This window comes from Streptomyces qinglanensis (assembly GCF_900111245.1).
GTDB classification, from domain to species: domain Bacteria; phylum Actinomycetota; class Actinomycetes; order Streptomycetales; family Streptomycetaceae; genus Streptomyces; species Streptomyces qinglanensis.
Map to the genome: position 1 here is coordinate 1 of NZ_FOGO01000007.1, position 228,616 is coordinate 228,616.

197 protein-coding genes, 1 tRNA gene and 1 pseudogene (1 of these 199 cut by a window edge) are annotated in these 228,616 nt (G+C 73.4%); 95 read left to right on the forward strand and 104 right to left on the reverse strand.

The window, feature by feature from the left end:
• Positions 1-70: pseudogene (locus BMX65_RS34300) on the forward strand (transglycosylase SLT domain-containing protein); the annotation flags it as partial.
• A gap of 148 nt (positions 71-218) precedes the next feature.
• Here BMX65_RS34300 and BMX65_RS15895 read toward each other — a convergent pair.
• Positions 219-1,118 carry an FAD-dependent oxidoreductase gene (locus BMX65_RS15895; protein WP_075000960.1) on the reverse strand — a complete coding sequence of 300 codons (900 nt, stop codon included), beginning with the start codon at positions 1,116-1,118 and terminating at the stop codon, positions 219-221.
• Between the two features lie 134 nt (positions 1,119-1,252).
• On the opposite strand from BMX65_RS15895, the gene BMX65_RS15900 reads away from it, so the two are divergent.
• A complete protein-coding gene (locus BMX65_RS15900; protein WP_177214281.1) occupies positions 1,253-3,301 on the forward strand; it encodes a prolyl oligopeptidase family serine peptidase in 2,049 nt (682 codons plus the stop codon).
• A gap of 16 nt (positions 3,302-3,317) precedes the next feature.
• On the opposite strand, the gene BMX65_RS15905 is transcribed toward BMX65_RS15900, so the two are convergent.
• Entirely contained in the window at positions 3,318-4,787 is a 1,470-nt protein-coding gene (locus BMX65_RS15905; protein ID WP_075000962.1) for an FAD-dependent monooxygenase, read from the reverse strand.
• Between the two features lie 126 nt (positions 4,788-4,913).
• Between BMX65_RS15905 and BMX65_RS15910 the strand changes: the two genes are divergently transcribed.
• The gene (locus tag BMX65_RS15910) at positions 4,914-5,498 is read left to right on the forward strand and encodes a TetR/AcrR family transcriptional regulator (RefSeq protein WP_075000963.1); all 585 of its coding nucleotides are present in this window, start codon (positions 4,914-4,916) and stop codon (positions 5,496-5,498) included.
• A 102-nt stretch (positions 5,499-5,600) separates the two neighbouring features.
• Here BMX65_RS15910 and BMX65_RS15915 read toward each other — a convergent pair whose 3' ends face one another.
• Entirely contained in the window at positions 5,601-7,184 is a 1,584-nt protein-coding gene (locus BMX65_RS15915; RefSeq protein ID WP_075000964.1) for a glycoside hydrolase family 3 protein, read from the reverse strand.
• Between the two features lie 561 nt (positions 7,185-7,745).
• On the opposite strand from BMX65_RS15915, the gene BMX65_RS15920 reads away from it, so the two are divergent.
• From BMX65_RS15920 to BMX65_RS15940, 5 genes are read left to right on the forward strand one after another with little or no spacing between them, the layout of a single operon-like run.
• Positions 7,746-8,870 carry a phytanoyl-CoA dioxygenase family protein gene (locus BMX65_RS15920; RefSeq protein WP_075000965.1) on the forward strand — a complete coding sequence of 375 codons (1,125 nt, stop codon included), beginning with the start codon at positions 7,746-7,748 and terminating at the stop codon, positions 8,868-8,870.
• Positions 8,852-10,174 carry a DUF6271 family protein gene (locus BMX65_RS15925; RefSeq protein ID WP_075000966.1) on the forward strand — a complete coding sequence of 441 codons (1,323 nt, stop codon included), beginning with the start codon at positions 8,852-8,854 and terminating at the stop codon, positions 10,172-10,174. Before BMX65_RS15920 ends, BMX65_RS15925 begins: the two co-directional genes overlap by 19 nt.
• Positions 10,171-11,478, forward strand: coding sequence for a type III PLP-dependent enzyme (locus BMX65_RS15930; protein WP_075000967.1), 1,308 nt, complete (start codon positions 10,171-10,173; stop codon positions 11,476-11,478). The genes BMX65_RS15925 and BMX65_RS15930 overlap by 4 nt, the downstream gene beginning before the upstream one ends.
• Positions 11,471-12,070: a GNAT family N-acetyltransferase gene (locus BMX65_RS15935; protein WP_075000968.1), complete on the forward strand. Its 600-nt coding sequence runs from the start codon at positions 11,471-11,473 to the stop codon at positions 12,068-12,070. Before BMX65_RS15930 ends, BMX65_RS15935 begins: the two co-directional genes overlap by 8 nt.
• On the forward strand, positions 12,070-13,245 hold the full coding sequence (locus tag BMX65_RS15940; RefSeq protein ID WP_075000969.1) for an MFS transporter: 1,176 nt from the start codon (positions 12,070-12,072) through the stop codon (positions 13,243-13,245). The genes BMX65_RS15935 and BMX65_RS15940 overlap by 1 nt, the downstream gene beginning before the upstream one ends.
• Positions 13,246-13,315: 70 nt before the next feature.
• Here the strand turns inward: BMX65_RS15940 and BMX65_RS15945 are convergent, their stop codons facing one another.
• Positions 13,316-15,385, reverse strand: coding sequence for a SpoIIE family protein phosphatase (locus BMX65_RS15945; RefSeq protein WP_107437509.1), 2,070 nt, complete (start codon positions 15,383-15,385; stop codon positions 13,316-13,318).
• 728 nt (positions 15,386-16,113) lie between these two features.
• Here BMX65_RS15945 and BMX65_RS15950 point away from each other — a divergent pair.
• Together BMX65_RS15950 and BMX65_RS15955 are read left to right on the forward strand one after the other, a co-directional pair.
• Positions 16,114-16,707 (forward strand): hypothetical protein, encoded by a 594-nt coding sequence (locus BMX65_RS15950; protein ID WP_075000971.1) that lies wholly within the window; start codon positions 16,114-16,116, stop codon positions 16,705-16,707.
• 98 nt (positions 16,708-16,805) lie between these two features.
• Positions 16,806-17,423, forward strand: coding sequence for a hypothetical protein (locus BMX65_RS15955; protein WP_075000972.1), 618 nt, complete (start codon positions 16,806-16,808; stop codon positions 17,421-17,423).
• A 333-nt stretch (positions 17,424-17,756) separates the two neighbouring features.
• On the opposite strand, the gene BMX65_RS15960 is transcribed toward BMX65_RS15955, so the two are convergent.
• From BMX65_RS15960 to BMX65_RS15990, 7 genes are read right to left on the reverse strand one after another with little or no spacing between them, the layout of a single operon-like run.
• Positions 17,757-19,010: a beta-ketoacyl-[acyl-carrier-protein] synthase family protein gene (locus BMX65_RS15960; RefSeq protein ID WP_075000973.1), complete on the reverse strand. Its 1,254-nt coding sequence runs from the start codon at positions 19,008-19,010 to the stop codon at positions 17,757-17,759.
• Complete coding sequence (locus BMX65_RS15965; RefSeq protein WP_075000974.1) at positions 19,007-19,276, reverse strand: acyl carrier protein; 270 nt, start codon at positions 19,274-19,276, stop codon at positions 19,007-19,009. The genes BMX65_RS15960 and BMX65_RS15965 overlap by 4 nt, the downstream gene beginning before the upstream one ends.
• Entirely contained in the window at positions 19,252-20,397 is a 1,146-nt protein-coding gene (locus tag BMX65_RS15970) for a beta-ketoacyl-ACP synthase 3 (protein WP_244905670.1), read from the reverse strand. The genes BMX65_RS15965 and BMX65_RS15970 overlap by 25 nt, the downstream gene beginning before the upstream one ends.
• Positions 20,398-20,401: 4 nt before the next feature.
• Positions 20,402-21,265 (reverse strand): SDR family NAD(P)-dependent oxidoreductase, encoded by an 864-nt coding sequence (locus BMX65_RS15975; protein WP_075000975.1) that lies wholly within the window; start codon positions 21,263-21,265, stop codon positions 20,402-20,404.
• A complete protein-coding gene (locus BMX65_RS15980; protein WP_079171917.1) occupies positions 21,262-22,356 on the reverse strand; it encodes a 3-oxoacyl-ACP synthase III family protein in 1,095 nt (364 codons plus the stop codon). The genes BMX65_RS15975 and BMX65_RS15980 overlap by 4 nt, the downstream gene beginning before the upstream one ends.
• The gene (locus BMX65_RS15985; RefSeq protein WP_075000976.1) at positions 22,353-24,230 is read right to left on the reverse strand and encodes an acyl-CoA dehydrogenase family protein; all 1,878 of its coding nucleotides are present in this window, start codon (positions 24,228-24,230) and stop codon (positions 22,353-22,355) included. The genes BMX65_RS15980 and BMX65_RS15985 overlap by 4 nt, the downstream gene beginning before the upstream one ends.
• Positions 24,227-25,309: an ACP S-malonyltransferase gene (locus tag BMX65_RS15990; protein WP_075000977.1), complete on the reverse strand. Its 1,083-nt coding sequence runs from the start codon at positions 25,307-25,309 to the stop codon at positions 24,227-24,229. The genes BMX65_RS15985 and BMX65_RS15990 overlap by 4 nt, the downstream gene beginning before the upstream one ends.
• A gap of 552 nt (positions 25,310-25,861) precedes the next feature.
• Between BMX65_RS15990 and BMX65_RS15995 the strand changes: the two genes are divergently transcribed.
• From BMX65_RS15995 to BMX65_RS16025, 7 genes are all read left to right on the forward strand, one after another.
• Positions 25,862-27,241, forward strand: coding sequence for a tetratricopeptide repeat protein (locus tag BMX65_RS15995; protein WP_075000978.1), 1,380 nt, complete (start codon positions 25,862-25,864; stop codon positions 27,239-27,241).
• An 88-nt stretch (positions 27,242-27,329) separates the two neighbouring features.
• Positions 27,330-27,875, forward strand: a complete 546-nt coding sequence (locus tag BMX65_RS16000; protein ID WP_075000979.1) for a hydrogenase maturation protease — start codon at positions 27,330-27,332, stop codon at positions 27,873-27,875.
• Positions 27,876-28,072: 197 nt separating this feature from the next.
• Positions 28,073-29,251: a 4Fe-4S dicluster domain-containing protein gene (locus BMX65_RS16005; RefSeq protein WP_075000980.1), complete on the forward strand. Its 1,179-nt coding sequence runs from the start codon at positions 28,073-28,075 to the stop codon at positions 29,249-29,251.
• The gene (locus BMX65_RS16010; RefSeq protein ID WP_075000981.1) at positions 29,248-29,703 is read left to right on the forward strand and encodes a cyclic nucleotide-binding domain-containing protein; all 456 of its coding nucleotides are present in this window, start codon (positions 29,248-29,250) and stop codon (positions 29,701-29,703) included. The genes BMX65_RS16005 and BMX65_RS16010 overlap by 4 nt, the downstream gene beginning before the upstream one ends.
• Complete coding sequence (locus BMX65_RS16015; protein ID WP_075000982.1) at positions 29,700-30,500, forward strand: FAD/NAD(P)-binding protein; 801 nt, start codon at positions 29,700-29,702, stop codon at positions 30,498-30,500. The genes BMX65_RS16010 and BMX65_RS16015 overlap by 4 nt, the downstream gene beginning before the upstream one ends.
• Position 30,501: 1 nt before the next feature.
• Positions 30,502-31,284, forward strand: coding sequence for an NADH-quinone oxidoreductase subunit B family protein (locus BMX65_RS16020; RefSeq protein ID WP_075000983.1), 783 nt, complete (start codon positions 30,502-30,504; stop codon positions 31,282-31,284).
• Positions 31,285-31,365: 81 nt separating this feature from the next.
• Positions 31,366-32,808, forward strand: a complete 1,443-nt coding sequence (locus tag BMX65_RS16025; RefSeq protein WP_239502284.1) for a Ni/Fe hydrogenase subunit alpha — start codon at positions 31,366-31,368, stop codon at positions 32,806-32,808.
• On the opposite strand, the gene BMX65_RS16030 is transcribed toward BMX65_RS16025, so the two are convergent.
• Both BMX65_RS16030 and BMX65_RS16035 read right to left on the reverse strand, forming a co-directional pair.
• A complete protein-coding gene (locus BMX65_RS16030; RefSeq protein ID WP_075000984.1) occupies positions 32,728-33,147 on the reverse strand; it encodes a DUF7144 family membrane protein in 420 nt (139 codons plus the stop codon). The two genes, BMX65_RS16025 and BMX65_RS16030, sit on opposite strands and share 81 nt — an antisense overlap.
• 42 nt (positions 33,148-33,189) lie before the next feature.
• On the reverse strand, positions 33,190-33,822 hold the full coding sequence (locus tag BMX65_RS16035) for a GAP family protein (protein ID WP_075000985.1): 633 nt from the start codon (positions 33,820-33,822) through the stop codon (positions 33,190-33,192).
• Between the two features lie 309 nt (positions 33,823-34,131).
• Between BMX65_RS16035 and BMX65_RS16040 the strand changes: the two genes are divergently transcribed.
• Both BMX65_RS16040 and BMX65_RS16045 read left to right on the forward strand, forming a co-directional pair.
• Positions 34,132-34,413, forward strand: coding sequence for a metal-sensitive transcriptional regulator (locus tag BMX65_RS16040; protein ID WP_075000986.1), 282 nt, complete (start codon positions 34,132-34,134; stop codon positions 34,411-34,413).
• A gap of 148 nt (positions 34,414-34,561) precedes the next feature.
• Positions 34,562-34,957: a DUF302 domain-containing protein gene (locus BMX65_RS16045; RefSeq protein ID WP_075000987.1), complete on the forward strand. Its 396-nt coding sequence runs from the start codon at positions 34,562-34,564 to the stop codon at positions 34,955-34,957.
• A 154-nt stretch (positions 34,958-35,111) separates the two neighbouring features.
• On the opposite strand, the gene BMX65_RS16050 is transcribed toward BMX65_RS16045, so the two are convergent.
• Together BMX65_RS16050 and BMX65_RS16055 are read right to left on the reverse strand one after the other, a co-directional pair.
• Complete coding sequence (locus BMX65_RS16050; protein WP_075000988.1) at positions 35,112-35,774, reverse strand: fasciclin domain-containing protein; 663 nt, start codon at positions 35,772-35,774, stop codon at positions 35,112-35,114.
• A 106-nt stretch (positions 35,775-35,880) separates the two neighbouring features.
• Positions 35,881-37,518: a molybdopterin-dependent oxidoreductase gene (locus tag BMX65_RS16055; RefSeq protein ID WP_420856846.1), complete on the reverse strand. Its 1,638-nt coding sequence runs from the start codon at positions 37,516-37,518 to the stop codon at positions 35,881-35,883.
• Between the two features lie 198 nt (positions 37,519-37,716).
• Between BMX65_RS16055 and BMX65_RS16060 the strand changes: the two genes are divergently transcribed.
• The 5 genes from BMX65_RS16060 (at position 37,717) to BMX65_RS16080 (ending at position 43,195) form a co-directional block, all read left to right on the forward strand.
• On the forward strand, positions 37,717-39,015 hold the full coding sequence (locus tag BMX65_RS16060; RefSeq protein WP_075000989.1) for an NAD(P)/FAD-dependent oxidoreductase: 1,299 nt from the start codon (positions 37,717-37,719) through the stop codon (positions 39,013-39,015).
• An 80-nt stretch (positions 39,016-39,095) separates the two neighbouring features.
• Positions 39,096-39,797: a DUF1365 domain-containing protein gene (locus BMX65_RS16065; protein WP_075001301.1), complete on the forward strand. Its 702-nt coding sequence runs from the start codon at positions 39,096-39,098 to the stop codon at positions 39,795-39,797.
• A 2-nt stretch (positions 39,798-39,799) separates the two neighbouring features.
• Positions 39,800-41,062, forward strand: coding sequence for an SAM-dependent methyltransferase (locus tag BMX65_RS16070; RefSeq protein WP_075001300.1), 1,263 nt, complete (start codon positions 39,800-39,802; stop codon positions 41,060-41,062).
• Positions 41,062-42,366 carry a class I SAM-dependent methyltransferase gene (locus tag BMX65_RS16075; protein ID WP_420856847.1) on the forward strand — a complete coding sequence of 435 codons (1,305 nt, stop codon included), beginning with the start codon at positions 41,062-41,064 and terminating at the stop codon, positions 42,364-42,366. Before BMX65_RS16070 ends, BMX65_RS16075 begins: the two co-directional genes overlap by 1 nt.
• A 7-nt stretch (positions 42,367-42,373) precedes the next feature.
• Positions 42,374-43,195, forward strand: coding sequence for a DUF1295 domain-containing protein (locus BMX65_RS16080; protein WP_079171944.1), 822 nt, complete (start codon positions 42,374-42,376; stop codon positions 43,193-43,195).
• Between the two features lie 186 nt (positions 43,196-43,381).
• Here the strand turns inward: BMX65_RS16080 and BMX65_RS16085 are convergent, their stop codons facing one another.
• Both BMX65_RS16085 and BMX65_RS16090 read right to left on the reverse strand, forming a co-directional pair.
• Complete coding sequence (locus tag BMX65_RS16085; protein WP_075000991.1) at positions 43,382-44,146, reverse strand: anti-sigma factor; 765 nt, start codon at positions 44,144-44,146, stop codon at positions 43,382-43,384.
• A complete protein-coding gene (locus BMX65_RS16090) occupies positions 44,143-44,727 on the reverse strand; it encodes a sigma-70 family RNA polymerase sigma factor (RefSeq protein ID WP_019358982.1) in 585 nt (194 codons plus the stop codon). The genes BMX65_RS16085 and BMX65_RS16090 overlap by 4 nt, the downstream gene beginning before the upstream one ends.
• Positions 44,728-45,014: 287 nt before the next feature.
• Between BMX65_RS16090 and BMX65_RS16095 the strand changes: the two genes are divergently transcribed.
• Together BMX65_RS16095 and BMX65_RS16100 are read left to right on the forward strand one after the other, a co-directional pair.
• Positions 45,015-46,574 (forward strand): SDR family oxidoreductase, encoded by a 1,560-nt coding sequence (locus BMX65_RS16095; RefSeq protein WP_075000992.1) that lies wholly within the window; start codon positions 45,015-45,017, stop codon positions 46,572-46,574.
• A 190-nt stretch (positions 46,575-46,764) separates the two neighbouring features.
• The gene (locus BMX65_RS16100) at positions 46,765-47,454 is read left to right on the forward strand and encodes a pyridoxamine 5'-phosphate oxidase family protein (protein ID WP_075000993.1); all 690 of its coding nucleotides are present in this window, start codon (positions 46,765-46,767) and stop codon (positions 47,452-47,454) included.
• Between the two features lie 201 nt (positions 47,455-47,655).
• Here the strand turns inward: BMX65_RS16100 and BMX65_RS16105 are convergent, their stop codons facing one another.
• Positions 47,656-48,558: a universal stress protein gene (locus tag BMX65_RS16105; RefSeq protein WP_075000994.1), complete on the reverse strand. Its 903-nt coding sequence runs from the start codon at positions 48,556-48,558 to the stop codon at positions 47,656-47,658.
• Between the two features lie 307 nt (positions 48,559-48,865).
• On the opposite strand from BMX65_RS16105, the gene BMX65_RS16110 reads away from it, so the two are divergent.
• Entirely contained in the window at positions 48,866-49,753 is an 888-nt protein-coding gene (locus BMX65_RS16110; protein ID WP_075000995.1) for a universal stress protein, read from the forward strand.
• A 129-nt stretch (positions 49,754-49,882) separates the two neighbouring features.
• On the opposite strand, the gene BMX65_RS16115 is transcribed toward BMX65_RS16110, so the two are convergent.
• Together BMX65_RS16115 and BMX65_RS16120 are read right to left on the reverse strand one after the other, a co-directional pair.
• Positions 49,883-51,088 carry a low temperature requirement protein A gene (locus tag BMX65_RS16115; RefSeq protein ID WP_075000996.1) on the reverse strand — a complete coding sequence of 402 codons (1,206 nt, stop codon included), beginning with the start codon at positions 51,086-51,088 and terminating at the stop codon, positions 49,883-49,885.
• A 152-nt stretch (positions 51,089-51,240) separates the two neighbouring features.
• Positions 51,241-52,149, reverse strand: coding sequence for a universal stress protein (locus BMX65_RS16120; protein ID WP_075000997.1), 909 nt, complete (start codon positions 52,147-52,149; stop codon positions 51,241-51,243).
• Between the two features lie 512 nt (positions 52,150-52,661).
• Between BMX65_RS16120 and BMX65_RS16125 the strand changes: the two genes are divergently transcribed.
• Complete coding sequence (locus BMX65_RS16125; protein ID WP_075000998.1) at positions 52,662-54,206, forward strand: alanine/glycine:cation symporter family protein; 1,545 nt, start codon at positions 52,662-52,664, stop codon at positions 54,204-54,206.
• Positions 54,207-54,396: 190 nt separating this feature from the next.
• Here BMX65_RS16125 and BMX65_RS16130 read toward each other — a convergent pair whose 3' ends face one another.
• From BMX65_RS16130 to BMX65_RS16140, 3 genes are all read right to left on the reverse strand, one after another.
• Entirely contained in the window at positions 54,397-56,169 is a 1,773-nt protein-coding gene (locus BMX65_RS16130) for a sensor histidine kinase (RefSeq protein WP_075000999.1), read from the reverse strand.
• A gap of 193 nt (positions 56,170-56,362) precedes the next feature.
• Complete coding sequence (locus BMX65_RS16135; RefSeq protein ID WP_177214282.1) at positions 56,363-57,055, reverse strand: universal stress protein; 693 nt, start codon at positions 57,053-57,055, stop codon at positions 56,363-56,365.
• 208 nt (positions 57,056-57,263) lie between these two features.
• Entirely contained in the window at positions 57,264-57,719 is a 456-nt protein-coding gene (locus BMX65_RS16140) for a pyridoxamine 5'-phosphate oxidase family protein (RefSeq protein ID WP_075001000.1), read from the reverse strand.
• Between the two features lie 218 nt (positions 57,720-57,937).
• On the opposite strand from BMX65_RS16140, the gene BMX65_RS16145 reads away from it, so the two are divergent.
• Entirely contained in the window at positions 57,938-58,330 is a 393-nt protein-coding gene (locus tag BMX65_RS16145; protein ID WP_075001001.1) for an STAS domain-containing protein, read from the forward strand.
• A gap of 77 nt (positions 58,331-58,407) precedes the next feature.
• On the opposite strand, the gene BMX65_RS16150 is transcribed toward BMX65_RS16145, so the two are convergent.
• The 3 genes from BMX65_RS16150 to BMX65_RS16160 are packed head-to-tail and all read right to left on the reverse strand — an operon-like array spanning position 58,408 to position 61,440.
• Positions 58,408-59,232, reverse strand: a complete 825-nt coding sequence (locus BMX65_RS16150) for an ABC transporter ATP-binding protein (protein WP_075001002.1) — start codon at positions 59,230-59,232, stop codon at positions 58,408-58,410.
• A gap of 7 nt (positions 59,233-59,239) precedes the next feature.
• A complete protein-coding gene (locus BMX65_RS16155) occupies positions 59,240-60,358 on the reverse strand; it encodes a FecCD family ABC transporter permease (RefSeq protein WP_075001003.1) in 1,119 nt (372 codons plus the stop codon).
• Entirely contained in the window at positions 60,355-61,440 is a 1,086-nt protein-coding gene (locus BMX65_RS16160; protein WP_079171919.1) for a FecCD family ABC transporter permease, read from the reverse strand. Before BMX65_RS16160 ends, BMX65_RS16155 begins: the two co-directional genes overlap by 4 nt.
• Before the next feature lie 81 nt (positions 61,441-61,521).
• Between BMX65_RS16160 and BMX65_RS16165 the strand changes: the two genes are divergently transcribed.
• From BMX65_RS16165 to BMX65_RS16195, 7 genes are all read left to right on the forward strand, one after another.
• Positions 61,522-62,550, forward strand: coding sequence for an ABC transporter substrate-binding protein (locus tag BMX65_RS16165; RefSeq protein WP_075001004.1), 1,029 nt, complete (start codon positions 61,522-61,524; stop codon positions 62,548-62,550).
• Positions 62,547-63,371 (forward strand): 2,3-dihydro-2,3-dihydroxybenzoate dehydrogenase, encoded by an 825-nt coding sequence (locus BMX65_RS16170; protein WP_075001005.1) that lies wholly within the window; start codon positions 62,547-62,549, stop codon positions 63,369-63,371. Before BMX65_RS16165 ends, BMX65_RS16170 begins: the two co-directional genes overlap by 4 nt.
• 42 nt (positions 63,372-63,413) lie before the next feature.
• The gene (locus BMX65_RS16175; protein WP_075001006.1) at positions 63,414-64,643 is read left to right on the forward strand and encodes an isochorismate synthase; all 1,230 of its coding nucleotides are present in this window, start codon (positions 63,414-63,416) and stop codon (positions 64,641-64,643) included.
• A gap of 86 nt (positions 64,644-64,729) precedes the next feature.
• Positions 64,730-66,367, forward strand: coding sequence for a (2,3-dihydroxybenzoyl)adenylate synthase (locus tag BMX65_RS16180; RefSeq protein WP_075001305.1), 1,638 nt, complete (start codon positions 64,730-64,732; stop codon positions 66,365-66,367).
• 13 nt (positions 66,368-66,380) lie between these two features.
• On the forward strand, positions 66,381-67,058 hold the full coding sequence (locus tag BMX65_RS16185) for an isochorismatase family protein (RefSeq protein ID WP_075001007.1): 678 nt from the start codon (positions 66,381-66,383) through the stop codon (positions 67,056-67,058).
• Between the two features lie 4 nt (positions 67,059-67,062).
• Positions 67,063-67,290 carry a phosphopantetheine-binding protein gene (locus BMX65_RS16190; RefSeq protein ID WP_075001008.1) on the forward strand — a complete coding sequence of 76 codons (228 nt, stop codon included), beginning with the start codon at positions 67,063-67,065 and terminating at the stop codon, positions 67,288-67,290.
• A complete protein-coding gene (locus tag BMX65_RS16195) occupies positions 67,287-71,270 on the forward strand; it encodes a non-ribosomal peptide synthetase (RefSeq protein WP_075001009.1) in 3,984 nt (1,327 codons plus the stop codon). Before BMX65_RS16190 ends, BMX65_RS16195 begins: the two co-directional genes overlap by 4 nt.
• Before the next feature lie 58 nt (positions 71,271-71,328).
• On the opposite strand, the gene fes is transcribed toward BMX65_RS16195, so the two are convergent.
• Positions 71,329-72,627, reverse strand: a complete 1,299-nt coding sequence (fes, locus tag BMX65_RS16200; protein WP_075001010.1) for an enterochelin esterase — start codon at positions 72,625-72,627, stop codon at positions 71,329-71,331.
• A gap of 136 nt (positions 72,628-72,763) precedes the next feature.
• Here fes and BMX65_RS16205 point away from each other — a divergent pair, with 136 nt between their 5' ends.
• Positions 72,764-73,816, forward strand: coding sequence for a YncE family protein (locus BMX65_RS16205; protein WP_075001011.1), 1,053 nt, complete (start codon positions 72,764-72,766; stop codon positions 73,814-73,816).
• A 105-nt stretch (positions 73,817-73,921) separates the two neighbouring features.
• Here BMX65_RS16205 and BMX65_RS16210 read toward each other — a convergent pair whose 3' ends face one another.
• Complete coding sequence (locus BMX65_RS16210; protein WP_075001012.1) at positions 73,922-74,407, reverse strand: phosphatase domain-containing protein; 486 nt, start codon at positions 74,405-74,407, stop codon at positions 73,922-73,924.
• 435 nt (positions 74,408-74,842) lie between these two features.
• Between BMX65_RS16210 and BMX65_RS16215 the strand changes: the two genes are divergently transcribed.
• Positions 74,843-75,757 carry a phosphatase PAP2 family protein gene (locus tag BMX65_RS16215; RefSeq protein ID WP_275435250.1) on the forward strand — a complete coding sequence of 305 codons (915 nt, stop codon included), beginning with the start codon at positions 74,843-74,845 and terminating at the stop codon, positions 75,755-75,757.
• Positions 75,758-75,901: 144 nt separating this feature from the next.
• On the opposite strand, the gene BMX65_RS16220 is transcribed toward BMX65_RS16215, so the two are convergent.
• The 3 genes from BMX65_RS16220 to BMX65_RS16230 form a co-directional block, all read right to left on the reverse strand.
• Positions 75,902-76,591 (reverse strand): potassium channel family protein, encoded by a 690-nt coding sequence (locus tag BMX65_RS16220; RefSeq protein ID WP_079171920.1) that lies wholly within the window; start codon positions 76,589-76,591, stop codon positions 75,902-75,904.
• Positions 76,584-77,927 carry a TrkH family potassium uptake protein gene (locus BMX65_RS16225; protein ID WP_280528994.1) on the reverse strand — a complete coding sequence of 448 codons (1,344 nt, stop codon included), beginning with the start codon at positions 77,925-77,927 and terminating at the stop codon, positions 76,584-76,586. The genes BMX65_RS16220 and BMX65_RS16225 overlap by 8 nt, the downstream gene beginning before the upstream one ends.
• A gap of 235 nt (positions 77,928-78,162) precedes the next feature.
• A complete protein-coding gene (locus tag BMX65_RS16230; protein WP_239502285.1) occupies positions 78,163-79,893 on the reverse strand; it encodes a BCCT family transporter in 1,731 nt (576 codons plus the stop codon).
• 516 nt (positions 79,894-80,409) lie between these two features.
• Here BMX65_RS16230 and BMX65_RS16235 point away from each other — a divergent pair.
• Positions 80,410-82,992 (forward strand): ATP-dependent Clp protease ATP-binding subunit, encoded by a 2,583-nt coding sequence (locus tag BMX65_RS16235; RefSeq protein ID WP_075001016.1) that lies wholly within the window; start codon positions 80,410-80,412, stop codon positions 82,990-82,992.
• Between the two features lie 255 nt (positions 82,993-83,247).
• A complete protein-coding gene (locus BMX65_RS34150) occupies positions 83,248-83,778 on the forward strand; it encodes a hypothetical protein (protein ID WP_338068967.1) in 531 nt (176 codons plus the stop codon).
• 75 nt (positions 83,779-83,853) lie between these two features.
• On the opposite strand, the gene BMX65_RS16245 is transcribed toward BMX65_RS34150, so the two are convergent.
• Positions 83,854-85,002: a PP2C family protein-serine/threonine phosphatase gene (locus BMX65_RS16245; protein WP_239502286.1), complete on the reverse strand. Its 1,149-nt coding sequence runs from the start codon at positions 85,000-85,002 to the stop codon at positions 83,854-83,856.
• Positions 85,003-85,339: 337 nt separating this feature from the next.
• Positions 85,340-85,825, reverse strand: a complete 486-nt coding sequence (locus BMX65_RS16250; protein WP_107437502.1) for a MarR family winged helix-turn-helix transcriptional regulator — start codon at positions 85,823-85,825, stop codon at positions 85,340-85,342.
• A gap of 89 nt (positions 85,826-85,914) precedes the next feature.
• Here BMX65_RS16250 and BMX65_RS16255 point away from each other — a divergent pair, with 89 nt between their 5' ends.
• Positions 85,915-86,364, forward strand: a complete 450-nt coding sequence (locus BMX65_RS16255; protein WP_075001018.1) for a MarR family winged helix-turn-helix transcriptional regulator — start codon at positions 85,915-85,917, stop codon at positions 86,362-86,364.
• 81 nt (positions 86,365-86,445) lie between these two features.
• Here the strand turns inward: BMX65_RS16255 and BMX65_RS16260 are convergent, their stop codons facing one another.
• The 3 genes from BMX65_RS16260 to BMX65_RS16270 form a co-directional block, all read right to left on the reverse strand.
• Positions 86,446-87,465: an alpha/beta fold hydrolase gene (locus tag BMX65_RS16260; RefSeq protein WP_075001019.1), complete on the reverse strand. Its 1,020-nt coding sequence runs from the start codon at positions 87,463-87,465 to the stop codon at positions 86,446-86,448.
• 157 nt (positions 87,466-87,622) lie between these two features.
• Positions 87,623-88,465 carry a helix-turn-helix transcriptional regulator gene (locus BMX65_RS16265; RefSeq protein WP_075001020.1) on the reverse strand — a complete coding sequence of 281 codons (843 nt, stop codon included), beginning with the start codon at positions 88,463-88,465 and terminating at the stop codon, positions 87,623-87,625.
• A 103-nt stretch (positions 88,466-88,568) separates the two neighbouring features.
• A complete protein-coding gene (locus tag BMX65_RS16270; RefSeq protein WP_075001309.1) occupies positions 88,569-89,324 on the reverse strand; it encodes an SDR family NAD(P)-dependent oxidoreductase in 756 nt (251 codons plus the stop codon).
• Positions 89,325-89,565: 241 nt separating this feature from the next.
• Here BMX65_RS16270 and BMX65_RS16275 point away from each other — a divergent pair, with 241 nt between their 5' ends.
• Both BMX65_RS16275 and BMX65_RS16280 read left to right on the forward strand, forming a co-directional pair.
• Positions 89,566-90,411, forward strand: a complete 846-nt coding sequence (locus tag BMX65_RS16275) for a DUF4232 domain-containing protein (RefSeq protein WP_079171922.1) — start codon at positions 89,566-89,568, stop codon at positions 90,409-90,411.
• 44 nt (positions 90,412-90,455) lie between these two features.
• The gene (locus BMX65_RS16280; protein ID WP_075001021.1) at positions 90,456-90,740 is read left to right on the forward strand and encodes a hypothetical protein; all 285 of its coding nucleotides are present in this window, start codon (positions 90,456-90,458) and stop codon (positions 90,738-90,740) included.
• A 27-nt stretch (positions 90,741-90,767) separates the two neighbouring features.
• Here the strand turns inward: BMX65_RS16280 and BMX65_RS16285 are convergent, their stop codons facing one another.
• The 3 genes from BMX65_RS16285 to BMX65_RS16295 form a co-directional block, all read right to left on the reverse strand.
• Positions 90,768-92,012 (reverse strand): cytochrome P450 family protein, encoded by a 1,245-nt coding sequence (locus tag BMX65_RS16285; protein WP_075001022.1) that lies wholly within the window; start codon positions 92,010-92,012, stop codon positions 90,768-90,770.
• A 503-nt stretch (positions 92,013-92,515) separates the two neighbouring features.
• Positions 92,516-92,713, reverse strand: a complete 198-nt coding sequence (locus BMX65_RS16290) for a hypothetical protein (protein ID WP_075001023.1) — start codon at positions 92,711-92,713, stop codon at positions 92,516-92,518.
• A 134-nt stretch (positions 92,714-92,847) separates the two neighbouring features.
• Positions 92,848-94,248, reverse strand: coding sequence for a hypothetical protein (locus tag BMX65_RS16295; protein WP_244905671.1), 1,401 nt, complete (start codon positions 94,246-94,248; stop codon positions 92,848-92,850).
• A gap of 717 nt (positions 94,249-94,965) precedes the next feature.
• Between BMX65_RS16295 and BMX65_RS16300 the strand changes: the two genes are divergently transcribed.
• From BMX65_RS16300 to BMX65_RS16315, 4 genes are all read left to right on the forward strand, one after another.
• Positions 94,966-95,346 (forward strand): hypothetical protein, encoded by a 381-nt coding sequence (locus BMX65_RS16300; protein ID WP_075001025.1) that lies wholly within the window; start codon positions 94,966-94,968, stop codon positions 95,344-95,346.
• Between the two features lie 88 nt (positions 95,347-95,434).
• Positions 95,435-96,040, forward strand: coding sequence for a DUF5134 domain-containing protein (locus BMX65_RS16305; protein WP_075001026.1), 606 nt, complete (start codon positions 95,435-95,437; stop codon positions 96,038-96,040).
• Between the two features lie 133 nt (positions 96,041-96,173).
• Entirely contained in the window at positions 96,174-97,115 is a 942-nt protein-coding gene (locus tag BMX65_RS16310; RefSeq protein ID WP_075001027.1) for a M56 family metallopeptidase, read from the forward strand.
• Between the two features lie 103 nt (positions 97,116-97,218).
• Positions 97,219-97,911, forward strand: coding sequence for a phosphatase PAP2 family protein (locus BMX65_RS16315; protein WP_075001028.1), 693 nt, complete (start codon positions 97,219-97,221; stop codon positions 97,909-97,911).
• A gap of 91 nt (positions 97,912-98,002) precedes the next feature.
• On the opposite strand, the gene BMX65_RS16320 is transcribed toward BMX65_RS16315, so the two are convergent.
• On the reverse strand, positions 98,003-98,803 hold the full coding sequence (locus BMX65_RS16320) for an SAM-dependent methyltransferase (protein WP_075001029.1): 801 nt from the start codon (positions 98,801-98,803) through the stop codon (positions 98,003-98,005).
• Positions 98,804-99,158: 355 nt separating this feature from the next.
• On the opposite strand from BMX65_RS16320, the gene BMX65_RS16325 reads away from it, so the two are divergent.
• Positions 99,159-99,863 (forward strand): TetR/AcrR family transcriptional regulator, encoded by a 705-nt coding sequence (locus BMX65_RS16325; protein WP_075001030.1) that lies wholly within the window; start codon positions 99,159-99,161, stop codon positions 99,861-99,863.
• A 179-nt stretch (positions 99,864-100,042) separates the two neighbouring features.
• Here BMX65_RS16325 and BMX65_RS32895 read toward each other — a convergent pair whose 3' ends face one another.
• Complete coding sequence (locus BMX65_RS32895; RefSeq protein ID WP_079171923.1) at positions 100,043-100,801, reverse strand: DUF6214 family protein; 759 nt, start codon at positions 100,799-100,801, stop codon at positions 100,043-100,045.
• 292 nt (positions 100,802-101,093) lie between these two features.
• Between BMX65_RS32895 and BMX65_RS16335 the strand changes: the two genes are divergently transcribed.
• The 4 genes from BMX65_RS16335 to BMX65_RS16350 all read left to right on the forward strand — a co-directional run bounded on the left by BMX65_RS16335 (position 101,094) and on the right by BMX65_RS16350 (position 105,258).
• Positions 101,094-102,200, forward strand: a complete 1,107-nt coding sequence (locus BMX65_RS16335) for a WD40/YVTN/BNR-like repeat-containing protein (protein ID WP_075001031.1) — start codon at positions 101,094-101,096, stop codon at positions 102,198-102,200.
• 54 nt (positions 102,201-102,254) lie between these two features.
• Positions 102,255-102,932: a uracil-DNA glycosylase gene (locus BMX65_RS16340; RefSeq protein WP_075001032.1), complete on the forward strand. Its 678-nt coding sequence runs from the start codon at positions 102,255-102,257 to the stop codon at positions 102,930-102,932.
• A complete protein-coding gene (locus tag BMX65_RS16345; protein ID WP_075001033.1) occupies positions 102,929-104,080 on the forward strand; it encodes an N-acetylglucosamine kinase in 1,152 nt (383 codons plus the stop codon). The genes BMX65_RS16340 and BMX65_RS16345 overlap by 4 nt, the downstream gene beginning before the upstream one ends.
• A 206-nt stretch (positions 104,081-104,286) precedes the next feature.
• The gene (locus BMX65_RS16350; RefSeq protein ID WP_107437503.1) at positions 104,287-105,258 is read left to right on the forward strand and encodes a sirohydrochlorin chelatase family protein; all 972 of its coding nucleotides are present in this window, start codon (positions 104,287-104,289) and stop codon (positions 105,256-105,258) included.
• Positions 105,259-105,373: 115 nt separating this feature from the next.
• Here the strand turns inward: BMX65_RS16350 and BMX65_RS16355 are convergent, their stop codons facing one another.
• Positions 105,374-106,516, reverse strand: coding sequence for a lactonase family protein (locus tag BMX65_RS16355; protein ID WP_075001035.1), 1,143 nt, complete (start codon positions 106,514-106,516; stop codon positions 105,374-105,376).
• 235 nt (positions 106,517-106,751) lie between these two features.
• A complete protein-coding gene (locus BMX65_RS16360) occupies positions 106,752-108,320 on the reverse strand; it encodes an FUSC family protein (protein ID WP_075001036.1) in 1,569 nt (522 codons plus the stop codon).
• A 116-nt stretch (positions 108,321-108,436) separates the two neighbouring features.
• Between BMX65_RS16360 and BMX65_RS16365 the strand changes: the two genes are divergently transcribed.
• The gene (locus BMX65_RS16365; RefSeq protein WP_075001312.1) at positions 108,437-109,162 is read left to right on the forward strand and encodes an HAD family hydrolase; all 726 of its coding nucleotides are present in this window, start codon (positions 108,437-108,439) and stop codon (positions 109,160-109,162) included.
• 301 nt (positions 109,163-109,463) lie between these two features.
• Here BMX65_RS16365 and BMX65_RS16370 read toward each other — a convergent pair whose 3' ends face one another.
• Positions 109,464-110,300: a DUF8017 domain-containing protein gene (locus BMX65_RS16370; RefSeq protein WP_239502287.1), complete on the reverse strand. Its 837-nt coding sequence runs from the start codon at positions 110,298-110,300 to the stop codon at positions 109,464-109,466.
• 293 nt (positions 110,301-110,593) lie between these two features.
• On the opposite strand from BMX65_RS16370, the gene BMX65_RS16375 reads away from it, so the two are divergent.
• The 3 genes from BMX65_RS16375 (at position 110,594) to BMX65_RS16385 (ending at position 114,023) form a co-directional block, all read left to right on the forward strand.
• Entirely contained in the window at positions 110,594-111,859 is a 1,266-nt protein-coding gene (locus BMX65_RS16375; RefSeq protein WP_075001037.1) for a VWA domain-containing protein, read from the forward strand.
• Positions 111,859-112,713 (forward strand): hypothetical protein, encoded by an 855-nt coding sequence (locus tag BMX65_RS16380; protein WP_075001038.1) that lies wholly within the window; start codon positions 111,859-111,861, stop codon positions 112,711-112,713. The genes BMX65_RS16375 and BMX65_RS16380 overlap by 1 nt, the downstream gene beginning before the upstream one ends.
• A 629-nt stretch (positions 112,714-113,342) precedes the next feature.
• Complete coding sequence (locus tag BMX65_RS16385) at positions 113,343-114,023, forward strand: phosphatase PAP2 family protein (protein ID WP_075001039.1); 681 nt, start codon at positions 113,343-113,345, stop codon at positions 114,021-114,023.
• A gap of 7 nt (positions 114,024-114,030) precedes the next feature.
• Here the strand turns inward: BMX65_RS16385 and BMX65_RS16390 are convergent, their stop codons facing one another.
• The 21 genes from BMX65_RS16390 to BMX65_RS16490 all read right to left on the reverse strand — a co-directional run bounded on the left by BMX65_RS16390 (position 114,031) and on the right by BMX65_RS16490 (position 141,632).
• Positions 114,031-115,419: a glutamate-1-semialdehyde 2,1-aminomutase gene (locus BMX65_RS16390; protein WP_075001040.1), complete on the reverse strand. Its 1,389-nt coding sequence runs from the start codon at positions 115,417-115,419 to the stop codon at positions 114,031-114,033.
• A 7-nt stretch (positions 115,420-115,426) separates the two neighbouring features.
• Entirely contained in the window at positions 115,427-115,978 is a 552-nt protein-coding gene (gene rfbC, locus BMX65_RS16395; RefSeq protein ID WP_075001041.1) for a dTDP-4-dehydrorhamnose 3,5-epimerase, read from the reverse strand.
• On the reverse strand, positions 115,975-117,201 hold the full coding sequence (locus BMX65_RS16400; RefSeq protein WP_075001042.1) for a polysaccharide pyruvyl transferase family protein: 1,227 nt from the start codon (positions 117,199-117,201) through the stop codon (positions 115,975-115,977). Before BMX65_RS16400 ends, rfbC begins: the two co-directional genes overlap by 4 nt.
• Entirely contained in the window at positions 117,198-118,145 is a 948-nt protein-coding gene (locus BMX65_RS16405) for a glycosyltransferase family 2 protein (protein ID WP_075001043.1), read from the reverse strand. The genes BMX65_RS16400 and BMX65_RS16405 overlap by 4 nt, the downstream gene beginning before the upstream one ends.
• Positions 118,142-119,458: an MATE family efflux transporter gene (locus BMX65_RS16410; protein ID WP_075001044.1), complete on the reverse strand. Its 1,317-nt coding sequence runs from the start codon at positions 119,456-119,458 to the stop codon at positions 118,142-118,144. Before BMX65_RS16410 ends, BMX65_RS16405 begins: the two co-directional genes overlap by 4 nt.
• The gene (locus BMX65_RS16415; protein ID WP_075001314.1) at positions 119,455-120,747 is read right to left on the reverse strand and encodes a DUF4910 domain-containing protein; all 1,293 of its coding nucleotides are present in this window, start codon (positions 120,745-120,747) and stop codon (positions 119,455-119,457) included. The genes BMX65_RS16410 and BMX65_RS16415 overlap by 4 nt, the downstream gene beginning before the upstream one ends.
• A 17-nt stretch (positions 120,748-120,764) precedes the next feature.
• On the reverse strand, positions 120,765-121,796 hold the full coding sequence (locus BMX65_RS16420; RefSeq protein WP_075001045.1) for an NAD-dependent epimerase/dehydratase family protein: 1,032 nt from the start codon (positions 121,794-121,796) through the stop codon (positions 120,765-120,767).
• Between the two features lie 3 nt (positions 121,797-121,799).
• Complete coding sequence (locus BMX65_RS16425; RefSeq protein WP_075001046.1) at positions 121,800-122,447, reverse strand: PIG-L deacetylase family protein; 648 nt, start codon at positions 122,445-122,447, stop codon at positions 121,800-121,802.
• Positions 122,444-123,277 carry a glycosyltransferase family protein gene (locus BMX65_RS16430; protein ID WP_075001047.1) on the reverse strand — a complete coding sequence of 278 codons (834 nt, stop codon included), beginning with the start codon at positions 123,275-123,277 and terminating at the stop codon, positions 122,444-122,446. Before BMX65_RS16430 ends, BMX65_RS16425 begins: the two co-directional genes overlap by 4 nt.
• Positions 123,274-124,518, reverse strand: coding sequence for a class I SAM-dependent methyltransferase (locus BMX65_RS16435; RefSeq protein ID WP_075001315.1), 1,245 nt, complete (start codon positions 124,516-124,518; stop codon positions 123,274-123,276). The genes BMX65_RS16430 and BMX65_RS16435 overlap by 4 nt, the downstream gene beginning before the upstream one ends.
• On the reverse strand, positions 124,515-125,762 hold the full coding sequence (locus tag BMX65_RS16440) for a glycosyltransferase (RefSeq protein ID WP_075001048.1): 1,248 nt from the start codon (positions 125,760-125,762) through the stop codon (positions 124,515-124,517). Before BMX65_RS16440 ends, BMX65_RS16435 begins: the two co-directional genes overlap by 4 nt.
• Before the next feature lie 2 nt (positions 125,763-125,764).
• Positions 125,765-127,000: a hypothetical protein gene (locus tag BMX65_RS16445; protein ID WP_075001049.1), complete on the reverse strand. Its 1,236-nt coding sequence runs from the start codon at positions 126,998-127,000 to the stop codon at positions 125,765-125,767.
• A gap of 1 nt (position 127,001) precedes the next feature.
• Positions 127,002-128,522: a right-handed parallel beta-helix repeat-containing protein gene (locus BMX65_RS16450; RefSeq protein WP_075001050.1), complete on the reverse strand. Its 1,521-nt coding sequence runs from the start codon at positions 128,520-128,522 to the stop codon at positions 127,002-127,004.
• An 8-nt stretch (positions 128,523-128,530) separates the two neighbouring features.
• Positions 128,531-130,474, reverse strand: coding sequence for an alginate lyase family protein (locus BMX65_RS16455; RefSeq protein WP_075001051.1), 1,944 nt, complete (start codon positions 130,472-130,474; stop codon positions 128,531-128,533).
• Positions 130,471-132,672, reverse strand: a complete 2,202-nt coding sequence (locus BMX65_RS16460) for a bi-domain-containing oxidoreductase (protein ID WP_075001052.1) — start codon at positions 132,670-132,672, stop codon at positions 130,471-130,473. Before BMX65_RS16460 ends, BMX65_RS16455 begins: the two co-directional genes overlap by 4 nt.
• 17 nt (positions 132,673-132,689) lie before the next feature.
• Positions 132,690-134,624, reverse strand: a complete 1,935-nt coding sequence (gene asnB, locus BMX65_RS16465; RefSeq protein WP_075001053.1) for an asparagine synthase (glutamine-hydrolyzing) — start codon at positions 134,622-134,624, stop codon at positions 132,690-132,692.
• Between the two features lie 3 nt (positions 134,625-134,627).
• Positions 134,628-136,151: a Wzz/FepE/Etk N-terminal domain-containing protein gene (locus tag BMX65_RS16470; RefSeq protein ID WP_075001054.1), complete on the reverse strand. Its 1,524-nt coding sequence runs from the start codon at positions 136,149-136,151 to the stop codon at positions 134,628-134,630.
• Complete coding sequence (locus tag BMX65_RS16475) at positions 136,148-137,512, reverse strand: Wzz/FepE/Etk N-terminal domain-containing protein (RefSeq protein WP_075001055.1); 1,365 nt, start codon at positions 137,510-137,512, stop codon at positions 136,148-136,150. Before BMX65_RS16475 ends, BMX65_RS16470 begins: the two co-directional genes overlap by 4 nt.
• Complete coding sequence (locus tag BMX65_RS16480) at positions 137,509-138,774, reverse strand: glycosyltransferase family 4 protein (protein WP_075001056.1); 1,266 nt, start codon at positions 138,772-138,774, stop codon at positions 137,509-137,511. Before BMX65_RS16480 ends, BMX65_RS16475 begins: the two co-directional genes overlap by 4 nt.
• Positions 138,764-140,080 carry a nucleotide sugar dehydrogenase gene (locus BMX65_RS16485; RefSeq protein WP_075001057.1) on the reverse strand — a complete coding sequence of 439 codons (1,317 nt, stop codon included), beginning with the start codon at positions 140,078-140,080 and terminating at the stop codon, positions 138,764-138,766. Before BMX65_RS16485 ends, BMX65_RS16480 begins: the two co-directional genes overlap by 11 nt.
• A 73-nt stretch (positions 140,081-140,153) precedes the next feature.
• The gene (locus BMX65_RS16490; protein ID WP_075001058.1) at positions 140,154-141,632 is read right to left on the reverse strand and encodes a sugar transferase; all 1,479 of its coding nucleotides are present in this window, start codon (positions 141,630-141,632) and stop codon (positions 140,154-140,156) included.
• Between the two features lie 954 nt (positions 141,633-142,586).
• Here BMX65_RS16490 and BMX65_RS16495 point away from each other — a divergent pair.
• Positions 142,587-143,288, forward strand: a complete 702-nt coding sequence (locus BMX65_RS16495; protein WP_143081852.1) for a DUF4232 domain-containing protein — start codon at positions 142,587-142,589, stop codon at positions 143,286-143,288.
• A 349-nt stretch (positions 143,289-143,637) separates the two neighbouring features.
• On the opposite strand, the gene BMX65_RS16500 is transcribed toward BMX65_RS16495, so the two are convergent.
• Together BMX65_RS16500 and BMX65_RS16505 are read right to left on the reverse strand one after the other, a co-directional pair.
• Positions 143,638-144,285 carry a response regulator gene (locus tag BMX65_RS16500; protein ID WP_239502290.1) on the reverse strand — a complete coding sequence of 216 codons (648 nt, stop codon included), beginning with the start codon at positions 144,283-144,285 and terminating at the stop codon, positions 143,638-143,640.
• 44 nt (positions 144,286-144,329) lie between these two features.
• Entirely contained in the window at positions 144,330-145,571 is a 1,242-nt protein-coding gene (locus BMX65_RS16505) for a sensor histidine kinase (protein ID WP_075001061.1), read from the reverse strand.
• 163 nt (positions 145,572-145,734) lie between these two features.
• On the opposite strand from BMX65_RS16505, the gene BMX65_RS16510 reads away from it, so the two are divergent.
• A complete protein-coding gene (locus tag BMX65_RS16510) occupies positions 145,735-148,233 on the forward strand; it encodes an FtsX-like permease family protein (RefSeq protein ID WP_075001062.1) in 2,499 nt (832 codons plus the stop codon).
• A 53-nt stretch (positions 148,234-148,286) separates the two neighbouring features.
• On the opposite strand, the gene BMX65_RS16515 is transcribed toward BMX65_RS16510, so the two are convergent.
• The 7 genes from BMX65_RS16515 to BMX65_RS16545 form a co-directional block, all read right to left on the reverse strand.
• Complete coding sequence (locus BMX65_RS16515) at positions 148,287-148,688, reverse strand: PGPGW domain-containing protein (protein ID WP_075001316.1); 402 nt, start codon at positions 148,686-148,688, stop codon at positions 148,287-148,289.
• Between the two features lie 350 nt (positions 148,689-149,038).
• Positions 149,039-149,581, reverse strand: coding sequence for a class I SAM-dependent DNA methyltransferase (locus BMX65_RS16520; RefSeq protein WP_075001317.1), 543 nt, complete (start codon positions 149,579-149,581; stop codon positions 149,039-149,041).
• Positions 149,582-149,907: 326 nt separating this feature from the next.
• A complete protein-coding gene (locus tag BMX65_RS16525; protein ID WP_075001063.1) occupies positions 149,908-150,315 on the reverse strand; it encodes a hypothetical protein in 408 nt (135 codons plus the stop codon).
• Between the two features lie 27 nt (positions 150,316-150,342).
• Positions 150,343-150,828: a protease inhibitor I42 family protein gene (locus tag BMX65_RS16530; RefSeq protein WP_079171925.1), complete on the reverse strand. Its 486-nt coding sequence runs from the start codon at positions 150,826-150,828 to the stop codon at positions 150,343-150,345.
• On the reverse strand, positions 150,800-152,374 hold the full coding sequence (locus BMX65_RS16535) for a cysteine peptidase family C39 domain-containing protein (protein ID WP_075001064.1): 1,575 nt from the start codon (positions 152,372-152,374) through the stop codon (positions 150,800-150,802). The genes BMX65_RS16530 and BMX65_RS16535 overlap by 29 nt, the downstream gene beginning before the upstream one ends.
• A 16-nt stretch (positions 152,375-152,390) precedes the next feature.
• Positions 152,391-152,843 carry a hypothetical protein gene (locus BMX65_RS16540; RefSeq protein WP_075001065.1) on the reverse strand — a complete coding sequence of 151 codons (453 nt, stop codon included), beginning with the start codon at positions 152,841-152,843 and terminating at the stop codon, positions 152,391-152,393.
• 376 nt (positions 152,844-153,219) lie between these two features.
• On the reverse strand, positions 153,220-153,642 hold the full coding sequence (locus BMX65_RS16545) for a YjbQ family protein (protein WP_075001066.1): 423 nt from the start codon (positions 153,640-153,642) through the stop codon (positions 153,220-153,222).
• A 219-nt stretch (positions 153,643-153,861) separates the two neighbouring features.
• Between BMX65_RS16545 and BMX65_RS16550 the strand changes: the two genes are divergently transcribed.
• A complete protein-coding gene (locus tag BMX65_RS16550) occupies positions 153,862-154,962 on the forward strand; it encodes an NAD(P)-binding domain-containing protein (RefSeq protein WP_075001319.1) in 1,101 nt (366 codons plus the stop codon).
• A gap of 380 nt (positions 154,963-155,342) precedes the next feature.
• Here the strand turns inward: BMX65_RS16550 and rhaS are convergent, their stop codons facing one another.
• Entirely contained in the window at positions 155,343-156,422 is a 1,080-nt protein-coding gene (gene rhaS, locus BMX65_RS16555; protein WP_075001067.1) for a rhamnose ABC transporter substrate-binding protein, read from the reverse strand.
• A gap of 704 nt (positions 156,423-157,126) precedes the next feature.
• Between rhaS and BMX65_RS16565 the strand changes: the two genes are divergently transcribed.
• The 6 genes from BMX65_RS16565 (at position 157,127) to BMX65_RS16590 (ending at position 163,300) form a co-directional block, all read left to right on the forward strand.
• Positions 157,127-157,879, forward strand: coding sequence for a (Fe-S)-binding protein (locus BMX65_RS16565; protein WP_075001069.1), 753 nt, complete (start codon positions 157,127-157,129; stop codon positions 157,877-157,879).
• Between the two features lie 79 nt (positions 157,880-157,958).
• The gene (locus BMX65_RS16570; protein ID WP_075001070.1) at positions 157,959-159,521 is read left to right on the forward strand and encodes a lactate utilization protein B; all 1,563 of its coding nucleotides are present in this window, start codon (positions 157,959-157,961) and stop codon (positions 159,519-159,521) included.
• The gene (locus BMX65_RS16575) at positions 159,518-160,198 is read left to right on the forward strand and encodes a LutC/YkgG family protein (protein ID WP_075001071.1); all 681 of its coding nucleotides are present in this window, start codon (positions 159,518-159,520) and stop codon (positions 160,196-160,198) included. Before BMX65_RS16570 ends, BMX65_RS16575 begins: the two co-directional genes overlap by 4 nt.
• Positions 160,199-160,375: 177 nt before the next feature.
• A complete protein-coding gene (locus tag BMX65_RS16580) occupies positions 160,376-160,969 on the forward strand; it encodes a hypothetical protein (protein ID WP_075001072.1) in 594 nt (197 codons plus the stop codon).
• A gap of 120 nt (positions 160,970-161,089) precedes the next feature.
• Complete coding sequence (locus BMX65_RS16585; RefSeq protein WP_075001073.1) at positions 161,090-161,833, forward strand: MBL fold metallo-hydrolase; 744 nt, start codon at positions 161,090-161,092, stop codon at positions 161,831-161,833.
• A gap of 369 nt (positions 161,834-162,202) precedes the next feature.
• Entirely contained in the window at positions 162,203-163,300 is a 1,098-nt protein-coding gene (locus BMX65_RS16590) for a questin oxidase family protein (RefSeq protein WP_075001074.1), read from the forward strand.
• 52 nt (positions 163,301-163,352) lie between these two features.
• Here BMX65_RS16590 and BMX65_RS16595 read toward each other — a convergent pair whose 3' ends face one another.
• On the reverse strand, positions 163,353-163,862 hold the full coding sequence (locus BMX65_RS16595; RefSeq protein WP_075001075.1) for an O-acetyl-ADP-ribose deacetylase: 510 nt from the start codon (positions 163,860-163,862) through the stop codon (positions 163,353-163,355).
• A gap of 221 nt (positions 163,863-164,083) precedes the next feature.
• Here BMX65_RS16595 and BMX65_RS16600 point away from each other — a divergent pair, with 221 nt between their 5' ends.
• The gene (locus BMX65_RS16600) at positions 164,084-165,382 is read left to right on the forward strand and encodes an exo-beta-N-acetylmuramidase NamZ family protein (RefSeq protein ID WP_075001076.1); all 1,299 of its coding nucleotides are present in this window, start codon (positions 164,084-164,086) and stop codon (positions 165,380-165,382) included.
• A 106-nt stretch (positions 165,383-165,488) separates the two neighbouring features.
• On the opposite strand, the gene BMX65_RS16605 is transcribed toward BMX65_RS16600, so the two are convergent.
• Entirely contained in the window at positions 165,489-167,333 is a 1,845-nt protein-coding gene (locus tag BMX65_RS16605) for an ABC transporter ATP-binding protein (RefSeq protein WP_075001077.1), read from the reverse strand.
• Between the two features lie 146 nt (positions 167,334-167,479).
• Between BMX65_RS16605 and BMX65_RS16610 the strand changes: the two genes are divergently transcribed.
• Positions 167,480-167,926 carry a MarR family winged helix-turn-helix transcriptional regulator gene (locus BMX65_RS16610; RefSeq protein WP_075001078.1) on the forward strand — a complete coding sequence of 149 codons (447 nt, stop codon included), beginning with the start codon at positions 167,480-167,482 and terminating at the stop codon, positions 167,924-167,926.
• A gap of 202 nt (positions 167,927-168,128) precedes the next feature.
• A complete protein-coding gene (locus BMX65_RS16615) occupies positions 168,129-171,098 on the forward strand; it encodes an FAD-binding and (Fe-S)-binding domain-containing protein (RefSeq protein WP_075001079.1) in 2,970 nt (989 codons plus the stop codon).
• A gap of 51 nt (positions 171,099-171,149) precedes the next feature.
• On the opposite strand, the gene BMX65_RS16620 is transcribed toward BMX65_RS16615, so the two are convergent.
• Complete coding sequence (locus BMX65_RS16620) at positions 171,150-172,568, reverse strand: alpha-amylase (RefSeq protein WP_075001080.1); 1,419 nt, start codon at positions 172,566-172,568, stop codon at positions 171,150-171,152.
• Between the two features lie 323 nt (positions 172,569-172,891).
• Between BMX65_RS16620 and BMX65_RS16625 the strand changes: the two genes are divergently transcribed.
• On the forward strand, positions 172,892-174,298 hold the full coding sequence (locus BMX65_RS16625; protein WP_075001081.1) for a Gfo/Idh/MocA family protein: 1,407 nt from the start codon (positions 172,892-172,894) through the stop codon (positions 174,296-174,298).
• 85 nt (positions 174,299-174,383) lie between these two features.
• On the opposite strand, the gene BMX65_RS16630 is transcribed toward BMX65_RS16625, so the two are convergent.
• Positions 174,384-175,235 (reverse strand): L,D-transpeptidase family protein, encoded by an 852-nt coding sequence (locus tag BMX65_RS16630; protein WP_177214283.1) that lies wholly within the window; start codon positions 175,233-175,235, stop codon positions 174,384-174,386.
• A 181-nt stretch (positions 175,236-175,416) separates the two neighbouring features.
• Here BMX65_RS16630 and BMX65_RS16635 point away from each other — a divergent pair, with 181 nt between their 5' ends.
• Together BMX65_RS16635 and BMX65_RS16640 are read left to right on the forward strand one after the other, a co-directional pair.
• Positions 175,417-177,357 (forward strand): ABC transporter transmembrane domain-containing protein, encoded by a 1,941-nt coding sequence (locus BMX65_RS16635; RefSeq protein ID WP_075001083.1) that lies wholly within the window; start codon positions 175,417-175,419, stop codon positions 177,355-177,357.
• A 68-nt stretch (positions 177,358-177,425) separates the two neighbouring features.
• Positions 177,426-179,195: an ABC transporter ATP-binding protein gene (locus BMX65_RS16640; protein WP_075001320.1), complete on the forward strand. Its 1,770-nt coding sequence runs from the start codon at positions 177,426-177,428 to the stop codon at positions 179,193-179,195.
• A gap of 41 nt (positions 179,196-179,236) precedes the next feature.
• Here the strand turns inward: BMX65_RS16640 and BMX65_RS16645 are convergent, their stop codons facing one another.
• Positions 179,237-180,031 (reverse strand): metal-dependent hydrolase, encoded by a 795-nt coding sequence (locus tag BMX65_RS16645; protein ID WP_075001084.1) that lies wholly within the window; start codon positions 180,029-180,031, stop codon positions 179,237-179,239.
• Positions 180,032-180,203: 172 nt separating this feature from the next.
• On the opposite strand from BMX65_RS16645, the gene BMX65_RS16650 reads away from it, so the two are divergent.
• Positions 180,204-182,732 (forward strand): DEAD/DEAH box helicase, encoded by a 2,529-nt coding sequence (locus BMX65_RS16650; RefSeq protein ID WP_075001085.1) that lies wholly within the window; start codon positions 180,204-180,206, stop codon positions 182,730-182,732.
• Positions 182,733-182,784: 52 nt separating this feature from the next.
• On the forward strand, positions 182,785-183,708 hold the full coding sequence (gene tesB, locus BMX65_RS16655) for an acyl-CoA thioesterase II (protein WP_075001086.1): 924 nt from the start codon (positions 182,785-182,787) through the stop codon (positions 183,706-183,708).
• Positions 183,709-183,718: 10 nt separating this feature from the next.
• On the opposite strand, the gene BMX65_RS16660 is transcribed toward tesB, so the two are convergent.
• Positions 183,719-184,723 (reverse strand): DUF6397 family protein, encoded by a 1,005-nt coding sequence (locus BMX65_RS16660; RefSeq protein ID WP_239502181.1) that lies wholly within the window; start codon positions 184,721-184,723, stop codon positions 183,719-183,721.
• A gap of 114 nt (positions 184,724-184,837) precedes the next feature.
• Complete coding sequence (locus tag BMX65_RS16665) at positions 184,838-185,245, reverse strand: roadblock/LC7 domain-containing protein (protein ID WP_019359103.1); 408 nt, start codon at positions 185,243-185,245, stop codon at positions 184,838-184,840.
• Between the two features lie 183 nt (positions 185,246-185,428).
• Here BMX65_RS16665 and BMX65_RS16670 point away from each other — a divergent pair, with 183 nt between their 5' ends.
• Positions 185,429-186,043 carry a class I SAM-dependent methyltransferase gene (locus tag BMX65_RS16670; protein WP_075001088.1) on the forward strand — a complete coding sequence of 205 codons (615 nt, stop codon included), beginning with the start codon at positions 185,429-185,431 and terminating at the stop codon, positions 186,041-186,043.
• A gap of 78 nt (positions 186,044-186,121) precedes the next feature.
• On the opposite strand, the gene BMX65_RS16675 is transcribed toward BMX65_RS16670, so the two are convergent.
• Positions 186,122-187,045 carry an oxygenase MpaB family protein gene (locus BMX65_RS16675; protein WP_075001089.1) on the reverse strand — a complete coding sequence of 308 codons (924 nt, stop codon included), beginning with the start codon at positions 187,043-187,045 and terminating at the stop codon, positions 186,122-186,124.
• Between the two features lie 138 nt (positions 187,046-187,183).
• On the opposite strand from BMX65_RS16675, the gene BMX65_RS16680 reads away from it, so the two are divergent.
• Entirely contained in the window at positions 187,184-187,969 is a 786-nt protein-coding gene (locus BMX65_RS16680; protein WP_075001090.1) for a hypothetical protein, read from the forward strand.
• 129 nt (positions 187,970-188,098) lie between these two features.
• Here BMX65_RS16680 and BMX65_RS16685 read toward each other — a convergent pair whose 3' ends face one another.
• Entirely contained in the window at positions 188,099-188,281 is a 183-nt protein-coding gene (locus tag BMX65_RS16685) for a hypothetical protein (protein WP_075001091.1), read from the reverse strand.
• 250 nt (positions 188,282-188,531) lie between these two features.
• Here BMX65_RS16685 and BMX65_RS16690 point away from each other — a divergent pair, with 250 nt between their 5' ends.
• Together BMX65_RS16690 and BMX65_RS16695 are read left to right on the forward strand one after the other, a co-directional pair.
• Positions 188,532-191,495 carry a DEAD/DEAH box helicase gene (locus BMX65_RS16690; RefSeq protein ID WP_075001321.1) on the forward strand — a complete coding sequence of 988 codons (2,964 nt, stop codon included), beginning with the start codon at positions 188,532-188,534 and terminating at the stop codon, positions 191,493-191,495.
• A 53-nt stretch (positions 191,496-191,548) separates the two neighbouring features.
• Positions 191,549-192,871: an SWIM zinc finger family protein gene (locus BMX65_RS16695; RefSeq protein WP_075001092.1), complete on the forward strand. Its 1,323-nt coding sequence runs from the start codon at positions 191,549-191,551 to the stop codon at positions 192,869-192,871.
• Between the two features lie 57 nt (positions 192,872-192,928).
• Here BMX65_RS16695 and BMX65_RS16700 read toward each other — a convergent pair whose 3' ends face one another.
• The 5 genes from BMX65_RS16700 to BMX65_RS16720 all read right to left on the reverse strand — a co-directional run bounded on the left by BMX65_RS16700 (position 192,929) and on the right by BMX65_RS16720 (position 196,818).
• Positions 192,929-193,729, reverse strand: a complete 801-nt coding sequence (locus BMX65_RS16700; RefSeq protein WP_075001093.1) for an SGNH/GDSL hydrolase family protein — start codon at positions 193,727-193,729, stop codon at positions 192,929-192,931.
• A gap of 184 nt (positions 193,730-193,913) precedes the next feature.
• Positions 193,914-194,501 carry a hypothetical protein gene (locus BMX65_RS16705; protein WP_075001094.1) on the reverse strand — a complete coding sequence of 196 codons (588 nt, stop codon included), beginning with the start codon at positions 194,499-194,501 and terminating at the stop codon, positions 193,914-193,916.
• 337 nt (positions 194,502-194,838) lie between these two features.
• Positions 194,839-195,648: an SAM-dependent methyltransferase gene (locus BMX65_RS16710; protein WP_075001095.1), complete on the reverse strand. Its 810-nt coding sequence runs from the start codon at positions 195,646-195,648 to the stop codon at positions 194,839-194,841.
• Between the two features lie 57 nt (positions 195,649-195,705).
• Positions 195,706-195,942, reverse strand: a complete 237-nt coding sequence (locus BMX65_RS16715) for a DUF397 domain-containing protein (RefSeq protein ID WP_026005066.1) — start codon at positions 195,940-195,942, stop codon at positions 195,706-195,708.
• A gap of 3 nt (positions 195,943-195,945) precedes the next feature.
• Entirely contained in the window at positions 195,946-196,818 is an 873-nt protein-coding gene (locus BMX65_RS16720) for a helix-turn-helix domain-containing protein (protein ID WP_075001096.1), read from the reverse strand.
• 137 nt (positions 196,819-196,955) lie between these two features.
• On the opposite strand from BMX65_RS16720, the gene BMX65_RS16725 reads away from it, so the two are divergent.
• From BMX65_RS16725 to BMX65_RS16745, 5 genes are all read left to right on the forward strand, one after another.
• Complete coding sequence (locus BMX65_RS16725) at positions 196,956-197,453, forward strand: ATP-binding protein (protein WP_075001097.1); 498 nt, start codon at positions 196,956-196,958, stop codon at positions 197,451-197,453.
• 124 nt (positions 197,454-197,577) lie between these two features.
• Positions 197,578-198,405, forward strand: coding sequence for a basic amino acid ABC transporter substrate-binding protein (locus BMX65_RS16730; protein ID WP_420856833.1), 828 nt, complete (start codon positions 197,578-197,580; stop codon positions 198,403-198,405).
• A 44-nt stretch (positions 198,406-198,449) separates the two neighbouring features.
• Entirely contained in the window at positions 198,450-199,181 is a 732-nt protein-coding gene (locus tag BMX65_RS16735; protein ID WP_075001322.1) for an amino acid ABC transporter permease, read from the forward strand.
• A 5-nt stretch (positions 199,182-199,186) separates the two neighbouring features.
• Positions 199,187-200,059, forward strand: coding sequence for an amino acid ABC transporter ATP-binding protein (locus BMX65_RS16740; protein ID WP_275435223.1), 873 nt, complete (start codon positions 199,187-199,189; stop codon positions 200,057-200,059).
• 141 nt (positions 200,060-200,200) lie between these two features.
• Positions 200,201-201,244 (forward strand): sigma-70 family RNA polymerase sigma factor, encoded by a 1,044-nt coding sequence (locus tag BMX65_RS16745; RefSeq protein WP_075001098.1) that lies wholly within the window; start codon positions 200,201-200,203, stop codon positions 201,242-201,244.
• Positions 201,245-201,414: 170 nt separating this feature from the next.
• Here BMX65_RS16745 and xylA read toward each other — a convergent pair whose 3' ends face one another.
• A complete protein-coding gene (gene xylA, locus BMX65_RS16750) occupies positions 201,415-202,581 on the reverse strand; it encodes a xylose isomerase (RefSeq protein WP_075001099.1) in 1,167 nt (388 codons plus the stop codon).
• A gap of 134 nt (positions 202,582-202,715) precedes the next feature.
• Between xylA and xylB the strand changes: the two genes are divergently transcribed.
• From xylB to BMX65_RS16775, 5 genes are all read left to right on the forward strand, one after another.
• Positions 202,716-204,170, forward strand: coding sequence for a xylulokinase (gene xylB, locus BMX65_RS16755; RefSeq protein WP_075001100.1), 1,455 nt, complete (start codon positions 202,716-202,718; stop codon positions 204,168-204,170).
• A 169-nt stretch (positions 204,171-204,339) separates the two neighbouring features.
• Entirely contained in the window at positions 204,340-205,557 is a 1,218-nt protein-coding gene (locus tag BMX65_RS16760) for an ROK family transcriptional regulator (RefSeq protein ID WP_075001101.1), read from the forward strand.
• A gap of 230 nt (positions 205,558-205,787) precedes the next feature.
• Complete coding sequence (locus BMX65_RS16765) at positions 205,788-206,438, forward strand: N-acetylmuramoyl-L-alanine amidase (protein WP_075001102.1); 651 nt, start codon at positions 205,788-205,790, stop codon at positions 206,436-206,438.
• A gap of 1,385 nt (positions 206,439-207,823) precedes the next feature.
• Positions 207,824-208,594, forward strand: coding sequence for a bestrophin-like domain (locus BMX65_RS16770; RefSeq protein WP_075001103.1), 771 nt, complete (start codon positions 207,824-207,826; stop codon positions 208,592-208,594).
• Between the two features lie 133 nt (positions 208,595-208,727).
• Positions 208,728-210,185: an acyl-CoA synthetase gene (locus BMX65_RS16775; protein WP_075001104.1), complete on the forward strand. Its 1,458-nt coding sequence runs from the start codon at positions 208,728-208,730 to the stop codon at positions 210,183-210,185.
• Between the two features lie 102 nt (positions 210,186-210,287).
• Here the strand turns inward: BMX65_RS16775 and BMX65_RS16780 are convergent, their stop codons facing one another.
• The 4 genes from BMX65_RS16780 to BMX65_RS16795 form a co-directional block, all read right to left on the reverse strand.
• A complete protein-coding gene (locus BMX65_RS16780) occupies positions 210,288-211,358 on the reverse strand; it encodes an MsnO8 family LLM class oxidoreductase (RefSeq protein ID WP_075001105.1) in 1,071 nt (356 codons plus the stop codon).
• A gap of 55 nt (positions 211,359-211,413) precedes the next feature.
• The gene (locus tag BMX65_RS16785; protein WP_075001106.1) at positions 211,414-212,088 is read right to left on the reverse strand and encodes a response regulator transcription factor; all 675 of its coding nucleotides are present in this window, start codon (positions 212,086-212,088) and stop codon (positions 211,414-211,416) included.
• A gap of 81 nt (positions 212,089-212,169) precedes the next feature.
• On the reverse strand, positions 212,170-213,384 hold the full coding sequence (locus BMX65_RS16790; protein WP_075001107.1) for an FAD-dependent monooxygenase: 1,215 nt from the start codon (positions 213,382-213,384) through the stop codon (positions 212,170-212,172).
• A gap of 221 nt (positions 213,385-213,605) precedes the next feature.
• Positions 213,606-216,254, reverse strand: coding sequence for an excinuclease ABC subunit UvrA (locus tag BMX65_RS16795; protein WP_079171929.1), 2,649 nt, complete (start codon positions 216,252-216,254; stop codon positions 213,606-213,608).
• Between the two features lie 94 nt (positions 216,255-216,348).
• Here BMX65_RS16795 and BMX65_RS16800 point away from each other — a divergent pair, with 94 nt between their 5' ends.
• The gene (locus BMX65_RS16800; protein WP_075001108.1) at positions 216,349-217,803 is read left to right on the forward strand and encodes a lipase maturation factor family protein; all 1,455 of its coding nucleotides are present in this window, start codon (positions 216,349-216,351) and stop codon (positions 217,801-217,803) included.
• 303 nt (positions 217,804-218,106) lie between these two features.
• Here the strand turns inward: BMX65_RS16800 and BMX65_RS16805 are convergent, their stop codons facing one another.
• Positions 218,107-219,453, reverse strand: coding sequence for an NAD(P)/FAD-dependent oxidoreductase (locus tag BMX65_RS16805; protein WP_075001109.1), 1,347 nt, complete (start codon positions 219,451-219,453; stop codon positions 218,107-218,109).
• Between the two features lie 301 nt (positions 219,454-219,754).
• Here BMX65_RS16805 and BMX65_RS16810 point away from each other — a divergent pair.
• Positions 219,755-219,828 (forward strand) — tRNA-Pro (locus BMX65_RS16810).
• Positions 219,829-219,940: 112 nt separating this feature from the next.
• Here the strand turns inward: BMX65_RS16810 and BMX65_RS16815 are convergent.
• Entirely contained in the window at positions 219,941-221,338 is a 1,398-nt protein-coding gene (locus BMX65_RS16815; RefSeq protein WP_075001110.1) for a tyrosine-type recombinase/integrase, read from the reverse strand.
• A 246-nt stretch (positions 221,339-221,584) separates the two neighbouring features.
• Between BMX65_RS16815 and BMX65_RS16820 the strand changes: the two genes are divergently transcribed.
• From BMX65_RS16820 to BMX65_RS16830, 3 genes are all read left to right on the forward strand, one after another.
• Positions 221,585-221,824, forward strand: coding sequence for a helix-turn-helix transcriptional regulator (locus tag BMX65_RS16820; RefSeq protein ID WP_075001111.1), 240 nt, complete (start codon positions 221,585-221,587; stop codon positions 221,822-221,824).
• Positions 221,809-222,033: a hypothetical protein gene (locus tag BMX65_RS16825; protein ID WP_075001112.1), complete on the forward strand. Its 225-nt coding sequence runs from the start codon at positions 221,809-221,811 to the stop codon at positions 222,031-222,033. The genes BMX65_RS16820 and BMX65_RS16825 overlap by 16 nt, the downstream gene beginning before the upstream one ends.
• A gap of 257 nt (positions 222,034-222,290) precedes the next feature.
• Complete coding sequence (locus tag BMX65_RS16830; RefSeq protein WP_075001113.1) at positions 222,291-222,524, forward strand: helix-turn-helix domain-containing protein; 234 nt, start codon at positions 222,291-222,293, stop codon at positions 222,522-222,524.
• Positions 222,525-222,568: 44 nt separating this feature from the next.
• Here the strand turns inward: BMX65_RS16830 and BMX65_RS16835 are convergent, their stop codons facing one another.
• The 5 genes from BMX65_RS16835 to BMX65_RS16855 all read right to left on the reverse strand — a co-directional run bounded on the left by BMX65_RS16835 (position 222,569) and on the right by BMX65_RS16855 (position 224,475).
• On the reverse strand, positions 222,569-222,916 hold the full coding sequence (locus BMX65_RS16835) for a hypothetical protein (RefSeq protein ID WP_075001114.1): 348 nt from the start codon (positions 222,914-222,916) through the stop codon (positions 222,569-222,571).
• 218 nt (positions 222,917-223,134) lie between these two features.
• Entirely contained in the window at positions 223,135-223,467 is a 333-nt protein-coding gene (locus BMX65_RS16840) for a hypothetical protein (RefSeq protein ID WP_075001115.1), read from the reverse strand.
• Positions 223,464-223,859 carry a hypothetical protein gene (locus BMX65_RS16845; RefSeq protein ID WP_075001116.1) on the reverse strand — a complete coding sequence of 132 codons (396 nt, stop codon included), beginning with the start codon at positions 223,857-223,859 and terminating at the stop codon, positions 223,464-223,466. The genes BMX65_RS16840 and BMX65_RS16845 overlap by 4 nt, the downstream gene beginning before the upstream one ends.
• Positions 223,852-224,019 carry a hypothetical protein gene (locus tag BMX65_RS32900; RefSeq protein ID WP_162637687.1) on the reverse strand — a complete coding sequence of 56 codons (168 nt, stop codon included), beginning with the start codon at positions 224,017-224,019 and terminating at the stop codon, positions 223,852-223,854. Before BMX65_RS32900 ends, BMX65_RS16845 begins: the two co-directional genes overlap by 8 nt.
• Before the next feature lie 141 nt (positions 224,020-224,160).
• A complete protein-coding gene (locus BMX65_RS16855) occupies positions 224,161-224,475 on the reverse strand; it encodes a hypothetical protein (protein ID WP_075001117.1) in 315 nt (104 codons plus the stop codon).
• A 134-nt stretch (positions 224,476-224,609) separates the two neighbouring features.
• Between BMX65_RS16855 and BMX65_RS16860 the strand changes: the two genes are divergently transcribed.
• Positions 224,610-225,884 carry an NsdA family TPR-like regulatory protein gene (locus tag BMX65_RS16860; protein ID WP_143081853.1) on the forward strand — a complete coding sequence of 425 codons (1,275 nt, stop codon included), beginning with the start codon at positions 224,610-224,612 and terminating at the stop codon, positions 225,882-225,884.
• Positions 225,884-226,420 carry a GNAT family N-acetyltransferase gene (locus BMX65_RS16865; RefSeq protein ID WP_075001119.1) on the forward strand — a complete coding sequence of 179 codons (537 nt, stop codon included), beginning with the start codon at positions 225,884-225,886 and terminating at the stop codon, positions 226,418-226,420. Before BMX65_RS16860 ends, BMX65_RS16865 begins: the two co-directional genes overlap by 1 nt.
• Before the next feature lie 241 nt (positions 226,421-226,661).
• Here BMX65_RS16865 and BMX65_RS16870 read toward each other — a convergent pair whose 3' ends face one another.
• The 3 genes from BMX65_RS16870 to BMX65_RS32905 form a co-directional block, all read right to left on the reverse strand.
• On the reverse strand, positions 226,662-227,108 hold the full coding sequence (locus BMX65_RS16870) for a GIY-YIG nuclease family protein (RefSeq protein ID WP_162637686.1): 447 nt from the start codon (positions 227,106-227,108) through the stop codon (positions 226,662-226,664).
• 306 nt (positions 227,109-227,414) lie between these two features.
• Positions 227,415-227,882, reverse strand: a complete 468-nt coding sequence (locus BMX65_RS16880; RefSeq protein ID WP_075001122.1) for a DUF6221 family protein — start codon at positions 227,880-227,882, stop codon at positions 227,415-227,417.
• Positions 227,879-228,037 (reverse strand): hypothetical protein, encoded by a 159-nt coding sequence (locus BMX65_RS32905; protein WP_162637685.1) that lies wholly within the window; start codon positions 228,035-228,037, stop codon positions 227,879-227,881. Before BMX65_RS32905 ends, BMX65_RS16880 begins: the two co-directional genes overlap by 4 nt.
• Before the next feature lie 550 nt (positions 228,038-228,587).
• On the opposite strand from BMX65_RS32905, the gene BMX65_RS32910 reads away from it, so the two are divergent.
• Positions 228,588-228,616 carry the 5' end (the start) of a hypothetical protein gene (locus BMX65_RS32910; RefSeq protein ID WP_075001123.1) on the forward strand. Its footprint extends 478 nt past the window's final position, so 29 of the gene's 507 nt are visible here — the first part of the coding sequence; its start codon is at positions 228,588-228,590; its stop codon lies off the right edge, out of view.

Genomic DNA, 228,616 nt, shown 5'->3' on the forward strand with positions numbered 1-228,616 from the left:
CATCGTCGCCGCCTGCAACTACGCCGCCGACCGCTACGGCAGCATGGACAACGTCGACTCCGCCTACTGACAACACCCCCCCACACACGCCCACACGCCCACACGCCCACCGGCACCACACCAGCACCACCGCCACACCCCCCCCAGGGAGCGGGCGGGAGGAACACCCCTCCCACCCGCTCCCTCGTGCGTCCGGGGCGGGCGGTGAGCGAGCCGCCTCAACCGGCGCTGCCCCGCTCCGCGTAGTAGTGGGTGAGCACCGCCTCGGCTCCGGAGCCCTGGGCGGTGACGATGCGTTGGTGGCGGGCCGCTCGAAGGTCACCCGCGACCAGGAGGCGGGGGTGTTGGGCCGCGGGCGGGCAGTAGCCGTCGGGGCCGGGCGCGAGGTCGCCGTCGAGTGGCGCGGCGCGGGAGCCGAGGTTGCCGAACAACGCCCGGGTCCGGACCTCGTGCACCCGGCCGTCGGTGCACCGCGCCGCGATCCGGTAGCCGCTGTCCAGGGACACCACGGTGGCGTGCTCGACCTCGTACAGCCGTACCCGGGCGTCGTCGGCGACCTCCGTCGTCTTGTACGCGTCTCCCGCCGGGTGCAGTACCTCCAGCCGCGCAGCGGCCTCGGGGCGGGTCCGCAGCCAGGTACCGAGCGGACGGTCGGCACCGAGCACCACGGCCGGATCCCCCGCCCCGACGTCCGCGGCTCGTGCCCTCCACAGCGGCGGCGGCCGCAGCCCCTCCGGGGCCTCGATCCACGCCGCGTGCCCGGGGGTCAGCGCGGTGGCCCCGGTGGCCACCAGCACGGCGCCCGCGGTGAGCGTGCGGCCGTCCGCGAGGACGGTCTCGGCCCGGTCCCGGTGGGCTCGCACCCGGAGGGCGCGCGCCTGCAGGAGGGTGCACCGGCCGGTCTCCCGCGCCCGTTCGACGTCCGCGGCGAGCGCCCGGGCGAGGGCGGTGCCGTCGCTCCAGCCTCCGGGGACGTTCTCCAGCGCGCCGATGTCCCACGCCTTGCCACCCACCCGGTCGGCCTCGACGAGGACCGAGCGCAGACCCAGCCCGGCCGCCATGAGCACCGCCGCGACCCCCGCCGGTCCGGCGCCGACGACCACCAGTTCCGGGTCCACGCACACTCCTTCGTCCGCGCTCCGCCCGCCGGGCCGCTCCCGGCGTGCCGTGCCCCCACACGGTCCCATCCCCGACGCGGGCGGCCCGGTCCCCGGTCCGGCCGGTACCCGCTGCAAGGGACAATCGTGCGGTGATGGACGACGACCCGTATCTGTGGCTGGAAGAGATCGAGGGCGACGCCGCGCTCGACTGGGTGCACGCGCGCAACGCGGAGACCGTGGCGGAACTGACCGCCGATCCCGGGTTCGAGACGCTGCGCGGTGAGGTGCGGGAGGTCCTGAGCGATCCCGCGCGGATTCCGTACGTCAGGCGCCGGGGGCCGCATCTGTACAACTTCTGGCGCGACGCCGGCCACCTCAGAGGAGTGTGGCGGCGCACCACCCTGGAGGAGTACCGGCTGCCGGAACCGCGCTGGGAGACCCTGCTGGATCTGGACGCGCTGGCCGCGGCCGAGGACGTGCCCTGGGTGTGGGCGGGCGCCTCGGTGCGGCGGCCGGATCTGGGGCGGGCGCTGGTGGAGCTGTCCCGGGACGGGGCGGACGCCACGGTCGTACGGGAGTACGACCTGGAGGCCCGTGCGTTCGTGGGGGACGGGGAACACGGCTTCGTACTGCCGGAAGCCAAGAGCTCCGTCGGCTGGATCGACGAGGACCACCTCTTCGTCGGCACCGACACCGGCCCGGGTTCGCTGACCGCGTCCGGCTATCCGCGCACCGTGCGGCGGTGGCGGCGCGGCACCCCGCTCGCCGAGGCCCCGGTCGTCTTCGAGGGGCGGGAGGAGGACGTGTCGGTCGCCGCCTGGCACGACCCCACGCCGGGGTTCGAGCGGAGCCTGGCCGCCCGGAACCGGGACTTCTGGCACCGCGAACTCTTCCTGCTGGGGCCGGACGACACTCCGGTGCGGATCGAGGTGCCGGACGACTCCCTGGCCCGGGTGCACCGCCAGTGGCTGCTGGTGCGGCTGCGCTCGCCCTGGCTGGACCGGCCCGCCGGAGCGCTGCTGGCCTTCGGCTTCGACGCGTTCCTGAGCGGCGAGCGGTCGCACGAGGTGCTGTTCACGCCCGACGAGCGCACCGTCCTGGACGGCTACGCCGCCACCAGGCGCCATGTCGTCCTGGAGACCCTCACCGATGCTTCCTCCAGGCTGCACCTGCTCTCCCCGGACGCGGGCGGCGGCTGGTCGCGCAGTCCGCTCGGTGAGGTGCCGCCGCTGTCGACGGCCACTGTGACCGCGACCGCTCCGGACGAGGAGGACGAGAACGCGGAAGAGGTCCTCTTCGACGTCGACGGGTACCTGCAGCCCTCAGCGCTGTGCCGGGTGGCGGCCGACGCGCCGCAGCCGGAGACGCTGAAGCGGGCACCGGCCCGCTTCTCCGCCGAGGGGCTGTGCGTACGGCAGCACTTCGCCGTCTCGGCGGACGGGACGCGGGTCCCCTACTTCGTCGTCGGGCCGGAGCACCCGGAGGGGCCGGCCCCGGCGCTGCTGTACGGCTACGGCGGGTTCGAGGTGTCCCTCACCCCGTCCTACTCCGCGGTGACGGGCCGGACGTGGCTGGAGCGCGGCGGCACCTACGTGGTGGCGAACATCCGCGGCGGAGGCGAGTACGGTCCCGCGTGGCACCGCGCCGCGCTCGGTGCCGACCGGGACCGGGCCTTCGAGGACTTCGCCGCTGTCGCCCGGGACCTGACGGCCCGGGGCATCACCGTTCCCGAGCGGCTCGGTGTCGCCGGCGGCAGCAACGGGGGTCTGCTGACGGGCGTCATGCTCACCCGCTGCCCCGAGCTCTTCGGCGCGGTGGTCGCCGAGGTGCCGCTGCTGGACATGCTGCGCTTCCACAAGCTTCTCGCGGGCAACTCCTGGGTCGCCGAGTACGGGGACCCCGACGACCCCCGCGAGCGGGCGCATCTGCGGCGCTGGTCGCCGTACCACAATCTGGCCGCCGACCGGCCGTACCCGCCGCTGCTGCTGACGACCTCGACCCGCGACGACCGGGTGCACCCGGGCCACGCGCGGAAGATGGCCGCCCGAATGCGTGACCTGGGGCTGCCGGTCCGGTATTACGAGAACACCGGGGGCGGGCACGCGGGTGCCGCCGACCACGAACAGGCCGCCTTCGTCGAGGCGCTGGTCCACACCTTCCTCTGGACCACCCTGGGCGGCCAGGGCCGGGTGCCGGACTGAGCCGGGGCCCGGCGCCTCAGCCCAGATGCGCCTGGAGCGCCTCGCGGACGGCGTCCGGGCCGGGCGCCTCGGCGGCCCAGGCCGCGTACCCGTCGGGGCGGACCAGGAGGGCGGTGCGGCGGTCGCCCGCCCAGTGCCGTACGGCCAGCGGGCCTGTTTCCCCGGCGGCGGGGGGCGTTGCCGCCTTCGGGGCGATCAGGACGAACCGGCCGCCGCGGAGGGCCTCGTGGAGTCGGCTGCCGTCCGCGAGGCGCACATCGGGGACGCGGCGGCCGGTGAGCCGGTGGGAGCCGCGCGGGGCCGGGTAGCGGTAGCCGATGCCGGTGATCCGTCCGGTGACCGCGCGGCGGGCCGGGCCGACGGTGTCGAGGACGGTGGTCAGCACCCCGCGCGCGGCCCGCGCCCAGGGGGTCTTCGCCATGGCGAGCCGGACGATTCCGCCGCTGCTGCGCAGCACGGAGGCACCGACGGGGTGCCGTTCGGAGTGGTACGTGTCGAGCAGTGCGTCGGCGGCGTGCCCGGCCGCGACCCGGGCGAGCTTCCAGCCGAGGTTCGCTGCGTCCTGCAGCCCGGTGTTCATCCCCTGGCCGCCGGCGGGGGTGTGGACGTGGGCGGCGTCGCCCGCCAGGAAGACCCGGCCGACACGGTAGGCGGGTGCCTGGCGCTCGTCGCTGTGGAAGCGGGACATCCAGCGCGCGTCGTACATCCCGAAGTCCCGCCCGAGTGCACGGCGGGTGATCTCCTTGACCTCGTCGAGTGCGACTTCCTCGTGATCGGGGACGGCCCGGCCGCGGTGCCACCCGATGACCCGGTGGTAGCCGTCGCCGAACGGCGCGATGAAGGCGAAGGCGTCGCCGACGGCGTCGACGGTGAGGAGCGACTCGGGCTGCTCGGCCAGTCGCACGTCGGCCAGCACGACGGACTTGATGACGGAGCGGCCGGGGAAGGGCAGTCCGACCGCCTCGCGTACGGCGCTGCGCATCCCGTCGGTGCCGACCACGTAGGAAGCCCGGAGGGTCCCGGGGTCCGCGGCCGGTCCGCGTACGTGGACCGACACACCGTCCGCGTCCTGGGTCAGCCCGGTCAGTTCGGTCTCGTACCGGAAGTCGGCACCGGCGTCGACGGCGCGCCGGTGCAGGACCTTCTCGACCTCGTACTGCGGGAGGACCAGGAGGTGGTTGAAGCGGCTGGGAAGGGTGTCCAGGCCGATGGACAGCTTCCCGAAGAGGCGCAGCCGCTCCAGAGGCCGGCCGACGGCCTCCAGGTCGTCGGCGAGTGCCCGCGCGTCGAGGAGTTCGAGGGTGCGGGCGTGCAGGACGAAGGCGCGGGAGAGATTGCTGATCCCCTCGCCGCGCTTCTCCAGGACGGTCACCGGGATGCCCGCCGCGGCCAGATCGCCGGCGAGGAGGAGACCGGTGGGGCCGGCGCCGACAACGATCACGGTGCGGGTGCCGCGGGTGGTGCCGGATTCAGCCGTGCTGCTCATCAGGACCTCCTGGACTGCCAACGACTGTTGGCCAACGCTCGTTGACCTCGTGGCGGCAACACTAGGACCCGCGGCGAAAGACGTCAACGCTTGTTGGCCAACGATTGTTGGCATACGCTCGCAGACGTGACCCGAAGCAAGCCCCCCGCCCCCGCCGCCTCTCGGCGCTCCGCCACGACCCGGACCGCCATCCTCGACGCCGCCCGCGAACGCTTCGCCGCCGACGGCTACGAGCGGGCGACGATCCGCGCCATCGCCAGGGACGCCGGTATCGATCCGTCCATGGTGATGCGCTACTACGGCAACAAGGAGGGGCTGTTCGCCGCCGCCGTCGCCGTGGACCTCGAACTGCCGGCTCCGGGTGCCCTGCCGCGCGAACGCATCGGTCACGCCCTGGTGGCGCACTTCCTCCGGATGTGGGAAGACGACGGAGAACTCACGGCGCTGCTCCGGGTCGGCGCGACCAACGAGGCCGGAGCAGCGCGCATGCAGCACATCTTCCAGGAGCAGCTCCTCCCCGTCGTACGGGAGATGCACCCCGACCCGGAGCAGGCCGCGGTACGGGCCGCGCTGGCCGCATCCCAACTGCTGGGCCTCGGACTGACCCGCTACGTGCTGCGGCTGCCGCCGGCCGTGGCGCTGGACCGCGAGGAGATCGTGGCGTGGCTGGGGCCCACGCTGCAGCGCTATCTGACCGCGGCCCACCCGTAGGCGGCGGGCGGGCCCCGTCCGCCGATCCGTCGGCCCGGCCCGCCCGCGCGGGAGCGGACGGACTCCGGTGTGCGCCTCAAGGACGCCGGGAGGCGCCGCCCTTCAGGCCGCCCCGGGCACACTCCCGGAGACAGCGGCCCGAGGGGCCGCCCCGGCTGTCGGTGCGGCCACCGGTTCCCGGTCGCCTGCCAGCACCTCGGCCGCGGCCACCCCGGAGGCGGCACTGGCGCCGTGGGTGTAGATCTGCGCGGCGCCCTCGGCGGTGGCTCCGGGCAGCCCCATCTCCACCACGATCGCGTCCGGCCGCGCGGCGGTGAGGGCGGCGGCCGCCCGGCTCATCCACGCGTGCCGCGACGCGTCCCGGACCACCACGACCAGTGGTCGCCCCGCGGCGGGCGCCAGTGCGCAGCCCTCCAGCGTGACGGTGCGCTCCTGCAGTTCGTCGCCGCGCACCCGCACGGAGGTGGTACCCGGAAGCCGCTCCTGCAACGGAGCCGCGACACCCCACGGGGTCTGGTCGCCGATGGCCATGTTGGTGACCGGTGCCAGCTCCACCACGTGCGGCGCGGCGCGCAGCGGCAGGCGCTCCCCGGCCGCCCCGCCGAGCCGGACGGCACGGCGGGCGGCGACACGGCCGATGTCCTCACCCGTCTCCCCGGCGCTCCGGTCGGCCCGCAGCCGTGCCGACCACTCGGCGAACTCCGCGACCCGGCCCGCTGCTTCGGCCAGCCGCTCCTCGGACAGGCCACCGTCGGCGACGGCACCGGCCAGGGCCTCGACCAGTTGCCCGGCAGTGGCCTCCTCGGCGCTCTCCCCGCCGACGCAGATGGCGTCCACCCCGGCCGCGACGGCCCGCACTGCCGCCCCCTCGATCCCGTAGCGCCGGGTGACGGCACCCATTTCGATGGCGTCGCTGACGATCAGGCCGTCGAAGCCCAGCTCCCGCCGCAGGAGCCCTTCGAGGACGGGCCGGCTGAGGGTGGCCGGGAGCTCGGAGTCGTAGGCGGGGACCAGCAGATGACCGCTCATGACCGCGCGGACACCGGCCTGGAGCGCGGCCCGGAACGGGGGCAGCGCCTGCGCGGCGATCTCGGCGGCGTCGGCACCGTAGGTGGGCAGTTCGTGGTGCGAGTCGGCGGCGACGTCACCGTGCCCGGGGAAGTGCTTGACGCAGGCGGCCACGCCCGACGACTGGAGTCCGCGGATCCACCCGGCGGTGTGGCGGGAGACCAGCTCGGGGACCGCACCGAAGGAGCGGACCCCGATGACAGGGTTGTCGGGGTTGGAGTTGACGTCCGCACTGGGCGCGTAGTCCAGGCTCACTCCCGCGGAGCGCAGTTGGCGGCCCAGGTCGGCGGCGACGGCCTCGGTCAGCTCCGGGTCGTCGACGGTGCCGAGGGCGAAGTTGCCCGGCCTCGTGGAGCCGGTGGCCCACTCCATCCTGGTGACGTCGCCCGCCTCCTCGTCGACGGCGACGACGAGCTCGGGGTTCTCCGCGCGGAGCCGGGCCGTCAGCCGGGCGACCTGGTCGGGGGAGGCGATGTTGCGGGAGAAGAGCACGACGGAGGCCAGGCCGTCGCCGATCTCGCGCAGGATCCAGTCGGGCGCCTCGGTGCCGACGAATCCCGGCTGCAGGACGGAGAGCGCGAGTCGGCGCAACTCGCTGCTGTGCTTCTTGGCGGACATCGACCGCGCCTTTCGGTGGGACCGGTACGTCGGCGACGGCAGGAAGCGGTTCCGCGCCGTCGATCATCTTGGTATAGACCAACGCTGTACGCCCCAGATTAACCACACGCGTCAAGGGTGGTTCCGCACCGTCGAGAGCCGGGCACCGGCGCCGCACATCGCCGCACCGGCCATCGGGCCCCGGGTCGGCGGGAGTTGACATTCGATTTGGTCTAGTCCAACTTTGGTGGGGCGCGAGCCAAAGGAGAGACACATGTGGCACGCGTTCCGCTTCGCGGCGGAGCGCCCCGCATCGCTGCGCCTCCGGACCGTCGCAACGTGACCCGCCCGTGGACCGGGGGACGGTCGCGGGCGCCCGCCGTCCGCAACCGGCGACCGCCGCCGAGCGCCCCGCCGGGCCCCTGCCCTCCGCGCCGCAACCCGGCCGCGAACCGCACACCTGCCACCCGGCCGGTCACACGCCACCGCACACCCACCCGGACGTACGACTACCGCACACCCACCGGACGTACGACTGCCGCTCGCCCTCCCGGGGACGGCAGTGAGCACCTGGAGCACCGCATGGCGACGTCTGACCCCTACCTTTATCGAGCCGCATCGAACATCCCCTACTTCAGCGCGGACGGCGACACCTACCTGGCGCGGACGCCGCTGCGCGAACTCCGCAAGACCCGCCCCCTCCGGGTGCTGTCCGAGGAGGACTTCACCTTCTGGCAGACCTACGGCTACATCGTGGTGAAGGAGGCGATCCCCGCCCCGGCCGCCCGGCGGCTGCTGGACTTCGCCTGGGACTTCCAAGGACTCGACCCCGACCGTCCGGAGACCTGGTACCAGGAGCGCGCGTTCCGTTCCGACCTGGAACGGGAGCTGCACATCTACGGATTCGTCGAGGCGTACCACCACCAGCTCATCTGGGACAGCCGCCAGACCCAGCGGGTGTACGACGCCTTCGTCGACGTGTGGGACTGCGAGGAGCTGTGGGTCACCCTGGACCGGCTCAACCTCAATCCGCCCAACGTCCGCAACCGCGACCGGGCCCTGATCGAGCGCCGGGAGCGGGGCTTCGACATCGAGCTCCACTGGGACATCGACACCTCGCTCGGCGTACCGCCGCAGCGGGTGCAGGGCGTCATCGCGCTCAACGACACCGAACCGGCGCTGGGCGGCTTCCAGTGCTGCCCCGAACTCTTCCGGCGGTTCGACCGCTGGAAAGCTTTGCAGCCGGAGGACCGCGACCCGATCCGGCCCGCGGTCGACCGGCGGGAGATGCCCGTGGTGCGGCCCGAACTGGCGGCCGGGGACCTGCTCATCTGGAACGGGCTGCTCGCGCACGGAGTCGCGCCCAACACCTCAGAGCAGGGAGTGCGCTCGGTCCAGTACCTGTCGATGATGCCCGCGCTGGAGAGCCACCGCAGCCTGCGGCAGTCGCGGACCGGCTCCTGGCGCCACCTCAGCACTCCGGACTGGAACCCGACCCTGGTCGGTGACCCGGACCGGCACGAGTCCCAGCGGTACGGACCGGCCGAACTCACCGGACTGGGCGCCAGGCTGCTGGGGCTGGAGTCCTGGCACGGCCCGGACGGCGGCACCGGCACCGGCACCGGCACTCGCGAAGGCACCGGCGAGAGCGAAGGCACCGAGACCACCGCGGCCACCGGGGAAGAGACATGCGCCGTATCTGTCTGACCCTGCCCACCAACAGGCCCTGCGCCGCCACGATCGCAGCCGTCGGCGCGGAGGCCGGCTACGCCGCCGCGCACTTCGGCGCCGAGGTCCGTCTGCTGATCCTCGACTCCTGCTCCCCGGCCGCGTACGCCGAACACGGCGCAGCCGTGCGGAGCCTGCCGCCCTCCCCCGGGGTCACCGTCCACCACCTGGACGAGGCCCGGCAGGCCGACTTCCTCCGGCGGGTGACCGAGCGCACCGGGTACGCCGAACCCGCGCTGCTGCGCGAACTGCTGCTCCCCGAGGCGCTCTCCTACGGCGCCTGCACCGACCGCGCCTTCCTGCTCGCCGCCGCGCTCGGCTGCGACTCGGTGCACCGCAGGGACTCCGACAGCCGGTACCAGACCGTGCACGGCTCCCCCGTCTTCCCCGTCCACCAGGAACTGTTGTCACTGGGCGAGCGCGCCGGTGACGCTGCGGCACACGTGGCGGAGACCGCGCTGGCCGCAGAGCACACCGGCAGGCGAGTCGCGCTGGTGGGCAGTTCGTTCATCGGGGCACCGTCGGTGGACCTCGGGGACATGCCGAGCACCGACCCGGACATCCACCACGAGGTCGTCAGCCTGTGGGCACCCGCGCACTGGTCCGCTCGGCAGAAGCGGGAGCTGGTGCGGGAGTCGTTCCTGGGCGCCGGCACCCGGCCCTTCGAGCGGGACCACTCGCTGCTGACGCTGGTGGACCCGATGCGGGTGGACATGTGCAACGTCAGCTTCCACGGCGTGCACGAGAGGGTGCCGCTGCCGCCGGCGCGGGACACCATCGGCAGCGACTACTTCCTGCTCCATCTCGTCCGCCACGCCGGGCTGCCCGGTGTGCTGCACAACCGGAACATCGTCAACTACCACACCACCGAGCGGCGCACCGACCAGGGATTTCTGGCCTACCAGCGGCGCTTCGCCAAGTTCCTGCTCTCGATGCTCTACTTCCACTCCCTCTACGAGGCGATGGCCCGCGCGGGCGACGCGCTGCTCGACAGCGACGGGCAGGTGCGCGGATCCGCGGTCGCCGAACTCGCCGGCCGGAGCACCGCGCTGGACCGCGGCGAGAACGTCCAGCGGCTCGACGCACTCGACTCCGCCTACCGCAGGCTGGGCGGCCGCTACGCGACCGTCGCCGACCGGCTGAGCGCCGACCGGGAGCAACTGCTGGACGAGGCGCGCAGCGACATCGCGGACTTCGCGCTGCTGACCGAGGCGTGGGAGGAACTGGTGGCCGCCGCCCGGCACACACCGGTGACGGCCGAGCCGGAGGTGAGCCGCCGATGAGCACGGACACCCGGGTGCGGCGGCCCGGTCCTGACCTCCCGGGCGCCGCCGCTCCCGGCGCTGCGCCCCCGTCCGCGGCGCTCACCGCGGCCCTCGCCGCTGCGGACACCGACCGGATCGTCTTCGATCTGACGGGCATCGAACGCAGCTACGACGCCCTGTGCCGGGAACTGCCCGGCGTCCGGGTCCGGTTCGCGATGAAGGCGTGCCCGGTGGACGAGGTGCTGGCCGTACTGGCGCGCCGGGGCGCGGGCATCGACGCCGCGGGACCGAACGAGGTGCGTCAGGCGCTGCGGGCGGGGGTACCGGTCGGACGGATGCACTACGGGAACACCGTCAAGTCGGACGCGGACATCGCCGCCGCGTACCGGCTCGGTGTCCGGCAGTTCGCCACCGACAGCCTGGAGGACGTGGCCGCCGTCGCCGCCCATGCCCCCGGATCGCGCGTCTTCTGCAGGGTGCTGACCAGTGGTGAGGGCGCCGTGTGGGGGTTCGGCACCAAGTTCGGGTGCCCACCGGGCGAGGCGGCGGCGGTGCTGGAGGCCGCCGGTGCCGCGGGGCTGGTGCCCTCGGGCGTTTCGGTGCACGTCGGATCCCAGCAGATGACGGCGGAGGCGTGGCGCGGCGCCCTGGAGGAACTGGGCGGTGTGCTGCGCACCCTGGTCGGGCGGGGCATCAGGCCGGAACTGGTCAACCTCGGCGGCGGGCTGCCCGCGCTCGGATATCTCGACCGGCGCGGCCGGCCCCTCGAACCGCCCCTGGACAAGATCTTCGCGGTGCTGCGGGAGGGCATGACCGAGCTGCGGCGCACCGCGGGCGTCCCCCTGGAGTTCGTGGTGGAGCCGGGGCGCCACCTCGTCGCCGACCACGGGGCGATCCGCGCCCGCGTCAGCCGGCTCGCCAGGCGCCGCAAGCCGGACGGCGAGGAGCAGTACTGGCTGTACCTGAGCTGCGGGAAGTTCAACGGCCTCTACGAGATGGACGCCGTGCAGTACCGGCTGGTGTTCCCGGGGCACCGCGGAACCTCCGGCCCGCACGTGCCCGCAGTGGTCGCGGGCCCCACCTGCGACAGCGACGACGCCTACTCCGCCGAGCACGGACTGGTCCCGGTACCGAGAGCGCTGGCGTCGGGCGAACCGGTCTGGGTGCTGTCCTGCGGCGCGTATGCGACCAGCTACACCACCCGCGGCTTCAACGGGATCGCCCCGCTCCCCCACCACTGCACGTCCTCGTCCGTCCGGCCGGCCGGTCAGCGGCCGGATCCCGCGAGCATCCCCGTCGCGGAGGAGGGGAGCGATGGCTGAGCCGGTGCGCCGCGAGGCCGCCGTCATCCGCCCCATCGTGGACGGCGACTGGGACGCCATCGCGGAACTGGAACGGGACGCCTACGGCAGCATCGGCCTCTCCGAGGGGCGGGCCGCGCTGCAGGCACGGGCGAACGCCTCACCGGCCACCTGCTTCACGCTGGATCTCGGCCTGCGGACCGTCGGCTACGTACTGGCCCTGCCCTACCCCGCCTTCCGCTATCCCGGCCTGGAGCGGGCGGAGGAGGCTTCGCGCACCGTCCCGTCGGCACCGGAGGGCAACCTCCATCTGCACGACATCGTCGTCGCCGGGCCGCTGCGCCGCAGGGGCCTGGCGCAACACCTCCTGCACCATCTGGGCCGGATCGCCCGGGCGCGCGGGGACGCACGGATCTCGCTGGTCTCCGTCGGCGGCAGCGAAGGGTTCTGGGCGGCACGGGGGTTCGTGCCGCATCCGCGCATCGTCTCCGCCGGGAGCGGATACGGCGCGGGCGCGGTGTACATGTCCAAGCCGGTCCGCGCTCCCGGCGCCGCTTCCGCTCCGGCGGGCGCACCGCGGCGCGGTCCGGCGATGCACCACGAGGTGAGTTGATGCAGGTGTCCTCCGCAGGCGGTTCGTTCCTCCGGGCCCAGACCGCGATCGCCGCGCTGTTCTGCTCCCTGGGATTCCAGTACGCCACCTGGGCCTCGCGGATCCCCGCCATCAAGAGCGATCTCGGCCTGGGCGCCGCCCAGGTCGGCATGCTGCTGATGGCCGCCGGGGTCGGTGCCGCGGTGTCCTTCCCGCTGGTGGCCGTGCTGATGAGGCGGCTGGGCTCGCTGCGGCTCGCGCTGCTCTCCCACCTGTGCCTGACGCTGCTGCTGCCGGCGCTGGCGGCGGCGCCCGGCTACCCGGTCGCGCTGCTGGTGCTGGGCGTCGACGGGGTCTTCGTCGGGTGTCTGAACGTCGCGATGAACGCTCAGGGAGCGGCGCTGGAGGAGCGGTTCGCGCGCCACGCCATGGCGCGGCTGCACGCGGTCTTCAGCGGCGGGTCGCTGCTCGCGGCCCTGCTGGCCTCGGCCATGAACGCGCTGACCCCGTCGGTGGGGACGCACTTCGGTGCCGCGGCGGCCGTCCTGCTGCTGCTGGGCGGATACGCGCGGACCGGGTTGCTGGCGGACGGCGGCGCCACCGCTGAGGCGGAGAAGCCCGGCCGCGGCCGGTGGGCGCTGCCGTCCCGGGTCACGCTGTGGATGTGCTGCGCCATGGTGTTCGGGACGGTCGCCGAAGGGGCCATGAACGACTGGTCCACGCTCTACATGCGGGACGTCGCGGAGGCGTCGGCGGAGATCGCACCGCTGGGGATCGCCGTGGTCTCGGGGATGATGGTCCTGGCGCGGCTGTTCGCCGACGGCTGGCGCGATCGCTGGGGTGACGGACGGGTCGTGCTGCTGGGCGGCGCTCTGGCGGGTGCCGGGCTCGCCTGCGCCTTGGCGGCCGGCGGCGTGGTACCGGCCCTGGCGGGCTTCGCGTGCGTGGGTCTGGGCATCGCCGCGGTCACCCCCTGCGTGTACGCGGCGGCGGCCAGGGAGAGCTCGGACGCGCTGACGCTCGTCGCCGCCATGGGGACGACCGGGCTGCTGGCCGGGCCGCCCCTCATCGGCTTCATCGCGAGCGCGAGCAACCTGGCCTGGGGCATGGCGACGGTCGCCGCCTCCGCGCTGGTGGTGTCGCTGTGCAGCACCCGGATCCGGTGGACTGCGCAGGTGACCGCCACGTCCGGCTGAGCCCTGCCGCACCGGGCGCCCCGGCCCCGGGCGCGCGGCCGGGGGCGTCCGGGGCCGGGGCCCGTACGGGCTAGGTGCCCGTGGGGCGCAGCAGGAGCAGCGCGATGTCGTCGGTGACCGGTACCTGCCGCGCGGAGGGGTCGGCGAGGGTGTCGGCGAGGGCGTCGAGGTCGGACTCGGTGGCCTCGGCGAGTCGACGGGCCAGTGCGGCGGTGCACGCTCCGATGTCCGCCCCCGGGATCTCGACGAGCCCGTCGGTGTAGAGGGCCAGGACGGAGCCCGGTGCGAGCGGGACGCGGGTCGTGGGGTAGGCGCTGTCCGGCTCGATGCCGAGCAGCAGCCCGGGTGGCAGGTCGAGGATCTCGGTACGGCCGTCCGGGTGGCGCAGCAGGGGCGGGGGATGTCCCGCCGTGGCGAGGCTGACCTCGTTCCGTGTCAGGTCGAGGTGGGCGTACAGGCAACTGGTGAACAGGCCGGTGTCCAGGTCGATGAGCAGCCGGTTGGTGCGGGCGAGGATCTCGCCGGGTGGCACACCGGCGGTCGCGTGCGTGTGGACGGCGGTGCGCACCTGCCCCATCAGCGCTGCTGCCGTGGTGTTGTGCCCTTGGACGTCGCCGATGGCGGCGGCGGCGCTGCCCGGGTCGCTGCGGACGAGGTCGTAGAAGTCGCCCCCGATGTCCATCCCGCGCCCGGCGGGCAGATAGCGGGCGGCGACCTCCAGCGACGGGATGCGGGCCAGGCTGTGCGGCAGCAGCCCGGTCTGCAGGCTGTGGGCCAGGCGCCGCTGGGTGTCGTAGAGCCGGGCACGGTCGAGCGCCTGTGCGATCAGTCCGGCCAGGGAGGTGAAGAGGGCACGCTCCGGAGAGGTGAAGGGGTGGGGCTGGTCGTAGGCGAGCACGAGGGTGCCGATGGGGCTGCCGGACGCGGTCAGCGGCAGGAACGCCCAGGCGGCCATCCCGTCCTGCTGGGCTTGGTGCGCGTGGGCCCGTTCGAGGTCGGCGGCGCTCGCGAAGAAGGCCGGGACGCCGGATGCCAGGACGCGTGCCGCGGGCGTTCCGGAGGAGAGCGGCACCGCGTCCGAACGCTCCATCGCCTCGGCCGGGAAGCCGCGGTGTCCGACGATGTGCAGGCGCCCCTCCTCGGCCGTCATCAGGGCCATGGCGCCCGGTCCGAAGGCGGGCACGAGCTGGTCGGCGACGAGTTCCACGACGTCGGCGACGCCGACCGCCTCGCTGAGCACGGCCGCCAGATGGGTGAGGTGGTAGAGGGCGGTGGCGCCGCCCGGCGGACCCGGCTCGGCCGGTGGATGGTCCGGGGGCTGGAGGGCCTGCTCGGTGGCGGCGGGTGTGATGTGCACGCTCACCCCGCCCTCGCCGGGGAACAGCCGGAAGGAGAGCCAGGTGTCGGGGGGACGCCGCGCGGTGAAGGTGGTGGGCTGCCGGGCGATCACCGCGGCCCGGTACCGGTCCTCGAACACCGGGTCGTGCAGCCAGGGCAGCGACTCCCAGGGCCGCGTGCCCAGCAGCGACTCCGCATCGGCGCCCACCAGCGCGGCGGCACCCGGGTTGAGGAAGACGATCCGGCCCTCGACGTTCAAGGAGCAGCAGCCGTCCGGGAGGCGTTCGAGGAACGCGACGGCGGCCGCCGCCTCGGCGGGTTCGGGTTCGCGCGGCGGCCCCGGCTCCAGCAGCCGGGGTTCGTCCTGCGGCAGCAGCGGACGGCCGCTGTCGGCGGCCTGCCGCAGAACGCGGCTCGCGCTGCGGCAGCTCGCACCCACGACGTGGCGTTCGTGGGTGCTCAGCTTCGTCGGGTGGGCGGACGGCCACAGCAGCACGATGCCGCCGCGGGCCGCTCCGGAGGTGAGGATCGGCGCGGCGGCCAGCCGGAAGTCGTAGGGCAGCACCAGGCCGACTCGCGGGTAGCGGCGGGCCATCTCCTCCTGGCTGGCCAGCCACACGATCCGCCGCTGGCGCATCGCGACCGCCACCGGGATCGGTGCCTCCAGCGGCACCCGGGCCCACGGCGCGGCGATCCGCCGGGAGACCCCGACCACCACGGCGAGGCGGAGCACCCGCTCGCCGGGCGGCAGCAGGTACAGCAGCCCCATCGAGGCGCCGGTGGCAGCCATCGCCTCGGACATCACCGCGTCCAGCCGCCCCCAGTCGGGTTCGTCGGATTCAGCGGACCGCACCGTATCGCTCACACCGCTCCCGGAACTGGACGCAGGTAGCCAGGGGCAGCCGGTGCGGCACGCTGTCCGCACCGAGGCCGCCGTCCGACATTGTTCCGGTAGCGGTCCGCGCTCCGGTGGCGGCGCACCGACGGGCGGCCAGGTGGCCCCGCATCCGGGGCCGGTGACAGGGCCGACACGCGGTGCCGCGGGGCTTGACACAGGGCCGGACCGGGCGAACGGGTTCAGGAGGCGGTACCCGGCCCGGCATCCGCGGTGCCGCAGGGCCTCCTCTCCCCCTGTCGGACACGGGTTCGACACGCCGGGCCGGAGCAGCCGAGCGGGGTGCGGCACGGGCCCCGGGATCCCGGGCAGCCGTGCGACGGCCCCGCAGGCACCCCTCTCCGCCCGCACGGCCGGCCTGCACGACCCGCCCGCACGCCTCGCTCGGACGACCCGCCCGCACGCCCCGCGCGGACGGCCCGCCCGCACGCCCCGCGCGGACGGCCCGCCCGCACGGCCCGCTCGGACGCCCGGCACGGGGGCCCACAATTCCGGGCACCTTCCGGGAATCCTGCCTGTTACGGCCGGTAACTTCCGGGCAATACCGGGCCTGCTGTTTCAGCCGGGGACCAACGAGCACGCGTACTGCTGTTCCACGCCAACGCGGCGTGCCCCACGAACAGTTGGAGGATCACATGCACTCCCGGCCGAGACACCGCACTCGACGTACGGTCACCCTGGCCGCCTCCGTCCTGCTGGCCGGAGCCGCGACCGCACCGGCCGCACAGGCCGACCCGCCCAGCGGCGGGGACGGGCCACAGCACTGCACCCTCGATCTGGACACCGGCGCCGAACGCTGCTTCGCCGACTTCACCGCGGCCGTCGAGCACGCGAGCGGCGGACGCATCGACGACGCTCCCGCCTCCGCCCGTACGGCGGCCCACGACAGCGGGTTCCGCGCCCGGACCCGGTCGCTGGCGGCGGACAGCGACCGGCAGGCCGACGGCGTCATCCAGGGCACCTTCTTCGACGACGTCGACTTCGGCGGCGACTCGCTGACCATCACCGGCGCGGGGCTGTGCGAGAAGGACGGCTGGGTCGACTACCAGTACGACCTGCAGGACGCCTGGAAGAACCGCATCTCCTCGGTGCAGCCCTGGGGCAACTGCTGGCTCTGGCTCTACCCGGAGCCCGGCCTCGGCGGCGACCGGGACGGACCGTTCAAGGAGAACACCGCGGACATCGGCTCGTTCATGAACGACCGCACACAGTCCATCGGCTTCAGCTGACGCCGAGGGGACAGCCGGCGCCCAGGGCGCCTCGCCCGTCCCCGCCCTCGCGTCAGCACTCTTCCGCCGTCCCCCACCTTCCGTGAGGAGAAGCCCCCATGAACCAGCGCGTCAAGTGGTCCGTCCTGCTCGCAGCCCTGGCGACCGCGGGCAGCGCCGCGCTCGCCCCCGGCGTGGCGCAGGCCGACGACAATCCGCCGACCATCCGCGAACTGCTCGACAAATGCGACAACGGCACCGACGTCTGCGTCTTCCACCCGGACGGGCCGCCCCGCGACTCGACGGGCGAGTCGCACCAGGTCGGCGACAGCGCCTTCAACTGCACCCAGGACCTGCAGCGCTCGACCGTCGGCTGGTCCGACACCACCGGCGAGAGCAACAGCGTGGGCGTGTCGCTGAGCGCGGAGTACGGCTTCGCGGAAGTGTTCAAGGTCAGTATCGAGACGAACTACCAGCACACGTGGGAGAGTTCGCACACCGAGACGGACCAGACGAACATCGACGTCCGGCCGGGTGAGGTCGGCTGGGTCACCCGCGAGGCACAACTGCAGACCGTCAGCGGGCAGTACGAGATGCACTTCCCCGACCGGTTCCACGGCCACTACATCTGGTACGTCCCCTTCGAGGCCACCGGCCCGAAACCGGACGCGCCCAGCACCAAGACCCAGCACACCCGCCAGATGACCGACGACGAGCGGTCCCAGCACTGCGGCTGACGCCGCGACCGCGGGCGCACGCCCCGGCCGGTCCCCCCGGTACGCCGGACAGGGGGACCGGCCGGGGCCACTCGAGCGGTCCCCGGCAGGGCGCCGTACCACAGCACGGGTGACACCCGGCGGGGCTCTCCGGTACCGGATGCCCGGTGGGGTATCCCTGTGGCATGACCGATCCGGAGCACTATGCGCTGGCCATGGCAGACCGACCCGCACCGCCCGGCGACCCGGCGTCCGCCTCGGAGCAGCACCCGGCGGCGGCCCGCACCGCTACCGAGCCGGGCGGGACGGCACCCGCACGGCAGCGGACACCGTCCCCGAACGGAGGCGGCCCCCTCAACCCACCGGCGTAGCCGCGGAGACGAACGCCAGCACCACGTTGTGCCCGCCGAAGCCACAGGAGTTGCTGAGGGCCAGGCCCACGGGCCGCGAACGCGCGGTGCCGTGCACGAGGTCGAGTCCCCGGGCCCCGGGGTCGGCGCCGCGGAGGTTGGCGGTCGGCGGTACCGTCCCGCGCTGCACGGCCAGCACGGTCAGCGCCGCTTCCACGGCACCGGCCGCGCCCATCATGTGCCCGGTCACCCCCTTGGTGGAGGTGACCGCGGGACCCCCGCCGAAGAGGGCGTGCAACACGGCCCCCTCGGTCCGGTCGTTGAGCGGGGTTCCGGTGCCGTGGGCGTTGACGTGGTCCACGTCCGTGCGGGCGGCACCGGCCCGGTCCAGCGCCTGCTCCGCCGCTCTGCGCAGGTGGCGGCCCTCCGGCTCCGGCGCCACGGTGTGGTGCGCGTCGGCCGACGAGCCGTGCCCGGCGAGCAGGGCGCGGACGGGGGCACCCCGCGCCGCCGCGTCCGGCGCGCGCTCCAGCACCAGCACTCCGGCGCCCTCCGCCAGGACGAAGCCGTCCCGCTCGGTGTCGAACGGGCGCGAGGCGCCCGCAGGATCGCCGACCCGGCGGGAGAGGGCACCCGCCCGGGCGAAGGCCGTCGCACACAGCGGGGTCACCATGGCGTCGCTGCCGCCGGCGACGGCGATGTCGCAGGCGCCGGCATCCAGCAGCATGGCCGCGACGGCCACCGCGGTCGCACCCGAGGCGCAGGCGGTCGCGGTGTGCAGTGCCGGTCCGTGCGCTCCCAGGTCGATGGCGAGCCGGCCGGCGGCCATGTTCGGCAGAAAGGCGGGCAGGGTGAGCGGGGAGACCGCGCGGTGCCCGGTGGTGAGGAACCTGTGGTGCTGCTCCTCGTAGGTGGCCACGCCGCCGGCCGCCGAGCCCAGGACGACCGCGACCCGCGCGCCGTCCCAGGAGCGTGGCTCCAAGGCGGCGTCCCGCACCGCCTCCCGGGCCGCCACCAGGGCGAACTGGGTAAACCTGTCGTCCCGCCAGGGCTGGGCGCCGCCCACGTGCCGGCGGGGCTCGAACCCCTCGACCCGGCACGAGAGCGGGACCGGCGCCCCGGCGAGTGCGGGATCCTCCGCCGCGGTGGAACGGCCCGAGCACACCCGCCGCCAGGTCTGCTCGGTGCCCAGACCCGCCGGAGTCACCAGGCCCAGACCGGTCACCGCCGCGGCACGGCCACTCCCACCGCCGCTCACTCCTGCGTCCCCTGCCCGGCGGGCCGCTGCTCCTCGCTCTGCAGCTTCCGCACCAGTGCCGCGACGTCCTCGGGGGTGGCCTCGCCGGTGACCGCGTCGTCGGGCGGGCCGACGGCGTACTGCTCCTGGAGCGTGACCAGGAGCTCGGTGACGGCGAGGGAGTCCAGGCCGAGTTCGGTCAGGGTGGTGCCGGGCGCGATTCCCTCGGCGGGGATGTCGAACTTCTCGGTGAGCACAGTGATCACATGGTCGTGGACGGAGTCCATGGCTCTTCCTCCCGCTGCTGTCGGTCCTGTGGCGGATACGTGTCGTGTGCCGGCCGGTCGGCCGCTGCGGCCGGTCCGGCGGGGGTGTCGGCGCAGGCCCGGGCCGTGGGCCAGGTCAGGGCGAGGGAACCCCAGGTGAGCCCGCCTCCGAAGGCGGTCAGCAGGGTGGGGGCGCCCGGCCGCACCACGCCGCGGGCCGCGGTGTCGGCCAGCGCCAGCGGAACGGAGGCGGCCGCGGTGTTGCCGACGTCGCGGATGTTGCCGAAGCGGCACTCGGCCGCGACGCCGAGCCGGTCGCCGACCGTGTCCAGAATCCGCTGGTTGGCCTGGTGTCCGATGAACGCGCCGAGTGCCGGGGCCCGCCAGTCCGCCCGCCGCAGGACGGTACGGGAGGACTCCGTCATCCGGCGCACCGCGTGCGCGTAGACCTCCCGGCCCCGCATCCGCAGGTACCGGTGGTCCCGCGGTGGCCGGTGAGAGGTGGCGGGCGCCGCGGAGCCGCCCGCGGCGATGGCGATCAGATCGCTCCCCGCACCGTCCGCCCCCAGGTCCCAGGCGAGCACCTCGCCCGGTTCCCCGGGGTCTCCGGCACGCAGCAGCACCGCGCCCGCGCCGTCGCCGAAGACGACGGCGGTGTCCCGGTCCCGGGGGTCGACGATGGTGGAGTACGTCTCCGCGCCGATGACCAGGGGCCGTTCGCAGACCCCGGACCGGACCAGCCCGGTGGCCACGGTCAGCGCGTAGACGAACCCGGAGCAGACCGCTGCCAGATCGAAGGCGGGGACGGTTCCCAGGCCGAGCCGGTGTGCCACCTGCGGAGCCGTCGCCGGGCAGCGCCGGTCCGGTGTCGTCGTGGCCAGGAGCACCATGTCGGGCGCGGCGCCGCCCGCCGACTCGAGCGCGGCTCCTCCGGCGGCCGCCGCCAGGTCCCCGGTGGCGATGCCGGGGCCCGCGCGGCGGCGACGCGCGATGCCGGTGCGCGAGCGGATCCACTCGTCGCTGGTGGCGAGGTCCCCGTCGTGCGCCACGTCGGCGTTGCTCCGCTCCGCGGGGGGCAGTGCGGCGCCGATGCCGCACACCACACCGGCCCGCCCGTCGTGCTGGGGTGTCCGGGGCGGCACCGGCTCACACCTCCGCGAAGGGGGAGGCGGGCTTGGGGATGCCGGCGAGACCGCCGTCCGGTACCGACAGTCCGCCGTCCAGCAGCAGCGCCTGCCCGGTCAGATAGCCGGCCGCGGGCGAGGCCAGGTACAGCGCGGCCCAGGCGGCCTCCTCGGGTTCGGCCCAGCGGCCCATCGGCACGTGCGCCATCAGCCAGTCGGAGACCGGGGCGGTGCCGGAGGCGAACGAGGTCATGTCGGTGCGGGCCCACCCGGGGCACAGCGCGTTCACCCGGATGCCCTCCCGCGCCCACCCGACGGCCAGGCTGCGGGCCAGGGAGACCTGTCCGGCCTTGGTCGCCGCGTACGCCTCCATCATCGGAGTGCCCACGGCCCCGGCCACCGAGGACATCAGCACCAGGGAGGCCCGCCGGGACGCTTTGAGGTGCGGATGGGCGTGCCGGCACAGCGCGGCGGAGGCGTTGAGGTTGACGGTCACCACCGCGTCCCAGTCCTCCTGCCGCGTGTGCTGCAGGGGGGCGACGTTCGGAGTGCCGTCGGGGCCGGTGGGCAGGATGCCGGCGTTGTGGACGACGGCATCGAGCCCGCCCAGCGCGTCGGCCGCCCGGTCGACCACGGCCCCGGCGGCGGACGGCTCCGAGAAGTCGGCGGGTGCCAGGGCGGCGGTCCGCCCCCGGCGCGCGACCTCGGCTGCGGTGTCCTCCAGCGCGGCCGAGGTACGCGCCGACAGCACCAGGTCGGCGCCCGCGTCGGCGAAGGCGAGCGCGACGGCCCGGCCGATTCCGCGCGACGCGCCCGTCACCAGGGCACGGATGCCGTCGAGCCGGAACGCCTCGGCGGTGGTGGGGGTGGTGTTCATGGTGTTCATCGCGGGCTCCGTTCCGTGGATTCCGGGGCGGGGGCGGTGCGGATGACGGGGGCGCCGCTCCAGGTGAGCAGCGCGCTGCCCCAAGTCATCCCGGCGCCGAAGGTGGTGAGCAGGACGCGGCTGCCGCGCGGCAGAGCACCGTCGGCGGCCGTGGCGGCCAGCGCGTAGGGCGTCGAGGCGGCGCCGATGTTGCCGACCTCGTCCGCGACGATCGGGAGCCTGCCCGGCGGAATGCCCAGCGACGTGCCGACCGAACGCAGCAGCCTGGGGTTGGGCTGGTGGGCGACGAAGGCGTCGATGTCCTCCATGCGCAGCCGGTTGCGGGCCAGGCCGTCGGCGACGACGGCGGGGAACATCTCGGCGATGAAGTCCCGTACGGCGCGGCCGTCCATCCGGATGGTGTGCCGGCCCGCGGCGACCGTGCCGGAGCTGGCCGGTGCCCGGCTCCCCCCTGCGGGGATCAGCACATGGTCGGCGAGGGCGCCGTCGGAGCCGAGGTGGAAGTCGGTGAACCCCTCCCCCGCGGGGACCGGACCCAGCACCGAGGCGGCGGCCCCGTCGGCGAACAGCACGGCGGTTGCCCGGTCGGCGGGGTCGAGGAACTTCGAGTACGCCTCGACGCCCACCACCGCCGCGTGCCGGGCACAGGCGTCGGAGCGCAGGTAGTCGTGCGCGACGCGGACCGCGAACAGCCAGCCCGAGCAGGCCGCGCTGACATCGAGGGCGACCGCGTTGCGGGCCTTGGTGAGGGCCTGGACACGGCAGGCGGTGGCCGGTCCCAGCTCGTCGGGGGTCGAGGTGGCCAGGATCAGGAGGTCGAGCTGCTCGCTGTCGAGTCCGGCGGCTGCCACGGCGGACCGTACCGCGGCCGCCGCCAGGTCCGAGGCGGCCTCGTCCGGTGCCGCGGCGTGCCGGTTGCGCACGCCGGTCCGTTCGGTGATCCATCCGGGGCTGACGCCGGCGGAGCGTGCGACCTCGTCGTTGGAGCGCCGCCCGGCGGGCAGATGGGTGCCCATGCCGAGCACGCCGATCGCGGGCGGCCGCGCGGCGGGCGCCGCAGCGGCGCCGGGGGTGGGCAGGGTCGTGGTCACGGGTGTCCTCCGTCGGGGCGGTCGAGGGTGGCGTGGAGCGCGGTGGCGTAGTCGGGATCGGTCAGCGGGGTGGGGGCGAGCGACTCGGGCGGGGCGAGAGCGGCCGCCAGTTCCTCGATGTGCGGGACGAGTCGCGCGCACTGGCGGTCCGCGGCCGCGTCCAGGGAAGCGGCCGTGCGGGCGGAGACGACGCCGGTCCACTGCAGCGGTCCGGCCAGCCGCAGCGCCTGCGTGGTGCCGTAGAGGGCGGTCAGTCCGCCCCGGGCCGGGTCGGAGCCGCCGGTGGTCGCGGAGGCGGCCACGGACTGCGCGGCGAGCCGGAGGGTGTGGACCTCGCCGAGCTGCCGGGCGCGCTCCAGCAGCGGGTTCCACAGGTCCATTCCCCCCAGTCCGCGGCGGCGGCCGTCCTCCAGCGCTGCCCGCAGTCCGGCCGCCAGGCGCTGCTCCAGGGCGGTGACGATCCGGCACCACCAGGTGGGGTCGTCGGGGTCGGGCGGCGGGCGGGTGTCGGCCGGCGGTCCGTCGGCGGGGCGCTCCTCGGCCAGGGCGCAGCCGACGTCGAGCAGTACGAGCCGGTTGTCGCCACCCGCCGCACCGAAGGAGTCCGCGAAGCCGCTGTAGCCGCTGAGCCGGTTGGCGGCGAGGTAGCCCGCGACACCGCAGCGGCGGCGGCACTCCGCTGTGACGCGCGCCGCGCCGTCCACGGCGGACGCCTTCAGCGCGGACAGCCTGCGGTCGACAGCGGCCCAGGGGGTGAACGCCGCCTCCCCCGCCCCGCCGGCCGCGGCGGGGCGTTCGCCGGACCGCTGCGTCTGTGCCTCCTCGGCCTGCTGCCAGAGGTCCAGCGCGGTGCTCGCCACCCGGTCGAGGGCGAACGCCTCAGCCAGCGCACCCAGCACCGCGCGCTGCTGGGTGCGGTAGGCCAGCACGGGTGCGCCGGGGGCGATCCTGCCGTGCGAGCGCCGGTGCTGGGAGTGGCGCAGCGCGGCCACGGCGGACGCGCGCGCCGTGGCGGCGGCCGCGGTGGGCACCGTCGCCCACAGGCGGCGTCCGACGTCCAGGGTGCGCTGCAGCGCCCGGTCGGGGCCGCCGCCCGGGTCGTGCAGGACGCCGTCGTCGTCGATCGAGGCAGCGCCGCGCAGCCAGCGGTCGTAGGGCAGCCGTGCTCCCTCGAACCGCACCAGCGCGTACTCCAGGGGCAGGGCCTCCACACCGAGCGGTCCGCTGACCGCGACCCCGGGAGCGGTGCTCCGCTCGTCGCACAGGTCGGCGAGGAAGGGATGGACTCCGTGGCAGGTGCCGTCCACCACCAGGCGGGCGCACACCACGGCCGACTGCGGCCGGCCCGGGACACCGACGCCGGAGAACTTGGCGGCCCCGGCGTCGGGCGTGCGCAGGACGAACTCGCGGCGCTCCGGGTCGAACTCGGCGGTGGTGCGGAGCGCGAGGTGGCTGTTGGCGTCGCCGATCTCGGTGACCAGGAAGACCCCCTTGCGGTGGCCGCTCTCCAGGGCTTCCACCGCCTGCGCGAGGTCTCCCGCGCCGAGTTGCTCCGCGTCCGCAGCGCCGGCGACGGAGCCCAGGCAGAGAATGTGGTGGTTGACGACGGTCATGTACAGCGCCGGGTCGACCAGGGCGGTGCAGGCGCTCAGCGCGGCCAGCCACTCCCGGTCCCGCAGCAGTTCGCGGGCGGGCGGCAGCACCGCCGCCAGCCGCGTCAGCGCATGGTGTGTCCGGTGGTTGCGGCTGGGCCCCTCGCCCGGTGCGGGAGGGCGCTGGGCTCCGAGCACGTCCGCGATGTGCCGGGCCTGCCGGGTCCGCAGGGGGTCGCCGTCGCAGCGGTGCGGGGGCGGCGCGGCGTCCGGCGGTGTCACGCGATCACCCCGTGCTGCTCGCGGCGGTCGGCGCCGGGCCCCGCGCTCCCCGGCCGCCCTGGGCCGGGGTACCGGAGCCGGTGCGGCCGCTCCCAGGGGAAGTCCGGTTCGGTGAGCGGACTGCGCGCCGCGACCGAGTCGTACCGCGCCAGGACCCGACGGGCGTTGCGGGTGAGCGCCTGACCGGTACCGGCCTCCAGCAGCAGGGCGGGGCCGGGGCTCGCGGCCCGCTCCAGCACCGGGGGCAGCAGCACCGGGCGGGTCAGGCAGGCGGCGAGCCCCTGGTACGGGTCGTCCCCCCTGCTGTAGGGGCCGCCGTGGACGGCCGAGTGCACGGGCGTGTGGGCCGGCCGGGACGGCAGGGTGCGGATCGCGGCCGCGAATCCTTCCGCGTACGAGCTCAGCGAGGGGTGGTGGGAGGCGAAGGGCAGCCGGAGCCGGACCGCTGCCACCCCGTGCCGCTCGGCGCACGTCTCGGCCTGCGAGAGTTCATGTGTCGGGCCGCTGAGGACCGTCTCCTCCGGGTCGTTGACACAGGCCACGGACACCCGACGGGCCCCCGCCGCGTCCAGCAGCTCCTGCGCCCGGTCCTCGCCTGCCGCGAGCAGGGTCATGCCGCCGCGGCAGCGGCTCAGGTAGCGCGAGAGCCTGCAGGCGACACGGGTTCCGTCGGCCACGTCGAAGACCCCCGCGGCGGTGAGCGCGGCGATCTCCCCGAAGCTCACGGCGACGATCCGCCGGGGTGCCGCGCCGATGGCGCACAGCGCCCGGTGGACCGCCAAGGACGCGCCGAACAGCGCCACTTGCGGGGTGCCCACCGGACCGGCCGCCAGGGTCCGGCCGCTGGGCGGCGTGCTGCCGAGCAGCGCGGGCCCCAGCGCGGGTACTCCGTAGCTGCCGCTGACCGCGTCGACCCGGGCGAACACTTCCTCGGCCGCGGCGCGGACCACGGGGTGGGCGCGGGCGGCCGCCACCAGCGGCGAGACGGCGAAATCCCCCTGGCCCGGGAAGAGATGAACGATGTCGGGAGCGGCCGCACCCCGGGCGGACAGCTCGGACCGGTCGGGTACTGAGGACATGGTGCTCTCTCTCTTTGCGCAGGGGGCTCTGTCCGCACGGCGGGCAGGGACAGCCGGGTACGGTGGGCAGGTGGCGACTCCGGGCGCCGGATGAGGGCTTTCGCTCGGTGGGATGCGCGACGGGCGGTCACCGGGGTGGCGCGCGCGGCCGGGAGAGATCCGGAGCGTGCCGGGCGGTGCCGGTTTCTGGACTTTTCCTCGCGGACCCGGGGCGGCCGCACCCCGGGCAGGGCCGTTCCGTGAGAACCCCTCGTGACGTGCAGCGTTGCGGCGCGCCTCGACGGCGTGTGACGACTGGTGTCAGGGGAACGGCAACAACTGACACACGGAAACCGCCGGGCCAGTGGCGCCCCGTGCGTGCAGTCCGAAAACATTCCCGGTTCGTGCGGAGAGGTCTCCGCTCCGGGTATGTCTCCACCGAAGCACAAGGACGGGCGCGGTGATAATCAGATCCGGTCCTCGGGACGTGAACGCGTTGAAAGCCCCCGGCCCGCGTGACCGGGCGACCCCGCGGAGCGGCGCGGCCGGGCAGAAGCAAGCCAGGAGACGCCCATGGGCCGGTACCGGCCGAACCGCCACCTCGCCGCGCTGCTCGCCGAGTCCGGGTGGAGTGCGGGAGAACTCGCCCGGGCGGTGAACGCTCTGGGGACCAAACACGGGCTGCGGCTGCGCTACGACCGGACCGCGGTGGCCCACTGGCTGGACGGGTCCAGGCCGCGCGCACCGGTTCCCGGCCTGGTGGCGCAGGTGTTCGGCAAGCGTCTCGGCCGCGCCGTACACATCGGTGAGACAGGGCTGGGCACGACGGCAGCAGCGGCCGCACCCGGCACGGCGCTGCAGGCGGACGACCCGGTGGAGCGCTTGACGGCACTGTGCGAGGTGGACGCCGATCCGGCCCGCAGGCTCGCGCTCAACCGGGAACTGTTCACCGCCGCCGACGTCCGGCTGCCCGCCTGGCCCCCGCCGCCGAGCCGCACCCGCACCGGCTCGTCCGTCGCGCGCGACCGCGCACTGCGCCCGGACGCGCGCCTGGCCGACCTGGTCGCGGTCTTCGCCGAGCTGACGGAGAAGTACGGCGGCGCGCACGCGCGTTCCGCACTGGGCGCCTACATCGCCAACGAGGTCGCGCCCCGCCTGGTGACCACGCCCGGGGGCGGCGCGGCCGCTCCGGCAGTGCTGACCGGCAGCGCGTGCCTGATGCACCTGCTGGGCACGATGGCCGCCGACGCGGGGCTGCCCAACCTCGGACACCACTGCTACCTCGCCGCCCTCGACCTCGCCCACCGGGCGGGCAACCGGAACGTCTACGCCATCACCCTGCGCACCATGGCGGTGCTGGCCCTGCGGCTGGACGACATGGCGCACGCACACCAGTGGTCGCGGATCGCCCTGGAGGTGGCGTCCTTCGCCGCCACCTCCCATGTACGGACCTATCTGTACGCCGGGCGCGCGGGGGTGCGGGCCGCCCACGGCGAGCGGGAGGAGGCGCTGGCCGACCTGCTGGCCGCCGAGCGCTCCTACGCCGCCGAGCCGGGCACCGGCGACGACGCACCGGGCCCCTACACCCGGTACGCGCCGGAAGCCTTCCACTACCAGCGGGGCGAGGTGCTGCTGTCGTTGGGCGACCGCGCGGCGGCCGTCCGGGCGTTCGAGGAATCCCTGGCCGCGCGCCCGGCGACCCACCACATCGCGCACGTCCTCACCCACGTCCAGTTGGCCGAGACCCTGCTGTCGCTGGGCGAACTGGAGAGGGCGCTGGCCCAGTGCCGGGAGCTCTTCGCGCACTACCCGTACACCTCCTCGGGGCGCACCACCGCCTCCCTGACCTCGCTGCACCGGTCGCTGGCCCCCTACCGGCGGCACCCGCAGGTCCGCGACGTCCGCGACCGCATCTCGCGGCTGACCCGGCCGACCGCGGAGGGCGCCGGGTGAGGTCCGCGCCGCGCGGTGGGCGACGCCGAAGTGCGGGGCCCGGCCCGGTCACGGGACTCCGCCGGCCGCCCGCGCGAGGATGGCGGCCATGGACAGCGGCGGCCCGGAGGGCGGGCAGCAGACGACGGCGGACGCGGCGCGCATCACCGTCATCGGGGTCGGCAACACCTTCCGCGGGGACGACGGCACCGGGCCCGCGGCCGTCGCCCGGCTGCGGGCCCGGATGCCGCCCGGCGGGACACCGGGAGGCGTGCGCACGGTGTGCTGCGACGGCGATCCGGCGCGCCTCATCGACCTGTGGACGGATGCCGCACTGGCGGTCGTGGTGGATGCCGCACGCGCCGTACCGGCGTGTCCGGGACGCGTCCACCGGCTGGAGCCGGGCGCGGGCGCGACGTGGCCGGTGCGCACCACCAGCAGTCACGGGCTCGGTCTGGGGTACGCGGTGGCGCTGGCCCAGGCGCTCGGCAGGCTGCCAGACCGGCTGGTGGTCTACGCGGTCGAAGGTGCGGACGGCTCCCTGGGCGAGGGCCTGACACCGGCGGTCGCCGCGGCCCTCGAACCGCTCGTGGAGCGGATCCGCGCGGAGATCGCCCGCGCGGCCGAGGCCCCGCCGGACGAGCGGCGCAACTGAACCCGGGTCCCGCGGGAGGCGGCGGGGGCCGCCGAGCGCGCCCGAGGGGCACCGACCGCGGCGGAAGCGGCACGCGGGCACGCAGGCACGCAGGCACGCGGGCGCACCCTCCGCCGCGCGCGGCGCGTCCGCGTGCGGCGGAGGGGGAGCCGTGGTCAGGCTGGGGGCAGCACATCCACCGAACGGCAGGAGCAGCCATGGCCGCCGCGACGGCACCCCCGGACACCGAGGAATCGCGCTGCGTGCTGGACCGCGAGGGCATCGATGCCCTGGTGCGGGAGCTGCGGGCCGACGGGCACACCGTGGTCGGCCCCACCGTGCGGGACAGCGCCGTCGTCCTGGACGAACTCGCCGGCGCCGAGGAGTTGCCCTGGGGATGGGGGGTGGAGCTGGAGGCGGGCCACTACCGGATCGTGCGGCGGACCGACGGCGCGGGCTTCGCCCACAGCGCGGGTCCGCAGTCCTGGAAGAACTTCCTCCACCCCGAGCGGGTGCGGCAGTGGACGGCCGACCGGGCGCCGGACGGCACGATGACGGTCCGGAAGGAACCTCCCTCGCCCGTCTCCTTCGCGTTCCTGGGGGTACGCCCCTGCGATCTGAGCGCCGTGCGGATCCAGGACCGGGTGATGACCGGCGGCCGGCACCGGGACGACGCCTACCGGGAGCGCCGTACGGGCGCGTTCCTGATCGTCGTGGAGTGCACCGAACCGGGCGCCACCTGCTTCTGCGTCTCCATGGACACCGGCCCCGCCGCCCACCCCGGCTACGATCTGGCGCTGACCGAGGTGGTGGACGAGGCGGGCCACCGCTTTCTGGCCCGTGCCGGGACGCCGGAGGGCGCGGAGCTGCTGCGGAGGCTGCCGCACCGTCCGGCCGACGAGGCGACGAGCGGTGCGGCGCGCCGGAGCGTGGAGGACGCCGCGGGACGGATGGGCCGCACGATGCCTCCCGCGAGCCTGCGGGAGCTGATGGCGGGCAGCCTGGACGCCGCACGCTGGGACGACGTCGCGGCGCGTTGCCTCACCTGCGGCAACTGCACGATGGCCTGCCCCACCTGCTTCTGCACCACCACCGAGGACGTCACCGACCTGACGGGAGATCACGCCGAGCGCTGGCGGCGCTGGGAGTCCTGCTACGACCTGGACTTCTCCCATCTGCCGGGCGGCTCGGTCCGCGCCTCGCCGCGCAGCCGCTACCGGCAGTGGCTCACGCACAAGCTCGGGACGTGGTGGGACCAGTTCGGCAGCTCCGGGTGCGTGGGGTGCGGCCGCTGCATCGTCTGGTGCCCGGTCGGCATCGACATCACCGAGGAGGCGCACGCCCTGCACCAGGAAGGGCTCCGACGGCAGGACGGGCGAGAGGACGGAGCGCGGTGAGACACGCCGGGGTACTGGCCGCGCTGCGCGAGGGCCCCCGCGCGCGCCTGCTGGCGCTGGGCCGCGAGGTGTCCTTCGCCGCCGGGACGCGGATCTTCGAGGAGGGCGAGCGGGCCGACCGGTTCTGGATCATCCGCAACGGGACCGTGAACCTCGACATCCACGTCCCCGGCCGCCCGGCGGCAGTGGTCGACACGCTGGGCCCCGAGCGGCTGCTGGGCTGGTCGTGGCTGTGTCCGCCGCACCAGTGGCACCTGGGCGCCGAGGCCGTGGGGCAGGTGCGCGCCTGGGAGTTCGACGCGGCGGAGGTGCTCTCGCTGTGCAAGGACGACCACGAACTCGACCACGAACTGCTCAGCTACGTCGTGGAGGTGATCGGCCGGCGGCTGCGCGCCGCACGCACCCGGCTGCTCGACCTCTACGGCCCCTACGGAAGCGGACCGCAGCCGTGACCGCGGCTCCCCTCCCCTACCGCGTGGTGGGCAACCGGGCCGAGAGCACCGATACCCGCACCCTGGAGCTGGAACCGGCCGGAGAAGCGCTGACGGGCTTCCGGCCCGGCCGGTTCGCCATGCTCTACGCCTTCGGGGTGGGCGAGATCCCGGTGTCGGTCGCGGGGCTGCGGCACGGAGTGCTCAGCCACACCGTCCGGGGCGTGGGCGCGGTCTCCCGGGCGCTGTGCGCGATGCGGCCCGGTGCGCAGGTGGGCGTGCGCGGGCCGTTCGGTACGGAGTGGGACCTGGCGTCGGCGGACGGGGACCTGCTGGTGGTGGCGGGCGGCATCGGTCTGGCACCGCTGCGGCCGCTGGTGCGGGCCGCGCTGTCGGAGCCGGAGGCGCACGGCAGGCTGAACGTCCTGATCGGCGCCCGCACCCCGCAGGACCTGCTGTACCGGAGGGAACTGGCCGCCTGGGGCCGGCCGTACTGCGGCGTGACGGTGGACCGTCCGGCCCCGGGCTGGGAGGGCGAGGTGGGAGTGGTGACCGCGCTGCTGGACCGGGCGTCCTTCACCCCGCAGGACACGACCGCGTTCCTCTGCGGCCCGGAGGTCATGATCCGGGCCACCGCCCGTGAACTGCGGCACCGCGGCATACCGCCGGAACGTATCCGGATCTCCCTCGAACGCAACATGCACTGCGCCACAGGTCACTGCGGCCACTGCCAGCTCGGGCCGCTGCTGCTGTGCCGGGACGGCCCGGTGGTCGGCTACGACCGGGCGGAGCCCCTCCTCGCCGTACGGGAGCTGTGAGATGACCGGTTCCGACCGTCCCCGCCTGGGCGTCTTCAAGTTCGCCTCCTGCGACGGCTGCCAACTGACCCTGCTGGACTGCGAGGAGGAACTGCTCCCGCTGGCGGCCGAGCTGGAGGTCGCGCACTTCGCCGAGGCGTCGAGCGACATCCGGCCCGGGCCCTATCAGCTCGCGCTGGTCGAGGGCTCGGTCTCCACGCCCGAGCACCTCGAACGCATCCGCCGCATCCGCGCCGAGTCCCGCCACCTGGTGACCATCGGCGCGTGCGCGACAGCGGGCGGCATCCAGGCCCTGCGCAACTCCGCGGACGGTGACGCCTTCCGCGCGACGGTCTACGCGGAGCCCGAGTACATCGAGAGCCTGGCCACGTCCACGCCCGTGTCGGCGCATGTCCCCGTCGACTTCGAACTGCGGGGCTGCCCGATCGACCGGGGGCAGCTCCTGGAGGTCATCACCTCCTTCCTGGCCGGCCGCCGCCCGGACATCCCCGATCACAGCGTGTGCTTCGCCTGTAAACGCCGTGGCACCACCTGCCTGCCCGTCGCGCGCGGCATCCCCTGCCTGGGGCCGGTCACCCACGCCGGATGCGGCGCCCTGTGCCCGGCCTACGGACGCGGCTGCTACGGGTGTTTCGGCCCGTCCGCCTCGACGAACATGCCCGCCATGATCCCGCTGCTGCGCAGCGACGGGATGAGCGACGGGGACATCGTGCGCTTCCTGCACACCTACAACGTCGAGGACTTCGCCGCGCTCGAACCACCCGGCGCGCTGGAGGAGGACTGAGCGGTCGTCCCACCACACGACAGTCGGCTCCGGCCACGGGCCGGCGCCCCCGGGACGGCTGGGGAGAAGGACGGAGCAGCCATGGCAGACAGCGGCACACGGGTACTGAGCGTGGGCGCGCTCACCCGCGTCGAGGGCGAGGGGGCCCTGCGGCTGCGCGTCAGCGGTGACCGCGTCACCGAGGCGCGGCTGAGCATCTACGAGCCCCCGCGGTTCTTCGAGGCTTTTCTGCGCAACCGCCGGCACACCGAACCTCCCGACCTCACCTCGCGGGTGTGCGGCATCTGTCCGGTCGCCTACCAGACCAGCGCCTGCCATGCGATCGAGGACGCGTGCGGTGTCGCCGTGGGCGGACAGCTCGCCGCGCTGCGGCGCCTGCTCTACTGCGGCGAGTGGATCGAGAGCCACAGTCTGCACATCCATCTGCTGCACGCGCCCGACTTCCTGGGGGTCGACAGCGCTCTGGAGGTCTCCCGCCGGCACCGCGCGGCCATCGAGCGGGGGCTGCGGCTCAAGCAGGCGGGAAACAGCATCCTGGAGGTCCTCGGCGGCCGGTCCGTCCATCCGGTGAACGTCCGTGTCGGCGGCTTCCACCGGGTCCCCTCACGGGCCGAACTCCGCCCGCTGGCCGAACGCCTGACGCGGGCCCGGGAGGACGCGCTGGCCGCCGTGGCCTGGGTGGCCGCCTTCGACTTCCCCGAAGCGGAGTGCCGTGCCGATCTGTTCGCGCTGGCGGAACCGGGCACCTACGCCATCGAGCGGGGTGTCCCCACCGTGCTGCCCTACGGGGACGGGGAGCGGCGCAGAGCGTTCCCGCTCGCCGACTTCGGCACGCATGTCGTCGAGGAGCAGGTGCCGTACTCCACCGCGCTGCAGGCCCGGCTGGACGGCGGCCGGCATCTCACCGGGGCGCTGGCCCGGTACGCCGTCAGCGGGCACCTGCTGCCGCCCGCGGTGCGGGAGGCGGCGCGGGCGGCCGGACTGCCGGACCCGGCCTCGGGTGAGGTCTGCCGCAACCCGTTCCGCAGCATCGTCGTCCGGGCCGTCGAGGTCCTCTACGCCGTGGAGGAGGCGCTGCGCCTGATCGCGTGCTACGAGCCGCCCCCGCTCGCCGCCCAGGAGGTCACGCCGCGTGCCGGAACCGGTCACGGGGCCACCGAGGCACCGCGCGGCCTGCTGTACCACCGCTACAGCCTCGACCGGGACGGGCTGGTGACCGACGCGTGCCTCGTCCCGCCCACCTCGCAGAACCAGGGTGCCGTCGAGGAGGAGCTGCGCCGGCTCGTCCAGGAGCGGCTCGCACACGGGGACGCCACCGACGCCGAACTGGCGGGGCTGTGCGAACGCGCCATCCGCAATCACGACCCCTGCATCTCCTGCTCCGCGCACTTCCTCGACCTCACGGTGCTGCGGGAGCGGCCGGCGGACCGGCCCGCCGGCTGCTCAGGGCACGTCGACGGACTCGGGCCGGGCGACGCACAGCGCCCAGATGACGAATCCGTAGAGCGCGATCAGCACGACTGACCAGACCGGATAGTAGGGAAGCGACAGGAAGCTGCTCACCAGGAGCAGACCGGCGATGGCGACTCCGGCGACCCGGGCCCAGAGCGTGAACTTGAAGAGGCTGAGCCCGGTCATCAGAGCCACGATGCCGAGCGCGAGATGGACCCAGCCCCAGCCCTCCACGTTGAACTCGAAGACGTAGTCGGGCGTGTTCACGAAGACGCTGTCGTTGGCGATGGCCATGATGCCGCGGAGGATGCCGAGCACTCCCCCGATGACGAGCATCACCGCGGCGAACGTCGCTATGCCGGTCGCCAGCGGCTCCCGGTGCGATGCGGGGTGTTTCACAGCCTGTGTCATGAGTACTCCTCGGTTGCGCGGCCTGTGCGGCCGACTCGGATGTCACGCCAGGATCAGTACGACGAAGATCAGGCAGACGATGATGTTGACCAGCCAACTGTTGTTGTTCATCCAGTCGCGCAGGCCGGGCATCGCGGACGCGGCCCGATGGCCCAGGAGGACGCGCAGCAGCAGCGGTGTCGCGGCGACCAGGGTGGTGAGGGCGATGAACGGCAGCGCGTCGACGAACGAGCTGTGGCCCTGGTCCAGGTGGACGCCGACGGTGAGCATCACCATCAGGTCGGAGGGCATCAGCAGCACGACCAGCAGGCCCGTCTCGAATGCCTTCCGGGTGTCGGCCGACATCAGCGCGTGCAGCCACTTCGGCGGCTCGACGGTCTCCCGTTTCCGCCAGTTCCGCAGTGCTGCCAGGATCAGCAGGGCCACCAGCACGTACTGGATCACCCGGCCGACGGAGCTCTTGTCCCCAGAGCTTCCGAAGTCGACGGCGCCGCCCAGCGCGGTGGCGATGCCGAGCATGACGGCCACGCCCAGCGACGTGGCGATCAGTACTCCCGCCACGAAGCCGAGGGAGACCCGCACTGCCCGTTGCGCCGTGGCCAGGATGACGGCCGACATGATCTGGGGTCCCGCCATCATGGTGATGGCCAGAGGCAGAATCTTCAGGCTGTCCATGGGAAACGCCACCCGTGCAGGTGCTGACGACAGCAGTCTCGTGCCTGATGCGCAGGCCCTACCGGGGCTCCTTTCCGCTCTGTCGGTTCGCCCTCAATTGGAGCAGCGCTGCCCGCCACCGCATCCGAACGTAGTCCGAACGGGTGAGGGGCACGGTGGGACGGAAGCTTCCCGGAGCTGCCGTACGAGCGGCGCCCGGGGGGCGGCGCGAGGACGGATGCCCTCACCTGGTCACTCTCCGTGGGCACCCTCTCCCCGGGTAGAATACCTAGAGGGGTATATCGGACGGAGTTGGCGAACGGAGTTGCCGTGGAACTGTCGATGGCGGCCGAGGAACTCAGGACCGTGGTCAATCGGCTGCGCCGGGCGCAGGGGCAGATCGCCGGAGTGATCAAGATGATCGAGGAAGGGCGGGACTGCGAGGACGTGGTCACCCAGCTCGCGGCCGCTTCCCGGGCGCTGGACAGGGCGGGATTCGCCATCATCGCCACCGGACTGCAGCACTGCCTGACCGATACGGACCTGGCCGAGGGCGAGGACCGCGAGCAGTTGCGAGCCCGCCTGGAGAAGCTCTTCCTCTCCCTGGCCTGAAGCACCGGCCGCACTCTCCCGGCCCGCACTCCCCCGGCCCGCGACCGCCGACACCGCCGCCCGCCCCGGCGTGTCCCCGCGCTCCGCCGGAGATCCGGTGGGATACAGGAAGCCACCGCACCCCGCCGGGCCGAGCCGAGGAGTTCCCGTGCCCTACGACCGCACCGTCACTCTCGACGCCGACTTCGCCACCGCGGTGGCCGCCGTCCGCGCGACACTCGCCGAGGAGGGCTTCGGCATCCTCAGCGAGATCGACGTCCGCGCGACGCTGAAGGCCAAACTCGACCACGAGATGGAGGACTACCTGATCCTCGGCGCCTGCAACCCGCCCCTGGCCCGGGAGGCACTGGAGGCGGACCGCAGTATCGGCCTGCTCCTGCCGTGCAACGTGGTCGTACGGCGCGACGGCGACCGGACGGTCGTGCAGGCACTGGACCCGGGCACCATGGTGACCCTCACCGGGCTGCCCGCCCTGGAGCCCGTGGCCTCGGACGCCACCAGGCGGCTGGACGCCGCCCTCGCCGCGCTGCCCGGCATCGGCTGAGCGCCCTGCCCGGTGCCGGCCCGTCCGGCAGACGGCACCGGGCGGGGCACCGGCGGCCTCGGACACCGCGCGGAAACGGCGGGCACCCCCACGGTGACGGCCGTGGGGGTGTCCGCCGCGCTCTCCGGACGCCGCCGGATCAGCGGGGGCGCGCTTACTTGGGGGGCATCAGCACGGTGTCGATGATGTGGACGGTGGCGTTGGCGGTCTTCACGTCGCCGCAGCCGATCTTGGCGTCGTCGTTGACCGTGTAGGAGTCCCCGGAGCCCTTGGTGGTGAGCTTCTGCTTCTCCAGGGTCGCGTACTCCCCGTCCTTCAGCTCGGGCTTGCCCAGCGGCTTGCCGACCACGTGGTAGGTCAGCACCTTGGTCAGCATCTTCTTGTCGTTGAGCACCTTCTCCAGGTCGGCCTTCGGGATCTTGTCGAAGGCGTCGTTGGTCGGCGCGAACACGGTGATGTTCTCGCTGCTGTTGAGCGTGTCGACCAGTCCGGCCTTCTTGACGGCGGAGACCAGCGTGGAGAGCTCGGGGTTGTTGGAGGCGGCAGTCGCGACCGGGTCCTGGGCCATGCCCTTGAAGCTGCCCTTGCCGGTCTTGGGCACGGAGGCGCAGGCCGGACCGAAGGTGTCCATGGCCATGTCGTCGCCGCTGTCCTGCTTGTCGCTCTTCTCGCTCTTGTCGCTCTGCTTCTGCTCGCTCTTGCTCCCCTCGGACTTGTCGCCACCGCTGTCGTCACTGCCGCAGGCGGCCAGCCCGAACGGCAGCACGAGGGCGGCGGTGGCGGCCAGCAGAGCGTGACGGGTGCGATTGCGGTTCATTCTTCACTCCTACGTGGATGATGGTGCGGTTGCAGATGCGGATCACGTGTGCGACCCGCGGGATTCGCCCGGCGCCGGAGCGGATCCGGCGCGTGCGACGAGCGGTTCAGGTCACGTTGACCACCACCGAGTGGCGCCCGGTGGCGCCGTCGGGGACGGTGCCGACCCGGTCCGCGGTCTGGGTGCGGCCCTGCTTGTCGGTGGCACGGACCTGGAGGGTGTGGGAGCCGGGTTCGGCGTCCCATTCCCACAGCCACTGGCGCCAGGTGTCCTGGCTGTCCTCCTCGGCCAACCGCGCGGTCCGCCAGGGCGCGTCGTCCACCCGGACCTCCACGCGGGCTATGCCGCGGTGCTGCGCCCAGGCCACTCCGGCCACCGCGACCTTGCCGGAGCGGACGTCGGCGAGCGGCCGGGGGGTGTCGATACGGGACTGGATCTTGATGGGCGCCTCGCGGGCCCAGCCGCGCTTGACCCAGTAGACGTCCATGTCCTCGAAGCGGGTCAGCTCCAGTTCGCGCAGCCACTTGCAGGCCGAGACATAGCCGTACAGGCCCGGGACCAGCATGCGCACCGGGAAGCCGTGCTCGAAGGGCAGCGGCTCGCCGTTCATGCCCACCGCGAGCATCGCGTCGCGGCCGTCCATCACGGTCTCCACCGGGCTGCCGAGGGTCATTCCGTCCTCGGAGCGGGCCACCAACTGGTCGGCCGGTCCGCCCTTGGACGGGGGACGGACCCCCGCCTCGCGCAGCAGCGGAGCCAGCGGGACACCCAGCCAGCGCGCGTTGCCGACGTAGGAGCCGCCCACCTGGTTGGAGACGCAGGTCATGGTGATGTCCCGCTCGATCAGGCCGCGTTCGAGCAGTGCGGCGAAGTCGAGGTTCACCGGCCGGGACACTCCCGCGCCGTGGATGCGCAGACTCCAGTCCTCGGTGGTCAGCCGCGGGACCCGCAGCAGGGTGTCCACCCGGTAGAAGCGGGAGTTGGACGTGATGAAGTCGCCCAGCCCCGCCACCTGGAGTTCGGCACCCCGGGGCACGGGCGCCGCGCGCGAGGAGGGTGCGGGCAGCGTCACGGCCTCGCGGGACGCCTCGGCCGCGGCGCCGCGTGCGGCCCCCAGGAAGCGGCCCAGCCAGCCGGCACCGGTCGCGGTGACGGCCACCGCCCCCGCGGCGAGGACAAAGCCGCGGCGGCCGGTCGCGGCCACTCGTCCCACCGGTCCGGCGGCCACCGGGCCGGTGCCGTCCGGTTCCGCCCGCACGAAACCGACCAGGAGGTGGAGCACGGCCGCTCCGGCCGCCGCCCCCGCCAAGGAGGGCACCACATCGGTGTACTGCCCCTCCGGGCGGCTGAGCGCGGTCACCGCACCGACGACCCCGAACAGCAGCACACCGCCCGCACCCGCCCTCCGGTACCGCAGCGAGACGACGCCCAGCGCCGCCGCGCACAGCGCCAGCACCAGGGCCATGCCGAGCTGGAGGACGAACTTGTCGTCGCTGCCGAAGGTGCGGATCGCCCAGTCCTTGACCGGAGTCGGCGTCGCATCGATCGCCGCACCGCCCACGACCACCAGCGGGCCGCTGCGCGGCCGTACGGCGGCGGCCACCAACTCGGCGACCGCCAGCGCGGCGTAGCCCGCCAGCAGGCCGCACAGCCCCGCCAGCCCCGCACGGGCGGCCCGTGCGGCCGGCGTGCGCGGCGGCGCGGGCTGCTGCCCGTCGGCCGAGGTCTCTTCCGTGTCACTCACGCCCCTGCTTCGGGCCCCGGAGCACGACGGATTGGTCGACCCGCGAAAAGAATGAATCTTTTCGCGGGAGTTGACGCCCGGTGCGGATTTCCCCGTCGGGGCCAATCCGCCACGCGCGCAGCTTCGAATCCCATGCGGCTGCCCGGCCCGGGTGGTGTCCGGACAAGCGCTCACACGCGCGGCGAGGAGAGGAGCGGCATGGCGGCACAGCTGCGGAGGACGGCCGTGATCGGCAGTGGGATCGCGGGACTGACGGCGGCCTGGCTGCTGCGCACCACCGACGAGGTGACCCTCTTCGAGGCCGACGACCGGCTCGGCGGGCACACCCACACCCATGAGGTCGTCACCGCGGACGGCCGCCCGCTGCCCGTGGACTCCGGGTTCATCGTCCACAACACCCGCACCTACCCGCTGCTGACGCGGCTGTTCGGCGAACTCGGCGTGGCCACGCAGGAGTCGGAGATGAGCATGTCGGTGCAGTGCGCGGGCTGCGGACTGGAGTACGCCGGGGCCAAGGGGCCCAGCGGGCTGTTTCCCCGGCCCGGGCATCTGCGGCGCGGCCGCTATCTGCGGATGCTCACCGAGATCCCCGTCTTCCACCGGCGGGCCCTGCGGACCCTGGCCGCGGAGGACGACCTGCCGGCGGACGGCTCGGGCTCCCCGCAGACCCTGGGCGCCTTCGTGCGCAGCGGCGGCTTCTCCTCCTACTTCACCTCCCACTACCTGGCGCCGCTGGTCTCGGCCGTGTGGTCCTGCGCGCCGGACACCGCCCTGCAGTACCCGGCGCGCTATCTCTTCCGCTTCCTGTCCCAGCACGGAATGCTCGGCATCGGCGGCTCGCCGGTGTGGCGCACCGTCACCGGCGGCTCGCACACCTATGTGCAGCGGATCGCCAAAGAACTCCCCGACATCCGCACCTCGGCGCCGGTGCGCGCGGTGCGCCGGCACTCCACCGGGGGCGCCGGGGCCGAGATCGTCACCGCCGACGGCCAGGAGCACCACTACGACAAGGTCGTCCTGGCCGTCCACGCGGACCAGGCGCTGCGGGTGCTGGAGCGGCCGACCGAGGACGAGAAGCGGGTGCTCGGCGCCTTCCGCTGGTCCCGCAACCCGGCGCTGCTGCACACCGACAGCACGGTGCTGCCCCGCTCACCGGGTGCGGGAGCGAGCTGGAACTACCGGATGCCGGACTGCACGGCCCCGCCCGGCCGGGTACGGGTCAGCTACGACATGACCCGGCTGCAACACCTCGCGGCGCCGGACCGCTACGTGGTCTCCCTCGGCGAGGGGGAGCACGTCGACCCGGGCCGGGTGCTGGCGCGCATGGTCTACGAGCACCCCGTCTACACACCGGAGTCGGTCGCCGCCCAGCGCAGACTGCCGCAGCTCGAGAGCGGGCCCGTGGTGTACGCGGGCGCCTGGCACGGCTGGGGGTTCCACGAGGACGGCTGCCGCTCCGGCGTCGCCGCGGCCCGCTCCCTGGGGGTGCGCTGGTGACCGGGCGCGCCGCGGCCCGGCCGGCGGACGGACCCGCACCGGCGCACCGGGAGGCGCGCACACCGGCCCTCTACCGGTGCGTGATCTCCCACACCCGGCTCCGCCCGCTGCGCCATTCCTTCCGCCAGGGCACCTATCTGTGGTTCGTGGACCCGGAGCGTCCGCCCCGGCTGCCGCGCCCGCTGCGCGGCCTGGCCCGGTTCGAGGCGCGGGACCACTTCGGCGGTACCGCGCCGAGCATCCGCGCCGGACTCGACCGCTTCCTGTCCGCGCACGGCGTCGCCCTCGGCGACGGCCGGGTGCGCATGCTGACCTCCGCCCGGGTCCTGGGCCACGTGTTCAACCCGCTCACCCTCTACTGGTGCCGGCCCGCGGACGGGTCGCCGGAATGCGTCGTCGCCGAGGTGCACAACACCTACGGCGAGCGGCACTGCTATCTGCTGCACCCCGACCCGGAGGGATGCGCCGAGGTCCCCAAGAACTTCTACGTCTCCCCGTTCTTCGCCGTCGACGGCGTCTACCGGATGCGGCTGCCCGAACCGGACGACCGGCTGCGGCTCGGGGTGCGGCTGCGGCACGGGGACGACACCAGCTTCGTCGCCACCGTCACCGGGCGGCACCGGCCCGGGACGGCCGGGCAGTTGCTGCGGACCGCTGTCCGCCACCCCTGGCCGACCGCGGCCACCACGGCCGGTATCCGGCTGCACGGCATCCGCCTGTGGCTGCGCGGGCTGCCGGTGCGCCCCCGTCCCCGAAATCCCCGACAGAAAGGACTGTCTTGACCCTGCACGCCTCACCCGCCGTCCCCTCCACGCACAGCGTGGACCCTCTCCGATGGCCCGACGTGGCCGCGGTGCCGCGCTCCTCGTGGATGCGTACAGCAGTCACCGAACGCCTGCTGCGCCGGGCCCTGGGCGAGCTGCCGCTGCGCGTACGGCTTCCGAGCGGCGAGCAGTGGGGGCGGGGCGGACCGCTGATGGAACTGCACGACCCCGCCGCCTTCCACCGCCGCGTCGGCCGGTTCGGACTGATCGGGTTCGGTGAGTCGTACATGGCCGGCGAGTGGGACACGCCCGACCCGGTCGGTCTGCTGTCCGTCTTCGCCGAGCACGCCGACCGGCTGCTGCCCCCGGCGCTGCAGCGGCTGCGCCATCTGTGGGCGCCGCGCAAGCCCGCCGCCGAGCGCAACACCGTCGCCGGTTCGCGCGCCCACATCAGCCACCACTACGACCTGTCCAACGAACTGTTCGCCCTCTTCCTGGACGAGACCCTCAGCTACTCCGCCGGCCTCTTCCGCAGCCTGCCGGCCGACCAGGAGGCCCTGGCGCCCGCGCAGCGCCGCAAGGTGGACCACATGCTCGACCTGGCCGACGTGGGGCCCGGAACCCGGCTGCTGGAGATCGGTACCGGGTGGGGCGAACTGGCGCTGCGGGCCGCCCGCAGAGGCGCCGAGGTGGTCAGTGTCACCCTCTCCCGGGAACAGCTCGACGTGGCCCGGCGCCGGGTCGAGGAGGCCGGACTGAGCGACCTCGTATCCGTCCAGCTACGCGACTACCGGCAGGTGCGGGGGTCCTTCGACGCCGTCGTCAGCGTCGAGATGATCGAGGCCGTCGGCGCGGAGCACTGGCCGGTCTACCTCGGTGCGCTCGACCGGCTGCTGGTGCCCGGCGGCCGGGCCGCGCTCCAGGCCATCACCATGGCGCACCAGCGGATGCTGGCCACCCGCAACACCTGGACGTGGATACACAAATACATCTTCCCCGGCGGGCTGATCCCCTCCCGCGAGGCACTCACCCGCATCGCCCACGAGGAGACCGCACTGTGCCTGGCCCGGTACGACCGGCGCGGTCCGCACTACGCCGAGACCCTGCGGCTGTGGCGGGAGCGGTTCGCCGAGCACACGGCGGAGGTCTCCGCGCTCGGCTTCGACGCCGTCTTCCGCCGCATGTGGGATCTCTACCTCGCCTACTCGGAGGCCGGGTTCCGCACCGGGTACCTGGACGTCCAGCAACTGCTCTTCATCAAGGACGGAGCCACCGCACCGTGATCCAGCTCGTCTCCCGTACCGGCGCCGCACCGCGCCTGGCCGCCGTCGCCGAGGAGTTCCTCGGCGGCGCACTGCCGTTCCGGCTGCGGGCCTGGGACGGCAGCGAGGCCGGACCCTCCGGCGCCCCGCTGGTCGTCCTGCGCTCGCGGACGGCGCTGCGGCGGCTGCTGTGGCAGCCCGGCGAACTCGGTCTGGCCGACGCCTACATCAGCGGCGACCTGGAGGTCGTGGGCGACCCGGCGGAGGCGCTCGCCGCCCTCTGGCAGGCCGCGCGGGAGCGCGGTCTGAGCCGGCCGCGGCTCACGGCCCGGCAGTGGGCGGAGGCGGCTGCGCTGCTGGTGCGGCTCGGCGCGGTCGGTCCTCCGCCCCGCCCGCCGGGCCGACGCGCCCGGCAGGGCGGCACGCTGCACAGCGTGGCCCGGGACCGCAGCGCCATCAGCCACCACTACGACCTGTCCAACGACTTCTACGAGCTCCTGCTCGACGAGACGATGGCCTACTCCTGCGGCTACTGGAGGCAGCCACCCGGCACCGAGGGCTACGGGCCGGCCCAGTCCCAGCACGACAAGCTGGATCTGATCTGCCGCAAGCTGGCGCTGCGCCCCGGGGCCCGGCTGCTCGACATGGGATGCGGCTGGGGTTCGCTGACGGTGCACGCGGCCGAGCACTTCCAGGCGCAGGTGACCGCCGTGACCCTCTCCGCCGAGCAGGCGCGCCACACCCGGGAGCGCGTCCGGGCCCGCGGTCTGGGAGACCGGGTGCGGGTGCGGCACTGCCACTACCGCGACCTGCCCGACACGGGATTCGACGCGGCCGCAACCGTCGAGATGGGCGAGCACGTGGGCGCGGACGCCTACCCGCACTTCGCCGCCAGGCTGCGGCACGCGCTCGCGCCGCACGGCAGGCTCCTGGTGCAGCAGATGTCCCGGGGCGCCGACGCACCGGGCGGCGGGCCGTTCATCGAGACGTACATCGCTCCCGACATGCACATGCGGCCCCTCGGGGAGACCGTCGCGCTGCTGGAGGAGGCGGGCTTGGAGGTCCGTGCCGCCACCTCGCTGCGGGAGCACTACGTGCACACCATCGACGCCTGGCGCGACACCCTGGAAGCACGCTGGGACGCTGCCACAGCCCTGGTCGGAGCCCCCACGGCGCGGCTGTGGCGGCTGTATCTGGCGGGCGGCCGGCTGGCCTTCGCCGAGCGGCGGATGGGCGTCGACCAGATCCTCGCCGTCCGGCCGGACGAGGACGGCCGCAGCGGGCTGGGCGCGAACCCGCTGGGCGGGCACGAGGGGACGTGGTGACGTGGTCATGACCGGCGGCACCGACTGGTCCGCGCTGGGCGGGGACGTGTGGGCGACGGTCGCCTCCGTCGCCGCCGTCATGCTGCTCACCTTCGCCGTCGCCCTCCGCATGGGCGTCCACCGCATCGTGGACGTCGCCTGGGGACTGGCGTTCGCGACGGTGGCGCTCACCACGTGCGGGTTCTCCGCGGGTGAGGGCGATCCGGCCCGCCGGGCGCTGGTCACCGCGCTCACCACGGTGTGGGGACTGCGGCTGGCCGGGCACATCGCCGGAAGAGGTCGGGGCAAGGGCGAGGACCCGCGTTACGCGCGCATGCTCGACAAGGCACCGGGCAGCCGGAACGCCTACGCGCTGCGCAAGGTCTATCTGCTGCAGGGTGCGCTCGTTCTGGTCGTCTCCCTCCCGGTGCAGGCGGGCCAGTACGCGCGCACCCCGCCCGGCCCCGCCGCCTGGGCGGGGTGTGCCGTGTGGCTGGTCGGGATGTTCTTCGAATCCGTCGGGGACGCCCAACTGGCCCGCTTCACCGCACGGCCGGAGAACCGGGGCACCGTCATGGACCGGGGGCTGTGGTCGTGGACGCGGCACCCGAACTACTTCGGAGATTTCTGCGTGTGGTGGGGGCTGTACCTCGTGGCGGTGACCGACGGCACGACGGCGCTCGCGGTGCTCGTCTCCCCGCTGCTGATGAGCGCGCTGCTGACGGTGGGCAGCGGAAAGCGCCTGCTGGAACAGCACATGGCCGACCGGCCCGGCTACACGGCCTACGCGGCGCGCACCAGCGGCTTCTTCCCCCGGCCGCCACGGCGGACGGCCGACGGGAGAAGCTGAGGACCGCCTCCGCTGCCCGCGCCGGTGCACGGGCAGCACGGACGCTGCGGGTCCCCCCGCGCCCGTGGCACCGGCCGGTGCCGCGGGTGCGGGTGCGAAGACCTCCTTCGGCCCCGGGGGACGGGGCAGCGGGCGGGCCGCCGTGCGGCGAGCAGCGCGCGCACGGCGGCCCGGACCCGCGGCGGATCACGCCGGGAAGTCCACCAGCATCACCGGCTCCGAGGTGGGCTGCGGGGAGCCCCCGTCGGGCTCGACGGTGACCCCCATGCCGGAGGCGCCGTCGAGTTTCCCTTCGAGCAGGGCCGCTTCGGAGCCGGAGCCCGGGGGCATCAGGCCCGCCGGACGCATCCGGCCGCCGTCGTTCAGCCACAGCTGGTAGACCTTGCCCTTCGGCGGTGCCGGCATCCCGGAGACCACCAGGGCCGCCCGGTTCTGCGACTGCGAGAGGACCACGGTGCCGGAGCCGCCGCCGGGCAGCTCGGCGCCGGGAACGGCCTTCGCGTCGGAGGCGGACAGCACCCGCGCGAGCGCCTCGGCACGGTCCTGGGCCCGCTCGCTGCGCTGCCGCGCGTCCTGGGCCTCCTGGTGCTGCCACACGGCGACCCCGCCCAGTGCCCCGGCGGCCGCGACACACGCCGCGAGTGCCCAGATGTGCCAGGAGCGGGGCCGCCCGCGCGGCGCCCTGACGGAGGCGGCCTCTTCCGCGACCCGGCCTCCCGGCGACTCCTGACGCACCTCGCCGATCCGGCGCAGTACCCGTTCGCGCAGTTCCGCGGGGGGCTGCTCGGAGACGGCCTGGCCCAGCCGGGCGGCTGTGGCGCGCAACTCGGCGACCTCCTGGGCGCAGAAGGAGCAGGCACGCAGATGCTTCTCGAACTCCTCCCGCTCGTCCCCGGAGACGGCGTCCAAGGCGTAGGCGCCGGTGAGAGTGTGCAGTTCCGCGGTCTTCATCCCTGCACCCCCAGGCAGTCCCGCAGCCGGATCAGGCCGTCCCGCAACCGTGTCTTGACCGTGCCGAGCGGCTGGGAGAGCAGTTCGGCGACCTCACGGTAGGTCAGGCCCTTGTAGTAGGCCAGTGTCACGGACTGGCGCTGGATCTGGGTGAGCGTGCGCAGGCAGCGGCGCACCTGCTCCCGCTCCAGCCGCGCCTCGACCTGCTCGACGACATGGTCGTAGTCGCGGGAGCCGGAGAGCTGTGCCGCCCGCAGCTCCCGGTCGCTCGCGGACTGCTCGGAGCGCACCCGGTCGACGGCGCGGCGGTGGGCGAGCGTCATCACCCAGGTCATCGCCGTGCCCTTGGCCGGGTCGAACCGGGCGGCCACCCGCCACACCTCCACCAGCACCTCCTGGGTGACCTCCTCCGACTGCGAGGGGTCGCGCAGGACGGACCGCACGAGCCCGAACACCGGACCGACCACTCTCTCGTACATGGCGGCGAAGGCGTCCTGATCGCCTCGCGCCACCTGGACCAACAGGTCCCCCAGCTCGACGGGTCCCACCGCGGGGGACCCGAGGGCAGCGGCTTCATCCACCTGCCCTCACCCCCGGCGCTCCCGGCCCGGCCGGACGGTCACCGCGTGCGCGGCCTCGTACAGGAGACACGTTCTTCCCTTCTCGACATGACAGCTCCACCGCTGCTTCGGAGCCGCTCGCCCGGCGGATTGGTGGCGCACCCGCACCGGGCCGGGGCACCGGGCCGCCGGTGCCCCGCAGACGTGTCGCGTGCTCCGGAGGGTATCCGTCACCGGGACGATGCGGAGAAGCGGGCCGCAGCGGGTACCGGCGGCGGGGATCGCGGGACGGCCGAGGTGGAGGCAGGATGGCGGAGCAGCAGGCGGACGGGCGGCGGTGCCTGGTGACGGGCGCGACCGGGTACATCGGAGGGCGGCTGGTGCCCGGACTGCTGGACGCGGGATACGCGGTGCGCTGCCTGGCGCGGTCGCCGGAGAAGCTGCGCGACCACCCCTGGGCCGACCGCGTCGAGGTGGTGGGCGGAGACCTCACGGACCGCGGCTCGACCGCGGCCGCGCTGCGCGGGGTCGACGTCGCGTACTACCTGGTGCACTCGCTCGGCACCGGGAGCGGCTTCGAGCAGACCGACCGGAGGGCCGCCCGGCTCTTCGCCGAGGAGGCCCGGACGGCCGGGGTGCGCCGGATCGTCTACCTCGGCGGCCTGGCACCCGCCGGGGTGGACGAGCGGGAGCTCTCGCCCCATCTGCGCTCCCGCGCCGAGGTCGGCCGCATCCTGCTGGAGTCGGGCGTGCCGACGGCGGTGCTGCGCGCCGCGGTCATCATCGGCTCCGGTTCGGCCTCCTTCGAGATGCTGCGGTATCTCACCGAGCGGCTGCCGCTGATGGTCACCCCGAGCTGGGTGCGCACCCGGATCCAGCCCGTCGCCGTACGGGACGTGCTGCGGTGTCTGGTCGCCGCCGCGGCACTGCCGGCCGGTCTCAACCGCACCTTCGACATCGGCGGGCCGGACGTGCTCACCTACCGGGACATGATGCTGCGCTACGCGTCCGTGGCGGGGCTGCCCCGGAGGCTGATCCTTCCCGTCCCGGTACTGACCCCGGGCCTCTCCAGCCACTGGATCGGGCTGGTCACCCCCGTGCCGCCCGCCGTGGCCCGGCCGCTGGCCGAGTCGCTGCGCCACGAGGTCGTCTGCCGCGAGAACGACATCGTGCGGTACCTTCCCGGACCGCCACAGCAGCCGTTGCCGTTCACCCGTGCGGTGGAGCTGTCGCTGCGGCGGGTCCGCGAGCAGGAGGTGGCGACCCACTGGTCCTCGGCCTCCGTCCCGGGCGCGCCCAGTGATCCACTGCCCACGGATCCCGACTGGGCGGGCGGCACCCTGTACACCGACCGCCGGGCCCGCCGGGTGTCCGCCTCTCCGGACGCGCTGTGGCGGGTCGTCGAGGGCATCGGCGGGGAGAACGGCTGGTACTCCTTCGGCCCGCTCTGGGCTGCGCGCGGCTGGCTGGACCGGCTGCAGGGCGGGGTGGGGCTGCGGCGCGGCCGGCGCGACCCGGGACGGCTGCGGGTCGGCGACTCGCTGGACTTCTGGCGGGTGGAGGAGGTCCGGCCGGGAGAGCTGCTGCGGCTGCGCGCCGAGATGCGGCTGCCCGGACGGGCCTGGCTGGAGATGTACGTCGACCGGACCGCGGACGGCCGCACGCGCTACCGGCAGCGCGCTCTCTTCCGCCCGCACGGCCTGGCGGGCCACCTGTACTGGTGGAGTGTCGCCCCGTTCCACACCGTGCTCTTCGAGGGCATGGCCCGCAACATCGCCCGGGCCGCCGAGCACGGCACCGGGGACCGGCCCGCCGGCCGGAGGGCCGGACGCGGTCGCCGCGGCCGATCCCGGCGCCGCCGGCCGTAGGGCCCTTCGGTCCGATCGGGCCCCGGGCCGGGTACCGCCGGAGCCGGAGGCGGTGGTGACCCGGGGCCCCGATCGGCGGCGCCCCGGTGGCACGCCCCGCGCTGCCCTGCTGATCTGGAGCAGGCGGCCGGCGGACCGCCGGGACGCAGACGGCACGCCGCGCCGGGCGGCGGGGTGGAGGTCGGGGACGATGCACAGCGAGGGGCCGGAGCCGGACGGCGGCGACGCGGATGCCGCGGGCCCGCACCAGGACTCGTTCACGAACCGCTGTGCCGTGCGCCGCGAGCAACTGGGGCTGTCCCGCGACGAGGTGGCCCGCCGTGCGGGCATGTCCGTCGCCTATCTCGACCGGCTGGAGTCCCTGAGCGACGACTTCGACCCGGCCGCCCTCATGCGCCTCGCCGCCGTCCTCGACCTCCCCTACGACGAACTCAAGGAGGGCCCGCGGGAGCCGGGGCCGGGCCGGCGACCGGCCGCCGCCCACCCGCAGCTGAGCCGGATGTCGGAGGACGAGTGCTGGCGGCGGCTCGGGACACATGGAGTCGGCCGGGTCGGCCTGACCGACGGGCCCGCGCCGGTGATCCTGCCGGTCAACTTCCTGGCGGACGGGCGCACCGTGGTCTACCGGACCGAGGCGGGCGGACCGGCGGCCGCGGCGGACGGGGACGAGGTGGCCTTCGAGGTCGACCGGGTGGACGAGCGCCTCAGCAGCGGTTGGAGCGTCCTCCTCACCGGGACCGCCCGGCACGTCACCGATCCCGGCACGGTCGAGGACCTCGCCTCCCGGCCGGGCGCGGATCCGTGGGCGGGCGGGCGGCGCGAGCTGTGGATCCGCGTGCTGCCCGGTGAGGTGACCGGGCGCCGGATCCGTACCCGGTGATCCGGGCGCGGGCCTCGAACGCCGTTCGCCGCCGGGTAACGGGCCCCGGACGCGCGGGCGACCGCGCCGCCGTACGCTCCGCACGTCCGGGTACGCGTGCGTGGGTACGCGGGAACGCGTGCGTGGGAACGCGTGCGTGGGAACGCGTGCATGCGCGCCCGTGTCGCCGGCCGCGCGACCGGCGGGCGGCGGGGCGGCGGATCACGTGTGCGGGACGACGGCGACGGGGGTGCGGGAGTGGTGCATCACCGCGTGCACCACGGATCCGACGTGGGGGCCGAACCGGGAGGTGCGCTGCCGTCGTCCGACCACGAGCAGACACCCGTTCTCGGCGGCCTTCACCAGCAGCGCCGCCGGCTGTTCGAGGAACGCCCGGACATCGACCTGCACGTCGGGATGCTTCTCGCGCCAGGGCCGCACCCTGGCGGTGACGGCGGCCGCGCGTTCCGCCAGCAGTTCGTCCAGGGCCATGGTGGCCCGGGGCAGGGTGCGCGCACCGTAGTAGGCGGGTGGCTCCCAGCCGTGCCGGATCTCCAAGGGCGCCGTGCGGCGCCCGGCGGCCTCGAAGGCGAAGTCCAGCAGTTCGTCGCAGGGGCGGCTCAGGTCCACGCCGGCGACCACAGGGCGCGCGGCACCGTGCGCCGCGTCCGCTGCGGGCGCCTCGTCCGCCTGCGGGCTTCCCGCACGGGCCCGGACGAGGACGACGGGGCACTGCGCGTGCGCGACGGCGGGCAGGGCGACGGAGCCGACCAGATAGCCCCCCAGGGTGCTGAATCCGCGCGACCCGATGACCAGCAGATCCGAGGTCTCCGACAGGTCGGTGAGCAGCCGGGCCGGCTCCCCCGTCGCGCTCTTCGTCGTGACGGGCAGGTCGGGGAAGTCGCCCGCCAGTTCGGCGGTGGCCTCGTGCAGGACCTGCTCGGTGTGGCGGCGGGGCGCGTCGCTCTCGTCCGGGGCGACGAGCTGGTCCAGCGCACTGTCGGCGACCTGCACGTGCACGAGCTGGAGCGGTGCGTCGCGGGCGGTCGCCTCACGCGCTGCCCAGCGGACCGCGGCTGTGCTTTCCGGGGTTCCGTCGGTACCCGCCGTGACGAGATGGGCCATGTTCCGCTCCCTGGCCGGAAAACTCCGTACTCCGCATACCGGACTCCTCCAGGTTCCCGCGGTCCCGCTGAGCTGTCCACCGGCGCCGCGCACAGCAGTCCGGAGCGGCCGGGGCCGCGCACCGGACCAGGATGCGCCGGCAGGATCCCGTGCCCGGACCGCCGCCGCCCTCCGCGCCCCGGCGGGACTGTGCGCAACCGGTGTGCCACCCAGCGGGCACACCGTGCGGGCGGCGGCACCAGCGGGTTCACTCCTTATGAGGGAGGGACGCAATCGCCGATCCGGCAGGGCGGAGGCTGAGTCAGCAATGACGGACACCATCGCAGTGGGCTTCGACGGGTCCGCGGAGAGCCAGGCAGCGATCGACTGGGCGGCGCTGGAGGCCGAGCGGCAGGGCGTGGGGCTCCGCCTGGTCCACGTGTGGCGCTGGCAGCCGCACACCTCGGCCGCCGACCCGGACAAGGAACACGAGTGGATCGCCCGTGTGCCGCGGGAGGCGGCGCAGCGGCTGGCCGAGCACCACCCCGGCCTGCGGGTGGAGCAGTTGAGCGTGCCGGGGGTGGCGGCCGATGTGCTGATCGAGCTGACGGAGGACGCGCGGCTGCTCGTGCTCGGCTCCCGGGCCCTGGGCAGGGCGAGCGGATTCCTGCTGGGCTCGGTCGGGCAGGAGGTCACCGCCCGCGCCGAGTGCCCGGTCGTGCTGGTGCGGGCGTCCTTCCAGGACGAGGAGGTGCGGGAGAGCCGGACTCCGCGGGAACGCCCCTCGCCCGGGCCGGTCGTGGTCGGGCTCGATCTGGTCAAACCCAGCCGGGCGATCCTGCAGTTCGCCTTCGAGGCCGCGGCGCTGCGGGGTACGGGCCTGCGCGCGGTCCACGTGTGGAAGCTGCCCGCGGTCTTCACCTACGGACCCCGGATGATCGACCAGACCCAGCGCTCGGAGCTGGGACGGCGCGAGCATCAGCTGCTCTCGACCGCGGTGCTTCCGTGGCGGGAGGAGTACCCGCAGGTCACGGTGGACGAGCAGGCGGCGCCGGGGAACGCGTCGCGGCACCTGATCGAGCGGGCCGACGACGCGTCGCTGCTGGTGGTCGGGCGACGTGTGCAGCGGCCGGCGCTCGGCACCCGGCTGGGCCCGGTCACCCAGGCCGCCCTGCACCATGCCACTCCCCCGGTGGCGGTGGTCCCGCACATCTGAGGAGGCGTGCGCGGAGCACACGACGCGGCCCCGTCGGCGCCCGGCCGCGACCGCGGGCCCGGCAGCCGGGATCAGGCCCGCCCGGCGCCCCCGCGGCCCCGGGCCGGGGCCGCTCGCCGCCCGCGCGCTTCAGCCCCGCGCACCCATCCGGCGCCGCAGGACCACCAGGTTGGCGGTGAGCGTCGCGGCGACGGCCAGTCCCATGCCGAACACGGCACCGCCCATCCCGAACACCGGCGGGCTGAAGCCCAGTCCCAGCACCACGAGCGCCCCGGCCACCACCAGCAGGGCGTGCCCGACCGCTCCGGTCCCGGTCATCCGGTGCAGCACGCCCAGCACGAGCAGCACGACCACCACGGGTACGGCGACCGCGAGCCCCGCGGCCCGCTCGGTCAGGTGCGCGTGGTGCTCGGTCGTGTCCAGGGCGACCTCCAGGCCGCCGCCCACCGCCGCCAGCGCCGCGAAGACCGCGTAGTGGCCGTATCCCCACACCAGCGCGGTGCGCAGCGTGGTCAGTTCGGCTTCGCTGCCGGTGAAGTAGATCCACCACAGGGCGAAGACGAGCAGCAGCCCGCCGAGGGCGATCAGCAGCACGGTGGCGGACAGGCCGTGGTCGGTGACGGCGGACTGGACGGCGGTGAGACTGGCGAGGATGACCTCGCCGAGCACGATGATGGTGAACAGGCCGTACCGTTCGGCGATGTGTCCGGGGTGCCAGGTGGTGGCCCCGCCCCGGGACTCGGCCCAGGCGGGTACGGCCAGTTCGGCCACCACCAGCAGGACGAAGGTGGCCGGCGCCCACCCGCCCGTGGCCCACAGCCGGGCGACCCATCCGCACTGCACCACGGCGACACCCGCCGCGTACCGCAGGGCGCTCCGCCGCCCGTCGGGATGCCCGGCCGCCGCCCGGAGCCACTGGGCGATCATCGCGAGGCGCATCAGGACGTAGCCGACCACCACGGTCGAGAAGTCGCCGTCCTGGAACGCCTCGGGCACTCCGGCGGCGAGGACCAGGGCACCCGCCATCTGCAGCAGCGTCAGCAGCCGGTAGGGGACGTCGTCGGTGTCGTAGGCGGAGGCGAACCAGGTGAAGTTCATCCACGCCCACCAGATCGCGAAGAACACGGCGGCGTACCCGGCGAGTCCGGACCCCAGATGCCCCTCGGCCCAGGCGTGGTGGAGCTCGGCGGCGGCCTGGGCGACCGCCACCACGAACGTCAGGTCGAACAGCAGCTCCAGGGGTGTGGCGGCACGGTGCTCCTCACCGGGGTCCCGTCCGCGCATCACCCGCCGCAGGGTCCCGGTCCGCTCCGCGAAGTTCCCGCCTGCACTCATCCCGCTGCTCCCGCCCGGTGCTCGTCCGTCGCCCGCGGCCGGCCGCCGCGGGGCCCGCAGACGATCCAACCGGAGGAGCCCGGCCGCGGCCCTGCGACGCACCGGCCGCCCGGAGCCCGCACCCGGCGGCGGAGCCCGGAGCCGAGGGCGCGTCAGCCGTGGGCGACGACGGCGACCGGAGCGGCCGCGTGGTGCAGGACGGCGTGGGTGACCGAGCCGATTCGGGCGCCGATCCGGCCGTGCCGCGCACGGCGGCCCACGACGATCAGCGATCCGTCCCCGGAAGCCTCCACCAGGTGGCCCGCGGGACTGCCGATCCGGGACTCCTCCCGGACCTCCACGTCGGGGTACTTCTCGCACCACGGCCGCAGCGCCTCGGTGATCTCGGCGGCCTTCTGCCGGGCGAGCTCCTCGTGCAGACCGAGGACCGCCGACATGCCGTAGACGTAGTAGGGCGGCAGGTTCCAGGCGTGGACGGCCCGCAACGGGGCGGCTCGGCGGGCCGCCTCCTCGAAGGCGAAGGCGAGCACGGTGTCGTTGGGGCTGGCCGCGTCGAGGCCGAGCACGACGGGGCGGAAGCCGGTCGCGGCGGAGGGGACACCGGCGGGGTCCATGGCGTGCTCGTCCGCGGCCTGCTCCCCGGCCCGCACGAAGACCACCGGCCGCTCGACCCGTGCGGCGACGGCCAGTCCCACGGAGCCGACCAGGTATCCCCCGAGCCCGCCGAGGCCGCGGGAACCGAGCACCAGCAGTTCGGCGTCCTTGGCGGCAGCGGTCAGCACCGCGTCGGGCGCTCCCTCGTGCAGTTCGACGGCCACCTCCACCCCTGGGTGGCGCAGCCGGATGCCGTCGGCCGCCTCGCGGGGGATCCGGTCGGCCCAGTCCTGGAACGTCTCCGCAGCGGCCGCCGAGGGCGTGTACGTGAGCGGCGCCGGGGCGGGCTCGCGCACGTGCAGCAGCCGCAGCGGCAGGCCGCGCAGCCCGGCCTCCCGGGCCGCCCACTCGGCGGCGGCCCGGCTCTCGGGGGAGCCGTCGAGGCCCACGGTCACATTGCGGGACATGGCGTCCACCTCTCGTTTCGGGTGCTGTTCCCAGCATCGGCGCCGGGACGGGGCGCCGGGCAGGGGCCGCAGGTCCCTGCCCGGCGCCCATCGGCCCCCCGGACCGGGGCCCCTCCGGCCCGGAGCGGCAGGAGGACATCCGCGGCCGGGAGTATCCCCGCGGGAGAACGCTGCGGCGCCCGAATCCGCGTTCACCCGATAACAGGATGAACCTGTCCGGATAACGGTCACGTCACGCGCCCAGGCACTTTGATTAGTTACTCGCCGTTATGTGATTTACATCACGTGTGAATCCGCAATGAACATGCTAGAACAACGCAATCCCGTATCCGGCTCCACCCCATGCCGGCTCTGCGGACTACCGGTATCAACTGCACAACCAGGGCGATCGCGGTTCGAGTCCGCGGACCGATTCCCTCCCCTCGCCGATCGGACGACGGCGTTCTGCACCATGTCCGCTCACCGCGGCGCAGTCTCCCATGCGTCGGCCCGCCCTACAGGTGGTAACCACTGTGTCACTCGATTCCATAACCAACTCCGTCGACAAGGCAGTAAGCGACTTCGTCGAACCCATCGCCACCAAGCTGGGTGAAATCGTCTTCTACTCCGTCCCCGTCGGCGGAACGGAACTGCCCCTCATCGTCACCTGGCTCGTCGTGGCCGGCCTCGTCTTCTCCGCCTGGTTCGGGCTCGTCCAGATCCGCAAGTTCCGGCTCGCGGTCGACGTCGTGAGAGGCAAGTACGACGAGAAGGGGTCGGACGGCGAGGTCAACCACTTCCAGGCGCTGACCGCAGCGGTCTCCGGCACCGTCGGCCTCGGCAACATCGCCGGTGTCGCCGTCGCCGTCTCCATCGGCGGCCCCGGCGCCACCTTCTGGATGGTCCTCTGCGGCCTGCTGGGCATGGCCACGAAGTTCGTCGAGGTCACCCTCGGCGTGAAGTACCGCGAGGTGCACCCGGACGGCACCGTCTCCGGCGGCCCGATGCACTACCTGCCCAAGGGACTCACCGAGCGCTTCGGGCGCAACGGCAAGGTCCTCGGCCGGGTGCTGGCGGTCCTGGCCTCGGCCATGATCCTCTTCTTCGGCCTCTTCGGCGGCAACCTCTTCCAGGTCAACCAGAGCTACGCGCAGCTCGTCTCCGTCGCAGGCGGCGAGGACGGCGCGCTGGGCTCCTCCGCCGGTGCCCTGTTCTTCGGTCTCCTGATCGCCGCGGTCGTCGGCATCGTGCTGCTGGGCGGCATCCGCTCCATCGCCACCGTCACCAGCCGGCTGGTGCCATCCATGGCGGCGATGTACATCGTCGCGTGCCTGATCGTCATCCTGGCCAACATCAGCGCCGTCCCGGACGCCATCGGCTCGATCTTCGAGGGCGCCTTCAACCCGGAGGGTGTCGCCGGCGGTATCCTCGGCGCGCTGATCATCGGCTTCAAGCGGGCCGCCTTCTCCAACGAGGCCGGCCTGGGATCCGCCCCGATCGCGCACTCCGCGGTGAAGACCAAGCACCCCGCCAGCGAGGGCCTGGTCGCCCTGCTGGAGCCCTTCATCGACACCGTGGTCGTGTGCACCATGACGGCCCTCACCATCGTCATCGCCAGCCCCGACAGCTGGACCAAGGCCCGCACGGACGAGTCCATCGGCGGCGTCACCATCACCTCCGACGCCTTCGAGACCGTGCTCCCCTGGTTCCCCTACATCCTGACCATCGCGGTCATGCTGTTCGCCGTCTCGACCGTGCTGACGTGGGGCTACTACTGCCTCAAGGCGTGGACCTACCTGTTCGGCCGCAGCAAGGTCAGTGAGCTGAGCTTCAAGGTCGTCTACACCCTGTTCGCCGTCGCGGGCGCCCTGCTCACCCTGCAGACCCTGATCGACCTGGCGGACGCCGTGCTCTTCTCGCTGGCCGTCATCAACATCATCGGCCTCTACCTGCTCGCCCCGATCGTCAAGCGCGAGCTGAACAACTTCCTGGAGTACATCCGCAGCCGCAAGGCAGGCGCACCGGACAGCTCCGGCGGCGCCGACGAGGACAAGGACCCGGTCACCACGACTGTCTGACGGTCGGACCGACCCACCGCGGAAGGGGTCCGGGTACGCCGCGCCACGGCGTACCCGGACCCCTTCCGCATGTCTGCGGCCGGTCACCGTCCCGTGCCGCAGGACGAGCCGTCCGTCCGCGGCGTGCCCCCGCCCGGTGCCCGGTGTCCGACCGGGTGCCCGTACCCGAGCCGCGGTGCGCCGAAGCCGCTCAGCGGCGGGACGGCCCGTGGAGGGGCACCCGCCACACCAGTGCGGCGCCGCCCGCCGGGGGGCCGGTCAGCTCCAGTTCGCCGCCGAGCTGCCGGGCGCGCTCGGCCATGTTGCGCAGTCCGCTGCGGCGACCGCCCGGCGGGATGCCCCTCCCGTCGTCCGAGACCGCCAGCCGCAGCTGCTGCCCGTCGGTCTCCAGCACCACCTCGGCCCGGCTCGCACCCGCGTGCCGGGCCGTGTTGGTCAGCGCCTCGGAGAGCACGGCCACCACATGGTCGGCGACCTCGCCGGACACCTGGGTGTCCAGCAGCCCCTCCATCCGCAGACTGGGCGGGAAGCCGAGCACGGGAGCCGCCTCGCCCACCGCACGCACCACGCGCGCACGCAGGCCGGATCCGGCCGCGTCCTCCCGCGCCCGCAGTCCGAAGATGGTGGTCCTGATGATCTTGATGGTCTCGTCCAGGTCGTCCACCGCGCGCAGCACCCGCTCGGACGCCTCCGCGTGGTCGATGAAGCGCCCCGCGCTCTGCAGCGTCATCCCGGTGGCGAACAGCCGCTGGATCGCCAGGTCGTGCAGATCGCGTGCGATGCGGTCGCGGTCCTGGAGCACCGCGATCTCCTCGGCGTCCCGGCGGCGTTCGGCCAACTCCATGGCGACGGCGGCCTGGGCCGCGAATCCGCGCAGCGGCTCGGTCTCCTTCTCCGAGAACGGAGTCCGGCCCGCGGCCCGGACCAGCAGCACCACGCCGCGTACGCTGTCGCCGGAGCCGATGGGAACGGCGACGGCCGCGCCGAGCCCCGCCGACGGCAGCCCGCCGCCCGGGCCCTGCCGCGCGCCGGCGGCGGGAGGAGGACCGGGTGTGCCGCCCCCGGCGCCGGTGAGATCCGGGCCCGAGACGGCGGCGGCGCTCTCGAAGGCCCGCCCGATCAGGCCGTCCCCGGCCGGCAGCACCAGTCCGCGGTACGCCTCCGCCTGCGGCCCGATGGCCAGTTCGACGGTGAGCGCGTCGGTCTCCTCCATGGGCACCGCGACCACGGCCAGCGCCGCCGCGGTGATCTCCCGGGCCCGCTCGGCGATCAGCCCGAGGACCTGGCCGCGGTCGCTGCCGGACATCAGGTTGTGGGTGATCTCCGCACTGGCCTGCAACCAGCGCTCGCGCAGCCGGGACTCCTCGTAGAGGCGGGCGTTGTCGATGGCCACCCCGGCCGCCACGGCCAGGGTGGAGAGGACCGACTCGTCCTCCTCGTCGAACTGCGCGCCGCCCCGCTTCTCGGTCAGGTAGAGATTGCCGAAGACCTGGTCCCGTACCCGGATCGGGACGCCCAGGAACGTGTTCATCGGCGGGTGGTGGGGCGGGAATCCGTAGGAGGCGGGATGCGCCGAGAGCTTCGGCAGCCGCAGCGGCTCCGGGTTGCGGATCAGCTCCCCGAGAATGCCGTGACCCTCCGGGAACGGCCCGATCCCGGCGATCTGCTCGCCGGTGACGCCCACGGTGAGGAACTCCGAGAGCCGCCTGCCGTCCGGGCCGATGACCCCGAGCGCGGCGTATTCGGCGTCCACCAGGACCGCGGCAGCCTGCACGATGCTGCGCAGCGCCTGTTCGAGGTCCAGTTCGCGGCCGACCGAGAGCACCGCCTCCAGCAGGTTGTGCACCCGGTCCCGCGTGCCGCGGGCCGCGTCGAGCCGGGCCTGCAGCTCCTCCAGCAGTTCGTCGAGCCGTAACTGCGGCAGCCGGAAGCGGGGTTCGCGGGCCTCCTCGGAGTCTCCCACCGCTGCTCCTCCACCTCCCCTGGACCGTGCCGCGGGGCGGCCGCCGCGCTTCCGCACCACGGTAGCGGCCGTCGTCGCAGGATAGTACCGGGCACCCACCGGGTGGCGGGACCGGCCGGGGCTCTGCAGGGAGCGGAGACGCCACGAACGGCCGTCGGCGGACCGGGATTCCCGTCCGCCGACGCGGCGGGGCCTACACCGGTGGCGCCGGCACCACGAGCACCGGGCAGTGCGAGTGGTGCAGCAGGGCGTGCGCGACCTGGCCCAGTTGCGGGCCGAGCCGGTGGGTGCGGCGGTGCGCCTCGACGACGGCGACGGACGCCTCGCGGGTGGCGGCCAGCAGGGCCCGTACGGGATCCGGGCGGTCGGTCCCGGTCCCTGCGCGGGAGCGCAGAAAGATCCGCAGCCGGGCGCCGCGCCGCTCCGCCTCGGCGAAGGCGTAGGCCGCGGCATCGGCCTCGGCGTCGCTCTCCAGCCCGAGCAGCACCGCACATCCCTCGTCCCGTATCCGGGCCCCGCGTACCACCAGCAGCGGGCCGGGCGGGCGGGCGGCCAGCCGCAGGCTCACCGAGCCGAACAGGGCACCGGCCACAGCACCCAGTCCCCCGGCGCCGACCACCGTGAGGGACGCTCCGGCGCTCTCGCGCACCAGGGCGCGCACCGCGCCGCCCTCGGCTGCGGTGGCGGCCACCGGCAGACCGGGATGGCGGGCCCGCAGCCGGGTCCGGGCCGACGCCAGCACGGGTGCCGCCTCGTCGCGGTCGGGAACCGCGTACACGAGGTGGAGTCCGGTGCGGCGGCGCGCGGCTTCGTCGGCGGCCCGGTCCAGTGCCCGTACCGCGACCGCTGAACCGTCCACCCCGACGACCACGTACGGAGCAGTCATGGCAGTCCCTTCCCCGGTGCGGCACCGCTGCGGTACCGACGGTGAGCAAGTGCGGAGCAGGACGCGGCGTCCGTGCGTGCCGGGCCGCGGGCGGGCCGTCGCCCGTTCCGCCGGCGATGGTTCGCCTCCCGCCGCGGCGGCGGCAGGGCCACGAGGTGCGCCGCGACGGGTCCGGACGGCCCTCTTCCGCGGGGCCGTCCGGACCCGCTCACCCGGGCGGACCGGGCGCCGGGCCGGTGCCGCACACATCGACCGGGCGGCCGGCCAGTTCCCGGCCGGTGACCAGTGCGGGTTCGACGCGTACGAAGAGACCTCCGGCCGAAGGCGCCCAGGTGCAGAGGCCGTTCCGCCGGAGCCGGTCCTGTTCGAGAGGATCGGTGACCACCGCGGCGCGCCCGGTGACGACGACGCTCCAGCCGGACGGCGCCCGCTCGTCGACGTCGTCCGCCTCGAACGCCACCACCACCTGGTCGATCGCACGCGCCAGTTCCGAGGCGGCCGAGGTCCGCAGCAGCACGGCCCCGTCGTGGTCCAGGCGGAAGGCGACCGGCAGGACGGCGGGGAGGGCGTGACGGGTGTGGACGAGGCGGCCGAGCCGCACCGACGCCAGGCGGCGGAAGCACTCCCGCCGGTCCAGTTCACGGAAGCCGTCATTCGGATACATGTCCACTCCGTGGTTCGGATGTGCCGGCCGGGCGGTCTCCTCCAGCCTGCCCGGGGGCGCTGGAGCGGGGTGAGGGCCGTCGGTCCCGGGTTACCGGCGAGCGGTCCCGCTCTGCCGTGCGGCGACCGGCCCGGCCGGTCCGGGTGCTGCGCGTCGAACACAGGCGCGGGACCGACCGGCCCTACCCGGCGGCCGGTGCCCCGCGCTTACCTGGACGCATGTCCGAGAACTCCCCCGAGTCCGCGCACTGCCACACGAAACGCGCCGACGGTGGCGTGACCGTGCTGGAAGTGGGCGGAGAGCTCGACATCAGTACGGCGCCGCTGCTCGCCTCCCGGCTGGACGCGCTGACCGCCGGCCCACGACCCGACCTGGTGCTGGATCTGCGACCGGTCTCCTTCATGGACTGCAGCGGGCTGAGTCTGCTGTGCCGGGCCAGGAACCGCACCGCGGCACGGCACGGCAGGCTTCGGCTGGTCTGCGACAGCAACCGCTTCCTGCGGATCCTGGAACACGCCCGGCTGGCCGACACCTTCGAGATACACACCCGGCTGCCGGAGGCCCCGGCCGCCGCCCGCACCGCTTCCCCCGCCCGGACACCTACCGCGTGACCGCCGGGCAGCCGCGCCGGCGGCCGAGCGGCGGTCCCGAGCAGCGCTGCCCGGCACCGCAGGGCGGAATCGCCGGATCATGTCCGGCGCACGGCCGCCGCCCCGCCCGGCCGGGGGCGCGGCCGGGGAACGACGAGGGGAGCGGCGTCGGCGGGCGCCGGGAGGATGTCCGCCTCCAGGCCGTAGAGCTCCTTGACGAGGGCCTGGTCTACCGCGGCGCGGGGCGGCCCCTGGGCGAGTACGCGGCCGTCCTTCATCGCCACCAGGGTGTCGGCGTAGCGCGCCGCGGCCGTCAGGTCGTGCTGGACCATGACGACGGTGCGGCCGGCGGCGGCGACGTCCCGGACGAGTTCGAGGACGTCGACGGCGTGTCCGAGGTCGAGGGCGCTGGTGGGCTCGTCGAGCAGCACCACGGGTGTGTGCTGCGCGAGCACCATGGCGAGCCAGCAGCGCTGCCGCTGGCCGCCGGAGAGCTGGTCCAGGCGTTCTGCGGCCAGTCCGGTGGTGCCGGTGGCCTCCAGCGCCTCGTGCACGGCGCGTTCGTCCTCGCGGGACCACTGGCGCAGCAGCCCCTGGTGCGGATGGCGGCCGTAGCGCACGAGTCCGGCGACGGTGACGGCCTCGGGAGCGCGGGGCGACTGGGGCAGCAGGGCCGCCAGATGTGCGGCCCGGCGGCGGCCGGCCTGCCAGATGTCGGATCCCGCGACGTGCACCGTGCCGGACTCCGGCCGGTGGAGGCGGGCGAGGGCGCGCAACAGGGTGGACTTGCCGCAGCCGTTGGGACCCACGACGGCGGCGACCTGCCCGGCCGGGACCGTCAGATCCACGCCGTGGACGATCCGGCGGCCCGGGTATCCGGCGTGCAGGGAGCGGACCTCCAGGCCGGGAGGGGTGTCGGTCATGGCGGGTTCAGACCTTTCCGGTGGTACGGTCCGGGCCGAGCAGGACCCACAGCAGGAAGGGTCCGCCGAGCACGCTGGTGACGACGCCGACGGGGAGTTCGACGGGGGCGATGACGCGGCCGAGGGTGTCGGCCGCGACCACGAGTGCGGCTCCGGTGAGCGCGGACCCGAGGACGGGCACCCGGGTGGGTCCGCACAGCCGCTGGGCGAGGACGGGGGCGGCCAGCGCGACGAAGGCGACGGGTCCGCCGACACCGACGGCGAGCCCGGCGAGGACGACGGCGAGGCCGAGCGCGGCGGCCCGCAGGCGGCGCAGGTCCACGCCGAGTGACGCGGTCACCTCGTCGTCGAGGCGCAGGAGTTGCAGGCGGTGCCCGGCGGCGAGGCCGAGGGGCAGCAGGACGGCCAGAGCGGCCAGGAGCGGGGTGCCCACCTGCCAGTCGCGGCCGCTGAGGCTGCCGACCGCCCACAGGAAGACGCCGCCCGCGGTGTTGTCGTTCTCCCGCGACATGACCAGATCGCTGACGGCGCCGATGACGGTGGAGACCCCGATGCCGACGACGAGGACCCGGTAGCCGGCCGAACCGGCCCCGCCCGCGCACAGCACGACGAGGACCGCGGCCGCCACGGCGCCGAGCGGGCCGAGCCACCAGTGCCCGACCATGCCGGTCGACGACCCCGCCGCCGAGGCGACGACGGCGGCGGTGGCACCCTCGTTGACGCCGATGATGTCGGGGGTCGCCAGCCGGTTGCCCGCCAGTGTCTGGGTGAGGCAGCCGGAGACGCCGAGCGCGGCTCCGACCATCAGCGCCACGCACAGGCGCGGCAGCCGGAACTCCCGCACGATCATCACCGTGCCAGGCTCCCCCGTACCGAGCAGCCCGGAGAGGGCGTCCGGCAGGCTCGTCCCGGCCGAACTCACCACCACGCCGGCGGCGACGAGGAGGACGAGCAGCGGGAGCAGCAGGGCGGCGGCGAGCGCGCTGCGGCGCGGGAGGAGCCAGGAGAAGGGTCCGGCCCGCAGCAGGGTGCTGTCAGGCGGTGTGAGCCCGGGTCCGTCGGCCGGCCGGCCGCCACCGGGGTGCCGGCCCGGACGCGGGGGCCGGGTGGGACGGGGTCCGGTCATGCCGTCGCCCCCGCGGTGGACAGCCGCCGCGAGCGGGCGATGCCGATGAGCAGCGGGCCCCCGACGAAGGCGAGCAGCACGCTGACCGGGGTCTCCCAGGGCCGGACGAGCACCCGGGCGAGGATGTCGGCCAGGATCAGCACATCGGCCGCCACCAGTGCGGACAGCAGGAGTTGGGCGGTCATCCGCGGCCCGGTCACCGCGCGCGCCGCGTAGGGGGCGAGCAGTCCGAGGAAGGCGACGGGTCCGGCGACCGCCACCGCGCAGCCGCCGAGCAGCGCGACGGCACCGGCCACCAGCAGCCGGATGCGTTGGGGGTGGTGGCCCAGCGTCCGGGCGCCGTCGTCACCGAGACCGAGCGCGGACAGCGGGCGGGCGCAGGCCAGGGCGGTGCCCAGGCCGAGGGCGACCGGCAGCAGGAGCGGGGCCAGTTCGCCGGTGCCGACCCCGGCCAGGGAGCCGAGGGTCCAGTAGCGGTAGGTGTCGAACGTGGCCTGCGTGCCCAGCAGGACGTACGAGGTCAGACCGTGGAAGGTGGCGCCCAGCGCGGAGCCGACGAGCACCAGCCGCAGTGGTGATCCCGCGGTGCGCCCGGACGCGGCGAGCAGCAGCACGACGGCGCTCGCGGCGATGCCGCCGAGCAGCGCCCAGCCGAGCAGTTCGGCGGACGAGTCGGCCCCGAAGAAGGTGAGCCCCAGGACGACGGCGAAGGCGGCACCGGAGTTGACGCCGAGCAGACCGGTCTCGGCGAGGGGGTTGCGGGTGGCCGCCTGCAGCAGGCAGCCGGCCGTGCCCAGGCACAGGCCGACCAGCACGGCGGCGAGGGTCCGGGGGAAGCGCACCTGCAGCACGGCGAGGCGCAGTTGGGGATCGGCCCGCGCCGAGGGGTCGCCGAGCAGGTAGTCCCAGGCCCGGCCGGGCGAGCTGGAGCCGCTGCCGACCAGGAGCGACACCAGGGCGAGGACCGCCAGGAGCACGGTCAGTGCCGCCCCGGCGCCGAGTGCCTGCCGTCCGGCGGGGCGGCGGCGTCGCGGGGGGCGGTCACCGGCCGGGGCGGACCGCCGCTCTTGCACACTCAACATAAGGTTAGCCTAACCTAAGTACGCCTGGTCGCGACCGGCCGGCGCCAGAACTCCGCATGCCCGAAAGCGAGAACACCGCCCATGCAGCTCGAGCCGTCCTCCCCCGCCCGCAGACACACCGCCCCGGTCTCCGCGGCCGCCACCCGCCCCGCGGCCGTCCGGTCCACCGCGGCAGCCCTCTGCCTCAGCGCCTGCGCCCTCGCCCTCGCCGGATGCGGCTCCGCCGAGGAGACGTCCCGCTCCGGTGGCGCACAGGGCGAGAGCGGCACGGTGCGCGTGACCGACGCCACCGGCACCGAGGTCTCGGTCACGAAGCGGCCCCGACGGGTGGTGGCGCTCAGCGAGATGGACCTGGACTCCGCGCTCGCTCTCGGCGTCCGGCCGGTCGGCCTGACCGCGGGCCGGGGCCAGCAGGGCGCCCCCGCCTATCTCGCGAAGGAGGCCGAGGGCATCCCCACCGTCGGCGCGGTGACCGGTCCCGACATCGAGAAGGTCGTCCGCGCCGAACCGGATGTCATCCTCGCCGGCCAGCTCGCCGACGAGCAGGTCCTCCAGCAGCTCAAGAAGATCGCACCCACCGTGGTGACCATCGACAAGACCAAGGACTGGCAGAAGTCCCTCGAACTCACCGCGGAGGTGCTGGGCCGCGGCGACCGGGCCGACGCGTTCCTGAAGCGCTACCGGTCCCGGACGGCCGCGCTGAAGAAGGACCTCGGCCCCCGGGCCGGAGCCAGCGTCTCCGTCGCCCGCTACTCGGCCAAGGGCACCGCCGTCATGCAGCAGGGCGTCTTCATCAGCGACGTGCTGGCCGACCTCGGCTTCGAGAGGCCCGGCCTTCAGCAGCGCAAGGGCGAGGGGCACTCCACCCCGATCAGCGACGAGAACCTCGAGAAGATCGACGCCGACTGGCTGTTCATCGGCACCCTCTCCCCCACCGGGCCGGACGCCGACCTGCTCGACGAGCTGACCGGCAAGCCCGCCTACCGGCAACTGGACGCGGTGCGCGAGAAGCACGTGACCGAGATCGACGGCTCGAAGTGGACGAGCCTGGGCGGTGCCAAAGCCGCCCTCTCGGTGCTCGGCGACATCCGGAAGGCCATGGCCGAATGACCGCCGCGGACGAACTGGCGGGCCGGACCGCCCTGGTGACCGGGGCCGGCCGGGGCATCGGCGCCGCGGTGGTACGGGAACTCGCCGCACGCGGGGCCCGCGTCGTGGCGACCGACCTGGACCCGGACGGGGTCGCGCGACTGGCCGCCCACCACCCGGACCGGGTCACCGCACGCACCCTGGACGTCACCGATCCGGCCGCCGTCGACGCGCTGCTGGCCGAGACGGCGGACCTGTCCGGACCCCTCGACATCGCCGTCAACGTCGCCGGGATCCTGCGCACCGCGCAGGTCCTGGAGTTGAGCGACGCGGACTGGGCGGCCACCTTCGCCGTCAACACCACCGGCGTGCTGCACGTCTCGCGCGCGGCGGGCCGGACCATGGCCGAGCGGGGCAGCGGCAGCATCGTGACCGTGGCCTCCAACGCGGCGGGCATCCCGCGCACCGGGATGGCGGCCTACGCCGCCTCAAAAGCCGCCGCGGTGATGTTCACCAAGTGCCTCGGACTGGAGCTGGCCGCCCGGGGCGTGCGCTGCAACACCGTCTCCCCCGGCTCGACGCGGACCGCCATGCAGCGCGCCGCCCGGCGCTCCGCGTCCGGAGCCCGGGCGCAGGACGAGGACGGGCACCAGAGCACGGCGGACGGCGAACAGCGGGCCGTGCAGGGCGATCTCGCCGCGCACCGCACCGGCATCCCGCTGGGCCGGATCGCCGAGCCGGAGGACATCGCGGAGGCCGTCGCCTTCCTCGTCTCCGACCGCGCCCGCCACATCACCCTGCACGACCTGTACGTCGACGGCGGCGCCACCCTGCGGGCCTGACCGGCCGCCCGGACCGTACCCGCCACTCTCCTGGGAGAACCCATGTCTGCCCCACTGCGCGAACGTCCCGCCCCCGCCTCCCGGTCGGGGCCGGCCGCGCTGCCGTACCCCGCACACTCGCCCGGCGCCGCCACCGCTCTGCTGGAGGACTACCGGCCCGGCACCGACCGGCTGCTGGCCACCCCGGAGCGCACCCTGCTGGCACGGGGGACGTCCGCGCAGGTGCCGCACGACAGCAGGCCGCTGCCGCAGCGCGTGCGGCGGCTGCTGGAGGCCCGGCGGCAGGCGGGCGAGCCGGCTCCCCTCGTGGTCGGGGCGCTGCCCTTCGCGCCCGACGCGCCGCCCGCGCTGGCCGTACCGGAACAGGTGCGCTGGGCACCGCCGCTGCGAGAGGACCCGCAGACGGTACTGCCGATGCCGGATCAGGAGACCGGCGGCGGCTGGCACGTCCGCGAGGTGCCCGGCGCCGAGCGGTACGGCGCGGCGGTGGCCGCCGCGGTCGCCCGCCTGCGGGCGGGCGAGCTGGAGAAGGTGGTGCTGGCCCGCGCCCTGGACCTGACCGCGCCGCACGAGCCCGATCTGCGCGCCATGCTGCGCAGGCTGGCCCACCGCGACCCGGCCGGATACACCTTCGCCGTCCCCAGCGGCCCCGGCCGCACGCTCGTGGGCGCCAGCCCGGAACTCCTGGTCGCCCGGCGGGACGGACGCCTGACCGCCAACCCGCTGGCCGGATCGGCGCCACGCAGCAGCGACCTCGCCGAGGACGTGCGGCGGGCCGCCGCACTGCTGGAGTCCCCCAAGGACCTGCACGAGCACGCCGTCGTCGTCGACGCCGTACGGCAGGCCCTGGCGCCCTTCTGCACCCGCCTGCTGGTGCCCGGCAAACCCACCCTGGTGCGCACCGCCGCCATGTGGCACCTGTCCACCACCGTCTCCGGGGAGCTGGCCGAACCGGCCGCGACCGCGCTGGACCTGGCCACCGCGCTGCACCCCACCCCCGCCGTCTGCGGAACCCCGACCGCAGCCGCGCGGAAGCTGATCGCGTCCTGCGAACCGTTCGACCGGGGTCCGTACACCGGCATGGTCGGCTGGCAGGACGCACAGGGGGACGGCGACTGGGTGGTGACGATCCGCTGCGCCGAGGCCGAGGGCAGCCGGCTGCGCCTGTTCGCGGGTGCCGGTGTGGTGGCGGACTCCTCGCCGCAGGCGGAGACCGCCGAGACCGAAGCGAAGTTCCGCACCTTCCTGGACGCCGTGGGAGCCGCCCTGTGAACAGCCTGTCCGATTCCGCGAACCCTGTCGAGGACGGGCCATCGTCCGAGAGCGCGAGCCCGACCGCGCCCGCGACCACTCCGGGGCTGGACGCGCCCACCTGGCCCGCCGAGTTCGCCGAGCGGTACCGGGCGGCCGGCCACTGGCGCGGCGAAACGTTCGGGCAACTGCTGCGTGAGCGGGCCGCCGCGCACCCCGACCGGATCGCGCTGGTCGACCCGGCGCCCCGGCGCCGCACCTGGACGTACCGGGAACTGGACGAGCGCGCCGACCGGCTGGCCAGCGGATTCGCGGCCCGCGGCCTGGGCAGGGGCGACCGCGTGGTGCTGCACCTGCCCAATGTCGGAGAGTTCGTGGAGGTGGTCTTCGCGCTGTTCCGGATCGGCGCGCTGCCCGTCTTCGCCCTTCCCGCGCACCGGGAGGCGGAGATCCGCCACTTCTGCGCCTTCACCGAAGCCGCCGCCTATGTGACCTGCGACCGGCACACGGGCTGGGACCACCGCGAGCCGGCCTCCCGGGTCCAGCGGGACACCCCGACGCTGCGGCACGTGTTCGTCGTCGGCGAGCCCGGCACGCACACGGCCCTGGCCCAGGTGGCGGAGGCCGCGCCCGGCTCCGTGCCCGCGACGTGCCCGTCCGCCGGTCCGGAGCCGCACGAGCTGGCCTTCCTGCAACTGTCGGGCGGCACGACCGGCACACCCAAGCTGATTCCGCGCACCCACGACGACTACCTGTACTCGCTCCACGGCTCGAACGAGATCTGCGGCGTGGACGAGCACACCCGCTACCTCGTCGCCCTGCCCGCGGCGCACAACTTCCCCATGAGCTCGCCCGGCTGGCTGGGCACCCTGGCGGCGGGCGGCCGGGTCGTCCTGTGCCCGCGCCCCGATCCGGCCACCGCCTTCCCCCTGGTGGCCCGCGAGGGGGTCACCATGACCGGCCTGGTGCCGCCGCTGGCCCTGCTGTGGACGGAGGCGGCCGCCGGCACCCCGGAGGACCTGCGGAGCCTGGAGCTGGTGCTGGTGGGCGGCGCCAAGTACAGCGAGGAGGCGGCGCGGCGGCTGGAACCGGCGCTCGGCTGCCGGCTGATGCAGGTCTTCGGCATGGCCGAGGGCCTGGTCAACTACACCCGGCTGGACGACGACACGGAGACCGTCGTCACCACGCAGGGCCGCCCCATCTCCCCGGACGACGAGATCCGCATCGTCGACGACGCCGACCGGGAGGTGCCCGAGGGCGCGTCCGGACACCTGCTGACCCGCGGCCCGTACACCATCCGCGGCTACTGGCGCGCCGCGCGGCACAACGCGCGCTCCTTCACCCCCGACGGGTTCTACCGGACCGGGGACCTGGTGCGGCGCACCCCCGGCGGGCACCTCGTGGTCGAGGGGCGGGCCAAGGACCAGATCAACCGGGGCGGCGAGAAGATCGCACCCGAGGAGGTGGAGAACATCCTCCTCGCCCACCCCGCGGTGCACGACGTCTCCGTCGTCGCCGTGCCCGACGCGTACCTCGGGGAGCGGTCGCTCGCCTACGTCGTCCCCCGCGCGGACGGCGGGCCGCTGAAGCCCGCCGACCTCAAACGGTTCGTGCGCGAGCGCGGCGTCGCCGCCTACAAGGTGCCCGACGTCGTGGAGTTCGTCACCGCGTTCCCGCAGACCGGTGTCGGCAAGGTCAGCAAGACAAAACTGCGATCCGCCGCGGCCACCGCTCCGCAGCACTGAAAGGCCCTCGAACATGGCACTCCCCGCCATCGACCCCTACCTTCTGCCGACCGCGGACGAACTGCCCGCGAACCGGGCGTCCTGGCGCGCGGACCCCGCGCGCGCCGTGCTGCTCGTCCACGACCTGCAGCAGCACTTCCTCAGCGCCTTCCCGACCGGCCGGCAGCCGCTGATCGGCATGCTCGGCAACACCGCGCGGCTGCTGACCGAGTGCCGCCGCCTGGGCGTGCCCGTCGTCTACTCGGCGCAGCGCGGCGGACAGTCACCCGAGGAGCGCGGGCTGCAGGCCGACTTCTGGGGGCCCGGCGCCGCCGACACCCCCCAGGCCCTCGCCGTGCCGGCGGCCGTCGCCCCCGCGGCGGGCGACCGGGTCCTCACGAAGTGGAAGTACAGCGCGTTCGTGCGCACCGACCTGGCCGAGCTGCTGCACCGCTCGGGCCGCGACCAGTTGGTGATCGCCGGGGTGTACGCGCACATCGGTGTCCTGGTGACCGCCTGCGACGCCTGGATGCGGGACATCCAGGCGTTCGTCGCCGCCGACGCGGTGGCCGACTTCTCCCGCGCGGACCACCGGGCGGCGCTGCGCTGGGCCGCGGGCCGCTGCGCGGTCGTCAGCACCACCGAGACGCTCGTCGGCGACCTCGCCGAACCCGCCGCCCGCCCGGCGTCCACCGACCACACGGAGGTCTGAATCCATGCCCCTCACCCCCGAGCAGATCCGCCGGGACGTCGCCGCCGCCCTCGGCGAGGACCCCGCGGACATCCCCCTGGACGGCGACCTGGTCGACCACGGCCTGGACTCGGTGCGCCTGATGACGCTCCTGGAGCGCTGGCGCCGCGACCACGGAGTGCGTGCGGACTTCGCCGACCTGGCCGAGACACCCGCCATCGAGGCGTGGGCTCCGCTGCTGGGGGCCGCATGACCCTCCTGTCCCACGCCCGCTCCGCCGCCCCGGCGGGCGGCACCGCCACGGGTGCGGACGAGACCGCGCTGCCGCTGACCGCCGCGCAGCAGGGCATGTGGTACGCGCAGGCCCTCGATCCGCTGAGCCCGGCCCAGAACACCGCGGAGTGCCTGGTGGTCGACGGGCCGCTCGATCCCGTGGTGTTCGATGAGGCGCTGCGCCGCGTGGTGGCCGAGACCGACGCGCTGCGGGTCCGGATCGAGGACACCCCGCAGGGGCCGCGGCAGGTCCTCCGCCGCACGGTGGAGGCGCCGCCGGCCGTCCGCGACCTGCGCCGCGGCGATGTGCCCGCCGCCGAGCGGGAGGCCGAGGCGTGGATGCGCGCGGACCTGGCGGAGCCCTGCGACCTGGCGGCCGGCCCGCTCTTCCGGCACGCCCTCCTCCGCGTCGGCGACCACCGGTGGCTGTGGTACCAGCGCGTGCACCACCTGGTCATGGACGGCTACGGCCACGCGCTGCTGGTGCGGCGCACCGCCGAGGTGTACACCGCGCTGGCCGACGGGCGGGAGCCGGCGCCGTCCGGCTTCCGGCCGCTGGCCGACCTGGTCGCCGAGGAGGAGCGGTACCGCTCCTCCGACGCGTTCCGGGCCGACCGCGACCACTGGCGCAGCGCCTTCGCCGACCGGCCCGGAGCACCCCGGCTCGCGGGCCGGGACGCGCTGCCCGCCCGGACGTTCCACCGCAGCACGGCGCGGCTGGGGCCGGAGGCGACGCGAAGGCTGCGGGAACTCGCCGACCGGCTGGGCGCCACCTGGCCCGATCTGCTGATCGCGGCACAGGCCCTCTACACCTCTCGGGCGACGCTGCGCGAGGAGGTGGTGCTCGGCGTGCCGATGATGGGCCGGATGGGTTCGGCCGCGCTGCGGATACCCGGCATGGTGATGAACGTCCTGCCGCTGCGGCTGACCGTGCGCCCCGGGGACTCCTTCGCGGAGCTGGTGCGGCAGGTGGTGCTGGGTGTGCGCGGGATACGCGGACACCAGCGCTACCGGTACGAGGACATCCGCCGCGACCTGGGGCTGTTGGGCGAGGGCCGGGGACTGGTGGGGCCGCTCGTCAACGCCATGCCGTTCGACTACGGGGTGGAGCTGGCGGGCACGCCGGTTGCGGCCCGCAACCTGTCGGCGGGACCGGTGGAGGACATGACGGTCAACATCCACGACCGTGCGGACGGGCGCGGTCTGTGTGTGGACCATGACGGGAACCCGGCGCTCTACTCCGCGGCCGAACTGGCCGCGCACCAGCAGCGCTTCCTGGGGCTGCTCGACCGGCTGACCGAAGCGGACCCGCACCGCCCGCAGTCCGACCACTCGATCGCCACCCCGGCCGAGGAGGCGCTGGTCGTCGAGGAGTTCAACCGGACCGACCACGCGGTGCCCGCCACCACGCTGATCGGCCCGATCGAGGCGCAGGCCGCCCGCACCCCGCGGGCGACGGCCCTGGTGCACGGCGCGACGACGCTGACGTACGCACAACTGGACGCCCGCGCCAACCGGCTGGCCCGGTATCTGGGCACACGGGGCGCCGGGCCGGGCGCCGTGGTGGCGGTGTGCCTGCCGCGCTCGGCCGACCTGGTGGTCACCCTGCTGGCCGTGCTCAAGGCGGGTGCCGCTTATCTGCCGCTGGACCCGGACCATCCGGCGGCCCGCCTCGCTCTCATGCTGGAGGACGCGGCGCCGGTGTGCGCCGTCACCGACCACGCGGACCGGCTCCCGGGGGAGGCCGGAACCCCGCGGGTCGTCCTCGCGGAACTGGCGGAGGAGGCGCTGGCGGCCCATCCGCCGGTACCCCCGCCCCGTCCGCTGACGCCCTCCCACCCGGCGTATGTCATCTACACCTCCGGCTCCACCGGCCGGCCCAAGGGCGTGGTCGTCCCGCACGGTGCGATCGACAACCGGCTCCGCTGGATGCAGCACGCCTTCCCGCTGACCGGGGAGGACCGGGTGCTGCAGAAGACCCCGACATCGTTCGACGTGTCCGTGTGGGAGTTCTTCTGGCCGCTGCGGGAGGGCGCCGCGCTGGTCGTCCTGGAGCCGGGCGGCCACCGCGACCCGGTGCGGCTGGCGGGGACGATCCGGCAGGAGCGCGTCACCGTGTGCCATTTCGTGCCGTCGATGCTCCAGGCGTTCCTGAGCGAGCCGCAGGCAGCCGAATGCGGCGGTCTGCGCCGGGTGTTCTGCAGCGGCGAGGCACTGCCCCGGCAGACCGCGCGCGCCTGCGCACGGGCACTGCCGGACGTGGAACTGCACAACCTGTACGGGCCGACCGAGGCGGCCGTCGACGTCACCCACCACGCCTGCGCACCGGACGGCGACGGACCGGTGCCGATCGGCCGGCCGGTCTGGAACACCCGCGTGTACGTGCTGGACGCGGCGCTGCGCCCGTGTCCGCCGGGGGTGCCCGGAGAGCTGTACCTGGCGGGCCGGCAGCTCGCCGACGGCTATCTGAACCGCCCGGAGCTGACCGCGGAACGCTTCGTCCGGGCGCCTGCGCCGAACGCGACGCCCGAGCACGGCCGTCCGCCGGAGGCCAGGATGTACCGCACCGGTGATCTGGCCCGCTGGACCGCGGACGGGGAGCTGATGTACCTGGGCCGCACCGACGACCAGGTGAAACTGCGCGGACAGCGCGTGGAACTCGGCGAGGTGGAGGCCGCCTTGGCGGCGCGGCCCGGAGTGACGGGCGCCTGCGCCGTGGTCCGCGAGGACCGGCCGGGTGCGCAGCAGCTCGTCGGCTATGTGACCGGCGGGGCCGATCCGCAGGCCGTCCGCGCCGCGCTGGCCGGTGAGCTGCCGGAGCAGTTGGTGCCGTCGGCCGTGGTCGCCCTGCCGGAGTTCCCGCTCGGGCCCAGCGGCAAGCTGGACCGGCGGGCACTGCCCGCGCCGGTCTTCGGGGCGGAGGCGGACGACGTGCGGCAGCCGTCCGGGCCGCGCGAGGAGGCGCTGGTCCGGCTGTTCTCCGAGGTGCTGGACGTGGCGCGGGTGGGTCCCGACGACGCGTTCTTCGACCTGGGCGGCACCTCGTTGCTCGCCGTGCGGCTGGTCGCCCGCATCCGCGAGGAACTCGGGGCCGAGCCCGCGGTCGGTGCGCTGTTCGAGGCGCCGACACCGGCCGCCCTGGCCGCACGTCTGCAGGAGCCCGCGCCCGGCGCCGGGGACGCGCTGGAGGTGGTGCTGCCGCTGCGCGCCTCGGGCCACCGGCCGCCGCTGTTCGCCATTCATCCGGCCGGCGGTCTGGCCTGGTGCTACGCAGGGCTGGCCGCCCGGCTCGGCCCCGACCAGCCGGTGTACGGCATCCAGGCCCGCGGGTTCGCCACCGGGGAACCGCTGCCCGGCTCCCTGCAGGAGCAGGCGGCGGACTACGCCGACCGGATCCGGGCGCTCCAGCCGCGGGGCCCCTACCGGCTGCTGGGCTGGTCGGTGGGCGGGGTCCTGGCACACACCGTGGCCGTACTGCTCCAGGAGGGCGGAGCGCAGGTCGATCTCCTCGCGCTGCTGGACGCGTTCCCCGCCGAGCAGTGGCGACAGCGGCCCGCCCCCGAGGAAGGGGACGCGCTGACGGCGGTGCTGCGGATGGCGGGCGTCGACCGTACGACCGAGCGGGACCGCGCGGACGTGCTGGCCGCCCTGAGCCGGGCGGGCAGTCCGCTGGCCGGGCTCGGCGACCGCACGCTGGAGCGGATCGTCGATGTGGTGCCCCACCACGCCCGGTCGATGCGCGAGCACCGGCACCGGGTCCACACGGGGGACGTGCTCTTCTTCACCGCGGCGGCGCCCCGGGCCGAGGACTGGCTGACCCACCGGGCCTGGCAGCCGCATGTCACCGGAGCGGTCGAGAACCACGACCTCGACTGCACGCATCCGCGTCTGCTGCGGGGCGCGCACCTGGAGACGGTCGCGGCGACGCTGGCGGACCGGATCGCACGGCTGGCGCGCTGACCGCCGCGCGCCTCGCCCGGCGGACGCCCTCGCTCATGGCGTCCGCCGGGCGGGGCGGTCAGCGGTCGCCGCGGGCGAGCAGTTCGACCAGGCCGTCGGCGAGTTCGGTGCGCCAGCACAGGTAGTCGTGGCCGCCGTTGAACTCGCGGTGGACCGCGTCCGCGTACCCGGCCGCGGCCAGGGCGTCGCGCAGTCGGCGCGCCGCGGGCAGCGCCACCCACTCCTGGGTGCCGAAGGAGAGCCGGAAGCGGATCGGAAGCCGGGGTCCGGCGGCGATACGGCCGGTCAGCCACTCCGCCGACGGTCCGTCGGGCCACCAGAAGGAGCCCGACTGTGCGAGCACGTTGCCGAACCGGTGCGGTGCCCGGAGCGCGGCGTAGGCGGCGGTGAGCCCGCCGAGGCTCTGTCCGGCGACGAGTGTCCGCGCGGGGTCGTCGGTGAGCGGCAGCAGGGTGGCGGCCCACGGGAGCAGTTCCCCGGCGAGGAACGCGGCGAACGCGGGGCGGCAGGTCAGCTCGCGCCAGCGGGTGGCGGCGTCCACCGAGTCGGGGAGCACCGCGGCCAGCGGCGGGATGCGACCGTCGGCGACGAGGTTGTCCAGCAGGTGGGCCAGGCCGAGGCGTGGCTGCCAGTGCTCCCCGTCCAGCAGCACGAGGACGGGGAGGCCGGTGTCCGGTGCGGACGCGTTGTCGGGCGCGGCGGGACGCCGGTCGCCGGGTGGCGGCGCGTAGAGCCACACCCGGCGGGCGCCGCCCAGGTGCGCGCTCGGGAGCGTGTGTTCGGTCACCGTGCCGCGGGCCACCCCCGGCCGGGGCAGCCAGTCGTCGGCCGCGGGCGCGGCGGGGAGTTCGGCGCAGGAGACCGGCTCGCCGCTCCAACGCGCCGGAAGCGTGTGCGGGTTGTGCGGATCGGTCCGGCGGGTGCGGCGCAGCCAGGGCCAGTAGGCGGGGTCCTCGGGCGCGGGGCCGCCCCCGTCGTCCACGTGGAAGACGTAGGTGCCGCGCCAGTCGTCGCGCAGCCGGACCGTCCAGTGCCAGATGTCGGTACCTGGCGCCCGGGTCATGAGGTTGCCCTCGGGGGCGCGCGGATCGGTGAGTTTGTTCGGCAGCACCTGTACGGCGCGGGTGGCGGGGCTGCCGCGCCACAGAAACGTCACGGCACGGTGCTCGGGACTGCCGTGGGGGTCCGGGGCGAGGAGGGGCGTGCCGCGGCGGCGGACACCGGCCCAGAAGTCGGCGGCGGAGGCGGGCCGCCGGGGCAGTGGGACGCCCGGCTCGGGGAGCCGGGGCACCGGCTGGGGGCGGGGCAGGCGGGGCGGTCGGTGCGGTGCGCCCTCGGGAGGGGCGAGCGGGGTCATGGGCGGGAGCTCCGAGGAGACGCGGGGTGCCGTCGGAGGGCGACACCCCTGGGGATGCAAGTTAGGTAAGCCTAAGCTAAGTTACCTCTCGTCCGCCCCGCCCACGAGGCGGACCCGTCGAGGAGAACGAGGCTGCATGAGTACTCTCACCTGCCGTATCCGCCGCACCGCCGCCCTCGCCGTGGCACTCGCCGCCGGAAGCACCCTGGCGGCGACCGGCACGGCCACCGCCGCACACCCGGACCGCCACACCGGCCCGGTCGCCTCCGCGCCCGTGACCGCCGGGCTCTACCAGTCCGCCTACTCCGCACGGAACCATGTCCTGTGGGCCACCTCGGCGGTGGGCCGGCCGCCGGTGACCACGTCCGGCCTGCTCAAGCTCGATCCGCACACCCTGAAGGTGCGGGCCGCCTACCGGCCGCCGGTCACCGACCAGCAGACCGGAGCGGTCGAGGCCGTCTACGGGGTCGCCGTGGACGACGAGCACGACACCGTCTGGACCACGAACACCCGCGACGACTCCGTGGCCGTCTACAGCCAGCGCAACGGCAAGCATCTGGCGACGCTGCCGGATGTGGCCCACGCCCGGGAGGTGGTCGTCGACGAGCGGCACGACACCGCGTGGGCCGGCGGCTTCGGGGACGGCTCCCTGGTCGCCTTCGACACCCGCACCTACCAGGAGAAGCGCCGGGTCACCGTCGAGGGCTCCTCCCCCGCCGGGCTGGCGGTCAACGAGCGGACCGGCACCGTCTACGCGGCCGACCTGGACGGCGACCGGATCATCGCGGTCCCGCCGCACAAGGAGCCGCAGTCCGTTCCCGCCGGGGACGGCCCGATCTCCGTCGCGCTCTCCCGGGACGGGCGCACCGCCTACACCGCGAACCAGGCAGCCGGCTCGGTGTCCGTCGTGAACCTGCGGCGGGGCAGGGTGACCCGGTCCGTGCCGACCGGCGAGGGCACCCTCTCGGTCGCGGCCGACCCGCGCACCGGCCGGGTGGTGGCCGCCAACCGCACGGCAGGCACCGTCACGGTGCTGGATCCCCGCCGGGGCACCGTCGTGCGGACGGTGGCCACCGGCCCCCACCCCAACCATGTGCGCGTCGCGCACGGCAGCGTCTACGCGGTGGACAAGTCGCACGCCGGTCCCGGGGGCGAGGACCTCGTGCACCGCTTCCGTCTCCGCCGCTGACCCCGTGCTGCGGCTGCGGGCGACGCCGCAGCCGCAGCACACCCCACCGGATGCGGCGGCTTCGCGGACGGCCGGAGAACGCGGCACGGTCCCAGAGCTCAGGGCTCAGGTACGCCCCTCGCGCTCCTGCGCCGCCTCCAGCGCCGCCGGTGCCGCCATCCAATCGGCGAGGACCACCTGGAAGCCCTCCCTCCGGTACGCGGCGACCACCTGCTCGTCGTCGTCGACCACCAGGGCCACCGTGCGCTCCCGGGCCAGGTGGCGCAGCAGTTCGGGCTTGACGACCCGGCCGGGGCGGCGGTCGTCCCGCGCGCGCATCAGGAGCTGCCCCGCGGGGAGCCCGTGCTGCCGCAGCCACTGCACGGAATCCGTCCGGCAGCGTTCCGGACGCCCGGTGAGATAGGCCAGTTCGCACCGTTCGGCCGTCTCCAGGGCCAGGGCCACCCCCTTCACCAGCGGCGGATCGTCCGCGGCGGCGCGGAAGAACGCGTCCCAGTCCCGCGGCCGCCGCTGCAGGAAGGGCAACCGGTGCCGGACATCGGCCAGCGTCCCGTCCAGATCGAACACCGCCAACGGCGCACGGACAACCATCGCCACCTCACTCCCTTCGTGCACATTCTGGCGCATCCGGCCGTGCCGGCCGAGCCGCGCCGGCACTCCGCCGGTTCGGGGCCGACGGCCGTGCGGCGGCGGACGGCCGGGCCCCTCGGCCGGATGCCGCACCGGCTGCCCCGGAGGAGCGAGTGGTGGCACCTGATGTCCGCTTTTCGGGTGCCGTGGTCGGCAGACGTGGCGGCAGTGGGGTACCGACCAAACGTCCGAGGCGTCCCGGTCCCGCGCTGTACCGCGCTGTCCGGCACCGTCCCGCGCCGCCGTGCGCAGCGGCCGGCACCCGCCCCCGCGGGCCCCGGCGACGGACCGGTCCCGGGCCGGCCGGGCAGGCCGCCCGCCTGGCCGGGGACCGGGGCGGCAGCGCAGGACCCGTACGGGTCGCCGGAGCGCCGCGGGTCAGGAAGGAGCGTGACCGTGGGAGGAGCCTCTGCGTGGCTGCTGTCGGCGGGCGTACCCCTGATCCTCCTGGCGCTGAGCCTGCCGGTGTGGCACTGGCGCTGGCCGCGGGCGCCGATGCTGCTGCGCGAGGCGGCGCTCGTCTCCACGGTCTTCCTGATCTGGCAGATCCCGGCCCGCATGTCGGCCGGGAACCTGCGGCCGGCCCTCGACCGGGCGCGGTGGATCTACCACTGGGAGCAGCGCCTGCGCCTGCCGGACGAGGTGGACTGGCAGCAGGCCGTGCTGCCCCACCCGTGGCTGGTGCAGGCGGCCAACTTCTACTACGCCGTGATGCACTTCGGGGCGATGGCGGCGCTGCTGGTCTGGCTGTTCTGGCGGCACCGGGACTCCTACGGCCGGGTGCGCACCTACGTCGTCCTGGTCACGGTGGTCTCCCTGCTGATCCAGCTCGTCGCGGTGGCACCGCCGCGGCTGCTGACGCGGCTCGGCTTCGCGGACACGGCCGAACGCTACGGGCAGTCGGTCTACGGCAGCGGGCCGGGGAGCGTGGTGGCCGACGAGTTGTCGGCCGTCCCGTCCGTGCACGTGGCCTGGGCGATCCTCGTCGCCGCTGTCGTCATCCGGGTGAGCCGCCGTCGGGTGCGCTGGCTGGTGATCGTCCACCCGCTGCTGACCCTCGCCGTGATCGTGGTGACCGCCAACCACTTCTGGCTCGACGCCGCGGCCGCCGTCGGCGTCCTGGCGGTGTGCGCGCTGCTGCAGTGGGCCGCGCGTGCCTGCACCCACCGGCTCGCCCGGGCCGTCCGGCGCACCCCCGTCTCGGCGGACAGCCCGGCGCGCGGGAACGCGGATCCGCCCAGTTCGCCGGACGGGGCGGAGAGCGCCGGGGGAGAAGACCGCGGCCCCCGGAACCCGCACCCGCGGGAGTGACGGCAGCCCGCGTGCGGGTGGCGATCCGGGGGCTGCCGGTGCGTCCTCTGCGTCCGGCGCCGTGCGGGTCCTAGGCTGCGCGGGCCGACAGTTCCGGCGCTGCCCAGCCTGCCGGGACTGTCGGTCTCCGGCCGCCGCGGGGGCTCAGCGCAGTTCGCTGAAGCGTTCGGTCGCCCGGGTGCGTCCGGCCACGATGAGGGTGTCGTCCGCCTTGACCACCGTGTCGGGGGTGGCGTAGCTGAAGCCCTCGCCGGGCCGTTTGATGGCGACGACGGTGATGCCGTAGCGCGTGCGGACGGCGCTGGCGGACAGCGGGATGTCGAGGACGTCGGGCGGCGGGGTGGTCTTGACCATGGCGAAGTCGTCCTCGAACTCGATGTAGTCGAGCATGCCGCCGCGGACGAGGTGCGCGACGCGCTGCCCCATGTCGTGCTCGGGGAAGACGACGTGCTGGACACCGAGCTGGGTGAGGATGCGGCCGTGGGCTTCGCTGGTGGCCTTCGCCCATACGTTCTCGATCCCGAAGGAGATCAGCAGCGAGGCGGTGAGGATGCTGGCCTCCAGGTCGCTGCCGATGGCGACGACGGCGCGGTCGAACTCGTGGACCGCGAGCTGCCGCAGGGCGTCCTCCTTCGTGGAGTCGGCGCGCACGGTGTGGGTGAGCGAGCCGGAGAGGGACTGGACGACCTCGGGGCTCTCGTCGATGCCCAGGACCTCGGTGTCCTCGTCCACGAGTTCGAGTGCCAGGGACCGGCCGAACCGGCCGAGCCCGATGACCACCACGGAGTCGCGGTGGGAGCCGCGGCGGTTCCGGTTGCTGCGTTTCCTAGCCAATGACGGGTCGCTCCTCGGGAAGGTCGTACATACGGACGCGCAGCCGCAGGGCCAGCGCGGAGGCGACGGTGATGGGACCGAGCCGCCCGATGAACATCAGTACCGTCAGCAGGACCTGTTCGCCCCCGGGCAGTCCGGAGGTGATGCCGGTCGAGAGTCCGACGGTGGCGAAGGCGGAGGTCACCTCGAACAGCGACTGGTCCAGGCTGAAGTCGGTGAAGACCATGAAGACCAGCGTCGAGGTCGCGACGGCGGCGACCGAGAGCAGCACCACCGTCAGGGCCTGCCGCTGGAGGTCGCCGGGCAGCCGGCGGCGGAAGATGTCGACCGCGCCCTCGCCCCGGATCTCGGCGTAGAGCACGAAGAACAGCACGGCGAAGGTGGTGACCTTGATGCCCCCGGCGGTACCGGCACTGGCGCCGCCGATGAACATCAGCACGTCCGTGCCCAGCCAGGTGGCCGGGCTCAGCGCGCCGGTGTCGACGCTGTTGAAACCCGCGGTGCGCGGCATGACGCCCTGGACGAATCCGGCCAGCAGCTTCCCCGGCACGTCCAGCGGCCCCAGCGTCGCCGGATTGTCCCATTCGAGAGCGGTGACGAAGGCGCTGCCGCCGACCAGGAAGACCGCGGAGGCACCGAGCACGATCTTGGTGTGCAGGGACCAGGTGCGCGGCCTGCGGAATCTGCGGCGCAACTCGAACAGCACCGGGAAGCCGAGCCCTCCGGCGATCACCGCGCCCGACAGCGGCAGGCAGATCCACGGGTCGGTGACGAAACCCATCAGACTGTCGGAGTAGAGCGCGAATCCCGCGTTGTTGAACGCCGAGACGGCGTGGAAGACACCCAGCCACACCGCGCGCGGCAGGGACTCACCGTAGGAGGTGGCGAACCGCACGGCCAGGATCGCCGCGGTGACCGCCTCCAGCAGCAGGCTGACCTTCACCACGCGGACGACGACCGTGCGCACGTCCCCCAGGCCCAGGGTCTTGGTCTCGGTCGCCGCGGTGAGCCGGGCCCGCAGCCCCATCCGGTGGGAGACCAGCAGCACCAGCCAGGAGGCGAACGTCATGATCCCGAAGCCGCCGACCTGGATCAGCGCGAGGATCACCGTCTGCCCGAACCCGCTCCAGTAGCCGGGGGTGTCGACCACCACCAGCCCCGTCACGCACACCGCGGAGGTGGAGGTGAACAGCGCCTCCAGCCCGGTGGCCGAACCCGTCCCGGCCTTGGCCACCGGCAGCATCAGCAGGCCGGTCCCGATCCCGATCGCCATGGCGAAGCCGACCACGACCATCTGGGCGGGGTGCCGCACACGGGGCCGCCACCGGGTCACCACAGCAAGCCCTCCGCACCGCAGACACATCCGACGTTTGTTCGCACCGGGAGACGATATGCAATCGCGCCGCGGTCCTGGGAACCGGTACCCCCGATGTCTCCGCGGGCCCGCCCCGAGGGCCGGGAACCACCCGGACACCGCCGCCGCACCGGCCGGAAAACGGCCGAGGCCGCAGCCTCATCGGCTGCGGCCTCGGCATCCGGCGTCCGGCACCTGCGGTGACGGCTCCGGGGTACTACTTCTCGGCGCCCTCGGACGTGCTCTTGGAGGAGGACGGGACCGCGTCGGAGAGCGTGCCGTTCTCCAGGCTGTCCTCGAGCGCGGCCACGGTCTGGTCGATCAGTTCCTCCTGCTGCTTCTGCTCCTTGGCCCTCAGGTACGCCTGGCGCTCCTGGTGGAAGGACTTCAGCGTGGCGATGCACATGCCGATCATCACGATGCTGAACGGCAGCGCGATGACGATCGCCGCCGTCTTCAAGGTGTTCAGCGACGCGGCTCCGGCACCGAGATCGGAGGCCAGCAGCAGCGCGATGGCGACTGCGCCCTCGGCCAGCGCCCAGAACACCCGGCTCCAGACCGGCGGGTTGGGGTCGCCGCCGGAGGCCAGCATGTCGACCACGTACGAGCCGGAGTCCGAGGAGGTGACGAAGAACAGCACGATCAGCAGGATCGACACACCGGCGACGAACTTGCCGCCGGGCAGCGTGTCGAGCATCTCGAACAGCGCGTTGTTGGTGCTGATCGCGCCGTCGTGGACGTAGTTGTGCTTGTCGTTCATCTGCTGGAAGACGCCGGTGCCGCCGAAGATGGCGAACCAGACGAAGGTCAGCAGGGTGGGGACGAGCAGCACGCCGCAGACGAACTGACGCACCGTGCGGCCCCGGGAGATGCGGGCGATGAAGATGCCGACGAACGGCGCCCAGGAGATCCACCAGCCCCAGTAGAAGACGGTCCAGCCGTTGACCCAGCTGGTGCCTTCCTTGCCGTGGGCCGCGCCGGTGTCGAAGCTGAGCTGCAGCACGTTCTGCAGGTAACCGCCGACGTCCTGGGCCAGACCGTTGAGCAGGAACACCGTCGGGCCGGCGATCAGCACGAAGAGCATGATGATCGCGGCCACGCCCATGTTGATGTTGGACAGCCACTTGATGCCCTTGCCGATGCCGGTGACCACCGACACGGTGGCGATGCCGGTGATGCAGGAGATCAGGACGACCAGCAGCAGCTTGCTGTTCGGGTCGTCCACCCAGCCGAGGAAGTTCATTCCGCTGGCGACCTGCATGACGCCGAAGCCGAGCGAGGTCGCCACACCGAAGAGGGTGCCGATGACCGCGACCGAGTCGATGACGTTGCCCAGGACGCCGTTCACCCTGTTGCCCAGGATCGGCTCCAGCGCCCAGCGGATGGAGACCGGCCGCCCCTTGCGGTGCACGGAGTAGGCGACGGCCAGACCGACGACCACGTAGATCGCCCAGGGGTGGATGCCCCAGTGCAGGAACGTCTGCACCATGGCGAACTGCTCGCGGTCGGCCGCTCCCTCGCCGACACCGGGCCGGGGGGCGTGGAAGAAGTTCAGCGGCTCGGCGACGCCCCAGAAGACCAGACCGATACCCATGCCGGCGGCGAACAGCATGGCGAACCAGGAGAGCGTGCTGAACTCCGGCTTCTCATGGTCCTTACCGAGCTTGATGTCCCCGTAGCGCCCGATCCCGATCCAGATGACAAAGATCACGAAGAGCGAGACCAGAGCCATGTAGAACCAGCTCAGGTTGCCGACGATCTCGTCCTGAACCTTCTGCACCTGCTCCGCGGCCGTGTCCTGGCCGATGACGGCGTAGAGCACGAAGAGCAGGATGACGACGGCCGAGGGATAGAAGACCCACGGCGCGATCGAGCCATCTCTCGGTGGCGCCGGAGGCTTCGCCTCCGGCTCTTGGTCAGAAGTTCTGGCCGTTGTCTGCGCAGCCACGCGTTCATCCTTTGCGGTCAGGTTCAGAGGCCACCAGGCCGAAGGGAGTCTCCGGCCTGTCGCGGCAGCTTCCCCAAAACCTTCATGTCATTCATTACGAAAGCATTACTGTCAACAGGCAAAACGGAACGAGACGTTCATCACAGCGCCCCCGCGTCGACCCCACCCGTCTGACCAGCACTTCTTTCCTCACACCGGCGAGTGGAGACCAAACCGGCCACCCCACTCGCCCCCGACATTCGAGCCCGGCACACACAGCGGTGCGTCACGGATCAGCCACACACCGCCCTGTACACATGGCGCAGACGGCTCGGCGCACAGCGGCCGACCGCGGCCCCGCCCCCGGCGGAAGCGCGGTGCGCTCCGGCGCAGCGCCATGCACAGCCGCACCCTCGAAACCCGGCAATAACCGGGCATACGTGTCATCCCCGCACATCTGGGAACCCCCGCACCAGTAGCCCCCCGTACTCAGCACAGCGTGGCCCGGCCGGGCCGGGTCAGCGGGACGGATCCACCATGACCAGCGGATACACGGGTCCCGGGGATTTCGGTCGGGACCCGTTCGAGGAGTTCATCGCGCACTTCCTGCGCGGAGCCCGGCCCGGGAACGGCGGACAGTTCAGCGATCCCCGCTACTACGACTTCCTCCGGCTGATGAGCGAGCCCGCACGGCAGCTCGTCTCCGACGCGGCCTCCTACGCAGCCGAGCACGGCAGCGACGACCTGGACACCGAGCATCTGCTGCGGGCGGCGCTCGCCGCCGAGCCCACCCGCAGCATGGTCTCCCGGGCCGGGGCCGACCCCGACGCGCTCGTCGCCGAGATCGACCGCGAGGTCGGGACCGGGCAGCCCCGCAACTCGCTGTCCGTCAGCCCCGCGGTCAAACGGGCGCTGATGGACGCGCACGAGATCGCCCGTGCCCGCGGCGCCTCCTACATCGGCGCCGAGCACGTGCTGGTCGCACTCGCCGCCAACCGCGACTCCACCGCGGGCCAGATCCTCAACTCCGCCCACTTCGACCCTCGTTCGGCCGGATCGGGCGGCGGCCCCGGCGCCGGGCAGGGCGGCGGAGCGGAAGCACCTGCCCGCGGCGGTCCGGAGGCGCGCCCCAGCAACACCCCCAAGCTGGACAAGTTCAGCCGCGATCTGACCGAGCTGGCCCGCGAGGGGCGGATCGACCCGGTCATCGGCCGGGACGAGCAGATCGAGCAGACGGTGGAGGTCCTCGCCCGGCGGGGCAAGAACAACCCGGTGCTGATCGGTGAGGCGGGGGTCGGGAAGACCGCCATCGTGGAGGGTCTGGCCCAGCGGATCGCCGACGGCGACGTACCCGACAACCTGCTGGGCCGGCGCGTCGTCCAGCTCGACTTCGGCAGCGTCGTCGCGGGCACCCGCTACCGGGGCGACTTCGAGGAGCGGCTCACCGGCATCATCGACGAGATCCGCGCCCACACCGAGGAACTCATCGTCTTCATCGACGAACTGCACACCGTGGTCGGGGCCGGCGGCGGCGGGGAGAGCGGGTCGATGGACGCGAGCAACATGCTCAAACCGCCGCTCTCCCGGGGAGAGTTGCACGTCATCGGCGCCACGACCCTGGAGGAGCACCGGCGGTACATCGAGAAGGACGCGGCGCTGGCCCGCCGCTTCCAGCCGGTCCTGGTCCCCGAGCCCACCGCGGCGGACGCCGTCGAGATCCTGCGCGGTCTGCGGGACCGCTACGAGGCCCACCATCAGGTCCGCTACACCGACGAGGCGCTCGTGGCCGCGGTCGAGCTGTCCGACCGCTATCTGACCGGGCGCTTCCTGCCCGACAAGGCCATCGACCTGCTGGACCAGGCGGGCGCCCGGGTCCGGCTGCGTACCGCGACCCGCGGCACGGACGTGCGGGCCCTGGAGCGCGAGGCCGAGCAGGTGCGCCGCGACAAGGACCAGGCAGTGGCCGCGGAGGACTACGAGCGGGCCACGCAGTTGCGGGACCGGCTCGCGGAACTGGAGGAGGCGGTCGGCCGCGACGGGCACAAGCAGGAGGCCCGCTCCGGCCACCGGATCGTGGAGGTCGCGGTCGAGGACATCGCCGACATCGTCTCGCAGCAGACCGGCATCCCCGTCAGCAACCTCACCCAGGAGGAGAAGGAGCGGCTGCTGGGGCTGGAGGAACGGCTGCAACAGCGGGTCGTCGGGCAGGACGAGGCGGTCACGGTCGTCGCCGACGCGGTGCTGCGCTCGCGCTCCGGCCTCTCCAGCCCGGAGCGGCCCATCGGCAGCTTCCTCTTCCTGGGACCCACCGGCGTCGGCAAGACGGAGCTGGCCCGGGCGCTGGCGGAGGCGCTGTTCGGCTCGGACGAGAAAATGGTGCGGCTCGACATGAGCGAGTATCAGGAGCGGCACACGGTCAGCCGGCTGGTGGGCGCCCCGCCCGGATACGTGGGGCACGAGGAGGCCGGGCAGCTCACCGAGACCGTACGGCGCAACCCCTACTCGCTGCTGCTGCTGGACGAGGTGGAGAAGGCGCACCCCGACGTCTTCAACATGCTGCTGCAGGTCCTGGACGACGGGCGGCTCACCGACTCCCAGGGCCGCACGGTCGACTTCACCAACACTGTCATCGTGATGACCAGCAACCTCGGTTCGGAGGCCATCACCGGGCGCGGCGCGGTGCTCGGCTTCGGCGGCGGCGAGGAGGCCGACGAAGGAGCCCGCCGGGAGCGGGTGCTGCGGCCGCTGCGCGAGCACTTCCGCCCCGAGTTCCTCAACCGCATCGACGAGATCGTGGTCTTCCGGCAGCTCGACGACGCACAGCTCCGGCAGATCACCGACCTGCTGCTGGAGGAGACCAGGCGCCGGGTGCACGCCCAGGACCTGGAGATCGAGTTCTCCCCCGCGGCCGTCGGATGGCTGGCCCACCGGGGCTACCAGCCCGAGTACGGCGCCCGCCCGCTGCGCCGCACGATCCAGCGCGAGGTCGACAACCGGCTGTCCCGGATGCTGCTGGGCGGCGATCTGGCGCCGCACTCCAGGCTGCTGGTCGATGTGGCGGACGGGCAGTTGGAGTTCCGTACCGAGGGGCGCACGGACCTGGCCGGGACACGGCGCTGAGCCGCGGCCCGGCCCACCGCCGCGGGCCGGGCCCCGGGCACGGCGCCGTACTGGCGGGGTGCCGTACGGACGAGGCGCCGCCCTGACGGGCCGTCGACCATACGGGAGGCCGCACCGGCACCGCCTCGCCGTGCGGGGCATGTCCCGCACGGCGGCAGGATCCCCGGTACGGGTTCGGCGCCGGGACGCGGCGGGCATGCACTCCCTGCCGGCGCGCCGGCGCCGGTCAACGCGGCACGAGCGAGGAGCCATCCGTTGGGAGACGCCACATCGCAGGAGCGGAACCGGGAGCGCGCCCCGGGAAGCGGACCCCACCCGCTCCGGGACGCCGAGCCGGCGCTGCGGGGTGCGCCGGGCCGCGGCGCCGACGGCGGCAGCGACCGCCCCGGGCCGGACGACGCGTACCGGGAGCGGGGGCAGCCGCGGGACGTCTGGCCGGTCGCCCACGCGCTCGCCCGCGCCTTCGACGCGCACGGCGACGCGCAGGGCGTGCCGCGGGAGCAGCAGTGGACGCTGCAGGTGCTGAAGCTCTCGGAGGAGACGGGCGAGGCCGCGCAGGCGGTCATCGGTGTCCAGGGCACGAACCCGCGCAAGGGCCACAGCCATACCTGGGAGGACGTGCACGCGGAAGTGGCGGACGTGGTCATCACGGGTCTGGTCGCCCTGGCCCGCATGCGCCCGGACGACGCGGCGGACTTTCTCCGGCGGCAGCTCGTACGGAAGGCGGCCCGGTTCCCGGCCGCCGGGCGGTCCGGCGCGGAGCCGTCCCCCGCGGAGGGCGGGTAGAGCGCAGTCCTCCGGCATCCGGCATCCGGCGCCGACCGGGAGGGGCCGGACCGGTTCGGAACGGTTCGGAACGGTTCAGGACGCGAGAGGCGAGGCACCCGGCGTGAGCAGGTCGCTGCGGCGGGCGGGGCGGGTGAGGGCGAGGAGCGCCTGGTCGTCCTGGGCGGGGCCGGAGCTGTGCCGGTGCACATCGGTGACCAGGAAGTCGAGCACGGTGGGCGGTTCCGCCGGATAGCCGGTGTTGCGCCGGTAGGCGTCCAGCATCTGCGAGATCCGCTCGGCCGGCTGGTAGAAGGTACCGCTGCGGTCCCGGGCCTCGGTGACGCCGTCCGTGAAGCACAGCAGCGTCCCGCCGGGCGGCAGGTCGTAGGTCTCCACCGGCGAGGCCCAGGAGCCCAGCGTCGTGATGCCCAGCGGCGGCGCCTCCCGGGCGGGCTCCAGCACGCGGGCCCGGCCTGCCGGGTCCAGCAGCAGCGGCGCGGGATGACCGCGGTTGACGAGCCGGACCTGCTCCAGGTCCGGACTGAACTCCACGAGCAGCGCCGTGGTGAAGCCCTCTGCCTGTTCGAGTCCGCCCTGCCGCTCACCCTCCCGGACGAGCGTCTCCTCCAGGGTCTCCACCACGGTGGGCAGATCGGCGCAGTGGTCGGCGGCGTAGCGGAAGGCGCCGATGTCCGCGCTGACGACCGCGATGGCGGACAGCCCCTTGCCGCGCACGTCGCCGATCATCGCGCGCACCCCGTAGGGCGTCTCCTGGACCACGTACAGGTCGCCGCCGATCAGTGCGGTCTCGTCGGCGGGCACGTAGCGCGCGGCGACCTGCAGTCCGCCGGTGCGCTCTGGCGGGGTGGGCAGCACCGCCTGCTGGGCCACCTGTGCGGCGTGCCGGGCCTTGTCGGCGGAGGCGTGGTGCGAGCGCAGGGTGCGGTTGAGGCCGACCGCCAGCGCGGTGATGGCCACCAGGGTGAGCTGGGTGCCGATGCCGCTCTGCGGCCCGAACGTGCCGTTGGAATAAGCGAGCCCGGCCTGTGCCGCCATCGCCGCGACCCCCACCGCGATGATCGTCGGCGGTTCCAGCACCGGCGCCGCCACCACCGGTGCGACGGCGAGCAGCGGCGCCGTGGAGACCCAATGCCGCGCCAGCAGATCCAGCCCGACCGCGAGCACCAGCACCCCGGCGGGCACCCACCGGTAGATCCGTCGCCACACCCACACCTGACTCACCCGGACATCCTGCCCCGCGATCGTGCCGCGGCTCGCATCTCCGCACCGCCGGGTCGGAAGGTTGCGCACACCGTGGTCACCCCGGCCGGCGCGCGCAGGACGGTCACCGAGGGGCGCCCCGCCCGCTGCACCGCGGGGACGGACGGGCTGAGCGGCCCGTCGGGCCGCCCTCCGGCCGGCTCCGGTACTCCGCACGGCTGACGCCCGGCCGTGTCCGGTGCCTCCGGGGCGCCGGCGGACAACCCCGGAGGGGCGGGAGGCGCAGCCGTGTCTGCGGAGAGACGTCCGGTGGGCAGCCGTCGACGCGGCGGCAAGGCGGCAAGGCGGCAAGGCGATCTCAGGGAGCGGTCAGCGCGGTGAAGTCTCCTACGAAGCGGGTGAGGAGGCGGGCCAGGGCTGCGCGGTCCGGCTCCGGCCAGTCGCGCAGGGCCTCGGCCACGACGCTGCTGCGGAACTCCCTGACGCGGGCGAGCAGCGCCCGCCCCTCGCCGGTGGGCACCAGGAGTGAGCGCCGTCCGTCCTGCTGGTCGGCCTCCCGGCGCAGCAGCCCCGCATCCCGCGCCTGGGCGGCCAGCCGGCTGGCACGCGGCTGATCGACCCCGAGCACCGCGGCCGCCTCGGTGACGGTGAGCGCGCTTCCCGCCTCGTCCTCGGCCGCGACCGCGTCCACGAGTTCGACCACCGCGTCCGGCAGCCCGGCATGCGGTCCCGTGCGCTCGCCGCGCCGCTCCGCGAGCCGGGCCAGCGCACGCCGCTTCTGCGCCCGGCGCAGGGCGACCAGCGCGGACTCCAGGGCCGCGACATCAGGTTCCGGGTCGCCCACGGCGCACTCCCCTGCACTTGGCATATTGCATAACGAACAACATTCACATGTTATTCTACATGCATTACTCCCGGCGGACGGAGACCGGCATGGACGCGCCCAAGCCCCTCGGCTATTGGCTCAAGCACCTGCACGACCTGCTGGAGCGGCAGCTCGACGCCGCCCTCGCCGATCTGGGCGTCAGCCGTCGGCACTGGCAGGTGCTGAACACGCTCAGCCGCGGTCCGGCCTCCCGCGACGAACTGGCCCGCGCGCTCGCCCCGTTCTGGGAGGCGGGCGCCGTGGAGCCGGCGGAGATACTGGACGGCCCCGGGAACGGCCTCGCCGCCCGCGGATGGGCAACCACCGCGGGGCCGAGGATCGAACTCACCGCCGAGGGCCGCGCCGCGCACGCCCGGATCGCGGACCGGATCGCGCACAGCCGCCGCACCGTCCTGGGCGAGCTCACCCCCGAGCAGTACACCGCGACGGTGCACACCCTCTCGGTCATGGCCGCGAACGTGGAGGCCGACCTGGCCTCCGGCGGGCGCCCGGCCTGAGCACCGGGCCCCCGGCGGCGCACCCTCCCGGACGGCCCGCGGTGCCCCGGCCCGGCTCCGCGGCTCCACGCCGGAGGCGACTCAGCCGGGCGGCGCCGGCAGCGCGGCGAGCCACTCGGTCAGGATCCGGTTGATCTCCTCCGGACGCTCCTGCTGGATCCAGTGGCCGCAGTCCTCGAGGATGTGCGAGGCGTGCAGACCGGGAAGGGTCGTGGGGTAGGCGTCGACGGCGTCGGCCATCCAGGTGGTGGAGGCGTCCCGGCCGCCGCCGGCGAACAGCGAGGGCTGGGTGAGCGGCGCGCCGTCGAAGTCCGCGAGCTCCTCCCAGTCCCGGTCCATGTTGCGGTAGCGGTTGAGCGCCCCGGTGAACCCGGTGCGCTCGAATTCCCCCGCGAAGAAGTCGAGTTCCTCCTCGGTCAGCCAGGAGGGCAGCCGCCCGGTGGGGAACCGGTCGCGCATCCGGCCGCCGGGGGCGACGAAATGCGGGCCGGGCGCGCCGTCCGCGGGCATGGTCTCCGCGGACAGCGCGGCGTAGACGCCCGCGAGCCAGCCGCGCACGTCGGGCTCGATCTCGCCCTCCGCACGGCCGGGCTGCTGGAAGTAGGAGATGTAGAACTCCTCGCCCCTGCCGATCCGGGAGAAGACCTCGGAGGGCCGGGGGCCGCCCCGCGGGCTGTAGGGGACGCTCAGCATGCCCACGGCCCGGAAGACGTCCGGCCGCAGCAGACCGGAGTTCGCAGCGATCGGCGAGCCCCAGTCGTGCCCGACGACGACCGCGGTCCGCTCCCCCAGGGCCCGCACGACCGCGACGTTGTCCTCCACCAGGTCGAGCATCCGGTACGCGGCCGTCCCGGCGGGCTGCGAGGAGCGGCCGTAGCCGCGTACGTCGATCGCCACGGCGCGGTATCCGGCCGCGGCCAGCACGGGGAGTTGGTGCCGCCAGGAGAACCAGGACTCGGGGAAGCCGTGCACGAGCAGCACCAGCGGTCCGGTGCCCTGTTCGACCAGATGGATCCGGCCCGCCGGGGAGGGGACCAGCCGGTGGGTCAGGGGCCCGGTCCGGTCGCTCTGATCGGTCTGGTCGGTGGCCTGCCGGGACATCTACCCCTCCGGAGCTGCTGAACTGCCGAACGCCGCACCCGGCCGGCGACCGGGCACCCTGGCAACGATCATGGGGCCTGTCCCGTCCGAACGCCACCCCCCGCAGCGCGCTCGGCCGTCGGCGGCGCCGGAAGCGCCCCGCCGCGCCCGCCCGACGTCAGCTCTCCGGCGCAGCGGCGCGCGAGCCCGCGGCGGGCAGCAGCCGGAGCTTCTCGTCGCTCTCCGAGCCGGGGACGGCCGTGTACACCAGCAGCGTCTGGCCCTGGTCGGGATCGAGGAGCACCTGGCAGTGCACCTCGATCTCCCCCAGCTCGGAGTGCAGGAACCGTTTCGGCTCCACCCGCGGCGCCCCCACCTCATGGGCGCTCCAGTACTCGGCGAACTCCTCGCTGGTCTCCAGCAGTTGTCCGACCAGCGCCTCGGCCCGGCTGCCCCGGCCCTTCCGGGAGTAGGCGGCCCGCAGCTCCGAGGCGAAGAACCGGCTGTGCCGCGGGCGGTCCTCCTCCGGGAACAGCAGCCGGGTGGCCGGGTCGGTGAACCAGCGGTAGTACAGGCTGCGGGCAACTCCGACGAACCGGGACTCGTCACCGAGGAGCCCGGTGGCCAGAGGTGTCTGCCAGAGCGTCTCGGCGAGGTCGTTGATGACCTGCGCCGGGGTGTCGTCCAACCGGCCCAGGATGCGCATCAGCCCGGGAGTGATGTGGTCCGAACCGGTCCGCGGAGGTGCGTTGTGCCCCGCGACCTGGAAGAGGTGGTCCCGCTCGGGGAGCGACAGATGCAGCCCCTGGGCGATCGCGGCCAGCATCGGCGCCGACGGCTGCGGTCCGCGCTGCTGCTCCAGGCGGCTGTAGTAGTCCGTGGACATGCCGCTCAGGGCAGCCGCCTCCTCGCGGCGCAGCCCCCTGGTCCTGCGCCGCGGACCGCGGGGCAGCCCCACGTCCTCCGGTTGCAGAGCCTCCCTGCGGGTGCGCAGGAAGTCCGCGAGCTGTGCTCGGTCCACGGTCTGCCACTCCCTGTCCGTCGCTCGCTGTCCGTCGCTCGCTGTCCGTCGCTCGCTGTCCGTCGCTCGCCGGTACGGTGCCATTCTCCCTCCCCCCGGTCGCCTACAGGAGCATGCCGCCCGATGCCTCGATGCGCTGGCCGGTGATCCAGGACGTGCCCTCGGCGAGCAGTGCCGCGGCAGCGGCGCCGATGTCGTCCGCCTCGCCGACCCTGCCCATCGCGGTGACCGCGCCGAGAGCGGACCGGGTCTCCTGCCGGTCGCGGACGGCGCCCCCGCCGAAGGCGGTCGCGGTGGCACCGGGGGCCAGGACGTTGACGGCGATACCGCGCGGCCCCAGTTCCTTGGCGAGATAGCGGGTGAGGACCTCGACCGCGCCCTTCGCCGCCGCGTACGCGGACGTCTCGGCGGCGACGAAGCGGGTCAGTCCGGTGGAGGTGTTGAGGATCGTGCCGCCGTCCCTGAGCAGCGGCAGCAGCGTCCGGGTGAGGAAGAAGACGCCCTTGACATGGACGTTCATCAGCCCGTCGAAGTCTTCCTCGGTGGTCTCCACGAACGGCTTGTGCACGCCGTGTCCGGCGTTGTTGAGCAGGATGTCGAAGTCCTCGCGGTCCCAGTGCTCCTCGAGCGTCCCGCGCACGGTGTCGGCGAAGGCCGGGAAGGCGGCGGTGTCCGAGGTGTCCAGCGGCAGCGCGACCGCTGTCCGGCCCAGCGCGCGGAGCTGTGCGGTGACGGCCTCGGCCTCGTCCGCGTGCGAGCGGTAGGTGAGCAGTACGTCGGTGCCGGCCTCGGCGAGATGCAGTGCGGTGCTGCGGCCCAGTCCGCGGTTGGCACCGGTGATCAGAGCGATGCGGGTCATGCCGTGTTCTCCGTTCACGAAGCGGGTTCCTGCAGCTCAACGGTGCCGCGGGCGGGGAACGGGAGGAAGGCAGCACCTGTCCGGGGATCGCCGGTCCCCCCTTAGGGTGCGAGGGGGCGGTGGAGAACAGGACTTCGACCACCGTGAACTTTTCCGTCCGCCTCGCCGTCGAAGGCTGTGCACGGTCCGACAGCGGGGGGACAGCACGAGCAGGGACACGAGCAGGGAGTCGACGAGAGCGATGGCACCGGACGCGGACATGACCTACGCCACCCCGAGGGCGAACCGGCGCGCGCGGACGGCCCCTGCCGCGGGCGGCAACCCCTTCACGCGGCGCGACCGCCTCCGGCATCCGGCGAGAGCCGCCGCGTCGGCTGCCGCGGCGCTGGTGGCAGCGGGGCTGCTGGCCGGGTGCGGCAGCCAGGACGGCGGCGCCCCGGAACTCCGGCGGGTCTCCGGTGAGGCGACGCCCGCGGGAATCTCCCCGTCCGGCAAGGAGAAGGGCGACAGCGCGAAGGACGGCGACAGCAAGGGCAAGAAGGGCGAGGGCGGGAGCACCGAGCCCTCCGCTTCGGCCTCCGAAGGCTCCGGCGGCTCCGCGGACGGCGGCTCCGGTGGCGGCGGCGCGGAAGCGGGCGGCGACGGCGCAGAGCCCGGCTCCGGCTCGGGGGGCGCGTGCGCGACCTCGGACCTCAAGGCGTCCATAGGCCCCAACCACCCGGGGGCCGGCCAGCACCACCACGCGCTGGTCTTCACCAACAACTCCGGCAGCACCTGCACGATGAGCGGCTTCCCGGGGTTCGCCTTCGTCGACGCCTCGGGGAACCGGGTCTCCGTCCCCCCGCAGCGCGAGGGCAGCAGCTCGCAGCAGGTCGAACTGGCGCCCGGCTCGAGTGCCTGGGCCCCGCTGTCGTTCGCCGATCCGCGGATGACGGGCACCGCGACCGTCACCCCGGACGGTGCCCTGCTCACCCCGCCCGACCAGCAGTCCTCGCTGCGACTCGGGTGGTCCGGCGGTCCGGTGACCGCGTCGGGGGACGCCTCGGTGCCGAAGATCGGCCCGGTCTCCCCCGGCACCGGCGGCTGAGCGCCGCGCCCCGCACCCGGTCCGCAGACCCCGAAAGGATCCAGATGAGCGACCAGCACACCGGCGAGCCCCGCCCCCCGGCGGCGGATCCCGCACCGTGGTGGGCCGGTACCGGGCCGATCGGCGGAGTCGTGCTGATCCTGCTGGGCCTGGGGGCGGCCGCCGCCCTCTTCGTCACCGGCCACGCGGCCCCGGACGCGTACCTGAACCTGTACGGAGCCGCCAAGGTCGTGGCTGTCGGTCTGGTGGTCGCAGGGACCGGCCTGCTCGCCGGGCGGCGTCGCACGCGTGAGGCGTGCGACGCCGCCCGGCCGGACGGGGAGCGGTAGCCGGACACCGGGCCCCCGGCCGGCCGCTCAGTGCGCGGAAGTCCGCGGGCGCAGCACCACCGGGAGGGTCTGGTGGCCGTTGCTGATGAGCGAGGGAACGGGGCGCAGCTCCTCCTCGGGGACGCCCAGCCGTGCGTCGGGGAACCGGGCGAAGAACTTCTCCAGCGCCGTGATGCCCTCCAGCCGGGCGAGCGGGGCGCCGAGGCAGAAGTGCACGCCGTGGCCGAAGGCGAGGTGCTCGGGGCCGGGATCGGTGCGGGTGAGGTCGAAGGTGTCGGCGCTCTCGCCGTGCCAGTCGGGGTGCCGGTTGGCGGCGGCGTACGAGGCGAGGACCGGCTCGCCCTTGGCGATGACCTGCCCGTCGGGCAACGGGATGTCGCGGACTGCGAAGCGCAGCGGCAGGTGCTTGACGGCCGGTTCGAAGCGCAGCGTCTCCTCGACCACGTCGGCCCAGTTGGCGCGGCCCTCCCGCACGAGCGCGAGCTGCTCGGGGTGGGTGAGCAGCACGGTGATGGCCTGGTCGAGGAGGTTGACCGTGGTCTCGTAGCCCGCGCTGATCATCAGCAGCAGGGTGTCGCGCAGTTCGGCCTCCGAGAGCGCCGACCCGTCTCCCTCCTCGTCCCGCGCGTCGATGAGCAGGGAGGTCATGTCCTCGCCCGGCTGCCGGCGCTTCTCGGCTATCAGTTCGTCCAGCACCCTGTAGAGGCTCGCGGTGTTGGCGGCGGCCTCCTCGGGGGTCAGCGTGGTGGCGAAGACGTTGTCGACCAGTTGCCGGAAGCCCGCACGGCGCTCCTCCGGCACGCCCATCAGGTGGCAGATGACCTGGATGGGCAGCGGGTAGGCGAACAGCTCCCGCACATCCGCCGCTTCCCCTTCGGGGGTGCGCGCCAGCACGTCCAACAGGTCGTCGACGATGCTCTCGACGCGCTCGCCGAGCGCCGCCACCCGGCGTGCGCTGAAGGACGGGGCCACCATCCTGCGCAGCCTGCGGTGGTCGCTGCCGAACGAGGTGAACATGTTCTCCACCGCGACCCACAGTGCCAGCGGCCAGGTGGGGACGGTCTCGGCGAACTGCGGCCAGTGCTGCCGCGCGTCCTTGGAGACGTCCGGGCCGGTCAGCAGCTTCTTGAGGAGGACCGGGTCGCTGACCGACCAGGCGGTGACGCCCAGCAGGTCGACCCGGGTCGCCGGCCCCCGCGCATGGAGGGCCTTGTGTTCACCGTGCGGGTCGCTGCCGGTGGGATCGAGAGTCAAAAGCTCGGGAACAGACACGGTGAGTCGCAATCTCCGTTCGCGGGGCGGGGAATTGACGCGGTGACGCCTGCCCACAGTACGAGCCGATCACGCGTCCGTGTAGGGGGCAGACGGTGCAAGATCATCTCACGCGGTACGGCGTGCGCCCGGGCCCCGGCGGCCCGGCCCTCCGGTCGTACGCTCCCCCACAGTGCCGACGGAGGCCGGACTGCTCCCCGCACCGACGCGGGCCGGTTCCGAAGCCGTCGCGCGCAGCGGGGAGTTGACCGTGCGCCGTCCTGTCCCGGCGCAACGGGTGCGGCGCGCCGCAGTGTTCCGCGGCCGGTCTCCGGGCCGCTCCCCGGCGGTCGGCCGGACGGCACCGGGCACCGGTCCTGCCCTGGCCCCGGGCACTCCTGCGGGGCCGGCCGCCGCCCCGGCAGGAGCCGGGTCGGCGGCGGGCCGGGCGGACAGCCGGTGCGGGATTCCGGGTTCCCCCCGGTGTTCCCTCAGCGTTCCCGCAGTGTTCCCGCAGAGCCCCCTCAGTTCCCACCCAGGGACACCACACCACCCAGCAGCGTGCCCAGGGCCTTCTCCGCGGCCTTGAGGACGGCCTGTTCACGGGGGGTCAGCTCGCCGGTCTGCGGCACGGGGGCTTCGGCAGCCGCCGCAGCCGGCGCCACCGCGAGCACGGTCGTGGCGAGCAGCGTGGCCAAGGCCAGTACGGATCGACGGAACATGCGCGCTCCTCAGAAGACGTCAGGTGCAGTACGCCACCCAGCGTCCGGGAGCGGTCGGCGGAGGAGCGGGCGGCCGGTCCGGCGCTGCTGCGAACGGACCAGCCTGCGCCACTCGTGCGGCCGTTACCGCGGGTTCACTGCTCGACGCCGCCGAGCAGCCGCTCGGCGCGTTCCTCCACCAGTCGTACCGCACCGGGCTGGCGGCCGGGGACCCGGCGGCGCAGGAGGACCAGTTCCGGGGCCAACTCGCGGGCGGTCTCCCCCTCGTCCAGGCACTGCCACTGGTGGTGGGCCCGGTCCACGGCGCCCTCCACCTCCAAGGCCCCCTCGGACTCGCCGCGTTCGAGGCGGCCCCGGGCCACCCGCAGCCACAGTTCGCAACTGCGGGCCGGGGCGCCGGCAAGCCGGGCGAGGTCGGCGCGGACCTCCACCCAGTGCAGCGCTCCTTCCGAACCGGGCCCCTCCCTGCGCTCGGCGGCCTCCTCCCACTCCACCGCGAGCGCCTCGGCCTCCTCGTGGCGGCCGGCGCGCGCCGCGGCCATGATCGTTTCGTGCGGGTCCTCGGCCGGTTCGTCGAGGACCCGGGCCCCCGGGGGAGGCGGCGCGGGCCGGTGCCGGGGGCCGGCGCCGTTCCCCTGTCCCGGCTCCGCACCGGGCGCCCCGTGCGGAGCCGGGACCGGCAGCGTGTGGGGGTCGGCGGGCTGCCACTCCGCGGGGAGGCCGGGCGGTGGCTGGGGCTCCCATCCGTTCGGGCCGACGGGTGCGGCAGCGGGCCGGTGGGCGTGCGGCGGTTCGCCCGCCGGCTCCGGAGCCGGGAGTGCCGCGGCCGCGGACGGGGCGACGAACAGCGCCTGCTCGTGCTCCGTCGTACCGGAGACGGCCGCCGCCCGCTGGTGCAGTTCGGCGAACGGCATGCGACCGCCCGCCCGCCACAGCCGAATGCACTCCATCAGGTAGGCGGGCTCCACCGGTGCGTTGCCGCCCCGCAGCCGGCGCCACGCCGACTCGCGGCTGTGCCGCACCACGCGGCCCTGCACAGCCACCCCGTGGGCCTCCGGCAGGCCGCCCGCCCGGATCGCCTCCCAGGCGCCGGGCTCGGTGGCCACGTCCAGCAGCACGGTGGTCGACCCGGGGGGCCGTACGGCCAGCTCCGCCGTCAGCCACTCCCAGGGCAGTCCGCTGTAGCGCACGGCTGCCGAGTGCTGGCCGGGCGCTCCCAGTCCGATGTGCAGTCCGCCCTTGCCCGGGTCCTTGCGCAGCTCTCCGACGACGACCACCAGGAGCCGGCCGGAGGCACCGGCCACCAGCCGCACGCGGGCCAGCACCATCTGCGGGTCCACCGGACCGGCCAGTTCGACGACGTTCACAGCGCCGTGACGGGTCGGGTACAGGTCCGCACCGGCCAGTATGCCGCTCCAGGACACTCCGCCCAGGCCCGCCATCACGACGCCGACGTCCATCAGGCCCCCGCCGACGCCCGCCATCACCAGCACCCCGTCGCTCGCACCTTCGGAGCCCGCACCCGGAACCGACACCAGAACCCCCCACACACCAAACCGATCAGAACACGGACAGTTGTCAGCCCAAGGCCCCGGTGGGCCGTTGCCGCCACGTGAGCGGAGGCGGCCCCTGCCCGGCCGCGTCCGGCCGGTGGCGCGCTCCTGCCGGGCCCGCAGCCGAGCCCCTTGCTACGGCGACCTCCAACCCTTCGACGGCGGACTCCAATTCAACACGACGGCGTCGACGTCGGCGATCCGGCTGCCGCCACCGGCTCCGGCCTCGGGGGACATTGCGGCAGATTCGGACGCCGTGCCGGTTCTCCACCCTCAGGAGTGAATTCCGCGTGGCTCACTCCGATGGTTGGCATGTGACCCTGGTGCGGACTGAAGAGTGACGGCCTGACGAACAACACATCAAGAACGCTATCGGATTCGCCGAAAATGATCTGCTTCGATCACAGAAGAACAGCGGAGCGGCTTTTCCTCGCTTGGAAGTTCGACAATCCGTCCCCATTCGCACCGTGCGGCTGCTCGTGCAATTGCCGATGAATTTGCACGGTGCAGAAGCTCGTGGCGTCCGACGCATCTGGAGCTGTAGCTTCCGCAGGAGGGGGACCGCAACGGAGGGAATGGGAGGGGAGAGGAACGTTGAACGTTCGTATGCCCTTGCCGTGCGAACAGCGCGCCGCGCCCACGGCGCCACCACAGACCTGCCGGGAGCCGCAACGCCCGGAATCCGCACCGGAAGCTCCGGTGGCGTTCACCGCTTTCTGCGTTCTCTACCGGCAACGGTATCTGGAGTACGCGCACAACCGCCTGGCCGATGCGCAGCAGGCGGACGCCGTTGTCCGCCTGGCCTTCGCCGAATTGGCCGACCAGTGGGACCAGGCGCTGCGCAGCCCGCACACCAATGCCTACGCCTGGCGGCTGCTCAGCCGCCGCATCCGCGATCACGCGCACGAGACGGCGGACGAGCAAGGCGAGCGCCCGGGCGGCGACAGCTCCGCCGGGCACGGGGACCATGCCTTCCTCCCGGACCACACCGACGACACCCGCGTCCTCCTCCAGGACCTGGGCATGCCGCTGCTGGAGGCCACCGAGATGATGGGGCACACCGCTCCCCGGCCCCGCTGAACCACCGGCGGCAGGCGCGCCCTCCCTGCCCCCGTGCGCTCCCGTGCGCCGTCGGCGAGCGGGCAGCCTCCCCCGGGGAGGTGGGTGGATGCACGGCCCTGCCACGGTCGGATGGCTGCTGACGGCGCTCTGCGCGGTGACGGGCACCTCGTGCCTGCTGCGGGCGCGCGGCGCCCGGCCGGGGCCGCGCGCGGAGGCGGGGGGCGAGGCCGCGATGGGGTTCGGGATGGCGGCGATGGCCGCGCCGGCCCCCTGGAGCGGAACACCCGCGGCGCACACGGTGTCGGGGTGGGTCTTCGGCACCTTCTTCGGCGCGCTGCTGGTACGGGAGCTGCGGCTGGCGGCGACCGAGCGGCACGCCGCCGCCTCGCCGGGGCGGCATCTGCACCATCTCCTGGGAAGCGCGGCGATGGTGTACATGTCGCTGGCGATGGTCCTGCGTCCGTCCGGCGGAGCAGCCGCACACCACTCCGCAGCGGGCGGCCTGCCGGTGGTGACGGGCATGCTGCTGGTCTACTTCGCCGGATACGTGCTCTGGACGGGGACGCGCCTGATGCCGGCAGGAACCGGCCCGGCGAGCGGCCCGGTGGGGCCGCGGGCCGCGCTGCCGCCCGTGGCACGGCAGGCCGGAGTCGCGGCCGGCTGCAGACTCGCCATGGGAGCGGGGATGTTCGCGATGCTGCTCGCGCTCTGAGGAGCGTCCGCGCAGAGCCGGAAGCCCTCCCGCCCGCGGACGCCACCCGGAAACCCGGCAGAGCTGTGAGCCGTGTCACTTCTGCGCTGCCGGGCGTATCACTGTCTCGTAACGGCCTTCTAGGCTGAGCGGCATGACCGTCCCGCTCGCGCTGATGGTGCTCGCCCTGTTCGCCGCGGGTCTCGCGCCGCGCGTACTGACCCGCTCCACCTGGCCCGACCGGGAACCGGTGCTCGCCCTGTGGGTGTGGCAGTGCGTGGTCGGCGCGGTGCTGCTGTGCTGCCTGCTGGCGATGGCCCTCTCGGGTGCGGCCGCCTTCACCGCGGTACGCAGCCACGTGTTCGCCGGGGCGCCGCACGGGGTGGCCGAGGCGTACTCCTCCAGCGCCTCCACGCCCTGGGCCGGGGCCCTGAGCGTGCTGCTGGCCTGCGGAGGCGCCTGGACCGGCGCAATGCTGCTGCGGGAGATCAAGGACGCGCGGGCCAGGCGCCGCAGGCGGCGGGCGGAACTGCGCGAGCGGGCGCCGCGCCTGCCGGGCGAGAGCGCCTCCTCGAACGAGCGGCTGGTGGTCCTGGAGGAGGAGAAGCCGGACGCCTGGTGGCTGCCGGGTGCCAACCCGCAGTTGGCCATCACCACCGGCGCACTGCGCCGGCTCAAGGGCCGGCAACTGGACGCGGTGCTGGAGCACGAGCAGGGACACGCGCGAGCGCGCCACGACTGGCTGCTGCACTGCTCGTCGGCGCTGGCCGCCGGGTTCTCGCGGGTGCCGGTCTTCGCGGGCTTCCGCGACCAGGTGCACCGACTGGTCGAACTGGCCGCCGACGACGCCGCCTCCCGCCGCTACGGCAGGCTCACGATCGCCCTGGCCCTGGTGGAGCTGAACGAAGGGCGCGGCGTCTTCGGTCCCTGTCCGACACCGGTGGCGCTGGTGCCGCAACGGGTGCACCGGCTGCTCGCCCCCGGGCCGCGGCTGTCCGTCAGCCGCCGGCTGCGGATGACGGCGGTGGCCTCCCTGGTACCGGTGATCCCGGTGCTCGTGGCGTTCGCTCCCGGACTGTCCGCGCTGCGCCACTGACCCGTGCTCCGGGCCGTCCGCGGCCGACCGCCCCGTACCGTCCGGCGGGGAACACCCGGCCGGGAGTTGTACCGCGGCCGGTGTCAGGGGCGATGATCGGGACATGCGAGGTGCGACCCGTGCCGGTCCGGCAGGCGTGTGGCAGGCCGCTGCGGCCGCCGCGCTGGGCGCCGCGGCCGTTCTGCTGACGAGTCTGGCTCTGCTGCCCTGGGAACCGCTGGCGGTGCTCGACCGGAGCACCGCCTCCGGGCTGCACGCGGCGGCACTGGAACACCCGGCGGTGACGCGGCTCCTGCGGATCCTCACCGACTGGGTGTGGGATCCGTGGACCTTCCGCCTGCTGCTGGCGGCGGTGTGTGTCCGGCTGCTGTGGCGCGGTGAGCGTCCGGCGGCGTGCTGGGTGGCGGGCACGGCCCTGGTCGGCGCCGGTGTGCAGCAGGGGATGAAAGCGGCGCTCGGCAGGGAGCGGCCGCACTGGCGGGAGCCGGTGGCCTCGGCGGAGTACGCCGCGATGCCGTCGGGGCACGTGCTGACAGCCGCGCTGGTGTGCACGCTGCTGCTGTGGCTGTGGCAGGAGCGGGGGACACCGGTGACCACCGTGAGGTGGCGGACGGCGCTCGGTGCCGCCGCGGTGAGCGTTCTCGGCGTCGCGTTCACCCGGCTGTGGCTCGGCGTGCACTGGCTGACGGACACCGTGGTGGGCGCGCTGCTCGGGGCGGCGGTGGCGCTGGCGGCCGCGGCCGCGTGGGCCGCTCTGCGGCCCGGGGAGCGGCTGGACGGCCCCGGACACGGATAGAAGCCGGGCGGGGGGTACCCGGATGGACCGGCGGGGCCGTCGGCAGCCGCCCGCGGTGACCGCTCCCTGAGCGGCCGCTCCTGGCGGCCGCTCAGGGCTTGCGGGCCACCGCGCCCACGTTGTCGACCTCTTCGGGCTCGCCGAAGGGGAGCGCCTCGGGGCGCCACCGGGTGACCGAGACCAGCCCCGGTTCCAGGACCTCCAGTCCGTCGAAGAACCGGAGGATCTGCTCGCGGGACCGGTTGACCCGCGGGTTGTCGCTGGTGCGGTTCCACTGGCGCACCATGGCGCGGACCGCCTCCGGATGGACCACTTCGGCCGAGTCGCTGAAGACCAGATGGCTGCCGGACGGGAGGGCCTCCGTCAAGCGGGCCACCACGTCGTAGGCCCTGTCGTCGGTGAGATGGGCGACGACGCCGAGCAGCATGAGCGCCACGGGCCGATCGAAGTCCAGGGTCGCGGCCGCGCCCTCCAGGATGGCGTCCGGTTCGCGCAGATCGGCGTCGAGATAGTGGGTGACGCCCTCCGGGGTGCTCGTCAGCAGGGCGCGGGCGTGCGTGAGGACGAGCGGGTCGTGGTCCACGTAGACGATCCGCGCGTCGGGGGCGATGCGCTGGGCGACCTCGTGGGTGTTGTCGACAGTGGGCAGACCGGTGCCGACATCCAGGAACTGCCGGATGCCGAGGTCCGCGGCGAGATGGCGGACAGCGCGGCACAGGAAAGCCCGCTGGGCACGGGCTGTGGTCACGATGCCGGGGTTGGTGCGCGCGATCTCGTCACCCACCTGCCGGTCGACGTCGTAGAAGTCCTTGCCGCCGAGCCAGTAGTTCCAGATCCGCGCCGAATGCGGCAGCGTGTTGTCGATCTCTCTGGGGTCCGGTCCCGGCACCATGGCTCTCCCCTGCCCTCGGCGGTGTGCGCTGTGTGCGCACCAACGTACCGGGGACGGGCGGTCGCCGTACCGGGGGCGGCGGCCGGAAGCCGTCCGGGAAAGTCGCGGCGGCAGGAGGGGTGTTGAGGGGGCGCTCGTCCTCTAGAGTCGGGGCCGGGACCGCCGCTGCCGGTACGCTCGGCCGAACCTCGCCGGTCCATCTCACCCAGGCGCCCGGTCGACGCCGATATCGGGGCGATCCCCCGCGTCGCCCCGATATCGGCTGCTGCAGCGGGCGTTCCAGCCCCCTGGAGGCGAACACCCGAAGTCGTGCTGAATATATTGGCTGCCGGCCAGTCAACGCAGGAGTTACAGCATGTCCCCCCGGAGCGCATCGGTCAATGAAGAGTTGCGCCGACGCTCGCGCGAACGCCTGCTGCAGGCGACCGTCGAGCTGGTCGCCGAGCACGGATACGAGTCGACGACCCTGGGCGCGATCGCCGATCGGGCCGGCTCGGCACGCGGGCTCATCTCGTACTACTTCCCCGGCAAACGACAGCTCTTCCAGTCGGCGGTGCACCGCCTGATGCATCTGACGCTGAGCGAGGCCCTGGAGCGCGGCCCCTCGCCGGAGGGGCCGGACAGCGGAGGGGAAGTGCTGGCGCGGGCCATCGACGCCGTACTCGGACTGGCCCGCAGCCAACCGGTGCTGATGCGTGCCCACATGGCGGGGATCCTGCAGCAGGAGGGGTTCGTCCGGTGCGACGAGCAGCAGCGCCTGGCAGCCGTGCTGCGCGGGGCCGTGGTCCGGTACGGCTCCCCCGACCCGGACACCGACTATCCGCTGCTGCGGGCCAATCTGATGGGCGCTGTCGTCGCGGTGCTGCTGCCCGGTGCGCCGATGCCGCTCGGACGGCTCCGGGGAGAGCTGTTCGCCCGGTACGGACTCGCCTGGCGGCAGGGAACACCACCGGAGGCCGAGGAGAGCCCCGAGGTGTCGCATACGGCCCGGGTGCGGCAGTTGGAACGGCTGCGTCCGTGCGGTTGGGAGACCGGCTCCGGACCGCACGGCAGGCCGTGAGCCGCGCGGGGCCGTGATGCGCCGCGCGGGTCGCCGCTCCGGCGCGCCCGGTGGACGGTGCCGGCGGGCTCCGCAGGAGGCGCAGAGTGCGGCGGCGGGCACGCGCGGGGCTCACCGCACACGGCATGCACGGAACAGCGCAGGCGGGCGGGCGCCGTTCCGGGCCGGACCCGCGCCGTTCAGCGTCGGCGGCGGGCGTGGCGCGGGCTCAGCAGTCCGGCGTCGCGGGCGCCGGCGATGACGCGCAGCGACTTGCGGCGGCTGTGCCCGGTGACCCGCATGACGGCCAGCACCGGGTCCTGACCCTGCGCCCGGGCCGCGGAGTAGGCACCGGCCGCCGTGTGCAGGGCTTCCGTGCCGCGGAGACCGGGCCGCCGTCTGCGTCCTCCCGCCGCAGCAGCCGCGGGCGCTCTCCGCGGCGTGGCGGCCGCCGGGTCCGGCGCGGAGGCCGGTGCCGGTGCGGGGGGCTGCGGGGCCGCGGGGGCGGGCGGGACCGCGGATCGTGGCGGTGCGGGCCGCGGCGGGACGGGGCGTGGCGCCGCGGGCAGCACGCAGGGCCCGGTGGTCCGGACGGTGGGGGCGGGCGCCGACGGCCGGAGCACGGAGGGGCAGGCCAGCGCCAGCGGCTCACCGAGGCGCGGCGCGAGCTCCGCGAACTCCCGGAGGGTCAGCGGCGGATCGGCCCGCACCTCCTCCAGGCGGATCCTGCCGTCCACCACAGCGGCCACCATCTCCACCTGGGTGCCGTCCGGACGGCTGACGCCGACGGCGAACCAGGGCGCCCCGGCGGAGTGCGGGGCAGCACCCGCGCCGCTGCCGTAGCCGCGCAGTTGCCACGCGGGGCCGGGCGGCGACGGGGGCCGGTACGCGGACGGGCAGCCGCCCTGCCGGCAGGGCTGGTCCGGCGCGCAGCACGGACATGAGGATCTCTCCGACACGGCGGCACCGTAGACCCGGCGTCCGCGGCCGGGCCCGCGCGGCGCGCTCGGCCCGGCCCGGGCAACCCTGACGACGGAGGCGGCCGCAGCCCGTTCGGCGCACGGGTGTGCCGCCGTTCGGGCGTCGGGGGCGCGCGCCTCCGGGGGCCGAACGGGCGCCGTGGAGACCCGCCCGGGACGCCGCCCGCGCAGTCCGGGCGGGAGTGTCAGTGGGCAGGTGCAGACTGTTCCGTGTTCCGGACGACTCGGAGCTGGACACCTCGGACAACGACGTCTCGAAGGCGGTGCCGCAATGGCGGACGTACTGCTCGCGGTAGGTACGAGAAAGGGCCTGTTCCTCGCCCGGCGGCCGGTTGCCCGGCGCGGCGGGGCGGACTGGGACTTCACCGGCCCGTATTTCGACGCGCAGGCCGTCTACTCCTTCAGCATCGACCGGCGCGGCCCGGCGCCCAGGCTGCTGGCGGGAGGGGACAGTGCCCACTGGGGGCCCTCGGTCTTCCACTCCGACGACCTGGGCAGGACCTGGCAGGAGCCCCCGCGGCCTCCGGTGGCCTACCCGCGGGAGACCGGGGCCTCCCTGGAGCGTGTCTGGCAGCTCCAGCCCGGTGGAGAGGACGAACCCGGTGTGGTCTATGCCGGGACGGAGCCCGGCGGGCTGTTCCGCTCCACGGACGGCGGCGTGTCCTTCTCCCTCGTCCGCGCGCTGTGGGAGCACCCCACCCGACGGGAGTGGGCGCCCGGCGGCGGCGGACTGGGGCTGCACACCGTCCTGGTCGACCCGCGGGACGCGCGGCATGTGACGATCGCCGTCTCGACGGGCGGCGCCTACCGCACCCGGGACGGCGGCGAGAGCTGGGAGCCGTGCAACCGCGGGGTCTCGGCGGTGTTCCTGCCGGAGGGCCGCCGCTACCCCGAGTACGGGCAGTGCGTGCACAAGATCGCGCGGGATGCGGAGGACCCCGACCGGCTGTATCTGCAGAACCACTGGGGCGTCTTCCGCAGTGACGACGGCGCCTCCAGTTGGCAGTCGATCGGCGACTCCCTCCCCTCGGACTTCGGTTTCCCCGTCGCGGCCCACCCGCGGCGCGGCGGCGTGGCCTACCTCTTCCCGCTCAACGCGGACGCGGACCGGGTGCCGTCCGGGCACCGTTGCCGCGTGTACCGCACCCAGGACGCGGGCGGCGACTGGGAGGCGCTGGGCGCGGGCCTTCCCGAGGCCGCGCACTACGGACCGGTGCTGCGGGACGCGCTGTGCACGGACGACGCGGACCCGGCCGGGATCTACTTCGGGAACCGGAACGGCGAGGTCTTCGCCAGCGCGGACGAGGGCGAGAGCTGGCAGCAGTTGGCCTCGCACCTGCCGGACGTGCTGTGCGTGCGGGCGGCGGTGGTCGCCTGAGGAGATCTCCGGTGCGGACCGCAGCGCCCGGCTGAGCCAGTAGAGTGACCGCTCGTGGCTGCACGACCGTTGAACGAGATTGTCGAACCGGGCTGGGCGAAGGCGCTGGAACCGGTGTCCGAACGGATCGCCGCGATGGGTGACTTCCTCCGCGCGGAGGTCGCCGCGGGGAGAACCTACCTGCCGTCGGGGCCGAACGTGCTGCGGGCTTTCCAGCAGCCCTTCGACGAGGTGCGCGTCCTCATCGTGGGCCAGGATCCGTACCCCACACCCGGGCACGCCGTCGGGCTGTCCTTCTCGGTGGCTCCGGAGGTCCGCCGGCTGCCGGGCAGTCTGGAGAACATCTTCCGGGAGATGCACAGCGATCTCGGCCTCCCCCGCCCCACGAGCGGTGATCTGACGCCCTGGACGAAGCAGGGGGTGCTGCTGCTCAACAGGGCGCTGACGACGGCCCCGCGCCGGCCCGCGGCCCACCGCGGCAAGGGCTGGGAGGAGGTCACCGAGCAGGCGATCCGCGCGCTGGTCGCACGCGGACGCCCCATGGTGTCGGTGCTGTGGGGCCGCGACGCCCGGAACCTGCGTCCGCTGCTGGGCGAACTGCCCGCGGTCGAGTCCGCGCACCCCTCACCCATGTCGGCCGATCGCGGTTTCTTCGGCTCCCGGCCCTTCAGCCGGGTCAACGAACTGCTCGCCGCCCAGGGGGCCGATCCTGTGGACTGGCGCCTGCCGTGACCGCGGCCGCGCAGGACACGGGAGCGGCCGCACCGGGCGCGGGCGGCTGGCTGCTGGGCGTGGACTCGGGCGGTTCCGGACTCCGGGTCGCGCTGGCCCGCCTCCCCGGCGCCGCGTCCGCGGACGGCGGCGGGCCACCCGAAGCCGTCGGCACCGTCACCTGCCCCGAGCCGGTACGCACCGGACCGGCCGGAATCGACGCGGCGCACCTGACCGGCCAGTTGGTGCCCGCGGTCCGAGCGCTGCTGGCGGACGCGGGCGCCGCACACCTCGCGGCGGCGTGCGTGGGCGCCGCCGGGATGGCGACCCTCGGCACGGGGCTGCGGGCCGAACTGCCGGGCGTGTTCGCGGCGGAGTTCGGGGTGCGGCGCCTGGCGCTGGCCGCCGACGCGGTGACCGGGTACGCCGGTGCCCTGGGCGAACAGCCCGGTGCCGTGGTGGCGGCGGGAACCGGGATGATCGCCATGGGCACCGATCTGGAGATCTGGCGGCGCGCCGACGGCTGGGGTCATCTGCTGGGCGACTGCGGCAGCGGCGCGTGGATCGGGCGCTCCGGGCTGGAGGCGGCGCTGCGCGCGTTCGACGGCCGGACGGGAGGCTCGCGGACACTGCGGAAGCGCGCCGAGGCGGTGTTCGGCACCCCGCTGAGCGCACTGCCCGGACAGCTGTATCCGCGCACGGACCGGGCAGCGGTACTCGCCTCGTTCGCGCCCGAGGTCGCCCGGTGCGCCGAGGAGGATGCCGTCGCGGCGGGGATCGTGCGGGCGGCGGCCCGGGAGATCGCCGCCGCAGCCGAGGCGGTGTGCCCGGGCCGGGAGGGTACGTTCCCGCCCGCGAGGGATCCGGCCGCCGGCCGCGAACCGGCGGAGCACCGGGGGCCGGCGGTGCGGGTCGCTTTCACCGGGGGCCTGTTCAAGCTCGGCGAGACCCTGCAGGACCCGCTGCGCACGGAGTTGGCCGAGCGGCTTCCGGACGCCCGGATCGCGGAGGCGGCAGGCGGCCCGCTGGAGGGCGCGCTGCTGGTCGCCGGGCGGCTGGCGGACGGCACCCTGGCGCTTCCGAGGGATCCCGCACTGCTGTCGGTGACGGGCCCGGACGGCTCGGACACTCCGCCGACGGCCCGCGGCGGGGTGGGCCGCACGGACTGAGGTGATACTGAGGTGATACGGGCAGCACAGCGGACGGCCCGGGCTTGGAGTGCGGGCCGTCGCATCATGCACCGTATCCTCTGCGGGGGCCCGCACTCCAGAATGCCCGGCGAAGCAGCCGCCTCGCTCGGATGAATCGGGACATAAGCACATCGGTCTGCCCCGGCCGAACAGCCAAGCCCATGAAGGCATTAGCATGCGGGCGCATGAGCTCCCCCACAGGACCGGACAATGGCCTGCCCGTACGAATGCCACGTCCCCGCCAGCCCGGACGGCACCGCCGGCCGGAGCCCGTCGTCGCCCCCGAGGGTGCGCCGGCACTGGTTCTGGCCGTCCCCGGCGCCCCCTCCGGCGCCACGCGCAGTCTCGCCGAGGAGACGCTGAGCATCGCACGCTCGGAGCTGCCCGGCCTCGACGCGCGCGTCGGTTTCACCGAGGGCGACGACGGGGAGTTCCCGACCATCCGCTCCGCCCTCGGCCAGGCGGTGGAGGACCGGGCGACACGCCGCCGGTACGCGCGCGAGGCGGCGGCCATGGCGGAGGAGGCCGGTTCTCCTGAGCAGGAGGCCGCGGTCGCGGCACCGCCGGCCGACACCGCCGACGACGGGCTGCCCGCGGTGGTGGTGCCGCTGCTGGCGGGCCCGGACGCCGCACAGCTGCGCCACATCCGCCAGGAGGTCCTCAACAGCGGCTCCGGCGCCGAGCTGACCGACGTGCTGGGGCCGCACCCGCTGCTGGCGGAAGGCGTGCATGTGCGGCTCTCCGAGGCGGGGCTGGCGCGTGCCGACCGGGCCCGGCTGTTCACGGTCGCGACGGCGGCCGACGGCATCGTCCTGGCGACCATAGGCGGGGAAGAGGCGGTGCAGGCGGCCGGTATCACCGGCATGCTGCTGGCCGCCCGGCTCGCGGTGCCGGTGCTGGCCGCGGCGCTCGACGACGAGGGTGCCGTCCAGCAGATCGCCGAGCAGCTCCGCAACTCCGGCTCCCAGCAGTTGGCCATCGCGCCGTGCCTGATCGGCCCGGAGATCGCCGAGGGCCTGCTGGAGGCCGCAGCGGAGGAGGCGGGCTGCTCGACTGCCGAACCGCTGGGCGCCTACCCGGCGCTGGGCAAGCTCGTGGCCTCCACCTACGCCGCCAAGGCGGGTATTGCGCAGCCGCAGGGGGCGACGGCGCGCTGAGCGCCCGCCCGGCCGCCCGGGAGACTCGCGGGCTGCCGAACCGCGAGCAGCACACCTGCTGACCGGCGGAGCCGGGCCGCCCCCTCCGGAGCCCGGAGCGCCGCCGCCCGGCGCCTCACGCCCCGGCGGCCGGGTCGATGACGACGCAGGAGGCCGAGGGCACGGGCAGCGAGCCGACGGGCACCGGGATCCCGGTGCCCGGGTCGATTCCGAACCAGGTGACGTCGCCCGAGCGCTCGTTGGCGGCGTAGAGCCGGCGACCTGTCGGGTGCACCGCCAGGTCGCGGGGCCAGCAGCCGCCGCAGGAGACGGTTGCGACGCGCTCGGGAAGCGCGGACGAGGCCAGGTCCAGGACGGCGATGCTGTCGTCGCCCCGGTTGGCGGCCCAGGCGAAGCGCCCGTCGGGTGCGAGGGCGAGGGCGGAGGGGTGATTGGCGGCCGCCGCACGCTCCGGCGGTACGAGCCGGGTCTCGCCGAGCGGCTCCAGGGCGCCTCGGCGGGGGTCCCAACTGCAGGTCGTCACGGTCGAGTCCAGCTCGTTGACGACATATGCCCGCCGGGCGGCGGTCCGCCGGGACCCGGAGGGTGCGGGCCCGAACGCCAGGTGGCGGGGGCCGGTTCCGGGGCGGAGCGGGACCTCGCGGTGCGGCCGCAGACCGGCGCCGGCCGCGGCGTCCCGCAGGTCGTAGATCCACACCGAGTCGGTTCCCAGGTCGGTGCAGAGCAGCCAGCGACCTGACGGGTCGGGCGTGACGCCGTGTGCGTGCGGCCCCTCCTGCCGCTCCGCGACCGGGCCCCGACCGCGGTGCTGGTGCGTGCGCGCGGGCGCGCCAAGGGCGCCGTCGGCGCGCAGGGGCAGCATGCTGACGCTGCCGGAGGTGTAGTTCGCGGTGCAGAGGCTGTCTCCGGTCACCGCCAGATGCGTGGGACCGGCGCCCTCGACGGGCACCGTGCCGCCCAGCAGCGCGGGGAACGGGCCGACGGCAGGGCTGCCCGCGCCGGGACTGCGGGCCGGGCCGGGGCCGTCGAGGCGCAGCGCCGCGACCGCGCCGCGGTCGGTCTCGCTGACGGCGTAGAGGAGGCCGCCCGCGGGCGCCAGGGCGAGGAATGAGGGGTTGGCGACGGTGTCGTCGGTGTGGTGCAGGGCGCTGAGCGCGCCGGTGCGGGGGTCGAGAGCCGCCGTGGTGATGCCCCGGCCCCCCGCGGAAGTGAACGATCCGATGTACGCCCGCGCGTGCCGCCCCGTGCCCCCCTGCATCGCGCCGCCCCTTCGCCGCCGCTCCGTCCGGAAGGCACGACGGTAGCAGGCGACCGGCATTTGGTCTGGACCAAACGGAAGGTCGGCTTGTTCCGAACAGAGCGCGCTCTGCTTGCGCCGGACCGGGCGGACGGACGGGGCACAGGCGGACCGGCACTGCCCCCTCAGGCGGCCGTTCCCGGGTGGGTGTGCAGCGCCCTCAGGCGGGCCGTTCCCGGGTGGGTGTGCAGCGCCCTCAGGCGGCCGCTCTCGGGTGGGTGTGCAGCGGCGCGGCGAGCTGGTGGAGCGCGTCCTCCAGGGCGTGCAGATGCACCAGTGCGCGATCGCCGGAGGAGGGCGGCTCCGCGACCGCGGCAGCCACCGGGGCGGCGCTGCCGACGGGCGGGGCGATCCGGGCCCGCGCCGGCACCGCCAACCGGTGCACCGCGGCCTCGACGCGCTCGCAGGCCGCGGTGAGCCGGGCGTCGTGCGAGGCGGCGGGATCGGCCGCGGCCTCGGCCAGACCCCGGATCTGGCGGGCGCAGTCGTCCAGCAGGGCCAGCACCTGGCGGGCCCTGGCCTTGCGTGCGCGCAGCGGGCTGAGCGGATGGACGAGCGGCGCGACCGACAGCCGCACACGCCCCAGCAGCAGTTCCAGCTCCGCGACCCGCGGTTCGGGCCCGTCGCCACTGCCGCCCGCGAGGCGGTCCGCCGCCTCCCTGGCGCACTCGTGCACGCAGTGCACCGCGCGCCGTATCCACACCTCGGTCGCGGCGTGCGTGGTGACGGGCAGCACGAGGGCGACCGCGAGCACGGCACCCAGCGCGCCCACCGCGGTCTCCTCCAGACGCAGCCCGAGCAGTCCGGGGTGGAGGACGCCGAGCAGGCCGTAGAGCATGCCGACCATGAGCGTGACGAAGAACATCATCCACGAGTAGGACCGCGGCGCCGCGTAGAAGATCCCGAAGACACAGCAGGCCACGACGGCGAGCGTGGGCGCGACGGCGCCGTCCACGGGCACCGCGACCAGCAGCCCGGCGGCGAGCCCGGTGACGGTGCCCAGCACCCGGCGGAAGCCGCGGACGAGCGTCTCGCCCCGGGAAGCGGTGTTCACGAAGATCCACCAGGCGGCGCCGACCGCCCAGTACCAGCGGTCCAGGGAGAGCGCCTGGCCCGCGGCCAGGGCGAAACCGCAGGCGGCGAGCGCCTGGAACGCCTGCCGGGTGGTGGGCCGGGCCAGCCCCCGGCCGCCGACGGGCGCGATGGCGGGCTGCGGCACCGCACCGCGCTCGATCGGCCACAGCACGAACCGGGTGAGCGCGGCCGCCGCGAGCGCCAGCAGCCCGGCGGCGAACGTCTCCGGAAGCCGGTCGGGCTCCGTACGCAGGAACTGCGCGGCGAAGAACTGCATGAAGGCGAAGATGCCCAGCGCATTGCCGCGCGGCCCCCAGCGGCGCGCGTACACCCCGGCGAAGACCACCGCGAGGAACGCGGCGTCCCGGGCGAGCGGCTGCTGGTGCAGAATCGCGGCCAGCGCGAGCACGGGAGCGCCGGCAGCGGGCAGCAGCGCCGTGGTGCGGACCTGCCCCCCTACGGTGGGGTCCGCGACGGTGAACAGCGCGAGCAGCGCCACCAGCCCGCCCGCGACGGTGGCCTGCAGCGGCAGACCGGCGGCCGCGCAGACGGCGACCGCGAGTCCGATGCCGATGACAGCGCGTGCCGAGACGCGCGCCCGGTGAGAGCGTTCGGGACCGAGTGCCGCGACGGTGCGACGGAGGAGATGTGCTGGGGTCCTTCCCCCGGCCTTCCGAAGCGACTTGTCCAAAACCCCTCCAATCCGGGCCGGCCTGGTCGGCCATCCGTCCACATGCTGGTACGAAGAGGAAAGCACCCCTTCCCACCTGCGACCAAATCGCGCGCGTTTGACATGCTGGGCACGTGATCAGTTCTGCCGCCGCTCCCGCGGTCGTCTTCGACCTGGACGGCACTCTCGTCGACAGCGAGCCGCACTACTACGAGGCGGGCAGGCGCCTGCTCGCCACACACGGTGTTCCGGGCTTCACCTGGGCCGAGCACGCACGGTTCATCGGGATCGGGACCAGGGAGACCCTCGCGGAACTCCGCCGCGCACACCGGCTCACCGCGTCCGTGGAGACGCTGCTGGCCGAGAAGAACCGCCTGTACCTCCAGTCGGTGCGCTCCGGCACCGAGGTGTTCCCCGAGATGCGAAAGCTCGTGGAACATCTGCATGCCTGCGGGCATCCGCTGGCGGTGGCCTCCGGATCGTCGCGCGGCGCCATCGACGCGGTACTCGGAGCGACCAGCCTGGATGAGCTGCTTCCGCTCCGAGTGTCGGCGGAGGAGGTGCCGCATGGCAAGCCCCGGCCGGACGTCTTCCTGGAAGCGGCCCGCAGACTCGGTGTCTCCCCCGCCGACTGCGTGGCGGTCGAGGACGCCCCGGCGGGCGCCGAGGCCGCCCGCCGTGCGGGCATGCGGTGTGTCGCACTGCCGTATCTGGCCGAGCAGGCCGCCGATCCGGGGTTCGCGGGCGCGGGCCTGCTGTTTCCCGGCGGTCAGCGCGAGTGCGACGCACAGCAGATCTACGACTGGATGGTCGGCCGCCCTGCCGCCTCCCGGCCGCCCTCCGGCGGCCCGCGGCAGAGGTGACGGCGCCGCCCCGGAACGCACACGGGCGAGGGCCCCGCCTCGGGACGCACCAGGCGGGAGCGGACGCGGAAGGCACGGGAGAGGGAGCGCGGGCCCGGGACGCACGAGCCGGGACCGCCGCCCGGGACCGCCGCCCGGGATCGCCCCCCCCCCGGGACAGGAACAGGACAGGAACAGGAGAGGGACAGGAGGGTGACAGGGAAAGGCGCGGATGACGGACGGGGTTCCCGCCGTCCGTGCTCCACCGCCCCCGGCACCGCACGCGCAGAGACCGGTCCGGAGGGGACCGGCCGCGCGGGCCTCAGCCGCCCGTGGGCCGGACGGTGTTCATGATCTTCTTGATGTCGTCGGCGGACAGCGCATCGGGCACGCCCTGGTCCGCGTAGATCACCCAGCCGTGCATGGTGCCGTCGGGGAGCTTCTGCGCGATGCTGTGCACGACGGCCTTCGGCGGCACGCACGCGCTGGGCCGGTTGGTGACGGTGACCTGGGCGGTCGCCGTGTAGCCCTCGATGCCGCCGTGCTTCCACGGCTTCGCCCGGCTGACCTCGATCTTGGGCTTGTGGTCCTTCCCGCCGTACGCGGCGAAGCCCCAGTTGCCGGCCCAGTTGCGGGCGTTCTCCTGGAGGGAGCCTTCCTTGCCGCCGCCGGTGGTACCGACGGTGGCGAGCTGCCCCTTGCCCGCCTGGCCGATGGCATCGGGGTTGGGGTGGGAGCTGCAGCCGCCCTCGCGGTAGTCGGCCGCCGCGGTCATGACGACGATCGGCTTGCCGTCCTTGTCCGTGTAGGAGAGGGCCGTCCCCTTGTCCAGGACCTTCCACTTCTCGGCCTTGGCGGGCACGTCGTAGCGGAAGTGGTGCTTCTGCGAGGTCTGGGTCTGCCAGCCCTCGACCATCGGCTCGTCGCCCCCGGGAGCCGCCGGCTCGGACGGCTGCGAGGCGCCCTCCGAGGGGCTCTTCGAGGCGGCGGCGGACTCCTTGTCACTGCCTTTGCCGGTGTCGTCGTTGCACCCGCTCAACGCGACGGCCAGTCCTATGCCGAGGGCCGCGACCAGGGTCCTCTTCCTCCGGTGGACCGGTGCCGCCGGGGCAGGCTGCGGATGCTGAGCGGTGTGCTGCGGAGCTTTTGACTGATGCATGATCAAAACCATAGGTGAACCGCGCCGCTGCTCCGGCACCGGACGGACCTCCCTTACGAGACGCATACCGGCCCGTGACACGGCGCGCAAAACCGTCCCCCGACAAGGACGCCGACCCCGAGCGACCGCATGACCCGCCGGATTCCGGAACCCGGTACGGAACACCGGGCCGGCGGACCGCGGAGAGGGCAGACGGACGGGCGCCGACAGCGCCAACGGTCGGCGCACGGCCCCTCGTCACCGCTGTCCGCAGCCGTTTTGGATCGCCTCCGGATACTCACTACGATCTGGCGATGATCACCAGAAGACGGCTCGTGACCGGGGCGTGCGCCCTGCTCATGGCCCTGCCCCTCGGGCTCCTCCCGACCGGCACCGCGAGCGCCGAGCCCGCGTCGGACGAGAACGCCCCCAAAGTCGAGTTGACGCTCGACGTCAGCGGCTCCATGCGGAAGCGCGACATCGACGGCCGGTCCCGGATGGCCGCGGCCAAGCAGGCGTTCAACGAAGTCATCGACGCGGTACCGGACGAAGTCCAGCTCGGTATCCGGACGCTGGGTGCCCGCTACCGCGGTGACGACCGGAAGGTCGGCTGCAAGGACACCCACCAGCTCTACCGGGTCGGCCCGCTGGACCGCACCGAGGCCAAGACCTCCGTGGCGACGCTCGCGCCCACCGGCTGGACGCCCATCGGCCCGGCGCTGCGCGCCGCGGCGGACGACCTCGAGGGCGGTGAGGGTTCCCGCCGCATCGTCCTCATCACCGACGGCGAGGACACCTGCGCACCGCTCGACCCCTGCGTGGTGGCACGCGAGATCGCCGCGAAGGGCATCCACCTGACCGTCGACACGCTCGGCCTGGTCCCCGATGCCAAGACCCGCGAACAGCTCAGCTGCATCGCGGAGGCCACCGGAGGCACCTACACCTCCGTCCGGCACACCGAGGAACTCACCGACCGCGTGAACCAGTTGGTCGACCGCACGGCCGACCCCGTCGCCGTCCCCGAGGCGACTGAAGGCGCCCGGACCTGCTCCCGGGCACCGAAGCTGCGCCCGGGCCTGTACAGCGACCGCGAGAAGTTCGGTCAGCACCGCTTCTACCGGGTCGAGGTCCCGCCCGGCAAGGAGCTGCGCGCCTCGGTGAGCATCGGCGCCGACCGGGCCGTCCACAACGACTACGGCGTTCTGCTCCGCGCCGTCACGGTCCACGGCCGGGAGATCGTCCGCGGTTCCGAGGCCGGCGACGGGCGCACCGACCTGATATCCACCGGCCTGCGCTATCCCAAGGCACCCGCCGACGAGGACGAGGCACCTCCGGAGACCGTGTGCCTCCAGGTCAGCAACTCCTTCTCGGCGCCCGCCTCGGTCAAGACCGAGCCCGGTCTGCCCCTGGAGCTGACCGTCGACCTGGTGGAGAGCCCGCGCGAGGCGGCCGACGTCGCCTCCTTCGGCCTGGGCCGCGGCTGGTGGATGCTGGGCGTCCTCACGCTCTCCGGTCTGCTGGCCGGACTGCTGTGGGGCTGGCTCTCCCGCTGGCGCAACCCCGTCAGGAGGGGCAACTGATGCGTATCATCCGCACCCTGGCGAGCGCGGCGCTGACCTGCGCAGCCCTCTTCGCGGGAACGGTCGGCGCGGCGGCGGACACCGCCTCGCCCGACGCCGAGGACAGCAAGTCCGGGCCGACCCGGGCCGGTACGGGCTTCCGGGATGCCACAGCGGTCCCGCCGGGCCGCTCGGCCACCGCGAACGCGTCCAGCGGCGATTACCTGTACTGGGTCTTCCCCCTCGACACCGGGCAGCGCGCCACCTTCAAGGCCGAGGTGGAGCTGCCCGAGCAGTCCGCCCGGCACGGCGACTCGACCTGGCGCATCGACGTGTACGACGGACTGCGCCGCCGGCAGCCCTGCATGTACGGGATGCAGAGCAGGGTGGCCACCGATGACAGCGCGTCCGTCGAGCTGTCCTGCACCCTGCGCCCGGTGCGGTCGCTGGACGATCCGTGGTCGGCGCACCCGCTGCCGGGCAGTTACTACCTGCGACTGACCGCCGCGGACGCCCCCGAGAAGGACCTCGGCCTGCCGGTACGGGCGCAGGTCGAGGCCGTCGCCAAGGACGCCGGCGGCGCGCACGCGGTCGACGGGGCCCTGTCCACCCCCCTGACCCCGGGAGTCTCCGCGGGAGACGGGAAGCACGCCGAAGAGCCCGAGGACGGCGAGGACGGCGAGGACGGCGCGAGCCCCGACGCGCAGCAGGCTCCGGCGGCCGTCGAGCCGGAGGACGGCTGGTCCTCCGGCCGCTGGTCCGACCGCTGGATCTGGACCGTCGCGGGAGGCGTCCTGGCCGCCCTCGGCACCCTCGGCGGCTACGTCCTCGCCCGCGGTCCGGGACGCCCCTCCCGGACACCACCGCGCGCCTGACCGAGCGGGCACGGTACGTGGCCCGGGACACGGCGGACGCACCCGCCCGCCGTCCGGACCACGTACCGTACGGCGCCCGGGGCCGCACCCCGCCCCGGGCGCCGCATGGCTGCCCGCCCGGCACGGCGTCACCAAGCCGTTGGCGGGTCCGCAAGGCCCGGTTGCCGCGACCGGGTTGCTCGTTAGGGTGATACGTGGCGGCCGGTCCCGGTCTGCCCTCCGGGGGCGCGAGCGCGGGGGACGCATCCGGTAGGGCGCGGGCCGACGGGCACGCGGCGGAGTCGTTCGGCCGGGAGCGGGTGCCCGTCGGGCGGTTGCGGTCGCCGAGGGAGGGGCCGGGCCCCGCGGGGCCGGTGACGACAGGCCGGGCACGACCGGGCCGACAGGGTGGGGGCGACGATGCATCAGCTGGACGGAACAGGCCCGGCCTTCGGCCCGGCCGGGTACGGGACCGCCGGGTCCGGAGTCCCGCTCGGTCCGGCCGCGCGGGCTGCGGAGGCCGACGGGCCGGGCCGTGTCGGCGGGCGGCGGGGTGCGGTCCGTACGGGGCCCGGTCCCCGCCGCGCGGCGGAGTGCGGCGCGGCGGGGAGGCACGTCGCTGCCGCGGGCCGGCCCAGCGCGGTGGGCGGGTGACCGGGCGGGCGGCGCCCGCGGTGCTGGCTCCCCCGCTGCGCGCGTCGTTCGGGCCGGCCGCGGCTCTCGCCGCACTGCTGGTCGCCGTGCTCGGGGTCCGGTACGCCGGGGACAGCGAGGCCGGCAGGGTGGAGGCGCGGATCCGGGCGGTGGCCGAGGGGGCGGGGCCGCCGTGGCGGCAGCTCGCCGTGGCCACGGACTTCCTGGGAGAGCCCGCGGGGGCGGCGATGCTGGTCGCGGCCGCGGTGACGAGCTGCCTGCTGGTCCGGTGGTTTCGCGCGGCGGTGCTCACGGTGGTCGGCACGGGCCTGGCCGTGGGGGCGACGACGCTGCTCAAGCACCTGGTGGGGCGCACCATCAACGGCGGGTATCTGTCCTACCCGAGCGGGCACACCGCCTTCGCCACCGCACTGGCCCTGGCCGTGGCGCTGCCTGCGGTCGGCCGGTTCGGTCCCGGCAGGGCGGTCGGCACGCTCCTGGTGTTCGCCGCGGCACTGATCGGCGGTGCCGCCATGGGCTGGGCACAGGTGGCCCTGGGGGCGCACTACCCGACCGATGCCCTCGGCGGCTGGTGCACCGCGCTGGCGGTGACACCGGTGACCGCCCGGCTGATCGACCGTGCGGCCGACCGACGGGTCGGCCGCACGGACCGGGCCGCGCTGCCGGAGCGGCACTGACGCTACGTCAGGCCGACCGCCGGAACACGGGCCGCACGGGCCGCCCGCCCAGCCAAGGGGTGGGATCGGCGGCGTCGAGCGCCTTCCGGTACACCGCGCAGGCCCGGGCCACCACCTCGACGGTGCGGTCGATGTCGGCCTCGTCGAGCGCGCTGCTCACCACGAACGACGGGGCCAGCACTCCGCCGGCGAGCAGGTGGCGCAGGAAGAGGGTGCGGTACTGCTGCGAGGGCTGCCGGTTCTCGTCCAGGGTGGCGAACACCAGGTTGCTGGCCCGGCCCCGGAGGACGAGGTGGTCGCCGACGCCCGCGCTCGCGGCGGCCTCCCGGACACCGGCGGCCAGCCGCTCGCCGAGGACGTGCAGCCGTGCGGTGATGCCTTCCTCGACGTAGGTGGTCAGCACGGCCTGCGCGGCGGACAGGGCATGCGTCTCCGCACCGTGCGTGGTGGACAGCAGGAACACCCGGTCGCCGGGGTGCCGCAGTCCGCCACGCTCCATCAGCTCGCGGCGCCCGGCCAGCGCGGAGACGGCGAATCCGTTGCCCAGCGCCTTGCCGAACGTGGAGAGGTCGGGGACCACGCCGTACAGGCCCTGGGCGCCCGCCTCGGACCAGCGGAAGCCGGTGATCATCTCGTCGAAGACCAGTACGCAGCCGTGCCGGTCGGCCAGTTCGCGCAGACCGGCGAGGTATCCGGGCGGGGGCTCGGTGTGGGAGGCGGGTTCGAGGACCAGGCAGGCGATCTCGTCCCGGTACCGGGTGAGCAGTTCCTGGGTGGCGGCCAGGTCCCCGTAGGGGAACGTCACCGTGAGGTCGGCGGTCGCCGCCGGGACCCCGGCGGACATCGGCGTGGTGCCGATGAACCAGTCGTCGACGGAGAAGAACGGATGGTCGCCGCAGAGGGCCACCCGCGGGCGTCCGGTGGCGGCGCGGGCGAGGCGCACCGCGGCCGTGGTGGCGTCGGAGCCGTTCTTGGCGAACTTCACCATCTCGGCGGTCGGCACCGTGGCCAGGAAGCGCTCCGCCGCTTCGACCTCCACGACGGACGGCCGGACGAAGTTGCTCCCGCGGTCGAGTTCCCGCCGTACCGCCTCCAGCACACGCGGATGCGCGTGACCGAGGCTGACCGAACGCAGGCCGGAGCCGTACTCGATGTAGCGGTTGCCGTCCAGGTCCCACACATGGGCACCGTGGCCGTGACTGATGACCGGGGCGAGGTCGGCGGGGTACTGGTCGTCGCCCTTGGCGTAGGTGTGTGCACCGCCGGGGATCAGGGCGTGCAGCCGCTCGTTCGCCGCCCGCGACCGGGGGAGGCTGAACTCCCCGCTGTCTGCTGTGGCTCGGGCGGTCGCGGCCGCGGCCGCGCTGTCGGAACGTTCGGGGCTTTCGGTGTCCATGTCGGCCTCACCTCTCCATGTGCTTCAGGACGTCGGCGAGGCTCGGCGCCTCCCGGTCCCGCCGGGACATCGAGGTGACCGGCAGCGGCCAGCCGATGGCCAGCTCCGGATCGTCGGAGGCGATCGTCACGTCCTCCGCCGGATCGTGCGGGCGGTCGATCCGGTAGGAGGTGTCGGCGGTGTCGCTCAGCGCCTGGAAGCCGTGGGCGCAGCCCGCCGGGATGTACAGGGTCGCCTGCGTCTCGCCGGACAGCTCGAAGGTGGCCACGTTGCGGTGGGTCGGCGAGTGTGGCCGCAGGTCCACGACGACGTCGAAGATCTGCCCGTACGAGCACCGGACCAGCTTGGCCTCGCCCCTGCCGGAACGCAGGTGCAGGCCGCGCAGCACGCCCCGCACCGAGCGGGACACGCTGTCCTGGACGAAGGCGTCCGGGTCGAGGCCCACCGAGCGGATCACGTCGGCGTCGAAGGTGCGGCAGAAGAACCCGCGTTCGTCGGCGTACGGCGTCGGCTCGAACAGGTATGCGCCGGCGATCGCCGGGACGTGGGTCGCCTTCATGGAGTCTCCTGCCGGGTGCGGATGTGCGGGTGGTCGTGCGCCGGGAACAGGGCGGCCGTCAAGGCGCCGAACTGGTCCCGGAGTTGCCGGGTGGTGAGCCGGTTGCGTTCGGCGAGGGTCTGGCGCAGCTCGGCCGACCGCTTCTCCAGCGCGCGGAACTGCTCCAGCAGCCGGTCGGCGTCGACCTCGCGGGCCGGGTGGCAGTACGCGTCCAGTCCCATCCGTGCCATGAGCGCGTCGCTCTTGGCCGCATAGCTGAGGGCGAGCGTCGGGGTGCCGGCCTTCAGCGCGCAGACCAGGTTGTGGTAGCGGGTCGCCACCACGGTGCCGGCCGCCGCCGTCTCCCTCATGAGGTCGGCCAGCGAGGTCGTCTCGGCGGCGCCGACCAGCGGCGAGTCCACGGCTTCGAGGATCGCGTCGACCACGCGGGCGTCGCACTCGTCGCCGGTGAGCAGCCGGACCGGCCTGCCCTCCTGGACCAGCGTGCGCACGAACCGGGTCGTGCCGTCGAGGTAGCGACGGTGGATCTCCTCGGCACGGGCGCGGTCGTCGTCGCCGCCGTGGAAGTCCATGACGCCGACGCAGACCAGTCCGGGCCGGCCGGAGTCCCGCCCGGCCGGTGGTGCGGGCAGGGCGAACGCGAGGTCCGGGTGGACCGCGTCGCGCGCGGTGTCCACACCCATCTCCCGCATCGCGTCACGGGACAGGTCGTCCCGGTACGACCGGTAGGCCGCCAGCCGCGCGGACCAGCGCACCAGGGCCCGGGTCGCCCGGTCGCCGATCGCGGCGGCACCGACGCCCACGAGCGCGACCCGGGTGCCGAACAGCCGGCCGGACGCACAGAGCAGGAAGAGCGCATACGGGAAGCCCCACGGCCGCAGCGGCAGCGTGGCCTCCAGAACGCCCATGCCCGGCACGATCACCACGTCGTGCCGGCGCACCCAGGCGGCCGTGCGGACCGCGTCGACGAGCTTGCCCAGTCCCTTGCCCGCGATCGAGGCCACCCGGGACGCGGTCCGGTACTCCCCGCGGTACCAGTGCAGCCGCGTCGCGGGAATCCCGTACCGGGCCGCGACGGCCTCGGGCCCGCCGCACAGCGCGTCCACGACCGCCTCCGGATGCTCGGCGCGCAGGTAGCCGAGCACGGCCTCCAGCGATCCGTCGTTGCCCAGGTTGCCGGAGCCGAGCAGTCCGAAGACTCCGACGCGTACGGGAGTTCTCATGTCCGTCGCCCCTCGCGGCCCGCGACGAGGTCGTCGACGGAGACGGTGAGCGCGGCCGGGTCGGCCGGGGCACGGTCCTCGACCCGCTCGCCGGCGCCGGGACGGACCCGGCTGGTCATCCACGCGGCCAGGTGGCGGTAGCACGCGCGCCGGTCGGCCGTGGACAGCGGCGCCCGCCGAATCGCCGAGGCGAATCCCCAGACGTACTCGGCGAGCAGCCGCGGCGTCGGGTGCAGCGGGCCCGCCCGCCGCGGGTCCAGGTTGACGCACCGGGAGCGCTTGCCGGGGTTGGCGCGCTCGGCGCGGGTGGGATGGTCGCGGCGGAAGTACAAGAGCTCCGGCACCTGGTGGAAGGGCCCGTGCAGGACGATCTCGGCGACGAACGTCCGGTCCGCGTGGTGGTAGCTGTCGTGCGGCTTCACGCGGCGCAGCATGTCGGCGCGCATCACCCCGTAGAAGTCGTCGCCACCGGGCTCGAACAGGAAGCTGCGGAAGCGCTCGGGCGCGTGCGGGGAAGCGGTGGCCAGCCCGTACTCGTAGGGGACCTTGAGCTGCCCTTCGCCGTCGATGACCGCCTGGCCGGAGTGCGCGAGGACCACGTCAGGCCGCGCGTCCAGCGCCTCCACACAACGGCGCAGCAGGTCACGGGCGTAGAGGTCGTCGTGCGAGGCCCACTTGAACAGCTCGCCGCGGCACTGGGTGAAGACGTGGTTGTGGTTCGGCGCGGCACCGATGTTCCGGCGCAGCCGGAGGTAGCGGATGCGGGGGTCCCGCGCGGCGTACGTGCGGCAGATGTCCTCGGTCCCGTCGGTCGAGGCATTGTCGGAGACGACCAGTTCGAAGTCCTCGTAGGTCTGGCCGAGCAGCGCGTCGAGCGCCTCGGCGAGGTACTCCTCGCCGTTGTACACGGGCAGGCCGATGCTCAGCCGGGGATGCGCTTTCATGGCGTCCTCACTTCGCGGATGGGGTGGTGGTGGCGCTCGCGCAGGGCGGACCGGAGCTGCAGCCACCACACAGCCGAGCCCAGGAGGGTCGCGGCGGCCACGCCCCAGGCGGAGCCGACCGTGCCGGCCGCGGCTGCCCCGCCGAGCCCGCCGCCGACATAGCAGGCGGAGGCGACCAGTTGGCTGCGCAGGCTGCGCCGGGCGGCGGCGAGCGCGCGCAGCCCGGCGGCCGCACCGGTGCCGAGGCCGGCGCCCGCGACGCCGAGCGTGGCCGGCACGATGAGCTCCGCGGCGGAGTGCCAGACGTCGCCGAGCACCAGCGCACCGACCCGGTCCGGCAGGAGCAGCAGCGCCCCGCCCCACAGCAGCGCGGCGGCGGCCTGCCCGCCGCCCAGCAGCAGGCAGAACGGGCCCAGCCGGTGCGGGGCCCGTCGCAGCACCCGTGCCGCCTCCGCGACGGTGACCAGCGAGAGCCCCATCAGCACGGCGAGGAACGGGCCGAGCAGGAGTTCGGCGCCCCGGATCACGCCCACCGCGCCGACCCCGGCGATCGCGCCGAGCCCGTATGCCCGCAGTTGGCTCGCGCCGCTGACGCAGGTGTTCTCGACCAGGTACCGGTAGCCCAGGTCGCGGTGCTCACGCAGCCACGCGCGCACTCCGGTGAGCCGGGGCAGGATGCCGGACTGGAGGCAGCCGTAGGCGGCGGCCACCGCGGCGGACGCGCCCCAGGCGAGCACGAAGGCGGCGACGCTGCCCACGCGGGCCGCGCACACCATGGCCGGGACGAGCGCGACGCCCCACACGAGGTCGTTGACGAACGCCTTCCGTCCGGTGCCCGCCGCGAAGAACGCGTACCGCCAGGCGTCCTGCAGCAGCAGCCCCGGCAGCAGCGCGCCGAGGCAGGCGAACGCGGACCCCACCTGCCCGCCGAGCGCCGGTCCGAGTGCCAGGCACGCCGCACCGACGGCGGCGCCGACGCCGAGTGCGGTTCCCGAAGCGCGGGCCACGGCGCCGCGCCAGGATGCCTCCGGCACGCCGCTGAAGCGCACCACGAGCGGGTCGGTGGCCATGCCGCGGGAGATGCTGAGCACCACGCCGTAGGTCACCCAGGCCAGGCTGAACGCGCCGAACGCGGCCAGCCCGAGCGAGCGCGCCACATAGACGCCCACCGCGAAGTTGGTCATGCTGGAGGCCGCCTGGTCGGCCAGCCCCCAGGAGAGCCGGCCGACCACGGCCCGCCGGGCGGCCGGCCCGGAGCGCCCGGCCGGAGCCGGCGGCGCTGTGCGCTCCCCCTCGGTGCTCATCGGCGTCATGCCTTGATCAGCCCTGCCTTGTGCAGGGCGTCGGCTGCGACGGCGACGGTGTCGAACGGCAGCCCGGACCGCTCGGCGATGTCCAGCAGGCTGTGCTCGCCCTCGGAGAGGCTGAGCACCCAGAGCATGGCGAGTTGGGCCTGCTTCGCGTCGCTGCGGCCGCCGAGCGACTCGTACAGCCCGCGGCGGCCCAGTTGCGGTTCGCCGTAGGGGCTGAGGTTGACGTAGCGCCGGTTGCGGTCCAGCACGGCGAACGCCTCCCGGCAGACGGCGAGTGTGTCGGCCATCGCCTCCGGGGCGACGAAGTCCAGGTTGTCCGCCGAGGTGTGGTACTCGGGGTATCCGGCGTACGGGGTCCGGCAGAGCGAGCCCACGCCGAGGTCGAACCCGGGTGAGCAGAACTGCCGCTCGTCGTAGCCGTAGGGAGTGAACTCCGTGATCCGGTGGGGGCGTTCGGAGCCGCGCAGCACGTGCCGCAGCACCCGGTCGATCTCCGCGTCCCCGCGCCTGCTCTGCTTGTACGTCAGTCCGCCCCGGTCGCCCGCGCAGGCGAGCACCAGCCCGTGCTCGACCCGTCCCCCGGCTCCCGGTTCCGCCCGTGCCGCGGACGCCCCTTGCACCCGGTCCGCGTTGCGGGCCAGCCAGGTGATCGCGCCGATGGTGCCGGGGGCGAACAGGAACCGGTAGGTGTACCACGGCGTGCGCTCCGCCAGCGCGCGGGCCAGGTAGGTCGCCACCGCGATGCCGGCCAGGTTGTCGTTGGCCAGCGACGGGTGGCACACGTGGCAGGAGACCAGCACCTCGTCGGCGACCTGCCCGGGGACGACGTGCTCGGCGTAGGTGAGGTGGCCGTCGGTGAGCGCGGAGTCGATGCGCACCTCGTACGTGCCCTCCGGCAGCGCGTCCAAGGTCTCCTGGGCCAGGCAGAACCCCCATTCGGGCGCGTAGTAGCTGGTGCGGTAGGGCACCCAGGACGGATGGTCGGGCAGGGTGTGCAGGTGCGCGCGCAGTTCGGCCAGCGGCATGGTCGCCGACACCGGCACGCTGTAGCCGAGCACGTGCAGGCTGGAGTCGGCGAAGTCGACGACCCGGCGGCCCGTGCTGTCGGCGATGTACGCCTCCCGGATGTTCCACTCCTGCGGCACCGTCCAGTCCAGCACCCGGGTGCCGGTCGGCACCTCGTGCACCTGCAGCGGGAGATACTCGCCGACGATCTCCAGGGTGGCGCGCACTCCGTCGCCGGTGATGCTCCGGCAGAGCGGGTACAGCCGCTCCACCAGGGCGTACATCGCGTCGCCGACGGCGGTCACCGGCGCCTCCGCAGGGTCTCGTCGACGGCTCCGGCCTCGGACGCGGCACGCAGCACGGCCAGCCGGGTGAAGCGGTGTTCGAAGTCCTCCCGGGTCAGGCCGTGCTCCCGGTAGGCGTCGGCGAGTTCGAGCGCGCCCTGTTTCACGGTCCATGCGCACTCGAAGCCGGGGACCGCGGCGCGGAACCGGGAGAAGTCCACCCGGTAGGACCGGGGGTCGGCACCGGTCTCCCCGGTGATCACCACACGCGAGCCGGGCACCGCGGCGGCGACCTCCTCGGCGATCTCGGCGACCGTGACATTGTTGATCTCGCTGCCGATGTTGAAGGCCCGGTCGTGCACCGCCTCCCGCGGCGCGGTCAGCGCCGCCGCGAAAGCCCGTGCGATGTCGGCTGCGTGCACCAGCGGGCGCCAGGGCGTGCCGTCGGAGAGCACCAGCACCTCGCCGGACAGCAGCGCGTGGCCCACGAGGTTGTTCAGCACGATGTCGGCGCGCAGCCGGGGCGAGTAGCCGAAGGCGGTGGCGTTGCGCATGTACACCGGGCTGAAGTCGCCGTCGGCCAGCGCGTGCAGGTCGTCCTCCACCCGCACCTTGGACTCCGCGTACGGGGTCACCGGGCGCAGCGGGGCGTCCTCGGCCACCAGTTCGCCGCCCCCGGCGGCGCCGTAGACGGAGCAGGTCGACGCGTACAGGAAGCGTCGCACCCCCGCCTCGCGGGCCAGGCGGGCCAGCCGCACCGAAGCGCGGTGGTTGATGTCGTAGGTCAGCTCCGGCGCCAGCGCGCCCAGCGGGTCGTTGGACAGCGCGGCCAGGTGGATCACCGCGTCGAACCCCGCCACGTGTGCGGCCGTGACGTCGCGCAGGTCGGCCTCTCCCCCGGCTCCCGGCGGGTCGGCGGGGGGCGGCCCCAGCACGCAGTCGGCGAACAGGCCGGCGTCGAGGCCGACGACGTCGTGCCCGGCCTCGGCGAGGACCGGGGCCATCACGGTGCCCAGATAGCCCTGGTGTCCGGTCAGCAGCACGCGCATGGTTCAGTCCCCCAGGTCGAGAGTGAGTTTGGTGACGGCGAACGCCTCCGCGTAGCGCGCGTGGCATTCGACACCGCGGATCCGCGCGAGCCCGAGGAAGGCTTCGCGGTCGTACCAGGGACGGTGCCGCTGCGAGGGGTAGTGCTCCTGCAGCAGCCGCACCTTCTGTTCGGCGTGCTCCGGCGACAGCGGTTGGTAGGCCGCCGGACGGCCGAGGTCGCCGTCCCACTTGACGATCTCGTAGCCGAGCACGAGGTGGTCGCGGAACGCGGTGGTCATCAGCTTCGCCAGGCAGCGGTGGTCCTGGTGTGCGTCGTCGGTGCGCGGTGCCAGCACGAGGTCCGGGTCGGTCTCCGCGCGCAGTTCCTCGACCGCGGCCTTGGCCTCGTCCCACCGCGACGGGAGCCGGCCGTCCGGCAGCTTGAGCACGGTCAGCCGCAGATCGGCGCCCGGGCAGAAGGCGGCGAGCGCGGCCCGTTCCTCCTGCTCCCGCTCGCTGCCACCGCCGGAGAGCACCAGCGCGTCGACCCGGATGCCCGGCCGCGCCCGGCACATCGCCAGCAGGGTGCCGCCGGCTCCGATGGCGATGTCGTCGCAGTGCGCGCCCACCGCGGCGATCCGCTCCAGTCGCCCGGCGCCGAGCCGGATCACGCGCCGACTCCGGCGCCGTCCCTGCTGCCGGACGTGCACGCGCCCGCTCCCGCACCGTCCCGTTCCCACACGGCCCACGGGCGGTCGCCCCGGGCGTAGGCGGCATCGAGCGCGGCCCGCTCCTTGACGGTGTCGGTCGGCTTCCAGAAGCCGCGGTGCTGGTGGGCCACCAGCCGGCCCTGCTTGGCCAGTCCGGCGCATCCGTCGGCGACCAGGTCGCCGTTCTCCGGTATGTGGTCGAAGACCTCCTGGCGGAGCACGAAGTAGCCGCCGTTCTCCCACAGCGGCAGTTCGCTCACCGCGGTGATGCCCCCGACCAGCCCGTCCTCGCCCAGGTCCACGCAGTGGAACGAGGACTGCGGCGGCACCACCATCATCGACGCACCGGCGTCGCGCCGCGCGAACCGCTCGATCATCTGCGGCAGCGGAGCATCGGTGAGCACGTCGGCATAGTTGGCCAGGAACATCTCGTCGCCGTCCAAGTGCTCGCGTACCCGGCGCAGCCGCTCCCCGATCGGCGATTCGATGCCGGTCTGCGCGAACGTGATCGTCCAGTCGGCGATGTCGGTGGACAGCAGTTCGGTCCGCCCGTTGCGGAGCACGAAGTCGTTGGAGGTGGTCTCCTCGTAGGTGAGGAAGAAGTTCTTGATGTGGTGCGCCCCGTAGCCGAGGCACAGGATGAACTCCGTGTGCCCGTAGTGCGCGTAGTAGCGCATGACGTGCCAGATCAGCGGCCGCGGGCCGACCATCGCCATCGGTTTGGGGATGTCGTCGGACGCTCCGCTGCGCATCCGCAGCCCGTAACCGCCGCAGAACAGTACGACCTTCATGATGCGACCTCGACGATGCTCAGTTCCGGGATGGGAAAGACCAGCCGGCCGCCCCAGGCGTGCACGTAGGAGAGCTGCTCGACCAGTTCGGTGCGCAGGTTCCAGGGGAGGACCAGCACGTAGTCCGGCCGGTCGGTGCTGATCTGCTCGGGCGGCAGGATCGGGATCCGGGTGCCCGGGGTGAATCTGCCGTGCTTGTAGGGGTTGCGGTCGACCGTGTACGGGAGCAGGTCGGGCCGGATTCCGCAGTGGTTGAGCAGGGTGTTGCCCTTGCCGGGGGCGCCGTAGCCGACGACCGTCTCACCGCGCTCGGCCGCCTCGATCAGGAACCGCAGCAGATCCCGGCGCACCTTCGCCACCCGCGCGGAGAACTCGGTGTAGCCGGTCAGTTCCTGCAGCCCGGCGGCCTTCTCCCGGTCCAGCACCTCGGCCACCCGCGGGGTCGGCTCCCCGGCGGCGCCGGTCGGCCGGGCCCACAGCCGGATGGAGCCGCCGTGTGTGGGCAGCAGTTCGACGTCCACGAGCGCCAGTCCGCCGGCGGCCAGCGCCCGGGTCGCGGAAGCGACCGTGTAGTACTGGAAGTGCTCGTGGTAGATCGTGTCGTACTGGTTCTGCTCGATCAGGGTCAGCAGGTGCTGCACCTCGATCGAGACCCAGCCGTCGTCCGCGACCAGGGCGCGCAGCCCCCGGGTGAAGCCGACCACGTCGGGGATGTGCGCGTACACGTTGTTCGCCACGACCAGGTCCGCCGGTCCGTGCTCGGCCCGGACGGCCGAACCGGTGGCCGGGTCCAGGAACTCGGTGAGTGTCGGGACGCCCGCGTCCCGCGCCGCGACGCCGACGTTCACCGACGGCTCGATGCCCAGGCAGCGGATCCCCCGGTCCACCAGGTGCCGCAGCAGGTACCCGTCGTTGCTCGCGACCTCGACCACGAAGGCGTCCTTCTCCGCGGAGTCGAGCGCGAGCTTGCGCACGGTGTCGGCGACGAACGTGCGCGCGTGCTCCACCCAGGACGTCGAGAAGGACGAGAAGTACGCGTACTGCGTGAAGGTGTCCTCCGGCGTGATCAGTGGCGGGATCTGCGCGAGCCGGCACTCGGTGCACACCCGCAGGTGCAGCGGGTACGTGGGTTCCGGCTGGTCGAGTTGGTCCGCGGCCAGGAAGCTCTCGCACGGTGGCGTCGCACCGAGGTCGACGACGCTCGCCAGCGCCTCCGAGCCGCACAGCCGGCATCGTGTCATCTGCATCTGCTGTCCCCATCCCCCCTGCGCGCGGGGCCGTCCCCGGCGCGATCCGGTGCTGACCGACCCGCGATCGCGGTGCGGTACTCCTCCACCAGGCGCTCCAGCCCGACGGCCGGGCTGAAGTCCTGCTCGTATCGGTGCCGGGCCGCTCGGCCCAGCTCCCGGTTGCGGGCCGGTCCGGCCGCGATCCGGCGGATGCAGGAGGCGAGCGAGGCCGCGTCTCCCGGCCGGTGCAGCAGCCCGCTCACCCCGTCCTCGACGAGTTCGACGAAGGCGCCGTGCCCGGCGGCGACCGCCGGGACCCCCGCCGCCATGGCCTCCACGACCACCAGGCCGAATGCCTCCAGCCACGTCGAGGGCGCCACCACCGCGACCGACCGCGCGATCGCCTGCCGGCACTGCTCCGGGTCGTACAGGCCCACGTACCGCACGTCGTCCCGGCCCGCCGCCCAGGCGCGCACCTCACCCTCCAGCGGGCCCGTTCCGGCGATCACCAGAGGCACGCCCACACCGCCCGCCGCGGCGATCCGGTCCCATGCGGTCATGAGCAGCCGTATGCCCTTGGCCTCCGCGAGCCGCCCGAGATAGAGCAGATGCTCGCCCGGGCCCGCTCGGCAGCCTCCCGGGTCGGGCACGAAGTTGTGCTTCACGGCCAGTCGCCCGGGCGGCATGCCGGCCCGCACCAGGACGTCGCGCTGCGCCGCGGAGATGCACAGGAACCGCTCGACGCCGGACCACCAGCGCCGCCGGTTGGCCGACAGACTGACCGCGAGGGGCACCGTCGCCAGCCGGGAGCCGCGGTAGCAGCCGTGCCGGACGGCGGGCAGCGGTGCCGAGCCCACGCACTCCGAGCACGGCCGTCCGTTCCGCTGCAGCGTGCCGGGCGGGCAGACCTGGGTGTAGTTGTGCAGGGTGGCGACGGCGGGCACGCCCGCGTCGGCGCAGGCGGCCAGCACCGCGGGCGACAGCAGCGGGAAGACGTTGTGGACGTGCACCACGTCCGGCCGCTCGGCGCGGAGCCGGGCGGTCAGTTCGGCGCGGACCCGCGGGTTCCACGGCACCAGCAGCGGCACCGCGGCCTTGCCCGGCAGGGAGCGGGCGGCGATGTCGTCGCTGCGCCGCTCGAAGACCTCGACGCGGTGTCCGGCCGCGCGCAGCAGCCCGACCTCCTGGTCGACGACCTTGTTCTCCCCGCTCGGCTGGGCCGAGGCGTAGCGGTTGTGCACCACGAGGACGTGCATGCTCACGTCACCTCCCGGTTCGGGTTCAGGGCGTACGGCCCGCCGCGCCGCCCGGAGGCGTCGGGCGGTGGGAGGGGTGCGGCCTCGGCGGGTGCGGCCAGCAGCGAGGCGGCGACGGCCAGATGCAGCAGATAGGGCGAGGCGTCGCCCAGCCCGGCCTCGGTGTAGGAGGCGATGGCGCAGTAGCTGATCAGGAAGAGCGCACAGGCCCTCGACAGCGACGGGGGCCGCAGCAGCGCGCCGCCGCCCAGCACGATGAAGAGCGTCGCCACGAGGGCGATCCCGGTCAGGCCCTGTTCCTGGTAGACGGCCAGCCAACTGTTGTCGATCGGGAGCCCGCCGAACGACTTGTCGCCCAACCCTGCGCCGAACAACTGCTCGACGGCCGTGCGGGGCGCCGCCAGCAGGGCGTCCCAGACCTTGGCCCGGCCGGTGAGGCTGGTGAAGTTCTCCTGGCTCTGCCCGCGCAGGAACCAGGCCCGCAGCGCGGGGCCGAACCCCACCGCGGCCACCGCTGCGCACAGCACGGTCCACACGAAGAACCGGCGCGCTGCGGCGCTGGTCAGAACGAGCGAGCCGATCGCCAGCGCCAGCCCGACGAACAGGCCGAGGGTGGCCGTCCGGGTGTGGGTCAGCGCGAGGAGGACGGCTGACGGGACGATGACCGCCGCCGCGCTGCCCTTGTCGGTCCGGCGGCCCAGCAGGAGCAGCACGGTGAGCCCGATGATCACCGCGGCGTACTGTCCGATCTGCGGCGGCGTCAGCGGCCACAGCGCGCCGACCAGCCGGCCGCCGTAGAGGTCGGGCAGGGCGGCACCCGGCGAGAGGAGCGCGCCCGCGGCCACCGACCCGAGCACCGCCAGATACATCCGGATGTGGTGTCTGACGAACGTCGAACTGCCGTCCCACCAGCGGCTGAGCAGCCACAGGGTGCCGACGAACAGCGCCAGCCGGGCGCAGCGGAACAGCGCGCCGAATCCGGATGCCGGATCGGCGCTGGAGATCACGCTCGGTACCAGCAGCAGGGTGAGCAGGAGCAGGAAGGCGCCGGGCCGGATGCGCAGCCGGGGATTGAGCACGAGTGCCAGGGCGAACGCGGCCGCCAGCGCGCCCATGGTGACCAGTTGGATGAGGGAGCGGGGCAGCGGGACGATGGTCCTCGCCCCGGCCGAGCCGAGCGTGTTGAGGACCAGCAGTCCCCAGACGACCCCGACGGTCCTCGGTGTGCGCTGCTCCATCTCACCCACCGCCCAGGGGCCGGAAGGTGCTGCCCACGTCCTGCTGGTAGGGCGCTGCCTGCCACTGACCGGGGTCGAGGACCCGGCTCGGGTCGTGGGCAACGAAGCTCCACGGTCCCAGGTAGACGTTGTCGTGCCAGCGGTTGTGCTGTTTGCGGGTGATCGCCTCGGCCACCCGGTCGCCCTGGTACGGCGACCAGTCCGGGTAGGTGCCGTAGTTGGCCAGCAGCGCCATGCGGTCGCACTTGACCGTGCACTCCACGACGGAGGTGTCCAGCACGAAGCGGTTGTCGTGGATGTCCACGCGCTGGGTCTTCCACCGGCAGTCGCTGTAGAGCGGTGGCTCGGCGATCTCCGGGCGCGTGCAGCGGTCGGTGTCCTTCACCAGCAGGGTGCAGGAACCGGTGGAGGTGTTGGCCGGACTGTTGCAGAACCGGTCGGAGTTCTCCCACAGGGTGATCCCGGACCAGTTGTTCTCCAGCACGTTCCGGGAGATCTCTATCTTGTCCGTGCGGGCCGGAATCCGCGGTTCGCCGCCGGCTTCGGACAGGTAGACGGTCGCGAACGGGAAGCTGTCGCCGCGGTCGGCGTATCTGCGGCCCTCGACCCAGTTGTTCCGCCGGATCGTGTTCTTGCGGACGACCGCGTTGTAGCTGGTCTCGTAGATCAGCGCCGCACCGTCGTTGGCCTCCAGAACGTTGTCCTCGATGCGGAAGTCGTTGTTGTTGGTGTCCGCCCACAGTCCGGCTCCGCGGTTGTCGTGCACCCAGTTGCCGCGGATGTCGGCGCCGTCGACGGCCCAGAACTTGACACCGCCGGTGCAGCCGCAGCCGGGCCGCCGCCGCTCCCAGTCGTCCCGGTTGTTGTCCGCGATCTCGTTGTCCTCGACCACCAGGCCGCTGATACCGCCGGACGCCTTGTAGGCGTTCATCCCGTACTGCCCGTTCCCGCGCAGGCAACTGGCCCGGACCCGCTGGCGGGCGCCGGCCATCAGTCCGGCGCCGGAGTTGTACTGGATCCTGGCGTGCTCGATCACCCACCCGTCGGCCGAGTCGTGGTTGACCACGCCCTCGTCGTGCGGCGCGACGAAGCCCTGCACGGTCAGGTGCCGGATGGTGACGTCGCGGGCGCTGCCGCCGAACGCGTACTGGTTGGTCTTCCGGCCGTCGAGCACCGCGCCCGGCGCACCGAGGTAGCTGTTCCCCTTCTTGGGGACGACCTGGGCGTGGCGGCCCCGCTCGAGCCGGTGCTTGCCCGGTCGGAGCCAGAAGACGGTGTTCGGGGGACTGCTCCGGGTCTTCGCGGCCAGGTCGCCGACCACCGCGGGGTCGACCGGCACCGCACCCGCGGGCGGCTTCGCCGGACCGGCCGCGGGCTCCGCACACACCCGGGCCGCGGACGGGGACGGTGCGGCGCTCGGCTCCGCCGGGGCGCCGGGCGTGCTCACACAGCCGGTCGCCGCCACCAGGGCCAGTACCGGTACCGCCACCGGTAACCCCCGGTGCCGCCGTTCGATCCCCACGCGCCCCCCTAGCCCCGGAACCTGAGTACGGTGACGAATCCCCCGGCGCTGTCGGTGAACCCGCTGCCGACCAGCGTCGTGGCGGGTTCCTTGCGCCCGAACCCGGCGGAGTACCAGCCCAGCGGCGGGTCGCACTCACCGCGATGGGCCCGCCAGGTCAGCCGCCCGGGCAGTTCGAGCTCCGCGGAGCGCTCCTCGCCCTCCCGGGCCCAGCTGAGCACGGCCCGGTTCCCGACCAGTTCCGCGGTGACCGCCGGACCGAGGTGGAACGCCAGGCGCGCGGCCCGGCGCGGTCCGCGCACCTCGTCGACCACCCGCAACTCGCGGTCCGCGGCGCTCAGCTCCACCCGGCGGCGGTGCACGGAGTGCCGGTAGCCGTCGTGCTCGGCACACCAGCGGGCCGCGCCCTCCCCGGACGCGTCCGCGACCAGGACGCGGCTGCGGGCGTGCCGGGTCCACAGGAACGGGCCACCGGAGGCGGACTGGTCGGCGCCGTCCAACTGCAGGGTGTTGTGGCCCAGGGTCGAGCGGAAGTACTGCCGCCACCGGGGCTGCCCGTGGTAGCAGTACGTCCCCGGGTCGGCGAGCACATCCACCCCGTCGTGCCGGACCTCCACGGACAGCGCGTCCGCGTGGGCGTGCGCGGCGATGGACAGGAACCCGTGCGGACCGCCGTCGCAGCGGCACCAGATCTCCCCCGGGCCGCGCAGGATGGTCATGCCCGCATCGGCGAAATGGGCAGGTCGGACGGCCGGCCGGGGCACCGCCGGTGCGGTCGGCCGGAGGAGCGCGGCCAGCAGCGGCGTGCGCACATCGGTCCCGGTCACCGCAGGCCACCAGGCGAGCCCGCCGAACACGGCGTCCCCGGTGGCCAGCAGCGAGGCCCAGCGGTCGGTGCCCGCGCCGTCCAGGACCAGCCCGTGCCCGTCGTCCGCGTCCCCCTGGCGCGGTGGCCGCAGACGGCTGTCCAGCACGGCCGCGAGTGCGTCCGTCATCCGCAGCAGCACCCGCCGGATCGAGGCGGGGACCGGCACCCCGGCGGCATCCGCCTCGGCCACCGCGGCCAGGCCGAGTTCCAGCACGAGTGCGTGGTACTCGGTGGCCGACTCGCGGTTCAGGCCGGAGGCGAAGGTGTTGCTGCGCAACTGCCGCTCCAGCGTCCGCAGCGCCTCGGCCCGCCACCGGGCGGAGGAGGGGAACCAGCCGAACGCGCAGGCCGCGGCGGACTGCCCGGCGGCTTCGGCGATGACGTGGTTGTTCGCCGACGAACCCCGGCTGGGAAAGGCGGCCAGCCAGCGCTGGTGGTGCCATATCTGGGCCAGCGCCACCGGGTTGTCCTCGAACAGTTCCGCCGCGCCCGGCCAGCCCTCCAGCAGCCGGCGGATCCAGACCCAGGAGAGCAGCCGGATGCCCAGCTCGATGCCGCTCACCCAGTGCACACCGCACAGCGGCGGGTTGGCCCGCCACCACGACCGCAGATGCCCGGCCGTCCGCTCGGCGTACCGCTCGTCGCCGGTGAGCGCGTAGGCGGCGGCGAGCACGGTGAGGTACTGGTGGCGGGAGAGTTCCCAGATCTGCTTGATGTCGCCGACGGCGTCCTCGTCCCGGTAGGGCACCTCGAAGGCGTAGCCGCGCGGAGCACGGCGCCCGGTCTTCGGGTCGTACTGCCAGTCCGGGTCGGCCAGGTCCGTGCGCTCCACCCCGAAGTACGCGGCGTGTCCCTCCAGCAGCCGGTCCGCCTCGGCGACGAGCCGCTTCGCGGCGTCCGGCGGCACCGCGGCGAGCGTCCCGGCGGGCAGCACGGCGGTGAACCGGGCGCCGGTCACCTGCGGGCAGTCCGGCGGCGCGGACCGCCAGCGCCGCCTGCGCAGGGCGTCGCCCGCCCGGCCGACGGCCTCCCCCGGTCCCATGCGGGAGAGCCGCCGCAGATACCAGCCCGCGCTCATCGTCATCGCTGCCTCGCCAGGGTCACCGGTGCGCCGCCGGCCAGCGAGGTGCGCACGGCGAGGGTGGCCGCCGTGGTGGCGGCCAGCGACTCCAGCGCCACCGGCATCGGCCCCCCGGTGCGCACCGCCCTGAGGAACGCCGCCAGTTCGGCGCGCTGGCCCTTGTCCCGGGTCCTGGACAGCCGCGGGGAGGCCCAGCGCTTGCGGCCGTGCACCGAGGCCCGCACGAAGTCGTCGAGGTGCAGCACCTTGCCGTCCGCGACGAGGTCGAGCGTCTCCTTGGGGAAGCCGGGCGAGCCGCTGGTGACGTAGCCGAGGGTGGCGGTCGACCCGTCCGGGTAGCGCAGCACCACCTGGAGGTCCTCGTTGTCGGGCGTGGCGACCGCGTACACCGAGACCGGATCGCCCCCGAGCAGCCAGCTCACCGTGTCGATGAAGTGCCCGCCCTCCCCGGCGAACCGCGAGCCCTCCGTACCCTGCCTGAGGTACCAGCTGCCGTGTTCCAGCCGGCCGGCGTTGACCAGGTAGCGGACGCTCGCCGGACCGGTCCGGGTGCCGAACCGCTTCCTGGCCTGACGCAGCAGCGGTGCGAACCGGCGGTTGAAGCCCACCTGCAGCCGGTCGTTCCCGGACTCCTCCACCGCAGCGAGCACACCGGCCAGTTCGTCCTCGGTGAGCGCCAGCGGCTTCTCCACGAAGACCGCCTTCCCGGCCAGCAGCGCCCTGCGGGTCAGTTCGGCGTGCGAGCTGTGCCGGGTGACCACGAACACCGCATCGACGGCCGGGTCGCCGAGCACGGCGTCGAGATCGGTGGTCGCCTCGGCGAAGCCGAACTTCCGCTGCGCGTTGGCGGCGGAGAGCGCCGTCGTGGTCACGACCGTCGACAGCGCGACCCCGTCCCGCCGGGCCAGGTGCGGCAGCAGCATCGACGACGCGTAGTTCCCCGCGCCGACGAACGCCACCCGCACCGGGGCGGCAGTGCTCCGGGCAGGGGTGGACGCTGCGCCGCTGCGCCGCTGCACCGCGGGCACGGCCACCTCCGGTGCCGCCGGTGCCGCCGCGTCCGCCGCAGGTCCGGCGGGGCCCGGGTACCGGAACAGCACGGCCACGGCCTTCAGGTCGCCCTCCTCCAGGCTCCGGTAGGTCTCGACGGCGTCGTCGAAGTCGGCGACGTGGGAGACGAGGGGCTCCGCGTCGACGGAGCCGCGGGCCAGGAGGTCGAGGAAGCACGCCAGGTTGCGGCGCTCGGTCCAGCGCACGTAGCCGATCGGATAGTCCCGTCCGGCGAGCTCGTACTCCGGGTCGTAGCGCCCGGGACCGTAGCTGCGGGAGAACCGGACGTCGAGTTCCTTCTCGTAGTACGCGTTCCACGGCAGGTCCAGGCGGCACTTGCCGATGTCGACGACCCGGCCGCGGTCCCGGCTCAGCCGGGCGGCCAGCTCGACGGGCTCGTTGCTGCCGCCGCCGGCGGCCAGATACACCTGGTCCACGCCGTGCCCGCCGCTGAGTTCGGCGACGGCCGCCTCCACCGCGGCGGACGCGGGATCGCCGCAGGTCACCGCGCCCAGCCGGGCACCGAGTTCGCAGCGGGCCGGGTCGGGGTCCACCCCGACGACACGGACTCCCGAGGCGGCGAGCAACTGCACCACCAACTGCCCGATCAGCCCGAGGCCGACGACCAGCGCCACGTCGCCCAACTGCGGCTCGCCGCGGCGGACGCCCTGCAGCGCGATCGCACCGACGGTCCCGAAGGCCGCGTGCCGCGGCGCGAGACCGTCCGGCACCCGGGCACAGAGGTTCTTCGGCACCCAGTTCAGCTCGGCGTGCAGCGCGTGCTCATTGCCGGCGCAGGCCACGAGGTCGCCCACCGCCACGTCGTCGATCCCTGTGCCGACCTGTTCGACCACCCCGCACAGCGAATAGCCCAGCGGCGTCCAGGAGTCCAGCTTGCCCATCACCTTGCGGTAGGTGGCGGGCACCCCGTTGGTGGCCACGCTCTGCATGACCTTGGCCACCTGGTCCGGGCGGGAGCGGGCCTTGCCCAGCATCGACATCCCGGCCTCGGAGACCTTCATCAGCTCGGTCCCGGTGGATATCAACGAGTAGGCGCTGCGGACCAGTACGCCCCCCGGCTTGCACCCCGGTACCGGCACGTCGAGCACCGTCAGCTCGCCGCTCTTGTAGTTCTGCACAACCTGTTTCACCCGAAGTCCTCTTGTCTCTACGCCGTCAGCTGAGGGTTGTGGCCGACCCCGGAGGTCGCGCCGCGGTACCAGTACTCGAGGGTCAGCACGTGCCACAGATGCTTGGCGTGGTCCTGCTGCCCGGCAGCGTCCTCGGCGACGAGCCGCGCCAGCGCGTCGCGGCGCAGGAACCCGGATTGGACGAGCACACCGTCGTGCAGCACCTCGCGCACCAGCGGCGCCAGATCGCGGCTCATCCAGGCCCGCAGCGGAGCGCTGAAGAGGCCCTTGGGCCGGTAGACGATCTCCTCGGGCAGGATCGAGGCGGCCGCCTCCTTGAGGACGGCCTTGCCCTGCCGTCCGGCGATCTTGCGCTCGCCCGGCACGGCGAACGCCGCCCTGACCACCTCGACGTCCACGTACGGCACCCGCACCTCGGTCGAGGCGGCCATGCTCGACCGGTCGGTATAGGTGAGGTTCAGGCCCGGCAGGAACATCCGCGCGTCGGCCAGGCACATGCGGTTGACGAAGTCGTCGAGTTCGTTGTCCCGGTAGACGTCCGCATGCTCGGTCAGCACGTCCTCGACCGTCCCGGCCAGGTCCGGGTCGACCAGCGCGAGCAGTTCGTCCCTGTCGTACATGGTGTAGCTGCGCCGGAACGCGGTCTCCTCCGGCAGGTCGGCGAAGGAGAGGAACCGCTTCGCGAAGCGCACCGACCGGTACCCGCGGCGGGCCGAGGCGACCGGCAGCCGGTCCACGGCCCTGGACAGACCGCGCCGCAGCGGCCGCGGAACGCGCCGGTAGCGCACCGCGAGCAGGTTGGCCAGGTGCTTGCGGTATCCGGCGAACAGCTCGTCCGCGCCCATCCCCGAGAGCAGCACCTTCACCCCGGCCTCCCGGGCGGCCGAGCAGATCAGGAAGGTGTTGATCGCGGCGGGGTCGCCGATCGGCTCGTCCAGGTGGTACGTCATCCGCGGCAGCAGATCGAGCACGTCCGGAGCGATCTCGATCTCCCGCAGGTCGACGCCGAACCGCTCGGCGACCCGCCGGGCGTGGCGCAGGTCGTCCGGCATCGCCTCGAATCTGGCGTCCTCGGCGCGGAATCCGATCGTGTAGGCGGAGATCCCGGGCCGGTCGCGGGCCGCCAGCGCGGTGAGGTAGCTGGAGTCCAGCCCGCCGGAGAGGAAGGTCGCCACGGGTACGTCGGACAGCAGGTGGCGCCGGGTCGACTCCTCGACGACGGCGGCGAGATCCGGCCGCTCCCCGGCCCGGGCGCGCTCCCGGCCCTCGGCTGCGACCTGGCGCAGGTCCCAGTACCGGCCGCGCTCCACCCGCCCGTCGGGCCGGCACCTCAGCCAGCTCCCCGGCGGCAGCTTCTCCGCCCCGCGAAGGGCACACCGTGAGTCCGGCACCCAGTAGTACAGCAGTGAGGCCACCATCGCGGCGGGGTCCACCTGCATCGACCCGCCGGTGACGGCGGCCAGGGCCTTGAGCTCGGAGGCGAACACCAGGCCCGTACCCCGCCGGAGCAGGAACAGCGGCTTGATGCCGAGCTGGTCGCGGGCGAGCACCAGCTCTCCGGTGCGCTCGTCGAAGACGCCGAAGGCGAACATGCCGCGCAGCCGGGGCAGGCAGTCCGTGCCCCAGCGCCGCCATGCCTCCAGCAGCACCTCGGTGTCGGAGGTGCCGCGGAAGCGCACCCCGTGGGCCGCCAGTTCGGCCCGCAGTTCGGGCGCGTTGTACAGCTCGCCGTTGTACGTCAGGACGAGGCCGTCCGCGGCCATCGGCTGGGCGCCGGTCCCGGACAGGTCGATGACGGCCAGCCTGCGGTGTCCCAGGTGCACTTCCCCGTCGCCGAGGGCGTGGCTGTAGCGTCCCGCACCGTCCGGGCCGCGATGGGCCAGGGTGTCGGTGAGCCGGTCGGTGACGGCCTTCCCGTCCGGCCACCGGTACGTGCCTGCGATGCCGCACATGTCCTACCTCGTCTCCTGGTCGCTGTCCGGGACCCGAGCGGTCCGTACAGGCAGCCGTTCCGTCTGCGGCGCGACCGTCCCGTTCTGCCGGGCCGGGCGCTCGTTGCGGCCGCGCGCCGCGGTGTGCGGGCCGTCCCACAGCGTGCCGTCGGTCCGGTCCCGCGGGTCGGGGTCGATCAGCACCACGCCGAGCACCGGGATGTGCTGGTCCGCGAGCTGCCGCGCCACCGTGTGCAGCCAGGCGGCGCTGCCGTGCCCGGCGCGCACGACCAGGACGGTCCGGGTTCCCAGGTGCCGCAGGTCGGTCCAGGCCGTACCGGGGGCGACCGAGCCGACGCCGAGCCGGCGCTCCGGGTGCGGCGCGGCCGCGGCCCGCTCGCCACCGACCACCACGACCGGGTCGTCCGGCTGCCCGCGGCGGTTCGCGAGGTGCGGGCCGGGCAGGCCGTCGAGGACCGCCACCGGCCCGTCCTCCGCGAGGACCCCGGCGAGGTCCAGGGCGAGCGCGCTCGCGCGGCGCGCGCACCCCAGCTCCAGCAGCGACAGCGGTTCGGCGGAGCCGCGCACGGAGCGGGCCAGGGTCGCGGTGAGCCGGTCACGTGCCGCCCGCGTCCGTCTCAGCTGCCACAGCCTGCCCGTCCGCAGGGGCAGCTCCGCGAGGACCGAGGCGCCCAGGTTCGCCGCGATCTCCCGGCGCAGCACGGGGCGGTCCGCCACCACCGCGCCCACCGCGGCCACCGCGAGCCCGAGGGCGAGCCCCAGGACGAGCCCGATCGCGGCGTCGGTGGCAGCGGCCGCGGGCAGCGAACGGCGCACGGCGCGCGGGGCGTCCACGATCTGCGTCCCGGCGACGATCCGGGGTGTCCCGGTACGCGCCTCCGCTGCCCGCTGGTCGAAGTCGGCGATCCGCGAGTTGAGTTCGGCCCGGCGGGCGAAGAGCGATTCGATCCGCGCCGACGCCTTCGGGTCGCTCTCCGGTGAACGCCCGCCGATCGACTTGTTGACCTGGGCGAGTTCGTCCCGCATCCGGTCGCGCTGGTCGAGCAGGGCCTTGGTCTCGGCTTTGGCGGTCTCGCGCATCCGCCGCACATGGTCGGCGACGAACGTGTCGGCCAGCGCCTCGGCCCGGGCCACTGCCTGGGCTTCGTCCTCCCCTGTCACATCGATCTGCAGCAGGTTGTTGGTCAAGCCGGTCCCCCGGTAGTCCTGCAGGAAGTCCTCGGGGTCCTCGGAGGACCGGAGGGAGCGCAGGGCCCGGCCCGCGATCCGCGTGGTCCCCAGCAGTTCGACATCGGTACGGATCAGGGTTCCGGTGTCGTTGGGCTGGTCCTCCTGGTGCGCGACCAGCACTTTGGTCACCGCCGTCGGCGGCGGGGGCAGCAGGATCGCCACGGCGGCACCGGCCAGCAGTCCCAGCAGCGCCATGGAGCACCAGAGGCGGCGGCGCCGGCGCACCGCCACGACCAGCGCCTGGAGATCCAGCAGCGGGGCAGCGCCCGGCGCGTCCGCGGTCCGGCTCGTCGTCACGCTGGACCTCCCCTCGCGGCGCCGCCGACCGGGACCGCCTGCTCCGGGTGCTGCGCGGGGCGCTCGGCGCTCCGCTCGGAACGGGCCCGGACCGGTTCGGCGACGACGACACCGACGACCTGGTGTCCCGCGTCCGCACACGCCTGGGCGACGCCTCCGAGCTCCTCCGCGGTCCAGTTGCCGGCGCTGAGCACGACCAGGGCACCGGATTCGGTGTCGCGGTCCGGCACCAGCGGCCGGGAGACGGACACGTCCACCGCCGCCAGCAGCGGATCGTGCCCGGCCTCGGCGGCGAGCTGCTCGGCGGCCCGGCGGCCGAGCAGGTCGCCCTCCGGAACGACGGCGAGCACCTGCCGCGGGGCCGCCGGCAGCTCCTCGCGGAGGCGGGCGCACACCCGCCGGCAGCGGAGCCGCCTGTCGGCCTCGTCGCCGGACATCCGCGGCGCGGGTGTGTGCCATCGGGTGTCGAGGCCCAGCACCCGGCGGGTCCGTCCGCCGCGGCCCGCACGGCGGTGCGCGAGCTGCCGGCCGGGTATGTCGACGGTGCCCAGCAGCGCCGAGTCCAGCGCCGCGGCGATCTCCTGTCCGGTGTCCAGCCGGCGGCTCATCCGTGCGGCGGCGAGCTGCCCGACGATCCCGAGCAGGAAGGACAGCAGCGCCCCGGCGCCCACCCGTTGCACCGTCGTCGGCGGTGCCTCGCCGGTGGGCCGGGCCGCCGGCCCCATGACGACCAGACCGGTCCTGCTGCTCGCCGGGGCGGCGTCGTCCAGCTTCTTCATGGCCTCCTGGAGCGCGGTGCGCAGCTTCTCCAGTTCGGTGCGGGCCTGCACGCTCTCCACCGTCCGCCCCGGATCGGCCGCCTCGGCCAGCTCGGTGATCCTGCGATCGGTCTCCCGCACCTTCTGCCGCAGTGCCTCGGTCCCCGCCGCCGCGTCGGCGTCGGTGCCCTCGCCCGCGATCCGGGCCGCGAAGGTGACGAACTGCTGGGCCATCCGGTCGGAGAGCTGCTGCGCGCGCTCCGGCGTCCCGGCCGTACCCGAGATGGTGATGATGTTCCCGTCCGCCGCCTCGGCACGTACCCGATCCCGCAGCTCGGTGCCGCTGACGCCCGGCCAGTCGAGCGTGGCGGCCGCGCGGTCGACCACGGCCGAACTGGTCGCGATCTCCACCTGGGTCAGCAGCTCGCGCTCCTCCCACTGCCCCGGCAGCAGTACCGACGCCGACGCCGTGTAGCGCGGCGGGAACAGCGCCGAGGTGCCGTAGCCGACGAGAGCGCCGGCCACGGCGAGAACGGCGAGCAGGCGCCAGCGCCGACGGAGCAGCCGCCCGATCGTGACCAGGCGTATCGTGTCGTCGCTCAACGGCGTCGCCTCTTGCCCGCCGGTACCGGGGTGCCCGCCGCGACCCGCGGGTGGTCGCGGCAGGCGGCGGCGTAGGCGGCGAGCAGCGACTGCTGGGAGTTCCGCCAGGAGAGCTCCCCGCTGATCCGTTCCTGTCCGATTCTGCCCATCCGGGCCCGTCTCTCCGGATCGTCCAGCAGCTCCGCGACGGCCCCGGCGAATGCGGCCTCGTCGTCGGCGGGCGCGTAGACGGCGGCCTCTCCGGCCGAGACCCGGGCCTCCCGGAGGTCGAAGGAGACGATCGGCCGGCCCATCACCATGTACTCCAGGACCTTGTTCATGGTCGACACGTCGTTGAGCGGATTGTGCGGGTCGGGAGAGAGGCACACGTCCGCGGTGGACAGGTAGCGCACCAGGTCGGCGTCCGGGATCCGCCCGGTGAACTGCACCTGTTCGGAGAGCCCGAGCTGCCGGGAGAGCTCCACCATCGCGTCGAAGGTGTCGCCGGCGCCGACGAACACCGCATGCCAGTCGGTCCGCCCCTGGTCGTCGCGGAGTTTCGCGAGGGCGCGCAGGGCGTAGTCGACGCCGTCCTGCGGGCCCATGACACCGAGGTAGCACAGCAGGTGCGGCTTGCCCCGCTTCAGCTCCGGCTCCGGCGGCACGGCGCGGAACCGGTCGGTGTCGGGCGCGCTGCGCACCACGAAGACGTCCGCCGCGCTCCGGCCGCCACGGCGCAGCGCGACATCCCGGTAGCTCTCGTTCGTGGCGAGCACGATGTCAGCGGCACGGTAGGTCATCCGCTCCAGCGCGCACACGGCACGGTGGAGCAGGTCCTGGCCGCGGCCGAACCGGGAGAGGTACAGCTCGGGTACCAGGTCGTGCTGGTCGAAGACGAACCGCGCGCCGCGCCGCTTCAGCCACAGTGCCGGGAGGAACAGCAGGTCGGGCGGATTGCAGGCGTGGACCACGTCGACCGGGCCGACCCTGCGGGCCAGCCGGACCGTGTGCCACAGCGCCGCTCCGTACTCCCGCAGATACCCTGCCGGTCCTCCGGTGGCCGCGCGCAGCGGATAGCGGTGTATCCGTATCCCGTCGATCTCCGTCTCCGGCTCGGTGTCCCGCTTCCCTCCGCGGGGGCAGATGACGTGCACCTCCCAGCCCGCGTCGTGCAGCGTCCTGCACTCCTGCCACACCCTCCGGTCGAAGGGCACCGACAGGTTCTCCACGAGAATCAGCGCGCGCCGGGCCGGCCGGCCGCCGTCGGTCGTGTCACCAGGCAAGGCCCATGTACCCCTGTTCGGCCCGGCGCACCTCGGCGTCGGGGAGGCGGACGAGGTCGATGAGCACCGGCCCGTCACCGTGCGGCAGTGCCGAGAGCACGGCCGGGTCGCTGGTCCCGACCAGGCACACCTCGGCGTGCTCGAGCACCTCGGCGACGGAGTCCGCGAGGAGCTGGGCGAGATGCGGCAACCGGGTCTCGATGTACTCGCGGTTGGCGCCCAGCAGCCGGGAGAGGCTCACATTGGCGTCGTAGATCCGCAGGTCGTACCCCCTGCCGTAGAGCCGTTCCGCCAGTTCGACGAGCGGGCTCTCGCGCAGGTCGTCGGTGCCGGGTTTGAAGGACAGCCCGAGCAGTCCGGCGCGGCGCTTGCCGGTGCGCTCCACCAGGTCCACCGCGCGCTGCAGGTGGTCGGAGTTGGAGGGCAGCACATGGGCGAGGATGGGCACCGAGACGTCGGCCCGCCGGGCCGCGTGGACCAGGCTGCGCAGGTCCTTGGGCAGGCAGGAGCCGCCGAAGGCGAAGCCGGGCCGCAGGTAGGCCGGGCTGATGTTCAGCTTGCGGTCGGCCAGGAACACATCCATCACCTGGTGCGAGTCCACTCCGAGCGCCTGGCACACCGCGCCCAGCTCGTTCGCGAAGCCGATCTTGAGGCCGTGGAACGCGTTGTCGGCGTACTTGATCGCCTCGGCCGTGGGGACCGGCACCCGGAAGACCTCGCCGGGCAGGCCGTCGTACAGCGCCGCCACCGCGTCGCCGCTCGCCGGGTCGAGCTCGCCGATGACGGTCTTGGGCGGGTCGAAGAAGTCCCGCACGCTCGTGCCCTCGCGCAGGAACTCCGGATTGACCGCGACCCCGAAGTCCACCCCGGCGGTGCCGCCGACGTACTTCTCCAGAATCGGGACCAGCAGGTTCAGGCAGGTGCCGGGGAGCATGGTGCTGCGGTACACGACGGTCTGCCGCCCGCCGCGCTCCGCCAGCGCGGCACCGATCTGCTCGGTGACCCGTTCCAGATACGTGGTGCACAGGCTGCCGTTGGGCTCCGACGGCGTGCCCACGCAGACGAGCGTCACCTCGCTGTCCAGGACCGCCTCGCGGACGTCAGCGGTGGCCCGCAGGGCTCCGGTCCCCACGACCTCGGCGACGAGTTCGCCGATCCGCTCCTCGACCACCGGGGCCTTGCCCGCGTTGACCAGGTCGACCTTCGCCTGGTTCACGTCCACTCCGACGACCTGATGCCCCCGGCCGGCCAGGCACGCGGCCGACACGCAGCCCACGTAGCCGAGCCCCAGAACACTGACCCTCATGACGCGTTCCTCCCCCAGAGCAGGCCCCTGCGGCCTGCGTTCCGCACGTCGGCCGGACGACGGCCGCCGCGCATCAGTAGGCCCCCTGCCCGTGGAGCACCACGCGCAGGGTCTTCCACAAGATCACCGTGTCCAGGGCCAGCGACCAGTCCTCCACGTACCGCAGGTCGAGGCGGACCGCCTCCTCCCACGGCAGATCGCTGCGCCCGCTGATCTGCCACAGGCCGGTGAGCCCGGGTTTGACCAGCAGCCGCCGCCGGATGTCCGGGTCGTAGGCGGCGGACTCCTCCGGCAGCGGGGGCCGCGGGCCGACGAGCGACATGGATCCGGCCAGTACGTTGAAGAGCTGCGGGAGTTCGTCGAGCGAGTACCGGCGCAGCACCGCTCCGACCCGGGTCACCCGCGGATCCCGGCGGAGTTTGAACAGCAGCCCGGCGCCCTCGTTGCGGTCGGCCAGTTCGGCCCGTGCCCTGTCGGCCCCGGCGACCATGGTGCGGAACTTGAGTATCGTGAATTCCCGGCCGTCCTTGCCGACCCTGCGCTGCCGGTAGAACGCACCGCCCCGGCTGTCCGCCAGCACCAGGAGCCCGACGAGCACCATCAGCGGCGCGCACAGCACCAGCAGGAGCGTCGCTCCCATCTTGTCGACGACTTCTTTGACGGCCCGGCGGCCTCCGGTGAAGGCCGGCATGCTGACCCGTAACAGCGGGATCCCGAGCACCGCGTCGACGTGCAGCCGCGGGCCCGCCACCTCCATCAGCACGGGGGCCACGACCATCTCGGCATCGCTGCCCTCGAGGTTCCAGGCCAGCCGCTGCAACTGCTCGGGCGACCAGTGCGGGTCCGGGGTGACCGCGACCACCCGGTAGCCGTCCCGCCGGACATGGCCCGCGAGGTCGGCCAGCCGGCCGACGACAGGCACTCCGTCCAGGTGGTCACCGTGCAGTCCGAGTCCGTCCGGCGTGCACACCGCCTCCACCCGCCAGCCGAGGTGCGGGAACTTGCGGACCCGGGATATCAGATCGCGCACGGTGGCCGGGCTCCCGGCGGCGAGCACCGGCCGCAGGCATCGTCCCGCCATCCGCTGCCTGTGCAGCGAGAGGCGCAGGAGATATCGCGCGATCATGGTGAGCAGCGCGATCGCGGGGATCGCGACGAAGATCCAGAGCTTGATGTTGCGCGAGGTCAGGGCGATCCCGCCGAGTGCCAGTACGACGGCCGCCGTGAACAGCGAGCGTCCGAGCCGGCGGAATTCCTCGGCGCCCTGGCCGAGCACGGCCGGTGCCCATGCCCGGCTCACCGCGAGCGCTCCCAGCACCAGCAGCTCGGTGCCGAGCGCGAGGATGCCCCATTTCTCATGCCAGTTGGCCGCGTCCCGGGCCCCGAAGAAGATGCCGATCGCCGCCACCACCAAGGCGGTCACCACGGTGTCGCTGGTGATCACCGTACGGCGGTACCGCTGCTCCCAGTCGCTCGCGGGCCGGCTGACTGCCCCTTCCGCCGGACGCCCGAGCGCCGACGGTAACGGGTCGACCAATTCCCCCTGCCGCACAGAATCCCCCAGCTCGCCAGTGGTTCGACCTGTTCGCACATCACTGTTCCACGGAGGCACCCGCCCCCGTGCCGCGCTGTTCCTTCCCCACCTGGGGACACTCCCGCCCGGGCGCACGTACTCCCGCCGTCGCGGCCGTACGTGAACACCACGCCGAGCGGTGGCGTACCCCCTTCTCCCCACCCGGCTCCCTGGTGGCACAGGACCCCGCGGAACCCTCGGGCGCTCCCCGCACCCGCGGTCCCGGCTCGGGATCCCGGAGCCGAGCACTCCTGTGTCCGGCACGGGGATACGACTAATGGCTGCCCGAAACATCGGACCGTTAGATCACTCTTTGTCGCCCTGTGTCCAAACATCTGAAGCACCGTCAATGTAGACCATCAGGGGCCACCTGAAGAGGGGGTGTGTGCAATTTGTGCGCAAGCTTTGAAGTTTGAGTACCGGACGATGACGGTGCGAAGGTCGCTCGGCGGCGAGAAACTCCCTTCTGACCTGCAGCGACGCGGATTCTTCGCGGCGCCTGCCCCGGGGCGCTGCTCGGCTCGGCTGTGCGTATTGCACCGCTCGAGGCCGGCCGGAGCCCGGTGAGCCGACGGGGATGTGCCAGTGGTCTGGTCCGGCAAAAGCGGCGCGGAGGTCCTCCGATCCGCGGACGCGGCCTCTTCCGGCAGCCGCGACACGGCCTCTTCCGGCAGCCGTTCCGACGTGCCCGCGTCCCCGCAACAGGCGGCTCCCCCGGCCTCCGGTGACGGAAGTGGACGGAGAGGGCGGCGGGAATCCCCATCCTGTCCGTCTCGGACTTTCGGCTGACGGCAGTCCGCCGACCACCACTCCGGTCGGCCGAACAGCCGATCCGGAACAAGGTCTCCGCAGCGCAGGATGACGGCATCCGCCACCCACCAGCGGGCGGCGCGGACCACGACCGACATCCGGTCCGACACCCAGGGGGAACCTGTGAACACCACTCGTCGTACGCATCGCACCGTCCGGGCCTGCGGCCTCGCCGCCGTCGCCACCGCCGCAGCGCTCTCACTGACCGCCTGCCAGGGAGACGGCACCGAGAGCGGTGCCGCCGGCTCCTCGTCCTCCGCCGCGGCGACGGACGACTCCGCGGAGCAGCGTCCGGAACCGACCGGCACGCAGGACTCCGGCCCCACAGGCGCCGACTCCACGAGTGGCGGAGGCAGCGGGAACAGCGACGGCGCGGGCACGCACTCCCGAGCCGCCACGCCGCGCACCAAGCGCTCCGCGTGCACGGTGGGCAAGGTCTCCGTCAATCTCCAGCGGACCGGAGGAACCGCGGCGGTGGTGCTGCTCAAGGCGACCAACAACGGCAGCACCCGCTGCGACCTGTACGGCTACCCGTTCGTGGGCTACCCGGGTGCGCAGGCCCCGATCGCCGTCGGCGGCGGAAAGCCCCAGGCCGTGGTCTCCCTGGAGCCGGGCGAGTCCGGATACGCCGCGCTCGGCCTGGAGAAGGGCGACGGCCCCGGCACGCACCGCGAGAAGCAGATCACCGTCGAGCTGGCCGACCGTTCCCTGCACGGCACCGGCTCCACCGCCGAGGTCAGCGCTCCCGGCGGCGCGGGCCTCGCCCTCGGTGACAGCTCCACCGTCTCCTACTGGAACACCACACCCGAACTGGCTCTGCAGTAGACGCATCGGGGCCGCCCGCGCACCGCACGGTCCGCGCGCAGACCACATCCCCGGGGGAACGCGCCGCGCCCCGCCCGAGCTGACCGCACGGGCAGGGCGCGGCGCCATGCCACCTCGCGGACGCCGCACCGTCGCTGGGTGCGGGCCGAGGGCTGTCCGGATCCCGTCCGGGGAGACCGAGGGAACCGGCTTCCCCGGGGCCCGCGGAGGCATCCCGGGCCTCCGGACGAGCCGGGGCGGCAGGCCGTGATCGCGCCGGGGTGCTCGACCGTGCGGCGACCGCCCCGGCCGCGGACGGGTGGCCGAAGCGCGCAGCAGCCCGGCGGGAGCGCAGGTGCGCGAGGACGGGTCAGCCGCAGAGCCCCGACTCCCAGGCCCACGCGGCGATCTCCACACGGTTGCGGGCCGCCAGCTTGCGCTGGACGTTGCCCAGATGCGTCTTGACCGTCGAGAGGGTGACGTACAGCTCCGCCGCGACCTCCTCGTTCGTGCGCCCTCGCGCCACCAGCCGCACGACGTCCAACTCCCGCTCCGTCAGCGGTTCGACGGGACAGGCCGTGGACGGGGGCGAGGGAGCGGCGGGGGGCGGCGGGGCCGCGGGAGCGGGAGGCGTCATGTGGCGGAGGAGCCGCACCGTGACGGACGGGGAGATCATCGAGTCGCCCCGCGCCGCCGCGCGCACGGCCTCGGCGAGGAGCGCGGGAGAACCGTCCTTGAGCAGGAATCCGCAGGCGCCGTTCCGCAGCGCCCGGTAGACGTACTCGTCGAGGTCGAAGGTGGTGGCGATCAGCACCTTCAGCGGGTCCCGGACCTCGGGCCCGGCGAGCTGCCGGGTGGCCTCCAGACCGTCCAGCTCCGGCATCCGGATGTCGAGCAGGCACACGTCGGGACGCAGGCGGCGGGCCTCGGCGACCGCTGTCGCGCCGTCCGGGGCCTCCGCGACGACCACGATGTCGGGCTGGGCGTCGAGGATCATCCGGAAGGCTGCCCTGACCATCTCCTGGTCGTCCGCGAGAAGCACGCGGATCGTCGTCCCACTGTTCACCGTTCCCATGATCCCAGAGGCAGCCGGGCCGTCACCCGCCAGCCCGCCGCGCCCTCCCCGGCCGGGCCGGCCGTGAAGGTACCGCCCAGCGCTCCGACCCGCTCGGCCAGCCCCGTCAGGCCGAACCCCGAGCCGGCGGAGGTTCCGGTGCCGTCCGCCGGGCCGGGCCGCGCGGTCCGCGCCGCGGCATGCGACGGGCCGCGGCCGTCATCGGTGACGGACACGGTGAACGTGCCCTCCGGCGACGGCCGCACCTCGACGGTCACCCGCCGTACCCCCGCACCGTGCTTGCGGACGTTGGTCAGCGACTCGCGCACCACCCGGTGCGCTGCGGTGGCCGGGCCCGGCGGGAGCTCGTGCCCGGCCCCGCGCAACTCGGGCGCCAGGAGGAGCACCGCGGTGGCCGGGCCCGCGGCGGTGAACTCCTCGGTGAGGGTGCGCAGCGCCCCGGCCAGGTCCCCGGACGGGCGGACGGCGGCCGGGCCCTCACCGGGCGCCCGGAGCACCGAGACCATGCCGCGCATGGACTCGATCGCCTGGGACCCCGCACGCTCGATGCCCGCCATCATGCGGTCCAGGTCGTCGGCTGCGGGCGGGTGTCCCTGCGCGGTGGCGTACCGCACGGCTTTGGTCTGCGCGACGATCGCCGTGACGTGGTGCGCCACGAAGTCGTGCAACTCCCGCGCGTACTCCAGCCGCTGGGTCTGCCGATCGGCTTCCCGCTCACGGGTGCGGAAGGTGTCGAGCAGCCGCAGGTAGAGGCCGAGCACGAACGCAAGCAGGAGCGCGAAGAGGATCACGGGCTCGCCGAGCTGGATCACGTTGTCGTACTCGACGCGCGGCAGCCGCAGCGGCAGCAGCGCGGCGGCGAGTGAACTCGCCGCCACCAGGCACGCCGCGAGTGCCGGGCGGGTGCGCCGGACGGCCCGCGTGACGAGCAGCAGCAGTGCCGCCGTCTCGGCCGCCCCCGGGGTGACCTCGGGCCGGTGGGAGAGCCGCATGGTGACCAGGGACAGTGTCGCGGACGCCGCCACGGCACCCGCGGCGGCCGCCGGGAAGCGGCCGACCGGGACGGCGAGCGCCCCCACGCACAGCGCACCCGCGACGACGGTCGCGGCGGCCGTGGGCGCGTATCCGGTGGCCGCGCCCTCGGCGAGGAGCAGGGCGAGCACCGCGGCTGCCGCCACGGCGACCAGTACCCGGCGGAGCGGGGTGCGGAGCGCGGGAGCAGGGATCATGCCGCCTCACGTTAGGGCCGGACCGCCAAGCCCGCCTCAGCCTTTCGGCCGACGCGGGGGCCGCTGCCGGGCCGCCGGGTCGGCTGGACGGTCGATCCGCGACCGGGGCGAGGCGCCGCAGGATCGAGCCGTCCGCTGTCCGCCCCGTCCCGTCGAGGCCCTCATGCCTGCTGCTCCACGCCTCCCCCGCGCCGTGGCGCGTCCGCTGCGCTCCCTGTGCGCGCACGCGTCCCGCTTCGCGCTGCCCGCTCTCGCCGTCGTGCTCGGTGTCGCATGCGTCACGGGCGCACTGCTGTACGGCGGCTCGGCCCGGACCGCCGTCGAGCACGCCCGGCGCGTCGCACCCCCCGACGCCTCGGTCACCATCACCCAGGAGCAGCCGCCTGCGGGGCCCGCCGAACCGGGTGCGGGCGGTCTCGGTCCCGGGCTGCTGGAGCGGCTGCGGGCGCTGCCCGGGGCCGCCGGGGTCCGCGCGGTGGCAGAGGGCAGCACGTTCCTCGCCGGGCGGGACGGCACCCTGGTCGGCTCCCGTACCGACAGCGCGGGCGTCAACTACGTGCCGGACTCCAGTGGTTCGGATCCGCGCTACCCGCTCGCCGCGGGCCGGGGCCCACGGTCCGCCGGGGAGGTCGCCCTGGACCGGCGGGCTGCCGACCGCGCGGGCTACCGGGTCGGCGACCGGGTACGCGTCGTCGTACAGGGTGAGGCGCGCGATGTGCGGCTCGTCGGTGTCTTCACGGCGCGCGACGCCCGCGTCGCCTCCGGCGGCACGCTGACGGCGTTCGACGAGGCCACCGCACGCCGTCGGTTCGGGCTGACCGCGATCTCCCTGACCGCCGCGGACGGCACCGGCGAGGCGCGGCTCGCGGCCCGCGCCCGGAAGCTGCTGCCCCCGCAGGCCGAGGCCGTCACCCGCTCCGAGGCCCAGGCACGGTCCGCTGCGGGCGCGAGCGCCGAGGGCGACAAGACGACCGGCCTGCTGCTGAGCTTCGCCGCCGTCGTGCTCCTCGTCGCGGGCTTCCTCGTCGCCAACACCTTCGCCATGCTCACTGCCGCGCGGGCACGCGAGCACGCCCTGCTCCGGGTCGTGGGCGCCACCCGCGGCAACGTCCTGCGGCTCGTCCTGGGCGAGGCACTGCTCGTGGGCACCGCCGCGTCAGCCGTCGGCTACCCCCTCGGGGCGGCCCTCGCCATGGCGCTGAAAGCGTGCTTTCCGGTCGACGGGGGTGCCGTGGCGGCTCCGTTGCCCCTCGTCTCCCTCCCGGCCGGACTGGCGGCGCTCGCCGTCGGCGTCGGCGTGACCGCGCTCGCGGCGTACGTCCCGGCGCGCAGGGCCGCCGCCGTCGCACCCATGGCCGCGCTCAGGACGGGCGAACCGCCCACGCCTGCTGCGCTGCGCCGCCGCAACACCGTCGGCTGCTGCGTGACCGGCTTCGGCGCGCTGCTCCTGTGGTACCTCAGCGACACCCCCGACCTCGACATGGTGACCGTCGCCGGGGCCGTCCTGATGACAGGGCTGATGCTCCTCACCCCATGGCTCGCCGTCGGCCTGGGCGCGCTGCTGCGCGGACCGCTGCGCCGCCTCGCGGGCGTACGCGGCACGCTGGCGGTCGAGAACGCCCGCCGCAATCCACGGCGTACGGCTGCCACGGCCTCGGCGCTCATGGTCGGCCTGGCGCTCGTCACCGCGGCCGGTATCGGTGCCGCCTCGCTGAGCGGCATGGCGGAGCGGGATGCGGCCCGCGCCATGGCGTCCGATCTGCACGTGGTCCCGGTCGACTTCGCGGAGATCGGCGACGGCACGGCACGCCGCGTCGCACGCGTCCCCGGTGCCGAGGCCGTCACTCCCACGGTGCCCACCGGCGTCGAACTCGGCGCCGGACGCGAACTCGGTGCGCTCGCCGTCGATCCGCGGACGGTCGGCCGCGCGGCGGGGCTGACGGTCGCAGCCGGACACCTGGACCGCCTCGGCCGCGACGGGATCGCCCTCAGCCGCGCCGAGGCCGACTCGCGCGGCCTGCGGGTCGGTTCGCCCCTCGGTGACCGCCGCGTCGTCGCCGTCTACGACGGACCCGAGCGGCTCGGCCCGGCGCTGGTTCCGCTCTCCGCGGCACGCCCCGGCGAGCGGCCGGACGAGATCCTGGTCCGCGCGGCACCCGGCCGCACGGACGCGCTTCGCGACCGGATCCGGGACACGCTGGACAACCCCGCACTCCTGGTGCAGAACCGCGCCGACACGGCCCGCGAGGCGGCCCGTCCCTACGAGACGCTGCTGACCCTCGCCACCGCCCTGCTCAGCGTCGCCGTCCTGATCGGCGCCCTCGGCGTGGTCGGCACCATGGCGATGTCCGTGCGCGAGCGGACCCGCGAGATCGGCGTACTGCGCGCGCTCGGCATGAACCGCCGCGGCGTCGCCTGGGTGATCCGCCTGGAGGCCCTGCTGATCTGCGCTCTGGGCGCGTTCCTCGGCCTGGCCGCCGGCACCGCGACAGCGCTGACCGCGGTGGCGACCCAGCCGGCAGCCGAGCCCCGCATCCCCTGGCTCCAGCTCCTGCTCGCCCTGGCCCTGACCGCCGCCCTGACCGCACTGGCCACCCTGCCCTCCACCCGCCGCGCCGCGAACCTCCCGGTGGTGTCCGCGGCCGGCGCCGAAGGGGCATAGAGAGCAAGCTTCCGGTGCAGGGGGCACAGGGTGGTTCCGGCGCGGCCTGGCCCCTACCGGCGGGCCGCACGCAGACGCCGCAGCCGTCGGTAGCTCCAGCAGAGGAGCGCGAAGAGCGCGATACCGGAGACGATCAGGCTTCCGCCGGTGCTCCAGCCACTGAACGGCAACTGCGGCACCAGTCCCCAGGCGACACCGGCGCCGATCAGCCCGAGCCCGACCAGCGTCGAGCCGGCGATCCGCCACCAGGACGACACGCTCTCCTCGGCGGCCTGCATGGCGCGGACCCGCACCGGCTCCACGTGGTGACGCAGGGCGGGGACGGCACGGGCGAGCAGCACCATGCCGGCGAACACCAGCAGCAGACCCGGGCCCGGAAGGACGAGCAGAGCGATTCCCACTGCGACCAACAGCCCGCCGACGACGGCCCATACAGCCCGCAGCACCGGATGCAGGTTGTCGTTCGCCACGTCGTCTCCCGTTTCCGTCGCCGGCAGTGCGGACCCTTCGCCCCTCGTGCGCGTCCCGGCCGGGCCCGGAGAGACCTACGGTCCCGGCGGAGCCGCCGGGTGCGGCGCTGTTCACCCCGTCGCGGGCGGCCCTGTACCGCGCCAGGGCCGAGGGCTTGCTGGACCAGGGTTGGCCGCCGCAGGGGCAGAGCACCGTCACCACGCCCACCGGTCACCCGTCCGGCCGAAGCCGGAGCGGCTCCGCCGCGCGGACACGGCTGCGCACGGCAGCACGACCGGGCCCCGCGCAGGAGTTCCGCGCCCGTGCAGCGCCGCTCCGGGAGCACGATCGGCAGTCAGGGCCTGCGGTGGACCGAGACCGCGTACGTCCCGCCCGCGTAGGGCTCGCGGGACCACGTCCCATAGCGCTTCTCGAGGGAGAGGCCGGCCGCGGCGCAATGCGTGTCGTAATCCTCCAGGCTGTAGCCCCGGTCCAGCGAGAAGCCTGCCACCAGACGGCCGCCCGGCCGGACGTGTGCCGCCACTCCGCCGACCAGGTCCGGCTCGGTTCCCGGCGGAGTGAACAGCGGGACGTTGCCCGCCATCACCACCACGTCGAAGGTCCTGCCGAGATCGAGGCCGGCCAGGTCGCTCAAGTGCCAGGGGATACCGGGGGCGAGGTGCCGGGCCGTGGCCAGCATCGAGGAGTCGAGGTCCACCCCCACCACGTCGATCCCGTGCCGCGCCAGTTCGATCGCCACCCTGCCCGTGCCGCACCCCGCGTCGAGGACGCTGGACGGCCCCAGGGAACGCACCAGTACGGCTTCGCCATGCACATCCCCGCCCTCGGCGGCGATCCTGTCGAACCGGGCCTGGTACTCCTCACCATTCCACGCCATACCGGCACTCTGGCACATCGGGTCTCCCCCCTCACGCTCTCCCCCGGCCCGCGCGTTCGACGGTCTCCGGCGGACGTCGGACGTCGGACGTCGGCATGGTGCACGCGCCCGAGGCGCCGGACGAGGAGACCAGGTCAGTCGTCAGCACGACGTCAGCCCGGCGCGCCCTGACCGGCGGTTCCACGGCCGGCCGCACACGCCCCGCCGATGCGGCCGCCCACTTCGCCAACTCCCGGAAGCACCATGCCGATACGGCCAGAGCACCATCTCGCCGCCGCCTGCCCGAGGGAGCACGCGCTCGGGTTAGGGACGCCTCGCGCCACGGGTCAGCCGCGGGCGCGCGTCAGACGGCGTACCTCGATGACAGTGGCGACGGCATGGAGCCAGCGTGCGGCGAGGTCGTCGACGTCGACGCCGCCCGCGAGGTCGGCCCCCGCGCGCAGCCAGTCGCCCACGGTGTCCGCGGCCTCCGCGCGTGGAAGGGGCTCGGGCAGCTCGGCGGCGCGGGCCAGGCCGCCGGCGCGGACGGTGTCGGCGAGGAAGGCGACCGAACGCGGAGGGATGCCGAGGCGGTCGAGGATCACCGCGGCACCCGCGGCGCCGTCACCGAAGAGGGTCGTGCGCTGAGGGCCGGGCGCGGTGCTGGCGAGGCCGTAGCGCAGCAGAAGCGGGACATCGAGCCGGGCCAGTTCGTCGTCGGTCCGGGCTGGGGAGCGCGGGGTGGGGTTCATCATCGGCCTCTGCTGTCTCCTCTGCCGAAGTCAGCTGACGGTGACGGTGTAGGTGACGCGTTCGGGTGCGGACAGGGGCTGTGCCGTCGGGCCCTGGCTGCGGCCGTCGGGAGGGCACGTCGTGGTGGCCAGGCAGTGCGTCAGCACGATCCGCGTGCGGCCCTTCCCGGTGGCCTCGAAGGTGAAGACCAGGTCGCTGCTGGAACCGGGCATCGGCTCGTCGCCGGAGTCCGACTCGATGTGCCGGCCGCGGCTGCGGACCACCGCCCCGTCGGGCTCGGGGTCGGCCAGGAACCAGTGCTCCCGGGTGGAGGCGTTCTCGTTGACGGTGAGAGTGAAGCGCTCCCCGACCTCGGCGGTGACGCTGGTGTCCCCGGTGGGGTGCGGGGTCGGTTCGTCGGCACCCGACCCGCAGCCGGCGACGAGCGCGAGGGCAGCAGCCGCGGCGACAGCGACGCCACCCGCTCCGGTACCCGCATCGGCTGTGCTAATCCGGAAGGTAGACACTGTACGCATCGTTGAGCCCTTTTCTTGCGGCCTTGTCCATGTGGCCGTTGATGAAGTCGTTCTCACTGACCCAGGTGGTCGTGCCCCAGGGGTTGTAGACCTGCAGCATGCCGCCCTCCTGTCCGATGATCGTCATCGCGTGGGCACCGCCCTCGCCCTTGACGTCGACCGGTACCGGCTTCCCCTCTGCGACCGCCTTCTCCACCCTGGTGAGGACCGCCCTGCGGTCGTCGGCACTGCCCAGGTCGTGGCGTTCGTAGTCGTCGCCGGTGGCGCCGCCGATGGCGGAGTCGGCGATGCGCTCCTGGCCCTCGTGGGCCATGCCGTCCCAGTCGTCGCCGCCGTCGCCTGCTTCGTGCAGCCGGTGCTGTTCGTCCACGAGTCGCCGGCGGAAGGCGTCGGGGTCGTCCTCGTGCCCGCTGGGCCCTCCGGTGAGGCCGAGGGCGTACACGGGGTCGACCATGGCGCGGGCCGTGACGGTGGAGGAGGCCACGCACGTGCCCTCCGAGCCGTCGCCGCCTTGTATCCACAACTGATTGCCGAAGCGGACCTGGTCCTTGTTGTTGTTGGAGCCGTCGTCGGCCCGTCCCTCGTCGTCCATGCTGTCGGGGGCGGTGACCACGGGCGTGAGGTGCCGGCGCAGCCACTCCGCGCCCTTGCCGTGGATTTTGCTCCGGAACTGCTCGATCTCGTCGACGTCGTGGCCGGCGGCGAGGGCCTTCATCAGGTAGGCCCGCTCCTGCGGACTGCGGGACCGCGCGAGCATGCGTTCCATGGCCGCCTCGTCGGCGGCGTTCAGCCTGTCCATCCGGCGGCCGGCGCGCTCCAGGTCGGCGGCGCCGAGAATCTCGTTCAGCTCCGGGGCGCCGCCGGCACTGGTGTCGGCCAGCGTCAGCTTGTCGACCGCGGACAGGTCATGGGTGTGCAGCTTCTCGGCGCGAGCCTCGGACGCCCACTTGTTCAGGTCCCGGACCGCGGCGCGGACCACGTGCTCGGTGAAGACGGCGGCCCGGTGCATCATCGAGATGCCACCCGAGGCGACACCGCGGGCCTGCTTGCGGGCCCGCTCCTCGCCGTCGTCCTCGTGCAGGTCGTCGAACCAGCCGTCCCTGCCGCCGAGCTGGCTCCTGGCCTGCCGCAGTCCCGCGCGCCCCTGGTCGTCCTGCTTCTGCGCGTCCCCGAGCGCGTCCGCCAGTTCGAGCAACGCCTTCGCGCCGCCCCGGAAAGCCTCCGCCATCTGCGTCGCGGACCGTCCCGCAGCGCTCGCCGCGTTGGAGGCGAGGACACTCGTGTCACCCACCCACACCTCCGGCAGGCCCTTGCGGGCCACCCGGTGGACCCGCTTGTACACGTCGTCGACCCGCTCGGCCTGGTCTCGGTAGGTCTTGCTCAACGTCTCCAGCGTCAGACTGTCGCCCTGCGGAGCGGGGACGGACAGCGCACTGTCGATGTGGTCCAGCAGGTCGTTCTTGCTGCCCGCCGTGGATATGCGCTCGCTCAGGTCGGCCAGCCGCCTGCGGCATTCGGCCGGACTGTCGTCGGCCCACAGAGACATCGTCACCGACCGGCCCTCAGTACTCGGTCAGGGCCGACGGCCGGTCGGCGCGGAGGGGCGAGGTGGAGACGCTGCCGGCGCCGGCAGGAGTCGGTGTCCTCGTGATCGCGTCGTTCCCGGCCGGGGCCGGCCTCACAGCAACCCCGTCACCCACGCCCACCTGCGTCTCGAGGACGCTGGTCGCGACGAGGTGGTCGTTGCCGGCGTACGCGCTCTTGGCCCCGTCCACCTTGCCCGCCAGTTCGTGCAGCGCCTGCTCCAGCAGTCCGGCCTCGGACTCCCAGGCGGCGGCGTAGGCGCTGAACGCCGCCGCGGCCTCGTCGCCGCCCAGCACGTCCGGGATGTAGCACACCCCGGGATCGACCGCCTTGCGCACCGTTGCCGTGTCGTCGCCCGCACGGTCGAGTTCACCGGCCTTGCCGGTCATGCCCGCCTTGGACTTGACCTCGTAGCCACCCGACAAGGCCATACTCCCCCGATTCCCGTCTGCCTGCTCCCTCCCGACGGAACTGCTCGGAAGAGGCGTTGCCCGGCCATGCCAACCGGGAGGCTAACACGCCCCCACCTGCGGGTTCGGACGGATCACGCCTCCCGCACACCGCGCACACACCACCGGCGCGCCACAGTCACCCGGGGCCGGCGGGGAGACGTCCGGCACCTCTGCCGCATGATGCTCCGGTCCTGCGTGTGCACCCGTCCCCGACGTACACGCCCTTCACGCCCTCGCCGGTCGGCAGCCGCTGCGTGGATCCCCCTTGAGCCAGTCGCTTTCCGCACCGATTCACGGGGGTCGGTGGACGGTTGCCGACTGGCACCGCTCAAAGGGCGATCCGGTCAGCCCGGGCTCACCCCAGGAAGCTCAGCCGCACCGTCCGCTCCGGGTTGTCGACGTTGGTGTCCACCAGGCACACCGACTGCCAGGTGCCCAGGGCCAGCTCTCCCCTGACGACGGGCAGGGTGGCGTGCGGCGGGACGAGGGCGGGCAGGACGTGGTCGCGGCCGTGGCCGGGGGTTCCGTGGCGGTGGCGCCAGCGGTCGTCGGCGGGGAGGAGGTCGCGGAGGGCGGCCAGCAGGTCGTCGTCGCTGCCTGCTCCGGTCTCCAGCAGTGCCACGCCCGCGGTGGCGTGGGGCGTGAAGACGTTCAGCAGTCCGTCGCGGCCCTCGGCGACGTCCCGCAGGAAGGAGCCGCACTGCTGCGTCAGGTCCTGGACCACCTCCTGCGAGCCGGTCGGGACATCGATCTCACGTGTCGTGAAGCGCTCAGCCATGAATCGATCTTCTCAAAGCGGACCGGCCCGCCCCCACATGCCGGACGCCGGCTCGCGCGCCGCACTGTGCGGGAGGGGGACCCGTCGGACGTGGCGCGCGGACAGGGCGCGACCCGCACGCGCGCGGGAGGGGCGGCCGCGCTCGTCACGGACGCCGTGCTCCTGGGCGACCCGCACGCCCGCGGGAAGGATTCGGGGGGCCGGATGGTTCGCAGAGGCATGAATGACGTGGCGGTCGTGGTCGTCGGAGCCGGGCAGGCGGGACTCTCCAGCGCCTATCACCTGCGGCGGACCGGGTGGGAGCCCGGTACGGACTTCGTCGTGCTGGATCACTCACCCGCGCCGGGCGGGGCGTGGCAGTTCCGGTGGCCGACGCTGACGTACGGCCGCGTCCACGGCATGCATGCGCTGCCCGGCATGGAGCTGACCGGCGCCGACCCCGGGCGTCCGTCCTCGGAGGTGATCGGAGAGTATTTCGCCGCCTACGAGCGGGCCTTCGCGCTGCGGGTGCGGCGCCCGGTGGATGTCCGCGAGGTGCGGGACGCGGGGTGGGGCGGACGGCTGGTGGTACGGACCGCGCAGGGCGACTGGACGGCACGGGCCGTGATCAACGCCACCGGCACCTGGGACCGTCCCTTCTGGCCCCGGGTTCCCGGACAGGAGCTCTTCCGGGGCCGCCAGTTGCACACGGCGCAGTACCCGGGCCCGCGGTCGGACGCCTTCAAGGGCCGCCGGGTGGTCGTCGTCGGCGGCGGGACCTCCGCGGTGCAGCATCTGCTGGAGATCGCCGAGGTCGCGCGGGAGACGCTGTGGGTGACCCGGCGGCCGCCCCGCTTCCGCTCGGATTCCTTCGGTGAGGAGGCCGGCCGGGCCGCCGTGGCGCTGGTCGAGGAGCGGGTACGGGAGGGTCTGCCGCCCCGCAGCGTGGTGTCGGTGACCGGGCTGCCGATGACCGAGCAGGTGCGCCGCGCGCGGGAGAGCGGCGTACTGGAACGGCACCCGATGTTCGCCCGGTTGGCCGAGGACGGCGTCGTCTGGGCGGACGGCGGCCGGGCGCCTGCGGACACGGTCCTGTGGGCCACCGGCTTCCGTCCGGTCATCGATCATCTCGCTCCCCTGCGGCTGCGCGAGCCCGGTGGCGGCATCCGGCTGGAGGGCACCCGGGTCTCCCGGGATCCGCGGATCCATCTGGTCGGCTACGGTCCCTCCGCCAGCACGATCGGCGCCAACCGGGCCGGCCGGTCGGCCGTGCGGGATGTCCGGGCCCTGCTGGCGGAGGGAAATCGGGAGGTACCGGCTGTCAGCCCCGCCGCGGTGTGAGACTCCGGTGGAGCAGTTCACCGCGGTGATCCGGCCGGCCGCTGGTGCGGACCGCTGCGGACGCGGTCCGCGGGAGCCGGACGCAGCCGGATTCCGCAGCGGGCCCGGTGTCAGCCGCGTGGGGGTGTGGGGGTCGGCGCCGGCCTTCTGCGCGTCCAGCTTCGACCGGTGTCGGCCGTGTGGACTGTGGGGCGCGGCGACCTGCCCAGCAGGCGGGCTCCTTGCCCCCGGCCGTCCGGCTCACGCGGGCGCACCGGTTTCCCTCCTCCCCCGGACCGTGCGCCCCGCTTCCCGCCGGTCCGGCCGGCTGCTCGGAGCGTCCGGCCGGCTGCTCGCCGGTCGGACGCTCCGCTGTCCGCCGTCTCTTCGGGCCGGTCTTCTCAGAAGTCGAAGTCGTCGATGTTCCCGCTGTCGAAGACCGTCGGAGGCCCGAGGACGACCTCGCCGTCCTTGCCGATGGTGTACTGCCCCAGCTTCCCCGCCGTGAACTTCTCGCCCTCCTTCCCGGTGATCTGTCCGGAGGAGAGGGCAGCGGCGGCGTAGGCGCTCAGGTAGCCGAGCTTGGAGGCGTCCCACAGGGAGAACTGCTCGAGGGTGCCGTTCTTGATGTACTTGCGCATCTGGTTGGGCGTGCCCAGGCCCCCGAGGGTGATCTTGCCCTTGTACGGGGATCCGCTGACGTAGCGGGCCGCGGCTGCCAGGCCGACCGTGGTGGGCGAGATGATGCCCTTCAGGTCCGGGTAGGTCTTGAGGAGGCTCTGGGTCTCCTGGAAGGACTTCCGGTCGACGTCGTCGCCGTAGGCGATCTTGACGAGCTCCATGTCCTTGTACGCGGGCTTGCTCAGCTCGTCCTTCATGATCTCGATCCAGGTGTTCTGGTTGGTGGCGTTCTGGGTCGCCGAGAGGATCGCGATGTCGCCCTTGTAGTTGAGCTGTTCGGCCATGTCCTTGACCAGGCCCCGGCCGATGTCCTCGGAGCCGGCCTGGTTGACGAACAGGTGACGGCAGTCCTCACCCGCGTCCGAGTCGTACGTGACGATCTTGACGTCCTGCTTCATGGCGGCCTTCAGCGGCCCGCACACCGCGCGGGGGTCGTTGGCGGCGAGCAGGATGGCGTCCTGGCGCTGCCGGGTGAGCGTGTTGATGTAGCTCACCTGCGAGGACGCCTTCGCGTCGGAGGGGCCCACCTCCTTGCCCTTGCCGCCGAACTCCTCGGCCGCCTCGATGCCGCCCCTGTCGACCACCGTCATGTAGGGGTTGTTGATCTGCTTGGGGAGGAAGGCAAGCTTGAGCCCCTTCTTCAGCGGCGCGTCCGTACCCGCCTCGGCGTTCCGCGCCGTGTCCTCCGCGTCGCCCCGGGCGTCGCTCGTGGTCGTACCGGAGCAGCCCGCGACGGTGACGGTCAGGGCGCAGGCCGCCGCGGTGACGGCGAGGGCGCGGGAGCGGGGGTGCGGGCGCATGGGCGTGGCCTTTCGGGAGACTGCGGGACCTGCGGTACGGCTGCGGAGGCTAGCGGGGCGGGGGGTGGTGCCGCTGTGGTGTCCGGCGCCGCGTCGGCCGCCGCGTGGGGGGCCGGTGGCCGCCGTGCGGCGGTGCCTGCGGGCGGCGAGTGCCGGGACGGCCCGCGGGGTGAGCACGGAGACGATCAACAGCGCGCCAGTGACGATAACTGGGATCTCGCGCGAGGGGTCGTTCAGGGTCAGCAGGTTGCGCGGGACGCCGATGAGCAGCACGCTCGCCCTCCTCTCCGCCGAACGTGCCCTTGCGCTCCGGCACTGTGTGCCGCGTCCGGCTGGGCTGAGCGGATCGTCCGCGACCGTGCGGCAGGCCCGCCCGCGGCGAGCGCTTCGCCTGTCCGGCCGCCGGCACCTGGTTCCGGGGCGCAACGCGCTGCTGTACCGACCGGCGGCGGACACCTGCGGACTGCCCCTCGTCGCCGGTCCCGTGGAGACAGCGGCGTGACGGAAATCTGCAGGTACAGGCCCGTACGGCCGGAGCGGTGACGGGGGCCGCTGCCCGCGCCGCGCGCCCTGGTGCCTGACAGCGTGCTGCTGCGACAGTATGACCCCCGAGGTGATCGCTCGTCGTGGGAGCGGACTGCCGCGCGCCGTGCCGCTGGTACGCATCCCACCGGCCGGCAGCACCCGGACGGAAGGGAGTCGCCGTGCGCGTAGCGCTCTTCGTCACCTGCGTCAACGACGCGCTCTACCCGCGCACGGGGCAGGCCGTGGTGACGCTGCTGGAGCGGCTCGGCGTCCGGGTGGACTTCCCCGAGGCGCAGTCGTGCTGCGGCCAGCCCCAGTTCAACACCGGCTACCGGCACGCGACCGAGCCCCTGGTGCACCGGTACGCCTCTGCCTTCGCCGACTACGACCACATCGTGGTCCCCTCGGGGTCCTGCGCGGCCATGGTGCGGGAGAACTATCCGCGCATCGGTGCCAGAGCGGCGGCGGAGGGGCGGGGCGGCAGGCTGGCCGCGGCGGCCGACCGGGCGGTGCCGCGCACCTACGAGCTGACCGAGTTCCTCGTGGACGTCCTGGGGGTCACCGATGTCGGTGCGTACTACCCGCACACCGTCACCTACCACCCGACCTGCCACGGGTTGCGGGTGCTCGGCCTGGGCCGCCGGCCGCGCGCCCTGCTGGAAGAGGTGAAGGGGCTGGAGCTGCGCGAGTTGGCGAGTGCCGAGGAGTGCTGCGGCTTCGGCGGCACGTTCGCGGTCAAGAACCCGGCCGTCTCCTCGGCCATGGGCGCGGACAAGGCGCACCACATCCGGTCGAGCGGCGCGGCGTCGGTGTGCACGGTGGACAACTCCTGTCTGATGCACATCGGTGGTCTGCTCTCCCGGGCCGGCTCGCGGGTGCGTCCCGTCCACCTCGCGGAGATCCTGGCGAGCACCGAGGAGTCGCCGTGGTGAGCGGCGCACGCGCGGCCGCCCGGCCGGGTCCGGCCGCCAGGACCGGCCGCATGCGCGGGACGAGGGACGGAGGGATCCGGTGAGCGTCACCTATCTGGGCATGCCGCCGTTCCCGGAGGCTGCCGCAGCGGCCACCGGGGACGAACGGCTGCGCGGCAACCTCCGGCACGCCACCCGCACGATCCGCGACAAGCGCGCCGCCGCCGTGGCGGAACTGGCCGACTGGTCCGCGCTGCGGGCGGCCGGGGCGCAGATCAAGGACCGCACGCTGCGCCACCTGGACCACTACCTGGAACAACTGGAGGCCGCGGTCACCGCCGCGGGCGGCACGGTGCACTGGGCCACCGACGCGCAGGAGGCCGGCGAGATCGTCACGCGCCTCGTACGGGCGACCGGAGAGCGCGAGGTCGTCAAGGTCAAGTCCATGGTCACGCAGGAGATCGGCCTCAACGAGGCGCTGGAACAGGCCGGCATCTCGGCCTACGAGACCGATCTGGCGGAGCTGATCGTCCAGTTGGGCGAGGACCGCCCCTCGCACATCCTGGTGCCCGCCATCCACCGGAACCGCTCCGAGATCCGCGAGATCTTCCGGGAGCGGATGGGGCACTGGGGCCGGCCGGCGCCGGACGGGCTCACCGACCGTCCCGGCGATCTGGCGGAGGCTGCCCGGCTGCACCTGCGGGAGAAGTTCCTGAGAGCCAAGGTGGGCGTCTCCGGGGCGAATTTCCTGGTCGCCGAGACCGGCACCCTGGTCGTCGTCGAGTCCGAGGGCAACGGCCGGATGTGCCTGACGCTGCCCGAGACGCTGATCTCGGTGGCCGGCATCGAGAAGGTCGTCCCCACCTGGCAGGACCTGGAGGTCTTCCTGCAGCTCCTGCCGCGCTCCAGCACAGCGGAGCGGATGAACCCCTACACCTCCACCTGGACGGGTGTCACACCCGGCGACGGGCCCGCCGCCTTCCATCTGGTGCTGCTGGACAACGGCCGCACCGACACGCTGGCCGACCAGGTGGGCCGGCAGGCGCTGCGCTGCATCCGCTGCTCGGCCTGCCTCAACGTGTGCCCGGTCTACGAACGCGCGGGCGGACACGCCTACGGGTCCCCCTACCCGGGGCCCATCGGCGCGATCCTGACGCCGCAGCTCGACAGCATGGAGACCGGGCTGGACGCCTCCTTGCCGTACGCGTCGTCGTTGTGCGGTGCCTGCTACGAGGTGTGCCCGGTGGCCATCGACATCCCCGAGGTGCTGGTGCACCTGCGCGAGCGCGTCGTCCAGGGCGGCACGGCCACCGTGCGCGGGGAGCGCACGACGGTGCGGCCGGCCAGGGGGCACGCGGCGGAGCGGGCCGCCATGCGGGCGGCCTCCTGGACGTTCGACCATCCGCGTGCGCTGCGTGCCGGTGAACGGATGGCCGCGCGGGCGCGGCGTCTGGTGCCGCGCAGGCTGCCGGGGCCCGGCCGGGCCTGGACCGACACCCGGGAGGTGCCGCAGGTGCCCGCGGAGTCGTTCCGCGACTGGTGGCGGCGCACCCGCGGCACCGCGGGCGGCGCGCCCGGGAGCACCACCGCGCACACCGTGGACGACGGCACCGGAGCAGTCGGCTCGACGGGCCGCACCGGCCCCCTGGAGGACCCGCGGTGAGCAGCCGGGAGACGGTACTCGGACGGGTGCGCCGGGCGCTGGCCGACGTACCGCGCGGAGAGCTGCCGCAGCAGGCGCCGGTGGCCCGCGACTATCTGCGCGTCCACGGCCGGCGTTCCCCGGCGGAGGCCGCACGGCTGCTCGCCGCCCATCTGGCGGACTACCGGGCGCAGGTGCACCACAGCACTCCCGGCGGGCTGCCGGAGACCGTCGCGGAGCTCCTGGTACGGCGGGGGGCGCGCCGTGTGGTGACTCCTGCGGGGGTTCCCGCGGAGTGGCTGCCGGACGGGATCGCGCACCTGCGGGACTCGGCGGCACTCACCCCGCTCGTGCTGGACACGGTGGACAGCGTGGTGACCGGGTGCGCGGTCGCCGTGGCCGAGACGGGCACGCTGGTCCTGGACGGCTCCCGGGGCCAGGGGCGGCGGCGCAGCACGCTGGTCCCCGACCATCACGTGTGTGTGGTGCGGGTGCCGGAGCAGGTCGTGGACTCCGTACCGCAGGCTCTGGAACGGCTGGATCCGGCACGGCCGCAGACGTGGATCTCCGGCCCGTCCGCCACCAGCGACATCGAACTCGACCGGGTCGAGGGCGTGCACGGCCCGCGCGCGCTGGATGTGGTGCTGGTGTCCGCGGACCGGTGGCAGCCGGCGGACGGCGGAGCCGCGCAGAGCTGATCGGCCGCGCATCGGTAGCACGTTGTTGTCGTGAACGTAACTCCCTTGTATTACCGGCGAGTTCAGCCCCACTGTTATCCGATTTCCTTACTGGAAGCGCTGGTTCGCGCAGGTCTCCCGTGCAAGGGTCGAACCGTTCGTTCCCTTTTCCCTTCTGCCCGCGAGGAGTTCGCGCACGTGAGCCACCCCCAGACCGCCCCCCGCACCGGTACGCCGTCCAGCTTCCCGGACTCCGAGTACCCGGCCGGGCAACCGGTGCGGAAGCCGGGCCTCGTGGTCGCCCTGCTGGCCGCCACCGCGCTGTCCGCCTTCTCCGGCGCCGTCGGTGCGCTGCTGGTGTACGTCGGGGGCAAGGACCTCGCGGACCGGAACGTCCGCAACGCCGTGGACAGCGACCCGGCAGCGGTCGGCCTCCCCGCGGGCACGGATGCGGCCGACGTCGCGGGGATGACCCGCACCGCCTGGGACGACGTCGTCACCGAGTGGCAGAGCACCATGTCAGCGCGGGCCGCGATCGCGCTCGCCCTGGCCCTCGCGCTGCTGCTGGCCGGGCTGTTCGTCGCCGGCAGATGCGCCCTGTGGGCCCGGGTCCTGCTCACCGTGCCGGCAGTGGGCGGAGCGGCCTTCCCCCACTTGCTGATCCTGCGGGACGCCGCCCCTGCCGGGCTGTACGCGAGCAGCCTGATCGCCGCCGCGTCGGCGCTCCTGGCAGCGGTGCTGTGCTGGCTGCCGCCGGTGGGGCGCTACCGGGAGGCCGTCCGCAGCCGCTGACCGCAACCGGCAACGATCCCGTCCGACAACGTTGCCGGGCGGATTCCGCCGCACGCGCAACCGCTCAGCCCCGGGCGAAATGCCGCGCAGGCGGCGCCCGGGGCCGCCTACGGTGCCACCGTGGAATCCCGAACAGTGCGTCCCTCGCTGCACGTCGTCCCGTTCCCCGTCGGCCAGGTCCATGTGTGGCAGGACGGTGCCGAGTTGACGCTCATCGACACCGGCCCTCCCGGCAGCGCCGACGCGCTCGCGGACGCCGTACGCGGCTGCGGGGCCGACCTCGGGCGGCTGCGCCGGATCGTCCTCACCCACTTCCACCCCGACCACGCCGGTTCGGCCGCCGAGCTGGCGAGGCGGTACGGAGCCGAGGTGGTGGCGCACCGCGCGGACGCTCCCGTGATCCGCGGCCGGGCGCCCGCACCGCCACCGGACATGGCGGGGGCTCCGGAGTGGGAGCGTGCCCTCTTCGACCAGGTGCACGCCGCCTCCGGCAGCACCTCCGAGGCCCCCGCGGTGCCGCCCGCGCCGCCCTGCCGGGTCGACCGGGAGGTGGCAGAGGGCGACCTGCTGGACTTCGGCGGCGGTGCCACCGTGCTGTCCGTGCCCGGACACACCGAGGGCAGCATCGCGGTGCTGCTGCCCGAGCACCGGACGCTGTTCACCGGTGACACGGTCGCCCGGCTCGCGGAGGGCCCCGCACCGGGCGTGTTCAATCTGGACCGGGCCCGCACGGCAGCCGCGTTCCTGCGGCTGTGCACCCTGGCGGCGGACGAGGGGGTCGAGACCGTCTGCTTCGGGCACGGTGAGCCGCTGGCCACCGGTGGCGGTGAGACACTCGCGCGAGCCGCTGTACATTACAGCTGACCTGGTCGGCCGTACGGCGCACGGGAGGCAGTGCTTCGGCCGTCCCATCGAGGTCTCCGCAGGGACGGCCGGTGGCCGGCCCGCTCGGGCCGCCGGTCCCGAGCCCCGTCGGCCCCTCAATTCGCCGTGCCCGCCGCGCCCGCCGTGCCCGGGGTGCACGCCGTGCCCGGGGTGCCGCGGGCCCTGAGCCCGTCGTGCGCAGGACGCCCACGGGCTCCTGGACCCGTGCCGTGGCCGTGGGCGTCGGGACGTCCCCGGCGCCGGACCGAGGTCCGTTCGCCCGGGACGGCGAGCCTAGGTCCTTCGGCGCGGCCCGGTTCCGCCCCGCGTCCGATACCGGGTGCCGGGCCCGCTCGTAACGTCCTGGTCATGGACTCGACCCGAGAGCACACGAGCGGCGGCGACCCGACCGGCACCCTGGACGAGGCACTGGAGCGTCTGCACACCAGTGGACCGGAGCGGGAGGGCTGGCTCAGCAACCACGCACCCATGGCGGTGGAAGCGCTGGTGCGGCACGGTCAGGCCCCGTCGGTGCACCACTGGATCGACAGCTACCGGGACAAGCTGGAGGACCTGCCGGCGCGCAGCACGCAGATCACGGCTGACAACTGGGCCGAGGCGCTGGGGGATCCGCGGCGGCTCGGGGACTGGATCGGCTATTTCGCCCGCCAGGTCGAGGAGCACCCGTGGCGCGATGTGCTCGCCCTGTGGTGGCCGCGGCTGCTGCCGGGCATCTCCGCGGGCGCCACCCATCCGGTGATCCGTACCGGACACGCCGTACGGGTGCTGCTCGTGGACGGCCCACCGAGTGCCCCGCGGCTGGCGGAGCTGGCACACGCGCTCGGGTACTGGGCGGCCCGGCACAGCACACTGCCGGAGACCGACCTGCTGCCGCCGGAGTCCACCGCGTCGGCGGGCCTCGGCGCCGTCCCGCTGATCGCCGACCAGAGCGGCGGTATCCGCGAGCGGCTGGCACGCATCACCGCGCTCCCCCGTCGGCCGCACCCGGCGGGGCGCCCGGCACCGGACGCGGCCGGCGCAGGCGGCGGGACCGATCCCGACAGTGCCCGCGCGGACCTGCGGGAGATCGTCCGCGCCGCCACCCACCGGTACGCCACCCACGCCCACGGCTCGCCCGTCATGCTGGTGCACGCGGCCACCGCGCCCAACGCGGTGCTGCGCACCCTGCCCGCGCTCCCGCCCCGCCTGTGGGGCCTCAGCGCCGACGCCGCCTGGGCCGCGAGCGCGGCCGTCACGGCCGTGTACGCGCCCGCGCAGGCGGCGCCGGTCCCGGAGAGCACCCCGCCGGGACCGCAGGAGGTCTTCGCCCGCGCGGCGGCCCACGGCGACGAGCACGCGATCAAGTTCGCGGACACCGCGCTGGAGGTGGCGGCCGGCGCGGAAGGCGGCGATCCGCTGTCCATGGCGGCGGCGCTGCGCGCGACCGAGCTGATCCCGCAGGGCTGATCCCGCAGGGCTGATCCCGCAGGGCTGATCCCGCAGGGGAGCTGACCGGGACTCAGAGGGCCGCGCGGAAGGTGTCGTAGGAGCGCTGTCCGAACAGCACGAGGCGCACCTCGGCGAAGCCCTCACCCTCCGCCCGCAGAGTGCGCAGTGCGATACGCGCCGCGTCGTCCAGCGGCCAGCGGTAGACACCCGTGGAGATGGCGGGGAACGCGATGGTCCGGGCACCGAGTTCACGAGCGGCGCGCAGCGACTCGCGGTGGCAGGAGGCCAGCAGTTCCGAGCGGTCCTCCTGCCCGCTCCAGACCGGGCCCACCGTGTGGATGACCCAGCGTGCCGTCAGCCGTCCCGCCGTGGTGGCGACAGCGGCACCGGTGGGGAGGCCGCTGCCGTACCGTTCGGCGCGCAGTCTGCGGCACTCGGCGACGATCTCCGGGCCGCCCTTGCGGTGGATGGCTCCGTCCACGCCTCCGCCGCCCATCAGGGAGGAGTTGGCGGCGTTGACCACGGCCTCGACATCCTGCTCGGTGATGTCCCCCTGCACGAGGGTGATGTGGGTGGGCATGACCTCATCCTGGCGCAGCGCCCGGCGGGGCGCACGCCGGTCACCGGTCCGCGCCTCCGATCGGCGCTGCGGCGCGGCTGTCCGCTGCGCGCCCTCTGGTCGGCGCTCCCGCGTTCGTATTAGCTTGCCCCACTGCCCCACTGCCCCACCGCCCCGCTGTCTCACCGCCCCGCTGCCTCACCGCCCCGCTGCACCTCTGGACGCCGGAAGGACGGTCCCCGATGACCGCTGCACCCTCGCGCCGTTCGCTGCTGGCCGGTGGCACCGCCGCCACCCTCGGCACACCGCTGTTCGCCCCGTCCGCCGCTGCGGAGTCCTCCCGTCCCGGCGGCGGGCACCGCACGTCTCGCGTGGTCCCGGGTGCCGACGCGGCGGCCGCCGAGGGCTGGCGCACGCTGCGCGGCCGCAAGCTCGGCGTCCTCAGCAATCCGACCGGGGTGCTGCGGGACGCCCGGCACGTGGTCGACTCGATGGCGGCGCACAAGGAGCTGCGCATCGCGGGCGTCTTCGGCCCGGAGCACGGCTTCCGCGGCAGCGCGCAGGCGGGCGGGTCGGAGCCCGAGTTCGAGGACCCGCGCACGGGGCTGACGGTCTACGACGCCTACGGCGCCGACGGGGCGAAACTGGCCGGACTGTTCCGCAAGGCGGGCGTGGACACGGTCGTCTTCGACATCCAGGACGTCGGGGTGCGCTTCTACACCTACATCTGGACGATGTACCACGCGATGGTCGCCGCGCGGGAGATCGGGGCGTCCTTCGTGGTCCTGGACCGGCCGAACCCGATCGGCCGCAGGGCGGACGGGCCGCTGCTGACACCCGAGTTCGCCTCCGGGGTCGGGCTCAAGCCGATCATCCAGCAGCACGGCATGACGGTCGGTGAGCTGGCCCGCTACTTCAACGGCGAACTGCTGCCCCAGGAGGGCGACGGCGGGCGGGTGGAGCTGGACGTCGTCCGGGTGCGGGGCTGGTCGCCGCGCACCCCGGCACAGGAGACGGGGCTGGCCTGGGTGCCGCCGTCCCCCAATGTCCCGACCCCCGACACGGCGACCGCCTACGCGGGCACCGGGTACTTCGAGGGCACCAACCTGTCGGAGGGGCGCGGGACCACACTGCCGTTCCAGTTCATCGGCGCCCCGTTCCTGGACCACCACTACAGCGACCGGCTCAACGGGCTGGGACTGCCGGGGGTGCGCTTCCGGGAGGGCTACTTCGTCCCCACGTTCAGCAAGCATCAGGGCAAGACCTGCGCGGGGGTGCAGCTCCTGGTGACCGATCCCGCCCGCTACCGGGCCGTGCCGACGGCGGTGGCCATGCTGCGGGAGGCGATGCGGTACGACGGATTCTCCTGGCGGGAGGATGCCGACCCCGCGCGGCCGTTCTGGATCGACAAGCTGTCGGGCTCCTCCCGGTTGCGGGAGATGCTGGACGCGGGCCGGAGCCTGGAGGCGATCACCGGGGCGTGGCGGACGGAGGTGCGCGACTTCCAGCGGGCCAGGCGCCCGTATCTGCTCTACCGGTGAGGCGGGCGACGCGGCGGGCACCCGCGCCGGGTGACCGCACGCGGGCGCGTCCGGGGCCGGTCGTCCACCGCCGTCGCCGGGTCAGTCGCCCGCTGCCGTGTGCGGGTCACCCGCCCACTGCCGCATCCGCGGTCCGGCTGTCGCGCCGGACCAGCGCGGCGTACCTTCCCGCTGCCGCGAGGAGCTCGGTGTGGGTGCCCCGCTCGGCGATCCGCCCGCCGTCCAGTACGACGATCTGGTCGGCGTCGCGGATGGTGGAGAGACGGTGCGCGATGGTGAGCGTGGTGCGCCCTTCCGAGAGTGCGTCGACGGCTTCCTGGACGGCGCGCTCGGTGCGGGTGTCGAGGGCGCTGGTGGCCTCGTCCAGGATGAGCACCGGAGGATCGCGCAGGATGGTGCGCGCGAGGGCGAGCCGCTGCTTCTCCCCGCCGGAGAAGCGGTAGCCGCGCTCTCCGACGAGCGTCTCGTACCCGTCCGGCAAGGCGGCGATCTGCTCGTGGATCTGCGCCGCGGTCGCCGCTTCGCGCAGTTCCTCGTCAGTGGCGTCCGGCCGGGCGAAGCGGAGGTTTTCGGCGACCGTCGCATGGAAGAGGTAGGTCTCCTGGGAGACCACGCCGACGGCTCCGGAGAGGGTCGCGAAGTCGAGGTCCCGTACGTCGACACCGTCGAGGGTCACCCGGCCCCCGGTCACGTCGTAGAGCCGGGGCACCAGGTAGCTGAGGGTGGACTTGCCCGACCCCGTGGCCCCCACGACCGCGAGGCTGCTGCCCGCGGGGACGGTCAGGTCGATTCCGCGCAGGGTGTGGCCGCTGTCGCGTGCGGGGCTGCCCGGCGGGCGGGTGTCGTAGGTGAAGTCCACGTTCTCGAAGCGGATTTCACCGCGGACCTGCGGGAGCGGGACGGGTCTGCGCGGTTCGGTGATGGAGACGGGCAGATCGAGGTATTCGAAGATGCGCTGGAAGAGCGCGAGCGAGGTCTGCATCTCCACACCGGTGGTGAGCAGCGAGACGGTGGGGCGCAGCAGCCCCTGCTGCAGGGTCACGAAGGCGACGAGGGTGCCGATGGAGAAGGCGGGCCCGCCGAAGTGGGTGAGCATGCCCGCCGTCCAGTAGAGCAGCGCGGGGATCGCGGACATGACGATCCCGATGGTGGACATCCGCCAGCGACCGGCCATGTGGGAGCGGATCTCCAGGTCGGCCAGGGTCTCGGACTCGCCGGCGAAGTTCCGGGTGAGCGAGTCGGCCCGGCCCATGGTGCGGCCGAGCAGGATGCCGCTGACCGACAGGGATTCGGTGACCAGGGCGGACATGGCGGCCATCTGCTTCTGCCGCTGGGTGGTGATGCGCTTGCGCTCCCGCCCCACCCGGCGGCTCACCCAGACGAAGAAGGGCAGCAGCACCAGGGAGGCGAGCGTCAGCCGCCAGTCCAGCGCGAGCATGGCGACGATGGTGGCCACCACGCTGGTGAGGTTGGAGACCAGCGAGGTCGCCGTCGAGGTGACGGTCGCCTGCATGCCGCCGATGTCGTTGGCGATCCGGGACTGGACCTCGCCCGTCCGGGTCCGGGTGAAGAAGGCGAGCGGCATCCGCTGGAGCTTGGCGTAGACCCCGGTGCGCAGGTCGTGCATGACGCGCTGGCCGACCGTGGTGCTGATGAGCGTCTGGAGCACACCGAAGACGCTGGTGACGACCGCGGTGACGATCAGACCGAGGGCGAGCAGCGAGAGCAGCCCGGTGCGCTGCTGCGGGATGGCGACGTCCAGGATCTCGCGCAGCAGGAACGGCGAGGCGACGGAGACCAGGGAGGAGGCGGCCACCAGCAGGCCGACCAGGGTCAGGCGGGCCCGGTAGGGACGGAAGAGGCGCAGGATGCGGCGCACCTGTGCGGGCTGCTCCTGCGGCGTCGGGGTTTCCTGCGGTGACGGCGTCCAGCCGGATGCTTCACGGTGCAAGGGGCTCCTCGGTACTCGGGGGTGTCGCCCGGGGCGGAGCCGGTCCGCCGGCGCGGGCGCGCTCGGCGGACTGCGCCGAGACTGAGGGAGCATAGTTCATCGTTACCTATGTTCACAATGACCTATGTACTGATAACCTGCTTGACATGGTCCACCGCCCCTCCGCCGAACGCGCCTCCGACCTGGCTGACCAGCTCCTGCACCTGACGAAGCGGATCAACCACGCACATCGGGAGAACTTCGCGCCGCTGGGGGTCACCCCCGCGCAGGGCCGCCTGCTGCGCACGGTCGCGCACTGCCCGCAGCCGCCCCGGATGGCGGACCTCGCCGCCCGGCTGGGGGTGGTGCCCCGGCAGGTCACCAGCCTCGTCGACGCACTGGAGGAACGCGGCCTGGTACGCCGCGCCCCCGACGCCACCAACCGCCGGGTGATCCGCATCGAACTGACAGAAGGCGGCTCGACGGCCCTCACCGCACTGCGGCGGGCCCGCAGGAGCGCCGCGGAAGAGCTGCTCGCACCGCTGACCGCCGCACAGCGCGACGAACTCAGCCGGCTGCTGGCCCTGCTCGACGCGGACCGGTGCGGCCACTGACACCGGCCGCGAGAACGCGACCCGCCCCCGGCGGCACAGGCCCCGCAGCTCCGGCCGCACACCGGCGCCGCCGCGTGCCGGACGCACCGGCGACCGTTACGCGGCGGGAACGACCCTCACCGTCCCGGCCGGCCGGCGGAACTAGCATGTGGCACACACAAGCCCGCACTCCCGCCCGACCCCTGTGCGCCCAGGAGATGCCATGCCGCTGCTCGAACCCGAGTCCGGAGTGCTGCGCCCGCGGACCGGCACCGGCCACTCCCCCGCCGCCGACCGGGTCCCCGAGACACTGGCGCACGGAACACCCCAGCCGCTGCGCGGCGACCTGGAGCGACTGCTGGGACCGGAGAAGGTCCTCAGCAAGGTGTCCGACCTGGTGCGCTACGCCTCCGACGCGAGCCCCTACCGCTTCGTACCGCGGGCGGTCGTCCTGGCCGAGGACGTGGCCGATGTCGCCGCCGTCCTCGCGTACGCACGGGAGAACGGCCGGGACGCCGTCTTCCGCGCGGCGGGGACCTCGCTGAACGGGCAGGCCCAGGGCGAGGACATCCTGATCGACGTCCGCCGGCACTGGGCGGGTGTCGAGGTGCTGGCGGAGGGCAGGCAGGCCCGGATCCGGCCGGGGACCACCGTCTTCCGCGCCAACGCCGCGCTGGCCCGGCACGGGCGGCTGATCGGCCCCGACCCGGCCAGCGCCATCGCCTGCACGGTGGGCGGAGTGGTGGCCAACAACGCCTCCGGGATGACCGCCGGAACCACGCGCAACTCCTACCGCACGGTCGCCTCGCTCACCTGCGTCCTGCCCAGCGGCACAGTCGTGGACACCGCGGACCCGGCGGCGGAGGAGAAGCTGGCGCAGGCCGAACCGGCACTGTGCGCGGGGCTGCTGGCGCTCAAGGCCGAGATCGAGGCGGACGCCGACCTGGTGGCCCGGATCCGGGCGAAGCACGAACTGAAGAACACCAACGGATACCGGCTCGACGCCTTCCTCGACGGCAGCACCCCGGTGGAGATCCTGCGAGGGCTGATGGTGGGGTCCCAGGGCACGCTCGGCTTCCTCGCCGAGTTCGTCTTCGACACCCTGCCCCTGCACAGGCACACCTCGAGCGGGCTGTTCTTCTTCCCGTCGCTGTCCGCGGCGGCTGCAGCCGTACCCCGGTTCAACGAAGCCGGAGCCCTGTCCGTGGAGCTGATGGACGGGAACACGCTGCGCGCCTCGGTCAGCGTCTCGGGCGTGCCGCAGGACTGGGCGGAACTGCCCAAGGAGACCACGGCCCTGCTGGTGGAGTTCCGCTCCCCCGACGACGCCGTGCGCGAGGAACGCGAGGAGGCGGCGCGCGCGGTGCTGGCCGAACTGGAACTGGTCGCACCGGTCGCGTCCGTGACCAACGAACTGACCCGCGACCCGGCCACCATCGGCTCCTACTGGAAGGCGCGCAAGGCGTTCGTCACCGCGGTCGGCGGCTCGCGCCCCGCGGGCACCACACTGATCACCGAGGACTTCGCCGTACCGCCCTCCCGGCTGGCCGAAGCCTGCGAAGCGCTGCTGGAGCTGCAGGAGCAGCACGGATTCGACGCGGCCGTCGCCGGGCACGCGGCACACGGCAACCTGCACTTCCTGCTGGCCTTCGACGCGGCGGCCCCGGACGACGTGGAGCGCTACGCGGCCTTCATGGACGCGTTCTGCCGGATGACCGTGGAGCGCTTCGACGGCTCCCTGAAGGCCGAACACGCCACCGGCCGCAACATCGCTCCCTTCCTGGAGCTGGAGTGGGGCAGCACGGCGACGGAGCTGATGTGGCGGGTGAAGCGGCTTCTGGACCCGACCGGGGTGCTGGCACCCGGGGTGCTGCTGGACCGCGACCCGCAGGCGCATCTGCGGGGCCTCAAGTCCATCCCCGGGGTGGAGGCGTCCGCCGATCCCTGCATCGAGTGCGGCTTCTGCGAACCGACCTGCCCGAGCGAGGATCTGACCACCACGCCCCGGCAGCGGATCGTGCTGCGCCGCGAGATGACCCGGCAGGCCCCCGGCTCGCTCGTCGGCGAGAATCTGCTGGCCAGTTACGGTTACGACGCCGTCGACACCTGCGCGGGCGACTCCACGTGCAAGCTGGACTGCCCGGTCGGCATCGACACCGGGGCGCTGATGAAGACCCTCCGGCACGCCCGCCACTCGCCACGCGAGGAGCGCGCCGCGGAGCGCACGGCGCGGCACTTCGCCCAGGTGGAGCGCGCGGCCCGGCTCGCGGTGGCCGCCGGGGACCGGATCCGCCGCCGGGTACGCGGACGGGGAGGAGATCTGGGCGACCGGCTGCTCGGCGCCGCCACCGGTGCGGCCCGCCGAGCGGTCCGCCCCGACCTGGTGCCGCAGTGGCTGCCGGAGATCCCGGCGGCGGCCGCCAGGCGGCTCCCGGCGACGGGCAGGCAGGACGCCGCCGCGGTCTACTATCCGGCGTGTGTGAACCGCATCTTCGGCGATCCGGACGGCCACCGTGGGCTGTCGCTGCCGGAAGCCCTGGTCACCGTCTCCGCCCGCGCGGGGTGCCCGGTGTGGATACCGGAGGACGTCACCGGGACCTGCTGCGCGACGATCTGGCACTCCAAGGGCTACGAGGCGGGCAACGCCCTGATGGCCAACCGCATGGTGGAGGCCGCCTGGCGGTGGACCGACGGGGGCGAACTCCCGCTCGTCGTCGACGCCTCCTCCTGCACTCTGGGCCTGACGGAAGAGGTCGTCCCGTACCTGACACCGGCCAACCGCAAGCTGCACGCGGGACTGACGGTGCTCGACTCCCTCGTGTGGGCCGCCCGCGAACTGCTGCCGCGGCTCACGGTGGAGCGGAAGGTCGCCTCGGCGGTGCTCCATCCGACCTGCTCCATGCGGCACCTGGGCGACGAGGCGGAGCTGCGCGAGGTGGCCGAGGCGTGCGCCGAGGAGGTCGTGGTGCCGCTCGACGCGGGATGCTGCGCTTTCGCGGGCGATCGCGGCCTGCTGCACGAGGAGCTGACCGCCTCGGCGACGGCCCGGGAGGCCGCGGAGGTGAACCGACGCTCCTACGACACGTATCTGTCGGCCAACCGTACCTGCGAGATCGGCCTCGACCACGCGACCGGCAACCGGGGATACCACTCGGCTCTCCAGGAACTGGAGCTCGCGACCCGGCCGGGATGAGGCGGCGCGGGCGGGCCGCAGCGACGGCCCGCCCCGTTCTCGCCCCGTTTGTCAGCCGGTCGCCTCCACCTGGAAGGCGACGGCCCGATGGGCCGGGACCGTCAGCCGGGCGCTGCCGTCGGCGGCGACCGTGACCTTCTGCGCGCAGCCGCCCTGCACGGCTGCGACATCGCAGTACCTCCCGGCGGGCAGCGAGGTCCGGAACGTCCTGCTCAGCTCGGCGTCGCCGTTGTTGAGGGCGACGAACCCGCGGTCGCCGCGCCCGAAGGCGAGTGCCTGGCCCCCGGACCACCAGTCCGTCAGCTCCGCCGTGCCGACCGCGTTGCGGAAGCCGACCATGCCGGTGATCTCGGGTTCGGCGTGCAGGTCGGTCCACCCGGCCTCCCCGGTGGGCGGTCCGGCGTCGCGGTCGGTGAACGTGTAGCCCGAGAAGATGTTCGGGGAACCGTAGGGGTGGGCCAGTTCGAAGATGGTGGCGAGGGTGTGGGTGGCGCCGTCCCGGTAGGTGAGCGTCGAGCCGTTGCGCTCGGTGTCCCAGTTGTCGACGAACGTACGTGCGGCCCCGCTCTCCAGCATGCCGTCGCCGACGTTCCGCAGGGATCCGAGGTCGCCGCCCTGGAAGGCGCTCTTGAGGTGGCGGCCGTAGCGGAACTCGTCCACGTCGCCGACCCCGGTGTACTCCTCGGGCTGCACCGCCTCACCGGCACCGTGGATGACCTCGCTGACCCAGTAGCCCGGCGGCTGGTCCAGCTTCGCCTTGACGGCCGCCAGATCGGAGGCGGCCATGTGCTTGGCGGCGTCGATGCGGAACCCGGCCACGCCGAGGGAGCGCAGGTCGTCGAGATATCCGGCGAGAGCCGCCTGCACCTTCTCGCTGCCGGTGTCCAGGTCGGCCAGTCCCACGAGTTCGCAGTTCTGCACGTCGGCGCGGTCGGTGTAGTCCGAGATGTCGTGCCGGCAGGTGTGGAAGTCGGCGTCCTGGTAGGTCCCGGCGTACTCGTACTTGCTGTACGGGGTGCCGCCGGTGCCGGTGCCCGCCCCGGAGGTCATGTGATTGACGACCGCGTCGGCGATGACCTGCACGCCCGCCGCCGCGCAGGTGTCGACCATGTGCGCGAAGTCCTCCCGGTCACCGAGCCGTCCGGCGATCCGGTGGCTGACCGGCTGGTACGACGTCCACCACTGGTCACCCCGGATGTGCTCGGTGGCGGGTGAGACCTCGACATAGCCGTACCCCGCCGGACCGAGCGTGTCGGTGCACTCCCGGGCGACGGAGGTGAACGGGCGCTCGAACAGCGTCGCGGTGACGGTCCGTCCGCCCGGCGCCACGGCTCCGTCCGCGGCAGGCCGTGCCGACGCCGCGGGTGCCTGCGCCGAGCGGACCGCCCGGGCCTGCCAGGGAGTCGCCGCCAGCAGGGCACTGGCCACCAGCACTCCCGCCGTACCGGCGCTGAGCAGTCGTCTTCTCATCGTGCGGCTCCTTCGGTCTGCGGGCGTGCAAGGGCCCGGGAAGGCAGCAGCCGGATAGCTCGGCCACCGTGGGGGGAAGCGAACGGACGGTCTGGGAGGGCCCGTTCACGGGTGGTACGGCGGGGAGCCTGCCGGTGCCCGAGAGCGCCGTCAAGAGACTCTGTAAATATTTCCGTCTCATTGCAGCAAGATTTTGCGAGCACGGAAGTCCATCCACGGGCGACGAGAGTCCACGTGCCTCCTCTTGCGGTCCAGCGGTCTCCACCAGCAGGGTCCTGAATCGAGATCACGCATCCGAGTTGCAGAGAGCTGCGGGAGACCCGATGAGTGACGACCAGGGATTCAGCCGACGTTCGGCGCTGCGCACCGCCGGTGCCGCGGGTGCCGGGCTCGGCATCGGTGCGCTGGGCACCCCGGCGGAGGCGGCGCAGGGGGACGCCTCCGCCGCGCGGCAGAGTGCGAGCACCGCGGCACCGCCACGCCGGGGCCGCACGATGATCGGCGTACCGTTCGAGGAGCGCGGCACCATCCGGGTCGGCCTGGTCGGCCTGGGCCGGCGCGGCGGGAGCATGATCGACCTGTTCCTGGCGCTGGAGGCGGTACGCGTGGTCGCCCTGTGCGACCCGGTGCGGGAGAAGACCGAACGCGCGGCGAAGAAGGTCACCGACGCCGGGCAACCCGCGCCCGCTCTGTACACCAAGGGCGACCACGACTTCGAGAAGCTGTGCCGGCGCGGCGACCTCGACTTCGTCTACGTCGCCACCCCGTGGGACTGGCACTTCGAGATGGCGAAGGCCGCGCTGAAGGGCGGCAAGCACGTCGGCGTCGAATGCCCCATCGCCCTGGAACCGGGGCAGTTGTGGGAGCTGGTCGACCTCTCGGAGCGGACCCGCAGGCACTGCATGCAGTTGGAGAACTGCGTCTACGGCCGCAACGAGATGCGCGTGCTGCGGATGGCGCACGAGGGGCTGTTCGGCGACCTCCTGCACAGCGCCGGCGCCTACCTGCACGACCTGCGCGGGCTGATGTTCGACCCCGATTACTACGAAGGGCCCTGGCGCCGCAAATGGCACACCCGGCTGCGGGGAGACCTGTACCCGAACCACGGTTTCGGCCCCGCGGCCAACTACATGGACATCAACCGCGGCGACCGGGCCGTCCGGATCGCGACCTTCGGCTCCCCCTCACTGGGCCTGGCGGCCTACCGCGAGGAACACATGCCGCCCGGCCACGAGAGCTGGAAGGAGACGTACATCGAGAGCGACATGTCGATCAGTCTCGTCCAGACCGCCAAGGGCCGGGTCGTGCGGCTGGAGCACGACGTCTCCAACCCCCATCCCTACTCCCGGATCAACGCCCTCGGTGGCACCAAGGGAGTCTTCGAGGACTACCCGCCGCGCATCTACCTGGAACCGGACATGTCAGGTGACCAGTGGGGCGACTTCGAGCAGTACAAGGAGTACGACCACTGGCTGTGGAAGGAGCACGCCGATCCGCCCGGCGGGCACGGCGGCATGGACTACATCATGCTGTACCGGCTGACGCAGTGCATGCGGCTGGGACTGGTACCCGACTTCGACGTCTACGACGCCGCGACCTGGACATCACCCGTGCCGCTCAGCCACGCCTCCGTCAAGGCCGAGGGCACGCCCCAGGAGATCCCCGACTTCACCCGCGGGCACTGGCGGAAGAAGCGGCCGGGGGCCGACTCGGAGAAGCCGGAGACCTGAGCGGAGGCCGGAGAACACACCGGCGTGGGCGCGGCTGAACGGAACGGCCCGGAGAGGGACCCGAGCGCCGCGCCCGGTCTCCCGTTCACTTCCGGAGCGAAGCCCGGTCCCCCATCACCACCACGGGGTGCTTGTCCGGGTCCAGCGTGCGCAGCAGCGTCCGCATGCCGGACTTGGACAGGCTCACACACCCCGACGTCCCGCTGCCGTGATCCATGTGCAGCCAGATACTGCCCCCCTTGGCCTTGCCCTGCGGGCGGGTCGGGTCGAGGGGGGAGGTACCGGTGACGCGGTTGTAGTCGATCGCGATCACATGGTCGAAATCGTGCCGGGTCTTCTTCGGCCAGTACGAGGGCGGGGTGAACGCCGACGTGTGCGTGTAGGGCAGCTTGGCCTCACTGTCCGGCAGCACACCGCCCGCGTCCGAGAGCGTGAAGACGCCGACCGGACTGCGCTTGTCACCCTCGTGGTGGTCAGCCGTCCAGCCCTTCTTGCCGTTGTGACCGGCCCAACTGTGCTCCTCCCGCCACTTCTTGCCGTGCCGCGAGTAGAGCCGCACCGTGGCCTGTGCCGAGTCCTCGCCCTTGCCCTCGACGGCCACGACCTGGCGCGCGTCATCGGGGATCTTCGACTGGAGCCGGTCACCCACCCGGGGGATACGGGTGGGGTTCTCGGCCAGCTCGGCCTGCGCCGAGTGCTCGGGCGCCTTCGTCCGCTTCGGGCCGCCGGAACCGTGGCCGCTTCCACTGCCCCCGCATCCGGAGAGCAGCACGGCCAACGTGGTGCCCGCCGCAGCGGCCGCCAGGACCCTCCCGGCCGCGCCCCGCCCGCGGGCCCCGCCGATCGGCGCGCCCCGGGCGGGGTCCCGGGAAGAGTCCCGGGCGGCCTCCGGCCGGACCGTTCCGCCACCTGTACGTCGTGCCCCACGCATGCCCATGCTCTCCATCCTCGCATTGGCCGGAAGTACGCCGCCGTCCGGGAAATCCCGTTGCGGACGCGGCGGCGACCGGATGGGATCGGCGCACGCCCTGCGGGATCTGTACCGGCTGCCCGCATATGCCCTTCCGTCGTCCCCGCGTCCGTCCCCGTCCGTGCGGTTTCGAGCCCATTGGAACGCCATGCAGATCCGCGACCTCCCCTACGACGACCCCGGCGTACCCGATGTCCGTTCGGGCTTCCGACTGCTCCTGTGGCTGGGGCGTATGCAGATGGGCGGCCAGTGCAAGGCGCTGGGATGGGGAGTTCTGCACCTTGCCTCGATCGCGTCCTTCCCCGCCGTCGCAGGGCTGGCGGTGACCGCGGTGGTGGACCGCTCAGGCGGCGACCTGGCGCTGGCCGCGCTGGCGATGGCCGTCGTCACGCTCACCGTGACGACCGGTGACACCCTGCTGCACAGGGCCGCCGTCACCAACTGGATCACCGCTGCCGCCCGCATCCAGCAGCTTCTGGCCCGCCGCACCGCGGCTTTGGGCGCAACCCTCACCCGCAGGGTCGCCGCCGGCGAAGTCGTCGCCGTGTCCACCGGTGACATCGAACGCATCGGATGGTGCGTCGAGGCGGTCTCGCGCTTCAGTGCCGCCCTGCTGACGACGCTGGGCGTCTGCGTCGCGCTGGTGGTCTACCAGCCGCAGTTGGGTCTGCTGACCTGCGCCGGCATGCTCGCCCTGGCGCTGGCCGTGCTGCCGCTGCTGCCGAGCGCCACCCGGCGCGCCGACACGCAGCGCGAGCGGGCCGGACGGGCCACCGAACTGGCCGCCGACACGGTGGCCGGGCTACGGGTACTGCGCGGCATCGGTGGTGAGGAGCTCTTCCTCACCCGCTACCGGCGGGCCTCGCAGCAGGTGCGGCACGCCGCCGTACGCACCGCCCGCATGTGGTCGTTCATCGAGGCGCTCCAGGTCGCACTGCCCGGACTGCTGCTGGTGGCCGTGGTCTGGTACGGCACCCGGCTGGCGCTGGACGGGCGCATCGCCGTGGGCGAACTGGTGATGGTCTACGGCGCGATCAGCTTCCTGCTGGTGCCGCTCCAGCTCTTCGGCGAGTTCGCCATGTCGTACTCCTTCTCACGTCCCTCCGCGGCACGCGCGGCACGGGTGCTGGGACTGCGGCGGCCCGGCGAGGAACAGCAGGTGACCGCACTCCCCGCCCGGCCGGACGCGAGGGAGCGGGCCGCCCCTGTCGGCTCCACCGACGTGCGGGAGGGGCTGCACGACCCGGCCACGGGGCTGCGCGCCCCGGCGGGTCTGCTGACCGCCGTCGTCTGCGGTGATCCGGACGCGGCAGGGCACCTCGCCGAGCGGCTGGGCGGGCACCCCGCCTCCGCCGCCGCTCCCGGCGCCGCCGCCGGAACGGAGAACGCACCGCAGTCCGCGGCCGGGGAGGGAGCCGGCCGGGCACAGGGCCGGAGACGGGAGGGGGAGGACGTCTCGGTGCTGCTGGACGGCACACCGCTGGACGCGATGCCGCTGGCCCGGGCCCGGGCCGCTGTGCTGGTGCAGGACAAGGACCCGGTGCTGCTCTCCGGCACGCTGGCCGGGCTGCTGGACGTGCCCTCGTCCGGCGCGGTGGACGCCGGGCGGGCACTGAAAGCCGCCCAGTGCGACGACGTGCTCGCCGCGCTGGTGCAGGGCAGCCCGGACGCGGAGGGCGATCCCATGCGGGCCAGGATCACCGAGCGGGGACGCTCGCTCTCGGGCGGACAGCGGCAGCGGCTCGCGCTGGCCCGGTCGCTCCTGACCGATCCGCCGGTACTGGTGCTGGACGAGCCGACCTCGGCCGTCGACTCGCACACCGAGGCGCGCATCGCCCGGGAGCTGGCCGCGCTCAGGTCGGGCCGGACGACGGTGGTCTTCACCTCCAGCCCCCTGCTGCTCGACAGCGCCGACCGGGTGGTCTTCGTGCACGGGTCCAGGGCCGCGGCCGCCGGAACACACCGGGAGCTCCTCGGCTGCGAGGACGCGTACCGGGCCGTCGTCACCCGGGCACCGCAGTCCACCGCCGGGCGGCCGGCCGAGTCGCGGGCAGGGAACGCACAGACCGAGGGAGCCGAATCCACGTGAGCCCGCAGAGCCACCCGGCGACGGACGACCGGACGGCGGGTGAGGAACGCCGCGGCCCCCGGTTCGGCGTGCCCGAGCCCGGCTACGACCCGTCGGCTCCGGAAGACGTCACGGTCCTTCCCGCCGGATCCTCCGCGACGGTCCGCACCTATGTACGAGAGCTGCTGCGGCGCCATCGACGCGCCTTCGTTCTGCTCGTCGGCGTGAACAGCGGCGCCGTCCTCGCCTCGACAGTGGGGCCCTGGCTGCTGGGCGGAATCGTGGACGGGCTCGCAGCCGGACGGGAGGACCTGCAACTGGGGCGGGCGACCGTCCTGTTCGCCCTCGCGCTGCTGGTGCAGACGGTCTTCACCCAGCAGGTGCGGGTGCGCGGTGCGATGCTCGGCGAGGAGATGCTGGCGGATCTTCGCGAGGACTTCCTCGTACGCGCCGTGCGGCTGCCGCCCGGTGTGCTCGAGCGGGCCGGGACCGGCGACCTGCTCTCCCGGATCACCACCGACATCGACCGGCTGGGCGACGCCATGCGCAAGGCGGTCCCCCAACTGGCGATCGGCCTGGTGTGGGCGGCGCTGCTGGTGGGGGCGCTGTGCGTCACGGCACCGCCGCTGGCCCTGACCGTGCTGCTCGCCCTGCCGGTACTGCTGGCGGGCTGCCGCTGGTACTTCCGCCGGGCTCCGCACGCCTACCGGGCCGAGGCAGCGGGCTACGCGGCGGTCGCCGCGGCACTGGCCGAGACGGTCGACGCGGGCAGGACGGTGGAGACGCACCGGCTGGGCTCCCGCCGGGTGGCGCTCTCCGAGCGCCGGGTCGCCGAGTGGACTGCCTGGGAACGCAGGACTCTGTGGCTGCGCACCGTGCTCTTCCCCGCCGTCAGCCTCAGCAACATGCTGATCATGGGTGGTGTACTGCTGCTGGGCGGTGTCTTCGTGCTCCAGGGCTGGATCGGCGTCGGCCGGCTCACCACCGGTGCCCTCCTCGCACAGATGCTCATCGAGCCCGTGGGCCTGATCCTGCGCTGGTACGACGAGCTCCAGGTCGCCCAGGTCTCCCTCGCCCGGCTGGTGGGGGTCCGGGAGATCGAGGCGGAGGACGGCCGGGGCCCGGCGCCCCGCGGCAAGGACGTACGCGCCAGCGGAGTGCGGTTCGGCTATCTGGCCGGGGTCGACGTCCTGCACGGGGTGACCCTGGATGTCGCCCCCGGCAGCAGGGTCGCGCTGGTCGGCCCGTCCGGAGCGGGCAAGTCGACACTCGGACGGCTGCTGGCCGGGATCTACGGACCGCGCCACGGCGAGGTGACCCTGGGTGGGGCCGCGTTGAGCGAGCTGCCGGCGGAGGAGGTGCGCCGCCATGTGGTGCTGGTCAACCAGGAACACCACGTCTTCGTGGGTACGCTGCGCGACAATCTGCTGCTGGCCCGGCAGGACGCGGACGACGCCGGGCTGTGGGCGGCGCTCGGCGCGGTGGACGCCCGCGGCTGGGCCGAAGCGCTGCCGGACGGGCTGGACAGCGCGGTCGGCTCCGGCGGGCTGACCGTCACTCCGGCGCAGGCCCAGCAGATCGCACTGGCCCGCCTGGTGCTGGCCGACCCGCATACGCTGGTCCTGGACGAAGCGACATCGCTGCTGGACCCCCGGGCAGCCCGGCATCTGGAGCGTTCGCTCGCCCAGGTCCTCGAGGGGCGCACGGTGGTGGCGATCGCGCACCGGCTGCACACCGCGCACGACGCAGACGTCATCGCGGTCGTGGAGGAGGGCCACATCAGCGAACTGGGCAGCCACGACGCGCTGGTGGCGACTGACGGACCCTACGCCGCACTGTGGCGCTCCTGGCACGGCTGATGCGCGGCGGGGGCCGCGGCGCACCGGGGCCACGGCGGGGCTCAGCCTATGAACCCCAGGGCCACCACGCTCCCGGCTCCGCTCAGCACCATGAAGGCGGGCATCAGCACCGCGTTCTCGACCTTGGCTCCGGCCCGGAAGCGCATGAACCGGGGGGTACCCAGCGGGTACCAGCGCTTGCCCGCTATCGGGATGGGCCACAGTATCGGGCAGCCGGAGATCGTCAGAGCGTCGCCGATGTTGTGCACCATCGCGCCCAGCACGATCGGCAGCCCCATCCACAGGTACTCCTGGCCGTCCCCGGTGAACAGCCAGTCCGCACCGCTGCCGGGCTTCTCCAGCAGGTTGGTCAGGATCCAGGCGCACGCGGCCCCCAGCAGCCACACCAGCACATCGCTGGAGACCCGGGCCATCCGCCACAGCAGGCCCTCGACCGCGAGCACCACGTGGATGAAGAGGATGACCAGCACCGCCCAGCGGCCCCACACGGCGGCGGCCGCGGAGAAGCCGGCGCCGATGAGGAGCGCCCAGGGCCAGGTGTGGGTGAGAGTGCGGTGCCCTCCGGAGCGGCGCCGCTCGCCACCGGAGCGGGTGCCGTTGTAGACGGCGGCGGAGAGTTTGTCCACCACTCCGCACAGCAGGCGGGAGAGGGGGCCGAAGGCCCGGGAGATGGTGGCGGACTTCTGGTCGAGGTCGGGCGCCAAGGCCGCCCCGGCGCACAGCAGGGCACCGACCACCACCACCGGCCAGGGCATCGGGTGGTCCAGCAGGGCCGCGGCCGCCCCCACCCCGAGCCAGGCTGCGGCTCCCGACAGCGAGTGCGCCGGTCCCATCATGCGTATCCCCGCCCTGTTCCTCGTATCGCGTCGGCCGCGGCCCACGCGGGGCACCGCCTCGCGCGCCCGCGCTGCTGCCGTCCGGAGCTGATGCCCGTTCGGCGACACAGCGTAGCGCCAGGCGATCTTCAAAAGCCCACCGGTTCCCTGATCGTCCCGGGCAGCAGGCAGTATGGGGGGCGTGACAGCCACCCTTATCGACCAGATGCCGAGCGACGCCGATCCCGATGCCCTCTTCGAGTCCTTCTCCGGGTGGGCGGAAGAGCGGGGCATCTCGCTCTATCCCGCCCAGGAGGAGGCACTGATCGAGGTGGTCTCGGGGGCGAACGTGATCCTGTCGACCCCGACGGGCTCCGGCAAGAGTCTGGTCGCGGCGGGAGCGCACTTCGCCGCGCTCGCCCAGGACAAGGTGACGTTCTACACGGCGCCGATCAAGGCACTGGTCTCGGAGAAGTTCTTCGACCTGTGCAAGCTGTTCGGCACCGAGAACGTCGGCATGCTCACAGGGGACGCGTCCGTCAACGCGGACGCGCCGATCATCTGCTGCACCGCCGAGGTGCTGGCGTCCATCGCGCTGCGCGACGGGGCGGACGCCGATGTCGGCCAGGTGGTGATGGACGAGTTCCACTTCTACGCGGAGCCGGACCGTGGCTGGGCCTGGCAGATCCCGTTGCTGGAGTTGCCGCAGGCACAGTTCGTGCTGATGTCGGCCACCCTGGGGGACGTCTCGCGTTTCGAGGAGGACCTGACCCGGCGCACCGGCCGCTCCACGGCCGTGGTGCGCTCCGCGACCCGCCCGGTGCCACTTTCGTACGAATATCGCACCACGGGTCTCACCGAGACGCTGACCGAGCTGCTGGAGACCCACCAGGCTCCCGTCTACATCGTGCACTTCACGCAGGCCCAAGCCGTGGAGCGGGCCCAGGCGCTGATGAGCATCAACATGTCGACCCGCGCGGAGAAGGACGAGATCGCGAAGGTCATCGGCAATTTCCGCTTCACGACGGCGTTCGGCCGCAATCTCTCCCGCTATGTGCGGCACGGGATCGGAGTGCACCACGCCGGGATGCTGCCGAAGTACCGGCGGCTGGTGGAGCGGCTGGCCCAGGCGGGGCTGCTGAAGGTCATCTGCGGCACTGACACCCTCGGTGTCGGCGTCAACGTGCCCATCCGGACCGTTCTGTTCACCGCGCTCACCAAGTACGACGGCAGCCGGGTGCGCACCCTGCGCGCCCGCGAGTTCCACCAGATCGCGGGCCGGGCCGGCCGAGCGGGCTTCGACACCTCGGGCTTCGTCGTCGCGCAGGCGCCCGAGCACGTGATCGAGAACGAAAAGGCGCTGGCCAAGGCAGGAGACGATCCGAAGAAGCGCCGGAAGGTGGTCCGCAAGAAGGCGCCGGAGGGCTTCGTGAGCTGGGGCCAGCAGACCTTCGAGAAGCTGATCGCCTCCGACCCGGAGCCGCTGACCTCCCGCTTCCGGGTGACGCACGCCATGCTGCTGTCGGTGATCGCGCGCCCCGGTGACGCCTTCGCGCAGCTGCGGCGGCTGCTGGAGGACAATCACGAGGACCGCCGGGCCCAGTTGCGGCACATCAGGCGGGCCATCGCCATCTACCGCTCGCTGCTGGACGGCGGCATCGTCGAGCAGTTGGAGGAGCCCGACGCCGAGGGCAGGCGGATCCGGCTGACCGTCGACCTCCAGCAGGACTTCGCGCTCAACCAGCCCCTCTCCACCTTCGCGCTCGCCGCCTTCGAGCTGCTGGACCCCGAGTCGCCCTCCTATGCGCTGGACATGGTGTCGGTCGTCGAGTCGACGCTGGACGACCCGCGCCAGATCCTCGCCGCGCAGACGAACAAGGCCAAGGGCGAGGCCGTTGCCGAGATGAAGGCCGACGGGATCGAGTACGAGGAGCGGATGGAGCGGCTGATGGACATCAGCTATCCGCAGCCCCTCGAAGAGCTGCTTTTCCACGCCTACGGCCTCTACCGCAAGTCGCATCCCTGGGTCGGGGACCACCCCCTCTCCCCCAAGTCGGTCATCCGGGACATGTACGAACGTGCGATGACCTTCAGTGAGTTCGTCTCCTTCTACGAGCTCGCTCGTACCGAGGGCATCGTGCTGCGCTATCTGGCGAGCTCCTACAAGGCGCTGGAACATACCGTCCCGGACGATCTGAAGTCGGAGGACTTCCAGGACATCATCGAGTGGCTCGGCGAGATGGTCCGCCAGGTCGACTCCAGCCTGCTGGACGAGTGGGAGCAGCTCGCCAACCCCGAGGACGAGACGGCGGAGGAGGCCCAGGAGCGCGCCGACCAGGTCAAGCCGATCACCGCCAACCCCCGCGCCTTCCGTGTCCTGGTGCGCAACGCGATGTTCCGACGGGTCGAGCTGGCCGCTTTGGACAAGTTCTCCGAGCTGGGCAGCCTCGACGGGGAGGCGGGCTGGGGCGAGGACGCGTGGGCCGAGGCCATGAACCGGTACTGGGACGAGTACGACGAACTGGGCACCGGACCGGATGCCCGCGGCCCGCGGCTGCTGCGGATCGAGGAGGTGCCGGAGGACCGGTTGTGGCGCGTCCGGCAGGTGTTCGCCGACCCACGCGGCGATCATGACTGGGGCATCTCGGCCGAGGTGGACCTCGTCGCCTCGGACGAGGAGGGCCGCGCGGTCGTCGAGGTGACCGACGTGGGCCCCATGTGAGCCCGGCACCGCGCGTGCCGGCAGCCTTGGACGCGAGAGAGGAACGCACGAGATGACCGGGCCGAGTCCTGCCGAACGCCTTGTCGACCTGCTGGACCTGGAAGAGATCGACCTGAACATCTTCCGGGGCAGGAGTCCCAGGGAGTCCCTCCAGCGGGTCTTCGGCGGCCAGGTCGCCGGGCAGGCGCTGGTGGCTGCGGGCCGCACCGTGGACGAGGACCGCCCCGTGCACTCGCTGCACGCGTACTTCCTGCGGCCCGGGATTCCCGGTGTGCCGATCGTGTACCAGGTGGAACGGGTCCGGGACGGGCGCTCGTTCACCACGCGGCGGGTGATCGCCGTCCAGCGGGGCCGCACGATCTTCAATCTCACCGCCTCCTTCCATGTACGGGAACCCGGCTTCGAGCACCAGCTGCCGATGCCCGAAGTGCCGGAGCCCGAGAGCCTGCCGCGGCTCGCCGACGAGGTACGACAGCGGCTGGGCACCTTGCCCGAGCCGCTGGAGCGGATGGCACGCCGGCAGGCTTTCGATCTGCGCTACGTGGACCGGCTCCGGTGGAGCACAGAGGAACTGGCAGGAGTCGAGCCGCGCAGCGCGGTGTGGATGCGGGCGACGGGCTCGCTCGGCGACGATCCGCTCGTCCACACCTGCGCGCTGACCTACGCCAGCGACATGACCCTCCTGGACGCGGTACGGCTGCCCATCGAGCCCCTGTGGGGTCCGCGCAACTTCGACACGGCCTCGCTGGACCACGCCATGTGGTTCCACCGCCCGTTCCGTGCCGACGAATGGTTCCTCTACCAGCAGGAGTCCCCCATCTCCACCGGTGCGCGCGGCCTGGCCCGGGGTCAGATCTTCGACCGGGAAGGCAACCTGATCGTCTCGGTGATGCAGGAGGGCCTGTTCCGCCCGCACAGCCCGGCGCCGGAGACCTCTTCCGGCAGGGAAGTCCGAGGAGAGACGCCCTCGTCCTGAGCGCGCACTCTCACTGCTCCGGTACGCGGGTCGCCCGGCCGCCGCGCGTGCCGGTTCCTCCGGCGGTTCGCACCCCGGGCCTCGGCCTGCGGCGGCGCAGCAGGGACCACCGGCGCCGCGGGCCGGGAGCGGTGGGCGGTCCGGCGACGGGCCGCGCGGTTCCGGGGTGGGACCGCCCCTCTCCGGCAGCAGCGCACGAGGCACCGGGGCGACCCTCGACGGGTCCGCGGCCCGGCTCGCGGACGGCGCGCGCTGCTGCGGGACCCTCGGCAGCCCTGGCGCTCTCCAGGTCGGCGTCCAGCAGGAAGCGGTACCAGCGGATCTCCTCGGCTCCTTCGGCCCGGCACACCTCCTCCAGGACGTCCCGGGTGACCTCGGCGGCGTTGCGGACCTCCAGGAAGCACGGCCGCAGCGCCCTGAGCCTGGCCCGCTCTCCCCCGTCGGGTACGGCTTCGGCGAGCGTCGCATCGTCCAGCACGCTCGCCCGTGCCGCGGCCCGCTCCCATGGGTCGGCGGCATGCCGGGTGAGCTGCTCCACCCGCCGTCCCCGCCAGCGCAGGGCGCGGTGGTCGACACCGGCCTCCAGCTCGGCCCGCAGGCCGACGGGGAGGCGCCCGGTGAGCAGTTGGGGATTGTTCTCCGCGAAGTCCCGCAGCTCTTGGGCGAGATAGAGCCAGACGACCGTGCGGTACCGGTTCACATAGAAGCTGACCGGCCCGAAGCAGCCCGCCCTGGCGAGCCGCGCGCATCGGGACGGGCTGATGTCCAGAAGTGCGGATGCCTCCCGCACGCCCATCACGCGCAGCCGTCCGCGCAGCGCACCGGGGAATCCCGGGGCGGCCTTGATCCGCTCCACTTCCTCCCTGAGCACCCGGCGTGTCCGACCCGCCGGCCCCGGTACGGTGCGCACCTCTTCGATCTGCACCGCCAGTTCGAACTCCCTGGGGCGCAGCCCCAGCTCCCGCGCGGCCGTACGCAGGCTCACCTCGGCCGTATCCCGGAGTGGAGCCGGCATACGGTGCTCCATGGGCTGGTGTCGCATACGGTCATCCCCCGTCGCTCGTCCCTCACCTTGCGTGACAACGACGGTAGCCGGGACCGAAGAATCCCGCCGAGCCTGTGGAAAACCCTAGGGACCCGCAGGCCGGTCGCCGTTCCGGGCGGCCAGCCCGAGGTGCTCGCCGACCCGGTTGACCAGCAGCGTCATCTCGTAGGCGACCTGCCCGATGTCCGCTTCGGCCTCCGCCAGGACGCACAGGCAACTGCCGTCCCCCGCCGCCATCACGAAGAACACGCCCTCGTCGAACTCGATCATGGTCTGGCGCACCCGCCCGGCCTTGAAGTGCTGCCCGGACCCCTTGGCCAGGCTGTGCAGTCCGGAGGAGACCGCGGCCAGGTGTTCCGCGTCCTCGCGCTCGAGGTCGTGGCTGCTGCCCGTCACGAGCCCGTCGTTGGAGAGGACCAACGCGTGCCGGACCGAAGAGATCCGCTTCGTGAGGTCGTCCAGCAACCAGTCGAGTCCCGTGTTCAGTGCCACGACGCGCCCCCTTTTCCTCGGCATCTGCCGTGCCACCCTTACCCACGAGAGCACAGTCAGCAACCATGAGGTGGTGATCTGTTGCGCACAGTTACTCCCCTGTCGCAACTGTCACAAGAGTAACGACGGACCGAGCCCGAATCCGCTTTGCCGAAGTGCCGGCGCGGCGGGGAGGATAGCGGGATGGCACACGACCTGGCAGACGATCGGGAGGCGGTCCGGGCCTTCTTCGGCGAGCGGGCCGCCCGTTGGGACACACGCTTCCCCGACGACGGCCCCGCCTACACCGCGGCCGTGGCCGAGGTCGGGCTGCGTCCCGGCGACACCGTGCTCGACGCGGGGTGCGGTACCGGACGGGCGCTGCCCGCACTGCGCAAGGCGGTGGGCCCGGAGGGAACGGTACTGGGCGCCGACCTCACCCCGGAGATGCTGGCAGAGGTGGTGCGGGCAGGCCGGGACGGCACGGCCCTGCTGTTCCTCGCCGATGTCGCCCGGCTCCCGTTGCCGGAGGCTTGCCTGGACGCAGTGTTCGGCGCCGGACTCGTCTCCCACCTCCCCGGCCCGGAGAGCGGTCTGCGCGAACTGGCGCGCGTCGTCCGCCCGCGCGGGCGGCTCGCGCTCTTCCACCCGGTGGGCCGCGCCGCGCTGGCAGCCCGCCGGGGCCGGCAGCTCACTCCGGACGACATCCGGGCCGAGCCGCGGCTGCGGACGCTGCTCGCCGCCACCGGCTGGCGGCTGGTGTCCTTCACCGACGAGGACGACAGGTATCTGGCGCTGGCGGAGCGGCAGGCCCGGTGATGCCCGGTGCCCGGAGCCGGGCGACCGCACCGGCATCCCGGCGGAGCGGCGCCGGCGGAACGCCTCGGGACGCCGCGCTCAGGTGTGCCGGTCACGGGATCCCTCCGCCGCCCGCGGCAGGGGACAGCCTGAGCCGTTCGGGCCGCCTTGAGCAGGAAAGACCCCCAGGTCAGCAATACGGAAACCGTTCGGATAGCCGGGGTAGCCCCTGATCTCCGGGTTCTGCCTGGCGTAGTGCGGCCGCCGGCGCGGCGGCATCAGCCGCACCCCCCGGCCGCGGAGCCGCAGTGCTCCCCGGGTCAGCCTCCGGGCGAGAACGCCCGGTTCCGGGTAGCGGAACGCCCGCAGCAGCGCGTCGTCGAGCAGCGCCAGGCTCGCACCGCGCACCACGGGTGCGAGCGGGCGCGGATACCAGGACGCCATCAGCTCCAGGGTGGCGTCGGAGACCTTCCGCGCTCCCTCGTCCCAGCCGAAGTGCTCCGCCTCGTAGCGGTCGAGGAAGCGCTCGAACTCCGCGTAGCTGCCGGGGATCCCCCTGATGCCCATGCGTCGCCCGAGGGTGCGGTAGTAGGTGCTGACGGCGTGCAGTTCGTGGTCGGTGAGACGACGCCAGCCGAACGCGTCGAGCCAGCGCTTGGGCATGACGACGAAGGTGCACAGCACGTAGCGCATGTCGTCGTCGCTGATGTCGTAGGCGCGGTGCATCTGGTTGATCCGGCGCACCGCGGTGCGCCCCTGCACGCTGTCGAAGCCGTGCTCGACAACGGCGTCCAGCAGCAGTGCGGTGTCGTCGTAGCGCTTCTGCGAGCGGTCGGTCAGCTCCGCGGTGGCGGCCAGGAGCCTGCCGATGCTCGGCACGGCGTACGTGCGGTACAGGGCGAGTTCGAGGGCCCGGGTGAAGTCCCACGGGAACTCGTAGGCCGCGATCAGGCGGTAGATCTCATGCGCGTCCTGTTCCGGGTCGAGCCGGAGGATGTGGCTGAGCCGTTCGTAGCGGCGCACGCGGAGTGCTCCTCTCCCTCGGATCCTGGCGTCGGTCACGGAGGTGTCTCGGCTGTCCCTCGGGGACACATTCCATCTGTCGCCTCCGGACTCCGGGGGCTATCGTCACCGAGATCCACCAGGAACGGGAGGTCATCGGTGGCTGCGGAAGAGGAAGATTCGCTCTATGTGCTGACTGCCGTGCTGCTGACGCCCGCACAGTTCCCCAGTGTGCTCGCGGACGACTACCCCGCCGCCTGCGCCGCGCTGGGCCTGGAGCCCTATGCGGAGGGGTACGGGCTCGTGCTGGGACAGGACGGGGCCGGTGCGCGCTGGACCGTGGTGACGGAGGAAGTGCCGCAGGTGGCGTGTGCCATCGCGGCCTGGGACTGCGGTATGGAATCGGACCTGTCCCCGGACGAGCGGGACATCGTCGCAGTGCTGCCCGGGTGGCCGCTGGCACTCGCGGTCGCCGCACCCGGTCTGCCCGAGCCGCACGACCCGGTCCTGGAGGGGGAACTGCAGGACGCCGGACCGGTGCTCACGCCGCCGGACACCTCCGACTGGGGACCGGCGCAGCGGCGGCTGGGTGCGGACGAGATAGCGCTCCAGTGGGGGCAATGGCGGGCGCAGGTCGACGACGAGGTGGAGTTCGTGGAATCGGGCGGCGAGCCCGAGGCGCCGGTGCGGCGGGTCCTGGAGGAGGTGCGGTCCTATCTGGCGGCGCCCCCGCCGCCCGGACGGATACGGTCCGCGTTCGCCTCGGGCGACTCCCGCACCCTGCGTGCGGACGGCCCCGGCTGGAGCGTGGTGGCGCGCACCGACGACATCGCGTTCGTGCTGCTGGACGAGGCGCCCGGAGAAGTCCTTCCGGTCGGCCGCGGTCGCGAACTGCCTGAACTCCTCACGGCCCTGGACGGCATCGCCCTGCGCCCGGCGGCGTGACGGCCCGGCCCCGCCCGGCCATCCCCGCCGGCCGTCTCCCCCGGCGCATGGCTGCCGGGGCGCCCGGCGCCAAGGCCATGCCCCGTGCCGGTGAAGGCTGCGCAGGGTGCGCCGCGGGCCGCGCGGCGGTCAGCGGTCCAGTTCCTTGCGGCTGACTCTGCGCAGTCTCCTGCGCTGCGAGGGATCCAGCGCCAGGTACGCGACCGCGGGGACGCCCACGATCACCAGCAGCGCGATCCAGAACGACGTCAGCCACCACAGCAGCAACCCGACCGCCACCCCGCCGATGGCGATCTTCGCTCGGTTGGTCATCTCCGTACCTCCTCCGCACCCGCGGCGTGCCCTCTGTCGTCCAGTCCGGCAGCTCCGCCTCTCATTCCATTGAACGCCATCCGGGCACGGCGGGTTCCCTCGCCGCACGGGCGGACCACGGCGTGCCGCGGGGATTCACCGGTACGCAGCGCCCGGCCGCGGCGTGCTGTACCCTCGGCCGCTCCGCCCACTAATCAAATTTGAGGAATGCATCAGCACTGTGGCAGCGACCCTGGCAAACACCCCCCGGATGTCCCAGCTCACCGACTGCGTGGCCGTCTTTCTGCCCGCAGACCCGCCACGTCGATCCCGTGTCGCCTTCCGGCTCCCCGAAGGGACCGTGCAGCAGCCCGCCGCACCCGACACGGCACCGCCCCAGACCCGCGCAGCCGGCTGCGGGTCTGATGCCGATCCCTTCGAACTGTCAGTCGTCGTCCCGGTCGGCGGCAGTGCGGAGACCCGCACGGTGCCGGCTCTCGCTCTTCCGGTGGCGGCGGCCCTCCCCGTACTCACCAGGGCCCGTGCCGCGCGCCAGGAGGGCGGAGCGGGGCCGACCACGGCCTTCTGGGGCGCCGCCGCGCTGTTCGCCCTCCGGCTGACCGCCGAGGGACGACTGCGGCCCGGAGTGAGTCCGGCCGGCTTCGACATCTGGAGCCTGGCGCCGCTCACCGGCGAGGACCGCGCCGCGCTGGAGGAGCTGGCCGCCGCGATGCCTCCGGACGCCCACGCTGTGCCGCTGCCCGGAGGCGGTCCGCTGCGCATGCCGGAGCCCGTACCGCTGCTGCTGGCGTTCCTGGACGCCGTCGCGGACGGCCTGCCGCGCACTCCTGCCGCACCGGCCGCGGCAGGAGCGGCCGCGTTCGCCGGTGACGAACCCGCCGCGGTGCCGGAGCTGCGGCAGTGGGCCGCGGAGGTGGCAGCAGGCGTCGGCGGCAGGCTGGGCCTGTCCCTGCGGATCGAGATCGAGAGCCCGCGTGTCCCAGGCGACGCGACCGAGCCGAGCGGAACGCTCGCCGAGGAGCAGGACGGCCCGGTCTTCCGAGGAGTGCTGCAACTGCACGCACCGGCCGACAGCGCGCTGGTCGCCGACGCCGCAGCGGTGTGGGCGGGCACCGCGCCTCTGACGGAACGATTCGGTCCGCAGGCGCGCACGGACGCGCTCCTCGCGCTGCGGCGTGCGGCTGCTGTCTGGGAGCCGCTCACCCCGCTGCTGTCGGCGGCGGTGCCCGACGCGCTCGAACTCGCCGAGGAGGAAGTGGCCGAACTGCTGGGCACCTCTGTTCCGCACGCCTTGGCCGCCGCGGGCGTCCAGGTGCACTGGCCACGGGAGTTCGCCCGGTCACTCAGCTCCCGCGCCGTGATCGGCCCGGACGACGGAGCGGTTGCCTCCGGCACCGGCAGGCAGGACCAGCACCGCCGGGGGCTGCCCTCCCAGCTGGACCCCGGCGCGCTGCTGCGCTTCGACTGGCGCTTCGCCATCGGCGACCAGGAGGTGACCCGCGCCGAACTCGACCGGCTGGCGGAGGCGGGACGCCCGTTGGTGCGGCTGCGCGACCAGTGGGTGCTCGTCGCTCCTCAGGAGATCGCGGCCGCGCAGCAGCGCGAGGACCGCAAGGTGGGCACGCTGGAGGCGCTCGACGCCGTCCTCACCGGAACGCCCGGCACCGGAGCAGCCGACCAGGAGGCTGCACGCGTCGAGGTCGAGGCCACCGGGTGGCTGGAGACCCTGCGGGAGCGGCTGTCGGATCCGGAACGGCGCGAGGAGCCTCCGCTGCCTCCGCCCGCCGAACTGAGAGCGACGCTGCGCGACTACCAGTTGCGCGGTCTGGACTGGCTGCACCGGATGACATCGCTCGGCCTCGGCGGCTGCCTCGCCGACGACATGGGGCTGGGCAAGACACTCACCCTGATCGCGCTCCACCTGCGCAGGCAGCACGTCGAGGGCTGCGGCGGACCGACCCTGGTGGTGTGTCCCGCGTCCCTGGTGGGCAACTGGCAGCGGGAGATCGAGCGATTCGCGCCGGAGACCCCGGTGCGCCGCCACCACGGCCCGAACCGCTCGCTGGAGGGACTGCGCGAGGGCGAGTTCGTGCTGACGACCTACGGCACGATGCGGCTGGACTCCGCTCGCCTGGTCCCCGGCGACGGCGGGTCCTGGGGCATGGTCGTCGCGGACGAGGCCCAGCACGTCAAGAACCCGTTCGCGGCCACCGCCAAGGCCCTGCGCACGATCCCGGCACGGGCACGAGTGGCGCTGACGGGCACGCCGGTGGAGAACGACCTCTCCGAACTGTGGGCGGTGCTCGACTGGACCACCCCGGGGCTCCTGGGCCGCCTCGGCACGTTCCGCAGACGCTACGCGGACGCGGTCGAGGGTGGCGACCCGGTGGCCGCGGAGCGGCTGGCACGGCTCGTGCGGCCGTTCCTGCTGCGGCGGCGCAAGACCGATCCGGGTGTCGCGCCCGAGCTCCCGCCGAAGACCGAGACCGACCGCGCGGTCGCCCTGACCCCGGAACAGGCGGGGCTCTACGAGGCCGTGGTGCGCGAGAGCCTGGAAGCGCTGGAGGGCACCGAAGGGTTCGAACGGCGCGGCCTGGTGGTCGAACTGCTCACCTCGCTCAAGCAGATCTGCAACCACCCCGCGCAGTACCTCAAGGAGCACGGCGGCCGGCTGCCCGGCCGCTCCGGAAAACTGGAACTGCTGGACGAACTGCTGGACGTCCTGCTGGCGGAAGGAGCCTCCATCCTCGTCTTCACGCAGTACGTGCAGATGGCGCGGCTGCTCGAACGCCATCTCGCCTCCCGGCGCGTACCCACCCAGTGCCTGCACGGAGGTACCCCGCTGCCCAGGCGGGACGAGATGGTGCGCCGCTTCCAGGAGGGGTCCGCACCGGTGTTCCTGCTCTCCCTCAAAGCCGCCGGGACCGGTCTGAACCTCACGCGTGCGAGCCATGTCATCCACTACGACCGCTGGTGGAACCCGGCCGTCGAGGCCCAGGCCACCGACCGCGCCCATCGCATCGGCCAGACCAGGCCCGTTCAGGTGCACCGACTGGTCACAGAGGGAACCGTCGAGGACCGGATCGCCGCCATGCTGCGGCGCAAGCAGGCACTGGCGGACTCCGTGCTCGGCACGGGTGGGGAGTCGGCGCTGACCGAACTGACGGACGCAGAGCTGGCCGAGCTCGTCGAACTGCGGAAGGTGGAGCGTTGAGCGGCGGGGACGAGCAGGAGCACCCCCTTGTGGAGGCAGGAAGCGGGGCGGACATGAACACACCGGCGCACGCGGAGCACGACGGGGGGCGCGAACGTGTCTTCGCGCCGCCGCCCCCCGGTCAGGGCCGGGCCTTCGCCCGCACCTGGTGGGGCCGGACCTGGCTCAGAGCACTCGAGGACACCGCGCTGGACGGTGCACAGCTCAAGCTGGGCCGCGCGTTCGCCCGGCGGGGTGCGGTGGGGGCCGTCTCCGTCCGCCCCGGCCGCATCACCGCGGTGGTCCTCGGCACCGACCGGACACCGTGCCGCGCCGATGTGCTGCTGCGCGAACTCACCGCGGAGGAGTGGGACCGGCTGCTGGACGTGGTCGCCGCGCAGTCGGGCCACATCGCCGCGCTGCTGGACCGGGACATGCCGCCCCGGCTGGTGGAGGACGCGGCCGATGCCGGACTGGACCTCCTGCCCGGCGTCGGCGACCTGGACCCCGAGTGTGCGTGCGGCGGATGGGACCACTGCGCGCACACGGCCGCGCTCAGCTACCAGACCGCACGGCTGCTGGACGAGGACCCGCTCGCCCTGCTGCTGATGCGGGGGCGGGGAGAGCGGGAACTGCTGGAGACGCTGCAGGTGCGCAGCGCGGCACAGGCTGCGGGGAAGGGCGGCGGACCGCTCGGGGCAGCCGCGCACGAAGAGGACGGGCCGGAGGGGGTGGACGCCGTGGAGGCGTTCGCACTCGGGATGCTCCTGCCTCCGCTGCCCGAACCGCCCGCGCCGGTGAGCGGAGCCGCCGGGACGGCGGCGCTGGACGGCGCCGCCGAGGTGCCGGGCCTGGACGTCGGCGCGCTCTCCTTCCTGGCCGCGGACGCCGCCGCGAGAGCTCGCCGCATGCTGGCGGCGGCCGTCTCCCCGCAGGCGTCCGGCCCGCCTGTGCGGCGGCCGCTGACTGCCCGGGAGGACGCTGTGCGACTCGCCGCGGCACGCCCCGGTCCGGACGTCGCGGCCCGTCTCGCCGCGTTCTGCGGCTGCTCGGCGGCTGAGCTCGAAATCGCCGTACGGGCCTGGGGGTTCGGCGGCGCGGAGGCGCTGGCGGTGCTGGCGGACCGCTCGGTGTCGCCCGCGGAGCTGCGGCAGGCGCGTGACGAACTCGACCTCGCCTGGGGCGAGGGGGAGAGCCGCCCGGTGCTGCAGGGCGAGGGCCCGCACTGGACGGCGGAGGGAGGAGAGGCGCAGCTCCGGTACGGGCCGGACGGCCGCTGGTGGCCCTTCCGCAGGCGGGGGCAGGCATGGTGGCCGGTGGGCGGGCCGGAGCGGGACCCGGCAGCCGCGCTCGCGGCCGCGTCCGCCGACGACGGGGAGTCGCCGGCCGGGGTCTGAACACGGGCGTGCCGCCGCCCCGGGACACGGGCGGCGGCACGGACCGACGGTGTGCTGTCAGGCGAGGCCCTCCAGAACGGGGAGATAGCCACCGGACTGCCCGGCGGCGGTGGGGTGATAGGACTCGTCGATCGGGAAGGTGACGCTGTGCAGCCACCAGTTCTCCGAGCAGATCTCGTGGCCCGAGAAGGTGGGACGGACGTCACCGAAGCTGAAGCCGTGGTCGGCGGCGCGCTTCGCGGTGACCTCGTTCAGCGCGTCGGACGCGGAGTTGATGGCTTCGCGGGACTTCTCACTGATGCCCACGAAGCAGCCGCCGTCGAGTTCGTAGATGTGGGGATAGCCCAGTACGACGACCTTCGCGGAGGGGGCTCGCTGGGCGATGGCGTCGTAGACGCCGTCGAGCTTGCCCGGCAGGGTGTTCTCGACGTACTCGCGGGCCTTCTGGACACGCGCCAGGCAGGCGCTCTGGCCGCGGGTGACGCAGGTCGTCATGGTGTCGGCGAACCCGGCGTCGTTCCCGCCGACACTGATGCTCACCAGGCCCGTGGAGGAGTCGAGGGGGCCGAGCTGGCCGGCGAGCACGTCGCCGGTGCGCGCGCCGGAGCAGGCCGTGAAGTCGAAGGACGAGGGGGAGTTGGCGGCTTTCCAGAGGTTCGGGTAGGCGTGCGCGCTTCGCTTGCAGCCGCCTCCCGCGTAGTCCCCGGCGCCCACTCCGGAGGAGTAGGAGTCGCCGAGGGCCACATAGCCGGTCGCGGCCGCCTCGTCGGCGGAGGCGGACGCGGCACCGGTGAGGGAGGAGAGTCCGAGGAGGACGGCAACGGCGGCAGCCGTGGAAGTCCATCTGCGCAGCTTCATGGGGCCTCTCAGGGATAGGCACGGTTGGAACTGCTGTCACTTCGGTCGCGGCTGGACTTACCCTGCGATCGATGCGTCCATGCCAACTTTGGAGCCTCAACTACGCGCGCAGATCGTCGCGTTGGCGCGACGGGGGAGAGCGTGCTCCCGGCCGATCACACCGGCCGGGTCGCACCGGACCGGGTCACACCAGGGGCTTGGAGAGCTGCTTGCCCTTGCCGGCCGTCAGGCTGCACGTGACATAGCTCAGGGCCGTACCCGCGTTCTCCGCCTTGGGGTAGGTGATGAGCGTCCCGCCCACCGTGCCGCGCGGCTGCTTCGCCGCCTTGTCGCGCAGCAGGGTGCGGCACATCGAGTCCGCCTTGCTGCGTACCGCGCCGTCTGTGCTGTAGTCCCCGGTGAGCTTCTTGCGGCTCACCACCTCCGCGTCGTGGGACTCGTCGCAGTCGCGATCGATGATCGCGCCCTCGCGCTCCTCGGATTCGTCGAAGCAGTCACCGACGCGGAGGAGGAACGACGGGAGCGGCACATCGCTGGGGCTCTCGTCGGGGTCCTCCGAGGGCTCGTCCGGATCCGGGTAGTCGGTCGCCTCCTCGTCGGAGGGCTCGTCCGTCGGCGTCGGACTCGGTTCCGGGGAGGACGAGGACGACGGCGAAGGGGACGGCTTGCCGTCAGCCGAGCTGTCGGAATCGGAGTCGCCGCGCGTCAGGTACACGACGGACGCGGTGATCAGAGCGAGAGCGACGACAGCCGCCGCGACCACCGCTGCCACCGTCTTCCCGGTGTTCCGGCCGGGCGGCGGCGGAGGCGGCGGCCATCCGCCACCCGGAGTCGCACCGAAACCACCGGAGTCGGGAGGCCCGAAACCTCCTCCCGGAGGCTGCGCCGGAGGCGGCGGGCTGCCTGGAGGCGGATGATTCGGCGGCGGTGGCATCGTCATGCGCACCACTCTGTCATGTCGCACTCACTGTCGGCATCGAGGTTCCCGAGGAGGCACCCGTTCCGGTGCGAGACGCGCTCCCTCCCTCAACAGCGGCCCGGCCGGAGCCGCGACGGCGGACGTCGCGGCTCCGGAGACCGGGCCGGCGGTCACCGGACCGGGCCTGCGGTCACTTGACCCCGACGCCGCCGTACCCCATATGACGCCGGAGGTCGGCACCGCTCGGCACGGGCCCGTCCGGCCGCCACAGCGGGAGCTGGACCAGACCGGGCTCCAGAAGCTCGAATCCCTCGAAGAAGGCGGAAATCTCCTGCCCGGTCCGCCACTGGGCGCTGGAGGTGGACTCCTCGTTGTAGACCTTCGCGACCTTCCCGAAGCCGTCGCTCGGGTTGAAGTCCGCCGTCGCGTGGCTGAGGATCAGGCGGCTTCCGGCGGGCAGCCGCTCGGTCAGGGACCGTACGATGCCCACCGCGTCCTCGGCGTCGGTGACGAAGTGCAGCACGGCGAGCAGCGCCAGCGCGACCGGCTCGTCGAAGTCGATGAGGTCCCGGGTGACCGGGTGGTCGAGGATCGCGGCCGGATCGCGGATGTCGGCCAGGACGAAGCCGGCGTTGCCGGAGTTGGTCAGCTTCGCTCCGGCGTAGGCGGCGACGATCGGGTCGTTGTCCACATAGGCGACCCGCACTCCGGGGTCCACCTGGCGGGCGATGTCATGGGTGTTGGGCGAGGTGGGGATGCCCGTGCCGATGTCGATGATCTGGCGGACACCGCTGTCGACCGCCGTCCGCACAGCCCGGTGCATGAAGTCCCGGTTGCTGCGGGCGGTGACGCCCACGTCCGGCAGAGCCTTGAGGATGCGGTCCGCCGCGTCCCGGTCGGCCTCGTAGTTGTCCTTGCCCCCGAGGTAGTAGTCGTACATCCGGGCCGGGTGCGGCCTGGTGGTGTCTATCTCATCCGGGCTGAATCCAGCCTCCGACACGTGCTTCTCCCACTCGTCCGTCGATCCGGACCGGGCTTTCGCGGTCCGGTGGTGTGCTCAGCCGACCAGGAAGTCGGCTTCCCCCGCTTTGGCCGCCTCGATGAAACCCGAGATGTCACTCCGGCTGCAGATGAGCGCCGGGCCGTCGGGATCGGTGGACTGGCGCAGCGCGACCCGGCCGTCGGCCAGCTTGAGCGCCTCCACGCAACTGCCGCCGTTGCCGCCGCTCCAGGGCTTGCGCCAGCCCTCGTCGCCCAGATGTGCGGCGGGCATCCCGTTGTAGATTCGACCCATGGTTCAGATCTCCTTGCGCAGTGCACTCAGGACCGCCCGGGTCCGCACCAGCGGCACGGCCTGGGCGCTCATCCGGTCCAGCGCCTCGAGGAACACGCTGACGTCGTCGCGCTGGTCGAAGTAGACCGCACCCACGAGGCTCTCTGCGCAGACCATGTCGGGCAGTTCGTCGAGAGGGAACCGGAAGAGGTGGAAGGGGCCGTACATGGCCGGATGCGGTCCCGCACTGAACGGCATGATCTGCAGTGCCACGTTCGGCCGCTCGATGGCCTGGATGAGGTGGTCGATCTGCTCGCGCATCACATCGGGCGAACCGAGCGGGCGCCGCAGAACCGTCTCGTCGATGACGGCCCACAGCAGCGGCGGATTCGCCTCCTGGGTGAGCACGGTCTGCCGTTCCATGCGCAGCGCGACACCCCGTTTGATCTCCGCCTCCGGTGCGTGCGGCATGCCCGCACGCAGTACGGCTCTGGCGTAGCTCTCCGTCTGCAGCAGTCCGGGGACGTAGTGCGGCTCGTAGGCGCGGATGACCTCGGACTCGCTCTCCAGACTCACGAACACGCTGAACCACTCGGGCAGCACGTCTCGGTACCGGTGCCACCAGCCGGGCTGGTTGGCCTCCCGGGCGAGCGAGACGAAGCCGTCGATCTCGTCGGGATCGCTCACCCCGTAGGTGCGCAGCAGCTTCTCCACATAGGGGACCTTGAGGCCGACCTCCGCCTTCTCCATCCGGCGGATGGTGGCGTGCGTGACGTCGAGGGATCTGGCCGCCTGCTCGAAGGTCACTCCTGCACGCTCACGCAGGTGCTGCAGTCTCTTTCCGAGCACCACACGCAGCACGGTGGGCGCCGCACCGCCCGTCCGTGAGTCCGCCACAGCCGCTCCCCTCCAACTGACATCGGTAGAGGGAAGTTTGGCATGTGCCAGCTCGCCAGCACACCCTGTCAAACACAATTCTGCAATTCACAGACTGATCCTTGCCTAACGCGAGTGACGAACCGCATAGTGGAGCCGTGGCTGCCCCCCATGACGCCCTGCCTTTAGAACACCGGCCAGACGGCGCACCGACGACCCGTCCGCTGCGCGACGCCTTTCACCTGCCGGCCCGCGACACCTCCGTGGCCCTGGCACGCGCACGCGTGCTGGAGAGACTCCGCGAGTGGTATGTCGACGACGAGTCCAACGCCGACGCGCAACTGCTCATGTCCGAGCTGTTCACCAACGCCGTCCGCCACACGGACAGCGAGAAGGTGAGCTGCGAGCTGTGGGTCATCGGAGTGCGACTCCGCCTCGAGGTGGCGGACGAGGGCGGCGGCCAGTCGGTCATGCGCGTGGAGGACGCGGACCGCGGCCGGACCGGCGACGACGAGCGCGAGAACGGAAGGGGCCTGCTGCTGGTGAGCGTGCTCGCCGACGACTGGGGCATACGCAGGGCCCGCACCAGCGGCTCCGAGTCGACGACGGGGCACGCGGTGTGGGCCGAACTGGAATGCAACCGGACACACGGCTGACGCTCCGCCCGCGAAGCGACGGCGGACGCAGAGCTGACAGCGCCCCGCACCGGTGGCAGGATGCACGGCACTTACCGGCCATGATCGGGCTCCTTTGCCGACCTGTCCCCCTTGTGGAGGCGCTGTGTCCGCACGATCCACGCGTAAGCGACAGTACGGGATATCACTGACCGCCGTCGTGACGGCCGCCCTGCTGGCGGCCGTCACCGCCTGTTCCAGCACCAAGACCTCGGGCAAGAGCGGTGACGAGGTGCAACTGGTGTCCTCGGGCAAACTCACCGTCTGCACCCATCTGCCCTACGAGCCCTTCCAGTTCAAACAGGGCAAGAAGATCGTCGGCTTCGATGTCGACCTCGTCGACCTGGTCGCGAAGGACCTCGGCGTCGAGCAGAAGATCGTGGACACCCCGTTCGAGGGGATCCAGTCCGGCGAGGACCTCAACGCGGGCAAGTGCGATCTCGCCGCCGCGGGCATGACCATCACCCCGGTGCGCGAGAAGAACCTCGACTTCTCCGCCCCCTACTTCGAGGCGACCCAGGCACTGCTGACCGCGAAGGGCGGGAAGGGCGGGAAGTACGACTCCCTGGACGACCTCAAGGGCAGGAAGCTGGGGGTCCAGCAGTCCACCACGGGCGAGGAGTACGCCAAGAAGCACGCCGACGGCGTCACCGTCCGCCACTACGAGGACCTCGCCCTGCTGCTCAGCGCCGTCAAGACCGGTCAGGTCGACGCGGGGATCAACGACAACGGCGTGCTCTACGACTACGCGAAGAAGAACCCGGACACTGAGGTCACCACCGAGTTCGACACCGGTGAGCAGTACGGCATCGGTGTGCGCACCGGCAACGACGCACTGCGCAAGCAGATCGACAAGACACTCAAGAAGGCCAAGGCCGACAAGCGGTACGACAAGCTCTACAAGAAGTGGTTCGGCACGGAGCCGAAGAAGTGAGCCGCCGCAACCGCACCCGCGCCATCCGCACCGCCCAGTACGGCATGCTGCTGGCCGTGGTGCTGGCCCTCGCCCTCGCCGCCGACTGGGGCGAGCTGCGCCGCGCGTTCTTCGACGTCGAGGTCGCGAAGAAGCAGTTCCCGGACGTGGTGACCACCGCCTTGGTCAACACGGTGATCTACACGGTGCTCGGCTTCGCCTTCGGGCTGGTGCTGGGGCTGCTGCTGGCCCTGATGCGGCTGTCGCAGGTACCGCCGTACCGCTGGCTGGCTGTCGCCTACATCGAGTTCTTCCGCGGCGTACCGGCGCTGCTCGTGTTCATCGCGCTCGGCTTCGGCGTACCGCTGGCGTTCCAGGTCTCCATCAACCAGTACGTGACGGTGATGCTGGCTCTGGGGCTGGTCGGCGCCGCCTACATGGCCGAGACGATCCGTGCGGGCATCCAGGCGGTTCCCCGGGGCCAGACCGAGGCGGCCCGCTCCCTGGGGATGTCGCCGCTGTGGGCCATGGTCTCGATCGTCATCCCGCAGGCGTTCCGGATCGTGCTGCCGCCGCTCGCCAACGAGCTGATCCTGCTGACCAAGGACTCCTCGCTGGTGTATCTGCTCGGGCTGTCGATGGACCAGTACGAGTTGGCGAAGTTCGGCAGGGACGCGCTCAACCAGCACCGCAGCCTCACCCCGATCCTGATCGCGGGGCTGTTCTACCTGGCCATCACGCTGCCCCTGGGCCACCTGGTGCGGCGCCTGGAGGCCCGTACGGCGAAGGCGAGGTGACCGGGGTGGGTGAGAGCGAGACGACCGGGGCGGCCGTGGCGGACGCGGCCGCCATCGAGGTGCGGGGACTGCGCAAGTCCTTCGGCGAGCTGGAGGTGCTGCGCGGGATCGACGTCACGGTGCGGCGCGGCGAGGTGGTCTGCGTCATCGGCCCGTCCGGGTCGGGGAAATCGACACTGCTGCGCTGTGTGAACCTGCTGGAGGAACCCACATCCGGCACGGTGCGTGTGGCCGGTACCGAGGTCACCGACCCGGAGGTGGACATCGACCGGGTCCGGCGCCGCATCGGCATGGTCTTCCAGTCGTTCAACCTGTTTCCCCACCTGACCGCTCTGGGCAACCTGACGATCGCGCAGCGCCGGGTACTGGGGCGGGGCAGGGCGGAGGCGGAGGAGGTCGCACGGCACAATCTGCGCCGTGTGGGACTCACGGACAAGGAGTCCGGCTACCCCGCCCAGCTCTCCGGAGGGCAGCAGCAGCGGGTGGCGATCGCCCGCGCCCTGTCCATGGGCCCTGAGCTGATGCTGTTCGACGAACCGACCTCGGCGCTCGACCCGGAGCTGGTCGGCGATGTCCTGGCGGTGATGCGCGGACTGGCCGACGAGGGGATGACCATGCTGGTGGTCACCCACGAGATGAGCTTCGCCCGGGAGGTGGCCGACCGGGTGGTCTTCATGGACGACGGACTGATCGTCGAGGAGGGGCCGCCCGAGCAGGTCGTGGGCGCGCCGCGGCAGGCCCGTACTCGCGCCTTCCTCTCCCGGGTGCTGGATCCGGCGGCCGCCGGGGGGCCGGAGAGCGGCACGGCACGGCCGGAACCACCGGCCGAGCCGCCCGGCCGGGCCCCGGAGGAGGTGCGCAAGCGGCCGCTCCGGTAGCGGGGGCCGCCGCGCGGAAGGACGCCGTCCGCTGCCGGAGGTCAGCAGGCTGTCGGACCCGTGCTCTACATTTCCTCTCATCGAGGACGAGTGGTCCGCCGGCGCCGATGGGCGACCGGAGCAGAACGAAAGGCCAGGACTATGGCAGACAGCCCCCGCTCGGCGGACACTCCCGTGGCCGAACTCCCCGGCAGCCCGGAAGAGCTCCTGGAGCAGGCGAAGCCTTACCGCAACGAGCTGCTGGCGCACTGCTACCGGATGATGGGCTCGGTGCACGACGCCGAGGACCTGGTGCAGGACACCTTTGTGCGCGCCTGGAAGGCCGGGGACCGGTTCGAGGGCAGGTCCTCGCTGCGCACCTGGCTCTACCGGATCGCCACCAACGCGTGTCTGACCGCGATCGAACAGCGCGGCCGCCGGCCGATGCCCTCCGGGCTGGGCGCGCCCAGCGACGACCCGGAGCGCCCGGTGGTCGAGGCCCCGGAGGTGCCGTGGCTGGAGCCGATCCCGGATGCCATGTTCGCGGGCTCCTCCGGGCCCACGGACCCGGCCTCGGTGGTGGTGGGCCGCTCGTCGATGCGGCTGGCGCTGGTGGCGGCCCTGCAGCACCTGCCGACCCGGCAGCGGGTCGTCCTGCTGCTGCGGGATGTGCTCAAGTGGCGCGCGGCCGAGGTCGCCGAACTCCTCGGGACGACGACGGCGAGCGTGAACAGCGCCCTGCAGCGGGCCCGCGCCCAGCTCGAACAGGTCGCCCCCGTGGAGGAAGAGCTGACCGAACCGACCGAACCGGCGGCGCGGGAGCTGCTGGACCGGTACGCGGCGGCGTTCGAGCGTTCCGACGTGACGGCCATCGTGGACCTGTTCAAGGAGGACGCCGTCTGGGAGATGCCTCCCTTCCCGGAGTGGTTCCGCGGCCGGGAGAACATCGTGCGGCTCATCGGGGCCCAGTGCCCCATCGGCCGCGACGAGGGCCTCATGCTGCCGACCTGGGCCAACGGCCAGCCCGCCTTCGGGCTCTACAGCCTGCGGGAGGACGGCGTGCATCGGCCGTTCCAGCTCCAGGTGCTCACACTGCGGGACGGGCAGATCGCCCATGTGGGCGCGTTCTTCGGCGAGGAGCTGTTCGCCACGTTCGGCCTCCCGGCCCAGGTGAGCGCGCAGGAGGCCGCGGCGCTGCGGCGCTGAACCGGCTGAACCGTCGGCGGGGCCGCCGGCGCCCCGCCGCAACGGCGCCGCGGTACCCGCCCGGGACGGGTCGGCGGCGCGCCGTGCGGCGGGGCCGCGCAGCGTTCGCGGGGCCCCGCCCCCACTCCGCGGCAGCGGGAGCCCCTCGGGAGCGTCGGCCCCGTGGCGGCTCAGACGCCCAGCAGATGGTCCATTGCCAGCTGGTCGAGGTGTTCGAAGGCCATGCCCCGTTCCGCTGCCGCCGCGGGATCGAAGTCCTCGAAGGCGGCGCGGTCCGCGAGCAGCGCATCCGGCGTCTCCTGCGGTCCGAGCGTCGGGCGGGAGAGCTCGTCCACTCGCGCGGCCCGCAGTGCCTCCTGGACGGCGGGGTCGGCGCGGAACGCGGCGGCGCGTTCGCGCAGGACGAGGTAGTTGCGCATGCAGCCCGCCGCCGAGGCCCACACCCCGGCGGTGTCCTCGGTGCGCGGGGGCTTGAAGTCGAAGTGCCGCGGGCCCGCGTAACCGCTCTGCTCCAGCAGGTCGACCAGCCAGAACGCGGCACGGAGATCCCCGGCCCCGAACCTCAGGTCCTGGTCGTACTTGACGCCGGACTGGCCGTTGAGGTCCAGATGGAAGAGCTTGCCGGCCCAGATGGCCTGCGCGATGGCGTGCGGGTAGTTCAGCCCCGCCATCTGCTCGTGTCCGACCTCCGGGTTGACCCCGAAGAGCTCGGGCCGCTCCAGACGCCCGATGAAGGCGAGGGCGTGTCCGACCGTCGGCAGCAGGAGGTCCCCGCGCGGCTCGTTGGGCTTCGGCTCCAGGGCGAAGCGCAGGTCGTAGCCCTGTCCGGTGACGTATTCGGCCAGCAGGTCGAAGGCTTCCTTCAGCCGGTCCAACGCGGCTCGGACGTCTTTGGCGGCGCCGGACTCGGCACCCTCCCGACCGCCCCAGGCGACATAGGTGTGGGCGCCCAGTCCGGCGGCCAGGTCGATGTTGCGCATCGTCTTGCGCAGGGCGAAGCGCCGTATCTCCCGGTCGTTGGCGGTGAACGCGCCGTCCTTGAAGACGGGGTGGGTGAACAGGTTCGTCGTGGCCATGGGCACCGCCATGCCGGTCGCCTCCAGCGCCTTCCGGAACCGTGCGACGTGCGCCTCCCGTACCCGCTCCGGGGCACCGAAGGGGACGAGGTCGTCGTCGTGGAAGGTGACTCCGTAGGCGCCCAGTCCGGCGAGCCGGTGCACCGTCTCGACCGGGTCGAGGGGCTCTCTCGTCGCGTCGCCGAACGGGTCCCGGCCCTGCCAGCCCACCGTCCACAGGCCGAAGCTGAACTTGTCCGCCGGTACGGGCACGTAGCTCATGCTGTCGTTCCTCTCCCGCGCACCGTCGCCCTGGGTACGCACAGGCGGACACCGTGGTGCGCAGCTATTCGTCATGGCAGCTTACAAATTAGTATGCGCACAGCACCGGCAGCCAGGGAAGGGAGCGGCAGTCCATGAGCGCACCGGAAGGCCCGTTCGTCATCGGGGTCGACAGCTCGACCCAGTCCACCAAGGCCCTCGTGGTGGACGCCGCGACCGGCCAGGTGCTCGCCCGCGGCCAGGCACCGCACACCGTCTCCCCGGGCGACCGCCGCGAGTCGGACCCCGAAGAGTGGTGGCAGGCGCTCCGCACCGCGGTGGGGCAGTGCGGGCGGGCCGCCGGCGAGGCCGCCGCCGTGTCCGTCGCGGGCCAGCAGCACGGCCTGGTGACGCTGGACGGCGCGGGAGATCCGGTGCGCCCCGCACTGCTGTGGAACGACGTGCGCTCAGCACCCCAGCGCGACCGTCTGGTCGCCGATCTCAGCGGCCCCACGGCATGGGCCGAGCGCGTCGGCAGCGTCCCGGCACCGGCCTTCACCGTCACCAAATGGGCCTGGCTGCGGGAGAACGAACCGGAAGCCGCCCGGTCGACGGCTGCCGTGCGGCTTCCGCACGACTTCCTGACCGAGCGGCTGACCGGTCAGCCGGGCACCGACCGGGGCGACGCGTCGGGCACCGGCTGGTGGTCCTCGGCGACCGGCTCCTACGACACGCAGATCCTGGAGCTCGCCGGACTGGACCCCGCCCTGCTGCCGCCCGTGCTCAGCTCCGGGGAAGCGGCGGGCACGGTCAAGGAGACCGGCGACGGGTTCCTGACGGCGGGCACCCTGGTGGCGACCGGCACCGGGGACAACATGGCGGCGGCACTCGGCCTGGGACTGCTGCCGGGGCAACCGGTGCTCAGTCTCGGCACCTCGGGCACCGTGTACGCCGTCTCCGACCGCCGCCCCGCCGACCCGAGCGGAACGGTCGCGGGCTTCGCGGACGCGCACACCGGCTGGCTGCCGCTGGCCTGCACTCTCAATTGCACCCTGGCCGTGGACCGGATGGCCGCACTGCTCTCCCGGGACCGCGAGGACGTGGAAGCGGGCGGGCGGGTCACCGCGCTCCCCTTCCTCGACGGCGAGCGCACTCCCGACCTCCCGTACGCGACCGGACTGCTGAGCGGGCTCCAGCACGCCACGACAGGCGGCCAGGTGCTCCAGGCCGCCTACGACGGCGCCGTCTTCGCACTGCTGCGCGCTCTCGACCGGGTGCTGGCCGAGGGCGGGGGCGGGGGCGCGGCCGCGGAGCAGGACACGCCGCTGCTGCTGATCGGCGGCGGCGCCAAGGGCGCGGCGTGGCGCGAGACGGTGCGGCGGCTGTCCGGACGGGCCGTCCAGGTACCCGGCGCGCAGGAGCTGGTGGCGCTGGGGGCCGCGGCACAGGCCGCGGGGCTGCTGCTGGGCGAGGACCCCGGCGCCGTCGCCCGCCGCTGGCGCACCGCGCAGGGCGCCTCCTACGAGCCCGTGCCCCGCGACGACGACGCGCTGGCCCGCCTCTCGGCGACGCTCGAAGGGGCGGGTGCGCTGCTCGGCCGGCGCCCGTGACGGGCGGACCTCCGGAACCGGCACCGGCACCGGCACCGGCACCTGACAGCCGGTCGCGCATGCGTCTGCGCCCCTCCGCCGCGGCTCCGGCCGCCGGCCCCGGCCGTACGGAGCGGTGTACCGACAGGCTCCGACGGACCCTCGGTGCGCCACGAGAAGGAGCCGTTCGATGGCAGCTCAGACACCCGGACCCCAGCGGGAGATACGCAGGCGCAACCTCTCGCGCGTGCTGTACGCGGTGGCCCAGCAGGGGCCTTCGTCCCGTGCGGCGGTGGCGACGCGGCTGGGGCTGACGCGTACGGCCGTCTCGACCCTCGTGGACGAACTGCTGCGCGGCGGCCTGCTGACCGAGCAGGGGCCGGCACCGGCGGCCGGCGGACCCGGGCGGCCCGGTACCGCGCTCGCGCTCCCCGACAGCGGGCCGTGCGGTCTGGGTGCCGAGATCGGCGTCGACCATCTGGCGGTCTGCGCGATCGACCTACGAGGCCGGGTGCGCGCCCGCGCGGAGGCCGACTCGCCGGGCAGGGACAGCGTGCCGGACGCCGTCCTCACACCGCTGCGGGAGCTGGTGGACCAGGTGGCAGCCCGGGCGCGCGAGCTCGGACTGGCCCCGGCCGCCCTGGCGGTGGCGGTACCCGGGCTTGTCACCCGCGGCACGGCGACCGTCGTCCGCGCCCCCAACCTCGGATGGCACGGTGTCGACCTCACTCCCCCGCTCGCGGAGGCGGGAGCGGAACGGGATCCCTTGCCGCTGCTGGTGGACAACGAGGCCAACCTCGGAGCACTCGCCGAACTCTGGCTGAGCGGCGGCAGGGTCCCCCGGGACTTCGTGCACGTCTCGGCAGAGGTCGGCATCGGTGCCGCCGTGGTGCTGGACGGCGCGCTGCTGCGCGGCCACCGCGGGTTCGCCGGGGAGATGGGCCACATGCCGGTACACCCCGACGGAGAGAGGTGCGCCTGCGGGGGCAGAGGGTGCCTGGAGCAGTACGCCGGTGAGCCGGCCCTGCTCCGGGCCGCCGGGATCCCGGCCGACGGGCCGCGGGCCGCGGCACTGGCCGCCCTCCGGCAGAGTGCGGCATCAGGCTGCGTGCGCGCGCTGGACGCTCTGGGAACAGCCGGTGGCGCGCTGGGACTGGCGCTGGCCGGAACGGTGAATCTGCTCGACCCCCGGGCTCTGGTGCTCGGCGGCGTACTGGCCCGCTTCGCCCCCTGGCTGCTGCCGTCCCTGGAGCGGGAACTGAGGGAGCGCACGGCGGCACCTGGTGCCCTCCCGGAACTGCTCGTCTCGGAACTGGGCGCGGACGGACCGCTGCTGGGCGCTGCCCACACAGCCGTGCGCGTGGTACTGGACGACCCGCTCGCCTACCCGGCCGGGCGCCGGGGATGACCTGACCGGCACGGGCCGAGACCCGGGCCGGTCAGCTGTCCGCGGCGCCCTCCCGGCTGCGACGCTCCCGCTGCACTGGGACGGGACACCGCCGGGGCACCGCACGACGGCCACAGGTCGGTCCATTGGCACATTCTGGCGACTCTTGGCAGCCCTTCCGGGGGCTGCCATCATCAACGCGCGTCAACTCGCCCTGCACGTGCACCCATTCCCCCCCACTGGGAGACACGATGGACTCAGCACGCCAGAACCCCGCGCCCTTCCCCTCACGCCCCCGCCTCCCCCGGCGCGCACTGCTGCGCGGAGGGGCAGGCTTCACTCTCGCGGCAGGACTCGCGGGAGCCTCGCTCGTCTCGGGCGGAGCCGCGGCAGCCCGGTCCAGAAGGCCGCTCGCCGTGGACTATCCGGCGGCGGAGTGGGTCCCCGCTTCCTCCTCCAACTACACGAAGGCGAACCGGCCCGCGCAGTACCCGGTCGAGTTCGTGATCATCCACGTCACGCAGGAGTACTACGCGGACACGCTGGAGATCTTCCAGAACCCCGACAAGGCGGTCTCCGCGCACTACGTGGTGCGCTCGGACGACGGCCACGTGGCCCAGATGGTGCGCGAGAAGAACGTGGCCTGGCACGCGGGCAACTGGAACTACAACACGCGCAGTGTCGGCATCGAGCACGAGGGCTGGATCGACGAACCGGACTGGTTCACCGAGGCCATGTACGAGGCATCGGCGGCGCTGACTGCGGACATCTGCCGCCGGCACGGAATCCCGCTGGACCGCCGGAACATCATCGGACACAACGAGGTGCCCGGCGCCGACCACACCGACCCCGGCGGCGAGTGGGACTGGGCGCACTACATGGACCTCGTCAAGGCGCAGTAGCGCAACGGGAGGCGGGCCCGGAAGCGCCGGCACCCCTGGCCGCAGACTGCCGACGGACCGGAGACGGACCGGAGACGGACCGGAGAACGAGGGCGCTCCGCGTACCCGCTTCCGACGGGCACGGCCGCCCGTTCGGCTACGGGTACGCGCGCACCCCACCCGCCCGTCGGCAACTCGGCCCGGCGGCGGCTCGGCGGCGGCTCGGCCGCCGGTGCACAAGCGCGTCCCTGCCGACCCGCCCTGGTCACACGCCAGTTCGGACGCATGATCAGCCGGACACCAAGCACTTCAACCCATCGTGTGACTACCGGCTGGAAGGCTTCTGCGCGGCACGCCTCCCCCTCCATTCTCAGCGTGTGCGACAACAGGAGAACAAGCGGGCCGCGGGCCGCGACGGACGGCAGAAGCTGGCAGCGGTGGCACTCATGTGCCTGGCGACGGGGGCAACGGCCGGTGGAGCGGCGGTCGCGGCCTCCGCGAGTGCCGAACCCCCCGCCGACGCAGCCGTCGTGCTCGCGGCAGCCGCCGCGCCGGGCGGCGGTGTGCCGAGCAGCCCGCCGCCGAAGTCCTCCCGCGGGACGAGCAGTTCCCGCCCCGCAGCGGCTCCTCGGACGGCAACCGCCGCCCTCGCCGCCCGGACAGTGCCGGCGGCGCACCTCCTGCCCTCCGCCGTTCCGCATACGGCAGCAGTCGGCCGACGGCCCCACCGGGGCGGCGGCGCCCACCTCTCGGTCGACGCGGAGGGAACCCGCGTGGAGGCGACGGCAGGGCGGAAAGGCCACTGTCCGGGCGCGTCCCTGACGGTGCGGACACCCGATGTCAGCCTCGACCTCTCGGCAGGGCAGCCGTGCACCCCGCGTCCGCCCCGCCCCACACCTTCGGCACCGGCCCCTGCACCTCGGCCCACGGAGCCGAATCCTGCTTCGCCTGCTTCGTCGTCTCCCGCACCCGCCGTGCGGGTGCGGCCTCCATCCGCAGCGACCCCCGTCCCCTCGAAGCCGCAGACCGCCCCCGAGGCGTCGGAGGTCCGGGCTGCCACACATCCGGTCCGGCCGGACCTCCCCTCCCTCCGTCCCGCGAGGGCATCCCGGCCGCTCGGCTCGCCGGCCCCCTCGCGCGCCGCGCTCGCTGCTCCGCGCCGGTCCGCACTCCAGCGCGAGCGACCGGACGGAAGCCTGTCGATGGTCACCCGCACGCTCCTGATCGTCACCCCGGCCGTCCTCGCGGCCGCCGCCCTGCGCCCCCGTACGAGCGGTGGACGGCAGGCGGCGGCCGGTGGCACCGGCACCAGCCGCGGCTGACCGCCGCCCGGCCGTGCACCTGGGCCGCCGCCCTCCTTCTCCCTTTCTCCATTTCTCCCTCATCCAACGCTTCGTGGAGGACTTGTGTCCGAAAGGCTCATGCTGGTGCTCAGCCTGGTCGCCGCCTGTCTGGTCGTCGTGGTCGTCGTCGTCCTCAGACGCCGGCGCACCACGCCGGGGGATCCGTCGGAGACCCCGGACGTGATCGAGTACATGACGATGATGATCGGTGTGGTGTACGCGATCGTGCTGGGGCTGGCCATCGCCGGGGTCTGGGAGGAACGCAACGCGGCGGACGAGGCCCTCGCCCAAGAGGCGCAGGCACTGCACGAGGTGAGCGAGCGGGTGGGCGTCTACCCCGCAGCCGAGCGCGAACGGGTGCGCGCGGACATCGACTCCTACGTCCGGTACGCCGTCACCACCGAGTGGTCGCACATGGTGGATCAGGGCGAACTCACCGACCGGGGCACCCGCATGCTCAAGAAGCTGCGCGGCGACGCGGCCTCCTTCGAGCCCACCACCATGCAGCAGGCGCAGTCCTACCAAGCCGTGATCGACCAGATCGCCGCGGCCGACACCGCCCGCACCGCACGTGCCACCGGCGCCGGACCCACGATGCCGGGCGTGGTGTGGATCGGGCTGTACGCAGGCGCGGTGGTCTCGGTGGGCATGCTCTTCGCGCTGCAGATCCAGCGCTCCGGCAGGGAACTGGCCCTGGCGGGCATCTTCAGCGCCCTGATCGCCTTCCTGCTCTTCCTCGTCTGGCACTTCGACGCCCCGTTCGCCCGCGGCCTCGAGGACCCGAAGGAAGCGTTCACGACCCTGTTCCCGCGGGCGACGGGCTCCTCGGGCTGAGCGTCCCCGGCGGGCATCGCCAGGAGCCCTCCTCCCCACCCGTCCCGCGGTCGGGCGACCCGGCGGCTCCCCCGACCGCGGGACGGGTGAGATGCTGGCGGTCCCAGAGGCGAGAGATCACAAAGGAGTCCGGGTGTCCCTGCTCTTCCCCGCGCTGCACGCGGCGTCCTCGCACACGGCGCTGCGCTTCGGTGACCGAGTCCTCAGCTACCGTCGGCTGGCCGCCGTGGCCGGTGGACTGGCCGCCAGGTTGCAGACCTCGGCACCCGTCGCGGTCTGGGCGACGCCCAGCCTGGAGACGGCGGTCGGCGTGGTCGCCGGGCTGCTGGCCGGGGTGCCCGTGGTTCCGGTGAACCCCAAGAGCGGCGAGAGCGAACTGGCGCACATCGTCAACGACAGCGCACCCGCGACGGTGCTGGCGGAGCCCGGCGCGGAACTTCCGGCAGCGCTCGCGCCACTGCCGCGCACGGACGTGGTGATCCCCGACGAGGCGGAGGAGGGGAGCTGGGTCCTGCCCACCGAGCCGAACGCGGAGACCGCGGCACTCATCGTCTACACCTCGGGCACGACCGGGCCGCCCAAGGGTGTGGTGCTGTCGCGGCGCGCCGTGGCCAGCAATCTGGACGCGCTGGTGGAAGCGTGGCAGTGGACGGAGGACGACGTGCTGGTGCACGGTCTGCCGCTGTTCCATGTGCACGGGCTGATCCTCGGCGTCCTGGGTCCGCTGCGCCGCGGGGGCGCGCTGCGCCATCTGGGGGCCTTCAGCACGCAGGGAGTGGCCCGGGAGCTGGCGGGCGGCGGCACGATGCTGTTCGGTGTCCCGACCATGTACCACCGCCTCGCCGACGCCTGCGAGAGCGATCCGGACCTGGTGCGCGCGCTGGCCGGGGCGCGGCTGCTGGTGTCGGGCTCGGCCGCGCTGCCGCTGCGCGACCACGACCGGCTGACCGCCGCGACGGGGAAGCGGGTGATCGAGCGCTACGGCATGACCGAGACGCTGATGAACACCAGCGTGCGCCCCTCGGGGAGTTCCCGTACGGGTTCTGTCGGCCTGCCGCTGCGCGATGTGGACATCCGGCTGGTGGACGACACGGGGCAGCGCCTTCCCGTCGAGGACACCGAGACGGTGGGTGAGCTCCAGGTGCGCGGGCCGAACCTGTTCACCGAGTACCTCAACCGCCCCGACGCGACAGCCGAGGCGTTCGACGGCGGCTGGTTCCGCACCGGGGACATGGCGACGCGGGACGCGGACGGGTCGGTGCGCCTCGTCGGCCGCAAAGCCACCGACATGATCAAGAGCGGCGGCTTCCGGATCGGCGCGGGCGAGATCGAGAACGTGCTCCTCGGCCATCCCGCCGTCGCGGAGGCCGCGGTCACCGGCGAGCCGGACGACGACCTGGGCCAGCGCGTCGTCGCCTGGATCGTGCCGGTGTCGCCACAGCAGCCGCCGTCCGCGGGCGAGCTGACCGAGCTGGTCGCCGACCAGCTCGCCCCGCACAAGCGTCCTCGCGACGTGCGCTTCCTGGACGCGCTGCCGCGCAACGACATGGGAAAGGTGCTCAAGCGGGAACTGCCCGGGCAGCAACACTGACAGGCCACCGCGTCCCGCGGCCCGCGACCGCCCCTCCCCCGCCCGGTCTCCGGGCCGGCGACACCCGGTGTGCACGCGGAGCCCGGCCGGATACCGGCCGGCTCAGCTCACGGCCGCGGAGCCGGGCAACCCCCGGCCCAGGCCGGCGGCATCGGCCAGGTGGCGGTAGGAGCGGAGCCGGTCGTCGGGGGCGTACGTGTTGAGCGTCAGCAGGAGTTCGTCGGCGCCCGTGCGCTCCACGAGTCCGGCCAACGCACCGGCGACCTCTCCCGGGGTGCCGCGCAGCTGGGTCTGCCGGGCCTCGTCGAAGGCGGCGCGCTCCTTCGGGCCCATCGTGCGGCCGAGCACGTCCTGGGGCGGAACGAGCGGGGTGAAGGTGCCGCGGGTGCGGGAGAGCGCCGTCGACCACGCCTCGGGGACCTGCAGCTCTTCCGCCTCCGCGCGGGTGTCGGCGGCGGCGGCGTTCACCGCGACGACGACGTAGGGCGCGGCCCCGGCCCGGACGGGGCCGCTCGCTTCGGTTCCCGGGACGGCGGGGCCGGTGCGCGGCCGGAAGGCCGCACGGTAGGCCCGTATCGCCTCCCGTGTCCGCTGCTCGTCGCGGGAGGCCCCAATCACCAGGGGCAGTCCGTGCTCGGCCGCCACCGCGGCACCCGAGCCGACCGCCAGGACGAACGGCGGTACGCGCAGTCCCTCGGCGGGCCGGGCACGTACCGGGCCGGTGCCCTCGAAGTAGCCGAGCAGCTCGGATATCTGCGCCCCGAAGTCCTCGGCGGCGTCCTTGCCGACGCGCAGTGCCTTGCGGACGCCGTCGGTGAATCCGACGGAGCGCCCCAGCCCCATGTCGATACGGCCGGGGTGGAGCGACTCCAGCACCCCGAACTGCTCGGCCACCACCAGCGGCTGGTGGTTCGGGAGCATCACCCCTCCGGTGCCGACCCGGATCCGGGAGGTGGCGGAGGCCACCGCGGCGGCCAGGACGGTCGGTGCGGAGCCCGCGATGCCGGGGACGGCATGGTGCTCGGAGACCCAGAAGCGCAGGAAGCCCAGCGCTTCCGCCTGCCGCGCGAAGCGCACCGTCTCACGCAGCGCACGGCCGGGGTGCTCGCCCTCCCGGGTGAGGGAGCGGTCGAGAACGGACAGGGGTACCGGGATCCGGGGCGATGGCGTCACCTCCGGTACAACACCTGTCGGCGGCACGGATTCCCGGCCCTCCTCCGGAGGTGGGCTACTCGTCGGCCGGAGACTCCTCCAGCAGTCCTGCATCGTGGACGAGGAGAGCGAGCTGGACGCGGTTGTTGAGGCCGAGTTTGGTCAGGATGCGGGAGACGTGTGTCTTGACGGTCGGCACGCTCATGTAGAGAGACGCCGCGATCCGGGCGTTGGCCAGTCCGCGGCCGACTCCGAGCGCCACCTCGCTCTCCCGTTCGCCGAGCCGGGCGAGGGCGTCCTCGGCGCGGGAGCGGCGGGTGTCCCGGCCCGCGGGGGTGACGTGCTGGATGAGCTGGCGGGTGACCGCGGGGGAGAGCACGGGCTCCCCGGAGGCCACTTTCCGCACTGCGGCCAGGATGTCGGCGGGTGGAGTGTCCTTCAGCAGGAAGCCCGCGGCTCCGGCACGCAGGGCGCGCAACACCTGGGTGTCGGCGTGGAAGGTGGTCAGGACGACCACCTCGGGAGGTTCGTCACGCGCCCGGAGCAGCTCGGTTGCGGCGAGCCCGTCCATGGCGGGCATCCGGATGTCCATCAGGACCACATGCGGACGGTGCTCGTCGACCAGTCGCAGCACCTGGCTGCCGTCCGCGGCCTCCCCCGCGATCTCGATGCCCTGGGTGCCTCCCAGCATCAGCCGGAGCCCGGCCCGTACGAGAGCGTCGTCGTCGACAAGGAGCACGCGGATGGTCATGCACATACCGTAGCCAGCCGCTACCCGGCCTCCGCCTCTGCCCTGCGGAGCCCTCGCTCGGCACCTGCGAGCCGGGTGCGCTCACGCGCGGGCACCCGCGTCGTCGCCTACCGGTGCGTCCCAGTCGATGCGGTAGTCCAGCAGCCAGTCGCTGCCGGAGTCGTCGTCGCGCCCTGGGCCTTTGCGGGCCTCCGCAGGGCGCGGAACGACCCGGTCGTTCAACCGGGCGCTGCGTTCCACAACGGCCTCGACCCGGTTCCGGCGCAGTGACTCGAAGCGGGAGAACGCCTCCGGCACCCCGGGGAGGTCGCGGAGGCATTTGGCGAGGACGACGCTGTCCTCGATCGCCATGGAGGCGCCCTGCGCCGCGTTGGGCGCCGCCGCGTGCGCCGCGTCCCCGAGCACCACCATGGAAGCGCGGTGCCAGACGGGGGTGCGGGCCATGTCGTAGGCGTTGGTGGCCACGATGCCCCGGCTGCCCCGGACGATCTCGGCAGCCGGCGAGGCGTCCTCGGAGAGGAGCGCGAGGACGTGGTCCCGCCAGCGGTCGAGTTCCGCGGGTGTGCCGGTGGCCAGTTCCTCCCGGTCGAGTTCGCCGCCCGGGGTGTTGGCGAACCACCAGACCTCGCCGTCGGGCGCCGCGGTGCAGCCGAGGAACGCGCGCCGCCCCTGGATCATCCGGTAGGTGCCGGGAGGCGGCGCCGCCTCCGGGGGGACCTCCGGTGTGTAGCCGCACACCGTGATCTGCCCGGTATGGCGCGGCGCGGGTGCACCGGGATCGATGAGGGTGCGGGTGACGGAGTGGAGACCGTCGGCCCCGACGAGCAGGTCCCCTTCGGCGCACGTGCCGTCGGCGAAGCGGGCGGTGACCCTCCCGTCGGGAGCCGTGTCGGCGGCCACGAGGCGCTTGCCGTGCTCGATGGTGACACCCCGGCGGATCGCCTCATCATGGAGCGCGCGATAGAGGGTCGCGCGCCGGAGCGTGCGCGGGCCGAGGGTCCCGGTGTCGTCGGCGCCGCCCCCGGCGACCGGCCGCACGCCCACGCTGTCCCCGGTGTGCGCGAGCATCTCCACGCGTTCCGCGGGAAAGGAGACGTCCAGGACAGCCCGGTGGGCGTCGACGGTGCGCAGGGCTTCCAGTCCGTTGTGGAAGAGCACGAGGAAGGCCCCGGCATCATCGGCGCCGGTCCGGTACGCCTCGTGGACGGTCGAGCTGATCCCCGCCTTGTGCAGGGACATCGCCGTCATGGCTCCGGCGATACCGCCGCCGACGATGAGCGCGTGCCGCTGCCTCATGGCACCTCCTGTCGCTACGCGTTGCCGTTCATGCCGCTCTCCCCTACTGACCGCCCGCAGGGGCCGGCGGTTGCGTGCGGACGCCCTCGGATGCGGCCCGGCCCGCCCGCCTCCCGGCGAGGACGACTGCGGGCGCACGGAGCCGCCGGTGTTGTTCGACGGCCGCCGGAGGCCGCCGCCCTGCCCGCGGGGCCACTGCCCGGACCGCCGCCGCACCGTGGTCACCGGCCCAGCGCCGCCGCGAGGTAGGGCGCGGTGAGGCTGGTACGGGAGCCTGCCACGTCCTCCGGGGTGCCGGCGGCGACGATCCGCCCGCCCCGGTCACCGCCGCCCGGCCCCAGGTCGATGACCCAGTCGGCCCCGGAGATCACCGCCGGATCGTGTTCGACGACGATGACCGTGTGACCGGCCCGGACCAGCCCGTGCAGTTGCCCCAGCAGCACCTCCGTATCGGCCGGATGCAGCCCGGTGGTGGGCTCGTCCAGGAGGTAGAGCGTGTGGCCGCGGCGGACACGCTGGAGTTCGGCGGCGAGCTTGATGCGCTGCGCCTCGCCGCCCGACAGCTCCGTCGCCGGCTGTCCCAGCCGCAGGTACCCCAGGCCGACACGCTGCAGGGCGTCCAGGCCGCGCCGTGCGGCCGGAACGTCCGCGAGGAACTCGGCAGCGGCGTCGACCGTCATGCCCAGAACCTCGGCGACGGTCACTCCCCGGTAGGTGATCTCCAGGGTCCGAGGGTTGTAGCGCGCCCCGTGGCAGTCCGTGCACGGCGCATAGGTACCGGGCAGGAAGAGGAGTTCCACCGCGATGTACCCCTCGCCCTGACAGGTCGGGCAGCGGCCTTCCGCGACGTTGAACGAGAACCGTCCGGCTCCGTATCCCCGGGCCTTGGCCTCGTCCGTGGCCGCGAAGACCTTGCGCACCGCGTCGAAGAGTCCCGTGTAGGTCGCCAGGTTGGAGCGCGGGGTGCGCCCGATGGGCTTCTGGTCGACGCGCACCAGCCGGTCCACCGCCTCCAGCCCCTCTACCGCGGCGACACCGGCTCCCCGGTCCCCGGACGGAGGCTCCTCCGCCCCCCGCTCCGCCTCGTCCGTGCCCCCGCCGGCGGCCTCTCCCGTCTTCTCCGCGGCGGCCGCCCCGGTGCCGGTGTGCGCCGCCACGACGTCGGCCAGGACCTGAGTGACCAGCGTGGACTTACCCGAACCTGACACCCCCGTGACAGCCGTGAACACGCCGAGCGGAAACGCCACATCCAGCCCTCGCAGGTTGTGCCGCGTCACCCCGGACAACGACAGCGTGCGCTCCGTCCGGCGCGGCCGGAGCTGCCCCTGCGACCGGGTGCCGCGGCCGGGACGGGCGGACTCCGGTACCCCGGAGACAAGGGAGCCCACGCCGTCGCCCTCCGCCGCGGGGAGCACGCCGGGCCCGGAGGCGCCGAGGGGGCCCGTTCCCGCGGCGCCGGGGACCTCCGCGGGGAAGAGGTAGGTGCGCGTGACGGAGCGCTCGGACCCCGCCAGCCCGGGCACCGGGCCGCTGTAGAGCACCTCGCCTCCGTGCTCGCCCGCACGGGGGCCGACGTCCACGACCCAGTCGGCCCGCCGGACCACGGCCATCTCGTGCTCCACCACGAACAGCGAGTTCCCCGCTTCCCGGAGCCTGTCCAGGACCCTCAGCAGCGCCTCGGTGTCGGCGGGGTGCAACCCGGCCGACGGCTCGTCCAGGACGTAGACCACGCCGAAGAGACCGGACCGCAACTGGGTCGCCAGCCGGAGCCGCTGCAGCTCCCCCGCCGAGAGGGTGGGCGTGGGGCGGTCGGTGCTGAGATAGCCCAGGCCCAGCTCCACGAGCACGTCGATGCGGGAGACGAGATCGCTGCAGAGGGTGTCGGCGACGCTCTGCCGGATGCCTTCTTCGGGGGCCCCTCCCCCCTCCCCTCCCCCCATGGCGGTGCGCAGCACCCCGGCCAGCCCTTCCAGCGGCAGGGCCGCCAACTCGGCGATGTCCCGGCCCGCGAACGTCACGGCGAGCGCCTCCGGACGCAGCCGGCGGCCGCCGCAGACCGGACAGTCGGCGCTGGCCAGGAACCGTCGCACGCGCTGCCGCAGGGTGGCGCTCTTCGTCTCCGCGAAGGTGTGCAGCACATACCGCTTCGCACTCTGGTAGGTGCCCTGGTAGGGCCGCTGGATACGGCCCGCCTCCCGCACCGGGTGAACGGTGACGACCGGCTGCTCGTCCGTGAAAAGCAACCATTCGCGCTGCTCGGACGGCAGCTCCCGCCACGGACGGTCGATGTCGTAGCCGAGCGCCGCGGTCACGTCCCGCAGGTTCTTGCCCAGCCACGCTCCCGGCCACGCCGCGACTGCGCCCTCCCGGACACTGAGCGACGGGTCCGGGACCAGCGACTCCTCGGTGACCCGGTGTACGACGCCCAGCCCGTGGCACTCTGCACAGGCCCCGGCTGCCGTGTTGGGCGAGAAGGCATCCGAATCCAGCCGCTCGGCACCGTCCGGATACTGCCCGGCGCGCGAGAAGAGCATCCGCAGCGAGTTCGACAGCGTGGTCACCGTTCCGACGGACGAGCGGCCCGTGGGCGTCGAGCGCCGCTGCTCCAGCGCCACCGCGGGCGGCAGTCCGGTGACCTCCTGGACCCGCGGCGCTCCGACCTGGTGGATCAGCCGCCGCGCATAGGGGGCGACCGACTCGAAGTAGCGGCGCTGTGCTTCCGCATAGAGCGTGCCGAAGGCCAGCGAGGACTTGCCCGAACCCGAGACACCGGTGAAGGCGACCAGCGCGTCCCGCGGGATGTCCACGTCCACGCCGCGCAGATTGTGCTCGCGGGCGTCACGCACCCGTACGTAACCGTCGTCGCTCATCCTTCCATGATCGGACATGTGCCCGAGTCCCAGCAGCAGCGGCCCGGTCCCGGGAGTGGCCACGGTGCGTGAAGGGCGCGCGGGGGTGGTACCCATGGCCGCCATGGAGTGGTTCACGCCGTGGTTCCCCGCGTCCGGATACGGGCTGAGCCGACTGGTTCTCCAGCGTGCGCTGGCCGGGGTCTACCTCGTTGCCTTCCTCTCGGCGGCGTTGCAGTTCCGGGCCCTGCTGGGCGAACGCGGTCTGGTGCCCGCCGCGGCGTTCACGCGCCGGGTGCCGTTCCGCGCCTCCCCCAGCCTCTTCCACTGGCGGTGCGGCGACCGCTTCACGGGAGCGTGTGCCTGGGCGGGTGCCGCGCTGGCCGCCGCAGTGGTGGCGGGCGCCGCGGATGCCGTGCCCCTGTGGGCCTCGATGGTGTTGTGGGCACTGCTGTGGTTCCTCTATCTGTCGTTCGTGAACGTCGGTCAGATCTTCTACGGCTTCGGCTGGGAATCACTGCTGCTGGAGAGCGGATTCCTCGCGATCTTCCTGGGCAATGCGCAGACCTCGCCCCCCGTGCTGACTCTGTGGCTGATGCGCTGGCTGCTCTTCCGGGTGGAGTTCGGCGCGGGGCTGATCAAGTGGCGCGGCGATGCCTGCTGGCGCAACCTGACCTGCCTCTACTACCACCACGAGACCCAGCCGATGCCCGGACCGCTGAGCTGGTTCTTCCACCACCTCCCACGGCGGATGCACCGGATGGAGGTGGCCGCCAACCATGTGGCCCAGCTCGTCGTGCCCTTCGGGCTGTTCTTTCCGCAGCCGGTCGCCACCATCGCGGCCGGGCTGATCATCGTCACGCAGCTGTGGCTCGTCCTGTCGGGCAACTTCTCCTGGCTCAATTGGCTGACGATCGTCCTGGCGCTCTCGGCTGTCGATCCGTCTCCCGCGACGGGCACCTCCTCCTACGGACCGACTCCGCTGTGGTTCGCAGTCGTGGTGTGCCTCGCAACGGTGCTGATCGTCGTGCTGAGCTGGTGGCCCGCACGCAATCTGCTCAGCCGGACCCAGCAGATGAACCGCTCTTTCAACTCCCTCCATCTGGTGAACACCTACGGTGCCTTCGGCAGCGTGACCCGCGTCCGGCACGAGATCGTCCTGGAGGGCACGGACGAGGAGCAGGTCACGCCGGGCACGGTGTGGCGCGAGTACGATTTCAAGGGCAAGCCGGGGAACGTGCGCCGGCTGCCGCGGCAGTTCGCGCCGTACCACCTGCGTCTGGACTGGCAGATGTGGTTCGCCGCGCTGTCCCCTGCCTACACCCGCGGCTGGTTCGAGCCGTTCGTCTCCCGACTGCTGGAGAACGACCCGGCCACAGTGCGGCTGCTGCACACCAACCCGTTCCCGCAGCAGCCGCCCACCCATGTACGGGCGTTGCTGTACCGCTACCGCTTCACGACACGGGAGGAGCGGCGAGAGACGGGGGCCTGGTGGCACCGCACCTTCGAGCGCGAGTTCCTGCCACCGGTCGCGCTCTCCGGGAACTCAGACGGGCGCCACCGCTGGTGACCGCGACCGCTGCCCACGGCTGGTGACCGCAGTTGGTCACCGCGGCTGTGCGGATGGCTGGCTCTTCTCGCACCCGTCTGCGTTCCGCCTGTGCGTGCAAAGGAGGATCCCTCATCGCCGTCCTCGCTCTCGACCCGGTGTTCCGGCCGGGGTGCCCTCTCGCCCCGGTGGAAGCAGTCTGCCCTGGCGGCTGCGCTGGTGGGCAACTGCCGCATTTCCGGTGGACAACTGGCCGGTTGTGCATAACCCCGCCACCCGATCGGGCGAGGGCGGTGACGGGGTGCGGACGGGGGCGAACAGCACTCAGCGCGTCGGGACCCGCGCCACCTCGGGCGAGTCCGACTCGAGCGGCACGGACCAGGACCGCACGAGCCCCAGCTGTGCCGCCTGCCGGGGCAGCACCGCATCCAGCGCCCAGTCCGCCAGGACCCGGATCCGGTTCCCCGGCATGGCCGCGAGGTGGTACCCCCGGGTCACCAGGTTGGCGAGCGGTCCCGAGAGCGGCACCCGCAGCGGGTTCGCGGCGGCCTTGACCCCGCCCAGGTCCACCATGAATCCGAGGTCGTGGTGCTTGTAGGGGCGCGGCTCCCCGTGCCCGAGGGAGGCTGCGAGATTGCGGCCCGCGGCCTTCCCCTGCCGCACCGCGTGCTGCGCCGTCATCGGAGTGATCTCCCCCGGCCGGGTCAGATCCGGCACGGCGGCCGCGTCACCGCAGGCCATGACCTCCGGCCTGTCCGGCACCCGCAGGTACTCGTCGACCACGATGCGCCCCTGCCGGGTCTCCAGCCCGAGATCTTTGACGACGGGATCGGGCCGTACCCCCACACACCAGATCAGCGAGCGGGTCGGTACGACCTCTCCGGTGTCCAGCACCACCCCCTCGCTCGTCGCCTCCTGGACGGAGGTCCCGGCCCGCACCTCGACCCCCCGCTCGCGCAGCACCTCGTCCGCGGTCTCGGAGAGACGGTGATCCAGTTCAGGCAGCACGCGTGGCGCGACGTCGAGCAGTATCCAGCGGGTCCGCACCTCCCGCGTCCGCCGACGGCCCGCCGGTCCGCGCTCGTGCGCCTCCTGCCGGCTGTGCTGCCGGGCCAGCGATTCGGCGAACATCTGACCGTGTGCCGCGACCTCCGTGCCGGTGTAGCCCGCGCCGACGACCACGAAGGTCCGGCGGGCCGCTGCTTCCTCCGCGTCCTCGGCAGCGGCAGCCAGCGCGATCTGCCTGTTGATGTGATCGCGGAGGTAGAGAGCCTCCGGCATACCGCGAAAGCCGTGCGCATGCTCGGCTGCTCCGGGGATCGGCAGCAGCTTGTTGACGCTGCCGACCGTCAGCAGCAGCCGGTCGTAGCCGAGCTCGCCCGAACGGCCCTCGGGGTCCACGTACCGGAGGCGGCGCCCGTCGAGATCGACGCTGTCGACCTCGCCCAGGACGAGCCGCACCCGCGGCAGCGTGCCCGCGAGCGAGACCGAGACCCGCCGCGGCTCCAGGACACCCGACGCGACCTCCGGCAGCAGCGGCAGGTAGAGGAAGTAGTCGTTGGGGTTGACCAGGATGATCTCCGCTTCGTCACGGAGCGTGCGGGACAACGTACGCGCGGCCCTGTAGCCGGCGAATCCAGCTCCGACGATCACAATGCGGGACCGGCTCACAACCGGGACCTCCTCCCAGCACGGGGCCGGGGCCCCGCACCCGCACGGGCCCCGGCCGTCTGTCGCGGATCTGCCGGGTTTCCCACCGCCTCCCCCACCAAACCGCGCGCCGCAACGAGCCGGACGCAGCAGACATCTGCCCGACCAGGCCCGTGCTCCACCCGTCCGCGGGAGCGACGACCCCGCGCATGATCCACCGGGCGCCGCAGGCACCGGGAGGGGGTGAGCGAGCACCCCCTGAAGTGCTGTATTGTTCTTTGTGCGCGAGCGGCGAGGGAAAAGCCCCGAGCCGAGCGAGCACCGGGACGTGGCGCAGTTTGGTAGCGCACTTGACTGGGGGTCAAGGGGTCGTGGGTTCAAATCCCGCCGTCCCGACCGGTAAAGCAGCAGGTGAGAGGCACCCTACGGGGTGCCTCTTCTGCGTCTCACACCGGCCCGCCTCTCACAATTTCTCACGCAGCCTCGACGGGGCTCCCGGCGAAGGCCACTACCCCGACTGCTGGTTGCCGCTCCGGCACGCCCGGCACTGCCGGTACCCGGTCCCCGGAGCGATGTAGGTGTTCTCCGGCGTGTACTCGTGCCCGTGGCGGCAGTGCGTCCGCAGCCGCCGCCCGCCCGGCGACCACTCCACCCGCTCCGCCTCCGCCCGCGGCGCCGGCAGATCCGGCACCCGCGGCTCCGGACTCGCCAGCAGCTCCCCCAGCTTCTCCGACCCGGCCCGAAGGCTGTGCGGGTCGGAGTGCACATACACCCGCTTCGTGAAGCTGAGGTCGGTGTGCCCGGCCCACGCGGAGACGACGGTGTCGGGCACACCGTTGTTAGCCATCCACGTGAGGACCGCGTGCCGCGCGTCGTACAACCGCACCCGCCGGACGCCGACGGCATCCATGAGCTTGTACGCCTCGCGCCGCAGCTTGTCCGTCTTGAACGGCCGCCCCAGCTCGTCGACGAGGACATAGCCGCTGTCCTCGTAGCCGCGGCCCGCGTACTCCTTCTCCTGCGCCTGGACCGTGCGAGCCACGGTCAGAGCCCGGAGCACGGGGATGGGCAGGGGCAGGGCCCGTCGACCGGCATCGGTCTTGGCTGTCTTCTCGACAACCTTGTTGCGCTTGCCCTTCTCCAGGGTGCGGTCGTAGACGATGGTGCGGGTGTTGTCGCCGACGGCGATCGTGCCCGCGTCGAGGTCGACGTCCTCTGCCCAGCGGGTGCCGCACACCTCGGCCGGGCGCTCCGCGATGAACGCCAGCATCATCGGGCCGCACAGCCGGTGGGTGACGATGCCCGCGAGGAACTTCCTCACCTCGTCCTGATCCCACGGCGCGCCGCGGGTCTTGGCGACAGCCGCGGCCTTGCGCTGCGCCTCCCGGGACACCTTCACGTGCTCGGCCACGTTCCGCACGACGATGCCGCGGCGCACGGCCAGAGTGAGGGCCGACCTCAGCCGGCCGAGGGACAGCCGTGCGGAGCGGACGCTCAGGCCGGTGCCCGGCGTGCCGCCGCGCTGCCTGCCCTCGGTGACCATCCAGTCGATGAACGCTTCGACGTCTTCCTCGGTGAGTTGCTGTACCCGCATGTGCCCGAGCCTGCGGCGGATGGGGCGGATGGCGTTGTCGTAGTTGGTGGCCGTTCCCTCCTCGACATCGCGGGTGGCGGTCTTGAGCCAGGTGTCGAGGAGTTCGTCGACGGTCATCTTCGAGGGGACGACGAGAGTGCCGGCGGTGCGCTGATGGACGATGCGGGCGCGCTCGGCGACGGCTTCGGCTTTCGTGTCCTTCGTGCCGGTGATCTGCTTGCGTTTTCCCTCCGGCGTTACTCCGGCGTCGACGACGAATCGCCAGCGGGTGCTGCCGTCGCGCAGGGTGATTTTCTTGATCGGGTCGGCCATGGAGTGCCCTCGTGGTGCGGTGGTGGTGGTAGCGGCTGCGGTCCTCGCGGGGCTTCAACTGCTGGCCACGCGTGCGCAGTCGCCATTCTTTCCGACCCTTCCGGCCGGGCGCAACGGTCGGGGAACAATCACGGGAGCAAGAATTAGAAAGGCCCAGAAAGATACTGAAAGATTGCGGGTGAATTCCCGTACCGAATTCCGGCGGAACAGTAGCGGGACATACGCGGGACTGCCACTCTCGAACACATGACGCCCGCCGAACTCCAGCGGATCACCACCGCCCGCACACTCATCACCAAGGGCGAAGCGCGGCAGCACCGCGCCGCCCGGCACCTCTCCCTCCAGGACGTCGCCGACTCGATCGGCATCAGCCGCTCCACCATCCACCGCTGGGAGACCGGCACCTCGATCCCCAGCGCCGCCAACGCTCTCCGCTGGGCCGACGCCCTCGGCATCACCGAGGAGGACACATGCCAAGCCGAGTGACCCGCCGCCCGACCCTCCGCGAAGTCGAGCGGTGGCCGGCCACAGTCAGCGTCAGCGAAGCGGCGACGGCGCTCGGGATCTCCGCTTCGCACCTGAGGGCTCAGATCGCGGCGGACTCCGCGCCGGTGGAGGTGCTTCGGTTCGGCCGCGCCTACCGGGTGGTGACCGCAAGTCTCGTCGATCTGCTGTCGGGTCGCGCTGCCGCCTGATGGGACGACGCCCGCCCCGCCCCCTGGCCAAGGGGCGGGGCGGGGCCCCGCCCGCCGAGCTCCACGCCTCCTCTGACGTGAGCCCGGCGGGCAGCTTGCGGTCGGCATCCACGGATACCCCGGGGTGCATATGCCAGCAACCCCTGGAACCGAACTATCATTCGTTCGGGTGGCTATCCGTCAACAGCCTTGACAAGATCATATAAAGCATCTGTGCAGATGCTGACTAGTGATCATCTTCCGTCAACGCTTGCCGGGTGCCCGCCCAGCAACACGACCCGATCCGAGAGCGCCAACGCGCCATCGGTCGCCGTGTCCAGCACGAACGCATGCGGGCCAACCTCACCCAGCTCGACCTCGTCGACCGCGCCGGAATCGACCGCATCACCCTCCAGCGCATCGAGGCCGGCACGACCGACGCGCGCCTGTCCTGGCTGCTGCGCATCGCTGGAGCGATCGGCGTACCCCTCGCCGACCTCGTGCGGGAGTAAGCCCTGGCCGCCCGCGACGGGGGAGGCACGACCGGCCAGGGCAGTCATCGGGGCGGATCCGGGCAGCGCTCGCCATCCCGCGGACACGCCAGCGCGCAACGCACCACGATCTGCCCACGCGAGTAGTACCCCGCATAGGCGTCAGCCCCCCGGTCCACGCAGTCCCGGAGGTAGCTGAGCTTCCCCTCCACATCCGCAGGCGGAGCGGCGCGCACTTCCTTGTCCAGCCACGCGACCACCTCGCCCGCGTCGGTGAACGTGTTGGCTCGCATGGACTGCGGCTTCCTGAACCATTGGCTGATCGTGTTCGGCGGCACCGCAGCCTGGACGTTACGGGCCTCGCTGTCCTTGGGCCACTGGCCCCCGGTGTAGGTGTAGGCGTGCCAGTGCATGCTGGCCTTCCTGATCGGGCGGGGCGCCCCGGCGACCAGAGCGCCCCGCGTATCGAGTTGTTACCGGTCGCCGCCGCAGCCTTGGCCGCTGCCGCAGTCGGCGTCTTCGGCCGGTTGGGTAGGCTCGTCGTCCTCGGGATCGGCGGACAGGATCAGCGCATGCATGGTGCTCCTCCTCCTGCTGGTTTTCTCGGGGACCCGCCTCCGGGCTGCGGTCGTCACGCGATGGAGTGGAAGCCGTGCGTGTCGGCCTGTCCGGTGGCGGGGACTTCCGGCTCCTCTCTCTCGTCGGAACTGGGGCCCCGTCCCGGCCGGTCCGCCACGGGGTCCGCCCGGGTGATGTCGCTCCGGCCGGGACGGGAGTCAGGTGCGGCGTGGAGCCGCCGCGCACCGGCGTGCTTCTCCTCCCAGTGGAGGTGCAGCACCTCGTGCAGCACCGCCTCCAGCGCGGTCTCGCCCTGGTGCTGGGCGCTGGTGATCTGGGCCCGGTACTGCTCGCAGTAGACGCACGGCACGTACTCGCAGTCCGGGCCGACGCTGGTCACGGTCATGTGGTGTCTCCCGGCTCGGCGATCTCGACAGGCAGTGCGGCGCGGCGGTCCGGGCACACAGCGAGGAGCACCAGGGCGGCCTCCATCTGCTGGCCGCAGTCCTCGGGCAGGCTGTCCAGCGGCACCACGAACGCGCCGAGATCGCTGTGGAGTCGGGCGGCCTGCTGCAGGTCGGCCGCGTAGCGGGTCCCGAGGCTGACCGGCCAGGTCAGCTTCTGGTGCCGGGCGTGCCAGGCAACGCGCCGCAGGCAGTCGGCCCGCGGGCCGGGGCCCGTCAGGTTCCATAAGGCATTGAGGAACGGCGAGCCGAGGCTGCTGCGGCCGTACCGGTGCAGGTGCTCGCGCAGGTGTCGGCGCAGGGACTGGACGGGACTGTCGGGATTCTCAGGCACGGGGCTTGTCCTTCTGGGAGTCGCACTCGCGGCAGCGGATGCTGACGACGCGGCCCTTCTCGTCGCTGCTGCTGGTCAGAGTGAGCGGCCGGGTGCAGCGGGGGCAGGTGCCGTACCAGGTGCCGCGGCGGGCCGTGGGCGTCGCGGGATCAGCAGGCACTGCGCCCGCCCCCTTGGTTGCAGCGCGGGCACCGGCAGGGCGGCCACGTCGAGGTGACGGGGCAGCGCTCGGAGCCGCGGAGTGTGCGCTGCCGACTCCAGGTTCGGCCGCCGTCGCGGGAGACGCGGATCTTCAGGGCGCTCATGCGCGGCGGCTCCCCGTCAGTCGGAGGCCGAGGTCGCGCAGCCCGCGGAGCCTGCGCTCCAGCGCGGCGTCGTACTCGGAGCGCTCCTCGACCGTGGCCGGACGCACGTCGCGTGGGTCGGCGCGCCACTCGTAGCCGGTCTCGGTCACCAAGACGTACCGCAGCGGGGGCCCTGTGGAGACGAGCTGCACCCGTCCCACCCACGCCGGCTCCGACGGCATGGCCTGCCGCGTGGCCTCATCCACCACGTAGTCGCCACGCACATGCGGGTTGCCGGTGGAGGCCGGTCGTTGCCCTACGGTCTCGGTCATGACCTTAGGAAACCGAAAGTGTCCGGTGAGGCATCAGGACAGTTCGGGGTCACCTACTTCCGGTGAACCGGACACTTTCTGCTGCGCTGGAAGCCACGCACCGCTAACTTCGAAGCTCAGCGAAAGGGGGCGCCATGCCACGGGAGCGCAACAAGAAGCTCGAAGACCTGCTCCTGACCTACGGGTTCACGCATCAGGGGCTTGCCGAGGAGATCAACCGTGTCGCCGAGTACCTCACCGGCGAAACCGCCTCCTGCACGGATCGACACGTCCGGCGCTGGATCGCAGGCGACGTGCAGCGGCCATGGTCACGGTACCTTCTTCCCCTCCAGGAAATCTTCGGCTGCTCGCCGGAGGCAATGGGTTTCATCCCACGCGCCAAACGCCCCCGCCCCCTTCCGCCTCCCCCAGCACGGGCAGCCTCGCATGAGAGGACTCCGCCCGTGCGTCGTAGGGAGTTCATCGCTGGCGGGCTCGCGGCCACCCTGGGCGTGGACAACATCCCGACCAGCGGCCGGCTCGGCACGAGCGACGCTGACCGGATTCGTTCGCTCGTTCCCGCCCTGTACGGCCACGACCACGCCCTCGGTGGCGGAGCCCTCCATTCCGTGGCGGGTGAGGCCCTCGCGCGAGTGCACGATGCCCTGAACCGATGCACCTACGGGCCGCGGGTCGAGAAGATTCTGTACTCGGCCGCTGGAGATCTCGCCGCGTCCGCAGGGTGGTTTGCCTACGACGCCGGTCTCCAGGAAGCCGCCAGCGCCCTGTATCAGGAGGCGCTCCAGTCGGCGATGCTCGCAGGCGACGGGACCCTCCAAGCCCGGGTGTGGTCGAACCTGGCGATGCAGGCCCGGCTCCAACACCGGGACCAAGAGGCGCTCCGCATCGGGCGGGCGGCAGTGGAGACACGGCAGGCGAAGGACGATCCCCGGTTGATGGCGCTGCTGCACTGCCGCCAGGCCGTCGGGCACGCGTGGCTCGGCGAGCGGTCACGAGCGGAGCGGTCGCTGTCGAGGGCGGAAACGGCCTACGGCAAAGCGAGCGGTGAGCCCACGGCGTGGCTGTCGTTCCTGACCCCCGCCGAGATTCTCGGATTGGCCGGGGCTGCACGGCAGGCACTCGGTCAGCACCGGAGGGCCGACGAACTGACGTCCGCAGCTTTGGTGCAGCTTGAGCCGCGCTTCGAGAGGAACCGCACCTACTACACCTTGCAGCGTGCCCAGGCTCTGCTGGACGGTGGCGAAGTGGAGGGCGCCGTCCAGCAAGCTCGGCGGGCGTCGGGCATGGCTGGCCGGGTGCAGAGCGCGCGGCTGGCAGACAAGCTCGCCAAGGTGCGCAGTGGGTTGGGTCGGTACCCCAAGGTGGCGGCGGCGCGGGAGTTCTGCGAACAGACCAGGCAGGAGGTGTGATGACCGAGCTGGAGATTCAACGACGGGGCGCCGGGGACCTCGACGAGATCCGACTGCAACTCCTAGCGGTGTACGCCGAGGTATACCGGAACCGGTTGGACGAGGAGTTTCACAGCATCGAGCGGTTCGACGAACGGCTCGGCTGGAACACTGAGGTTCCCGGGTTCGCCGCCGCTGTCGGCTACCTCGACAAGACACCGGTCGGTTACGCCTTCGGATGCGTGCTCCAACAGGGAACGAACTGGTGGAAAGGTCTGCGCACTCCTGCGCCGGAGGCTGAGCTCGCTGAGACCGGAGCCCGGACGTTCGCACTGTCGGAGTTGATGGTGGTGGAGTCTGTCAGGGGTACGGGGGCCGCCCGTCAGATTCATGATGCGCTTGTGCGTGATCGCGCCGAAGAGCGTGTGACGCTACTCGTGGAGCGTGATCACCCGCGCGTGCGTGCCCGGTATGAGGAGTGGGGATATCGGCAGATCGGGGAAGTGGTGCCCTTCCCCGATGCGCCGGTGTACGACGCGATGCTGCTCAAGCTGTAGCGCGTCCGCCTCGACGACTCCGCGCGGGGGCGGGGCGTGGGAGTGGGGGCCGCGCGGGTCGTGACCTCACCGCCACGCTCCGGCCACGTCCATCACCAATCGCACGACAGCGATCAGCACTGCCCAGCAGTTCCAGTCCACACCCGTCCGGTCCTCGTCCATGGCTACCTCCTCGTAGGTGGACGAGGACCGTAGGTCGGACGGCGAGCCGCGTGCGGCGGGTTACCCACAGGTCAGCGCGCTAGTCATACCGCCCTTGCCTCCGTCCGAGCGCCGCTCTCTCCTCGGGGGTGAGGTAGGCGTCGCGCAGTTGGGCGCGCCACGTGAACCACTCCAGCCGGTACGCCGGCCGCACTGCAGGCAACTGGTAGGCGATCCGGGCTCCCCACGGCTGAGGAGGAACGCCCGACGGAAGCACAGGACCGAGCGGCTCGCCCTCGGCGTCGAAGCCGAACCCACTCTTGTTGTACAGCGGGTTCTCGGCCTGGATGGCACTCAGCTCGGCTTCCTCCGCCTCCGGCCGGGTGCCGTACCAGGTGAGGTGCTTATCGGTGACTTCTGGCCACCAGAGCATTTCCTTGCGGTGATCCTTCCACCGCTGTTTCGGAGCCCAGGTCACGCCGACGTACAGCAAGGTGCCTTCGGCGTCATACAGGCGGTACACGGCTGTCGCCCGGGTGTCATCCACGCGCGGAGCATGGCACGAGGCACTGACAGTGGAGCGGGCCGCCGCCGTCAGACCAGCTCCGTAGACTGGCGGGCATGGTGGGGGACGATGTCGGACGTTCGTGTGCGTGTGGTGATGCGGAGGCGTCGGCGAACGCCGCGATCCGCCGGTTCGTGGCTGGGCGCACGGTGTGGACTCCGGAGGCGCTCGCCGAACTTGATCAGCTTTGGGCTGCGTGGCGGGCCGCGCAGCGCAGCAGCAGGGGTCCGCACCGGCACGCAGCGCAGGGCTAGCGACGCGCCCGCAGGAGCGCCACCAAGCGACACCTCATGGCCGCCACTCCTCGCGGTAGTCGGGGTGGTCCGCGTAGGGCAGCGCGAGCGCTTGGAGGGCCGCGCGTAGAGAGTTCATCGCGCCGGTCATGAGGTCGTGCGGCGGCGTGCCGGGCTCTGCGGCCGCGAGAGTACGGGCCGCATCCTCGTAGTACCTCACGACCCGCCGCTTCGCCTCGATGTCGGCGAGGACCCGGGCCGGGTCGTGGCGAGCGATGTGATCGATGCGGTTCTGTGCGTCGCCCTCATCCATGCCTTCGATACTGACTACGACCGGGAAGGCGGAAGACTCGGGATCGGCAATGACAGCTACCCGGTCAGGGTCCGCCCAGAGCTGCACGTACCACCGGGGGCGTGGCTCTCGGTTCAGCTCCACCCATTTCTCCGGCTCAGCGGCTGCCCGCGCCAGTCGCTCGTCCTCGTCGAGCCGGGCCCGTAGGAACGCCACCAGGTCGCCGGTCACAGCAGCATGTCCAGGTAGAAGTAGAAGAGGTGCCCGCACGGCAGGAAGTCGATCAGCATGGTGCCGTGCAACGTCTGCTCCCCGTTGATCCGCTCCGGGGCCACGTCGCACGTCGGGCAGTGCGGCAGAGGCGGGTAGTCGGGTTGCTGGAACATCCCGTCCACGATGCTTCTCTCGCGGTTCCGGAGGGCCGTCCGCAAGTTCGCTACCTGTGCCGGGAGCAACAGCTCCCGATTCGCCAGCTTGCCCACTCTGCTTCTCCTCTACGGATCCGGCCCCGCTGCGCTGTAGCGGGGCCGTCCGTCCACATGCAGCCAGCATGATGGATGTGATGCACCCAGTGTGACAGGGCCGGGTGACAAGCGGCGGGGGCTCGGGATGCGGTGCGGACCCCCGGCGGTTCGTGAACGTGCGAAAGCCTCCGCCTGTGTGGCGGAGGCTTGACGCTAGCCCCGCAGTGGCGGGGAGCAGGCGCCGGGCACTGTGCGAGAACCGACGCGCACCACGCCTGCGCGTGCAGGTAGGCAACCGCAGCCGCTCAAGGAGTAAAGGGAGCTGCATGCCTCACACAGGCGGTGACTCGCTGAGTATGACACAGGCAGAGGAGAGTCACGAAGACCCCTTGCGCCTTCCAGATTTGGAAGCTACTGTGGTTGTCATGAGGTCAGGGGAACAGCCCCAGACCCCGCCGGAAGGAACCGGTCGATGAACACCACCGCCGCCGCCATCGAGGC

What these genes read in the sequence shown, in the direction of transcription:
- BMX65_RS15900 (WP_177214281.1), top strand. Translation starts at nt 1,253, where the DNA reads ATGGACGACGACCCGTATCTGTGGCTGGAAGAGATCGAGGGCGACGCC.
- BMX65_RS15905 (WP_075000962.1), bottom strand. Translation starts at nt 4,787, where the DNA reads ATGAGCAGCACGGCTGAATCCGGCACCACCCGCGGCACCCGCACCGTG.
- BMX65_RS15915 (WP_075000964.1), bottom strand. Translation starts at nt 7,184, where the DNA reads ATGTCCGCCAAGAAGCACAGCAGCGAGTTGCGCCGACTCGCGCTCTCC.
- BMX65_RS15920 (WP_075000965.1), top strand. Translation starts at nt 7,746, where the DNA reads ATGGCGACGTCTGACCCCTACCTTTATCGAGCCGCATCGAACATCCCC.
- BMX65_RS15925 (WP_075000966.1), top strand. Translation starts at nt 8,852, where the DNA reads ATGCGCCGTATCTGTCTGACCCTGCCCACCAACAGGCCCTGCGCCGCC.
- BMX65_RS15930 (WP_075000967.1), top strand. Translation starts at nt 10,171, where the DNA reads ATGAGCACGGACACCCGGGTGCGGCGGCCCGGTCCTGACCTCCCGGGC.
- BMX65_RS15935 (WP_075000968.1), top strand. Translation starts at nt 11,471, where the DNA reads ATGGCTGAGCCGGTGCGCCGCGAGGCCGCCGTCATCCGCCCCATCGTG.
- BMX65_RS15940 (WP_075000969.1), top strand. Translation starts at nt 12,070, where the DNA reads ATGCAGGTGTCCTCCGCAGGCGGTTCGTTCCTCCGGGCCCAGACCGCG.
- BMX65_RS15945 (WP_107437509.1), bottom strand. Translation starts at nt 15,385, where the DNA reads ATGTCCGAGGCGATGGCTGCCACCGGCGCCTCGATGGGGCTGCTGTAC.
- BMX65_RS15950 (WP_075000971.1), top strand. Translation starts at nt 16,114, where the DNA reads ATGCACTCCCGGCCGAGACACCGCACTCGACGTACGGTCACCCTGGCC.
- BMX65_RS15955 (WP_075000972.1), top strand. Translation starts at nt 16,806, where the DNA reads ATGAACCAGCGCGTCAAGTGGTCCGTCCTGCTCGCAGCCCTGGCGACC.
- BMX65_RS15965 (WP_075000974.1), bottom strand. Translation starts at nt 19,276, where the DNA reads ATGGACTCCGTCCACGACCATGTGATCACTGTGCTCACCGAGAAGTTC.
- BMX65_RS15975 (WP_075000975.1), bottom strand. Translation starts at nt 21,265, where the DNA reads ATGAACACCATGAACACCACCCCCACCACCGCCGAGGCGTTCCGGCTC.
- BMX65_RS15990 (WP_075000977.1), bottom strand. Translation starts at nt 25,309, where the DNA reads ATGTCCTCAGTACCCGACCGGTCCGAGCTGTCCGCCCGGGGTGCGGCC.
- BMX65_RS15995 (WP_075000978.1), top strand. Translation starts at nt 25,862, where the DNA reads ATGGGCCGGTACCGGCCGAACCGCCACCTCGCCGCGCTGCTCGCCGAG.
- BMX65_RS16000 (WP_075000979.1), top strand. Translation starts at nt 27,330, where the DNA reads ATGGACAGCGGCGGCCCGGAGGGCGGGCAGCAGACGACGGCGGACGCG.
- BMX65_RS16005 (WP_075000980.1), top strand. Translation starts at nt 28,073, where the DNA reads ATGGCCGCCGCGACGGCACCCCCGGACACCGAGGAATCGCGCTGCGTG.
- BMX65_RS16020 (WP_075000983.1), top strand. Translation starts at nt 30,502, where the DNA reads ATGACCGGTTCCGACCGTCCCCGCCTGGGCGTCTTCAAGTTCGCCTCC.
- BMX65_RS16025 (WP_239502284.1), top strand. Translation starts at nt 31,366, where the DNA reads ATGGCAGACAGCGGCACACGGGTACTGAGCGTGGGCGCGCTCACCCGC.
- BMX65_RS16030 (WP_075000984.1), bottom strand. Translation starts at nt 33,147, where the DNA reads ATGACACAGGCTGTGAAACACCCCGCATCGCACCGGGAGCCGCTGGCG.
- BMX65_RS16035 (WP_075000985.1), bottom strand. Translation starts at nt 33,822, where the DNA reads ATGGACAGCCTGAAGATTCTGCCTCTGGCCATCACCATGATGGCGGGA.
- BMX65_RS16050 (WP_075000988.1), bottom strand. Translation starts at nt 35,774, where the DNA reads ATGAACCGCAATCGCACCCGTCACGCTCTGCTGGCCGCCACCGCCGCC.
- BMX65_RS16060 (WP_075000989.1), top strand. Translation starts at nt 37,717, where the DNA reads ATGGCGGCACAGCTGCGGAGGACGGCCGTGATCGGCAGTGGGATCGCG.
- BMX65_RS16080 (WP_079171944.1), top strand. Translation starts at nt 42,374, where the DNA reads ATGACCGGCGGCACCGACTGGTCCGCGCTGGGCGGGGACGTGTGGGCG.
- BMX65_RS16085 (WP_075000991.1), bottom strand. Translation starts at nt 44,146, where the DNA reads ATGAAGACCGCGGAACTGCACACTCTCACCGGCGCCTACGCCTTGGAC.
- BMX65_RS16095 (WP_075000992.1), top strand. Translation starts at nt 45,015, where the DNA reads ATGGCGGAGCAGCAGGCGGACGGGCGGCGGTGCCTGGTGACGGGCGCG.
- BMX65_RS16100 (WP_075000993.1), top strand. Translation starts at nt 46,765, where the DNA reads ATGCACAGCGAGGGGCCGGAGCCGGACGGCGGCGACGCGGATGCCGCG.
- BMX65_RS16105 (WP_075000994.1), bottom strand. Translation starts at nt 48,558, where the DNA reads ATGGCCCATCTCGTCACGGCGGGTACCGACGGAACCCCGGAAAGCACA.
- BMX65_RS16110 (WP_075000995.1), top strand. Translation starts at nt 48,866, where the DNA reads ATGACGGACACCATCGCAGTGGGCTTCGACGGGTCCGCGGAGAGCCAG.
- BMX65_RS16115 (WP_075000996.1), bottom strand. Translation starts at nt 51,088, where the DNA reads ATGAGTGCAGGCGGGAACTTCGCGGAGCGGACCGGGACCCTGCGGCGG.
- BMX65_RS16120 (WP_075000997.1), bottom strand. Translation starts at nt 52,149, where the DNA reads ATGTCCCGCAATGTGACCGTGGGCCTCGACGGCTCCCCCGAGAGCCGG.
- BMX65_RS16135 (WP_177214282.1), bottom strand. Translation starts at nt 57,055, where the DNA reads ATGACTGCTCCGTACGTGGTCGTCGGGGTGGACGGTTCAGCGGTCGCG.
- BMX65_RS16140 (WP_075001000.1), bottom strand. Translation starts at nt 57,719, where the DNA reads ATGTATCCGAATGACGGCTTCCGTGAACTGGACCGGCGGGAGTGCTTC.
- BMX65_RS16145 (WP_075001001.1), top strand. Translation starts at nt 57,938, where the DNA reads ATGTCCGAGAACTCCCCCGAGTCCGCGCACTGCCACACGAAACGCGCC.
- BMX65_RS16150 (WP_075001002.1), bottom strand. Translation starts at nt 59,232, where the DNA reads ATGACCGACACCCCTCCCGGCCTGGAGGTCCGCTCCCTGCACGCCGGA.
- BMX65_RS16155 (WP_075001003.1), bottom strand. Translation starts at nt 60,358, where the DNA reads ATGACCGGACCCCGTCCCACCCGGCCCCCGCGTCCGGGCCGGCACCCC.
- BMX65_RS16160 (WP_079171919.1), bottom strand. Translation starts at nt 61,440, where the DNA reads ATGTTGAGTGTGCAAGAGCGGCGGTCCGCCCCGGCCGGTGACCGCCCC.
- BMX65_RS16165 (WP_075001004.1), top strand. Translation starts at nt 61,522, where the DNA reads ATGCAGCTCGAGCCGTCCTCCCCCGCCCGCAGACACACCGCCCCGGTC.
- BMX65_RS16170 (WP_075001005.1), top strand. Translation starts at nt 62,547, where the DNA reads ATGACCGCCGCGGACGAACTGGCGGGCCGGACCGCCCTGGTGACCGGG.
- BMX65_RS16175 (WP_075001006.1), top strand. Translation starts at nt 63,414, where the DNA reads ATGTCTGCCCCACTGCGCGAACGTCCCGCCCCCGCCTCCCGGTCGGGG.
- BMX65_RS16185 (WP_075001007.1), top strand. Translation starts at nt 66,381, where the DNA reads ATGGCACTCCCCGCCATCGACCCCTACCTTCTGCCGACCGCGGACGAA.
- BMX65_RS16190 (WP_075001008.1), top strand. Translation starts at nt 67,063, where the DNA reads ATGCCCCTCACCCCCGAGCAGATCCGCCGGGACGTCGCCGCCGCCCTC.
- BMX65_RS16195 (WP_075001009.1), top strand. Translation starts at nt 67,287, where the DNA reads ATGACCCTCCTGTCCCACGCCCGCTCCGCCGCCCCGGCGGGCGGCACC.
- fes (WP_075001010.1), bottom strand. Translation starts at nt 72,627, where the DNA reads ATGACCCCGCTCGCCCCTCCCGAGGGCGCACCGCACCGACCGCCCCGC.
- BMX65_RS16205 (WP_075001011.1), top strand. Translation starts at nt 72,764, where the DNA reads ATGAGTACTCTCACCTGCCGTATCCGCCGCACCGCCGCCCTCGCCGTG.
- BMX65_RS16210 (WP_075001012.1), bottom strand. Translation starts at nt 74,407, where the DNA reads ATGGTTGTCCGTGCGCCGTTGGCGGTGTTCGATCTGGACGGGACGCTG.
- BMX65_RS16235 (WP_075001016.1), top strand. Translation starts at nt 80,410, where the DNA reads ATGACCAGCGGATACACGGGTCCCGGGGATTTCGGTCGGGACCCGTTC.
- BMX65_RS16255 (WP_075001018.1), top strand. Translation starts at nt 85,915, where the DNA reads ATGGACGCGCCCAAGCCCCTCGGCTATTGGCTCAAGCACCTGCACGAC.
- BMX65_RS16260 (WP_075001019.1), bottom strand. Translation starts at nt 87,465, where the DNA reads ATGTCCCGGCAGGCCACCGACCAGACCGATCAGAGCGACCGGACCGGG.
- BMX65_RS16270 (WP_075001309.1), bottom strand. Translation starts at nt 89,324, where the DNA reads ATGACCCGCATCGCTCTGATCACCGGTGCCAACCGCGGACTGGGCCGC.
- BMX65_RS16275 (WP_079171922.1), top strand. Translation starts at nt 89,566, where the DNA reads ATGGCACCGGACGCGGACATGACCTACGCCACCCCGAGGGCGAACCGG.
- BMX65_RS16280 (WP_075001021.1), top strand. Translation starts at nt 90,456, where the DNA reads ATGAGCGACCAGCACACCGGCGAGCCCCGCCCCCCGGCGGCGGATCCC.
- BMX65_RS16290 (WP_075001023.1), bottom strand. Translation starts at nt 92,713, where the DNA reads ATGTTCCGTCGATCCGTACTGGCCTTGGCCACGCTGCTCGCCACGACC.
- BMX65_RS16305 (WP_075001026.1), top strand. Translation starts at nt 95,435, where the DNA reads ATGCACGGCCCTGCCACGGTCGGATGGCTGCTGACGGCGCTCTGCGCG.
- BMX65_RS16310 (WP_075001027.1), top strand. Translation starts at nt 96,174, where the DNA reads ATGACCGTCCCGCTCGCGCTGATGGTGCTCGCCCTGTTCGCCGCGGGT.
- BMX65_RS16315 (WP_075001028.1), top strand. Translation starts at nt 97,219, where the DNA reads ATGCGAGGTGCGACCCGTGCCGGTCCGGCAGGCGTGTGGCAGGCCGCT.
- BMX65_RS16320 (WP_075001029.1), bottom strand. Translation starts at nt 98,803, where the DNA reads ATGGTGCCGGGACCGGACCCCAGAGAGATCGACAACACGCTGCCGCAT.
- BMX65_RS16325 (WP_075001030.1), top strand. Translation starts at nt 99,159, where the DNA reads ATGTCCCCCCGGAGCGCATCGGTCAATGAAGAGTTGCGCCGACGCTCG.
- BMX65_RS16335 (WP_075001031.1), top strand. Translation starts at nt 101,094, where the DNA reads ATGGCGGACGTACTGCTCGCGGTAGGTACGAGAAAGGGCCTGTTCCTC.
- BMX65_RS16350 (WP_107437503.1), top strand. Translation starts at nt 104,287, where the DNA reads ATGAGCTCCCCCACAGGACCGGACAATGGCCTGCCCGTACGAATGCCA.
- BMX65_RS16355 (WP_075001035.1), bottom strand. Translation starts at nt 106,516, where the DNA reads ATGCAGGGGGGCACGGGGCGGCACGCGCGGGCGTACATCGGATCGTTC.
- BMX65_RS16370 (WP_239502287.1), bottom strand. Translation starts at nt 110,300, where the DNA reads ATGCATCAGTCAAAAGCTCCGCAGCACACCGCTCAGCATCCGCAGCCT.
- BMX65_RS16375 (WP_075001037.1), top strand. Translation starts at nt 110,594, where the DNA reads ATGATCACCAGAAGACGGCTCGTGACCGGGGCGTGCGCCCTGCTCATG.
- BMX65_RS16380 (WP_075001038.1), top strand. Translation starts at nt 111,859, where the DNA reads ATGCGTATCATCCGCACCCTGGCGAGCGCGGCGCTGACCTGCGCAGCC.
- BMX65_RS16390 (WP_075001040.1), bottom strand. Translation starts at nt 115,419, where the DNA reads ATGGACACCGAAAGCCCCGAACGTTCCGACAGCGCGGCCGCGGCCGCG.
- rfbC (WP_075001041.1), bottom strand. Translation starts at nt 115,978, where the DNA reads ATGAAGGCGACCCACGTCCCGGCGATCGCCGGCGCATACCTGTTCGAG.
- BMX65_RS16400 (WP_075001042.1), bottom strand. Translation starts at nt 117,201, where the DNA reads ATGAGAACTCCCGTACGCGTCGGAGTCTTCGGACTGCTCGGCTCCGGC.
- BMX65_RS16405 (WP_075001043.1), bottom strand. Translation starts at nt 118,145, where the DNA reads ATGAAAGCGCATCCCCGGCTGAGCATCGGCCTGCCCGTGTACAACGGC.
- BMX65_RS16410 (WP_075001044.1), bottom strand. Translation starts at nt 119,458, where the DNA reads ATGACGCCGATGAGCACCGAGGGGGAGCGCACAGCGCCGCCGGCTCCG.
- BMX65_RS16415 (WP_075001314.1), bottom strand. Translation starts at nt 120,747, where the DNA reads ATGTACGCCCTGGTGGAGCGGCTGTACCCGCTCTGCCGGAGCATCACC.
- BMX65_RS16420 (WP_075001045.1), bottom strand. Translation starts at nt 121,796, where the DNA reads ATGCGCGTGCTGCTGACCGGACACCAGGGCTATCTGGGCACCGTGATG.
- BMX65_RS16430 (WP_075001047.1), bottom strand. Translation starts at nt 123,277, where the DNA reads ATGAAGGTCGTACTGTTCTGCGGCGGTTACGGGCTGCGGATGCGCAGC.
- BMX65_RS16435 (WP_075001315.1), bottom strand. Translation starts at nt 124,518, where the DNA reads ATGACACGATGCCGGCTGTGCGGCTCGGAGGCGCTGGCGAGCGTCGTC.
- BMX65_RS16440 (WP_075001048.1), bottom strand. Translation starts at nt 125,762, where the DNA reads ATGCACGTCCTCGTGGTGCACAACCGCTACGCCTCGGCCCAGCCGAGC.
- BMX65_RS16445 (WP_075001049.1), bottom strand. Translation starts at nt 127,000, where the DNA reads ATGGAGCAGCGCACACCGAGGACCGTCGGGGTCGTCTGGGGACTGCTG.
- BMX65_RS16455 (WP_075001051.1), bottom strand. Translation starts at nt 130,474, where the DNA reads ATGACGATGAGCGCGGGCTGGTATCTGCGGCGGCTCTCCCGCATGGGA.
- asnB (WP_075001053.1), bottom strand. Translation starts at nt 134,624, where the DNA reads ATGTGCGGCATCGCAGGCACGTACCGGTGGCCGGACGGGAAGGCCGTC.
- BMX65_RS16485 (WP_075001057.1), bottom strand. Translation starts at nt 140,080, where the DNA reads ATGAGGGTCAGTGTTCTGGGGCTCGGCTACGTGGGCTGCGTGTCGGCC.
- BMX65_RS16500 (WP_239502290.1), bottom strand. Translation starts at nt 144,285, where the DNA reads ATGGTCAGGGCAGCCTTCCGGATGATCCTCGACGCCCAGCCCGACATC.
- BMX65_RS16505 (WP_075001061.1), bottom strand. Translation starts at nt 145,571, where the DNA reads ATGATCCCTGCTCCCGCGCTCCGCACCCCGCTCCGCCGGGTACTGGTC.
- BMX65_RS16510 (WP_075001062.1), top strand. Translation starts at nt 145,735, where the DNA reads ATGCCTGCTGCTCCACGCCTCCCCCGCGCCGTGGCGCGTCCGCTGCGC.
- BMX65_RS16520 (WP_075001317.1), bottom strand. Translation starts at nt 149,581, where the DNA reads ATGGCGTGGAATGGTGAGGAGTACCAGGCCCGGTTCGACAGGATCGCC.
- BMX65_RS16525 (WP_075001063.1), bottom strand. Translation starts at nt 150,315, where the DNA reads ATGATGAACCCCACCCCGCGCTCCCCAGCCCGGACCGACGACGAACTG.
- BMX65_RS16530 (WP_079171925.1), bottom strand. Translation starts at nt 150,828, where the DNA reads ATGCGTACAGTGTCTACCTTCCGGATTAGCACAGCCGATGCGGGTACC.
- BMX65_RS16535 (WP_075001064.1), bottom strand. Translation starts at nt 152,374, where the DNA reads ATGTCTCTGTGGGCCGACGACAGTCCGGCCGAATGCCGCAGGCGGCTG.
- BMX65_RS16540 (WP_075001065.1), bottom strand. Translation starts at nt 152,843, where the DNA reads ATGGCCTTGTCGGGTGGCTACGAGGTCAAGTCCAAGGCGGGCATGACC.
- BMX65_RS16545 (WP_075001066.1), bottom strand. Translation starts at nt 153,642, where the DNA reads ATGGCTGAGCGCTTCACGACACGTGAGATCGATGTCCCGACCGGCTCG.
- BMX65_RS16550 (WP_075001319.1), top strand. Translation starts at nt 153,862, where the DNA reads ATGAATGACGTGGCGGTCGTGGTCGTCGGAGCCGGGCAGGCGGGACTC.
- rhaS (WP_075001067.1), bottom strand. Translation starts at nt 156,422, where the DNA reads ATGCGCCCGCACCCCCGCTCCCGCGCCCTCGCCGTCACCGCGGCGGCC.
- BMX65_RS16590 (WP_075001074.1), top strand. Translation starts at nt 162,203, where the DNA reads ATGGACTCGACCCGAGAGCACACGAGCGGCGGCGACCCGACCGGCACC.
- BMX65_RS16595 (WP_075001075.1), bottom strand. Translation starts at nt 163,862, where the DNA reads ATGCCCACCCACATCACCCTCGTGCAGGGGGACATCACCGAGCAGGAT.
- BMX65_RS16600 (WP_075001076.1), top strand. Translation starts at nt 164,084, where the DNA reads ATGACCGCTGCACCCTCGCGCCGTTCGCTGCTGGCCGGTGGCACCGCC.
- BMX65_RS16610 (WP_075001078.1), top strand. Translation starts at nt 167,480, where the DNA reads ATGGTCCACCGCCCCTCCGCCGAACGCGCCTCCGACCTGGCTGACCAG.
- BMX65_RS16615 (WP_075001079.1), top strand. Translation starts at nt 168,129, where the DNA reads ATGCCGCTGCTCGAACCCGAGTCCGGAGTGCTGCGCCCGCGGACCGGC.
- BMX65_RS16620 (WP_075001080.1), bottom strand. Translation starts at nt 172,568, where the DNA reads ATGAGAAGACGACTGCTCAGCGCCGGTACGGCGGGAGTGCTGGTGGCC.
- BMX65_RS16625 (WP_075001081.1), top strand. Translation starts at nt 172,892, where the DNA reads ATGAGTGACGACCAGGGATTCAGCCGACGTTCGGCGCTGCGCACCGCC.
- BMX65_RS16630 (WP_177214283.1), bottom strand. Translation starts at nt 175,235, where the DNA reads ATGGGCATGCGTGGGGCACGACGTACAGGTGGCGGAACGGTCCGGCCG.
- BMX65_RS16635 (WP_075001083.1), top strand. Translation starts at nt 175,417, where the DNA reads ATGCAGATCCGCGACCTCCCCTACGACGACCCCGGCGTACCCGATGTC.
- BMX65_RS16645 (WP_075001084.1), bottom strand. Translation starts at nt 180,031, where the DNA reads ATGATGGGACCGGCGCACTCGCTGTCGGGAGCCGCAGCCTGGCTCGGG.
- BMX65_RS16650 (WP_075001085.1), top strand. Translation starts at nt 180,204, where the DNA reads ATGGGGGGCGTGACAGCCACCCTTATCGACCAGATGCCGAGCGACGCC.
- tesB (WP_075001086.1), top strand. Translation starts at nt 182,785, where the DNA reads ATGACCGGGCCGAGTCCTGCCGAACGCCTTGTCGACCTGCTGGACCTG.
- BMX65_RS16660 (WP_239502181.1), bottom strand. Translation starts at nt 184,723, where the DNA reads ATGCCGGCTCCACTCCGGGATACGGCCGAGGTGAGCCTGCGTACGGCC.
- BMX65_RS16670 (WP_075001088.1), top strand. Translation starts at nt 185,429, where the DNA reads ATGGCACACGACCTGGCAGACGATCGGGAGGCGGTCCGGGCCTTCTTC.
- BMX65_RS16685 (WP_075001091.1), bottom strand. Translation starts at nt 188,281, where the DNA reads ATGACCAACCGAGCGAAGATCGCCATCGGCGGGGTGGCGGTCGGGTTG.
- BMX65_RS16690 (WP_075001321.1), top strand. Translation starts at nt 188,532, where the DNA reads ATGTCCCAGCTCACCGACTGCGTGGCCGTCTTTCTGCCCGCAGACCCG.
- BMX65_RS16695 (WP_075001092.1), top strand. Translation starts at nt 191,549, where the DNA reads ATGAACACACCGGCGCACGCGGAGCACGACGGGGGGCGCGAACGTGTC.
- BMX65_RS16700 (WP_075001093.1), bottom strand. Translation starts at nt 193,729, where the DNA reads ATGAAGCTGCGCAGATGGACTTCCACGGCTGCCGCCGTTGCCGTCCTC.
- BMX65_RS16715 (WP_026005066.1), bottom strand. Translation starts at nt 195,942, where the DNA reads ATGGGTCGAATCTACAACGGGATGCCCGCCGCACATCTGGGCGACGAG.
- BMX65_RS16735 (WP_075001322.1), top strand. Translation starts at nt 198,450, where the DNA reads ATGCTGCTGGCCGTGGTGCTGGCCCTCGCCCTCGCCGCCGACTGGGGC.
- BMX65_RS16745 (WP_075001098.1), top strand. Translation starts at nt 200,201, where the DNA reads ATGGCAGACAGCCCCCGCTCGGCGGACACTCCCGTGGCCGAACTCCCC.
- xylA (WP_075001099.1), bottom strand. Translation starts at nt 202,581, where the DNA reads ATGAGCTACGTGCCCGTACCGGCGGACAAGTTCAGCTTCGGCCTGTGG.
- xylB (WP_075001100.1), top strand. Translation starts at nt 202,716, where the DNA reads ATGAGCGCACCGGAAGGCCCGTTCGTCATCGGGGTCGACAGCTCGACC.
- BMX65_RS16760 (WP_075001101.1), top strand. Translation starts at nt 204,340, where the DNA reads ATGGCAGCTCAGACACCCGGACCCCAGCGGGAGATACGCAGGCGCAAC.
- BMX65_RS16765 (WP_075001102.1), top strand. Translation starts at nt 205,788, where the DNA reads ATGGACTCAGCACGCCAGAACCCCGCGCCCTTCCCCTCACGCCCCCGC.
- BMX65_RS16785 (WP_075001106.1), bottom strand. Translation starts at nt 212,088, where the DNA reads ATGACCATCCGCGTGCTCCTTGTCGACGACGACGCTCTCGTACGGGCC.
- BMX65_RS16790 (WP_075001107.1), bottom strand. Translation starts at nt 213,384, where the DNA reads ATGAGGCAGCGGCACGCGCTCATCGTCGGCGGCGGTATCGCCGGAGCC.
- BMX65_RS16795 (WP_079171929.1), bottom strand. Translation starts at nt 216,254, where the DNA reads ATGAGCGACGACGGTTACGTACGGGTGCGTGACGCCCGCGAGCACAAT.
- BMX65_RS16800 (WP_075001108.1), top strand. Translation starts at nt 216,349, where the DNA reads ATGGCCGCCATGGAGTGGTTCACGCCGTGGTTCCCCGCGTCCGGATAC.
- BMX65_RS16815 (WP_075001110.1), bottom strand. Translation starts at nt 221,338, where the DNA reads ATGGCCGACCCGATCAAGAAAATCACCCTGCGCGACGGCAGCACCCGC.
- BMX65_RS16820 (WP_075001111.1), top strand. Translation starts at nt 221,585, where the DNA reads ATGACGCCCGCCGAACTCCAGCGGATCACCACCGCCCGCACACTCATC.
- BMX65_RS16825 (WP_075001112.1), top strand. Translation starts at nt 221,809, where the DNA reads ATGCCAAGCCGAGTGACCCGCCGCCCGACCCTCCGCGAAGTCGAGCGG.
- BMX65_RS16835 (WP_075001114.1), bottom strand. Translation starts at nt 222,916, where the DNA reads ATGCACTGGCACGCCTACACCTACACCGGGGGCCAGTGGCCCAAGGAC.
- BMX65_RS16840 (WP_075001115.1), bottom strand. Translation starts at nt 223,467, where the DNA reads ATGACCGTGACCAGCGTCGGCCCGGACTGCGAGTACGTGCCGTGCGTC.
- BMX65_RS16855 (WP_075001117.1), bottom strand. Translation starts at nt 224,475, where the DNA reads ATGACCGAGACCGTAGGGCAACGACCGGCCTCCACCGGCAACCCGCAT.
- BMX65_RS16860 (WP_143081853.1), top strand. Translation starts at nt 224,610, where the DNA reads ATGCCACGGGAGCGCAACAAGAAGCTCGAAGACCTGCTCCTGACCTAC.
- BMX65_RS16865 (WP_075001119.1), top strand. Translation starts at nt 225,884, where the DNA reads ATGACCGAGCTGGAGATTCAACGACGGGGCGCCGGGGACCTCGACGAG.
- BMX65_RS32905 (WP_162637685.1), bottom strand. Translation starts at nt 228,037, where the DNA reads ATGTTCCAGCAACCCGACTACCCGCCTCTGCCGCACTGCCCGACGTGC.